153 protein-coding genes and 4 tRNA genes (1 of these 157 running past the window's edge) are annotated in these 230686 nt (G+C 40.9%); 96 read left to right on the forward strand and 61 right to left on the reverse strand.

Annotated elements, in window-relative coordinates:
• Positions 1-31 precede the first annotated feature (31 nt).
• From ACK1I8_RS05850 to ACK1I8_RS05860, 3 genes are all read right to left on the reverse strand, one after another.
• A complete protein-coding gene (locus ACK1I8_RS05850) occupies positions 32-253 on the reverse strand; it encodes a hypothetical protein (protein WP_412468404.1) in 222 nt (73 codons plus the stop codon).
• Between the two features lie 132 nt (positions 254-385).
• Positions 386-604 carry a hypothetical protein gene (locus tag ACK1I8_RS05855; protein ID WP_412468405.1) on the reverse strand — a complete coding sequence of 73 codons (219 nt, stop codon included), beginning with the start codon at positions 602-604 and terminating at the stop codon, positions 386-388.
• Positions 605-750: 146 nt separating this feature from the next.
• Positions 751-969 carry a hypothetical protein gene (locus tag ACK1I8_RS05860; RefSeq protein ID WP_025142863.1) on the reverse strand — a complete coding sequence of 73 codons (219 nt, stop codon included), beginning with the start codon at positions 967-969 and terminating at the stop codon, positions 751-753.
• A gap of 201 nt (positions 970-1170) precedes the next feature.
• Here ACK1I8_RS05860 and ACK1I8_RS05865 point away from each other — a divergent pair, with 201 nt between their 5' ends.
• The 4 genes from ACK1I8_RS05865 (at position 1171) to ACK1I8_RS05880 (ending at position 4036) form a co-directional block, all read left to right on the forward strand.
• On the forward strand, positions 1171-1737 hold the full coding sequence (locus ACK1I8_RS05865) for an RNA polymerase sigma factor (RefSeq protein ID WP_412468406.1): 567 nt from the start codon (positions 1171-1173) through the stop codon (positions 1735-1737).
• 6 nt (positions 1738-1743) lie between these two features.
• A complete protein-coding gene (locus ACK1I8_RS05870; RefSeq protein WP_412468407.1) occupies positions 1744-2838 on the forward strand; it encodes a trypsin-like peptidase domain-containing protein in 1095 nt (364 codons plus the stop codon).
• Positions 2839-3002: 164 nt separating this feature from the next.
• Positions 3003-3638, forward strand: a complete 636-nt coding sequence (locus ACK1I8_RS05875; RefSeq protein WP_412468408.1) for a peroxiredoxin — start codon at positions 3003-3005, stop codon at positions 3636-3638.
• A 200-nt stretch (positions 3639-3838) separates the two neighbouring features.
• Positions 3839-4036, forward strand: a complete 198-nt coding sequence (locus ACK1I8_RS05880; protein ID WP_412469350.1) for a cold-shock protein — start codon at positions 3839-3841, stop codon at positions 4034-4036.
• Positions 4037-4341: 305 nt separating this feature from the next.
• On the opposite strand, the gene ACK1I8_RS05885 is transcribed toward ACK1I8_RS05880, so the two are convergent.
• From ACK1I8_RS05885 to ACK1I8_RS05900, 4 genes are all read right to left on the reverse strand, one after another.
• Positions 4342-5529, reverse strand: coding sequence for a THUMP-like domain-containing protein (locus ACK1I8_RS05885; protein WP_412468409.1), 1188 nt, complete (start codon positions 5527-5529; stop codon positions 4342-4344).
• Positions 5530-5614: 85 nt separating this feature from the next.
• The gene (locus ACK1I8_RS05890) at positions 5615-6889 is read right to left on the reverse strand and encodes an aspartate kinase (RefSeq protein WP_412468410.1); all 1275 of its coding nucleotides are present in this window, start codon (positions 6887-6889) and stop codon (positions 5615-5617) included.
• Between the two features lies 1 nt (position 6890).
• The gene (locus ACK1I8_RS05895) at positions 6891-7358 is read right to left on the reverse strand and encodes an N-acetyltransferase family protein (protein ID WP_412468411.1); all 468 of its coding nucleotides are present in this window, start codon (positions 7356-7358) and stop codon (positions 6891-6893) included.
• A gap of 1 nt (position 7359) precedes the next feature.
• Entirely contained in the window at positions 7360-8061 is a 702-nt protein-coding gene (locus ACK1I8_RS05900) for a YggS family pyridoxal phosphate-dependent enzyme (protein WP_412468412.1), read from the reverse strand.
• A gap of 93 nt (positions 8062-8154) precedes the next feature.
• Between ACK1I8_RS05900 and ACK1I8_RS05905 the strand changes: the two genes are divergently transcribed.
• The 5 genes from ACK1I8_RS05905 to ACK1I8_RS05925 all read left to right on the forward strand — a co-directional run bounded on the left by ACK1I8_RS05905 (position 8155) and on the right by ACK1I8_RS05925 (position 14149).
• Entirely contained in the window at positions 8155-8688 is a 534-nt protein-coding gene (locus tag ACK1I8_RS05905; RefSeq protein ID WP_412468413.1) for a DUF4296 domain-containing protein, read from the forward strand.
• A 1-nt stretch (position 8689) separates the two neighbouring features.
• Positions 8690-11068 (forward strand): endonuclease MutS2, encoded by a 2379-nt coding sequence (locus ACK1I8_RS05910; RefSeq protein WP_412468414.1) that lies wholly within the window; start codon positions 8690-8692, stop codon positions 11066-11068.
• A 274-nt stretch (positions 11069-11342) separates the two neighbouring features.
• Positions 11343-12431: a PQQ-dependent sugar dehydrogenase gene (locus ACK1I8_RS05915; RefSeq protein ID WP_412468415.1), complete on the forward strand. Its 1089-nt coding sequence runs from the start codon at positions 11343-11345 to the stop codon at positions 12429-12431.
• 294 nt (positions 12432-12725) lie between these two features.
• On the forward strand, positions 12726-13421 hold the full coding sequence (locus ACK1I8_RS05920; protein WP_412468416.1) for a CoA transferase subunit A: 696 nt from the start codon (positions 12726-12728) through the stop codon (positions 13419-13421).
• A 68-nt stretch (positions 13422-13489) separates the two neighbouring features.
• On the forward strand, positions 13490-14149 hold the full coding sequence (locus tag ACK1I8_RS05925) for a CoA transferase subunit B (RefSeq protein WP_412468417.1): 660 nt from the start codon (positions 13490-13492) through the stop codon (positions 14147-14149).
• Between the two features lie 336 nt (positions 14150-14485).
• Here the strand turns inward: ACK1I8_RS05925 and ACK1I8_RS05930 are convergent, their stop codons facing one another.
• Positions 14486-15136, reverse strand: a complete 651-nt coding sequence (locus ACK1I8_RS05930; protein ID WP_412468418.1) for a uridine kinase — start codon at positions 15134-15136, stop codon at positions 14486-14488.
• Entirely contained in the window at positions 15133-16656 is a 1524-nt protein-coding gene (locus ACK1I8_RS05935; protein WP_412468419.1) for a LysM peptidoglycan-binding domain-containing protein, read from the reverse strand. Before ACK1I8_RS05935 ends, ACK1I8_RS05930 begins: the two co-directional genes overlap by 4 nt.
• A 283-nt stretch (positions 16657-16939) precedes the next feature.
• Here ACK1I8_RS05935 and ACK1I8_RS05940 point away from each other — a divergent pair, with 283 nt between their 5' ends.
• Together ACK1I8_RS05940 and ACK1I8_RS05945 are read left to right on the forward strand one after the other, a co-directional pair.
• Positions 16940-17419: a Dps family protein gene (locus tag ACK1I8_RS05940; protein WP_412468420.1), complete on the forward strand. Its 480-nt coding sequence runs from the start codon at positions 16940-16942 to the stop codon at positions 17417-17419.
• Positions 17420-17524: 105 nt separating this feature from the next.
• Positions 17525-19360 (forward strand): UbiD family decarboxylase, encoded by a 1836-nt coding sequence (locus ACK1I8_RS05945; protein WP_412468421.1) that lies wholly within the window; start codon positions 17525-17527, stop codon positions 19358-19360.
• On the opposite strand, the gene ACK1I8_RS05950 is transcribed toward ACK1I8_RS05945, so the two are convergent.
• From ACK1I8_RS05950 to ACK1I8_RS05960, 3 genes are all read right to left on the reverse strand, one after another.
• A complete protein-coding gene (locus ACK1I8_RS05950; protein ID WP_412468422.1) occupies positions 19357-19557 on the reverse strand; it encodes a hypothetical protein in 201 nt (66 codons plus the stop codon). The two genes, ACK1I8_RS05945 and ACK1I8_RS05950, sit on opposite strands and share 4 nt — an antisense overlap.
• Before the next feature lie 12 nt (positions 19558-19569).
• On the reverse strand, positions 19570-20931 hold the full coding sequence (locus ACK1I8_RS05955) for a hypothetical protein (RefSeq protein ID WP_412468423.1): 1362 nt from the start codon (positions 20929-20931) through the stop codon (positions 19570-19572).
• Positions 20932-21009: 78 nt separating this feature from the next.
• A complete protein-coding gene (locus ACK1I8_RS05960; RefSeq protein ID WP_412468424.1) occupies positions 21010-21339 on the reverse strand; it encodes a hypothetical protein in 330 nt (109 codons plus the stop codon).
• Positions 21340-21666: 327 nt separating this feature from the next.
• On the opposite strand from ACK1I8_RS05960, the gene ACK1I8_RS05965 reads away from it, so the two are divergent.
• The 4 genes from ACK1I8_RS05965 to ACK1I8_RS05980 are packed head-to-tail and all read left to right on the forward strand — an operon-like array spanning position 21667 to position 24692.
• Positions 21667-22617 carry a hypothetical protein gene (locus ACK1I8_RS05965; protein WP_412468425.1) on the forward strand — a complete coding sequence of 317 codons (951 nt, stop codon included), beginning with the start codon at positions 21667-21669 and terminating at the stop codon, positions 22615-22617.
• A 15-nt stretch (positions 22618-22632) separates the two neighbouring features.
• Positions 22633-23274 carry a hypothetical protein gene (locus ACK1I8_RS05970; protein WP_412468426.1) on the forward strand — a complete coding sequence of 214 codons (642 nt, stop codon included), beginning with the start codon at positions 22633-22635 and terminating at the stop codon, positions 23272-23274.
• Positions 23255-24040, forward strand: a complete 786-nt coding sequence (locus ACK1I8_RS05975; RefSeq protein ID WP_412468427.1) for a sensor histidine kinase — start codon at positions 23255-23257, stop codon at positions 24038-24040. Before ACK1I8_RS05970 ends, ACK1I8_RS05975 begins: the two co-directional genes overlap by 20 nt.
• The gene (locus ACK1I8_RS05980) at positions 24033-24692 is read left to right on the forward strand and encodes a response regulator transcription factor (RefSeq protein ID WP_412468428.1); all 660 of its coding nucleotides are present in this window, start codon (positions 24033-24035) and stop codon (positions 24690-24692) included. The genes ACK1I8_RS05975 and ACK1I8_RS05980 overlap by 8 nt, the downstream gene beginning before the upstream one ends.
• Before the next feature lie 108 nt (positions 24693-24800).
• On the opposite strand, the gene ACK1I8_RS05985 is transcribed toward ACK1I8_RS05980, so the two are convergent.
• Both ACK1I8_RS05985 and ACK1I8_RS05990 read right to left on the reverse strand, forming a co-directional pair.
• On the reverse strand, positions 24801-26330 hold the full coding sequence (locus ACK1I8_RS05985) for an OmpP1/FadL family transporter (RefSeq protein ID WP_412468429.1): 1530 nt from the start codon (positions 26328-26330) through the stop codon (positions 24801-24803).
• Positions 26331-26351: 21 nt separating this feature from the next.
• Entirely contained in the window at positions 26352-27359 is a 1008-nt protein-coding gene (locus ACK1I8_RS05990; protein ID WP_412468430.1) for a hypothetical protein, read from the reverse strand.
• A gap of 196 nt (positions 27360-27555) precedes the next feature.
• Between ACK1I8_RS05990 and proS the strand changes: the two genes are divergently transcribed.
• From proS to ACK1I8_RS06025, 7 genes are all read left to right on the forward strand, one after another.
• Positions 27556-29028, forward strand: coding sequence for a proline--tRNA ligase (proS, locus tag ACK1I8_RS05995; protein WP_412468431.1), 1473 nt, complete (start codon positions 27556-27558; stop codon positions 29026-29028).
• Between the two features lie 200 nt (positions 29029-29228).
• On the forward strand, positions 29229-30368 hold the full coding sequence (locus ACK1I8_RS06000) for a cystathionine gamma-synthase (protein WP_412468432.1): 1140 nt from the start codon (positions 29229-29231) through the stop codon (positions 30366-30368).
• 213 nt (positions 30369-30581) lie between these two features.
• Positions 30582-31427 carry a TIGR02757 family protein gene (locus tag ACK1I8_RS06005; RefSeq protein ID WP_412468433.1) on the forward strand — a complete coding sequence of 282 codons (846 nt, stop codon included), beginning with the start codon at positions 30582-30584 and terminating at the stop codon, positions 31425-31427.
• Between the two features lie 114 nt (positions 31428-31541).
• A complete protein-coding gene (locus tag ACK1I8_RS06010; protein ID WP_412468434.1) occupies positions 31542-32156 on the forward strand; it encodes a Crp/Fnr family transcriptional regulator in 615 nt (204 codons plus the stop codon).
• Positions 32157-32616: 460 nt separating this feature from the next.
• Positions 32617-49296: a PKD-like domain-containing protein gene (locus tag ACK1I8_RS06015; protein WP_412468435.1), complete on the forward strand. Its 16680-nt coding sequence runs from the start codon at positions 32617-32619 to the stop codon at positions 49294-49296.
• Positions 49297-49310: 14 nt separating this feature from the next.
• Complete coding sequence (locus ACK1I8_RS06020; protein WP_412468436.1) at positions 49311-50285, forward strand: type IX secretion system membrane protein PorP/SprF; 975 nt, start codon at positions 49311-49313, stop codon at positions 50283-50285.
• 109 nt (positions 50286-50394) lie between these two features.
• Positions 50395-51042 (forward strand): response regulator transcription factor, encoded by a 648-nt coding sequence (locus tag ACK1I8_RS06025; protein WP_293788285.1) that lies wholly within the window; start codon positions 50395-50397, stop codon positions 51040-51042.
• 28 nt (positions 51043-51070) lie between these two features.
• Here the strand turns inward: ACK1I8_RS06025 and ACK1I8_RS06030 are convergent, their stop codons facing one another.
• Positions 51071-51274, reverse strand: coding sequence for a hypothetical protein (locus ACK1I8_RS06030; RefSeq protein ID WP_412468437.1), 204 nt, complete (start codon positions 51272-51274; stop codon positions 51071-51073).
• 499 nt (positions 51275-51773) lie between these two features.
• Between ACK1I8_RS06030 and ACK1I8_RS06035 the strand changes: the two genes are divergently transcribed.
• From ACK1I8_RS06035 to ACK1I8_RS06060, 6 genes are all read left to right on the forward strand, one after another.
• On the forward strand, positions 51774-75740 hold the full coding sequence (locus ACK1I8_RS06035; RefSeq protein WP_412468438.1) for a Calx-beta domain-containing protein: 23967 nt from the start codon (positions 51774-51776) through the stop codon (positions 75738-75740).
• Positions 75741-75796: 56 nt separating this feature from the next.
• Complete coding sequence (locus ACK1I8_RS06040; protein WP_412468439.1) at positions 75797-76768, forward strand: type IX secretion system membrane protein PorP/SprF; 972 nt, start codon at positions 75797-75799, stop codon at positions 76766-76768.
• Positions 76769-76813: 45 nt separating this feature from the next.
• Positions 76814-78775, forward strand: coding sequence for an OmpA family protein (locus ACK1I8_RS06045; protein ID WP_412468440.1), 1962 nt, complete (start codon positions 76814-76816; stop codon positions 78773-78775).
• Between the two features lie 479 nt (positions 78776-79254).
• Positions 79255-80571 (forward strand): DNA polymerase IV, encoded by a 1317-nt coding sequence (gene dinB / locus ACK1I8_RS06050; protein ID WP_412468441.1) that lies wholly within the window; start codon positions 79255-79257, stop codon positions 80569-80571.
• Between the two features lie 2 nt (positions 80572-80573).
• Positions 80574-83588, forward strand: a complete 3015-nt coding sequence (locus ACK1I8_RS06055; protein WP_412468442.1) for a DNA polymerase III subunit alpha — start codon at positions 80574-80576, stop codon at positions 83586-83588.
• A gap of 438 nt (positions 83589-84026) precedes the next feature.
• On the forward strand, positions 84027-84530 hold the full coding sequence (locus ACK1I8_RS06060) for a YdeI/OmpD-associated family protein (protein WP_412468443.1): 504 nt from the start codon (positions 84027-84029) through the stop codon (positions 84528-84530).
• Between the two features lie 259 nt (positions 84531-84789).
• On the opposite strand, the gene ACK1I8_RS06065 is transcribed toward ACK1I8_RS06060, so the two are convergent.
• The 8 genes from ACK1I8_RS06065 to ACK1I8_RS06100 form a co-directional block, all read right to left on the reverse strand.
• Positions 84790-85524 carry a polyprenol monophosphomannose synthase gene (locus ACK1I8_RS06065; RefSeq protein ID WP_412468444.1) on the reverse strand — a complete coding sequence of 245 codons (735 nt, stop codon included), beginning with the start codon at positions 85522-85524 and terminating at the stop codon, positions 84790-84792.
• A 762-nt stretch (positions 85525-86286) separates the two neighbouring features.
• A complete protein-coding gene (locus ACK1I8_RS06070) occupies positions 86287-87768 on the reverse strand; it encodes a peptide MFS transporter (RefSeq protein ID WP_412468445.1) in 1482 nt (493 codons plus the stop codon).
• A gap of 64 nt (positions 87769-87832) precedes the next feature.
• Entirely contained in the window at positions 87833-89428 is a 1596-nt protein-coding gene (locus ACK1I8_RS06075; protein ID WP_412468446.1) for a peptide MFS transporter, read from the reverse strand.
• Positions 89429-89563: 135 nt separating this feature from the next.
• Positions 89564-90460 (reverse strand): hypothetical protein, encoded by an 897-nt coding sequence (locus ACK1I8_RS06080; protein WP_412468447.1) that lies wholly within the window; start codon positions 90458-90460, stop codon positions 89564-89566.
• Between the two features lie 25 nt (positions 90461-90485).
• Positions 90486-91661: an acetyl-CoA C-acyltransferase gene (locus tag ACK1I8_RS06085; RefSeq protein WP_412468448.1), complete on the reverse strand. Its 1176-nt coding sequence runs from the start codon at positions 91659-91661 to the stop codon at positions 90486-90488.
• Positions 91662-92820: 1159 nt separating this feature from the next.
• On the reverse strand, positions 92821-92994 hold the full coding sequence (locus ACK1I8_RS06090) for an Arc family DNA binding domain-containing protein (protein ID WP_412468449.1): 174 nt from the start codon (positions 92992-92994) through the stop codon (positions 92821-92823).
• A 2-nt stretch (positions 92995-92996) separates the two neighbouring features.
• Positions 92997-93518: a hypothetical protein gene (locus tag ACK1I8_RS06095; protein WP_412468450.1), complete on the reverse strand. Its 522-nt coding sequence runs from the start codon at positions 93516-93518 to the stop codon at positions 92997-92999.
• A 4-nt stretch (positions 93519-93522) separates the two neighbouring features.
• Positions 93523-94380 (reverse strand): SPFH domain-containing protein, encoded by an 858-nt coding sequence (locus ACK1I8_RS06100; RefSeq protein ID WP_412468451.1) that lies wholly within the window; start codon positions 94378-94380, stop codon positions 93523-93525.
• A gap of 190 nt (positions 94381-94570) precedes the next feature.
• Between ACK1I8_RS06100 and ACK1I8_RS06105 the strand changes: the two genes are divergently transcribed.
• The 4 genes from ACK1I8_RS06105 (at position 94571) to ACK1I8_RS06120 (ending at position 97051) form a co-directional block, all read left to right on the forward strand.
• On the forward strand, positions 94571-96577 hold the full coding sequence (locus ACK1I8_RS06105; RefSeq protein WP_412469351.1) for an HD family phosphohydrolase: 2007 nt from the start codon (positions 94571-94573) through the stop codon (positions 96575-96577).
• Between the two features lie 82 nt (positions 96578-96659).
• Positions 96660-96746, forward strand: a tRNA-Ser gene (locus ACK1I8_RS06110).
• A 102-nt stretch (positions 96747-96848) separates the two neighbouring features.
• Positions 96849-96922, forward strand: a tRNA-Pro gene (locus ACK1I8_RS06115).
• Between the two features lie 55 nt (positions 96923-96977).
• Positions 96978-97051: transfer RNA gene (locus tag ACK1I8_RS06120), tRNA-Pro, on the forward strand.
• Between the two features lie 559 nt (positions 97052-97610).
• Here the strand turns inward: ACK1I8_RS06120 and glmS are convergent.
• The gene (glmS, locus tag ACK1I8_RS06125; protein ID WP_412468452.1) at positions 97611-99449 is read right to left on the reverse strand and encodes a glutamine--fructose-6-phosphate transaminase (isomerizing); all 1839 of its coding nucleotides are present in this window, start codon (positions 99447-99449) and stop codon (positions 97611-97613) included.
• Positions 99450-99879: 430 nt separating this feature from the next.
• Here glmS and ACK1I8_RS06130 point away from each other — a divergent pair, with 430 nt between their 5' ends.
• From ACK1I8_RS06130 to ACK1I8_RS06210, 17 genes are all read left to right on the forward strand, one after another.
• Positions 99880-100386, forward strand: coding sequence for a UpxY family transcription antiterminator (locus ACK1I8_RS06130; protein ID WP_412468453.1), 507 nt, complete (start codon positions 99880-99882; stop codon positions 100384-100386).
• A 10-nt stretch (positions 100387-100396) separates the two neighbouring features.
• Positions 100397-101161, forward strand: coding sequence for a polysaccharide biosynthesis/export family protein (locus tag ACK1I8_RS06135; protein ID WP_412468454.1), 765 nt, complete (start codon positions 100397-100399; stop codon positions 101159-101161).
• A gap of 8 nt (positions 101162-101169) precedes the next feature.
• Entirely contained in the window at positions 101170-103554 is a 2385-nt protein-coding gene (locus tag ACK1I8_RS06140; RefSeq protein WP_412468455.1) for a GumC family protein, read from the forward strand.
• Between the two features lie 39 nt (positions 103555-103593).
• Positions 103594-104592, forward strand: a complete 999-nt coding sequence (locus tag ACK1I8_RS06145; RefSeq protein ID WP_412468456.1) for a mannose-1-phosphate guanylyltransferase — start codon at positions 103594-103596, stop codon at positions 104590-104592.
• Between the two features lie 26 nt (positions 104593-104618).
• Positions 104619-105566, forward strand: coding sequence for a GDP-L-fucose synthase family protein (locus ACK1I8_RS06150; RefSeq protein ID WP_412468457.1), 948 nt, complete (start codon positions 104619-104621; stop codon positions 105564-105566).
• A gap of 26 nt (positions 105567-105592) precedes the next feature.
• Positions 105593-106690 carry a GDP-mannose 4,6-dehydratase gene (gmd, locus tag ACK1I8_RS06155; RefSeq protein WP_412468458.1) on the forward strand — a complete coding sequence of 366 codons (1098 nt, stop codon included), beginning with the start codon at positions 105593-105595 and terminating at the stop codon, positions 106688-106690.
• A gap of 54 nt (positions 106691-106744) precedes the next feature.
• On the forward strand, positions 106745-108100 hold the full coding sequence (locus ACK1I8_RS06160) for a nucleotide sugar dehydrogenase (protein WP_412468459.1): 1356 nt from the start codon (positions 106745-106747) through the stop codon (positions 108098-108100).
• 2 nt (positions 108101-108102) lie between these two features.
• Positions 108103-109494, forward strand: a complete 1392-nt coding sequence (locus ACK1I8_RS06165; protein WP_412468460.1) for a lipopolysaccharide biosynthesis protein — start codon at positions 108103-108105, stop codon at positions 109492-109494.
• Between the two features lie 12 nt (positions 109495-109506).
• Complete coding sequence (locus tag ACK1I8_RS06170; protein ID WP_412468461.1) at positions 109507-110130, forward strand: acyltransferase; 624 nt, start codon at positions 109507-109509, stop codon at positions 110128-110130.
• Positions 110127-111545, forward strand: a complete 1419-nt coding sequence (locus ACK1I8_RS06175; RefSeq protein WP_412468462.1) for a hypothetical protein — start codon at positions 110127-110129, stop codon at positions 111543-111545. Before ACK1I8_RS06170 ends, ACK1I8_RS06175 begins: the two co-directional genes overlap by 4 nt.
• Positions 111436-112317 carry a glycosyltransferase family 2 protein gene (locus tag ACK1I8_RS06180; protein WP_412468463.1) on the forward strand — a complete coding sequence of 294 codons (882 nt, stop codon included), beginning with the start codon at positions 111436-111438 and terminating at the stop codon, positions 112315-112317. Before ACK1I8_RS06175 ends, ACK1I8_RS06180 begins: the two co-directional genes overlap by 110 nt.
• Before the next feature lie 35 nt (positions 112318-112352).
• Positions 112353-113474, forward strand: coding sequence for a glycosyltransferase family 4 protein (locus ACK1I8_RS06185; RefSeq protein ID WP_412468464.1), 1122 nt, complete (start codon positions 112353-112355; stop codon positions 113472-113474).
• 2 nt (positions 113475-113476) lie between these two features.
• Entirely contained in the window at positions 113477-114022 is a 546-nt protein-coding gene (locus ACK1I8_RS06190) for a DapH/DapD/GlmU-related protein (protein ID WP_412468465.1), read from the forward strand.
• A gap of 219 nt (positions 114023-114241) precedes the next feature.
• A complete protein-coding gene (locus ACK1I8_RS06195) occupies positions 114242-115018 on the forward strand; it encodes a WecB/TagA/CpsF family glycosyltransferase (protein WP_412468466.1) in 777 nt (258 codons plus the stop codon).
• Positions 115019-115037: 19 nt separating this feature from the next.
• The gene (locus tag ACK1I8_RS06200; RefSeq protein WP_412468467.1) at positions 115038-115655 is read left to right on the forward strand and encodes a hypothetical protein; all 618 of its coding nucleotides are present in this window, start codon (positions 115038-115040) and stop codon (positions 115653-115655) included.
• Between the two features lie 7 nt (positions 115656-115662).
• Positions 115663-117018, forward strand: a complete 1356-nt coding sequence (locus ACK1I8_RS06205) for an exopolysaccharide biosynthesis polyprenyl glycosylphosphotransferase (RefSeq protein WP_412468468.1) — start codon at positions 115663-115665, stop codon at positions 117016-117018.
• 20 nt (positions 117019-117038) lie between these two features.
• On the forward strand, positions 117039-117212 hold the full coding sequence (locus tag ACK1I8_RS06210) for a hypothetical protein (protein ID WP_412468469.1): 174 nt from the start codon (positions 117039-117041) through the stop codon (positions 117210-117212).
• 23 nt (positions 117213-117235) lie between these two features.
• Here the strand turns inward: ACK1I8_RS06210 and ACK1I8_RS06215 are convergent, their stop codons facing one another.
• A complete protein-coding gene (locus ACK1I8_RS06215) occupies positions 117236-117610 on the reverse strand; it encodes a response regulator (protein ID WP_412468470.1) in 375 nt (124 codons plus the stop codon).
• 281 nt (positions 117611-117891) lie between these two features.
• Between ACK1I8_RS06215 and ACK1I8_RS06220 the strand changes: the two genes are divergently transcribed.
• Positions 117892-118803: a sensor histidine kinase gene (locus ACK1I8_RS06220; protein ID WP_412468471.1), complete on the forward strand. Its 912-nt coding sequence runs from the start codon at positions 117892-117894 to the stop codon at positions 118801-118803.
• Positions 118804-119003: 200 nt separating this feature from the next.
• On the opposite strand, the gene ACK1I8_RS06225 is transcribed toward ACK1I8_RS06220, so the two are convergent.
• Positions 119004-119651, reverse strand: coding sequence for a response regulator (locus tag ACK1I8_RS06225; RefSeq protein ID WP_412468472.1), 648 nt, complete (start codon positions 119649-119651; stop codon positions 119004-119006).
• Positions 119652-119668: 17 nt separating this feature from the next.
• Entirely contained in the window at positions 119669-120355 is a 687-nt protein-coding gene (locus ACK1I8_RS06230) for a hypothetical protein (protein ID WP_412468473.1), read from the reverse strand.
• Between the two features lie 712 nt (positions 120356-121067).
• On the opposite strand from ACK1I8_RS06230, the gene ACK1I8_RS06235 reads away from it, so the two are divergent.
• The 14 genes from ACK1I8_RS06235 to ACK1I8_RS06300 all read left to right on the forward strand — a co-directional run bounded on the left by ACK1I8_RS06235 (position 121068) and on the right by ACK1I8_RS06300 (position 145056).
• The gene (locus tag ACK1I8_RS06235; protein WP_412468474.1) at positions 121068-123326 is read left to right on the forward strand and encodes a GH92 family glycosyl hydrolase; all 2259 of its coding nucleotides are present in this window, start codon (positions 121068-121070) and stop codon (positions 123324-123326) included.
• Between the two features lie 255 nt (positions 123327-123581).
• On the forward strand, positions 123582-124208 hold the full coding sequence (locus ACK1I8_RS06240) for an RNA polymerase sigma factor (protein ID WP_412468475.1): 627 nt from the start codon (positions 123582-123584) through the stop codon (positions 124206-124208).
• A 70-nt stretch (positions 124209-124278) separates the two neighbouring features.
• Positions 124279-125301: a FecR family protein gene (locus ACK1I8_RS06245; protein ID WP_412468476.1), complete on the forward strand. Its 1023-nt coding sequence runs from the start codon at positions 124279-124281 to the stop codon at positions 125299-125301.
• 84 nt (positions 125302-125385) lie between these two features.
• A complete protein-coding gene (locus ACK1I8_RS06250; protein WP_412468477.1) occupies positions 125386-128799 on the forward strand; it encodes a SusC/RagA family TonB-linked outer membrane protein in 3414 nt (1137 codons plus the stop codon).
• A 10-nt stretch (positions 128800-128809) separates the two neighbouring features.
• A complete protein-coding gene (locus ACK1I8_RS06255) occupies positions 128810-130342 on the forward strand; it encodes a SusD/RagB family nutrient-binding outer membrane lipoprotein (RefSeq protein ID WP_412468478.1) in 1533 nt (510 codons plus the stop codon).
• Positions 130343-130405: 63 nt separating this feature from the next.
• The gene (locus tag ACK1I8_RS06260; protein WP_412468479.1) at positions 130406-132040 is read left to right on the forward strand and encodes an alpha-L-fucosidase; all 1635 of its coding nucleotides are present in this window, start codon (positions 130406-130408) and stop codon (positions 132038-132040) included.
• A gap of 3 nt (positions 132041-132043) precedes the next feature.
• Positions 132044-134359 (forward strand): family 20 glycosylhydrolase, encoded by a 2316-nt coding sequence (locus ACK1I8_RS06265; protein WP_412468480.1) that lies wholly within the window; start codon positions 132044-132046, stop codon positions 134357-134359.
• On the forward strand, positions 134360-135676 hold the full coding sequence (locus ACK1I8_RS06270) for a gluconate:H+ symporter (protein ID WP_412468481.1): 1317 nt from the start codon (positions 134360-134362) through the stop codon (positions 135674-135676). It begins immediately after the preceding gene.
• Positions 135677-135694: 18 nt separating this feature from the next.
• The gene (locus ACK1I8_RS06275; protein WP_412468482.1) at positions 135695-136165 is read left to right on the forward strand and encodes a RidA family protein; all 471 of its coding nucleotides are present in this window, start codon (positions 135695-135697) and stop codon (positions 136163-136165) included.
• A 1-nt stretch (position 136166) separates the two neighbouring features.
• Entirely contained in the window at positions 136167-137282 is a 1116-nt protein-coding gene (locus tag ACK1I8_RS06280; protein WP_412468483.1) for a D-TA family PLP-dependent enzyme, read from the forward strand.
• 10 nt (positions 137283-137292) lie between these two features.
• Positions 137293-138363 (forward strand): dipeptidase, encoded by a 1071-nt coding sequence (locus ACK1I8_RS06285; RefSeq protein WP_412468484.1) that lies wholly within the window; start codon positions 137293-137295, stop codon positions 138361-138363.
• 11 nt (positions 138364-138374) lie between these two features.
• Positions 138375-140768 carry a glycoside hydrolase family 3 N-terminal domain-containing protein gene (locus tag ACK1I8_RS06290; protein ID WP_412468485.1) on the forward strand — a complete coding sequence of 798 codons (2394 nt, stop codon included), beginning with the start codon at positions 138375-138377 and terminating at the stop codon, positions 140766-140768.
• A gap of 626 nt (positions 140769-141394) precedes the next feature.
• Positions 141395-143866, forward strand: a complete 2472-nt coding sequence (locus ACK1I8_RS06295; protein ID WP_412468486.1) for a TonB-dependent siderophore receptor — start codon at positions 141395-141397, stop codon at positions 143864-143866.
• Positions 143866-145056 (forward strand): PepSY-associated TM helix domain-containing protein, encoded by a 1191-nt coding sequence (locus ACK1I8_RS06300; RefSeq protein WP_412468487.1) that lies wholly within the window; start codon positions 143866-143868, stop codon positions 145054-145056. The genes ACK1I8_RS06295 and ACK1I8_RS06300 overlap by 1 nt, the downstream gene beginning before the upstream one ends.
• Before the next feature lie 330 nt (positions 145057-145386).
• Here the strand turns inward: ACK1I8_RS06300 and ACK1I8_RS06305 are convergent, their stop codons facing one another.
• The 11 genes from ACK1I8_RS06305 to ACK1I8_RS06355 all read right to left on the reverse strand — a co-directional run bounded on the left by ACK1I8_RS06305 (position 145387) and on the right by ACK1I8_RS06355 (position 160653).
• Positions 145387-145692: a hypothetical protein gene (locus tag ACK1I8_RS06305; RefSeq protein WP_412468488.1), complete on the reverse strand. Its 306-nt coding sequence runs from the start codon at positions 145690-145692 to the stop codon at positions 145387-145389.
• An 84-nt stretch (positions 145693-145776) separates the two neighbouring features.
• On the reverse strand, positions 145777-146217 hold the full coding sequence (locus tag ACK1I8_RS06310; RefSeq protein WP_412468489.1) for an Hsp20/alpha crystallin family protein: 441 nt from the start codon (positions 146215-146217) through the stop codon (positions 145777-145779).
• Positions 146218-146493: 276 nt separating this feature from the next.
• Positions 146494-148686 (reverse strand): hypothetical protein, encoded by a 2193-nt coding sequence (locus tag ACK1I8_RS06315; RefSeq protein ID WP_412468490.1) that lies wholly within the window; start codon positions 148684-148686, stop codon positions 146494-146496.
• A gap of 341 nt (positions 148687-149027) precedes the next feature.
• Positions 149028-149582 carry a hypothetical protein gene (locus tag ACK1I8_RS06320; RefSeq protein WP_412468491.1) on the reverse strand — a complete coding sequence of 185 codons (555 nt, stop codon included), beginning with the start codon at positions 149580-149582 and terminating at the stop codon, positions 149028-149030.
• Positions 149583-149623: 41 nt separating this feature from the next.
• Positions 149624-149893, reverse strand: a complete 270-nt coding sequence (locus ACK1I8_RS06325) for a hypothetical protein (RefSeq protein ID WP_412468492.1) — start codon at positions 149891-149893, stop codon at positions 149624-149626.
• A 401-nt stretch (positions 149894-150294) separates the two neighbouring features.
• Positions 150295-152502 (reverse strand): alpha-N-acetylglucosaminidase, encoded by a 2208-nt coding sequence (locus ACK1I8_RS06330; RefSeq protein ID WP_412468493.1) that lies wholly within the window; start codon positions 152500-152502, stop codon positions 150295-150297.
• 1 nt (position 152503) lies between these two features.
• Complete coding sequence (locus ACK1I8_RS06335) at positions 152504-153736, reverse strand: acyltransferase family protein (RefSeq protein ID WP_412468494.1); 1233 nt, start codon at positions 153734-153736, stop codon at positions 152504-152506.
• Between the two features lie 24 nt (positions 153737-153760).
• The gene (locus ACK1I8_RS06340) at positions 153761-154741 is read right to left on the reverse strand and encodes a purple acid phosphatase family protein (RefSeq protein WP_412468495.1); all 981 of its coding nucleotides are present in this window, start codon (positions 154739-154741) and stop codon (positions 153761-153763) included.
• Between the two features lie 308 nt (positions 154742-155049).
• On the reverse strand, positions 155050-156648 hold the full coding sequence (locus ACK1I8_RS06345; protein WP_412468496.1) for a RagB/SusD family nutrient uptake outer membrane protein: 1599 nt from the start codon (positions 156646-156648) through the stop codon (positions 155050-155052).
• Between the two features lie 11 nt (positions 156649-156659).
• Positions 156660-159704: a SusC/RagA family TonB-linked outer membrane protein gene (locus tag ACK1I8_RS06350; protein ID WP_412468497.1), complete on the reverse strand. Its 3045-nt coding sequence runs from the start codon at positions 159702-159704 to the stop codon at positions 156660-156662.
• Between the two features lie 61 nt (positions 159705-159765).
• Complete coding sequence (locus tag ACK1I8_RS06355) at positions 159766-160653, reverse strand: inositol oxygenase family protein (protein WP_412468498.1); 888 nt, start codon at positions 160651-160653, stop codon at positions 159766-159768.
• A gap of 470 nt (positions 160654-161123) precedes the next feature.
• Here ACK1I8_RS06355 and ACK1I8_RS06360 point away from each other — a divergent pair, with 470 nt between their 5' ends.
• Positions 161124-162137: a LacI family DNA-binding transcriptional regulator gene (locus ACK1I8_RS06360; protein ID WP_412468499.1), complete on the forward strand. Its 1014-nt coding sequence runs from the start codon at positions 161124-161126 to the stop codon at positions 162135-162137.
• Between the two features lie 150 nt (positions 162138-162287).
• On the forward strand, positions 162288-163706 hold the full coding sequence (locus ACK1I8_RS06365; RefSeq protein ID WP_412468500.1) for a glycoside hydrolase family 28 protein: 1419 nt from the start codon (positions 162288-162290) through the stop codon (positions 163704-163706).
• Between the two features lie 100 nt (positions 163707-163806).
• On the opposite strand, the gene ACK1I8_RS06370 is transcribed toward ACK1I8_RS06365, so the two are convergent.
• Positions 163807-164091: a hypothetical protein gene (locus ACK1I8_RS06370; protein ID WP_412468501.1), complete on the reverse strand. Its 285-nt coding sequence runs from the start codon at positions 164089-164091 to the stop codon at positions 163807-163809.
• A gap of 140 nt (positions 164092-164231) precedes the next feature.
• Between ACK1I8_RS06370 and ACK1I8_RS06375 the strand changes: the two genes are divergently transcribed.
• From ACK1I8_RS06375 to ACK1I8_RS06405, 7 genes are all read left to right on the forward strand, one after another.
• Positions 164232-164555: a TfoX/Sxy family protein gene (locus tag ACK1I8_RS06375; protein ID WP_412468502.1), complete on the forward strand. Its 324-nt coding sequence runs from the start codon at positions 164232-164234 to the stop codon at positions 164553-164555.
• Between the two features lie 756 nt (positions 164556-165311).
• A complete protein-coding gene (locus tag ACK1I8_RS06380) occupies positions 165312-166394 on the forward strand; it encodes an efflux RND transporter periplasmic adaptor subunit (protein ID WP_412468503.1) in 1083 nt (360 codons plus the stop codon).
• Positions 166395-166418: 24 nt separating this feature from the next.
• Positions 166419-169589, forward strand: a complete 3171-nt coding sequence (locus ACK1I8_RS06385; protein WP_412468504.1) for an efflux RND transporter permease subunit — start codon at positions 166419-166421, stop codon at positions 169587-169589.
• Positions 169582-171015, forward strand: coding sequence for a TolC family protein (locus ACK1I8_RS06390; RefSeq protein WP_412468505.1), 1434 nt, complete (start codon positions 169582-169584; stop codon positions 171013-171015). The genes ACK1I8_RS06385 and ACK1I8_RS06390 overlap by 8 nt, the downstream gene beginning before the upstream one ends.
• Positions 171016-171310: 295 nt before the next feature.
• Positions 171311-172141: an aldo/keto reductase gene (locus tag ACK1I8_RS06395; RefSeq protein WP_412468506.1), complete on the forward strand. Its 831-nt coding sequence runs from the start codon at positions 171311-171313 to the stop codon at positions 172139-172141.
• A 271-nt stretch (positions 172142-172412) separates the two neighbouring features.
• Complete coding sequence (locus ACK1I8_RS06400; protein ID WP_412468507.1) at positions 172413-172874, forward strand: VOC family protein; 462 nt, start codon at positions 172413-172415, stop codon at positions 172872-172874.
• Between the two features lie 59 nt (positions 172875-172933).
• A complete protein-coding gene (locus ACK1I8_RS06405) occupies positions 172934-174088 on the forward strand; it encodes a serine hydrolase domain-containing protein (protein WP_412468508.1) in 1155 nt (384 codons plus the stop codon).
• On the opposite strand, the gene ACK1I8_RS06410 is transcribed toward ACK1I8_RS06405, so the two are convergent.
• Entirely contained in the window at positions 174071-174268 is a 198-nt protein-coding gene (locus tag ACK1I8_RS06410) for a hypothetical protein (RefSeq protein WP_412468509.1), read from the reverse strand. The genes ACK1I8_RS06405 and ACK1I8_RS06410 overlap by 18 nt on opposite strands.
• A gap of 4 nt (positions 174269-174272) precedes the next feature.
• The gene (locus ACK1I8_RS06415) at positions 174273-174497 is read right to left on the reverse strand and encodes a DUF3606 domain-containing protein (protein ID WP_412468510.1); all 225 of its coding nucleotides are present in this window, start codon (positions 174495-174497) and stop codon (positions 174273-174275) included.
• Positions 174498-174761: 264 nt separating this feature from the next.
• Here ACK1I8_RS06415 and ACK1I8_RS06420 point away from each other — a divergent pair, with 264 nt between their 5' ends.
• The 8 genes from ACK1I8_RS06420 (at position 174762) to ACK1I8_RS06455 (ending at position 183931) form a co-directional block, all read left to right on the forward strand.
• Complete coding sequence (locus ACK1I8_RS06420) at positions 174762-175973, forward strand: glycosyltransferase family 87 protein (protein ID WP_412468511.1); 1212 nt, start codon at positions 174762-174764, stop codon at positions 175971-175973.
• Positions 175974-176080: 107 nt separating this feature from the next.
• On the forward strand, positions 176081-176254 hold the full coding sequence (locus ACK1I8_RS06425; protein ID WP_412468512.1) for a DUF3606 domain-containing protein: 174 nt from the start codon (positions 176081-176083) through the stop codon (positions 176252-176254).
• 11 nt (positions 176255-176265) lie between these two features.
• A complete protein-coding gene (gene ligD / locus ACK1I8_RS06430) occupies positions 176266-178962 on the forward strand; it encodes a DNA ligase D (protein ID WP_412468513.1) in 2697 nt (898 codons plus the stop codon).
• Between the two features lie 47 nt (positions 178963-179009).
• On the forward strand, positions 179010-179306 hold the full coding sequence (locus ACK1I8_RS06435) for a Dabb family protein (protein ID WP_412468514.1): 297 nt from the start codon (positions 179010-179012) through the stop codon (positions 179304-179306).
• A gap of 354 nt (positions 179307-179660) precedes the next feature.
• Positions 179661-179879, forward strand: a complete 219-nt coding sequence (locus tag ACK1I8_RS06440) for a hypothetical protein (RefSeq protein ID WP_412468515.1) — start codon at positions 179661-179663, stop codon at positions 179877-179879.
• A gap of 531 nt (positions 179880-180410) precedes the next feature.
• The gene (locus ACK1I8_RS06445) at positions 180411-181556 is read left to right on the forward strand and encodes an ATP-binding protein (protein WP_412468516.1); all 1146 of its coding nucleotides are present in this window, start codon (positions 180411-180413) and stop codon (positions 181554-181556) included.
• 54 nt (positions 181557-181610) lie between these two features.
• Positions 181611-182984 (forward strand): NAD-dependent succinate-semialdehyde dehydrogenase, encoded by a 1374-nt coding sequence (locus ACK1I8_RS06450; protein ID WP_412468517.1) that lies wholly within the window; start codon positions 181611-181613, stop codon positions 182982-182984.
• A 17-nt stretch (positions 182985-183001) separates the two neighbouring features.
• Positions 183002-183931 carry an NADP-dependent oxidoreductase gene (locus ACK1I8_RS06455; protein WP_412468518.1) on the forward strand — a complete coding sequence of 310 codons (930 nt, stop codon included), beginning with the start codon at positions 183002-183004 and terminating at the stop codon, positions 183929-183931.
• A 76-nt stretch (positions 183932-184007) separates the two neighbouring features.
• Here the strand turns inward: ACK1I8_RS06455 and ACK1I8_RS06460 are convergent, their stop codons facing one another.
• Positions 184008-184949, reverse strand: coding sequence for a cation diffusion facilitator family transporter (locus tag ACK1I8_RS06460; protein WP_412468519.1), 942 nt, complete (start codon positions 184947-184949; stop codon positions 184008-184010).
• Positions 184950-185166: 217 nt separating this feature from the next.
• Complete coding sequence (gene mgrA, locus ACK1I8_RS06465; RefSeq protein ID WP_412468520.1) at positions 185167-186156, reverse strand: L-glyceraldehyde 3-phosphate reductase; 990 nt, start codon at positions 186154-186156, stop codon at positions 185167-185169.
• A gap of 348 nt (positions 186157-186504) precedes the next feature.
• Here mgrA and ACK1I8_RS06470 point away from each other — a divergent pair, with 348 nt between their 5' ends.
• Complete coding sequence (locus tag ACK1I8_RS06470) at positions 186505-187677, forward strand: aldose epimerase family protein (protein WP_412468521.1); 1173 nt, start codon at positions 186505-186507, stop codon at positions 187675-187677.
• 70 nt (positions 187678-187747) lie between these two features.
• Here the strand turns inward: ACK1I8_RS06470 and ACK1I8_RS06475 are convergent, their stop codons facing one another.
• Positions 187748-188443, reverse strand: coding sequence for an HAD family hydrolase (locus tag ACK1I8_RS06475; protein ID WP_412468522.1), 696 nt, complete (start codon positions 188441-188443; stop codon positions 187748-187750).
• 178 nt (positions 188444-188621) lie between these two features.
• On the opposite strand from ACK1I8_RS06475, the gene ACK1I8_RS06480 reads away from it, so the two are divergent.
• Complete coding sequence (locus tag ACK1I8_RS06480; RefSeq protein WP_412468523.1) at positions 188622-189230, forward strand: Crp/Fnr family transcriptional regulator; 609 nt, start codon at positions 188622-188624, stop codon at positions 189228-189230.
• On the opposite strand, the gene ACK1I8_RS06485 is transcribed toward ACK1I8_RS06480, so the two are convergent.
• Positions 189227-189859 carry a phosphatase PAP2 family protein gene (locus tag ACK1I8_RS06485; RefSeq protein WP_412468524.1) on the reverse strand — a complete coding sequence of 211 codons (633 nt, stop codon included), beginning with the start codon at positions 189857-189859 and terminating at the stop codon, positions 189227-189229. The genes ACK1I8_RS06480 and ACK1I8_RS06485 overlap by 4 nt on opposite strands.
• 543 nt (positions 189860-190402) lie before the next feature.
• On the opposite strand from ACK1I8_RS06485, the gene ACK1I8_RS06490 reads away from it, so the two are divergent.
• On the forward strand, positions 190403-190723 hold the full coding sequence (locus ACK1I8_RS06490; protein WP_412468525.1) for a very short patch repair endonuclease: 321 nt from the start codon (positions 190403-190405) through the stop codon (positions 190721-190723).
• Between the two features lie 85 nt (positions 190724-190808).
• Here the strand turns inward: ACK1I8_RS06490 and ACK1I8_RS06495 are convergent, their stop codons facing one another.
• Positions 190809-191159 (reverse strand): hypothetical protein, encoded by a 351-nt coding sequence (locus ACK1I8_RS06495; protein WP_412468526.1) that lies wholly within the window; start codon positions 191157-191159, stop codon positions 190809-190811.
• Between the two features lie 383 nt (positions 191160-191542).
• Here ACK1I8_RS06495 and ACK1I8_RS06500 point away from each other — a divergent pair, with 383 nt between their 5' ends.
• Complete coding sequence (locus ACK1I8_RS06500) at positions 191543-192232, forward strand: lysoplasmalogenase (RefSeq protein ID WP_412468527.1); 690 nt, start codon at positions 191543-191545, stop codon at positions 192230-192232.
• A 408-nt stretch (positions 192233-192640) separates the two neighbouring features.
• Here ACK1I8_RS06500 and pbpC read toward each other — a convergent pair whose 3' ends face one another.
• Both pbpC and ACK1I8_RS06510 read right to left on the reverse strand, forming a co-directional pair.
• Positions 192641-195013: a penicillin-binding protein 1C gene (gene pbpC, locus ACK1I8_RS06505; protein ID WP_412468528.1), complete on the reverse strand. Its 2373-nt coding sequence runs from the start codon at positions 195011-195013 to the stop codon at positions 192641-192643.
• Between the two features lie 183 nt (positions 195014-195196).
• Positions 195197-200788 (reverse strand): alpha-2-macroglobulin family protein, encoded by a 5592-nt coding sequence (locus ACK1I8_RS06510; RefSeq protein ID WP_412468529.1) that lies wholly within the window; start codon positions 200786-200788, stop codon positions 195197-195199.
• Between the two features lie 212 nt (positions 200789-201000).
• Between ACK1I8_RS06510 and ACK1I8_RS06515 the strand changes: the two genes are divergently transcribed.
• Positions 201001-201438: a nuclear transport factor 2 family protein gene (locus ACK1I8_RS06515; RefSeq protein WP_412468530.1), complete on the forward strand. Its 438-nt coding sequence runs from the start codon at positions 201001-201003 to the stop codon at positions 201436-201438.
• A gap of 115 nt (positions 201439-201553) precedes the next feature.
• Here ACK1I8_RS06515 and ACK1I8_RS06520 read toward each other — a convergent pair whose 3' ends face one another.
• Both ACK1I8_RS06520 and topA read right to left on the reverse strand, forming a co-directional pair.
• Positions 201554-201958, reverse strand: a complete 405-nt coding sequence (locus ACK1I8_RS06520; protein ID WP_412468531.1) for a hypothetical protein — start codon at positions 201956-201958, stop codon at positions 201554-201556.
• Positions 201959-202078: 120 nt separating this feature from the next.
• The gene (gene topA, locus ACK1I8_RS06525) at positions 202079-204643 is read right to left on the reverse strand and encodes a type I DNA topoisomerase (protein WP_412468532.1); all 2565 of its coding nucleotides are present in this window, start codon (positions 204641-204643) and stop codon (positions 202079-202081) included.
• A gap of 419 nt (positions 204644-205062) precedes the next feature.
• On the opposite strand from topA, the gene ACK1I8_RS06530 reads away from it, so the two are divergent.
• On the forward strand, positions 205063-205575 hold the full coding sequence (locus ACK1I8_RS06530) for a glutathione peroxidase (protein WP_412468533.1): 513 nt from the start codon (positions 205063-205065) through the stop codon (positions 205573-205575).
• Positions 205576-206207: 632 nt separating this feature from the next.
• Here ACK1I8_RS06530 and ACK1I8_RS06535 read toward each other — a convergent pair.
• Together ACK1I8_RS06535 and ACK1I8_RS06540 are read right to left on the reverse strand one after the other, a co-directional pair.
• The gene (locus ACK1I8_RS06535; protein WP_412468534.1) at positions 206208-207044 is read right to left on the reverse strand and encodes an MBL fold metallo-hydrolase; all 837 of its coding nucleotides are present in this window, start codon (positions 207042-207044) and stop codon (positions 206208-206210) included.
• A 47-nt stretch (positions 207045-207091) separates the two neighbouring features.
• A complete protein-coding gene (locus tag ACK1I8_RS06540; protein ID WP_412468535.1) occupies positions 207092-207535 on the reverse strand; it encodes a MarR family winged helix-turn-helix transcriptional regulator in 444 nt (147 codons plus the stop codon).
• Positions 207536-207705: 170 nt separating this feature from the next.
• On the opposite strand from ACK1I8_RS06540, the gene ACK1I8_RS06545 reads away from it, so the two are divergent.
• A complete protein-coding gene (locus tag ACK1I8_RS06545; protein ID WP_412468536.1) occupies positions 207706-208935 on the forward strand; it encodes an MFS transporter in 1230 nt (409 codons plus the stop codon).
• A gap of 200 nt (positions 208936-209135) precedes the next feature.
• Here the strand turns inward: ACK1I8_RS06545 and ACK1I8_RS06550 are convergent, their stop codons facing one another.
• A complete protein-coding gene (locus ACK1I8_RS06550; RefSeq protein ID WP_412469352.1) occupies positions 209136-210164 on the reverse strand; it encodes a LacI family DNA-binding transcriptional regulator in 1029 nt (342 codons plus the stop codon).
• A 252-nt stretch (positions 210165-210416) separates the two neighbouring features.
• On the opposite strand from ACK1I8_RS06550, the gene ACK1I8_RS06555 reads away from it, so the two are divergent.
• From ACK1I8_RS06555 to ACK1I8_RS06580, 6 genes are all read left to right on the forward strand, one after another.
• Entirely contained in the window at positions 210417-212246 is a 1830-nt protein-coding gene (locus tag ACK1I8_RS06555; protein WP_412468537.1) for a glycoside hydrolase family 2 protein, read from the forward strand.
• Between the two features lie 124 nt (positions 212247-212370).
• Positions 212371-213543 (forward strand): glycoside hydrolase family 88 protein, encoded by a 1173-nt coding sequence (locus ACK1I8_RS06560; RefSeq protein WP_412468538.1) that lies wholly within the window; start codon positions 212371-212373, stop codon positions 213541-213543.
• A gap of 115 nt (positions 213544-213658) precedes the next feature.
• A complete protein-coding gene (locus tag ACK1I8_RS06565; RefSeq protein WP_412468539.1) occupies positions 213659-214483 on the forward strand; it encodes an SDR family oxidoreductase in 825 nt (274 codons plus the stop codon).
• 81 nt (positions 214484-214564) lie between these two features.
• Positions 214565-215734, forward strand: a complete 1170-nt coding sequence (gene uxuA, locus ACK1I8_RS06570; protein WP_412468540.1) for a mannonate dehydratase — start codon at positions 214565-214567, stop codon at positions 215732-215734.
• A 712-nt stretch (positions 215735-216446) separates the two neighbouring features.
• Positions 216447-216680, forward strand: coding sequence for a hypothetical protein (locus ACK1I8_RS06575; protein WP_412468541.1), 234 nt, complete (start codon positions 216447-216449; stop codon positions 216678-216680).
• Between the two features lie 229 nt (positions 216681-216909).
• Positions 216910-216983: transfer RNA gene (locus ACK1I8_RS06580), tRNA-Arg, on the forward strand.
• 348 nt (positions 216984-217331) lie between these two features.
• Here the strand turns inward: ACK1I8_RS06580 and ACK1I8_RS06585 are convergent.
• From ACK1I8_RS06585 to ACK1I8_RS06620, 8 genes are all read right to left on the reverse strand, one after another.
• Entirely contained in the window at positions 217332-219569 is a 2238-nt protein-coding gene (locus tag ACK1I8_RS06585; protein ID WP_412468542.1) for a xanthine dehydrogenase family protein molybdopterin-binding subunit, read from the reverse strand.
• Between the two features lie 22 nt (positions 219570-219591).
• The gene (locus tag ACK1I8_RS06590) at positions 219592-220611 is read right to left on the reverse strand and encodes an FAD binding domain-containing protein (RefSeq protein WP_412468543.1); all 1020 of its coding nucleotides are present in this window, start codon (positions 220609-220611) and stop codon (positions 219592-219594) included.
• Entirely contained in the window at positions 220604-221116 is a 513-nt protein-coding gene (locus ACK1I8_RS06595) for a (2Fe-2S)-binding protein (RefSeq protein ID WP_412468544.1), read from the reverse strand. The genes ACK1I8_RS06590 and ACK1I8_RS06595 overlap by 8 nt, the downstream gene beginning before the upstream one ends.
• 370 nt (positions 221117-221486) lie before the next feature.
• Positions 221487-222920, reverse strand: a complete 1434-nt coding sequence (locus ACK1I8_RS06600; protein ID WP_412468545.1) for a DNA/RNA non-specific endonuclease — start codon at positions 222918-222920, stop codon at positions 221487-221489.
• A 933-nt stretch (positions 222921-223853) separates the two neighbouring features.
• Positions 223854-224321 carry a hypothetical protein gene (locus ACK1I8_RS06605; protein ID WP_412468546.1) on the reverse strand — a complete coding sequence of 156 codons (468 nt, stop codon included), beginning with the start codon at positions 224319-224321 and terminating at the stop codon, positions 223854-223856.
• A gap of 36 nt (positions 224322-224357) precedes the next feature.
• Positions 224358-225065, reverse strand: coding sequence for an imm11 family protein (locus ACK1I8_RS06610; RefSeq protein ID WP_412468547.1), 708 nt, complete (start codon positions 225063-225065; stop codon positions 224358-224360).
• 59 nt (positions 225066-225124) lie between these two features.
• The gene (locus ACK1I8_RS06615) at positions 225125-225841 is read right to left on the reverse strand and encodes a hypothetical protein (protein ID WP_412468548.1); all 717 of its coding nucleotides are present in this window, start codon (positions 225839-225841) and stop codon (positions 225125-225127) included.
• Complete coding sequence (locus ACK1I8_RS06620) at positions 225842-226282, reverse strand: AHH domain-containing protein (RefSeq protein WP_412468549.1); 441 nt, start codon at positions 226280-226282, stop codon at positions 225842-225844.
• 249 nt (positions 226283-226531) lie between these two features.
• On the opposite strand from ACK1I8_RS06620, the gene ACK1I8_RS06625 reads away from it, so the two are divergent.
• Together ACK1I8_RS06625 and ACK1I8_RS06630 are read left to right on the forward strand one after the other, a co-directional pair.
• Positions 226532-226708, forward strand: a complete 177-nt coding sequence (locus ACK1I8_RS06625) for a hypothetical protein (protein WP_412468550.1) — start codon at positions 226532-226534, stop codon at positions 226706-226708.
• A 520-nt stretch (positions 226709-227228) separates the two neighbouring features.
• On the forward strand, positions 227229-230686 hold the 5' portion of the coding sequence (locus ACK1I8_RS06630; RefSeq protein WP_412468551.1) for a beta strand repeat-containing protein. Its footprint extends 1060 nt past the window's final position; only the first 3458 of its 4518 coding nucleotides appear in the window; its start codon is at positions 227229-227231; the stop codon falls past the right edge of the window.

A 230686-nucleotide genomic window follows, 5' to 3' on the forward strand; every position in this document is an offset into this window, starting at 1 on the left:
CGACCTTTTCTCACTACAACTAGTGATTATATTATTGTTTAACTTCAGTTTTTTCTGTGGTAGCTTTAACAGAAGTATCTTTTACGGTAGAATCTTTTACTACTGTATCAACTTTAGTGGTATCTGTAATAATTGTAGAAGAATCTGTAATGGTTGTATCAGCGCCATCTGATTTTTTAGTTGAACCGCCACAAGCAGCTACTGTTAGAGATAAAGTCAGGGCTAAAAAGCCTAATTTGAATGCATTTTTCATCTTGATATATGTTTTAGGGTTAATATATATCTTTAATACCGGGAATTTAGAAAGGTAACCTATTTTTTTTCGCTAAAATAAAAAAGCCTTCGAAAAATGAATTTCGAAGGCTTTTTTTATAAGTAAGTTAGACTAGTGTTTAACTTCAGTTTTTTCTGTAGTAGTTTTTACAGATGTGTCTTTTACTGTAGAATCTGTTACTACTGTATCTTTTTTAGTAGTATCAGTAATTACAGTTGAAGAGTCAGTAGCTGTAGTGTCAGCACCTTCTGCTTTTTTCTCTGAATTACAAGCAACAACTGATAAAGATAAAGCTAAAGCTAAGAAGCCTAATTTGAATGCATTTTTCATTTTGAATATTTTTAAGTAATTAATTAATTTACATGTTAATACCACTTATTTAAAAAGGTAACCCAAAAAAGATAAAAAAAATGAATAAAAATAAAAAAGTGCCGTGAATTCAAATTCAAGGCACTTTTTTATATAGTGAAGTTAGACTAGTGTTTAACTTCAGTTGTAGTTGTAGTAGCTTTTACAGTAGTATCTTTAACTGTAGAATCTTTAACTGTAGTATCTTTTGCAGTAGTATCAGTAACGATAGTAGAAGAGTCAGTTAAAGTAGTATCAGCACCTTCAGCTTTTTTTTCTGAGTTACAAGCCACAACTGATAAAGATAAAGCTAAAGCTAAAAAGCCTAATTTGAATGCATTTTTCATTTTTGAATTTTTTTAAGTAATTAATTTCTTATTAATGCCGCAAAGGTAAAAAGGTAACCCGAAAATTTGCAGAAAAGTTAAAATATTTTTTTGGTAGAATTTGGGTTACCGTTTGCCTGATCTTTGTATTAAGCAATTATAGTGGCTATAAATTTTTTTGTCTAATATTGGGTTACTATTTACAGAAAAATGTATTAACTAGTGAATAACGGTTTAAAGAGTTCAGTTCCAACAGATAGAGAGGTTATTTTAGGTATTCTAAATAACTCAGAAGATATACTTAACAAGTTATACAAAGCTTATTATGCGATGGTTTTGCAGTTTATCCTGAATAATAACGGTGATGAAGATGATGCAAAAGATGTTTATCAGGAAGGTATAATTATTTTATATAACAAAATTAAGGCAGGTAATTTTGAACTTAGCAGCAAGCTGAAAACTTATATCTATTCGGTTTGCCGGCGTATTTGGCTAAAAAAGCTCAGCTTAAATAGTAAAAAGACGGGGAGTATTACTGATTATGAAGATGTTTTTGCTGTAGAAGAGGATTTGGAACACCACGAAGAAAAAGATGCTTCGTTTGTAAAAATGCAATCAGCGCTTGATCATCTTGGCGAACCCTGTAAAACCATTATTCAGGATTTTTATATCCATAATTTATCCATGCAGGATATCTGCGAAAAGTTTGGTTATACCAATACCGATAATGCAAAAACGCAGAAATATAAATGTTTGCAAAGGTTAAAGAAAATATTTTTTCAACCATAATTTGAAATGAGAAACGATTTGGAGTTAGATGCAATTATTGAAGATTATCTATTAGGTAAACTTAATGCGCAAGAAGTAGAGGCTTTTGAAAAGTTACGTCTTAACGATGCTACAGTAGATCATAAGGTAGTTTCGCACAAGTTCTTTTTAGCTTCTATGGATACATTTGCAGAACAGTTACGTTTAAAGGAGCAGTTGAATCATATCCATTCTGAAATTGATGTGGAAAGTTTGGCCTCTACACTGAGACCTCATCCTTCGCGTCTGGTTCAGTTATGGCGGAAACACAAATCTGCCATTGCTGTTGCTGCATCTTTTGTCGTACTTTCTTTGGTCTCTATCTACTCTATCCAGCACAGCACTCAACAGGCCGAGCGCTACAGGCAGTTAAGTAATCGGGTAAACAATGCCATTAAAACACAAAATAGCTTAATCAGAAATATAAAGCACAGTAACGCCACTTCTGATAAGCCAAATAATCAAAACAGTTTTGGTGGTACGGGTTTTGCCATTTCTACAAATGGTTACATCTTAACCAACCTGCACATTATTAATGGTGCTGATTCTTTATACGTACAAAATAGTAAAGGAGAATCGTTTAAGGTAAAATCGGTTTACACAGATCCTCAGAATGATATTGCCATTCTTAAAATAAGCGATAAACATTTTAGTAATTTATCTTCTATTCCTTATACCATCAAAAGAAATACCAGTAACATCGGTGAAATTGTATATACTTTAGGTTATCCGAAAGATGATGCTGTACTTGGAGAAGGTTATGTAAGTTCCAAAAATGGTTTTGTAGGTGATACCACACAGTATCAGGTTGCCATTTCGGTCAACCCGGGTAATAGTGGTGGTCCTGTGTTAGATAACAATGGAAATTTAGTGGGTATCATTAGCGGTAAGCCAGATCAAACTGAAGGTGCAGCTTTTGCTATAAAATCGAAATATATTCTGGAGGCGATGAGGGCCATTCCTCAGGATTCGCTGGGCGTAAACAAACTTACTGCCAACAAAAAAAGCTTGCTTTCTGGTTTAAAACGTACTAAACAGATCGAAAAAATACAGGATTATGTGTTTATGATCAAAGCATATTAAAAGTAATACCCCCAAACAAATTAATATTCTTAAACCCTGTAGATCCTTTCTTCAGGGTTTTTTATTGGAATTGTAATTTGGAAGTCTTTAATTAATATTAAATCTATATATTTACTATACTATTGTTTAGATTTGTTATCATCAAAATTAAATTAATTAAGATTATGAGTATAAGATTAGGCGATACCGCACCGAATTTCAAGGCCGACACCTCTATTGGCGAAATAGATTTTTACGATTATTTAGGCGATAGCTGGGGCGTGCTTTTTTCGCACCCTGCTGATTATACACCTGTGTGCACTACTGAATTGGGTAGAACAGCAGCGTTAAAAGGCGAATTTGATAAAAGAAACGTTAAGGTTTTAGCCCTAAGCGTTGATTCTGCCGAGTCGCATAAAGGATGGATTAATGATATCAACGAAACCCAAAATACTGCTGTAGAATTTCCGATCATTGCCGATCCGGATAAGACAGTGGCTAATCTTTATGATATGATCCACCCGAATGCCTCAGAAACATTAACCGTCAGATCTTTGTTCGTGATCAGTCCCGATAAAAAGGTGAAATTGATCATTACCTATCCGGCATCTACAGGAAGGAATTTTAACGAAGTGTTGCGGGTAATTGATTCTTTGCAGCTTACCGCCAATTATAGCGTAGCTACTCCGGCCGATTGGAAAGATGGCGAAGATGTAATTGTAGTAAATAGCATTAAGACAGAAGATATCCCGGCTAAATTTCCGAAAGGACATCAGGTGATTAAACCTTATCTACGTACAACACCTCAGCCAAATAAATAATTCGGTTTATTAGCGCAACATTCTTATTTAACAGAGTGGGATAACTTGCATTATAGGTGAAAATTATTATATTTGGTTAGTTTTGTTTCAATATTCATGCTTAAACTGGTTGTTTTATTTAAATTAATATACAATTGTTTAAAATAAATGCTGATCAAGGCATAAAGGTTTGTTTTACTTATACAATATTTATTTTTTTTATGGCAACCGGAAAAGTTAAATGGTTTAATACGCAAAAAGGCTTCGGATTTATTGTGCAGGAAGACAACAAAGACTTATTTGTGCATTTTAAAGATGTTTTAGGCGGAATTGAAAGCTTGAAAGAAAACGATAAAGTAGAATTTGAAGTAGCAGAAGGCCGAAAGGGTCTGCAAGCGGTGAACGTTAAGAAAGTTTAAACATTCATTATTATATTTCTTCATCCTACAAAGCCTTTCGATAGAAGGGCTTTTGTAATTGAAATCCGCTCAAGATAAAATAATACCTAAATCGGGATAACGCTATCTGTTGGGTTTATTTTACCCTAGATAGTTGTACTATGTTCATTGTTAGGCTGACCGGTAGCGAAGCGTAAAAGTATAAAGTAATTCATTTCAGCATCATTCCTGCTATTAAGCCCCTGAAATGAATTCAAAGGTGAGCTTACGACTGATAAGGTATCTTAAGAATATCTTTTAAGCGCACCTTATGAAACAAAGCAGTATTAATAATATTGAATAATGGATGTTTTCAAAATCACATGATCGCCATTCGCAATTTTGGTAAAAATCAAAAACTGATCCTGATCCGGGTTGATTTTATATTTCTTTACTAAATCTTCTGGTTTTGCGGGGTAATTACGCACGATTACATTGCCTTTTAAATTTATCTCTTTTTTCAGTTCACCAGTATTTCGTATCGACTCAATTTTAAAAATACGCCCGGGAAAATCTGTTTTTACACGGTTAGCACTAAATAATTGCGTTTGCGGATGTAATTTTAAGAGACCATAAGTAGTACCAATTAGATTAAATGCACCCGATTTTAGTAATGCGGCATCAGGTTCGTAAAGGTACTCACCAACGTTCAGATGGTTTATAAAGTGCACTGAAGCATTTGATGATGATTTGTAAAAAAAAAAATCCTTTTCAATTTCATTGTTTAACGTTATGGCCTTAATTTTGGTTTCGTTTTTATCATGCTTATCTATTATCCAAAGCAGTTCTTTACATTCGTTTTTTACACTTACAATATGGATTTCACTCACCTGCTTCAATTCTGATAGTCCTGCAGAGATATCCAGTAATGGAGCAGTTTTAACAATTATTCTGGATGATTTTTCCAATAATATGTCCAGATTGGTTACCACATCAGGTGTACAATCTTTGAGCATAAAAACTTTGCCCTTTTCAGTTCGTCGCGCAGGATCAACATAGATGGTATCGAAAAATGTATCATTGTTTTTGATATAAGCAATGCCATCTTCTGCTTTAAATTTTATGTTTATTGCCTGTAAAGCCTTCGCATTATGCTGGGCTATTGCAGATAGCTCCTCATTGATTTCGCAATGTGTTACTTTTTTTACTTTTTGTGAAAAGTAATAACTGTCAATGCCGAAGCCCCCGGTAATATCAATCAGTGTATCACCTTTAGCCAGTTTTGATTTGTATTTTGCAGTAAGTTCAGAAGAGGTCTGTTCGATGGATAACATTGGGGGGTAATAAATATTTTCCGTATGGAACCAGGTAGGCAACTTCTTCTCAGATTTCTTTTTTGCGGCAATTTGTGTGGCCAGCTCCGCAGCACTAATACCTTCGAACGGACTTTTTGCCAAAGCGATCTGATTGACATCGTTGTTTAAATTTGCATTGATGTAGTCTTGTACAGCTTTAGCTAAAAGTTTATCGTTCATTGTTTTATAACAGTATAAGTACCAGGAAGCAAGTAGCAAGGGTAGTATCCAATCTTGATTCTTAATACTAATTACTTAATACTAATTACTTGCTACTACTTTTATTTTTCATTACCATCTGGCAGGTGTGCCGGCTCTTCACTTCCAATAAAATATCCTTATCAACGGTTACCCGATCAATGGTTTGTTGATTGTAATAACGGATCGTTACCAGTTCAAGCCCTTTATTATATTTTATGGTAAATTCTTCCGATAAATCTTTGATCAGTTTTTCAATCTGAACAGGATGATCATCCACGCTCACCGAAAAGCTGATGGCCGAGTTAAGCATGGTATTGATTTTGATCCGATGTGTATGGAACAACTCGAAAATATTGCTTAGGTTTTCTTCAATGATAAAAGAATAGTCTTTTGGAAAAATAGAAATCAACGCCTGGTTCACCTTAAAGATAAAAGATGGGACGGGCAACGGGTTGTTTTCTTTGGTAATTGCCGTTCCTGAATTTTCCGGCTGGATAAACGACCTGACAAAAAGGGGGATACCCTTGTTTTGAAGGGGTTTTATGGTTTTAGGATGTATTACCGTTGCACCATAATAAGTAAGTTCTATAGCATCATGATAAGAAAGCTGGGCAATCAGTTCTGTTTCATCAAACCATTTTGGGTCTGCATTTAATACCCCGGGAACATCTTTCCAGATGGTTAAGGCAGCAGCTTCCAGGCACGAAGCAAATATAGCCGCCGAATAATCAGAACCTTCACGCCCTAGTGTTGTGGTATAATTCTCACTCGTCCCGCCAATAAATCCTTGCGTTACAATGATGTGGTCTATTAAAAGTGGTTTTAAGTCTCTCTGTATGTGCTGATTAGTCTTTGCCCAGTCTACTTTTCCTTCTTTATACGTATTGTCGGTATGGATATAGTTGCGCGCGTCAGCCCATAGGGTTTTATTGCCCGTTTCATTCAACCACGCTGCTACAATTTTAGTGGAAACGATCTCACCGATAGATACAATCTGATCATAAATATAATCAGTATTGTGATCAGGCTCATCTTCAATCAACCAATCAATTTCTACAAAGGTATTGGCTACATCATCGTAAACGGGATGGTGTTTTCCCTGAAAGAGTTCATCTATAATGTTGAAATGAAAATGTTTAATTTCGTCAAAAATGGCATGGGCATCCTTGTTTTGGGAGAGAAATGCGTACGTAAGATCCTCTAATCTATTGGTAATTTTGCCCATGGCAGAAATAACGATCAGCAGATTTCCTTTTTTGTAGTCTCGTACAATATTGGCCAGATTTTTTACGCCTGCCGCATCTTTTACCGAGGCACCTCCAAATTTAAAAATATCCATATTAAAATGCCTTGATCTGTTCTTTAGATAGCGCTGCGTTTAACCATCCGCTTTCTAAATGTGCTTTATATTTATTATAGAAGTTAATTGCTGGCTCGTTCCAGTCTAACACTTGCCAAACCATACCACTATAGTTGCCGTTTTTAGCCTCTTCTATCACTTTTTCAAATAATATTTTGCCCAGGCCCTTCCCTCTGAACTCTTCTGTTACGATAAAATCTTCAAGGTATAATCTGCATCCTTTCCAGGTAGAATAGCGTGTATAATATAATGCAAATCCTACAATATTATCATTTACTTCAGCTACGTAAGCTTTCCATACTGGATTTTTGCCAAAACCAGCATCAATGAAGTGATCTAAAGTAACGGTAACTTCCTCTGGAGCACGCTCGTAAATGGCGAGTTCGTTAATTAATTCCAATATTCTTGGACAATCTTCTGCAGTTGCAAATCTGATATTGAAATCCATATTAGTTGGCCGAAATGTCGTTTTTGAAATGTTTGATTACCCTTTTGCCAAAAATGCTGCTACCAATGCGTACCATCGTACTGCCTTCTTCAATGGCAATTTTATAATCAGCGCTCATTCCGGTTGATATTTCTTTAAACGCATCATCTTTACGAAAAAAGCTCACTTTAATGCCCTCAAAAAATACTTTTAGTTCGTTAAATTCCGTGGTAATCTGTTTTTCGTTCCTGGTATTGGTGGCAATACCCATTAAGCCAACAATGCGGATATTTTTCAGTTCGGCTAACTCTTCGGCCCGTAGCAATTCAACTACTTCATCAAAGCCAAGTCCAAATTTAGTGTCTTCATCGGCAATGTAAACTTGTAACAAGCAATCAATGATGCGTTTGTTTTTCGCCGCCTGTTTGTTGATCTCCTGCAGTAATTTCAGGCTATCCACACCATGGATCAGTTTAACAAAAGGAGCAATATATTTTACCTTATTGCTCTGTAAATGACCAATTAAATGCCATTCGATATCTTTGGGAAGTTGTGCCTCTTTTTCAACCATTTCCTGTACATGGTTTTCCCCGAAAATACGTTGTCCGGCGTTGTAGGCTTCTAAAATTGATTCTATAGGTTGTGTTTTTGAAACTGCAATGAGTTTAACCCCTTCTGACTCAACTTCGCTTTTATATTGTTTAAGATTATCAGCTATGCTCATTTATAACTATTTTTGGTAAAATTAATAACCTTGCCGCAATTTGGGCAAAAAATAATATTTAAATTAAGGATGAAGAGATCAATATGGGTTTTAATGACAGCTATATTATGGTTCGGCTGTAAGCCTGGCATACCTGATGACATTATAAAACCTGATCAAATGGAAAAGATTTTATACGATATGCACATTGTAGACGGATACCTTTCCAGCATTTATGTGGTAGATTCAGCAAAGAAGGTGGCTGCAGCCTATTACAAGGGGATTTATAAAAAGTTTGGGACAGACTCTGCCCAGTACAATAAAAGTTTGCTCTGGTATAATACCAATCCGGTGCAACTGGAAGCCCTGTATAAAAACGTACAGAAAATGCTTGACAAACAAAAAAAAGGAACAGCGTTAGCCGATTTAATGATCAAGAAAAAACAGTTTAAAGCCGATTCGTTGGTGATTGCAAAGAAATTTAAGGCAGATTCTCTTGCGATTAGAAAAAAAATGAAACCTGATTCTTTATCAAAAGTTAAAGCTGTGGCAGCAATTGCCAAAAAGAAAAAAGAGGCCGATTCACTCATTAATATAAAAAAAGCTGGGATGGTAAACACAGTGCCTACACCAGTTGCAGTACCATAATATGTTATATCCCGATAATTGTTTAGAACGTTTAGGTTTTGTAGAGATCAGGCAGCTGATCAGCAAACATTGTTTGAGCCCCATGGGCCAGGCCATGGTGGAAAAGATGCAGGTGATGAACCGTTTTGATCAAATTGATAAATTCTTACGTCAAACCAACGAATTTAAAAGCATCCTGCAAAATCAGGAGCCTTTACAGATCAACACTTTTTTTGATATTAAATCACTGGTTGAAAAAATCAGGGTAGAGGGTACTTACCTTTTGGAAGAGGAATGGTTTCAGGTATATACTTCGTTGCAAACTGTATTTTCTGTACTCCGTTTTTTTGAGGAACGTGCAGAAGTATATCCTACTTTGGAAGCTTTATTTGAACACCTGCCAATCGAAAAAAACATCTTACGGAAGATCGAAACCGTAATTGACGCCAAAGGAAAGATTAAACCCAATGCATCAAAAGAATTGCAGGAAATTACTGCTGCTATATCGAAAACAGAGCAAGATATGCGCAAGCGCATGGACGCTATTTATAAACAAGCTATAGCCAATAATTGGGTCGCCGATGGTAGTTTAACGATTCGTGATGGCAGGATGTGTATTCCGGTTTTGGCCGAGAATAAACGCAAACTGAAGGGGTTTGTACACGATGAATCGGCAACGGGGCAAACGGTTTATATTGAACCAGAAGAAGTTTTTACTTTAAATAATAAGTTGCGCGATTTGGAATTTGATAAACGCCGTGAAATTATCAAAATTTTAATCGCTTTAACGGATGATCTTCGGCCGTATTCTCCATTATTGCTTTCTTACCACGGTTTCTTAACTAAACTGGATTTTGTGCGTGCCAAAGCATTATTTGCTATGGATATTGAAGCTGAAATGCCAGGTTTGCTAAAAGAACCCAAAACCAGGCTGATTAATGCAAGACACCCTTTGTTATCCATCTCATTTGCGGCAGAAAAGAAGAGTGTTACACCGTTAAACATTCATATAGATGCCGAGACCCGTTTGGTGCTGGTTTCAGGGCCCAATGCGGGCGGTAAATCGGTTTGTATGAAAACAGTCGGTCTCTTGCAGATTATGTTACAAACCGGACTGTTGATTCCGGTTGATGCCAATAGTGAAGTAGGTATTTTTGAAAACATTTTTGCCGATATCGGCGATGATCAATCGATAGAAAGTGATCTGAGTACTTATAGTGCACATTTGAAGAAGATGCGCTATTTTGTAGAACATGCTTCGCCAAAAACAATGGTGCTGATTGATGAATTCGGTACGGGTACCGATCCGCAGTTTGGCGGACCAATGGCTGAAGCTGTTTTGGAAGTTTTAAATAATAAAAAAGTTCGGGGGGTAATCACCACGCACTATTCTAATTTAAAATTATTTGCAGGTAATACAGCGGGTTTGGAAAATGCTTCCATGCTTTTTGATAATGCGAAAATGAAACCACTGTATGTGTTAGAAATGGGTAAACCAGGGAGTTCTTATGCATTTGAAATTGCACAGAATATTGGTTTGCCTAAGGAGGTTATTCAGCTGGCCAAAGAGAAAACAGGTTCTAACCAGAATAGGGTAGATACGATGCTTGTTGATCTGGAGCGCGAAAAGAAAAATATTTATGATGCGAAAGTAAGTTTGGCCAACCAGCAGAATAAAGCAAAAAACCTGGTTGCCGAAAATGAAAAGTTAAAAAGTTTTTTAGAAGAGAATAGAAAGGTCTTGATTAGAGAGGCCAAACAAGAGGCACAAAACATTATTAAAAATGCCAATAAACTGGTAGAAAATACAATAGCCGAGATAAAGGAAAAGCAAGCTGATAAAGAGGTAACGAAGGAACTTCGTCAGAATTTGCAAAAAGAACTGGTTAAAAATACGGTGCCAAAAGAGCGCCCTAAGCCGTTGTCTGTAGTGGTTGGTGGTGAAATAGAAATTGGTGATTTGGTGAAATTTAATGATAGTGAAACCATTGGTCAGGTATTAGAAATTAACCGCAATGAACTGATTTTAGCTATTGGCGATCTACGATCGACGGTTAAAAAGAACCGTGTACAAAAGGTGAGTAACCGCGAAGCCAAAAAAGTAATTCAAAGTAGTGCCAATTCTTTCGCCGGGCGGATGAATGATGCGGTTTCTGGCTTCAGGGCCGAGCTCGACCTTCGTGGAAAACGCACAGAGGATGCGTTGTTTGAAGTGGAGAAATATTTAGACAAAGCAATTATGCTCGGTTTTCCATCCATTAAACTGATTCACGGTAAAGGTGACGGTATTTTGAGGAAAATGATCAGGGAGTATTTACGCAAGTACAGTCAGGTAAACAGGATGGAAGATGAACATGCTGATAGGGGTGGCGATGGTATCACGTACGTGTATTTGAATTGATGAGTGATATCTGAGACATGAGATGCTAAATGGGAGACAGGAAATTTAGGTTGGCCAAGCGTCATCGGCTGAAAGTGTAGCGGTGTGGAGAAATCTATCCAGAAGGATCGTGGTGTTGAATATTACCATCCGATACTGAGGAAAATCCTGTTTACCAATCTCTGTTTGAAATTAATGTAGTATTCTGTTATCAATTCAACCTTTCAGACGGAAACATCTGACGGCACACAAAACTTTATAACTGTAACTGTGTTATTTTTAAAACGTTACGGTTATGAAAAAAATCTTACTCTGCCTTTTTGTGGTATTGTTTATCACAACTTGCAAAAAAACTGACAATGGTAATGAAGATCCGGGTACTTTGCCAGATGTAGAATTAAAATCAAAAGTACTTGTATCAGGATTGAGCTTGCCCTGGGAAATGGTATATGGTCCCGATAATTTCATCTGGTTTACAGAAAAAGCTGGAAAAATCAGCAGATTAAATCCTGCTACAGGTCAGGTTACTTCCTTGTTAACCATAACCGAGGTACGCACCAATGGAGAAGGTGGACTGCTTGGAATGGCACTCCATCCCGATTTTACCAGCAATCCTTACGTGTATGTGGTGTATGGTTATGGAAGTACCTATAAAGCTAAAGTAGTGCGCTATACTTATGCAGGAGGGAATTTAACCAGTCCATTCATCTTATTAGATCAGATTCCTGCTGCCTCAATTCATAACGGTTCTCGCTTGCTAATCAGCGGTGGTAAACTGTTTATCAGTACTGGCGATGCTTCCGATACCAACCTCCCTCAGAATATTAATTCTTTGGCTGGTAAAATTCTAAGAATAAATTTAGATGGCTCCATCCCTTCTGATAATCCTTATCCCAATAACCCGGTTTGGTCTTTTGGACATCGCAATCCACAGGGATTAACCCTGGTGGGCAGTAAAATTTTCTCTTCAGAGCATGGACCTGATTCTGATGATGAAATTAATATCATTGAAAAAGGCAGAAATTATGGATGGCCAAATATAAAAGGTTTTTGTAATGAAAGCGGAGAGCAGTCTTTTTGCAGCTCGAACAATGTAGCAGAACCGCTAATCAACTGGACACCAACGATTGCGCCAAGTGGTTTAACCTATTATAATAATAACTATATCCCACAGTTTAGAAACTCTTTATTGCTGGCCGTGTTAAAGGGAACAAAGTTGATGCAATTGAAATTAGATGATACCCAAACCAAAATTACCGGAACAAAAGATTTTTATGTCAATACTTATGGCAGGGTGAGAGCGGTTTGCCAATCGCCGGAAGGTAAAATTTACATCTGTACCAATAATGGAAATGATGATAAAATTGTCGAGATAGCAAAATAAGCGGTTATTTTTTCCGCCCAGGACACTTTTTACAGCGTTTGCCTTTTTTGAATTTCTCACAGCATTTTTTGTGTTCAGCAGTACAACTGAAAATAAAACCCATACCCTTTTGAAATTCAGGGTCGGTGGGCAATAGGAATATGCTTTCTGCGCTCTCGTAAATCATTGCAGCACAAAGTTAAGAGTTATTTAGATTAATTCCAATCAATTTGCATTCCTGATAGATATAAAAAATTAAACACTGCAGTTTTAAAGGCAATTTGTAATTTAGCGAACTAACCAAAAATTCGTAAGATGATAAATAAAGTGGTATCTGGAGCTGAAGAGGCGATCAAAGATATATCAGATGGTGCAACCCTTATGCTAGGTGGTTTCGGGCTTTGTGGGATTCCTGAAAATTGCATAAACGCCCTGGTAGCAAAGCAAGTTAAAAAACTAACCTGTATATCAAATAATGCTGGTGTTGATGATTTTGGTATTGGTTTAATGCTGAAACAACGCCAGGTAAAAAAAATGATTTCTTCATATGTAGGCGAAAATGCTGAATTTGAAAGGCAATTGTTGAGCGGTGAGCTTGAGGTAGAGCTTATTCCACAAGGTACTTTGGCCACTCGTTGTCTGGCAGCCGGGTATGGTATGCCTGCAATTTTTACACCTGCGGGTGTGGGAACCGAAGTGGCAGAAGGTAAAGAGGTCCGTAATTTTGGTGGTCAGGATTATCTGATGGAATATGCATTCGACGCTGATTTCGCTATTGTTAAAGCCTGGAAGGGAGATACCGCAGGAAATCTGATCTTTAGATCCACCAGCCGGAACTTTAATCCCGTAATGGCTATGGCAGGTAAAATTACTATTGCAGAGGTAGAAGAACTGGTAGAGGCAGGTGAACTAGATCCGGATCATATCCATACCCCCGGTATTTATGTTCACCGCATTTTTCAGGGCAAAAACTATGAGAAACGAATTGAACAACGAACTGTGAGGAAGTAATAAGTCCGAAGTCGGAGGTCAGAAGTCCCAAGGGTCAACAGATTCCAATCATTCAATCATTAAAAACTATGTTTTCAAAAGAAGAGATCGCGAAGCGTATCGCTAAAGAAATAAAAGACGGGTATTACGTCAACCTTGGCATCGGCATACCTACGCTGGTAGCCAATTATATTCCAAATGGAATTAATGTGGTATTGCAATCAGAAAATGGCTTGTTGGGCATGGGGCCATTTCCCTTTGAAGGTGAGGAAGATGCCGATCTAATTAATGCAGGAAAGCAAACCATTACCACTTTGCCGGGGTCATCTATTTTTGATTCGGCCATGAGTTTTGGAATGATCCGCGCACAAAAGGTAGATTTAACTATTTTGGGTGCCATGGAGGTATCAGAAAACGGAGATATAGCCAATTGGAAAATTCCGGGCAAAATGGTAAAAGGAATGGGGGGAGCAATGGATTTAGTGGCATCAGCCAAAAATATTATAGTAGCCATGCAACATATCAATAAAGCTGGAGAAAGTAAATTGCTGCCAAAATGTACGCTGCCATTGACGGGAGTAAAATGCATTAAAAAAATTGTAACTGAACTGGCTGTGCTGGATATTTTGCCTGAAGGTGGTTTTAAACTTTTAGAGCGTGCACCAGGTGTAAGTATCGAGTTTATACAACAATCTACCGCTGGAAGATTGGTAATAGCAGGAGAAATTCCTGAAATGAGATTAGATTAATTTGCGCTTTGTGAGGACGCAAACCGCGGCGATTAGTTTACAGCTGGAAGATTGGTAATAGCAGGAGAAATTCCTGAAATGAAAGTGGATCAATTTGCGTTTTGTGAGGACACAAACCGCGGCGACTAGGTGGCTTGGTAATAGAAGAAGAAATTCCTGAAATGAGATTGGATCAACTGATGGTTATTCTATGGAATCATCGTCATTCTCGCGCAGGCGGGAACTCTAATGAATGCTGTAAGCCTATCATGACATTAACATTCTCAATCAAGTTGGGAATAACGATTCCTTTAGTAAAAAAGAGAAGTCAAGTTTTAAAAACTTGACTTCTCTTTTTTACTGTATATTAACCAAAACACTATTCCTTAAAGCATTGGAAATATCTTCTGTAATGGCAATAATCTCATCAGGCTCGTTGGTGTTGTTCAATACTACCTTGTTACACTGGTTGCGGTAGGGTAGCAGGTATTTTTTATAGGCCGGTACCACGTGGTTATGCCACTTGTAAAGTACATCATCTTCAGGATAACCACGTTCCAGACCATCACGTTTAATACGGCGGTCTAAAGCAGTCTGCTCATCAGCATCAACAAAAATAGTATGATCCAATAATGCCGCAATTTCTTTAAAGTGAAGAATAAAAAGTCCCTCAACGATAATGATAGGCGCAGACTTAATTTCCAGGATTTTGACAACAGCCAGTGGGTTGTTAAAGTTGTATTCCTTTTTATAAACAACCTCACCGTTGATAAGCTGTTTAATATCTCTCAAAAACTGTTCGCTATCAATGGTTGAGGGGAGGTCAAAATTGTATAATTTGTTTTCTTCCTGCGTCATATCTCCGGCAGGAATATAATAATCATCCTGCGATACGAGTGTTACTTCATCCTGTTTGAAATGATGAAGAAAGCAGTTTAAGAAAAATGTTTTGCCTGATCCGCTACCACCGGCAATGCCGATTATAAATGGCTTTTTGTTTACACTCATTGAGCACTATAGGTTAAATTGCAGAAAAAACGTTTGTCTAAAGCACCCAGTGAATCGGCTACTGCCTTAGTCATTACAATGATAACATCTTTTGTAGATTCGTTCTCTGTAAATTTACCAACAACTTTTGCAAAGGTAGTGCGGTTAGTCATTGGATTGGTAATCTTAATTACCCTGCCCACCGGTGCTGTTCGGTGTAAAACCAACATTTTCGTTCCGTCTAAATCTTGGTCAGCAATCCAGACCGCTGTTCCTTTTTCTTCGATCTGGCTTAAGCCATATACGCTTGGATCACGGCGAAGTTTGGGATCTTTAATCATGGTGCTGTCCGGCTCATTTTCCTGTTCCTCCTTCGACAGATCATTTACTGACCGAGGTTGTGGGGGTTTAGGAATTATCAGTTTCTGATCAACTTTAATATTATTATCATCAAGTTTATTTGCCGTTCTGATCTGATATGCGGTTAGATTGTATTTTTTAGCAATCGAAAAAATGTTTTCTCCCGTAGCAACGGTATGAATAAAACTCTCTTCTTTGCTGGTTGCAGGAACTTCTCTTGTTGTTGTTTCAGCCTGTTTTTCTTTTGGTACCTGCACATCTGTAACAATTCCCCCCGGAACTTTTAAAACCTGCCCAATGGCAATGGCATTATCAGGAAGATTGTTCATTTTCCTGATCTGGTAAGCCGTAACACCATATTGCTTGGCGATGGTAAAGATCGTTTCGTTCCTTAAAACGGTATGTGTACCTGCAGCATCTGTAGGTTTGCTTTCCTGTACCGGTTTTTCTTCTGCAGCAGCCACCACCTTATTTTCATCAATATTTTTAGTTGCCGGGATTTTAAGCTTCTGCCCAATCCGAAGGTTATTGCCTGTAAGATTATTGGCTTTTTTTACCTCTTCAACTGTGGTACCATATTTCTCAGCAATTTTTCCCAGAAACTCTTTTGCCGCTACGGTATGTTCGATCATGGTTTGATCTGAAGGAGTTGTATTACTTACAGTTTGTTCTGTATTAATTTTGGTTGGCTGTGAAACAGGTTGTTCAGCAACTGTACCCTGTATTCCGCTTTTAGCCGGTATTTTTAAAACCTGCCCGATGCTCAAATTATTGCTTTTTAACTGATTCAAAGCCTTAATTTCATTTATGGTGGTGCCGTATTTTTCAGCCAGCATATTCAGGTTTTCTTTTGGCTTAATGGTATGTTCTATTACACCGGCCGTTGCAGAAGCTGTTTCGGTATTCGATGATCCACCAGCTGCAAAAGGAATATTTGTGGGCACTTTGATGATTACCCCAACCTGTAGATATTTGTTGTTGTTAAAAGCCATAATATCCTTTGGCGATACATTGTATCTTCTCCCGATAGAATAATAAGTGTCCTTTGCTACAGTTTGGTGGACGATGAGTTTTTTGCCATTATTATTTTCTACACCGATAGAGTCTCTTGCTGTATTGGCTTTCGCATTTGCCATGTTTAAGGCAAATAATACAACAGCAGATAAATATATTTTATGCATTTATTTTTATATAAATTTCTAAATCAAGGAGCGCAATTATACGAATAATATTGCTAAACATGTTACGCTGAACTATTGGATTGTCAGTAAAAATATGATGATTTTAACTTTATTATGTTGGTATATTATTCATTTACAAATCCTTGTAATATCCTCATTTTGTTATTTGTTAGCTATTAAACGATTTAATAAATCACGTATTGTTCAAAAGACGAATTTGAGCAAAACTTTTATAAATTTTGTTTGTTAGGTTCACATCAAAAACATTATAAATTATAATAAAATGGACGCTAAAGAAATAAGCTTGAACGAAAAAGAAGTTAAACCGGTTGTAGATCTGTTAAACGATTACCTGGCTAATTACCATATCCATTATCAAAAATTACGAGGCTGCCACTGGAACATTAAAGGGCAGAATTTTTTTACGCTTCATGTAAAGTTTGAGGAGTTATATACCAATGCGCAGTTAACCATCGATGAGATTGCAGAGCGTGTGTTAACTTTGGGCAAACCGCCGCACAGCCGCTTTGCTGATTACATCAAAGAGTCGAAAATCAAGGAAGTGGATACCATTGGGATGAAAGATTTAGACATGGTTGAAGCTATTTTGGATGATATGGCTACGCTCATTGAGCTGGAGCGTGAAGTAATGGAAGCGTCTGAACAGGCCGGCGACGACGGAACCAACGACATGGTAAACAAGTTTATGCAGTTTAAAGAGAAAAATACCTGGATGCTACGCTCTTTCGCTGGTAAGAGATAACATTGCAATAGTAGGTTACTGGCCTTGTATAAGTAGATTTATTGTAAAATCTGCTTATATAAGGCTTTTTTGTTTCATAGAAAGTCTAATTATTTATCTTTGGACATGGCATACAAAAGTTTAGCAGCATGTGTTTCAGATCTCGAAAAGCATGGTCATTTGATCAGAATAAAAGAAGAAGTAGATCCTTATTTAGAAATGGCAGCCATCCATTTACGGGTTTACGAAAATAAAGGGCCAGCTATCCTGTTTGAAAAGGTAAAAGGAAGCCCTTTTCCCGCAGTTTCGAATTTGTTTGGAACTTTAGAAAGATCAAAGTTCATTTTCAGGGATACCTTACCTAAAGTACAGCAATTGGTTGCGTTAAGAAACGACCCCATAAAAGCCTTAAAAAATCCTTTCAAATATGCGGGTACGGCGATGTCGGCTTTATCTGCACTTCCCTTGAAAACACCTTCCGCGAAAAATAAGTTTCTGAAAACAAGCATCAGTCAGTTACCGCAGATTGTAAACTGGCCTATGGATGGCGGGCCTTTTGTTACCATGCCACAGGTATATACCGAGGATGTAGACAAGCCTGGTGTAATGAATGCCAATTTAGGTATGTACCGGATTCAACTGGCTGGCAATGACTATATCCAGGACAAAGAGATTGGCTTGCATTATCAGATCCATAGGGGCATTGGCGTGCATCAATCAAAAGCAAATGCGTTGGGACAGCCTTTAAAGGTGAGTATTTTTGTAGGTGGGCCGCCATCACATCCGCTGGCTGCTGTAATGCCTTTACCGGAAGGTTTATCTGAAATGACTTTTGCCGGCGCACTTGGCGACAGGCGCTTCCGTTATTTTTATGATGAGGAGGGTTTCTGCATTTCTGCAGATGCTGATTTCATCATAACAGGAACCGTTTATCCAAATGAAAATAAACCAGAAGGACCTTTTGGCGATCATTTAGGGTATTATAGCTTAACACATCCGTTTCCTTTAATGAAAGTACACAATGTTTATCATAAAAAGGATGCCATATGGTCATTTACGGTAGTTGGTAGACCACCACAAGAGGATACCAGTTTTGGGGCATTGATCCATGAGATTACAGGTTCGGCCATTCCGCAGGAAATACATGGTTTAAAAGAAGTTCATGCCGTTGACGCCGCGGGTGTTCACCCTTTGCTTTTTGCTATCGGTAGCGAACGCTATACACCATATTTAAAGGAAAGAAGGCCACAGGAAATTTTAACCATTGCCAATCATATTTTAGGTAAAAACCAGTTGAGCCTGGCTAAATATCTTTTTATTGCGGCGAAAGAAGATAATCAGCAATTGAGTACGCACCATATTGAAGATTTTATAAAACATATATTAGAAAGAATTGATTTAACCAGAGATATTCACTTCTATACCAATACCACCATTGATACGCTGGATTATAGTGGTGATGGACTAAACAGTGGATCAAAGGTGGTGATTGCAGCAGCAGGAGAAAAAAAGCGAACTTTATGGAGTGTGCTTCCTGAGGGAATAAAGCTTGGCGATGGTTGTTATCAATCACAGCTCGCTATTCCTGGAGTTTTAGTAATGGAGTGTGATAAGTACCTTAGTGCGGAAAAGACAGCTGCGGAAATTGCTAAGTTAAATATAGCTTTAATTGATCAGGATCTTTCGGGCTTACCCCTTATTGTACTAGCTGATGATGCCGAATTTGCCGCTACAAATATTGATAATCTCGTTTGGGTAACCTTTACAAGAAGTAACCCGGCAGCAGATATTTATGGTGTTAACGATTTTACCATCAATAAACATTGGGGCTGTAAGGGACCGATGATTATTGATGCGCGAAAAAAGCCCCACCACGCACCAGAGTTGATTAAAGATGCAGCGGTTGAGGCTAAAATTGATGAGATGGGTAAAGAGGGTGGATTATTGTTTGGGCTGGTTTAAGGTATAAGAATGTGATGACTTTGTGTAACTTCTATTTTAACATTATGTTCTTCATTTCCCGAAATAGATTTATGTTTTTGAGCATCAGTTAATGCTTCTAGTTCTGATATTCTTCTTCGGCCTACATAAGTTTCGCATGTTGTGCAGTCTGCACGGAAGCTAAAGATAAAATGATCATGATAATTTTTCTGTGGCATAATTATTCATGTTTAAAAGTTTAAAAATGATATTGGAATTGATAAACGTAATCCTAGTTCGTTTCTTTGAAATGTTTTTAGTTTAGATCCTGTATTATTTGACAGATCACTCAGCCTGAAATATAGTTCGGCATTTAATTTTGCTTTTAGTTCTTTATCTTTCATGTCATAAAATGAATAAAGAAGACCAATGCCGGCATTATAAATGGTCTTGCTATTTTTTGTGAAATTCGCTTCCGGATAAATATGGATTGCAGCTTCATTTTTGAAGAAGAACTTGTAATAATCAACATAAAATTTAGCCGCTAACAATTTTGTTGTATAATCTCCTTTATAGGCATTGAATTTTTTTATAATTGATCTTTGATTCAGCGAACTTCCGTAAAGATCGGTATCATTTATTTCAACTTTAGTTAAGTCAGCAAAATTATCATCTACACTACCCATAAAGCCAAATAGTAAGTAATATGTGGGCGTACTGCGATGATTCCATTTATATAAGTTATATTCTATGGTCATGTTCCAAACAACATTATTTTGTTTTACAATTTGGCTATCTAAAGACGAAAAACGAGGAAGAAATTGATTAAAGTTGTTGTTAGATAAACCTCCTCCCAAACTAATCCATTGAAAGGATATACCAGTGTATTTAAAATCTGAAAGTGCTTTAGCCTTCGCCTTGCGTTCTTTGATAGCACTTTGGTCGTTTACTTCTATTTTAGAGATATATCTTTGTTTTTTTAATGTAGCAGAATCTTGTTGTAAATTTTTGAGTGCTAGTTGATATTCCAGTATTGCTTTTTGTTCTTCATCTAAAGGATTTTTCAATTTTGCATTTATTGACCTTATTTCTGTTGTTAACAAGGAAGTTTTTCGTTCTTGTAAAATAGAATCATGCCTATGGATGGTTTGACTAGCTAAAAATTCTGCTTTAGCACTACTTATTTTCTTTTTTAGTTTTTTAATTTCGTCAGTGTAAAATGAAATTGAAGAAGATCTTAATCTAAAATTGTATTTAAAGTTTACTCCTACATTGCTGTTAATTTTAGTTTGATTAAAAATGGAAAAAAAACCATCAGTTGTTGCTCCACTCGCATTGATGGATAGCATATCTCCATTTTTGAAATTTTTAGTTGCATTAAATGCCACTTTTCCATCTTTGAAATCAGCAGATGCATAATTACCAATAGTTGTTTTTCCACTACTATTGATAACTGCATTAAATTCTCTTTTTAAGATGGTATTGAAAGCAACTGAATCTAGCTTGAACTCTGAATAAAATCGACCTAGATTTAACGTATTCTGATCTGCTGTTTGACTCTTGGCTGAATAGTAGCACGCTAAAAGAATCAAGAATATGAGTGAATTTTTCATTGTTAAGTTTTAAGAGTGAAAAATTGATTTTAAAGTTTGTTTACGGAAAGGCTAATGAACTTACAAAGTTGTATAATATCAAACAGCGTCCTGCTTTTCAGGTGAAGGAGCTAATAAACCAGCTAGTGCACCAATAGCTGCTGAACCTAAAGACGCAATGATTGTTATTACTTTATCTGCCTTCTGTACTTCAGCAATATTTAATAAAATGCCTGTGGTTATTATCAAAACCACTAAACTTAAAGCAGCAACCACCATCCGATAAATCCAAATATCATTTTTAGGGTTTATAGCTGTATTTTTAATTAGTGTATCTTTCGGATCAGCATCAAATTGCTGCTTTAATTGAGGATTTTGGTCGAGGTCTTTTATAAAAGATTCGACTTTGTTCAATGAGAGTTTTGTCATGGTTTTGGTTTTTAAGTTTATTAGAGAATGAAGGATTTTTATCCTGGCATTTTCTAACCCAAAACTACTCTCGAAACTCAAATCAAATCAAGCGTGAAAACATTAGAATTTATACGCGTGAAAAACGCAGTAAACTACCGTAAAATCGCGGTATTTTAAAATAAATGGAACTACACAGAATTGGATAAAATTAGCTTTTTAAGCTATTTTAAGTGAATTAAGTGTCTGAAAATGAATTTTTTGTGGTGCGTGTCGATTTTATATTTAAACACTGTTGATGTATATTTAGGTGTAAATATTTTATAAACCTCAACTAAATTAAAAGCTATGAATTATCTAAAATTAATTGTTTTACAAAAGTCAATACGGAGCTTGATAATGCTTACATCCGCTATTGCATTTATTTTTACTTCTTGTAAAAATCAGCAAGCAAAGAGTAAAATTGCGAAAGACTCTTTGCTTGTTCTGCCAAATACCTATGTTACGACAAATGAAAGTGGCAAAAGGCTTAACTGGTTCGATAGGTATAAATATCAGGTTTTAGATTCCATGACATTGAAAGACGAAGGTATACATGAAACTAGAAAACTAAATTTTGATAGTTTAGATGCCGCTATCAAATTTTTCGATTCGCTCATTTCGAATAAGTCTACTAAAGACACCATAACCGGAGTTCGTATTTATTTCGCTTCCCAAACATTGAAGCCAGGAGGGTGTGGTAAGCTCACTCTAATCTTTACAGCTACAGCTGGTGATCAGCATGCAGATACAGGTGAATACTATGCCTTTAATAAGGAAGTTTTTGATTCTAATTTATTGGATGTTGACACTGCAAAAAAATGGGTTGGTAACTATCAGCAGAAAAAATGGGTAAATCTTTCAAAATATACCATGGATTCGACAGATACCTGCCAATACGAATCGAAACATATATTCTTTTCGGTAAAGCAAATAAGATCCATAATTGACGAAATGAAATATCAAAAAAAGAAACATCCCGCCATTGTTAAAGGATTTGGTGTCCGTTTTGCATCATACACGGATCAGGATTATATATCTATCAGTATGAAACCCATTAGGTATCACAAAAGACTCACCATTGGCTTTACATTTATAGATTGGGAAGGTGAAGATATTGGAATTAAGCAGATAGATGCAGGGGAGTTTTTACAGCGATTAAAATTCACTAAAGATAATAAGGATACACAGGGAGATACCTTTGATACAGGAATACCTGCCCCACCTCCACCAAATACTAAAGAAGCATTAGATGTTTAAGATTCAATCAATAATATGTCTATTTTAACCTATATCTATATCACAACCTTATTTACGGCTGTAGTAACCGGATTATTAAAATTCAGTAATAACTTACCAATTCATTTAAAGGGCATCGTTTTAATGATGCCCTATGTTTTATTAGTGGAAATTGGTGCAGCATTTTTCAGAAACCTGATTAATGGTAAGAATGTATTGCCACAATACAACATTGTTTTGTTAACAGAATTTTTGGTATATGCTTACTTTTTTAAGGAAATTATAATCTCAGCATGGATAAAAAACATAATAACTTTCTTTATGATCTTATTCCCTGTATTTTGGTATATTTCAGTGTTCTTTATATTCAAGATCACAGAATGGAATAGTTATATTTTCCTGGTTGGCGGCGCTTTTACCATTATTTGGGCTTTAATTTATTGCTATCAGTTGTTAACCTCAATCGAAAATGTGAGTCTTCATCACTGTAGCGAGTTCTGGATAGCACTTGGTATTATTATCTTTTATTCTTGTCAGGTTCCTTTTATGGGGATTTACAATTTCCTGATCGTTAATTATCCAACATTGATTATAAACTTTCAGATCGGCCTTCAGGTAAGTAATATTATTATGTATGCTTTATTTACGTATGCTTTTTATGCTAAAAGATCATTATAACGAAGTATTCTTAGCAGTTTTGCTCACTACAGTTATTTTTCTGTTCTTATCAATAACCATTGTTTTTTTTATGCTCTATTTTCAGAAAAAGAAATTTCAATATGCAAAAGAACGGGATGAACTGGAAAAACAATATGGTGAACAATTACTTCAATCCCGTTTGGAAATGCAGGAGCAAACTTTTGATACCATAAGCCAGGAAATACACGACAATGTTGGACAATTACTTAGCTTGGCTAAACTGCAATTAAGTCTATTGGAAAAACAAGAGCTGAGCGATAACGTGTTGATTACCGAAATTAAAGGGAATGTAGGCAATGCCCTGACGGATTTACGTGATATTGCGAAAAGTTTGAGTACAAGTCGTATTCAGGAGTTAAGCCTGGTACAGGCTGTTGAGCAGGAACTGCAGCGCATTAACAGGGCAGGGGCAATTGTTGGCCAGGTTAAGGTAAGCGGTAATGAGCATCAAATTGCAGAACAAAAGAAAATAATCACTTTCAGGATTGTGCAGGAAAGTTTGCAAAATATATTAAAGCATGCACAAGCCACCACCATAGCTGTTGGATTTAATTTTGTGGAGCAACTGAACATCACCATTGAAGATAATGGTATCGGCTTTAGTATAGATGAAAAAGAAAAAATGGATACCGGATTGGGACTTTTGAATATTGTGAAACGTGCAAAACTGATTATGGGAGAAGCCACAATCAACAGTGTAATTAATCATGGAACAAAAATTACCTTAACTATTCCTTATGTCTGACCAGATTAAAAATATAGCCTTAGTTGATGATCACAGTTTGTTTAGAAAAGGACTGGCGGCATTGATCAGCTATTTTCAGGGCTACAATATATTATTTGAAGCCGCCAACGGAAAAGATTTTATCAGACAGTTAGCAATCTATGGTGTACCCGACATTGCATTGCTAGATATTAATATGCCCGAAATGGATGGATATAGCACAGCTTCGTGGTTGCATACCAACCATCCGGAAGTAAACATACTCGCTTTGAGTACCATGGATGCCGAAACAGCCATTATAAAGATGATTACCAATGGCGCTAAAGGTTATGTGTTGAAAGATGCTGAGCCTGAAGAGCTACAAAGGGCTTTCGATGAAGTAATCAGCAAAGGATATTTTTATAATGATTTGGTTACCCGAAAGGTCATGCAGTCATTAAGTGCCTTGTCATCCGGTTCAAAGCTATCTGATTTTGTAAAATTGACGGCACGGGAGATGGAGTTTTTGAAATATACATGTACTGAAAAAACTTATAATGAAATTGGAGCTGAGATGTTTGTAAGTCCACGTACCATTGACGGGTACAGGAATTCGCTGTGTGAAAAGTTGCAGCTTAAAAGCCGTACCGGATTGGCTTTGTATGCGGTGAAGCATGGAATAGTTAAGATTTAAGGATAGTTATAGCCATATATTTTTTTGCATGTACAATCTGAATATTTTTTAGGAACAAAAAAGGCTTTGGTAAATTTACCAAAGCCTTTTAAAATACTAATATTAGTATTAAAATCTCACTCCAAAAGTTAAGAACACGTTATTTCTATTGCTTTTAACATCAGCAACCGGCTCGCTATAATCGTCTAACAAATAAGGGCTTGAGCTAAAGTTTGTTTTATAGTTCTGGTATGCAAGATCAAAATAATAATTATCAATACGGTAACCTAATCCACCCGTGTAGTATTGGCCCTGGTAGAACTTGTTATCACCACCTTTAACACCGTTTCCATTTACACCGTAACCTGCGCGTAAACTAAATTCGTTGGTTACTTTTACCTCAGCACCAACTCTATAATTAATAGCTTCTTTATAAGATGCTTTAATAAATGCATTATTGTCACTGATGGTTGTCCGGTCAGATCCATTAGAATCAGAAAAACGCATAGAAGAATAATCTACATAATCAACATCAGCAGATATTAACGCAGTATTGGCAATTACATAACTGATACCTGCCGAAGCTTTAAGCGGTGTACGTAAATTATATGTGAATGTATAATATTGAGTTGGATTGTTTGATTTGGTTGGTCCTGTATTTGCATTTCCCGCAGTAGTAGCCTGTAAGGTCTCACTAGTGTTATCTTCAATATTCATCCATGTTGGGGTCTGAAAATTTAAACCGATCCTCAATTCACTAACCGGTCTGAAAATAGCTCCTAATTTTAAATTAAAGCCACCACCTTTGGTTTCCTGATTCCGGAAGTGATTGAGACTGTAATTTTCGTTTCCATTGTAGGTTGGTATGGCATCGCCATCATTGTAGGAATTAACAATGCCTGATTCTGTAAAGGTCGCATCGCTGATGTATCTGACGTTAACAAAACTTGCGGTAGCGCCAATGTAAACCTTATTGCCAAAATTTAACGCACCAGCCACATTAAATTCTGAAGTGGAACCTAAACGCGATTCATCCCAGTTTTGTTTAAAACTGGCGTTATTGTAAGGCTCAGCAGAATATTGGTTTGGAAAAGTCGGGGTATTTTTATTGATCAGGAAACTATTGTATGCGTCGCCAGCAATACTGTTGCTGATACCAAAATTGTTCGCTTGGTCTACATAAGAATCCCTGATAGAGCTGTTTGTGTTGGTGCCATTATAACTGATGTTGTTTAAAAAATCATTATTACGGGTATAGCTCAAACCAAATACGGTACTGACTAAACCTTTGTCTACATCCGATCCTCTCATTTTAGCTGCGGGGCTATAAAACACCACACCAATATTGTTCAGGTTAATCTGGCTTTTATCGGCTTTCGTATTATTTCCCAGGTATGCACTATTGTTCGATACGGAATTAAATTCAGGCGTAATGCTGAATTCTGATTTGGTAAACAAGCCTAAACCAGCAGGATTGGCATTAATTGAACCAATGTCGCCACCAACACCAATTTGTGCACCGCCCATTCCTTTGAACCGGGCGGAGGTACCATAGTTGGTTTGAGAGAAACGGAATGCATCAGGTGCATAACTTTGGGCATATGTTGTTCCCATAGCAGCTACTGTAGCTACTAGAGAAGCAAAGATTATTTTTTTCATTTGTGTGTTTAGATTTTATAATTAACCTCTTCCAGCTCTTGACGGTCTTGAGCCACCGCCTCCACCACCAGTAGAGCCGCCACCGCCGCCGCCATATGATGATGGTGGAGGAGAATAACTTGGCCTGCTTTCGGTTCTTGCAGGAGGAGTATAGGTGTCATTTCTTGTAGGTCTGTTACTTTGTGAACCTTGCTGAGGTGAATAGCTATTATTTCTGGTTGGTCTGCCACTTTGTATACCATCATTTTGGGTATAGCCACCCTGGTTTCTTACCGGTCTGCCGGCATTGTTATTGGGTGCATAGGATACTCCGCCATTCTGGTTAACCATGCCACTTCTGCTCGGTCTGCCTACGTTAGTGCCATTGCCAAATCTAGGTGTGCCTCTGTCATTACTTCCGGGTCTTGGTCTGAAATTGTTATTGGTATACACGCCGCCACCATAGTATCCGCCTCCGATACCCCAGCCTCCGCCGTAATATCCGCCGCCCCAACCAAAACGGTCGTAATAGGAGTAAGGCCCCCAGGCGTTCCATGCCCAAGGGTTGTTCCAGCCAAAGCCGTAATTACCATAATAGAACGGATTATTCCAGATGCTGCCGAAGCCCCATCCGCCATAACCGAAGCCACCGCCCCATCCGCCTAAACCATAACCACTGTTCCAGCCTAAACCAAAACCCAGATAGTTAGAAGGGCCATAACTGTTTCCGTAATAATAATTATCAAAATAGGGATCATAATATCCCTGAAAGCTGTATCCGTTATGAAAGCGGTTGATCCTTGAAGCATAATCCATATCGTAATATGGATTGCTTGTTCCATAATACTCGTCATATTCTTCCTGACCGTTGTTTTGATACTGTGCTTGCTGATTTTGAGAAGGAAGAACAACTTCCACCTCTCTGGCTTTCGCTACAGAGTTATACACATCATCGACGGGCTTAGTTTGAGCCAATTTTGATGTTGAGCATGAGGCCACCATTCCTGCGGTGGCAATCATGACAATGGGTAAAAATTTAATTGGTTTCATTGTGTTTATATTTAGTTGTGTGCGTTTACTTCTTTAATAAACAAATCAAAAGTAGCTAATTATTGCCTATTTTTTTGATCGGAAAACGGCTGTAAAATATTTAAGGTTGTTGTTAATCGTTTGTAGGCATAAATTTATAAATTTGCCATTTAATTTTACACTTTTTAACGTACAAATTACGTTCCAAATACATAAGATGAGCAAAGAAATTACAAGTAGGGAAGCTGATTACTCCCAGTGGTATAATGATATTGTGTTAAAAGCGGATCTGGCAGAGCATTCTGCTGTGCGTGGTTGCATGGTTATAAAGCCTAATGGTTATGCTATTTGGGAAAAAATGCAGGCCATACTGGATAAAATGTTTAAAGATACGGGCCATCAGAATGCTTATTTTCCATTATTCATCCCAAAGTCATTTTTCTCTAAGGAAGCGTCTCACGTTGAGGGCTTTGCGACAGAATGTGCCGTTGTAACACATTATCGACTAAAAAATGACGGTAATGGCAATATTGTGGTTGATGAAACTGCCAAATTGGAAGAGGAATTAATCGTGCGTCCTACTTCAGAAACCATTATCTGGAATACTTACAAGGGATGGATTCAATCATACCGCGATTTACCGATACTGATCAACCAATGGGCGAATGTGGTAAGATGGGAAATGCGTACCCGGCTGTTTCTTCGTACAGCTGAATTTTTATGGCAGGAGGGACATACGGCCCATGCTACCGCAGAAGAGGCAATTGAGGAAACGGAACGCATGTTGCATATCTATGCTGATTTTGCAGAAAATTGGTTGGCTGTTCCGGTAATCAGAGGGCGCAAATCACCAAATGAGCGTTTCGCAGGTGCGCTGGATACCTATTGCATTGAAGCTTTAATGCAGGATGGTAAAGCTTTACAGGCTGGTACATCGCACTTTTTAGGTCAGAATTTTGCAAAAGCTTTTGATGTTAAATTTACGGGGAAAGATGGAAAACTCGATCATGTTTGGGCTACATCATGGGGTGTTTCTACACGTTTAATGGGTGCATTAATTATGGCGCACAGTGATGATTCCGGATTGGTTATTCCACCAAAGTTGGCGCCGGTGCAAGTGGTAATTGTTCCGATTTATAAAAGTGATGAGGATCTGGCCAAAATCTCAGCATACGTAAATGAATTAAGTCTGCGGTTAAAAGGTATGGGCATTTCAGTTAAATATGACGACCGTGATACACAACGCCCGGGCTTTAAATTTGCAGATTACGAAATGAAAGGTGTGCCGGTGCGCATCGCGATTGGCGGCCGTGATCTGGAAAACAAAACGGTAGAAATTGCCCGAAGAGATACCAAAGTTAAACAAACGGTACCACAGGAAGGCCTGGACATTTACATCGCCAAATTATTGGAAGATATCCAGCAAAGTATGTTTGATAAAGCATTGGCTTACCGCGATGAGCATATTACCGAAGCCAACAGTTACGAAGAATTTAAGAAATTGTTAGATACCAAAGCTGGTTTTATTTCGGCACATTGGGATGGAACACCGGAAACGGAGCAAAAAATAAAAGAAGAGACCAAAGCAACTATACGCTGTATTCCGTTAAACAATAAACTGGAAGATGGTGTTTGTATATATTCCGGAAAGGCATCTATACAAAGGGTATTATTTGCAAGAGCATATTAGGTCAGTCCTGAGTCGTGACTTAGGAGTCCTGAATCTCCTTGGTCACGTTTTTAAAATAAGTTCAGAATTGTTAATCAGAAGTTTGAATTTTCTGAATAATGATTTTAATAGATTAGTTAGATATAAGAGGGGGATTATATTTTACAGAAAATGCAATCTCATGTCTCAAATTTAATTTCTCACATCTCAAACCTTAAAAAATGAAATTCGCTACTAAAGCCATACACGCGGGCCAGGAGCCTGATCCAACCACCGGTGCGGTAATGACACCTATATACCAAACCTCTACCTACTGGCAAAAATCTCCCGGAGATAATAAAGGGTATGAGTATTCAAGAGGAACCAATCCTACGCGTAAAGCCTTGGAAGATTGTTTAGCTGCTTTGGAGAATGCCAAATATGGATTAGCCTTTTCCAGCGGGATGGGAGCCACTGATGCCGTATTGAAATTATTGCAACCGGGCGATGAGGTAATTACCGGAAATGATCTTTATGGTGGTTCGTACCGTATTTTTACTAAAATTTATACTAAATACGGAATTAAGTTCCATTTTCTGGATCTTTCTAAGCCAGAAAATATGCTGCCGTACATTAATGATAAAACAAAATTGGTCTGGATAGAAACCCCTACCAATCCAACCATGCAGATTATTGATATTGAAGGCGTAGCAAAAATTACCAAAGAGAAAAATTTAATCTTAACCGTTGATAATACTTTTGCGTCGCCATACCTGCAGAATCCTATCGATTTAGGCGCTGATATTGTGATGCATTCGGTAACCAAATATATTGGCGGCCACTCTGATGTGGTAATGGGAGCTTTGGTAACCAATAATGAGCTGTTGTATAAAGATCTTTGGTTTATATATAATGCCTGTGGTGCAACACCTGGTCCGCAGGATGCTTTTTTGGTCTTAAGAGGCATTAAAACACTTCACCTTCGAATGAAAGCTCATTGCGAAAATGGGGAGCGTATCGCACATTATTTAAAAACACATCCAAAGGTTGATAAAATCTATTGGCCGGGTTTCGAAGATCATCCAAATCATGAAGTGGCTAGAAAACAGATGCGAGGTTTTGGAGGGATGATTTCCATTACACTGAAAGGGGCGGATTTGGAAGAAACCTTTAGGATCTCCTCTAATTTTAAAGTATTTACCCTTGCCGAATCGTTGGGTGGGGTTGAATCACTAATTAATCATCCGGCTACCATGACACATGGTTCTATTCCTAAAGAAGAAAGAGAAAAGGTAGGGGTAACCGATAACCTACTTCGTTTAAGTGTTGGGGTAGAAGATATCGAAGATCTTTTAGAAGATCTCGAAAAGGCATTGGCCTAAAATTTCAATCGGGCATTATGGAAAGCATTTGCCCGGTTTTATTTTCTTAAAAAGCAAGTGCTGTTCTAAATTTTATGTTTGTCCGGCTTTACACTATATCTTTTTTGTTAAAATGCTTGATTCATTAAATCCGAAAAACAAAAAAGGATACCGTTTCAATCCGGTTTAGGTAGCCGCTGTTGTGCTGCTATTCTTGTTTAAATAATTACTTGTATGCAATTTCTGGAGCTGAAGAATTTCCTCGATAGTAAAGTTGAACAGTATAACAGCCCAAATTTTATCGCTGACGATCCGGTTTGTATTCCGCATCTTTTTGAGAAAAGACAGGATATTGAAATTGCTGGTTTTTTTGCTGCGGTTTTGGCCTGGGGGCAGCGGAAAACGATTATCAGTAAATGCCGGGAGCTGCTTAACCGGATGGATAATGCACCTCACGATTTTGTGCTTCACCATAGTGACAATGATTTAAAACGTTTACTGGATTTTAAGCACCGCACTTTTAACGATACGGATTTACTATACTTTATTTCGTTCTTTAAAATGCATTATGGTCGTTTTGATAGTTTAGAACAGGCCTTTTTACCTCAGCAGGATATATTACCTGCTGCCCGTCCGGAGATGGCTGATGAATTGACAGATGCTGTTCCAAAGATCTGTTTAGCCGGACAGCTGCCGGCTTCTATTGAACAATGCCTCAATTATTTCAGGAACTATTTCTTTTCGCTGGATGATTTTCCGCACCGTACAAAAAAGCATATTTCTTCGCCACAGCAAAAATCAACCTGCAAGCGTTTAAATATGTTTTTAAGGTGGATGGTGAGAGATGATGAAAAAGGTGTCGATTTTGGTATTTGGGATACACTAAATCCTAAAGATCTGATTTGTCCATGCGATGTGCATGTAGACAGGGTGGGGCGATTGCTAGGGCTCATCAACCGAAAGCAGACAGATTGGTTAACCGCTGTAGAGTTAACGGGTCATTTAAAAGAATTTGACCCACTGGATCCGGTTAAGTATGACTTTGCATTATTTGGACTTGGCGTGGAGAAGGCATTCTAGTGTATTTTAAAATTATAAGTGATTAAAAAGCTTCGTTTTTTAAATCAATGTTCTTATTATTACGCGGTAAATCTCTTTAAAAAGAGAAAATTGTCTATCTGAACCGTAATTTCTATGATCGCAGTTAATTTTTCTGATGAGGATAGGTGGAAGAAATACAATAATTTTTCTCCACTGATCGATATTTTTAAAAAGTTCCATCCGATAAATGATGAGATAGAGAGCCGCATCAATCAGCATACATTTCCGGTGAGCTATAAGAAAAATAAATACCTCGTTTCACCTCTTGATCGAAATAAATTTCTGTTCCTGATAGTAAAAGGAGTGGTTAGGGGATTTATAAAGGATGGAGACAACGAAATTACCACCTGGATTGCGAAGGAAAATGAAGTAGTTGGAACGATACGTAATTTATGGGTTGAGAGCGAATCGGAAGAATATCTGCAGGCCTTAGAAGATGTTGATCTAATTGCCATTCCGCATGTTTTATCAGAATATCTGTACGAAAACTTTACAGAAGCAAACATTATAGGCAGAAAGATGATGGAAATATATTATCGTTCTGCAGAGGAGCGGGCCTATTTGTGCAGAATTTCTTCTGCAGAGAAAAGATATAAACGATTTTTGGATTCTTTTCCGGATCTGATCAATCGCGTTTCGCTAAAATATATTGCTTCCTTTCTGGCCATCAGGTTAGAAACACTAAGCCGTATCCGGAGTAAGATCTAATCACCCTTAAAAAACCTTTGGCACAATTTAATTCGGGCACGAAAAATTTCGTCCCATACGATGAGTTTTCTATTTTCGAAAATTAAATTTATTTCTGAAATGTATTATTAGTAATACATGTCAAAACTTTTCTGTTGATTTATATCAATAAAACACTTCTTTGCAGACTTCGACGACCAGAAGTATGATCTCATGTTATCTTTTTTCCTTTACTTTGTAGTATTGAAAAGACAGTTTTTGGCTTTTTGTGTTGAAAATAGCATCCGTTTTCAAACTCCAAAACTGGTTTTTAAACCATTTTATTCTCCTACAAGTGAGTTCATTTTCAGTAATATTTCTTAACCTGATATGCCAACATACAAGCAGAGGATTTGTTTTAAAAACCCTGCTTTTTAGTGGATATATGACCATTGGACCAACAAAATTTAAGTAATAATTACCCAATATCCCATAGTGGAAAATGAATAACTTTACACAGCTCCTCTTCTCAGGTTACCTCAAACAAAACTATCTCAAATTAACAGCCCTGTTGTTATTTTTGATATTTTCAGCGTTTTCAGTTCATGCTCAGACTTACAAAACACATTATATTGCTCCGGCTCCATGGCAGTATTGGAGTAACGCGAACGAAATTGTTGTATCTACCAATACTGCGGGTACCACCGCTACGGTAAAGAAGAGTGATGGTACATTGATTACCACTTTAAATCCTACACCCGGTAATCCGGCAGTTTACAGGTTTGCTGGAGATCCGATAGGGCTTTCAAAAAATAGCATCAACACCGTGTTAAATGCTGCTGGAATTATTGTAACGGGAGATAATCCCATCGCAGTTAATGTGCGAAACATTGCTTCAGATAACATTCCGGTAGGAAATTATAACGAGGTAAACGACCAGTATATTAAAGGAAATGCCTCGCTATTTAGTTTTGGAGATGCAGCTATCGGTAATAACTTTAGAGTAGGATATTATCGGGATGGGGATTTGAACACCGTTGCGTCTAATGTTTCAACGGTTAGGCCGGTTTATAGCGTAATGGCTATTGAGAACAATACTACGGTTAAACTGAACGGTGTTGCCATTACCACCTTAAATGCTGGCCAGAGTTATATCTTGCAGGCTGCAATGGGTAGTTTGGTGGAAACATCTGGCCCGGCAGTAATGAATACAGGTATAAATGTTGATGCGCCTGAAGCCTGTGGTGATGGTGCCTATAATCCCGTTCCACCGGTAAGCTCGCTGGGAAGTGATTATGTGGTAATCAGGGGGAGAGGTAATAAAACAGCTGAGCAAACAACCGTAATTGCCACTGAGGCTAATACGAACGTATCGGTCATGAATTTTGACCATAACGGTGTTCTTCAAACAACCAATAATTATAATCTCATTGCAGCAGGGAGTTTTATTACTTTTCCAAATGGTATTTCGACCGGAAATGGGACTGGAAATGTTCAGGTAGGTGACCCATTTTCGGGATCAAGAATTGTAGCTACAAAAAATGTTGTAGCGTATTCTGGAACCGCCGACCAATGTGAGGTTGATATTGCTACGCTGTCACCTTTAAATTCTTGCGGAGGCTCATTAAAGGCTGAGACATCAAAATTCAGATCCAATGGCTCAGCAGACCTGCCTTATTTTGCTTACTTGGTTACTAAAAGTCCCACAGATAAAGTCTATATCACAACCACTGGTGGTAATCCGGTTTATACCAACACCGATATTGAAACCATTAGTGGAATAAGTGCGCGTAGGCAGTTGGGAAGCACAGGAGCTTACGCCATTAATTTTAACAATAGTAACATTGGTAATCCAGATTCTTACTTTATTACCAGCAACAGCAGGATAACGGTTGCCATGGTGCAATCGGGTAGCAATTTTTCGATGTCGAACTTTCTGACGCCCTTTCCGGAGAAAACTTTAAGACCGACATCCATAATAGAAAATTGTGCATCTGCTTTATTGAGTGCCGATCCGAGCAGTGTTGCCCCTTTCAAATGGTATTTTAATGGTGTTGAAATTCCTGGTGAGACTTCATCAACCTATCACGCTCCGTTATCTGGCTCATACACCGTTACTTCAATGTTAGAATGTGGCGTGAGTTCGCAATCACTACCGGTAACACTTGCTTTGTGTAATATTGATCTGATACTGAATAAAAGCGTTGATAATCCAACACCTGCAAAAGGGTCGACGGTTACTTTTACGGTTACGGTGAAGAATTCGGATATAGCTTCCGGAGCTGTGACAGGTACCGGTAATGCTATCGGTGTGTCAGCTACCGATATTCTGCCTTCAGGATATACCTATGTTTCGAATACCACAACTGCCGGAACAACATACGATCCAACGACAGGTTTATGGTCAATTGGAAATATGGCTGCTGGTCAGATGGTAACATTAACCATAAAAGCTATTGTAAAGAGCTCAGGCAATTATAATAATACGGCTACGGTGACCGGTCCTCAAGCTGATCCCGTATTGTCGAATAATACAGCATCAGCAAGTGTTGTTCCGGCTGGTATCACATTGACGTCGGCAGCAGGAACAGACGCACAATCGATTTGTGTAGGCAGTAATTCCAGTGTGATTACCTATCTCATTACTGGAACACCGACTGTATCGGTTACTGGTTTACCTGCGGGTTTAAGTTTTAATTCCAGTACTTCTAATGGCAATACCATTTTAACCATTAACGGTGGTACATTGTCAACAGCGGGAAGCTACAATTATACGATAAAAGCAACTTATGCTTCTTCTACCATTACCACTACACTTGGATCGGTAACGGTTATTCCTCCGGCCTCAAACCCATTATTTGCAGCAAACTTAAGTTCTACACGTTGCCAGGGGGCTGGTGTAGAAAGTTATATTGCCACGGCAACCAATACTACAGGTATCACCTATAGTATCAGTCCGGCTAATTCGGGCGTTATTGATGCAGCAACCGGAACCGTAACCTGGTCTGCCAACTATAATGGTACAGCAACCATAACAGCCGTAGCAGCTAGTCCTTGTGGAAGTAGAAGTGCAAATTATACGGTAACTATTAACCCAACTGGAACCATTTCTGGATCAGGAACGGTATGTTCGGGATCTAACGGGACCCTCACTTTGACAGGTGCACCTGCAACTATTGTACGTTGGGAATCCTCAACCGATAATATCAACTGGACACAGATTACTAATACCACTACGACTTTAAGTTACTCTAACATTCAGGCAACTACTATTTACCGTGCAATTGTCTCTGGTAATGGTTGTACCAACGCCATTTCTGGAACCGCAACCATAACGGTAACGCCGCGTCCGGTAATTGCCAACCAAACATATTATATCTGCAAAAATGGTAGCTTTAGCTTTAACCCGGTTTATGCACCCAATGGAACAACTTACACCTGGTCGGCTCCTTCACTGTCATCATCAAATATTACTGGCGGAACAGCTGGCACAGGTCAGTCTGCAGTAAATCAAACCTTAAACAACACGGGTACAACGTTGCAAACAGCAATATATACAGTTACCCCAACCTATGCATCATGCGCAGGGAATACTTTTACTATTACGGTTTATGTGGTGCCTACACTAACAGGCTCCGCAACCGGAACAACCGTTTGTTCATCTTCAGCATTTAGTGTTACACCAAATAGCAATGTAAATGGAACAACCTACACCTGGACAGCGGCGCTGATAACTGGAACTGCTTCAGGCTTTTCGGACCAATCTACAGCTGTAGCAGGCCCGATTTCTCAAACCTTATTAAATACTTCCGGAGCTGATGCAACTGTACGTTACACTGTAACGCCGATCTATAATGGCTGTAGCGGTGCAACTTTTAGTTTCAATGTTATTGTAAAAACGGCAATTCCTGCACCAACAGCAAGCAACCAGACATTCTGCGAGATTTCTAATGCTAAGGTTGCGAACCTGGTTACTACCTCAGGAAGTAATATTAGATGGTATAATACATTGACTGGTGGAACGGCTTTGGCACCTACCAGCTCCTTGACAAGCGGTAACTATTATGCGAGCCAAACAAATGCTGATGGCTGTGAAAGTGGTCGTACGCAGATTACGGTAAGCATCACCGCCACTCCTGCACCTACATCAGCTAACCAGACTTTTTGCGAAATTGCCAATGCAACGGTTGCGAATTTAACAGCAAGCGGAACCGGGATCAAATGGTATAGCACTTCAACAGGTGGAACGGCCCTGCCATCGACCACCGCGTTAACCAGCGGAACATATTATGCGAGCCAGACCGTTAACGGATGCGAAAGTGCAAGTCGAGCGCAGATTACGGTAAGCATCACCGCTACTCCTGCACCTACATCAGCTAACCAGACTTTTTGCGAAATTGCCAATGCAACGGTTGCGAATTTAACAGCAAGCGGAACCGGGATCAAATGGTATAGCACTTCAACAGGTGGAACGGCCCTGCCATCGACCACCGCGTTAACCAGCGGAACATATTATGCGAGCCAGACCGTTAACGGATGCGAAAGTGCAAGTCGAGCGCAGATTACGGTAAGCATCACCGCTACTCCTGCACCTACATCAGCTAACCAGACTTTTTGCGAAATTGCCAATGCAACGGTTGCGAATTTAACAGCAAGCGGAACCGGGATCAAATGGTATAGCACGTCAACAGGTGGAACGGCCCTGGCATCGACCACGGCGTTAACCAGCGGAACATATTATGCGAGCCAGACCGTTAACGGATGCGAAAGTGCAAGTCGAGCGCAGATTACGGTAAGCATCACCGCTACTCCTGCACCTACATCAGCTAACCAGACTTTTTGCGAAATTGCCAATGCAACGGTTGCGAATTTAACAGCGAGCGGAACCGGGATCAAATGGTATAGCACATCAACAGGTGGAACGGCCCTGGCATCGACCACCGCATTATCCAGCGGAACATATTATGCGAGCCAGACCGTTAACGGATGCGAAAGTACAAGTCGAGCGCAGATTACGGTAAGCATCACCGCTACTCCTGCACCTACATCAGCTAACCAGACTTTTTGCGAAATTGCCAATGCGACGGTTGCTAATTTAACGGCAAGCGGAACCGGGATCAAATGGTATAGCATGTCAACAGGTGGAACGGCCCTGGCATCGACCACCGCGTTAACCAGCGGAACATATTATGCGAGCCAGACCGTTAACGGATGCGAAAGTGTAAGTCGTACAGCAGCTGCGGTTACGATTTATCAAACGCCAAAAGGATTTAATGATACTAAAACGCTTAATTGTTTAGGTAATTTTAGCTATAACCTTCAAACTGCAAATATCAATAATACTACAAATGGTGGAAATGCTATTCCCGCTTCATTTATCTGGACCATTAACTCTAATAGCAATGTAACCGGTGCTATAAGTGGATCAGGTAATACTATTAATCAAACTCTGATCAATACCAGCAATGTAGCGCAAACGATAATATACACGGTAACACCAAAAGCTACCATAACAGGGGGCTGCATTGGCAATCCTTTTACCGTTACTGTAAATGTTCCAGTTTGTTTATTAGCTGTAGATGATAACGGTGTCGCCAATTCAGTAACCGGCGGAATAGCGGTAGTAAATGTTTTGGTTAATGACACCTATAATGGGGGAGTATTACAAGCGAATTTAACTAATGTAACGATCACCAACGGTACGAACGACAGCAACGGCAAGGTAAGCCTTGATCCGGCGACGGGCAAGGTGAGCGTAGCTCCAAATACCCCTGCTGGTGTTTACACGCTGACCTATACGATCACCGACAAACTGGATGCTGCCAAAACTTCACTTGCAACGGTAAAAGTAACGGTAGCTTCGGGCCCGATCCTGGCCAAGGACGATGCGGGAACCGCGAACTCGGTAACCGGCGGTACAGCAATCGCAAACGTATTGGCGAACGACAACTATAACGGCACCACGACTGCACCAACTTTAACAGATGTAACGATCACCAACGGTGCGAACGACAGCAACGGCAAGGTAAACCTTGACCCGGCGACGGGCAAGGTGAGCGTAGCTCCAAATACCCCTGCTGGTGTTTACACGTTGACCTATACGATCACCGACAAACTGGATGCTGCTAAAACTTCACTTGCAACGGTAAAAGTAACGGTAGCTTCGGGCTCGATCCTGGCCAAGGACGATGCGGGAACCGCGAACACGGTAACCGGCGGTACAGCAATCGCAAACGTATTGGCGAACGACAACTATAACGGCACCACGACTGCACCAACTTTAACAGATGTAACGATCACCAACGGTGCGAACGACAGCAACGGCAAGGTAAACCTTGACCCGGCGACGGGCAAGGTGAGCGTAGCTCCAAATACCCCTGCTGGTGTTTACACGTTGACCTATACGATCACCGACAAACTGGATGCTGCTAAAACTTCACTTGCAACGGTAAAAGTAACGGTAGCTTCGGGCCCGATCCTGGCCAAGGACGATGCGGGAACCGCGAACACGGTAACCGGCGGTACAGCAATCGCAAACGTATTGGCGAACGACAACTATAACGGCACCACGACTGCACCAACTTTAACAGATGTAACGATCACCAACGGTGCGAACGACAGCAACGGCAAGGTAAACCTTGACCCGGCGACGGGCAAGGTGAGCGTAGCTCCAAATACCCCTGCGGGTGTTTACACGCTGACCTATACGATCACCGACAAACTGGATGCTGCCAAAACTTCACTTGCAACGGTAAAAGTGACGGTGGCTTCGGGCTCGATCCTGGCGAAGGACGATGCGGGAACCGCGAACACGGTAACCGGCGGTACAGCAATCGCGAACGTATTGGCAAACGACAACTATAACGGCACCACGACTGCACCAACTTTAACAGATGTAACGATCACCAACGGTACGAACGACAGCAACGGCAAGGTAAGCCTTGATCCGGTTACGGGCAAGGTGAGCGTAGCTCCAAATACCCCTGCTGGTGTTTACACGTTGACCTATACGATCACCGACAAACTGGATGCTGCTAAAACTTCACTTGCAACGGTAAAAGTGACGGTAGCCTCTGGCGCGCTATTGGCTAAGAATGATGAGGGAACCGCAAACACGGTAACCGGCGGTACAGCAATCGCGAACGTATTGGCAAACGACAACTATAACGGCACCACGACAGCACCAACTTTAACAGATGTAACGATCACCAACGGTGCGAACGACAGCAACGGCAAGGTAAACCTTGATCCGGCTACAGGTGCAATAAATGTCGCTCCAAATACCCCTGCTGGTGTTTACACGCTGACCTATACGATCACCGACAAACTGGATGCTGCTAAAACTTCACTTGCAACGGTAAAAGTGACGGTGGCTTCGGGCTCGATCCTGGCGAAGGACGATGCGGGAACCGCGAACACGGTAACCGGCGGTACAGCAATCGCGAACGTATTGGCAAACGACAACTATAACGGCACCACGACTGCACCAACTTTAACAGATGTAACGATCACCAACGGTGCGAACGACAGCAACGGCAAGGTAAACCTTGATCCGGCTACAGGTGCAATAAATGTCGCTCCGAATACCCCTGCTGGTATTTACACGTTGACCTATACGATCACCGACAAACTGGATGCTGCCAAAACTTCACTTGCAACGGTAAAAGTAACGGTAGCTTCGGGCTCGATCCTGGCGAAGGACGATGCGGGAACCGCGAACTCGGTAACCGGCGGCACGGCGATCGCAAACGTATTGGCAAACGACAACTATAACGGCACCACGACAGCACCAACGTTAACAGATGTAACGATCACCAACGGTACGAACGACAGCAACGGCAAGGTAAACCTTGATCCGGCTACAGGTGCAATAAATGTCGCTCCAAATACCCCTGCGGGTGTTTACACGCTGACCTATACGATCACCGACAAACTGGATGCTGCTAAAACTTCACTTGCAACGGTAAAAGTGACGGTAGCTTCGGGCTCGATCCTGGCGAAGGACGATGCGGGAACCGCGAACACGGTAACCGGCGGCACGGCGATCGCAAACGTATTGGCGAACGACAACTATAACGGCACCGCGACAGCACCAACTTTAACAGATGTAACGATCACCAACGGTACGAACGACAGCAACGGCAAGGTAAGCCTTGATCCGGTTACGGGCAAGGTGAGCGTAGCTCCAAATACCCCTGCTGGTGTTTACACGTTGACCTATACGATCACCGACAAACTGGATGCTGCTAAAACTTCACTTGCAACGGTAAAAGTGACGGTAGCCTCTGGCGCGCTATTGGCTAAGAATGATGAGGGAACCGCAAACACGGTAACCGGCGGTACAGCAATCGCGAACGTATTGGCAAACGACAACTATAACGGCACCACGACAGCACCAACTTTAACAGATGTAACGATCACCAACGGTGCGAACGACAGCAACGGCAAGGTAAACCTTGATCCGGCTACAGGTGCAATAAATGTCGCTCCAAATACCCCTGCTGGTGTTTACACGCTGACCTATACGATCACCGACAAACTGGATGCTGCTAAAACTTCACTTGCAACGGTAAAAGTGACGGTGGCTTCGGGCTCGATCCTGGCGAAGGACGATGCGGGAACCGCGAACACGGTAACCGGCGGTACAGCAATCGCGAACGTATTGGCAAACGACAACTATAACGGCACCACGACTGCACCAACTTTAACAGATGTAACGATCACCAACGGTACGAACGACAGCAACGGCAAGGTAAACCTTGATCCGGCGACGGGCAAGGTGAGCGTAGCTCCAAATACCCCTGCTGGTGTTTACACGCTGACCTATACGATCACCGACAAACTGGATGCTGCTAAAACTTCACTTGCAACGGTAAAAGTAACGGTAGCTTCGGGCGCGATCCTGGCGAAGGACGATGCGGGAACCGCGAATACGGTAACCGGCGGCACGGCAATCGCAAACGTACTGGCGAACGACAACTATAACGGCACCACTACTGCACCAACTTTAACAGATGTAACGATCACCAACGGTACGAACGACAGCAACGGCAAGGTAAGCCTTGATCCGGTTACGGGCAAGGTGAGCGTAGCTCCAAATACCCCTGCTGGTGTTTACACGCTGACCTATACGATCACCGACAAACTGGATGCTGCCAAAACTTCACTTGCAACGGTAAAAGTGACGGTGGCTTCGGGCGCGATCCTGGCCAAGGACGATGAGGGAACCGCGAACACGGTAACCGGCGGTACAGCAATCGCAAACGTATTGGCGAACGACAACTATAACGGCACCACGACAGCACCAACTTTAACAGATGTAACGATCACCAACGGTACGAACGACAGCAACGGCAAGGTAAACCTTGACCCGGCGACGGGCAAGGTGAGCGTAGCTCCAAATACCCCTGCTGGTGTTTACACGTTGACCTATACGATCACCGACAAACTGGATGCTGCCAAAACTTCACTTACAACGGTAAAAGTAACGGTAGCTTCGGGCCCGATCCTGGCCAAGGACGATGCGGGAACCGCGAACTCGGTAACCGGCGGTACAGCAATCGCAAACGTATTGGCGAACGACAACTATAACGGTACCACGACAGCACCAACTTTAACAGATGTAACGATCACCAACGGTACGAACGACAGCAACGGCAAGGTAAACCTTGATCCGGCTACAGGTGCAATAAATGTCGCTCCAAATACCCCGGCTGGTGTTTACACGCTGACCTATACGATCACCGACAAACTGGATGCTGCTAAAACTTCGCTTGCAACGGTAAAAGTGACGGTAGCTTCAGGCTCGATCCTGGCGAAGGACGATGCGGGAACCGCGAACTCGGTAACCGGCGGTACAGCAATCGCAAACGTATTGGCGAACGACAACTATAACGGCACCACGACTGCACCAACTTTAACAGATGTAACGATCACCAACGGTACGAACGACAGCAACGGCAAGGTAAACCTTGATCCGGCTACAGGTGCAATAAATGTCGCTCCGAATACCCCTGCGGGTGTTTACACGCTGACCTATACGATCACCGACAAACTGGATGCTGCTAAAACTTCACTTGCAACGGTAAAAGTGACGGTGGCTTCGGGCTCGATCCTGGCGAAGGACGATGCGGGAACCGCGAACACGGTAACCGGCGGTACAGCAATCGCGAACGTATTGGCAAACGACAACTATAACGGCACCACGACTGCACCAACTTTAACAGATGTAACGATCACCAACGGTACGAACGACAGCAACGGCAAGGTAAACCTTGATCCGGCTACAGGTGCAATAAATGTCGCTCCGAATACCCCTGCTGGTGTTTACACGTTGACCTATACGATCACCGACAAACTGGATGCTGCTAAAACTTCACTTGCAACGGTAAAAGTGACGGTAGCTTCGGGCCCGATCCTGGCGAAGGACGATGCGGGAACCGCGAACACGGTAACCGGCGGTACAGCAATCGCGAACGTATTGGCAAACGACAACTATAACGGCACCACGACTGCACCAACTTTAACAGATGTAACGATCACCAACGGTGCGAACGACAGCAACGGCAAGGTAAACCTTGATCCGGCTACAGGTGCAATAAATGTCGCTCCGAATACCCCTGCGGGTGTTTACACGCTGACCTATACGATCACCGACAAACTGGATGCTGCTAAAACTTCACTTGCAACGGTAAAAGTGACGGTGGCTTCGGGCTCGATCCTGGCGAAGGACGATGCGGGAACCGCGAACACGGTAACCGGCGGTACAGCAATCGCGAACGTATTGGCAAACGACAACTATAACGGCACCACGACTGCACCAACTTTAACAGATGTAACGATCACCAACGGTACGAACGACAGCAACGGCAAGGTAAACCTTGATCCGGCTACAGGTGCAATAAATGTCGCTCCGAATACCCCTGCTGGTGTTTACACGTTGACCTATACGATCACCGACAAACTGGATGCTGCTAAAACTTCACTTGCAACGGTAAAAGTGACGGTAGCTTCGGGCCCGATCCTGGCGAAGGACGATGCGGGAACCGCGAACACGGTAACCGGCGGTACAGCAATCGCGAACGTATTGGCAAACGACAACTATAACGGCACCACGACTGCACCAACTTTAACAGATGTAACGATCACCAACGGTGCGAACGACAGCAACGGCAAGGTAAACCTTGATCCGGCTACAGGTGCAATAAATGTCGCTCCGAATACCCCTGCTGGTGTTTACACGCTGACCTATACGATCACCGACAAACTGGATGCTGCCAAAACTTCACTTGCAACGGTAAAAGTGACGGTAGCTTCGGGCCCGATCCTGGCGAAGGACGATGCGGGAACCGCGAACACGGTAACCGGCGGTACAGCAATCGCAAACGTATTGGCGAACGACAACTATAACGGCACCACGACTGCACCAACGTTAACAGATGTAACGATCACCAACGGCACGAACGACAGCAACGGCAAGGTAAACCTTGATCCGGCTACAGGTGCAATAAATGTCGCTCCGAATACCCCTGCTGGTGTTTACACGCTGACCTATACGATCACCGACAAACTGGATGCTGCTAAAACTTCACTTGCAACGGTAAAAGTGACGGTGGCTTCGGGCTCGATCCTGGCGAAGGACGATGCGGGAACCGCGAACTCGGTAACCGGCGGTACAGCAATCGCGAACGTATTGGCGAACGACAACTATAACGGCACCACGACTGCACCAACTTTAACAGATGTAACGATCACCAACGGTACGAACGACAGCAACGGCAAGGTAAACCTTGATCCGGTTACGGGCAAGGTGAGCGTAGCTCCAAATACCCCTGCTGGTATTTACACGTTGACCTATACGATCACCGACAAACTGGATGCCTCCAAAGTTTCGACCGCAACGGTTAAGGTAAATGTTGCTACAGGAATATTATCGGCTCAGGATGATTCGGGAAATGTAAATGGTTTGCTGGGAGGAGTGGCAGTAAATAACGTCCTTTCTAATGATGGTTATAATGGAACTTCAATAGCTCCTACATTAAACGATGTAAACCTTTCACAGGTTTCAACGACCAACCCTAATGTTACGCTTGATGTAACCAACGGCAAGGTGAACGTTGCGCCGAACACCCCGGCAGGAACGTATACGCTGGTTTACCAGATAGAAGACAAACTGAATCCAGGTCAGACCAAAACGGCTAACGTAACTATCACAGTTGGCGCGCCAGCATTGGCTGTCACCAACGATTCAGGAAATGCTAACGGCTTTACCGGTGGAACGGCAGTTACAAATGTGTTGGACAACGATACCTACAACGGAAGTCCTGTTACACTTAATGAGGTAAACCTTTCACAGGTTTCAACGACCAACCCTAATGTTACGCTTGATGTAACCACTGGCAAGGTAAACGTTGCGCCGAACACCCCGGCAGGAACATATACGCTGGTTTACCAGATAGAAGATAAACTGAACCCTGGTCAGGCCAAAACGGCTAACGTAACTATCACAGTTGGCGCGCCTGCATTGGCTGTTACCAACGATTCAGGAAATGCAAACGGCTTTACCGGTGGAACGGCAGTTACAAATGTGTTGGCTAATGATACCTACAACGGAAGTCCTGTTACACTTAATGAGGTAAACCTTTCACAGGTTTCAACGACCAATCCTAATGTTACGCTTGATGTAACCAACGGCAAGGTGAACGTTGCGCCGAACACCCCGGCAGGAACATATACGCTGGTTTACCAGATAGAAGATAAACTGAACCCGGGTCAGACCAAAACGGGCACCATAACCATTACGGTTGGCGCGCCTGCATTGGCTGTCACCAACGATTCAGGAAATGCAAACGGCTTTACCGGTGGAACGGCAGTTACAAATGTGTTGGCTAACGATACCTATAACGGAAGTCCTGTTACACTTAATGAGGTAAACCTTTCACAGGTTTCAACGACCAATCCTAATGTTACGCTTGATGTAACCAACGGCAAGGTGAACGTTGCGCCGAACACCCCGGCAGGAACATATACGCTGGTTTACCAGATAGAAGACAAACTGAATCCAGGTCAAAGCAAAACGGCTAACGTAACTATCACAGTTGGCGCGCCTGCATTGGCTGTTACCAACGATTCAGGAAATGCAAACGGCTTTACCGGTGGAACGGCAGTTACAAATGTGTTGGCTAACGATACCTACAACGGAAGTCCTGTTACACTTAATGAGGTAAACCTTTCACAGGTTTCAACGACCAACCCTAATGTTACGCTTGATGTAACCACTGGCAAGGTAAACGTTGCGCCGAACACCCCGGCAGGAACATATACGCTGGTTTACCAGATAGAAGATAAACTGAATCCAGGTCAGACTAAAACGGCTAACGTAACTATCACAGTTGGCGCGCCTGCATTGGCTGTCACCAACGATTCAGGAAATGCAAACGGCTTTACCGGTGGAACGGCAGTTACAAATGTGTTGGCTAACGATACCTACAACGGAAGTCCTGTTACACTTAATGAGGTAAACCTTTCACAGGTTTCAACGACCAATCCTAATGTTACGCTTGATGTAACCAACGGCAAGGTGAACGTTGCGCCGAACACCCCGGCAGGAACATATACGCTGGTTTACCAGATAGAAGATAAACTGAACCCTGGTCAAACCAAAACGGGCACCATAACCATTACGGTTGGCACAAATATAATTTTGGCCAAAGACGATACTGGAACGGCAAATGGTTTCATTGGTGGGGTAGCTGTAGATAATATTCTTGTTAACGACAAGTATAATGATGTTTCAACTGCAACACTAGCTACCGTAGTAATCAATCAGGTTTCAACTTCGAATCCGAAAATAAATATTGATGCAGCAACAGGAAAGGTAAATGTTGCAGCAGGAACGCTTCCGGGAGTTTATACATTGACTTATCAAATTACCGATAAATTGAATTTGGCGAAAACGTCAACAGCAATTGTTACGGTAAATATCCCGAATTGGATCACGGATCTGCAGGTAAGTAAAGTTGCCAACGTAACCGGTGTTGAAAACAATGGCAATATCAGCTATACCATCACAATCAAAAACAACGGGCCTGCTACAGTATTAAGCGGAGACTCTATAGGGCTGATAGAAAATCTTCCAGCGGGATTAGATAATGTAAGTTACAGCGCAATTGGCGGAAACTATAATTCAACAGGAAAAACTTTTACGCTTACCACTGATTTACCGGCTGGTCAACAGGTTAGTCTGATCGTTAATGCCCGCGTTGCTTCAACTTATACCGGAGCTGGACTGGTAAATAGTGTAGCATTAAATTCAACTGCTACATCAACAGATCCAGATAATACCAATAATCAATCAACTGTTACAACGCAATTGTTAAAAGGAAAGATTGCTCTTGTCAAAACAAGTGTTTTAAGTGCTGATGGCAATAGTATCACTTATTCTTTCAAGGTTACAAATACTGGCGATGTAGAATTAAATGGTATTATATTAACCGATGCCAAGTTGGGTTTAAATCAAACTTTCCCTAATGTACTGGCAGTAGGTACAAACTTTACCTATAAACAGGTTTATGTATTAACGCAAAGCGATAAAGATGCTGGTTTAGTTACTAATACAGCTTCTGTAACTGCCAAAACTCCGGCTGGAAATACTGTTACAGATGTTTCGGGAACTGATTATTCTAATGATAATCCTACCGTAACACAATTAAGTTTATCGCCTGGTTTTACTTTAACCAAATCTGCTACCAATAGTGCAACTAAGGCCGGCGATGTGATCAGTTACAACATTACCTTCAAAAATACAGGAAATGTAACTTTAACCGATATCGCATTGATTGATGCAAATGCAGATGCCGGCAGTTTAACGCCATCAAATATCGCTTCTGTATTGCCAGGTGCTACTGTAAATATAACGGCTAAGCATACAGTGAAACAAAGTGACGTAAATGCTGGTGGCTTTAGCAATCAGGTAAATGCAAGTGCCAAAGATCCTAAAGGAAATACGATTGTCAAAGTATCTGACGATCCATCAACTCCTGCACCAGATGACGCAACTTTCAGCCCGATCGTAGCCAATCCATCATTAAGATTTACTAAAGCATTTGCTAACGCTGCAGGTGTGGTTAAAGTAATTGAGTACAGTATTCAGGTTACCAATACTGGTAATGTAACGTTGACCGATATTGTGGTAACCGATGACGGGGCCGACGCGGGAAGTATAACACCTGCTATGATCAGTAAACTTGAACCTTCCGAAACTGCTTTAATTATAGCCAGACACACCTTAACACAACCAGAAATTGATAATGGAAGGTTTGTAAATCAGGCTAATTTGGTTGCCGGATATTCGGGTTCAAACAAGTTAAGTAAACTTTCAGACGATCCAAGAACTTTGGCTCCTGATGATGCAACTATATTCCTGATCAAAGAAACACCAGCTCTTACTTTGGTAAAAACAGGTGTTTTAAGTGCTGATGGCAATTCGATTACCTATACTTTTACAGCAAAAAATACAGGTAACGTTACTTTAAATAATTTCAATTTGCTTGATCCAAAAATTTCATCAACGCTTAGTTTCTCACCAGCAAGTATTGCACCTGATGAAACAGCAGTGGCCACGGCAGTTTACACCATTACACAGGCAGAGAAAAATGCAAGCTCTGTAAGAAACACGGCTACACTAACGGCTAAAACGCCGAGTGGAACCCTGGTTTCAGATATTTCAGGAACTGAAGAAGATAATGACTATCCAACCGTTTTGGAACTGCCAAAAATTGTGAGTTCAAAAACAGTTTCCGATGCCAACAACAATGGAAAGGCCGAATCAAATGAGGTTTTAACCTATAGTATAACGGTTAATAATAACGGAAATACAGCTAGGAAAGGGGTAAAGATTATAGATGCAATTCCGGTTAATACCACTTATCTCAATGCAAGTGCAGACCAGGGTGGAGTACTGGCGGGCAATACATTAAATTGGAATAATTTAACTATTCCGGCTAACGGACAGGTAAAGGTTAGCTTTAAAGTAACTGTTAATGCCGTTATTCCTTCAGGTGTATTAAGTATTGATAATACCGCCACCGTAACTGATCCTGCAAATATTTTAACGCCATTAAATCCATCTGTATCAATTCCAACTGATGGAATGTTGGAAGGTAGTAAATCAGTTACTGATAATAAGGGCAATAAAGACGGCAAAGCACAGGCCAACGAAATTTTAACTTATTCGCTTCAGGTTAAAAATACAGGTGGCTCTGCATTAAATGGTGTAACCATCACTGATGAACTTCCTGCAGGCTTAACCTATGTTCCGAATTCAGTTTCCGGTTATGGTACTGTTACAGGCAATACTTTAAAATGGAAGATTAACATGCAGGCCAACTCAAGTACAGTATTTACTTTTGATGTGAAAGTTGCACCTGATGTAAACAGCTACAATACCATAAAAAATGTGGCTGTAATGACGAGTGCAACAGGAACAACGATTATGCCGGAAGCACTTATCAATGTAGATAAATCAGCTGATTTAGTTGTTACAAAAGAGTTGCTAACCAAAACTGATATTAAAACCGGTGATGATGTAACCTATAAAATTACGGTAACCAATAAAGGACCTAATAGGGCAACGGGAATTATCATTACGGATAAACTTTCGACAATTATTGATGCACCTAAAGAAATTACGGTTACTATAGGTACAACAAGTTATACAACTAGCAGCAGAGATTTTGTATGGTTGATTGAAAGTTTAGATTTAAATCAGAGCGCAACGCTAACCTTTAAGTCGAGAACCTTGGCTGCCGGCCCGTTAAATAACACGGCAACTGTAAAAGCAGATCAGCCAGATCCGGTATCAAATAATAATATGGTAAAGGCAGATGCAGCTATTATAACAGGTAGCGATTTATTGATTCCGAACCTGTTTACACCAAATGGGGATGGCATAAATGATACGTTCGAGATTAACGGACTGGCTGAATTTGCAGAGAACGACATTACCATTGTTAACAGATGGGGTAATGAGGTGTTCCGTGCCAAAGGTTACCAGAATAACTGGACGGGTGAAGGTTTGAATGAAGGAACCTATTATTACCTATTACGCGCCAGAAAGGGAGGAAGTAATGAATGGAAAGTATTTAAAGGTTATATTACCCTAATCAGGGCATTTAAAAATTAATGGTGAAGAAAGGTATGATGAAGAAACTAATCGTATTACTGGCAGGTTCATTTTTGTTGCTTAGCCATTTGGCATCCGCCCAGCAGGATGCACAGTATAGCCAATACATGTTCAACGGGATATACATCAATCCCGCTTATGCCGGTTATAAAGAAGTACTGAACGTGCACAGCTTTTACCGGAGCCAGTGGACAGGCATTACCGGTGCACCGAGAAGCATGTCGCTGGCCGTTGATGCCATTGCCAACAGCGGCAACGTGGGCTTGGCCCTTCAGGTGGCAAGCGATAAACTGGGTGCGCAGACCAACCTGAGCATTTACGGCAACTATGCTTACCGGATCAGGATGAACGATGACGGGAGTTCGAGGTTGGCACTGGGGCTAGGTGTGGGGATGGTACAGTTGGGCATAGACGGCTCGCTGTTAAATCCGAACAACCCCGAACCGAACCAGCCTGTAGGCATGCAGAGTACCATCGTTCCCGATGCCAGGGCAGGGATATATTTTGCCAACGATAATTATTATGCTGGTTTCTCGGCCGATAACCTGATTGCCACCTATATCAATATCGACCGTTATGCCTTTATTCCACAGCCTAAACCGCATTATTACCTTACCGCCGGCGCATTGTTCCCGCTTTCAGAAGATTTTCAGGTTAAGCCCTCTTTTCTGTTGAAAGACGACCGTGGGGGACCAACGAGTTTGGATCTGAATGCCTTTTTAATGATCAAGGATTTTATCTGGGTTGGCGGTTCGTACCGCACCGGGGTAAAGTTGTATGATAAAAGCTATCTTCAGCGCGATCTAACGCCGCGTAACTCTGCTGTAGCTGCCATACAGATTTTTCCTTCTGAAAAGCTCCGGATCGGTTATGGCTACGATTTTTCAATCGGCCCGTTGCAGGGTTACAGCGGCGGAACGCACGAGATTTCCATCGCTTATTCGTTTATAAAACAAAATATAAGATTGGCAACACCAAGGGTGTTTTAACAGAATTTTTATTTTATGTATAATAATATTTACACTTTTTATCGAAAAATTAACTACAATTGCGTAGAAAAAATAACTTTTTACTAACTTGCATAATATCCTTAATATAATGAAAACAAAAAATACTGTAAGCACTTTTACAGTGCTCATTGCCGATGATCACGAGATCATTCGACGTGGTTTAAAAGGTTTAATATCAGACTTTTGGCCTGGTGTTGAAATCATTCATGCCTCTACTTTAGAACAAGCACTTGTAGAGGTAGAAAAATCACCGAGCTTAATCATCATTGATGTAAACTTGCCAGGAGGTAACAACCTTAAGGTAATCGATCAGATTAAATTGGTTCAACCCAATGCTAAAATCCTTGTATTTTCTTCTTTAAATGAAAATATCTATGCCGTACCTTATTTAAAATCTGGTGCTTCCGGTTACTTAACCAAAAATGCCGAAGAATCAGAAATTGTAACTGCAATTACTACAATCCTTGCCGGCAGCCGCTATTCGAGCAGAAATGTTAAAGAAAACATGTTCAACAGTATATTGGGTAATGATGCAGACAATCCTTTCACTAAACTTTCTGGCAGAGAACTTGAAGTAGCAGAGCTATTAACAAAAGGTATTGGTGTATTGGAAATTTCCAATCAGTTAAATCTTCAAATGGGTACGGTAAGTACATATAAATTGAGACTTTTTCAAAAGCTCAAAATAAAAAGTATTATAGAACTGGCTGAAAAGATGAGTATCTACGAAAGATAAAAAGAGTGTAATACTCTTTTTATCTTTTCTACGCTTTTTCGTTTTTATTTACAGTGCCAGGTCCACTTTCTCCAGATTCATTCGGCGACGAGCCAGCCTGGCCAAATTTATCTGAAGCGCCCTCTCCATTCTGATCAAAAGAAGCTTTTCCTTTTGAACTTCCTTTTTCTTCTTGGCTTTCTTTCTCTTGTCGCTCTTTTTCAGCAGCGTTTTTTTTGTCTTTAGTTTCCATAATAATGATGTCCTTAGTTAATCAACATTTTCAAACAGGCAAAGTTTTATTTAATTCGATAAACTGAAGCTGCAATCCAAAAATAAAAGCAACAATAACTAATAAATAGCGTATGTAACGTTATTTTCACACTTTTGATTTGGGAAATAAATAACGATAAGTGCATCTATTTATTTAACATGTATCAGAATGTTAATGCCCTAATCTGTTGCAATTCTGATAACATGTAATTTTGCGCCAGATTACTTTGTATTCCCGATCAGTGTCAATTATGCATAACAGGTTTTATCTTTTACTAAGATAGAAAACTCTTTTTTACAGTTTTTTTGATACCATACAAAGCAAAAAAAGCAACCTCCAGCCAAATCGTAATAAATTTTATTTTTTTAAAACCGCAGGTTTTAAGATTACGTAAATACGTTCCAGATCAGATAAACGACCATTTTAAAACTAATATCATTCCCCAGAAAGATATGAGGACACCTCATTATTCGTGCTTATGAATAAAAACTTATACTCTCTTCTCTCACATTTCTTTTCATCTAAAACTTTTGGTTCATTAACATCAATTGCCAATGGCTTAGCCCGTTTTATAGCATTTCTAGCGCTGTTTTTGTTTTCCAACATTGAATTTACCCAGGCGCAAACGTATAAAACGCATTATATTGCTCCGGCACCATGGCAATATTGGAGTCAGGCCAATGAGCTTGTGATTACGACCAATACTGCCGGAACATCCGTAACGGTAAAAAAGAGCGATGGCACTTTGGTTACTACTTTAACACCAACGCCCACAGCGCCCGCTGTTTATCGCTTTGTTGGAAATCCGAATAATGTGCCGGCCAATGCGCTGAATACGATATTGAACGATCGCGGGATTATTGTTGAAGGTAACAACCCCATCACCGTAAATATCCGGAACGTGGCTTCTGATGCTTATACAGATGCCAATATTAAAGGAAACTCAGCACTGTTTAGTTTCGGTGATGCGGCAATCGGTACTTCTTTTAGGTTAGGTTACTACAGAGATGGTTTAACCAATGTAGTGTATAGTGTAATGGCCATCGAAAATAACACTACCGTTAAACTCAATGGTACGGCCATTACCACGTTAAATGCCGGGCAGAGTTATATCTTTCAAACCCCAATAGGGGGATTGGTGGAGAGTTCTGCTTCTGTAGTAATGAATTCGGGTTCCAATTTAGATGCACCAGATGGTTGTGGTGACGGGGTATTTAATCCGGTTCCGCCAGTTACTTCTTTAGGGAATGAATATTTGGTTATCAGGAGTGCAGGTAACTCAACGGCTGAGCAAACTACATTTGTAGCCACTCAGGCCAATACCAGTTTAACGGTAACAAATTACAATGCCAACGGCTCATTAGCCTCAACAAATACCTATACTTTGGTAGCTGCCGGAAGTTTTGTAACTATTCCTAACGGCGTTGCCGGTAGTCAGTACAGTACATCCAGGATTGTAGCAACAAAAAATGTTGTAGGCTATTCCGGAACAGCGACTAGTTGTGAGGTAGATATGCTTACGTTGGCCCCTGTAACTTCTTGCGGAGGTAGTTTGATCGCTAAAACATTTAAATTCAGAAATAGTAGTGGCGGCGATTTACCTTATTTTGGCTACATTACTACCAAAAGTGCAACCGATAAGGTTTTTTTGACCACAACCGGTGGTAACACTAACTATACCAACACTGACATAGAAACTATTGCAGGCGTTGGAGTGAGGAGACAATTGGGAAGCACAGGGAATTATATTATTGATTTTACCAATGTGAACATTGGTACACCTGCAACATTAACATTTACCAGTGCCAGCCGGATGAATATTGCCATGGTGCAAACTGGTGGTGGTTATTCTATGTCGAACTTTATTACGCCATTGCCAGAGCAAGCATTTAAACCAACACTGGCACAACCCAGTTGTAACAGTGCAACCTTAACGGCTGATCCTTCAGGCAGTGCGCCTTATCAATGGTACTTTAATGGTGTTGCAATTGCCGGTGCAACCGGCTCCAGTTATACGCCAACTGAATCTGGAACCTACACCATTACCTCCAGGCTAAGTTGCGGTACAAGCGCACAGTCTTTACCGGTAACCGTAGGATTGTGCAATGTAGATCGGGCAGTTACCAAAACCGTTGATAACCCGAATCCCGCAGTAAACGGATCTATCAAGTTTACCGTAACAGCAAGTAATATTGGTGTAGGTACCGCGCTCGGGGTATCAGTAACCGATCTGTTAAAATCAGGCTATACCTATGTAAGTCATACTGTTTCTGCAGGTACCTCTTATAGCAATACCACAGGTTTATGGAACGTTGGTTCTTTGGGGCCAAATGCAACGGCTACGCTGATCATTACGGCTAAGGTAAACGCTTCAGGAGATTATAGCAATACCGCTACCATTACCGGAACTCAAACCGACCCTAACGTGGCTAATGATGCAGTTACCATCAATACCACTCCAGTTACGGCTATTTCTTTAACTTCAGCAGCATCTACAGATGCGCAAAACGTGTGTATAGGTTCACCAATCACCAATATTACCTATTCAATTGGTGGTACAGCAACCGGGGTTAATGTAACGGGACTACCAGCAGGTGTTACTTCAACTTATAATTCTTCAACAAAGGTGCTTACCATTTCAGGAACACCAAGTGCAACAACGAACGGTGCTCAGGTTTACACTGTAACTACAGTGGGTGGAAGCCCGAACGTATCAGCGACCGGGAGTATACAGGTAAATGGTCTGGTAGGAACACCAGTATTTGCAGCCGGAAGTTCTTCAACAAGGTGCCAGGGAGCAGGAACCCAAATCTATGCAGCAACCGCTACCAATACTACTGGTATAACCTACAGCATCAACACGACGAATGCTCAGGCCGTAATTAATGCCACCACGGGCGAAGTTACTTTCTCGCCCGTATTTTCTGGTACGGCAGTTGTTACTGCAACCGCTGCAGGTTGTACGCCTAAAACTGCTACACATACCATCACCATTACTTCTACCGGGACCATTACAGGAACGTCACCAGTTTGTAGCGGTAGTAATGGTACCTTAACTTTAAGTGGCACCACCGCAGCACCGGTAAGATGGGAATTTTCTACCGATAACGGAACAACCTGGGCTACCTATTTGCCTAATAACACTTCAACCACACTAAACTACACCAACCTAAACGTAACTACTTCATTCAGGGCAATTGTAAGCGGAGGCGGGTGTACTGAAGCATCATCAACACCTGTAACCATTAGTGTAAATACCAGGCCCAGTATTTCTAATCAAAGGTATAATCTGTGTCTGTCAGGTTCTTTCAATTTTGCACCTGTAGATGCACCCGCTGGTACCACTTATAGCTGGTCGGCGCCTACTATAACAGGTGGCACGATCACCGGCGGCACTTCAGGCTCTGCGGCAAGCTCAGTATCACAAACTTTAACCAACACAGGTACTACTACGGCTACTGCTGTTTATACGGTTACCCCAACCAATGCAGGTTGTGCGGGTACTGCTTTTACCATCACGGTAGTGGTAGGACCAAATATTTCAGCTTCAGCTTCAAATCCGGGCACGCTGTGTAACAATGGTACTTTTTCTGTAACTCCAACTACAAATATTGCGAATTTAAAATATACATGGACAGCCAGTCTGATCAGCGGAAGTAATGTTACTGGTTTTAGTAATGTTACAACAGCCGTTAGTGCTCCGATTAGCCAAACCCTGGTCAACAACTCAGCGGGCAGTGCAACCGTTCGGTATACAGTAACACCCATACTCGATAATTGTAGCGGCAATACATTTACTTTTGACGTGACTGTACAGAGTGCAGTTGCCGCTGGCACCATTGCAGCGAACCAAACCATTTGTGCTAATACTACACCAGCCGCAATTACTTCTGCCACTGGTGGAACAGGGGCGGGTACAATAACCTATATCTGGGAAAACTCTACAAATGGTACCACTTGGAACACCATTGCCGGGGCAACTGCTGCAACATATGCCCCGGGAGCTTTAACTCAAACCACACAATATCGCAGAACAACAGTTTCAACGTTAAACGGAATTGCTTGCCGATCGGCGGCTACAACTCCGGTAATCATTACGGTAGGTACGGCAAGTACCATTACCACCCAGCCCGTTAATCAGAATGTAAGGGCTCTATCTAATGTTACCTTAAGTGTGGTTACCAGTGGAGGTACGGGTACCAGCCAGTACCAATGGCAGGTAAGCACCAATAATGGTACGAGTTTTAGCAATATTGCCAACAGTAGTTCATACAATGGTGCAACAACCAATACCTTAACCATTACCGGTGTAAATAGCACTATGGAAGGTTACAAATACCGTGTATTGATTACCCAAAGTGATAATGCCTGCGCCAGTGTAATTTCCAATGTAGTTAACCTAACGATTGATTCTGATCGTGACGGTGTACCCGATAGTGTTGACCTTGACGATGATAATGATGGTATTTTAGATACAGTTGAAGGAACAGGAGATTTTGACCGGGATGGGATTCCAAATGATCTGGATGTTGATTCAGATAATGATGGTATTGTAGATGCTATAGAATCAAACGGAAATCCAAATAACGATCCTGATAAAGATGGCAGATTTGGTTCAGGTGCATTTGTAGATGCCAATGGAAACGGATTAATTGATACTTTGGATCCAGCTGTAGGAGGCACCCCTTTGGTTATTCAGGACAAGGACAAAGATGGCAAGCCTAATTATCTCGACCTTGATTCTGATGCGGATGGTATTCCGGATACTTATGAAGCAGCTTTTTATATAATTGATGGTGAAAACGATGGTATTATTGGTACAGGACCAATTGTAGATGCCGATAAAGATGGTCTTTCAGATTTAAACGATCCTGATTTTGTAACCATTAGTCCGTTATTTAACCAAGACCGTGATTATGATGGCCTTTCTAATTACCTGGATATTGATAATGATAACGACGGAATTATAGATATTATTGAAGGATTGCCTACAATCTTATATATAGCGCCAAAAGGAATAGATACCGATGGTGATGGTATTGATGATGCCTATGATGTAGATAACGGAGGCGTAGTATCGGGCTACTCGAATGCTGATGGAGGTAGTGCCCCAGATTATGTAGATACCGATGCTGATAATGATGGATTTAGAGATTGGCTGGAAAACGCAGTAGATAGTCCTTTGGAGGTAGATGTCAAAAATAATCGAACTGGTGCATCAGGTGCCGACGGTATCATGGATTTACTGCCAGATGCCGATGGCGACGGATTGGCTGATATTTATGATAACGATAATGGCAATAATAGTCCTGCAGGTTATGCAACCAACGGTGGCCAAACACCACTTTCAATGCCTGATACGCAGACACCGGGTGGCGATAGGGACTGGCGGTCTTCATCAGACCACGATCGGGATGGTGTGCCTGATGGAACTGATCTGGATGATGATAACGATGGTATTTTAGATACAGTTGATGGATTCACAGATGAAGGTGGCCAGGATGGGTTACCCAATTACCAGGATTTGGATTCTGATGGCGACGGTATTCCCGATGTGATTGAAGCAGGTGGCTCTGATCCTGATAATAACGGTTTACCTGGAATAGGCTTAATAGGACCGAATGAAGTAGATGCCAATGGCATACCTAAAGTGGCTAACGGCGGTTATACGCCACCGGATACCGACGGTGATGGCATTCCGAATTTTAGAGACCTGGATTCTGATGGTGACGGTATTTTTGATGTAGCTGAAAATGGCGGACCTGACACAGATGGCGATGGAAGAGCGGGTACTGGTGTAACTATTGATTTCGATAATGATGGTATATCAGATGTTGTTGATGACTACAATAACCTCACGGGTTCGCTAGCAGGAGAGCCTTCAGGTGACCCAATGACGGTTAAAGATGCAGACGGAGATGGTATTCCGAATTATCTTGATCTTGACTCGGATGGAGACGGCATTAAAGATTCGGTAGAAGGTACTGCCGATCCGGATGGAGATGGTATTCCGAATTACCTTGATCTCGATTCGGATGGCGACGGTATTCCTGATAACATTGAGGCACAAAGTACCGCAGGTTATATTGCGCCTTCAGGTAGTGATACCAATCAGGATGGTATAGATAATGCCTATGGAACGGGGATCGTTCCAGTTGATACAGACGGCGATGGCAGGCCTGATTATCTGGATTTAGATGCTGACAATGATGGCGATAGTGATACCATTGAAGCTTATGATACCGATAATAACGGAGTGGCGAATACAGTAGCCGTGGGTGCCGATGCTGATAAGGACGGTTTGGATGATGCTTTTGATAATAATGATACCGCTTACAACCCAACTAATGGTCAAACTCCAACTGCATTTCCTAATTTAGATACACCAACTACTCCGGAACGCGATTGGCGCGAAGATTATAACATTGCTCCCGTAGCAACAGTACCAGCCTCCATAACCCTAACAGAAGATACACCGCAGGCATTAACTGGCATTAGCGTAGCCGATGCTGATGCAGGTAATCTGAATGTGGCAGTTACTTTAAGCGTACCTGGTGGTCAGGGTGTAATAACAGCTACCGCCGAGGCTGGGATTGTAATTAATGGTACAGGTACTAACAGCATTACCATCACGGGAAGCAGCACAGCTATTAATGCTTTCATTGCAGGCAGCAAAGTAACTTATGCGCCTGCGGCTAATGCAAATGGCAATGTTACTTTAACCGTTTTGATAAATGATCAGGGGAATACCGGCGGGCCGGCATTAACTGATACCAAAACAGTAACGTTAAGTATTCAGTCAGTAAACGATATTCCAACAGTAGCCAATGTGGTTAAGAATGGTACAGAAGATACCAATGTTAACTTTACGGCAACCGATTTTAGCAGTCAGTTTACCGATGTAGATGGTATGCTGGCTAAAATACAGGTGTTGAGCTTACCTCCGGCAACACAAGGCAGCCTGAAATTAAATGGTGTTAATGTAACCGTTGGACAGGAAGTTACCGCTACTGATCTGGCAGGCCTGATTTTTGTACCAGCCCCGGATTTTAATGGAAATGTATCGTTCAGTTATAACGGAAGCGATGGCACAGCATATGCAACGGCACCGGCTAATGTGAACATTACTATTGTAGCCGTTAACGATAACCCTGTAATTGTAGCTGTACCAAAAGCCGGTATAGAAGATATAATTTTAAACTTTACTGCAACTGATTTTACCAATCATTTTACAGATGCCGATGGCGATGCGCTGGTTAAAATCCAGGTTGTAACTTTGCCTCCAGCCGCACAGGGCGTATTAAAGTTAAACGGAAACGATATCGTTTCAGGTCAGGAAATACCGGCAGCCGAACTTTCTAACATCACTTTTGTACCGGCACCAAACTTTAATGGTAATGTAACCTTTAAATGGAACGGAAGTGATGGCACAGTTTATGCAACCGTTCCAAATAATGTAAATATTGTTATTACAGCTGTTAATGATGTTCCGACCATTAATAGCATCAGTTTAACCACTGCTGAAGATGTTAACGTGTCTTTTACGCTGGCTAATTTTACCAGCAATTACAGCGATTTAGAGGGTGATGCATTGGCTAAAATTCGGTTGTCTAACCTTCCATCAAATACACAGGGAACTTTATTACTTAACGGATTGGCAATTACTGCTGGTCAGGAAATACTTGCTTCAGATATCCCAAAACTGGTTTTTGCCCCTGCATCAAACTTTAACGGAAATGTAAGCTTTAACTGGGCTGGCAACGATGGTACTGCATACTCATCAAATGCCACTGTTAATATTTCGGTTACTCCGGTAAATGATCCGCCAGTACTAAACGATATTAATAAAATAGGAAATGAGGATACTGTTATACCATTTACCACTCCTGATTTTACCGGAAATTATACCGATATAGAAAATAATGCTTTAACCAAAATTCAGGTGGTAAATTTGCCCGCTAATGGTGTGCTTAAATTTAATGGTACAAACATTACTGCTGGACAGGAAATTAACAGCGCAGATCTGGACAAAATAACATTCACACCAAATGCGGATTTTAATGGATTGGCAAACTTTAACTGGAATGGGTTTGATGGAACAGCTTATGCCGCAACAGCTAAAACCGTTAACATCACCATTAATCCGATAAACGATGCGCCATCTTTTGTAAAAGGTGCCGATCAGCTAATTAATGCCAATGCCGGTTTACAAACCATCACTGGCTGGGCCAATGCTATTGCTGCCGGACCAGCTGATGAGGTGGCCGCGCAGACCGTAAATTTCATCTTGAATAATAACAATAACACTGCATTTACCGCACAACCCGCTATAGATGCTTCAGGGAATTTAACCTATACACCTGCTGCCAATTTTACGGGTAAGGTTACGATAACAGTAATATTAAAAGATAATGGGGGTACGGCCAATGGGGGGATAGATCAGAGTACGGCACAAACCTTTATCATTTCAGTTAAACCAGTAGGCGTAACCGATAATATTACTACTTTGGTTAATACACCAGTAACTACCGATGTGAAAGCCAATGACGGTGCAAACGCAGCCAATGCTACGGTTTCAGCAAGCAATGGTATACACGGTACCACCACCGTGGATGCAAGCGGAAAAGTTACTTATACGCCAAATGCAGGTTACACCGGAACAGATAGCTATAACTATACTTTAACTACTGCCGACGGCGTAATCAGTGATGCAATCACGGTTAATGTGAATATTTATCCAACAGTGGTATTGTCTGGACCGGCATCAGTTAACGAAAGTGCAGGGACGGTTAACTACACTGTTTCGCTTACAGGAACGGTTGGAACAACACTTGTTGCGCCAGTAACTGTGGTAACCGGAATAACACCAAATACCACAAATGCTGCAGATTATAATTTTAACAGCTCATCCATTACTTTCCCTGCAGGATCGGTTGTTGGGGCAGCCAGCGGCAGCATTACTTTTCCTGTAACCATAGTGGACGATAATATTCTTGAAAATACTGAAAATTATACGGTGTCTATCGGATCGATTACAGGTCCGGCATCATTGGGCAATGCAACAGTAACCACCTCTATTTTGGATAATGACAATGCTTCTGTCGCGATCAATAATATTTCGGTTGTAGAAAACGTAACTGGCGGTTTGGCTACTTTTACAGTAACCTTAACCGGAGCGGTACAGAATAGTTTTACAGTCAACTTTGCTACTAGCAATGGGACAGCGGTTCAACAGCTCGATTACACGGCAACTACCGGAACCATAACTTTTCCGGCAGGCTCTGTAAGCGGTGCTACGCAAATCTTTACTGTTCCAATTTCGGATGATAACATCGCCGAAGCAAGCGAAACGTTTAGTGCTACACTTTCGGGAATAACAGGATCTGTAACCATTGCAACCGCAACAGGTACGGCTACCATTACCGATAACGACGTGGCAACAGTAAGCATTTCGGCAACACCAACTACTTATGATGAAGCTGCCGGTAATGCAACATTTACAGTTACTTTAAATACGGCGGTACAAGACGCATTTACTGTAGATTTTGCTACAGCAAATGGCACGGCAACAGCCGGATCAGATTACACTGCCAAAAATGGTACTTTAACCTTCCCGGCAGGATCGGGTGCTGGTGCAATCCAGACATTTACGGTTTCGATTACAAATGATAATGTAGTAGAGCCGGTCGAAACCTTTACAGTTATCTTAAGCAATCCAACAGGTGGTCTGGTTACCATTGCTGCTGCAACAGCTACAGCAACCATTACTGATAATGATAATTCAGTTGCCACTATTACTGCCGGAACTTCAGGAAATGAAAACGGACCTGTAAACGGTACATTTGGGGTTAACCTAAGTAATCCATCTTCTACTGATACGCAGATTACCTATAATTTGAGTGGAACTGCAACAGAGGGAAGTGATTATGCTACAATCGTTACCAAAACCATTACCATTCCTGCAGGTCAAACTATAGGAGCCATTACTATTCCGGTTTTAACCGATAACGTGGTTGAAGGGATTGAAACAGTTACTGCAACCCTTGTTTCGTCTAACAGTCCGCTGGTTACTGTTGCAACAGCACCGGCCAATAAAACAGCAACCCTCAATATTCTCGACAATAATGCAGCGACTGTAAGTATCTCTGCTACCCCAGCCAGTGTTAGCGAAGCCGCCGGAACAGCTACATTTACGGTAACATTAAGTACCGCAGTTCAAAGGGCATTTGATGTAACTTATGCCACTACAAATGCTACAGCAATTGCCGGATCGGATTACACCGCTACAAGCGGAACGTTAAATTTCCCTGCAAATTCTGCTTCAGGCACCACATTGACCTTTACGGTTCCAATTAATAACGATAATCTGGTTGAACCGAGCGAAACCTTCAATGGAACCTTAACAGGGGTAACCGGTGGTTTGGTAACCATTGGAACGGGAAGTGCCGTAGTAACCATTATTGATAATGACAGCGCTATAGCCAGTATTGCTCCGGGTGTTAATGGTAACGAAACCGGGCCAGTAAAAGGAACTTTTGCGGTTACGTTAAGTAATCCGGCATCAACCAATACAGAACTCACTTATACATTAGGCGGTACGGCAACTGAAGGAAGCGATTACGCACCTGTTGTAACTAAAACCATTACCATACCAGCCGGGCAGACTACCGGAACGATCACCATTGATATACTACAGGATGCCATTGCAGAAAATAAAGAAACGGTAACAGCTACGTTGGGTACTTCCAATAATTTGGTAACAGTTGACACTACACCGGCAACCATTAATATTCTTGATGCCAATACCTCCAGCATCAGTATTTCTACCGCACCATCGGTTAACGAATCTGCAGGTATTGCAACCTTTACGGTAACCTTGAACAATGCTGTTCAAAGTGCATTTAGTGTAAATTATGCAACCGCTAACGGAGCCGCAACTGCAGGGGCCGACTATACAGCAACCAGCGGGACATTAAATTTCCCTTCGGGCGCAGCGGCTGGTACAGCATTAACTTTCAATGTGCCAGTTATTAATGATAATATTGCCGAATCGAACGAAACGTTTACCGCTACATTAAGTGGTATTACGGGTGGAGTAGTGTTGATCAGCAATGCTACGGCTACAGCAACTATTGCAGATAACGATGCAGCGACCGTATCGATCTCAGCCGGAACACCTGGTAGTGAAAACGGACCTATAAACGGAACTTTTACGGTGACATTAAGTAACCCTTCTTCAACTGATACGGAGATTGCCTATACTTTAGGAGGTAGCGCAACAGAAGGAAATGATTATACTAATATCATTACCAAAACCATCACTGTACCTGCTGGACAAACTACTGGAACCATCACTATTCCGGTACTAATAGATAATATTGTTGAAGGCACTGAGACGATAGTGGCCAATTTGGTTGCTACCAATAGCCCATTGGTAACAGTAATACCAGCACCTGCCAATAAAACAGCCACCATTAACATTGCTGATAATACCAGCGCAACGGTAACCGTTACGGCTACCGTTAACGGTACAGAACCAAATACACAAGGCTTATTTACTTTCACATTAAGCAATGTATCTACAACCGATACACAGGTTACTTACAACGTAACAGGAACAGCAAGTAGCGGAATAGATTACACTCCGATCGGAACAACGGTAACCATCCCTGCCGGACAAACCACTATAACTTTACCTGTTATTGTACAGGATGATACTTTTGCAGAGTCAACAGAAACCATAACGTTAACGCTGGCCTCTGCAACCAATAATCCCGCAATTACGACTGGTACAACGCCTGCTACTGTAAATATTGCCGATAATGATAATGCAACGGTAGCGGTTAACAGCATTTCGGTAGTAGAGCATATAGGTATTGCAACATTTACGATAACTTTGACTGGTAACGTTCAGGATGCATTTACAGTAAATTACGGAACAATAGATGGAACAGCAGCAACTGGTTCTGATTATACCGTTACAACTGGCAGTGTCACTTTCCCTGCCGGATCGCTTAATGGCGCAACGCAAGCTTTCAATATTCCGATTGTAGATGACAATGTCGCTGAATTGGCTGAAACATTTACGGTGAGGTTAAATAGTATCAGTGCCGGATCGGTAGTAACCATCCCTGCGGGAGGAGCAACCGGAACCGCAACCATCACTGATGATGATAATGCAAGCGTGGCCATTAATAGTGTGTCTGCACCAGAAAGCACTGGCAACATGATTTTTACCGTTACCTTAACCGGAAATATACAAGATGCGCTTTCCATTAATTACGCCACTGCTGATAATATGGCAATTGCCGGATCAGATTATACCGCTAAAGCTGGTGTGGTTACGTTCCCGGCTGGATCAGTTTCGGGAGCAACGCAAACTATCCTGATCCCGATTACGGACGATAACGTTACTGAAGGCCCCGAAAGCTTTAAATTAATTTTAAGCAGCGCCACTGCCCCAGCTACCATTGCTCAGGCGGAAGGTGTTGGGACTATTCTTGATAATGATGCTGCAACAGTAAGCATTTCGGCTACACCAATCAGCATAAATGAAGCAGCAGGTACGGCAATTTTTGCGGTTACCTTAAATAATACGGTACAGTCAGGTTTCAGTGTCGATTATGAAACATCGAACGGAACAGCTACAGCAGGGACCGATTACACCGCTACCAACGGAACATTAAACTTTCCTGCTGGGGCTATAGCCGGTACCACCTTAACTTTCACCGTTCCAATTATCAATGATAATGTGGTTGAACAAAATGAAACTTTTAGTGCAACCATTAGCCATGTAAGCGGAACTTTGGTCGGTATTGGAACCAATACGGCCACAATAACCATTACCAATGACGATACTTCGGTTGCAACCATCACCCCGGGAACACCAGGAAATGAAAATGGTCCGGTTAACGGAACTTTTACGTTAAGCTTAAGTAATCCATCATCAACTGATACGCAGGTTACTTATACGTTAAGTGGAACAGCTACAGAAGGAAACGATTACTCAACTATGGTTACCAAAACCATAACTATCCCTGCGGGTCAAACTATAAGGACTATTACTATCCCGGTGTTAACCGATAATATTGTTGAAGGTGACGAAACTGTTATTGCTACCTTAAGCAGTACCAATAACCCTGCAGTAACCATAAACAACACAACGGCAACGATCAATATTGCGGATAATACAACTGCTACAGTTACAGTAGCTGGTACTGTAAGCGGTGCTGAACCGAATACACCTGGTAGATTTACCTTTACAATGAGTAATGTGAGTATAACCGATACACAGATTACGTATACCGTAAGCGGTACAGCAACCAGCGGTGCAGATTACACCTCCATTGGTACAATGGTAACCATACCTGCGGGGCAAACTACTGCTACAGTTTCTTTACCGGTGTTAGATGATAATATTGTTGAAGGTAATGAAACTGTAATCTTAACCATGGCTGCGCAAACCAGCAATACATCGGTTACCGCGAGTACATTACCTGCAAGTATCAATATTATCGATAATGATACCGCTATAGCTACCATTACGAATGGTACCCCGGGAGACGAAAATGGTCCGGTTAATGGTACATTTACGATAACTTTAAGCAATCCATCGTCACAACCAACCACCATTACCTACACGCTAGGAGGAACAGCAACTGAAGGAAGTGATTATTCAACGATTCTAACCAAGGCTGTTACCATTCCAGCTGGTCAAATCACAGGAACGGTTACCATTCCGGTATTAACTGATGCCATACTTGAGGGTGCAGAAACTGTAATTGCCACATTAGCAAGCTCTGGCAATCCATTGGTAAGTGTTGACGGCACACCTGCAAGCATCAATATTTTTGATAACAATATCGCTACAGTAAGTATTTCTGCCACCCCAGCCAGTATACACGAAACAGATGTAAGGGCAACATTTACGGTGACCCTAAATACCGCAGTACAAAATGCATTTACGGTTGATTACGCTACAGCCAATGGAACTGCAACAGCAGGTATCACATTAGATTATGATGCTACAAATGGCACGCTTACTTTCCCGGCAGGATCTGCGGCAGGTACAACACTAACATTTACCGTAGGTATACACCATGATAACCTGGTTGAACCAACTGAAACTTTTGATGCGGTACTAAGCAATATCACGGGTGGATTGGTAACCATAGCCACTGGCTCGGCAACCGTTACGATTATTGATAACGATGTGTCTGTTGTTACAGCAACATCGGGTTTAAACGGCGATGAGGTAGGACCTGCAAACGGAACTTTTATTATTACCTTAAGCGAGCCATCATCAACAGATACACAGGTAACCTATACTTTGGGCGGTACCGCAACCGAAGGAAGTGACTATGCATCGATTGCCACCAAAGCCATTACCATCCCAGCTGGTCAAACCACTGGAACTATTACCATTCCGGTATTGGCAGATTCTATAACAGAAAGTTTAGAAACCGTAGTCGTGAATTTGATAAACACCTCAAATCCTGCGATAACGATCAGTGCAGCTCCTGCTTCCATTACTATTCATGATGCCAATACCGCAAGTGTCAGCATGAGCACAACACCAAATGTTAATGAGGGTGACGGAACAGTTACCTTTACAGTAACATTGAATAATGATGTTCAGGATGCTTTCAGTGTTGATTACGCAACAGCTAACGGAACAGCAATTGCCGGAATTGATTATACTGCAGTGAGTGGGGTGTTAAGTTTTCCAGCTAATGCCGTTGCAGGTACTAAATTAACATTCACTGTGCCGGTTAATGATGATAATCTCGTGGAAGCAACCGAAACCTTTACCGCAACGCTAAGTAATATTACTGGGGGGGTAGTACTAATTAACAATGCAACCGCTGCAGCAAATATTTTAGATAATGATACCTCAGTTGCAACCATTACAGCCGGTGTATCAGCTAATGAAAACGGCCCGGTTAATGGCACTTTTGTGGTTACCTTAAGTGAACCGGCATCTACAGCTACCCGGATTACCTACAATTTTAGCGGCACCGCAACAGAAGGAAATGATTATGCTCCGTTTGTATCTAAAACATTGATCATCCCTGCCGGTGAAACTGCAGGAACCATTACTATTTCAGTGCTGGCAGATGGTTTAGTGGAAGGAACGGAAACGGTAGTGGCCACTTTAGCTAATTCAAGCAATCCGCAGATTATAGTAAATAGTTCACCGGCTACCATTAGTATAACTGATGGTACCAGCTCAACTGTAACTGTAGCGGCAACAAATAACGGGGCAGAACCAAACATGCCGGCATTATTTACCTTTACTTTGAGTAATGTATCTACAACTGATACCCAAATTAATTATATTGTTAGTGGAACCGCTATTAGCGGATTGGATTATACTTCCATCGGTACCATAGTAAACATTCCTGCCGGGCAAACAGCTGCAACGGTAAATGTGCCTGTACTGGATGATAATATTGCCGAAGGAACAGAAACGGTTATTTTAACCATGCTTGCAGCAACAAGCAATCCGTCAATTACTGCAAATACAGCATCGGCAACAGCTGATATTACGGATAACGATACTGCCGTAGCAACTTTAACAGCTGGTACCACAGGTAACGAAAACGGACAAGCAAATGGTACTTTCACCGTAACCTTAAGCAATCCATCGTCACAGCCTACCGTTATCGCTTATACGTTGAGTGGCACAGCTACTGAGGGAAGCGATTATTCAACCATAGTTACGAAGACCATTACCATTGCCTCGGGTCAAACTACTGGAACGATCATTATTCCGGTATTGGCCGATAATCTGGTTGAGGGGGTAGAAACCGTGATTGCAACTTTAACCAATTCTGGTAATCCGCTGGTAACGCTAAGTAATATACCAGCAACCATTAACATTGATGATAATACTACAGCAACAGTTTCGATAGCAGCTACCAATAATGGTGCAGAGCCCGCAACACCAGGCTTGTTTACCTTCACATTGAGTAATGTGTCTACAACTGATACACAGATTTCTTATCGTATTGGCGGTACAGCAACAAGTGGTGTGGATTATACTTTGGCCAGCACAACGTTAACCATCCCGGCAGGACAAACAACTGCTACAGTAAGTGTACCTGTAATTGACGATAATATTGCTGAAGGTACGGAAACCGTTATCTTAACCATGACTGCTGCAACGAATAATCCTTCAATCAGGGCAAATACATCACCTGCTACGGTTAATATTATTGATAATGATACCTCGGTAGCTACAATTGCTCCCGGAACAAATGGTAGTGAGAACGGACCTGTAAATGGAACATTTGTGGTATCGTTAAGCAACCCAACATCGCAACCCACTACCATTACCTACACCATTGGCGGAACGGCGACAGAGGGAAGCGATTACCGGACTATTGTAAATAAGGCGGTAACCATTCCAGCCGGACAAACCACTGCTAGTCTTACCATCCCGGTATTAACCGACAATTTGGTAGAGGGTACAGAAACCGTAGTTGTAACTTTGGGTACTGCTAATCATCCACTGGTAAGTATTAATAATACGCCCGCTAGTATCAGCATTACCAATAATACCACTGCAACGGTAATGGTAGCTGCAACGATAAATGGTGCAGAGCCATCCACGGCTGGTCAGTTTACTTTTACCTTAAGCAATGCATCTGCAACCGATACACAGATTACCTATTCGGTAAATGGAACTGCTACAAGTGGATTGGATTATACCTCTTTAGGTACAACGGCTACCATTCCGGCAGGACAAACGACTTTGGTAATCAATGTACCTGTATTAAACGATAATATTGTTGAAGGGACAGAAACAGTTACCTTAACGATGGCAACTGCAACGGGTAACTCTTCAATTACGGCGAATTCGGCACCTGCAACAGTTAATATTACCGATAATGATACGGCAATTGCAACGATCACGCCAGGTAATAATGGTAATGAAAATGGTCCGGTTAACGGAACATTTATGGTAACCTTAAATAATCCTTCATCAACCGACACACAGATAGCTTACACCGTAGGGGGCACCGCTACTGAAGGAAACGACTACAGTCCGGTTGTAAAAATCATTACCCTACAGGCTGGTCAAATTACCGGAACCATTACCGTCCCAGTATTGGCTGATGCGGTGGTAGAAGGTGTAGAAACGGTTACAATTACTTTAGCCGATACGAATAATCCGTTGATCAACGTTAACGGTACGCCGGCAAGTATTAATATTATTGATAACAATACAGCTACCGTAAGGATTTCTACCACACCGGTGCTTAATGAAAATGCAGGTACGGCAACCTTTACGGTAACTTTAAATGCAGCGGTACAAAATGCATTTACTGTTGATTATAACACCATAAACGGAACTGCAATTGCGGGTTTAGATTATACCGCTACTACAGGAACATTAACTTTTCCTGCAAATTCACCTGCAGGCGCAACTTTAACCTTCATTGTTCCGGTTGAAGATGATAACCTCGTTGAGCCATCTGAAACCTTTAGTGCTACTTTAAGTAATTTAAGCAACCCATTGGTTGGCATTACTATGGGTACATCAACCGTAACCATTACCGATAATGATTCTGCTATAGCAAGCATAGCGCCGGGTATAAACGGAAACGAAGCTGGCCCGATTAATGGAACTTTCGTTGTAACCTTAAACAATCCATCTGCTACTGATACGCAATTGACCTATACGCTAAGCGGTACAGCAACAGAAGGTAGCGATTATGCGGCTATTGCAACTAAAGTCATCATAATCCCCGCAGGACAGACCACCGGAACGATTACTATTCCGGTTATTGAAGATGCGACAGCAGAAAATATCGAAACGGTAATAGCAACCTTAAGTACATCAAACAATTCTGCCATAACTGTAAATACGAATGCTGCAAGCATCAATATCCTTGATGCCAATATAGCCAATGTAAGTATCTCGGTAGATGCAGCAAGCGTGAGCGAAGCTATAGGTACAGTTACCTTGTCGGTTACCTTGAATCTTGCGGTTCAAAATAGCTTTACGGTTGATTATGCTACAGCCAACGGCACGGCTTTGGCAGATTTAGATTATACAGCAACCAGCGGAACATTAACATTCCCTGCAAATTCGCCGGCAGGTACTGTACTACAAATTGCCATCCCGGTTATTGACGATAACCTGATTGAAAGTTCAGAATCATTCACGGTGAATCTAAGTAATATAAATGGATTTGATGTTGCCATCGGTACAGGATCGGCAACAATAGCCATTGCCGACAATGATCGTGCACTCGCGAGCATTACAGCAGGTACAAACGCAAATGAAAAGGGTCTGGCGAATGGTATATTTAATGTAACCTTAAGCAATCCATCATCTACACCTACAACACTAACATTTGCCTTAACCGGAACTGCAACTGAAAGTGCCGATTATAGTGCGGTTACCAAAACACTCATCATCCCTGCTGGCGCAACCACAGGAACCATCACTATTCCGATAAACGCTGATGGGGTAGCGGAAGGCACAGAAACTGTAATCGCAACATTAACAGCCTCGGACAACCGGTTAGTTGCGATAAATAATACGCCTGTAAGCATCAATATCTTTGACGCAGATGTGGCAGCGGTGAGTATATCAGCTACCCCGGTAATAAATGAAAATGTGGGTGCCGCAACCTTTACGGTTACCCTGAGCAATGCTGTACAAAATAGCTTTAGTGTAAACTATGCCACAGCCAATGGTACAGCAATAGCCGGACTGGATTATACTGCAACGAGTGGAACATTAACCTTCCCTGCAAATGCTGCAGCTGGTGCAACTTTAACTTTCACCGTACCAATTAATGATGACGATTTAATAGAACCTTCAGAAACATTTAATGTTACACTGAGTAATGTTACCGGAGGAGTTGTTACTATCGGTGCATTGCCTGCCACCGTTACCATTACTGATAACGATAGGTCGGAGGCAAGCATTACTGCGGGTACAAATGGAAATGAAAATGGTCCGGTAAATGGAAATTACATGGTCACCTTAAGTAATCCGTCATCTACTGATACACAGATTACCTTTACCCTCGGTGGAACAGCTACAGAAGGTAACGATTATACTGTAGTGACTAAAACCATTACTATTCCAGCTGGTCAATCTACCGGTACTATTGTGATCCCGGTAATTGCCGATAACATTGTAGAAAGTAATGAAACGGTTGTAGCAGCCTTGACCGGAACCAACAATTCACTGATAACGGTAAACAATACCCCTGCAACAATCAATATCATCGATAATAATTCTGTATCAGCGAGCATATCGGTGGCGTTAACTAGTGTAAATGAGTCTGCCGGAACTGCAACTTTTACCGTAACCCTTAGCGGCGCGGTACAGGATGCTTTCAGTGTAGATTATACTACTGCTGATGGTACTGCAAAAGCAGGATTGGATTATGTGGCAACCAACGGAAAACTAAATTTCCCCGCAGGTTCAGCAAGAGGTGCAAGCTTAACCTTTACTGTTCCGGTTATTGATGATAACCTTGTTGAAGGCAATGAAACCTTTAACGGAATAATCAGTAACGTAACTGGTGGTTTGGTAACCATTGGTAATAGTACCGCAACTGTAACTATTGTAGATAATGATTTATCGGTAGCTACCGTAAGCACTGGTACCAATGGTAGTGAGAACGGACCGGTTAACGGAACATTTATCATAACGTTAAGCAAGCCAACTGCCACTGATACCCAGTTCACCTATAGCTTATCAGGAACAGCTAATGAAGGTAGTGATTATAGTAACATTTCAACCAAAACTATCAACATTCCTGCTGGTCAAACCACAGGAACGATTACAATTCCGGTATTAACCGATGATATTGTAGAAGGTACCGAAACCGTTATTGCTACACTATTAACGGCCAACAATCCATTGGTAACGGTAAGCAATACAAATGCTGCTATTACCATTGCAGATAATACAGAAGCAATTGTAACAGTTGCTGCAACAGCAGATGGGGCAGAGCCTTCAACTCCAGGTCAGTTTACCTTCTCTATTAGTCATCCGTCTACCACTGATACGCAGATTACTTATGCTATAAGCGGAACAGCAATCAGCGGAACGGATTATACGTCAATTGATCATACAGTAACCATACCAGCTGGACAAAGTACCGTAATGGTATCTGTACCAGTATTGACAGATAACATTGTAGAGGGAACCGAAACGGTCATCATAACCATGAATGCTTCTACCAATAATAGTTCGATTATTGCAAGTTCTACGCCTGCGACAGTGAATATTACTGATAGCGGTTCTGCAGTTGCTTTGATTACTGCTGGTACAAACGGTACCGAAAACGGTCCCGTTAACGGCAGATTTACAGTTACCTTAAATAATCCATCAGCTACCGATACGCAAATTACTTATACTTTAGGTGGCACAGCTACGGAAGGCAGTGATTATGGCCAGGTTGTAAACAAAATCATCACCATCCCGGCAGGCCAAACCACTGCAACAATCACCATACCAGTATTGGCAGATGCAACGGTAGAAGGTGCGGAAACGGTAATTGCTACCTTGGTGTCTTCAAATAATCCACAGATCACCACGAGCAATGTTCCGGCAACGATTTCCATCGCCGATAATAATACAGCAACGGTAAGTATTTCTACGCCTTCAACAATTAATGAAGGGGCCGGATCAGCTACATTTAGTGTGACCCTGAGTGCTGCTGTTCAAAAAGCATTTACGGTAGCATACACCACCAGTGATGGAACGGCAACAGCTGGATTAGATTACACGGTAGCCAGTGGCACATTAACTTTCCCGGCTGGTGCTACCGCTGGCACAACCTTAACGTTCACCGTTCCGATCATCGATGATAACCTGGTAGAAACGAATGAAACATTTAATGGAGTAATTAGTAATGTAACTGGAGGTTTAATAACAATTGCTACAAACACGGCAACTACCAGCATTATCGATAACGACTTGTCGGTAGCTAACATTACTGCCGGGGTTGATGGTAACGAAAACGGTCCTGCTAACGGAACATTTGTTATAACTTTAAGCAAGCCATCGGCTACTGATACAGAGCTTAGTTATACTTTGGGCGGTACGGCCACAGCGGGCAACGATTATACCGCAATGGTAACTCAAAAGGTTGTAATTGCTGCCGGCCAAACCACTGCAACGATTACTATCCCGGTATTAAGGGATGCTGTTTTAGAAGGTGATGAAACGGTGATTACTACCTTAATCGCGTCCAACAATCCAGCGGTAACGGTAAGCCATGTTCCTGCAACCATCAATATCCTTGATAATAATGAAGCTACTGTAAGTATATCGACCGCGCCAACAGTTAATGAAGGTGCCGGAACGGCAACGTTTACCATCACCTTAAGTGCAGCGGTTCAGAATGCATTTACAGTTGATTACACCACAACCAATGGTGCTGCTACTGCAGGCTTAGATTACACGGCAACCAGCGGAACCTTAACATTCCCTGCAGGTGTTGCTGCAGGTACAGCCTTAACATTTGCAGTTCCTATCATTGATGACAATATTGTTAAATCGAACGAAACCTTTAATGGTGTCATCAGTAATGTATCAGGTGCTTTGGTCACCATTGCTACCAACACGGCAACTACTACCATCATTGATAATGATGCTTCAGTAGCAAACATTACAGCTGGAACTAATGGTAACGAAAACGGCCCGATTAATGGAGCATTTACCATAACATTGAGTAAACCATTGATTACTGATACACAGCTTACCTATACGCTGGGAGGGACGGCCACAGAAGGTAGCGATTATACTGCTATTGCAGCCAAAACAATTATGATTCCAGCCGGTCAAACTTCGGCAACCATTATCATTCCGGTATTGAAAGATGCATTGATAGAAGGCACGGAAACTGTAATTGCAACGCTAAGCAGTTCAGTTAATCCTATGGTAACAGTAAGCAATATTCCTGCAACCATTAATATTATTGATGGTTCGGCAGCTACAGTTACCGTAACCGCAACGGCTGATGGGGCAGAACCATCAACTCCCGGACAGTATACCTTTACCTTAAGTAATGCATCTATAACCGATACGCAGATTACGTACACCGTAAGTGGAACAGCAACGAGTGGTGCAGATTACACTTCTATAGGTACAAGTATCACTATCCCTGCAGGACAAACCTCCGTAACACTTCCTGTTCCGGTACTGGATGATAATATCAACGAAGGCAACGAAACGGTAATCTTAACCATGAATGCTGCAACAAGCAATTCATTAATAATCGCTAGTACTGTACCCGCTACCGTGAATATTAGAGATAACCGTGCGCCTGTGGCATCTGCGCCAGCTATTACCGCCAACGAGGATACCTCAGTTAATGGAATTGTTACAGCCAGTGATCCTGATGGAAACACGATTACTTATAGCTTAACTACTCCACCTGCACACGGAACCGTGTTGCTTAATGTTGATGGTACCTATACTTATACACCTGCTCCAAACTATAACGGTGCAGATACCTTTACGGTAACCGTTAGTGATGGTAAAGGTGGCACGGTGACGGTAACTATTCCGGTAACTATTAATCCGGTAAACGATGCACCGATTGCAGCGGCCACAGCCATTAGCACACCTCAAAATACATCAGCGAATGGAACAATAACTGCCAGCGATGTAGATGGCGATGCGCTAATATTCAGTATAAGCACACAGCCATCACACGGTACGGTAGCACTAAGGGCAGATGGTACTTTTACTTATACCCCAAATCCTGGATACGTAGGTAACGATACCTTCACTGTAACGGTAAGTGACGGTAAAGGTGGTACTACAACGGTAACTGTCTCAGTAACCGTAACTTTGGTGCCAGCACCGTCGATGCGCTTAACCAAAGTGGCCACCAATACCGTGGACAAGGTTGGTGATGTAATTAATTATAACATTGTGGTAACCAATACGGGTAATGTAACTTTAACAAATGTTGCCGTTACCGATGCCGGTGCCGACGCAGGATCGATTTTACCAGTTGGCATATCAAGTTTATTGCCGGGTGCGAGTGTAACGGTTACAGCCAAACATACGGTAACTTTAACTGAAGTTAATGCCGGTTCGTTTACCAACCAGGCTTCGGCAATTGCCCAAACGCCAAGTGGTGGTACCATAAACAAACTTAGATCTGATGATCCGAATACGCCAGCTGTTGATGATGCAACGGTAACATTAATTGCACCTGCATCTAATCTTACTTTGGTTAAAACGGGTACTTTAAGTAGCGATGGAAATAGCATCACCTATAGCTTTACCATCAGAAACACTGGAAATGTAACCTTGCATGTTGTAAACCTGGTAGATACCAAGCTTGGATTAAATAAAACCTATTCAGGTAATGTAGCTCCGGGCGGTAAGGTTGAAGATACATTTGTATATCAATTAACACAGGCCGACAAAGATGCTGGCAGCGTAACCAATTCTGCTAACGTTACAGCAAGAACTCCTGCAAATTTGCCGATAAGTGATATTTCTGGAACAGCCGAAAACAACGATACGCCAACGGTTACAGTAATTCCGGACATAGCTGCAATATCATTGGTTAAAACCGCTGCATTTAGCGGTAATAAGGTTACTTATACTTTTACCATTAAAAACACCGGTTCGGTTACCTTAAATAACATTACTTTAACTGATGCTAAGCTAAGTTTAAATAATAAGGTAATTGTTGCAGCCGGCGGACTTGCGCCAGGTGCAATCGTTACGGTTGTTGAGGTATATACCTTAACACAGGCCGATAAAGATATGGGTACCGTGAGTAACACGGCAAGTGTAAATGCCAAAACAACCGGTGGTGCCAATGTTTCCGATGTTTCCGGAACATCAGAAGTCAATAATGCTGCTACGGTTATTACGGTACCTAAGTCGCCAAGGGCAATTGATGATGAAGGTGGTACCATCACCAATAAACCGGTTACTATTAACATATTGGGTAACGACGATCCTGGAAATTCTACGCTAGATCAGTTAACGATTGAAATAATAAATCAGCCTAAGCATGGTAGAGTGGTGGTAAATGCCGATGGCAGCATTACCTACACGCCTGACCAGGGTTATATTGGTGATGATAGCTTCAGTTACCGTGTTAAAGATGCTTTTGGGTATTATACCAACGTGGCTGCGGTAACTTTAACGGCTAACTTTACAGGCCTTACTATACCAAACCTGTTTACACCTAATGGTGATGGTATTAACGATACTTTTGAGATTTTGGGTATCAACCAATACCAAACTAATGAGCTCACTATTGTAAACAGATGGGGTAATGAAGTGTTCCGTGCCAAAGGTTATCAGAATAACTGGACGGGTGAGAACTTGAACGAAGGTACCTATTACTATTTACTACGTGTTAAAAAAGCAGGAAACGATCAGTACCAAGTGTTTAAAGGTTACATCACATTGATCAGGGCATTTAAAAAATAAGGTATGACTTTATACCGTCTGGCTTTAAATCAGACGGTACTTTAAGATATTAAAAGATGAAGAAACTAATCGTATTACTGGCAGGTTCATTTTTGTTGCTTAGCCATTTGGCATCCGCCCAGCAGGATGCACAGTATAGCCAATACATGTTCAACGGGATATACATCAATCCCGCTTATGCCGGTTATAAAGAAGTACTGAACGTGCACAGCTTTTACCGGAGCCAGTGGACAGGCATTACCGGTGCACCGAGAAGCATGTCGCTGGCCGTTGATGCCATTGCCAACAGCGGCAACGTGGGCTTGGCCCTTCAGGTGGCAAGCGATAAACTGGGTGCGCAGACCAACCTGAGTATTTACGGCAACTATGCTTACCGGATCAGGATGAACGATGACGGGAGTTCGAGGTTGGCACTGGGGCTAGGTGTAGGGATGGTACAGTTGGGCATAGACGGCTCGCTGTTGAATCCGAACAACCCCGAACCGAACCAGCCTGTAGGCATGCAGAGTACCATTGTTCCCGATGCCAGGGCAGGGATATATTTTGCAAACGATAATTATTATGCTGGTTTCTCGGCCGATAACCTGATTGCCACCTATATCAATATCGACCGTTATGCCTTTATTCCACAGCCTAAACCGCATTATTACCTTACCGCTGGTGCATTGTTCCCGCTTTCAGAAGATTTTCAGGTTAAGCCCTCTTTTTTGTTGAAAGACGACCGTGGGGGTCCAACGAGTTTGGATCTGAATGCCTTTTTGATGATCAAGGATTTTATCTGGGTTGGCGGTTCGTACCGCACCGGGGTAAAGTTGTATGATAAAAGCTATCTTCAGCGCGATCTAACGCCGCGTAACTCTGCCGTAGCTGCCATACAGATTTTTCCTTCTGAAAAGCTTCGGATCGGTTATGGCTACGATTTTTCAATCGGCCCGTTACAGGGTTACAGCGGCGGAACGCACGAGATTTCCATCGCTTATTCGTTTATAAAACAAAATATAAGATTGGCAACACCAAGGGTGTTTTAAGTTAACTATATTTCGTATTTTTGAGCCAACTATCCAAACAACGCAATGAAGAAAATTTTATTAGTTATTTGCCTGACTGCATATGGTTTATGTGGGCTCAGTTTTTCGGCAAATGCCCAGTATGTACTAAAAGAGGCTGATAAGGAATACGAACTGTTTAATTACAGCAAGGCAATAGACTTATACGAGCAAGCCTACAAAAAGAAAGAAACTTTACATACCGCAGAGCGTTTAGCAAATGCCTATGCGCTTGTTTATAATTATAAACAGGCAGAAAGCTGGTATGCCATTGCCACTAAAATGCCTGGCAGTAGCATGGAGAATATTCTGGGCTATGCTAAAGCTTTGCAACAAAATTCGAAGTACAGCGAAGCAAAAAATCAGTACTTAAATTACATCGATAAAAAGAAGAATGTATCAGAAAAGCAGCAGACCGTTTGGATTGCTTCTTGCGATTCGGCTTTGAAATGGATCAAAAACCCAAAGAAAATTGAACTCATCAACCAAAAAACTTTAAATAGTCCACAATCAGATTGGGGGGCTGTTCGATACGAAGAAGGAGTGGCATTCACTTCAGATAGGTCAAACAGCAAACTAAACACTTCAGAAAATAGACCATTTTTAAAATTCGACGGATCTAAAGAACCTGATAAAAAAGTATATGGGTGGACGGGTAACGGATACCTGAAACTATACTTCAAACCCTCACCAAAAGACAGCCTTCAATTGTTTCCCATAAAAACAGGCACCAGATATCACGTTGGTTCTGCAAGCTTTACGGCCGATGGCAAGACCATGTATTTTACATTAACCCGTATTACCGATGAACTAGAACGCTTAAAAAAACAGCCGACAACCGTTAACGTAGAAATTTTCAGCAGTACAAAAGGGGCCAATGGCGTTTGGGGCGAACCGGTTTCATTTGCTTATAACAACGTAAACGCTTATTCTGTTGGCGATCCTTTCGTTACCACAGATGGAAACAGCCTTTATTTCGCTTCGAATATGCCGGGAGGTTCAGGTGGTACAGATATCTATGTTTGCCTAAAAACAGACGCCGGCGACTGGGGTAAACCTATTAATCTGAAAGAAGTAAATACCGAGGGCAATGAACGTAGTCCGTTTTTTGACGAAAAGGACAACTTCTACTTCTCCAGCGATGGCAGAATAGGTATGGGAGGATTAGATGTATATCAGGCTTTAAGAGAAGCTAACAAGATCGGTCAGATTGAAAATATGGGTTATCCTTTTAATTCCCCACAAGACGATTTTAGTTTTAATTTAAACAAAAAAGCCGGTATCATTTATCTTGCTTCTAACCGCGAGGGTGGTTTAGGTAGTGATGATATTTACGCCATTGATCAGAAAATGATACTGGCTTTCAAATTAGAAGGCAGGGTGTTTGATAAAGGCAGCAATCAGCCTATAGCAGGTGCATTGGTAACACTGGCAAAGGTAAATGGTGGTATTTTAAAAACAGAAACTGATGAAAATGGAGCATATCAGTTTAATTTATCAAAAGAATCTGAATACAACGTTTCGGCAGAAAAAACAAACTACAGGTCTGATGTAGAAAATCTGGCAACCATTGGTTTGACAACTTCTAGTGTACTCAACCAAAATCTATATTTAGAAGGCATTGTAATCAATAAAGCCATTAGGCTCGAAAATATCTATTATGATTTCGATAAATGGAATATCCGCCCGGATGCTGCTGTCGAATTAGACAAACTGGTTAAAATCATGACAGATAATCCGACCATCTGGATTGAATTAGGTTCGCATACCGATAGCAGGGGAAAGGATGCTTACAACCTGAATCTATCACAAAAAAGAGCTGAATCTGCTGTAGCATATATCATTTCGCGGGGTATCGATAAAAACCGCATTACCGCTAAAGGTTATGGCGAAACACAGTTGTTAAATAAATGCAGTAATGGGGTAACGTGTAGTGAACAAGAACATCAGCTAAACAGAAGAACAGAAATCAAAATCGTAAAACAGTAAACAACGTTGAAGATTTAGGATATACTTCAATCTTTCGTATTTGCCTCCGATGAAAATCGGGGGCATTTTTTTTAGGATTGTGTAATCCTCACTTTCTGTCGTTCTGTACACAGTGAAGAATCTTTTAATTGTTTTGTGGCTATTTGCACCAGCATCTTTTTAGCCTAAACTACCCTATGTTATGTCTGCCTTTCTATACCACACTAGTTAAACCATAGGGGATGACGAATAAACAGGACTGTTATTATAGTTGGTCAGTTTCCGGGCGAAATCTCCATTAATTCTTGTTTTTACCCGTCAAACTAATCGGTTATATTGATCAACTTAACGATAAAATAAATGCTTTAATTTAAATCATGCCCAATGACCCCTGTTTTTAGCTAAAATAATTAGTATAAATTACAACCATAATCTCTATTACTTTTGTTTGAACTAAAAATATTAGTATTTTTGGTTTCAATTATCTTTATTAGAAGAGAATGGCTAAAGACAGGCAGATTATTCATATGGATCAGGATGCATTTTTTGTATCTGTAGAAGTCAGAAAAAACCCCAGATTATTGGGTAAACCGGTAATTATTGGCGGCGGAAGTGATAGAGGTGTGGTGGCTTCTTGTAGTTACGAAGCCCGCCAATATGGTATACATTCTGCAATGCCCGGCAGGACGGCAAAATTACTATGCCCCCAGGCTATATTTTTAAAGGGCGATATGGAAGAATATTCCAAGGCGTCGCATGAGATTACCGAGATTATTGCCGATAAGGTTCCGCTTTTCGAAAAAGCCAGTATCGACGAACATTATATAGATATGACGGGTATGGACCGCTTTTTTGGCTGTATGAAATTTGCGTCCGAACTCCGGCAAACCATTATGAAAGAAATGAAATTACCCATTTCCTTCGGTTTGTCGATCAACAAAACCGTAGCCAAAATAGCTACGAACGAATCTAAGCCTGATGGCGAAAGGCAGGTCACCTTTCCCGAATTGCGGCCCTTTCTCGATCCTTTGGCCATCCACAAAATTCCGGGCATTGGACATGCTACCTATAAAAAGTTAAGCGAAATGGGGGTTCGGAATATCCTTACGCTTACGCAGATTCCGCAACAGCTGATGTTTAAAATTTTGGGGCAGCATGGTTTAAGTTTATGGCAAAAAGCACATGGGATCGATCTTTCGCCCGTGGTGCCTTACCGTGAAAGAAAATCGATTGGTACACAGGCTACCTTCGAAAGCGATACCATGGATATGGCGAAATTAAAGGCCATTTTAACCGGGATGGTTAGTGGCTTAACCTTTCAGTTACGTAATCAGAAAAAACTAACCGCCTGTATTACCGTAACCGTGCGTTACACCAATTTCGAAACCGTTACCCAGCAAGAGCGGATTCCTTATACCTCACTCGATTCATTTCTGATCAGCAAAGCACATCGCCTGTTCGAAAAAGTATATTCAAAACGGATGTTGTTGCGCCTGGTAGGCGTAAAATTTTCGCATCTGGTAAGCGGCTATGAACAGATTGGTCTTTATAATATTGCTGAAGAAGAATATAGCCTTTGCCAGGCCATGGATAAGGTACGGAACAGCTATGGTGCCGAAGCGGTGGTAAAAGCCTGTATTGTTACCCAGCCACCACGCGATGAAAAAGGAAAGGTGATTAAATACAACCCACGTAAGAAGAAAATATTGATCGAAAATGCCGGAGAAGCAGAACAAGATGCTGAAGTAAGAAAACGTTCCAAAATCAGGAGTTTTATGAGTGAAAAAGGAATAACCGGTACCAAATCTTACGAATAATTATGTTTTTGAATGTTCACTCTTCGTATAGCCTCAAATATGGTACCCTCAGTATTGAACAACTGATTGCTAATGCAAGGCGTTTGGGTATTCACCAAATGGTGCTTACCGATATCAATAACTCAACCGGGGCAGTAGAGTTTATCCGTGAATGTTACAAACAAGGTGTTGCCAAAGAGGCAGACGATATACATAAAGGCAATATTCCCTACCGGATTAAACCTGTAGCCGGCATTGAGTTCAGAAAAGATAACCGATTGCTGTACGTAGGCATTGCCCGCAATAAAGAAGGCATGCGCGAGCTGAATGAGTTTTTAAGCCATCATAATATTTATAGCATTCCATTACCGGAAGTTCCCCCCGAAATGGAGAATGTATATATCGTTTACCCATTCCGGAAATCGTTTAATTCGGCATTAAGCGCAAATGAATATATAGGTATCCATTCCAAACAGCTCAATCATTTATACAAACATCCACTTTTAAGACAAAAGGAAAAGCTCTTGGTGTGGCATCCTGTTACTGTAAACGATAAAGTTACTTATCGCCTGCACGAATATTTAAGGGCAATAGAACTGAATACCCTTTTAAGCAAAGTAGCCGATAAAGATAAATGTGATCCGGACGAATTCCTGATTCCGGAGGAAGAACTTACACAACAGTTTGAGCAATATCCCTTCATTGTTCAAAACACGCAGCAATTATTGGATAGCTGCGATTTGAGCATTTATTTTGAAAATACCCCTGTACCTTCATCTAAAAATAAGTTTTACTATACAGGCACTTTAGATGGTGATAAGCAAATGCTGTGTCAGCTGGCCGAAAGCGGCCTGAAATACCGCTACGGAGAAAATAATCCCGAGGCCGTAGCCCGCCTGGAAAAAGAACTACGGATTATCGAACTCAAAAATTTCTGCGCCTATTTCCTCATTACCTACGATATTATAGATTATGCCATGAATACCTGTGGTTTTTATCACGTAGGACGTGGTTCGGGCGCCAATAGCATTGTAGCTTATTGTTTGCGGATTACCGATGTAGATCCGATTGATCTCGATCTGTATTTTGAAAGGTTTTTACATGAAAAAAGAACGAGTCCGCCAGATTTTGATATTGATTTTTCGTGGGATGAAAGAGAAATCATACAAAAGTATGTTTTTAGTCGCTACCCCAAATGGCACGTTGCTTTTTTAGGCACCATGAGCACTTTTAAAGACCGGGCAATTATACGAGAGATTGGTAAGGTTTTGGGGTTGGCAAAGGGCGAGATCGATAGCTTTACCGACCCTACCAAAGAACGTGAGAATTTACGGAATGCGACTTATCAAAAGTTATTGGCTGTGCATGCCTACATGAAAGATATGCCCAATCAGCGTTCTATCCATGCCGGAGGAATTTTGATCTCAGAAGAACCGATTACTTATTACACCGCGTTGGATATGCCGCCAAAAGGTTTTCCGACGGTGCAATGGGATATGTACGAAGCAGAAGCCATAGGTTATGAAAAGTTCGATATTTTAAGTCAGCGGGGTATTGGGCATATCCGCGAGGCTGTGCAGCTTATTAAAAAAAACAAAAATAAAGATGTCGATATCCATGATTTTAAAACGTTTAAAAACGATCAGAAACTAAATGGTATTCTTAAAGAAGGTCAGCCCATCGGGTGTTTCTATATCGAATCGCCGGCCATGCGGCAATTACTGAAAAAACTGAAATGTGATAATTACCTTACCCTGGTAGCTGCCAGCTCTATTATCCGTCCCGGAGTGGCCAGTTCAGGTATGATGAAATCCTATATCGAGCGTTATCATGCCCCCGAAAAAGTGGTGTACCTGTGCGATGTGATGAAAGAGCGGCTTAGCGAAACCTATGGGGTGATGGTTTATCAGGAAGATGTGATCAAAGTATGTCATTATTTCGCAGGGCTGGATCTGGCCGATGCCGATATCCTACGTAAAGCCATGAGCGGAAAATACCGTTCAAAACTGGCTTTTGATGAACTGGTGAATAAATTTTTTACGTCAGCCAGAAAACAAGGACACCCAGAAGAACTCGTTACCGAAGTGTGGCGACAAATTTCCTCTTTTGCCGGTTACAGTTTTTCTAAAGCACATTCAGCCTCCTTTGCCGTTGAAAGTTACCAGAGCCTCTACCTTAAAACCTATTATCCCATGGAGTTCATGGTCGCTGTACTGAATAACTATGGCGGTTTTTACAGTCGCTGGGTTTACGTGTACGAACTGCAAAAAACAGGTGCCAAAGTACATTTGCCCTGTGTTAACCATAGCGATGAAGTGGTGAATATAACAGGCGGCGATGTATATCTCGGCTTCATTGCCATCCAGGGCCTGGAAGAAAAAATCATTAAAATGATTCCGCAGGAACGTGCCGCAAATGGTTTATATACCCATCTCGAAGATTTTGTAAAACGGACCTGTATATCATTGGAGCAAGCCATTATATTAATACGGCTTGGTGCGTTGCGGTTTACCGGCAAAGATCGTAAAACACTGCTTTGGGAGGTACACAATTACCTGGGGTTTAAACAGAAAAAAGTAAACCATGCCGAGCTTTTTAAATTAAGCTATAAAACCTATCAGCTTCCTGCATTGGCAGATTCTGAGCTGGAAAATGCTTATACAGAGTTGGAACTGCTGGGGTATCCGCTCAACTATAAAATGTTCGATTTTCTGAAAACCTCCTATCGTGGCGATATTATGGCCGCAGATATGCACCATTACCTGGGTAAAACAGTAAGGATGGTTGGTAATTACGTATGTGAAAAAACCGTGCATACCATTAAACATACCAAAATGTGGTTTGGTACTTTTTTAGATGCCAGGGGCGATTTTTTTGATACCACCCATTTCCCAAATACTACCCCCATGTATCCTTTTAAAGGAAAAGGCTGTTACCTGATTTTAGGTAGGGTGGTAGAAGATTTCGGTTTCCAGAGTATCGAGGTATTAAAGTTCGCCAAATTGGATATTCAGATGAATCCTGTAGCGATTAATTAAAAAAGATCATGAGATAAGCATTTTCAAATGATGAGCGGGATAAATTCGCTAACCGGCTCATCATTTAGCTTTTTTATGAACCGAATAATTTTTCTGAGAATTATTTTATTTAAATCTCTCCCTCTGAGGAATAATTTAGTTTATATAAAAACGATATGATTTGCAGATAAATTTTAAGTAAGTAATATGCCTCAGGAGGTCGTCATTCCCAACTCGATTGGGAATCTTAATGCAAACGTCTTAAGATTAACTTTGCTAAACACAGCTTGGTTCCCGCATATACGGGATCTGATAACTATTGAATGACCACCAATCTACTTGACTCTGTCAACGGTAGCTTAACGGAATTGGCTCACGCGCGTTTCCAACGCGTGCGTAATCGCTAAACGATTGTATCGTTAATGGCTTTTCTTCAACATAATTTCTATATTTAAACTCATGATCCACTTCAAAGCAGCAATAGAACGTTTCGGTACCATGGGCGAAAAAACCGGCTGGAGTTATGTATTTATTCCGGCAGCTTTAGCAAATGAAATTAAACCCGGTTGTAAAAAGAGTTTCAGGGTAAAAGGGAAGATAGATGAGTTGGAGATCAAGGGAATGGCGGTTCTGCCAATGGGAGAGGGCGATTTTATTATTGCCTTGAATGGTGAAATACGCCAAAAATTAAAAAAAGAAGCAGGAGCAGGGGTTGAGCTATATTTAGAAGAAGATAAGGATTTTAAAATTGAAATGCCTGAAGATCTCGAAATATGCCTGTCAGAAGAGGCACACCTCATCCAGAACTTTTTGAAACAGCCTAAATCGCACCAAAACTATTATATCAATTGGATTAACCAGGCTAAAACTGAACCCACACGTACCAAAAGAATAGTCATGACCGTTAAGGCAATGGATAAGGGACTGGATTTTGGAGCAATGATCAGAGAGAGCAGGTTGTGAGTTCGGAGTTTTTAGTTTCGTAATACCATACGGGCTTAGGAGAGTAAGTTGCGAATTTAGCGTTAATCTCAAATCTTCGCGTTCAAATCATCATTGAGCCATCAGAAAAGATAGGCCCTTAGCGGCTCTCAACTCCAAACTCCCCGCTCTAAACTTAAGCCTTCCGACTATATTCAAATCTTCGCGTTCAAATCATCATTGAGCCATCAGAAAAGATACGCCCTTAGCGGCTCTCAACTCCAAACTCCCCGCTCCAAACTTAAGCCTTCCGACTATAATTCCTAAACCAACTGGTAACTTTCATTTGTATTACACCTAAAAAGGCTTCCCTAAAGATACGGGTGCTCATTTTTGATGTTCCTTCGGTACGATCGGTAAAGATGATGGGAACCTCAACGACTTTGAAGCCAAATTTAATGGCAGTAAATTTCATTTCAATCTGAAACGCGTAGCCGACAAACTTAATTTTATTCAGCGGGATGGTTTCCAACACAATTCGGCGGTAACATTTAAAGCCTGCAGTAGCATCCTGAATATTGATCCGCGTAATGATGCGTACGTACATGGAGGCAAAATACGACATTAAAACCCTGCCCATTGGCCAGTTTACAACATTTACGCCCTTAACATATCTGGAACCAATGGCTACATCTGCACCATTTACACAGGCCTCGCGTAAGCGCGGTAAATCGTCGGGGTTGTGAGAGAAATCGGCATCCATCTCAAAAATATAAGCATAATGGTGTTGTAATGCCCAATTAAAACCATAAATGTAAGCGGTGCCCAGACCTTGTTTGCCCGCACGCTCTTCAATAAATAAATGCCCTTCGTATTCTCTTTGCAAAGATTTTACAATTTCAGCCGTTCCATCAGGAGAACCATCATCAATAATTAAAACATGAAAAGGCTGCGTTAAAGAAAAAACCTTTCTAATGATTTTTTCGATGTTTTCCTTCTCGTTGTAGGTGGGAATGATGACTAAACTATCTGACACGTTTATGGTAATTTTAAATAAAATAAGCTTTTGGCCTCTGTTTGGTTTGCTGTGGTTGAGCTTTTAATGTGCGAAAGTAAATATTTAATATGAAACCTTTATGAATTTTCAATAATTCAAATGGTTTTATCTTCTGCTTAAAACAGGTCAGTTTAAACATCGTCGAATACCTCAGCTAAATATCTCCAGCTGATCTTGCAGATTACCGAAGATTCAATTGATTTATCCGGCCCATCATCTTGTACTTGTTTCAGGATCTATTTTGTTGCCGTTATTCCTCAAGATATATTAGGCTTTATGGTTTTTCACTGATTTTGCAAATCAACGCAGATTGATTTAAAAATCCCTTAGTCATTTAGCTGATCCGGATTTGCAATCCGGACTGCTGTGATATATGTTTTAGCCGTGTATAAGCATTACAAATCTCAAATCCTTAAGAAGGGATCACAAATCCCGGCTAGCTTCAGGTTACATCATTCTGTATAGCTTTTGTATTTACTTCCGGTATTTGCAGCACAACCTTTGTTTCTAAACCCGATCGACGTGTAAAGCCCGGAGAACGAAGCATGAGGGCGAGGACTTGAAACAAAGCGCGGGAGAGAAGACCGCCAGGAAAGGATGTCCTTTCATTTCCAAATCTTAAAGTACATTTTTTTTCTGATTAAAGTATCTGTCAATAGTCTGAATATAACCGAAATACTATTCCTTTTATATCTTGATAATAAAAAAGATTCTTCACTCCGTTCAGAATAACAATTGCTTTTACCTTACCTCCTGCATTAACCTTTTAACCAGTTGCGAAAAAATAATCAACGCTAAACCGGCAATCAGGGAATATAAAGCCAATGCTTTATAACCTTCGGTGTAAGCCATTAATTTGGTTTGCAGCGAAGCGTTATCGATGCTCGACATTTCTGCACCTAGTTTCCCGGCAGCCAGTTGACCAAAGGCACTTGATAAAAACCAAAGGCCCATCATCATACCGAACATTTTCTTTGGTGATAATTTTGTGATGATCGACATGCCTATCGGACCCAAACAAAGTTCGCCTAGCGTGAGCAACAAGTAGGCTAAGGTAAATACATTTAAGGAGCTAATACCCTGAGCATTGGCAAAGAACCTGGTGGCATAAAAGACATAAAAACTTAAAGCCAATAGGAGAAAACCCAATCCGAATTTCACTACGGTATTAGGTTCAATTTTGCGTTTGTACAAGCCCAGCCATAAAATGCCTACAATCGGACTAAAAACGATCACAAAAAAGGAGTTAACACTATTGTTTACCACATTCGGATCGATGTTAAAGAAAAGGATTTTATGATCCAGATTATCTTTTGCAAATAACGATAGCGAACCGCCGCTCTGCTCGGATATGGCCATAAAGATGAAGTAACAGAAGATAAAAACAAAAGCAGCCAGTAATTTATACTGTGCTTTTTTATCTTTTATTTTAAAGGTTTCATACAAGAAATAGACCATAGCGACAATGCCGATCGTGTACATGAAATAATCGGTAAAGTCAGTATTTTTCACCATAATGTAAATTAACGGAATACATAATATGGAACCTGCGTAAACGGCTATTTCATATAGCTGCTGTTTTGATTTTTTAAGGTGCAGCAATGGAGAACTGCCAATCGGCCCAAGGTGTTTTTTAGTAAAAATGAATGTGCCTAAACCGAACACCATCACTAATGCGGCAGACAAGAAGCACAAATGCCAGTTGTAATATTTACCCAGGTAAATACACATGGCACCCCCCAGTAAGCCGCCTATATTAATGCCTGCATAAAACAGCCCATATCCTGCATCCCTGCGGTTATCTGTTTCATGGTATAATTCGCCAACCATTGATGAAACATTGGGTTTGAAGAAACCGGTTCCGATAATTGATAAGGTAATGCCCACATAAAACAGATCGTGTGGCGAGAATGCCAGGATCAGGTTTCCGATGATCATTAAAGTTCCGCCCCAAAACAGTGATTTTTTAAAGCCTAAAATCTTATCGGCAAAAATGCCACCTATAAAGGTGAAAGCATAAACAAAAGCCTGTATTGCGCCATACTGCAGGTTCGATTTTTGATCGCTTAAACCCAGTTGCTCTACCATAAAGAAAGCCAATACGCCCCGCATTCCATAAAAGCAGAAACGCTCCCACATTTCCACTAACGATAAATGCCAGAGCTGTTTTGGGTATTTGCCTTCAAAATTTTGAATTTCTTCTATTGTAACTGTTTTTTCCATTAAATAGGTTTAAAAATGAAAAGCCCGACAAAGATCGGGCTTTTGAGTTAAAAGTATGTTTTGATTAGTGAACACCATGCATCCATTTGCGCAATAATGGACTTAGTGCAAACATAATAAAGCCTGCTACAATAGGGATAATGGTGAAGATTAAAAAGAATGTTGAGATGGAATAAGCCGAACTGATTTTATCGATTAGCGATCCTGTTGCTCCTGCAAGATAGTTACCAATAGCGGTACAGGTGAAAAATACACCAAACATTAAACCGACTAAATTAGCCGGAGCCAGTTTACTTACATATGATAAGCCAACCGGAGAAATGCAAAGTTCGCCAACAGTGTGAAAGAAATAAGCGAAAACAAGCCAGAATAAACTTACTTCTGCTGATGTAGCTCCCCGCGGAATTGCCGAGCCTCCATAAGCCAGTCCAGCAAACCCAATACCTACAAAGATAAGGCCAAATCCGAATTTTACCGGACCACTAGGGTTAAATTTGGTTTCCCATATCTTTGAAACAATTGGAGCCAACGATACGATAAAAAATGAATTAAGTACACTGAACCATGATGCAGGTACTTCGGTGCTTACAGAACCCAGTTCTCGGTCCACTTTCCAGATGGCTAATACCCAAATAATAACGAAGCTTAGTAAGGTAAATAAAATGGTTGCCGGATATTTTTTGAAGATTTTTCTGGCTAAAGAGAACAATACAAAGGTTACGGCTACCAGCGGGAATATCGTAAGAATGCTGTCTACCCACTTAAAAGTGGTTGCCGCATTGCCAGTTAAATTTCTTAGCGTATAATCTTTGGCAAAAATAGTCATCGAACCACCTGCCTGTTCAAATACCATCCAGAAGAAAATGGTAAAAATAGATAAGATGGCAATAACCCATAAGCGTTGGCTTCTCACTTTTTTTGGAATTTCTTCTACTGTTGGGTCTGCTTTTTCAACCTCTTTGGTTTTATCGACAGATGCACCTATTACACCAAAAATTTTCTGACCAAAATAGAATTGCAGCATACCGAAGAGCATAAACACACCGGCCAGACCGAAACCGTAGTGCCAACCTACTTTTTCGCCAATATAACCGCACATTAACATTCCAATGAAGGCACCAGAGTTAATACCCATGTAGAAAATCGCATAGGCGCTGTCTTTTTTGTCGCTGATAGGAGGGTAAAGTTTACCTACAATGGAAGAAATGTTTGGTTTAAAAAATCCGTTACCTACAATCAATAATAGTAAACCTAAATAGAAAAAGTTGTTGCTAAAGCCTTCAAGTGCCATGGCTGCGTGGCCAAGGGTCATAATAAAAGCACCGATGATTACCGCTTTTCTATAGCCTGTAAATCTATCGGCAATTAAACCACCCAGTATGGGTGTAAAATATACCAAACCGGTATAAATGGCATAAAGCTGTAAGGCTTCCGGCCGTGGCCAGCCCCAGCCGTTTTTGCTCAGATCACTAATCAGGAAAAGAACCAAAATGGCCCGCATGCCATAATAGCTGAATCTTTCCCACATTTCGGTAAAAAAGAGTACGAAAAGGCCAACCGGATGGCTAAATAATTTTTCAGGGGAAACGCCTTGACTGGTTAAGTGGAGGTTTAGTTCCTTATCATGATCAATACTAATGGTTTCATTAGATGTTTGCATAAAACATTTGTTGGTTTTAATTTATGAATTCAGAATTTGTGTGTTGTTTAAGCGAGTTAGCAGGGCGCAATATAGTGAGCGATTGGCAAACTCACAAATTTTAAGTGAAGACTGAGTTAAATGGTTTGTTAAAAATTAAAACTTCCTGATGGGTTTAATATTTTTTTTGGGGTCTGCATAAAGCGCATCATTTGAGTTCGGATCATTGTTAAGCGTAACATCTTCCTGTAATTTTAATCTTCCACCTATAATTTTGAAGCCGTCGAAAGTACCGTCTGATCCATAATATTCAAATTTATCCTTGATTTCCGGATCGAAAGAAGCGAGATGGTCAAATACAATCATGCCTGCTTTCATATCCGTTTTTAAGGTCATGGCATTTGATCTGGCATACTCAAATATCACCCTGTTTTTACCTTTTAGCTCTTTGCCATCAAAAACAGGCGCACCAAAGGTGAGCTTGTCCCGATCAAAAGAAAGAATATCGATTACCTTTTTAGTGGTCATCTGTGTATTACCCTTCCAGCCCAGGAGGACATAATAAGGCAATCGGCTTCCACTGGTAACGGGAATAATTTCATAATACCTGGCACCGAACCATTTCTGATTATTGGTAATAGCATTAGGGTCGCTAATATTATCAGTCTGGTCAATTAAAGGATAAAGTTTCAGCGGGCCACTTTTGGTATTCATCTGCACGGCCCCATAATAGCGGTACGTACCATTTTCGAGCAGTACATACCAGCTCAAAATCCTGAAAGCCTGATCGGGTGATTTAATTACCGAGACATTTTTAAGCGAATCGAAAGGATAGGAAAAGGAGTTAGGCGTTTTTAAAGCCTCCACTAATATTTTTACAAAACTGCCGTTAATTTCTAATTTTTGTGCATCGCCTGGCGCAGCAACAACTCTTGAAGATATCCTAATCAGTGAATCCTGAAAAACATTTAATGTGCCTGGGCTTTGCTGTGCCCTTAAACCCAGGCTTAGCGTTCCAAAGATGAAAAGAATATAAAACCGGATAACTCTCATATCAGTAAATGCAGAAACAGGCTTTTTATAGTTTTTCGATAACGAGAGCACTTGCACCACCACCGCCGTTACAGATTCCGGCCACACCGATTTTTCCGTTATTTTGCGCCAGTACCGAAAGTAAGGTCACTACAATCCGCGCACCCGATGCACCGAGTGGGTGACCTAGGGAAACCGCACCACCATTTACATTAACCTGACTGTCGGTTAGTTCGAGAAGTTGGTTATTCGCAATGGAAACTACAGAGAAAGCTTCATTGATTTCGAAATAATCTACGTCTTTTATATTTACATTTGCTTGGTGTAAAGCTAAAGGAATGGCCTTTGAAGGTGCAGTTGTAAACCATTCAGGCGCTTGTTGTGCATCAGCATAACCTAAAATTTTAGCCAAAGGCATTAAGCCCAGCGCTTTTGCTTTATCGGCACTCATTAAAACCAACGCTGCTGCACCGTCATTCAACGTAGAAGCATTCGCAGCGGTTACCGTTCCGTCTTTTTTGAAAACAGGTTTTAATGAAGGTATTTTATCAAACTTAACCGCCATGGGTTCATCATCAGCATCAACCAAAGTAATTTCTCCTTTGCGGTCTTTAACCTCAATGGGCACAATTTCATCGGCAAATTTACCAGCAGTTTGTGCAGCTTGTGCCCTTTTGTACGATTCGATGGCAAAATGATCCTGTGCCTCCCGGCTGATTTGGCATTCAGTGGCGCAAAGTTCGGCTGCAGAACCCATGTGGTAATCGTTGTATACATCCCAAAGTCCGTCTTTTACCAAACCATCTGTAATTTGTCCGTGGCCCAGGCGATAGCCATTTCTGGCCTTGTCCAGGTAGTAAGGAACATTGCTCATGCTCTCCATGCCACCGGCTACAATAATTTCATTATTACCATTTGCAATGCTCTGTGCGGCAAGCATGATTGCTTTTGTACCCGAAGCACATACTTTATTGATTGTTGTGGCAGGTAAATCCGGCAAACCGGCAAATTTAGCGGCTTGTGTAGCTGGTGCCTGACCCAAATTAGCCGATAAAACATTACCCATGTAAATTTCCTGGATTTGTTCTGGTTTTAATCCGGCTTTCTCAATAGCGGCTTTAATGGCAAAGCCACCAAGCTGGGTAGCAGAAAATGGAGCCAATGAGCCTCCAAAACTTCCAATAGGCGTTCGCACAGCTGATACAATTACAACTTCTTTCATGTATAATAATTTTATGAATTTTTGGTTAGGCTGCTAAGTTAGTCAAACCTCACAGGTTTCCAAAACCTGCAGGGTTTAAAAATAACGTATAAAAAACGATTTTAGCACGCTGATCATGATAAGTTTTTGGAAAGCAAAACCTGTAGTGCTTAGGGTAGTTCAGTCCCGCTGTACGCTATAGCCCTCATGCTTAGGGGCTGCCGCTGCCATCAGGTTTAATGAAGCGGGGTGGGGGTGCTTGGGAGCGTTTTCTTTTCTGGCGCCGATTATCCTCATCGTTATTAACGTGGGGTACCCGCAGGGCGGGGTGGCTGATTAGTTTTATGATAACGACCTGGTGTTAAAGCTTAATATCTTGATGGCTATTTCATTGATTAAGGTTTTGGAAAGCAAAACTTGTAGTGCTTAGGGTAGTTCAGTCCTGCTGTTCGCTATAGCCCTCATGCTTCGGGGCTGCCGCTGCCATCAGGTTTAATTAACTTAGGTGAGTGGTGCTTGGGAGCGTTTTCTTTTCTGGCGCCCATTACTCCCCTTTTATTAGGAAGAGGTACCCGCAGGGCGGGGTGGCTGATTAGTTTTATGATAACGACGCGGTGTTAAAGCTTAATGTTTTGATGTCTGCTTAATTGGTATAGGTTTTGGAAATGAACGTTTAGTATTTTTCGCTTGCTGCAGTCCTGCTGTTCGCTGTAGCCCTCATGCTTCGGGGCTGCCGCTGCCATCAGGTTTAATTAACTTAGGTGGGTGGTGCTTGGGAGTGTTTTCTTTTATGGCACCGATTACTCCCCTCCTTATTGAGGAGGGGTGCCCGAAGGGCGGGGTGGTTGATTAGTTTTATGATAACGATGCGGTGTTAAAGCTTAATATCTTGATGGCTATTTCATTGATTAAGGTTTTGGAAAGCAAAACTTGTAGTGCTTAGGGTAGTTCAGTCCTGCTGTTCGCTATAGCCCTCATGCTTCGGAGCTGCCGCTGCCATCAGGTTTAATTAACTTAGGTGGGTGGTGCTTGGGAGTGTTTTCTTTTATGGCGCGGATTATTCTCATCGTTATTAACGTGGGGGGGCGCAGGGCGGCTGATTAGTTTTATGATAACGATGCAGTGTTAAAGCTTAATGTTTTGATGTCTGCTTAATTGGTTTTTAATTTCCGGCTAGCCTTTAAAGTTGATCGTCCTTTGCTTTTCCCTTTTTTCTTGATTTAATAGCCTGCGTAAGCAAAAACTCAATATGCCCGTTCGTACTTCTAAATTCATCGGCGGCCCAGGTTTCTACTTCTTTTAACAAAGCAGGACTAATCCTTAATACAAACGCTTTTTTATCTTTCTCCGCCATTCTTATTGTATTGCTTGTATATTATACCTCGTTTTTAAATTGATCAGGAATATTTCCATTTCATCGATCCGGTTGGAGCTGAAAAGCCGTTTTTTGCCGTTCTTAAATTCCAGTTGCAAGCCCCTGTCTTTATCATTTAAGAGATAAGCTTTATCATTGAATTTAAACCAAAGTCGGCTTTTAACCCCATAACCACCATAACCACCAAAGGCATCATACTTTGTGATGTAGGCCTTCGTTATTTCGTCCCATTCAAGGTGTTTTAATCTGGCTTTAAATGGAAAATAACGATAGTAAATGCCCTTCTGGTTGATCCGCAATGTTAAAACATTTTGCTGGATGAGGAAAATAATGGCAAAAGGTAAAATTACGGCCCACAGTGGCGCAAAATAAACGGCTTTTAAGTCTGTAAAGCTCATGCCGCCTTTGTCGAAAAGCACTATGCTCAATACAATTATGGCATCAACACCTACGAGAAGGTATAGCCACCACAATTTTAAATGCTGTTTTTCCTCAAATTCCATTTGTTTAATTATATAAGGTACCCGTATTTACTACAGGTTGCACATGGCGGTCGCCACAAAGTACAACCAGTAAATTACTCACCATAGCTGCTTTACGCTCTTCATCCAGATCAACAATTCCCTTTTGCGATAATTTTTCTAACGCCATCTCTACCATACCCACCGCACCTTCAACGATTAATTTACGGGCTGCAATTACCGCTGTAGCCTGCTGGCGCTGTAACATAGCGCTCGCAATTTCTGGTGCATAGGCTAAATGCGAAATCCTGGCCTCTAAAACTTCTATGCCCGCCCGTGATAAACGTTCATTCAGCTCACTCTCCAAAAGTTCACTTACTTTTTCGGCACCATCTTTTAAGGTGATGCTGGCTTCATCTCCTTCAGCATGGTCATACGGGAAGATGTTTGCCAGATGCCTTACAGCAGCTTCACTCTGGATGTTTACATATTGCATGTAATTTTCTACGGAGAAAACGGCTTTAGCCGTTTCATTTACTTTCCAAACCACCACAGCCGCAATTTCGATCGGATTGCCCAGTTTGTCGTTCACCTTTAGCTGCTGCCCGTTTAAATTATTTGCTTTTAACGATACCCGTCTTTTTGCCGTTAAAGGGTTTACCCAGAAAAAGCCGTCGGCTTTCACCGTACCCATATATTTTCCAAACAGCGTGAGGACCATCGATTGGTTGGGGTTGATAATTAAGAAACCCGGAAAGATTAAAAATACATCTATCGCTAATAAAACACCTCCCCAAAGAAAAATCTGTGAAACAAAACAAAAAACAGAAGCGCCTAATAATGCTAAGCTCAATGCGAAAGTTAGATAGCCAGATGGCGGACTGATAATTTTTTCCTGATACATAATTGATATTAATTTGATATCATAAAGTAAAATATAAAATCTGGCAATTGCAAACAAAACACCTAAAATGTATATTAGATAAAAATGTTACTTTTGACAATACAATAAAGACATCGTTTTGGCCAAGATCAAGAGAAATTCCCACAAGATCCTTTACCGGAAGTATTCATCAAACCTGAAGTATGTGATGATGATATTTACCGTTTTCATTATTACGCTATTCCTGCCCAAACAGCCCCGGTTTAGATATGAGTTTGAAAAAAATGCAGTATGGAAAAACAAGGATCTGATTGCGCCTTTCAGTTTTGCTATTTTAAAAACGAATCCACAGGTCAATGCGGATAAAAAAAACGCCTTAAAAGATATTTTACCGGTTTATCAGCTGGATAGGAGCATTGCGGCGAATGCGTTGGAAGAGTTTGCCAACGAATTTGATGTAAAATGGAAATCGAAACAGCTTAGCGAGAAAGACCGGGACACTTATAAAAATGCCGCCTATAAGTTGCTGCAGCGTATTTATGAGAAGGGGATTATTGGCTTGAATGTGAAACACCAGGCAGGTGGTAAAAACTATGATTTTTCGCTGATTGAAAATAATGTGGCACAGGAGAAAAATACACAGGATGTTTTTACGGCCGAATCGGCCCTGAATTTTTTTAAAGATAATTTTAAGGCTCCAAATCAGGTAATGGGCGATCTGGTTGCCAACCTGGCCATTGATCATATTACCCCAAATATTGTGTTTGATGAACGGCTGACGCAAACTATACAGGATAATACGGTGAACAATATCTCTACTACTAAAGGGATGGTACAAAAGGGCGAGCTTATTGTAGCCAAAAACGATGTGATTGATGAAGAAATTTATCAGAAACTGGAATCTTATAAAGCTACCTACGATGCACAAACCAAAACCATTGGCAGCAGGGCACTCGTCTATCTGGGGCAGGTGGTATTGGTTGGCTTTATTATCACAATATTAATGTCGTTCCTTTTTCTATTCCGGAAGGATATTTTTGCCGATAACCGTCAGCTTTCCTTAATCCTTATTGTTACCACGGGAATGCTGTTAGCTTTAACATGGGCCATAAAGATGGAGATCCCAAGTTTGTACTATATTCCTTTCTGTGTGGTGCCTATCATCATCAGGATCTTGTTTGATACCCGTTTGGCACTTTATCTCCATATGCTGGTGATTTTAATTGCCGGCTTCTTTGTGGCCAACAGTTTCGAATTTGTGTTTTATCAGGTTACAGCGGGTATGGTGGCCATATTCAGCATTAAAAACTTTGTGAAGCGTGAGCGGTTCCTGGTTTCGGCTTTACTTATTCTGCTGGCCTATTTTGTTTCTTTCGTGGGTATTGCCTTACTCCGCGAAGGTTCTTTTCGCGAAATTGAATGGGTGAATTTTGTCCCTTTTGTTTTTAGCGTATTGTTATCGCTCCTGGCTTATCCGTTAATTTACCTGTTCGAGCGTATTTTCGGCATCACCTCCGATGTAGCGTTGATCGAGCTGACCAATACCAATAATAAACTGTTAAGGGAACTGGCCTTTAAAGCGCCTGGGACCTTTCAGCACTCTTTGCAGGTAGCTAACCTTGCTGAAGCAGCAATATTTAAAATTGGCGGTAATTCTGTACTGGTTAGGGCAGGAGCCTTATATCATGATATTGGTAAGGTAGACAATCCGCAGTATTTTATCGAAAACCAGAATACCGCCGTGAGTCCGCATGATAAATTGCCTTACGAGCAAAGTGCGCAAATTATTATTCAGCATGTACACAAAGGAATTGAAATTTTGAGAAAGAACCAGATTCCCGAAGCCATCATCGATTTCATCAGAACACACCATGGCAATACCCGTGTCGATTATTTTTACCAGTCGTTTTTAAAAAATACACCTGAAAAATTTGTCGACGAAAATATTTTCCGCTACCCGGGGCCGATACCTTTTAGCAAAGAAACCGGGGTGCTAATGCTCGCCGATTCTGTGGAAGCAGCCTCGAGAAGTCTCAAAAATCCCGATGCACAGAACATAAACGACATCGTTGAACGCATCATTAACTATAAATTGGAGCAAAATCAGTTAGATGACTGCGATTTGACGTTAAAAGATATCGAGACTATCAAATTGATATTCAAGACGATGCTCATGAGTATTTATCATGTGCGGATAGATTATCAACAAAATTTGTAATTTTTTTTTGTTCGATAACTTGTTTTACTATATTTGCAGACCTCAAAACAACGCCGGTAGGGCGGAAAAAAGGAGGTTTGAAGGTGAGGTGCCTGAGAGGCCGAAAGGAACAGTTTGCTAAACTGTCGTACTGGTAACGGTACCGCGGGTTCGAATCCCGCCCTCACCGCTGAAATAAAAAAAAGTTGGTAAATAAATGGAAAAACCCAATAAAATCCATATCTTTGCCATCCCTTAGAAATAAGGTTTAAAAAAGATCGATACCAAAGTTCGGGATGTAGCGTAGCCCGGTATCGCGCCACATTTGGGATGTGGAGGTCGTAGGTTCGAATCCTGCCATCCCGACTAAAAAGTTCAATCCACTTTACAACAGGATTAAAAAAAGATCGATACCAATGTTCGGGATGTAGCGTAGCCCGGTATCGCGCCACATTTGGGATGTGGAGGTCGTAGGTTCGAATCCTGCCATCCCGACAAATGAAAGCCCTTCTTGCACCGCAAGAAGGGCTTTGTTGTTTCATGAAGTGCCAGGGAGCTGCGAAGGCTGGAGCTTATCTCAAAAAAAAAATTCCAGGATCAGCGTAGCTAACCCTGCATCCCCGCACAAATAGCAATAAGCCTTTAGATCGTGAGATTTATAAGCTTATTTATTGTGATAGTAATTTGCATGGTGCGAGTCGCCTGGGATTACAGATCAAGGATCGTATTCAACAGTTCTGGATTCGGTAAATAAATAGGGATCAAACTCAAAGCCTGGGAGTAGAGCAGTTTATTTATTTCTTTAGGATATTATTACTTTGGATATCTTAACATTATCATTATCGCTGCCTGCAGGTTTACAGTCTACCTTAAACTTGACAATTTCGAACATTAATAATTTAATCACGTACTAGTTTCAGTTATCAGCATGTTCGGGGCATTATGGGTTAAGATCATTTTTTTTTAATTCATGATGTTAAAAAAGAATGCGCTTGCCCGCTCGCTCCAAACTTTGGTCCCTAAAATCATTGTAGCCTTTTACAACCGGGTTCATCTACTCAACAGTTACTGATTTGGCCAGGTTTCTTGGCTGATCGACATCACAGTTTCTCATCACAGCAATATAATAAGAGAGTAGTTGAAGTGGAATAGTGGCCAGGAGGGGGAGGAAAGCTTCATTGGTACCAGGGATTTCGATACAATAATCTGCCATTTTTTTTACTTCGGTATCGCCCTGCGTTACGATCGCAATCACCTGGCCTTTTCTGGCCTTCACTTCCTGAATATTGCTGATAACCTTCTCGTATGAAGAATTCTTAGTGGCAATAAAGACTACCGGCATATCTGCATCTATCAGTGCAATCGGGCCATGTTTCATTTCTGCTGCAGGATACCCTTCGGCATGTATATAGGAAATTTCTTTTAATTTTAATGCACCTTCCAAAGCAACAGGAAAATCACTTCCGCGGCCGAGGAACAAACAGTTACTGGCATCCTTCATGTTTTCGGCTACCTGTTTAATCAGCTGACTTGATTTCAGGGTTTCCTGTATCTTTCCGGGTATGGCATCGAGTTCAGTTAACAGTTCAATTAATTTTGAAGTGGTAAGGGTTCCCTTATGCTGTGCCATGTAAAAGGCAATTAAGGTCAGTGCAGTAACTTGTGCAGTAAAGGCCTTGGTAGAGGCTACACCAATCTCCGGGCCGGCGTGGGTATATACTCCGGCATGTGTGAGACGCGGAATGGATGCGCCGATCACATTGCAGATCCCCAGGATAGTTGCCCCACGTGTTTTTGCCAATTCGATGGCAGCAATAGTATCCGCGGTTTCTCCCGATTGGGAAATGGCAATGACCACATCTTTTTCCGTAATAATCGGATTTCTATACCTGAATTCCGAGGCATACTCTACTTCAACCCGAATACGGGCATATTCTTCAATTAAATATTCACCAACTAAACCCGCATGCCATGATGTTCCACAGGCCACGATGATAATCCGGTCTATATTTTCCAGCTTTTTTGCAAACGCTTTAATTCCCCCGAGGCGTACTTCGCCGGTTTCAGGATAAATGCGGCCACGCATACAATCCCTTACCGTTCGAGACTGTTCAAAGATTTCCTTGAGCATAAAATGATCAAACCCCGCCTTTTCCAGCAGTTCAAGCTTCAGTTCAAGTTCCTGAATCATTGGTGTTTGAATCACATCGTCCTGATGTTTGATCAACAAAGAATGAGGACGGATTAAAGCGATTTCATTGTCATTCAGGTAAATTACATTTTTGGTGTATTCTACAATTGGTGTCGCGTCGGATGCGATAAAATATTCTTCTACACCCACTCCAATCACCAGCGGACTTCCTTTTCTGGCGGCAATGAGGCAATCGGGTGCATTGCGATCCATAATCACGATAGCATAAGCTCCGCTTACCCGTTGCAAGGCGAGCTGAACGGCACGGTCTAATTCCAGGTGCTCTATCTGCTGTATTTCTTCAATAAGGTGAATCAGAATCTCTGTATCGGTATCACTTTCAAATTGATGGTTCCGTTCAAGGAGTTCTTCTTTTAATATTGCATAGTTTTCAATAATGCCGTTATGGATAATGGCGAGCGCGCCGTTGTTGGAGAGATGTGGATGAGCATTACGGTCTGATGGCTCCCCATGTGTTGCCCATCGTGTATGCCCCATGCCTGCATTGCCCGATTGATCGAGTTTTGCAGCAAAATCCTCAAGTGCTGCCACTTTTCCAGCTTTTTTATAGATATACTGACCATTATCTCCTGCAATGGCAATTCCAGCACTATCATAACCTCTGTATTCCAGCCGTTTCAGGCCTTTGATAATCACCGGCCAGGCTTCTCTGTAGCCTATATAGCCAACTATTCCGCACATATTTTTGTTTTTGCGGCAAATATATCTATTGAAAATAGCGGCTTTATCCCTCGTTTTAGGGATTAAATGGTGAATAAACGGAAATACAGGGATTGCCCGCCAAGATCCAAAGTAAAGGTAGGGGAAGAACCTCTTCATTTCGGTAGATTGAGAAAACCAGTTTAAGGCTCAAAACTTAATGGCTTAACGGTTCCATTAATTGTACGGTGGTACCGGAACGTTAGCACCCGCATCGGCTGACCTGTCTGTATATAAAATTAATAAAAAAAATGAACTAAAAAATATATACCTGCCTTATTTAAGGGGGATGGTTTATTCCATCAAGCTCTAAATTTGCACAGGAAATAAAAAATGTTGTTTCCGGTTATTTAATAATTCACCTGAATGTTAGTCAGGTTTAGCGAAGCTATTGTCCACTCAGAATTTAAAAATGATAAGCGCCTCAACAGAATGGTATGCGGTTTATACAAAGCCGAGATTTGAAAAAAAAGTATCCGAAAGGCTCGAAGCGAATGGCCTTTTACCTTATTGTCCCTTAAACAAAGTGGTGCGGCAATGGCACGATCGCAAAAAAACGATCCTGCAACCTTTGTTCCCATCTTATGTATTCGTTAAGATCGATAAGAAAAATATGTGGCGGGTAAAGGAAACCGATGGAGTGGTCAACTTTGTGCACTGGCAGGGGAAACCTGCAGTCATCAGAGAGGTAGAAATTGAGGCAATTAAGGATTTTCTGAATCACTATTCTGATGTGAAGGTAAACCAGGAGCAGATCAGGATCAACGATAAAATCAGGATCAATTCAGGTTACCTGAAAGGTAGAGAAGCCAGGGTGCTGTTCACATCGGGCAAACAAGTTAAGCTCGAAATCCTCTCCATTGGCATGAGCCTTACGGCTATTGTCAATACATCAGATTTATCTCTCATAAAAAACTAACTTTATTACTTTGAAGGCTGCAAAAATATCCGCTTACCTGATCGGCTTTATTTTTATTCTCGATCTCTTATCCTGCGGAACAAGTAGAAAAATCAATTTTTTTGATGATTTAAAAGATCAGCAAACATATCGTGTTCCAAAAACAGTCGTGGTAGATACCATTAAAAAAGGTGACCTGCTGTATATCTATGTAAACAGTGCAGATGTGTTGGGATCAGCTAATTTCAACAATGTTCTTGCCGGGAGCATACAAACAGATGTTTTACAACTCAATGGATACCTGGTTGATGAAAATGGCCAGATTAATTTTCCGGTACTCGGTCTCATTGACGCTTCGGGGAAAACCAAGAGCAAGCTCAAAAATGAGCTTGGCAAATCGCTCGAAGCCTATTTAAAAGATCCCGTAGTGACCATCAGGCAGCTGAATTTCAGTGTTACCGTGATCGGAGAAGTAATGAAGCCGGGTAGCTATAGAAAAGTAGATGAACGAATGACCCTGCTCGATGCCATTGGCGAAGCAGGAGGGATTACCGAATTTGGAAATCTGGAAAGGGTGATGCTGATTCGTGAAAATGAGAAAGCCCAGCAATATCATCGCATTGATATGACCAACAGGGCGTCTGTAGCGCAGGAGTTTTTTTATCTCCAGGCAAACGATGTCATTTATGTTGAGCCAAGATCATCCAAAAAATTCAGAACCAGCCAAATGGCAACACTCATCCCTGCTATTATTACAGCGGCAGCATTGGTTCTTGTTAACACCATTTTCAAATAAACATCATCTTGAATAACGAAATAAACCATCAGTTTCAACTGGCTGATCATCAGGAAAAAAATGTACTGGGCAATATGGTTCAGCGTTTTCTTCCGTTTTGGCCATTGTTTTTGCTAAGTACGCTGATTACGCTTCTTTGTAGCTTTCTTTACCTGCGTTATACCAGTCCGATTTTTAAAATAGATTCGAAGATTCTGGTGAAAGATGAGAAAAAAGGCGTAGACGCCGGAAAGATATTAGACGCGTTAAATATTTTTGGAGAGAAGAAAATCGTCGAGAATGAGATTGAAATTATCCGCTCTGCTCCACTTATTAAAAAGGTAATCAAACAACTTGATTTGTATGTTACCCAAATGCATCAGGGTAGAATTAGGGACGTGGAACGGTATGGGAAAGACGCACCTTTAAAAATCTATGCCCTGAATAAGGAAAATTTACCCCAATCTTTAATCAAACTTCAGGTATCAGTTAACCTTAAGCAACACACCGTTGGCATCAATAGTACAAACTTTGCAATGGGTAACGCTATAAAAATTCAGGGACATGATTTTGTATTTGCAGTCAATCCGGATTATCTCGCCAAATACGGTGCGGAGCATCCTGAAAATCTTACCATTATCATTACGCCATTAGAAGAATTGGCAAAAAGCATGCAGGAGAACATTAAGGCTGAAGCCAGTTCAAAACAGTCTTCTGTTATTTCTATCGGTATGGAAGAATCAGATCCGGAAAAGGGTATCAAAATTATCGATGCGCTTTTCAGCGCCTATAATGAAGCGGCTATTGAGGATAAAAACGTTACCGCAGTAAATACCCTTAGGTTTGTAGATGAAAGACTTAAACTCATTACCAAAGATCTCAAATCAGTAGAACAGGAAATTAAAGATTTTAAAGCAAAGGAGGGCATCTTCGATATCAGCGCACAAGGGCAGATTTACCTGGAAACAGTTAAGGATAATGACGAAAAGCTTGCTCAGGTAAACCTGCAGCTGCTGGTGTTAAAAGATGTGGAAGATTATATCTACAAGAAAAAGTCAAATACCGGAATATCTCCCTCACTAATGGGCATTGATGATGTGGCGCTGGCAGATTTACTCGGAAAAATTTTCGATGTAGAGGCCCAGTTAGCCAGAATTGATGGCATTACCGGAAAACAAAACTACCAGCAACAACAGCTTAATGAGGAACTCAGCAGGTTAAAAAAGGCGATTTTAGAAAATATTAATAATATCCGCACCAATTTAAAGACTTCAGCGAACAGCCTGAATCATGATCTGAGCGTCAGTAAAGGATTGCTTAAACAGATTCCGGGAAAAGAAAAAGCGCTGATTGATATCTCGCGACAACAAGAGATTAAAAACGGCATTTATACTTTTCTGCTGCAGAAGAGAGAAGAAACCGCGCTTTCTTATGCTTCTGCTGCGGCCGATAGTCGGTTAATTGAACCCGCATCTGCGAGTTCAAAGCCTGTTAAGCCTAAAAAAATCTTTATTTATTTCATTGGCCTGGCCCTTGGCATCGGAATTTCAGCAGGCTTAGTATGGCTGAAGGAGGGACTCATGCAAACGGTGATGTTTCGTGAGGAACTGGAACAGCGGCTTCCTGCTCCGATTTTAGGTGAGCTATCTTATAATAAGGATAAACACAATCTCGTTGTGGCTGAAGGCAAAAGATCTATAATAGCAGAACAATTTCGGGCATTGCGGATCAATTTATCCTATCTGGGCCTGGGTAAAGATGATAAGATCATCCAGGTTTCATCATCCATACCAAGAGAAGGTAAATCTTTTGTGGCTCAAAACCTGGCGATCGCCATGTCGTTGATCGGGAAAAAAGTGCTGTTATTGGAGTTGGATCTGCGCAAACCTAAGCTAAGCAGAGGTTTTCCGGAACTTGCCGGCCCAGGTTTAACAGATTATCTTATTGATGCTGCCGATATGGATGCGATCATTCAGCAGGCTAAAGTAAAAGGAAAACCGGTAGAGAACTTAAGTCTAATCTCTTCGGGCGCTATTCCGCCCAATCCTACAGAGTTAATAGGTAGTGAAAAATTTTCCGACCTGATCGGAAAGCTCAAAAATAAATTTGATTATATTATTGTAGATACCCCTCCAATTAGTTTGGTAAGCGATGCACTGGTCTTCGCAAAATTCAGTTCGGTATCGCTTTATGTGGTCAGACATGAGTATACGCCAAAAGTTTACTTGAAATTTATCAGGCAACTGATTGATGAGGGTAAGCTCAAAAAACTCACCATCGTATTCAATAGTGTAAAGCAACGCGGAATGGGAGGTTATGGCGGTAATTATGGCTATAGCTATAGTTATGGCAGTTATATGGATGAAACTACCGGGTTTAAAAAACGTTTGCTAGGTTTCTTCCGGAAAAAATAAGCTGAAATTTCAGTATCACCATCAAACTTTTAGAATTCTATGATTTATAACGTTATCCTTTCCGGTGGCATTGGCAGTCGCTTATGGCCGCTCTCGCGAAAATCTGCGCCAAAACAATACCTCCCCATTATTGATGGAAAATCGATGTTTGAATTGACTTTGGACAGAAACAAGGCCATCTCAGATGGTTGTATCATTGTGGGCAATAAAGATAATCATCACCTCTCACAACAGGCGATAGCCAATAGCAACATCAATAATTACTCTTTTATCATTGAAGCTACTCCGAGAAATACAGCAGCTGCCATCGCTTTTGCTTGTTTCGGATTAGCCGAGAATGATATCGCAATTGTAACACCCGCTGACCATATGATAACTGGATGTACACAATATCAGCAGTCAATGGAAGAAGGTATAGCCCTGGCTGAGCAGGATGTGCTGGTTACTTTCGGTATCCGTCCGTCAAAACCGGAAACAGGCTATGGCTACATCGAAAAGGCGGATAACCGGGTACTTTCGTTTAGAGAGAAACCTGATCTGGAAACTGCAAAAGGCTTTTTAGAGAATGGTTCTTTCCTATGGAACAGTGGTATGTTTTGTTTCAAGGCAGGCGTATATATCAAAGAACTGCAGCTACATGCGCCCACAGTTTACGAGGCCGCATATAAAACATGGTGTCACAGGTCTGGTACCTTTATGCCTTCCTCCGAAACTTTAGAAATACCCGCTATCAGTGTAGATTATGCGGTTATGGAGCGGTCTGCTAATCTGAGGGTAATTGAGGCTGATTTTAAATGGAGCGATCTCGGCTCTTTTGATGCCATTTGGGATTATAAGGAAAATATTTCCGGAAACAATAAGGCCATGCCAAACCTGGTAATCGCTACTCAAAATAAGCATGTGGAATTTATCGGATTGGAAAACCTCATTCTCGTAGAAACGAATGACGCCATTCTTGTGATTCCCCGGAACCAAAGCCAGAAAGTGAAAGAAATTTATGATAGACTGGAACTGGAAAAGCCTGCTTTACTGCAATAGTCTCAACCAAGTAAATTATTGAAAACATGGATAAAAATGCAGTCATCTATATAGCTGGTCACCGCGGAATGGTTGGATCAGCCATTTATAGAAAATTAAAAAAAGAGGGTTACAATCGGATTATTACCAGAAGTTCGGCAGCACTCGATCTCAGAGATCAAGAATCGGTCGGCCAGTTTTTTGCAAAAGAGAAACCGGAATATGTCTTTCTCGCCGCTGCAAAAGTTGGTGGGATTGTAGCCAATAATACTTACAGAGCAGAGTTTTTATATGATAATCTGGTAATTCAGAATAATGTGATTCATCAATCCTACGTCAACGGTGTAACAAAACTCATGTTTTTGGGAAGCAGCTGTATTTATCCTAAGCTGGCACCTCAACCTTTAAAAGAAACGTATTTACTTACCGGATTACTCGAACCTACCAATGAGCCTTATGCTATAGCCAAAATAGCAGGTATAAAACTTTGCGAAGCCTATAGGGATCAGTATGGATGTAACTTTATTAGCGTTATGCCTACCAATCTTTACGGCGAAGGTGATAACTATCATCGCGAGCATTCGCATGTATTGCCAGCCTTAATCAGAAAAATCCATGAAGCCAAGGTAAATGATTATCCATCGGTTAGTGTTTGGGGCAGCGGAGAACCTAAAAGAGAGTTTTTATATGCTGACGACCTGGCTGATGCCTGTTATTTTCTGATGACGCATTACGATGAAAAAGAGCCGGTTAATATCGGTACCGGAGAAGATCTGAGTATTAAAGAACTTGCTTTGCTCATCTGTCGAGTCATCGGTTTTAAAGGGGATTTAATTTTCGATCAGAGCAAACCCGATGGTACACCCCGCAAACTGATGGATGTTTCGAAGTTGCACGCTTTGGGTTGGAAGCATCAGACCATTTTGAAAAAGGGCGTTACCAAGGCATATCTCGATTTTCTGGAATCTACCCAGGCACTCCGCTACGCTCAATAAAACGACAATAACATAAATTAAATATAATGAAAACAGCGCTTATTACAGGTGTTACCGGGCAGGATGGTGCCTATCTGGCTGAATTGCTTTTAAAGAAAGGATATTTTGTACATGGACTTAAAAGAAGATCTTCCCTGATCAATACCGGACGCATTGACTTTTTATACCAAGATCCACACGTGGATGAATTAAGATTTAAACTGCATTATGGCGACATGACGGATAGTACGAACCTGATCCGCATTATACAGGAAACTCAACCAGACGAAATTTATAACCTGGCAGCGATGAGCCATGTTAAAGTCAGTTTTGATACCCCTGAATATACGGCTAATGCCGATGGAACAGGTACATTACGTCTGCTGGAAGCCATCCGCATTTTAGGCCTGGAGAAAAAAACACGGGTATATCAGGCTTCTACTTCAGAACTGTATGGTTTGGTTCAGGAAGTTCCGCAGAGAGAATCTACCCCATTTTATCCACGCAGTCCATATGCGGTAGCTAAGTTGTATGCCTACTGGATCACCGTGAATTACCGCGAGGCATACGGCATTTACGCTTGCAATGGTATTTTATTTAATCATGAATCTCCCTTGCGTGGCGAAACTTTTGTAACCCGTAAAATTACCATGGCGGTGGCAGCAATAGCTATGGGTTACCAGGAGAAACTTTATTTGGGCAACATGGATGCCCTTCGTGACTGGGGCCATGCGAAGGATTATGTTGAAGCCATGTGGCTTATTTTGCAACAAGATGTACCTGAAGATTATGTAATCGCTACCGGGATCACCACTAAAGTAAGAGATTTTGTGCGTATGGCATTCGCCGAGGTAGGCATTACGGTGGCTTTTGAGGGGACAGGGTTAAATGAACGGGGTTATGTTGCCGCGTGCGATCACCCGCAGTATCAGATCGGTATTGGCAAAGAGATCATTGCGGTAGATGAGGCTTATTTCAGGCCAACAGAAGTAGAACTGCTGATCGGCGATCCTATAAAGGCAAAAACCCAATTGGGATGGACACCTCAATACGACCTCGCTGCGTTGGTACAGGAGATGGTGGCAGCCGATATAGAAAACCTGAATATGGAGGTAACCAAAAAATACAGGCATCAAATCATATAGGTACAAACCAGTATTAGGGATGCAACCCGTTTTAAAAACTTAGATCAGCAAAAAATGGATCAAAAAAAAATTGTAGTCGTTGGACTAGGATATGTTGGCTTGCCATTGGCGATTGAATTTGCCAGGAAATATGCGGTGATTGGATTTGACATCGATACCAACAGAATTGCTGAACTGAACAATGGCTTTGACCGCACTAAAGAGGTTAGCAAAGCATGTTTAGATGGCATCCTAAGGGCCAAAAACCACTTGTCTTTTGCAGAGGCAGCAATACAGGCCAATGGTTTAGCTGATGAATTGTCAGCTATGGAGTTGCCGGGAGAAGGTAGCATCATTTTTTCTTCTTCCATTGAAGAAATCCGGGACGCCGAAATATTTATTGTTACCGTACCTACACCTATAGACGAGTTTAAAAAACCGGATCTCCACCCGCTTTTAAAAGCAAGCGAAACAGTAGGGAAGGTATTGAAAAAGGGTGATATCGTAATTTATGAATCTACCGTTTATCCGGGCTGTACAGAAGAAGATTGTGTACCGGTTTTAGAAGCCAACAGCAGATTAAAATTTAACGAAGATTTCTATTGCGGTTATTCACCAGAAAGGATAAATCCCGGTGACAAAATCAATACACTGACCAAAATTAAAAAAGTGACCTCAGGTTCCACGCCTGAAATTGCAAGGGAAGTTAATGCCCTTTATGCCTCGATCATTGCGGCCGGAACACACCTGGCGCCCAGTATAAAAGTTGCAGAAGCCAGTAAAGCGATTGAAAATGCACAGCGTGATATTAACATTTCTTTTGTTAATGAACTCGCCCTGATCTTTGATCGCATTGGCATCGATACCACTGATGTAATTGAAGCGGCATCAACGAAATGGAATTTTTTGCCGTACAAACCAGGTCTGGTAGGTGGCCATTGCATTGGTGTAGATCCCTATTATCTGGCCCACAAGGCGGAATCGTTCGGTTATCATCCGCAGGTTATTCTTTCAGGTAGAAGGGTAAACGATAGCATGGGTGGTTTCGTGGTGAATAAGGTGCTTAAATTAATGATCAAAAAAGAACTTTTAATCAAAAATGCAAAATGCCTCATTTTGGGTTTCACGTTTAAGGAAAATTGTCCGGATGTCAGAAATACTAGGGTAATTGATATTTATATGGAACTTGTTCAGTTTGGCCTGAGCGTAGATGTTTACGACCCATGGGCAAATGCTGATGAGGTATACAGTGAGTATGGTGTAAAAATCATGAACAATCTCCATCACGAGGGTAATTACGATGCCATTATCCTTACTGTAGCCCATCAACAATTTATGAAACTTGATGTCGAACAGCTCAAAAATCAAAATGGGGTAATATTCGATGCCAAATCCGTAATTGACAGAAATTTGGTAGATGGTCGATTATAAATATGGCAGTGAAAAAACGTATTGTCAACAGCCTTAGTTTTTATAGGCGGAAAGCTTCTTTTTTTTTTGAGAAGAAGGATGCCAGGGAAATTAAAATCTTTAAAAATGTGATCATCTCCTTTGGCGTAAAAGGAGGCAGTATCCTGATCGGGTTAATAATAGTACCACTCACCATTAATTACATCAGTGCTACCAATTACGGGATCTGGCTCACTTTAAGTTCGATCATGAGCTGGATGAGTTTCTTTGATATCGGAATGGGTAACGGACTACGGAATAAACTCACGCATGCCATGGCTCATGAGCAATACGAGGAAGCCAAAAGATACATCAGTTCTACCTATGCCGCCTTAATTGTAATTTCAGGCTGTGTATTTTTATTCTTTTGCATAATCAACCCACTAATTAACTGGCGCGGTTTTTTAAATATCCCATGCGCAGTTACGGCAGATATGCATTTGCTTTTGCTGATCTTAATTGGAGCATTTTGTATTCAGCTAAGTGCTCAGATCATTAATGTGGTGGTTACCGCTATTCACCAGTCTGCACTGGCCGGATTTATATCTTTTCTGGGGCAGCTGGGTGTCTTGATTACGGTATTGATATTCAGATTTACGGTGCCGGCAAGTTTGCTGATGGTAACGGTTGCATTGGCATTTGTGCCCTTGTTTATACTTTTAATAGCCACACTTATATTATTTAATGGCAGGTTAAACCATATCAGTCCTGAGTTAAAATATGTAAAGCTAAAATATGCAAAGGAAATACTCCATGTTGGAGGGGCATTCTTTTTAATTCAGCTCGGTGCGCTTGTACTTTTCCAAACCGATAATATTATCATCAGCCGTGTAATCGGGCCTCAATCCGTCACCAGTTTTAATATTGCCTACCGGCTGTTCTCAATCATCATTATGGCATTCACCATTTTGATGACCCCTTATTGGAGCGCATTTGCTGATGCTTATGCAAAAAAAGATCTGGTTTGGATGAAAACAAATTTTAGGAAGATGAAAAGAATCTGGTTATTGGTTTCGCTACTGATTATTCCAGTGTTGTTTTTGCTATCTGATTTGATTTACAGTCTGTGGATAGGTAGCTCAGTGTCGGTTTCCAAGGTACTTTCCTTTGCCATGGCCTGTTATGCGGTGGTATACACCGGAATGTCTCTGAATAGTTATTTTCTCAATGGTTTGGGTAAGATCAGGTTGCAAAAATACCTCTACATTATTGCCTGTTTCGTTAATATCCCGCTCTCTGTTTGGATGACCGGAAAGATCGGTGTAGCTGGTGCCGTATTTTCAAATGTGATAGTGCTGGCTGTAATGACGACTTTGCTCTGGATCCAGAGCAATAAAATTCTGGCAGGTGCGAATAGTGGCTGGTGGGGCAATTAAAAATGTTATAATATGAACTTCGTTAATCTGACCTACCGCACTTTAAGATGGGGTTATAGATCGGTTTCTTCCTCACTTCAATACCTCATCTCTATTATGCTTTTAAAAGCAAACCTGGTGTCATTTGGTCGTGGGTTAAAATCCAATGGTATTCCATATCTGGACATTTCTCCATTCGGAAAAATGAGTATAGGAGAAAACTTTAAGATGAATAACGGCGGCAGATACAATATGATTGGCAGACAGCAAAAATGCTGTTTTGTAGTTAGCCGGGACGCTGCTTTGCTTATCGGGCAAAATGTGGGTATGAGCGCTGTTGCCATCATTTGTAGCCACCGTATCACTATTGGCAATAATGTAAAGATCGGTGGTAATACGGTGATTTATGATACCGACTTTCACAGTACGGATTATTTGCAAAGAAAGAACCGCTGCCAGGATGTGGCCAATAGAAAAAGCGCTGCTGTGTTTATTGGCGATGATGTATTTATTGGCGCCCACACCACCATTTTAAAGGGCGTAAAAATAGGTAGCAAATCTATTGTAGGTGCAGGTTCGGTAGTCACTAAAGATATTCCCGAGGATGAAATATGGGCGGGTAATCCTGCCAGGTTAATCAAACCAATCAGGTCATGATCACACTCCTAAAAAAATATTATCCCTATGTGCTCATTGCATTGATGAACCCGGTTATAGGCTTTTTGTTTCAGCGGTCTAATAAGGTGATCTATACGCCAACAGATGTATTGGTATTTGCTGCGCTTTGTTATTGGGCATCAACTTTTATTCGCAACAAATACAACCTCTTGCTGGCAAGATTCTGGATTTCGTTTTTTTTTCTTGGCGTATTAAATATCAACAGTGTAATTGTGTATGATACCACGTTTTATGTCAATATTCATGATGCATCGATACTGTATTTTCTGAATCTGATCGTTTTTATCATTGCCCTGATTAGTTTTGAGTCCAAAAACAAAACAGTTATTTCGGTAAAGCGAGCCAATGATTTTCATCTCAATCATCCGGTATTCTACTTTGTAATGCTGGTTTTTCCGGTTTTATTTATTATTTCTTTATACAAAGCGGTTGGTTTTCTGCCCATTTTATCTGGAGATAACTTCGTTGATGAGATGTATAATTACGATTACGGCGCCTTATATGGTTTTAAATTTATTTGTGTATACAGCTTTCTCCTCACTGTTTACTTTTTTAAGCTCAAGAAGTTCCGCCTGCTCAATATCATCTTTGCATTTTTTATTTTATTTATTTCGTCGGTTGATGGAAAAAGATTTATCCTTTTCATCTGTCTGCTGGCCTTTATTCCTTTTAACGATTACCTGAAAAAGCTGCTTTCACCTCAACAGAAAACATCCTATGTGCCAATCATTATGATTTCGGCAGCGATAGTAGTAATTTATATTAGTATGCTGGCCATCCGTTTGGGCAATAACAATGTGGATGAATGGCTGGGAATATTTATCGAGAAAATTCCTTTTGGCGTAGAATACAAAGATTTTGTGTATTCCTATGAAAAATTCAGTGACACGACTGTAAAGGATTATGATTTCTTTTTAAGTAACCTGGGAGCTTTTTTCAACTCAGGCATATTGAACTTTTTTGGATTTGATAAAGAGGCCCTTACGCACATGGGAAGCGCCTATGTATGGATGAATGCTTACAACATTGAGTTTGGTATCAGGACGGGAATTATTTCGGAATTATACTTTGCCTATGGTAGCTGGGGTGTACTAGCAATGATTCCACTGGCCTATTTTATCAATAAAACTTCCCTTAAACTTACACAGCCATGCGCTGTATTTGAACTCATTCAACATGCTATTCTTTATGCCCTTTACATTTTAATTATCAATGGTCAGGCTACCGTTTTTTTCGGATGCCTCTCTATGATGCTCTACGTTTACTTTTTTAAGTTATTGGTTAATGGAATATTTAAAAGTGAAAGGTTTGGTTTATATCGTTATCCCGGTGTTCAATCGAATCAGCTATACTATAAAGTGCCTGAAGAGCCTCGAAAATCAGGATATTCATGATTTTCAGATCGTGGTGGTAGATCATGGATCTACAGATGGAACCAGTGCCATTATCAAAGAAAATTTTCCTCAGGTAGTCATTTTACAAGGCAACGAGAATATGTGGTGGACAGCTGCAACCAATTTAGGCGTGCAACATGCGCTAAATCAACAGGCAACTTATATTTTAACACTGAATAATGACCTTGAAGTAGGTCGGAATTACCTGAGCAGTCTGTTAAAAGCAGCATCTCTTCACCCGAAAACTATAGTGGGCAGCGTAAGTGTAGATATAGCTGATCCACAAAAAGTGATTTTCGCTGGCACCAGTTACGATCCCTGGACAGCCCGTTATAAAAGCAGGGTAGATTTATCACTTTGTTATGCGGATTTAAGACAGGTGTACAAAACAATCAGAACAGATCTGTTGCCCGGAAGAGGAACGTTAATCCCGGTAAAAGCATTTTTAGATATGGGTTTGTTTGATGAGCATAACTTTCCTCATTATGCAGCTGATGAAGATTTTAGTCTTCGTGCAAGAAAACATGGCTATTCGTTGCTCATGAGTACGGAAGCATTGGTACACAGCTACGTTGCGGAAACAGGCCTGGCATCTGAACGTTTTTCACTGCCTTACCTGATCAAAGTTTTTACTTCTGTAAAATCACCCGGAAATCTGAAAATAAGGTGGCGCTGGGCACTTAAGCATTCCCGAACGCCTGCGCCAATCTATTTTCTGATCGATTTTGCCAGAATGGTCGCCGGATTAATTTTTAATACTAAAACTGCATAATCTCTCTTTTCGTACGCTCAAACTAATTTAATCAAATGAAGAATGTATTGATTCTTTACAAGTCGATGCCACAGTACCGCCTTGAATTTTTTTCCCTACTCCATAAAAAACTGGCAGAAAAGTCTATCCAGCTTCATATTATCTACGGAAACGTAGACTCCCAGGGGAAAAACGATAGCCGCGAAATAGACTTCGGGCAATTCAGGCCAAACAAGTTTTTCACCGTTGGCAAGAAAGCTTTTATATGGCAACCCTGTTTGGCAGAAATAAAAACCGCCGACCTTGTTATTGTAGAACAGGCAAATAAGCTGCTCATTAACTATGTATTACTTTACAGGAGATTTATCTTAGGTCAGAAATTTGCCTTTTGGGGACATGGGAGTAACATGCAAGCGAACAAAGGATCGTTGCTAAACCGCTTTAAAAGAATATATTCCAATTATACCGATCATTGGTTCGCTTATACCGCCAATATCAGGCATAGGTTAATAGGTAATCGTTATCCTCCGGATAAAATTACGGTAGTGGAGAATGCTATTGATACCCGTGAATTGATCAATGATATCAATTCCATTACGCAGGCAGAAGTATCCGGTTTAAAGTCGGCACTGGATATTTGTGACAATGATCAGGTACTGATCTATTGTGGTGCCTTGTATAAGGAGAAAAGATTAGATTTTCTTATAGAAACCTGCGACAGGCTTTTTGCTATGGGTTATCCATTTAAGCTGATCATTGTTGGTGGAGGACCTCTTAGGCAATATGTAGATCAAGAAGCACTTACAAGGCCATGGATGCGCATGGTTGGGCCTAAATTTGGTAGAGAGAAAGCCTTGTATTTTAAGATCTCGACACTCTTTTTAATGCCTGGGGCTATTGGATTAGCCATATTGGATGCTTTTGCATTTTCCACTCCAATGATTACCACTGATTATGCATTTCATGGGCCTGAATTTGAATACCTGATTAATGAATGTAATGGCATCGTTTCTAAAAATAACGTAACAGATTACCTTACGGCCATAGTAGAGTTATTAAATAAGCCCAAAAAGATTCATCAGTTGAAAATAAATTGTGAAGCTTCTGCAAAGCTATATACGGTAGAAAACATGGTGAATAATTTTGTTGCCGGCATTACCAAAACACTTCAGGTTTAGCAATGGGAATCATATCGCTGGTTAAGCACATCAGAATTAAGCTGCTGCTCAAAACCGTCTGGAGAAGGTATCATATTGCCGAAGGTTTTCATGCTGGTATCCGGACAAGGTTGTGGGCAAAAGACAGACTGGTTATCGGGAAAAATTTTTACATCGGAAGAGATTCACAGATCGAGGCAGACTGTATCATTGGAGATCATGTCATTTTTGGAAACAGGGTTGCCGTGGTGGGAAAGTATGACCATCATTTTCAGCAGATCGGTACACCCATTAGAATAGCAGAACAGATCAGGAGCCCGGATTATCAATGGAAAGGCAAAGGTCTAATCACTATTGTGGGCAACGATGTATGGGTAGGTTATGGGGCGATTATTATGAGCGGGGTAATTATTGGAAATGGTTGTATTGTAGCAGCGGGTTCGGTGGTTACCAAAGATCTTGATGCCTACTGGATTTATGCAGGAGTACCTGCAAAAAAAATCCGGAAAAGATTTGAAAATGATCTGGATGAACTGAAACACATTCGTAATTTGAATCAGTACCATTAATTCGTGGCTGTACTTTACAGCCACTCAGTATAAAAACCAAAAACCAACAGTGCACGCCAGTCAGGCACAATAAGCAAAATAAATCTATCACAGTGCTGGTTTAACCGCTATGGTTGGGCCAGGAACCTGTTTTTCGACAGTAATGGCAGCGCTATGCCTAAAAAATACTGTTGCCTCGTCTCCCCAGGGGCCAAAACATAAACCAATCCTCAAACAGTTATGGAATTAATATCCAAAAAACCAATTTTCTCGTTCAATTTCTCTACGTTGAACTTTGCCGATGCCGTTTCGGCCATTATCGGTTTGGCAGAGAAAAAAAATTCTGCTTATATCTGTGTATCCAATGTACACATGTTGATGGAAGCTAAAAAGGATGTTGCCTTTGGCATGGTTCTCCAGCATGCAGACATGGCAGTTCTTGATGGAATGCCGCTTTGCTGGAGTATGGCGTTGCTTCACGGCATCAAAACGGATAGAATTGCCGGCCGACACCTGATGGACGCTATCCTCCGAAAATGTGCATTACAGCAATTGCCTGTTTACTTTTATGGTGGAAAAGCGGCTGCACTTGAGCGTGCGGTAAACTTCATCGAAAATAACTACCAGGGTATACAGGTGGTGGGCAGTTATTCTCCGCCTTTCAGGCCTCTGAGTGAGGAGGAAGATCTGGAAGTAATCGAGAAAATAAAAAGATCAGGAGCTGCCATTGTATTTGTATCCTTAGGTTGTCCGAAACAGGAAAAATGGATGGCCCGTATGAAAAACAGAATCCCGGCAGTAATGCTTGGCATTGGCGTTGCGCTAGAGGTTCTCACACAGCAGCAAAAAAGTACCCCTTTATGGATGGAACGCTCCGGACTGGAGTGGCTCTTCAGGATGTGTAAAGAACCGCGCAGGTTGTTTAAACGGTATTTAATCACCAATACGGGTTTTATCTTTCTGCTGTTGCGCACATTGCTCTTCAAACGCAACCAAACTGATAATATTTCTTCTTAAATAGTCTTAAAATAATGTTATGAAATTTTTATTTATTATTGCTTCATTTATCACGACAGGTGCTTTCTGTCAGATTGCTAAAGTTCAAAATCCGGACAGGAAACTTGCTTATCAAAGCAATAGCATTCCCGAAGTTTATACTTTTAAAAAAAGATGGATTGTTGGAGTGGGCATTAATGCCGTAAACGATGCTGGCTTTGATGCTGAAAACAGCAATAGATATTTCAGGGATTTTTTTAGCACCAGCAGCTGGGATGTTAGTGTACTGACCCTTTTTGCAGATTACAAATTCAGCAGGAGTTTTTCCGTAAATGGGATGCTAAGCGGGAACAATGACCGCTCCAGCGGTAAACAGCTATTTTCGGCAGATTTAAATCTTAAATACAGTTTTGCCAACCTGATGCCCAAGGAATATTGGTTGGAGCCTTACCTTACGGCGGGTATTGGCTATAGCTGGCGTGATGCCGCAAGAAAAGATAAGTTTAATGCAAACTTTGGTTTGGGCACATGGATATGGGCCAATGATCAGTGGGGGTTAAATTTACAAGCCATGGGTAAATTAACCCTGAAAAGAAATCCATATAGCTACAAGCAAGGGGTATTGGGAATTATTTATCGGATTAAAAACCAGTATTGATTTAACCATGAGAAACAGATATAAATACATGACCATGATATCGTGTATGATGGCGGATATCATCGCTTTGCTGGTTTCTTTTCACCTGTTTCACTATACTGTTAACGATGATCACTACAATGTGATTAATCTGCAGCAAACAACCGTGATAACCTGGGTGCTGGCAGCAATCGTTTTTAGATTATATCATTTCAAAGAAGATTTACATGTTATAGCGTTTTTTAGACGAAGCTGGTCAGTATTTGTCACGCAAACCTTGTTAACCTATATCATTTTGTGGCGGTTGCCTATTGAAATAAGCCAGATTTCGGGATTATGGCTGTTTACCGGTATGCTTTTGTATTTATTGATTTCCCGGATCATCATCGCCTCTTTGTTGATCCGAATACAGAGCAAATCTCAGAAGATAGGAATCTGGGGTTTTAATCTGGCTGGAATCAGACTGGCTGCTTACTTCGAAGCCATTAATCAACCTGTACAGTTCTTTGATGAAAATGAATCTGAGCCACACGACTATCCGGATAGAATCAGGACATCACTGGTGAATACCATTAATATTGCTGCAAAAGCAAAACTGAAAGAACTATATGTAGTGATGCACCAAGACTATCTAGAAGATATGGGGCTTTACATTAAGTTGGCAGACAGCCATTGTTTAAGGGTAAGATTTATACCTTTTTATCCAGACATGTCTGTTGATCAGTTCACGGTCAGTACGCTGGCAGGGTTCCAGGTAATCTGCTCCCGTCCTGAACCACTCGCAGAAAGCATTAACCGTTTGAAGAAAAGAACTTTTGATGTGTTATTTAGCTTGTTTGTCATCTTATTTGTGCTCAGTTGGCTTTATCCGCTCTTAGCATGCATTATAAAGTGGGAGAGCAGAGGTCCTGTTTTATTTAAACAGCTCCGCACAGGAGAAAACAATAAAGCATTTTGGTGTTACAAATTCAGAAGTATGAAGGTAAATACTGAAAGTGATACCAGGCAAGCTCAGAAAAAGGACGATCGTTTAACACATATCGGACGTTTTATCAGGAAGACCAGCCTGGATGAACTTCCACAATTTTATAACGTACTGATCGGAGAAATGAGTGTGGTTGGACCAAGGCCGCATATGTTAAAACATACGTGTGATTATAGTCAGGTTGTTGAAAATTATATGGTTCGCCATTTTATAAAACCTGGTATTACCGGCTTATCTCAAATCAAAGGTTTAAGGGGAGAAACCAAACAGATTGTGGAGATGCAAAACAGAATAGATTCAGATATCGAATATCTGACTTACTGGAGTTTTATGAAAGATCTGAAAATTTGTTTACTTACCATTTACACTGCCCTGAAGGGTGATGAAAAAGCATTTTAATTCAACTAAATCAAGATATTATGTTTGCTTACTTTATAGCTGGTGCTGTTTCCGGAATTTGCCTGGCTTCTTTTTTTCTGGGAAAGGAACTGTACCGCATTTCTAAAAAAAACGATGTTCAAAAAAAAGAAATCGAAAGATTAATGGTGCTATATCATAAAATTAAAGCCTCTTGGAGCTATGAAGAGCGTTAAAGTATCCCAATAATTAAAACTCATCATGGCGTTGAAAAATCACCTGTATTTTCTTTAATCAACTGGATTAGATCGCTGGTTAAAAACGGTTTCCTTAAAAATCCGCAGGCTTCTGCAATTGCCTTTTTCTGTTCATCGTCAAAGTATCTCGTTCCGGTTAGCAAAATGATTGGGGTTTGCGATAAAACACCGCTTTTAATTTTGCCGATAAATTCTGGTCCGTTCATTAACGGCATATTGAGGTCGCAGATAATTAAATCGGGTTTTAAATGCAGGCATCTTTCATATCCTTCCTTTCCGTTAACAGCGGTATATATAGTATATTCGCATAGTTCAAGAATTTCAACAATATTTTGTCTCAGGCGCTCATCATCCTCTATGAGGAGTATTTTGATCATAAGGTTAATTTACACATCAATGTTAAGGATAAAAGATTTTATTTCAGATAATGTAGCTTAATTTGAATGGTAAAAACTACAAAAAATAAAAAATGTTAAAAATTTAACTCTGCTCGGCTTTTAAATTAACCATTTTTGAAATGCTCAGATCGTACGCATCCTTCTCACGGGTTATAAATACTTTGCCCGAATGAAAAAAATGATTTTTTTGATGCTAATATCAAATTATTGATTGGATTATAGACGACTACCGTATCTTGGCAGAGATTATTATTCGGTAAATGGAATTTAACAATCAACGCTGTATTGTGCCAATCGAAAAATCTTCCATTACTATGCGCGGATTTGTGATTGCATGGTTAACCAAGCTAAGCAGAATGCGCATAATGAATAAAAATGTAATTTTATTATCGTTTTTTGCTAAAATAGGCAGATTTATTTTAGTGAAATGGCCTTTTAAGCATACTTTAAAAGAACTTCAAAAAGCCAGGCAGCTCAATAGATTTCGTTCCAGATTTGTAAATATGTCTGTACACGATCTGGGTACTCCGTTATCGAATATTGAACTCAGCATCGAAATTTGTAAAATGCTATTGGAAAATAGGCCGGATCAGAAGAAAATTGATAGGTTTAAAGAGAAGTTGGATGATATTCTTGCCGAAACTCACAGAATTTCGACTATCGTTAACGCTTTGTCTGAGGTAAATAATAGCGAGGATTGCATACTACCTTACACACCAGACGCTGTTTGGTTTAATCGTTTTATTTATAGTTATCTGGAAACTTACGGGAAGACGGTAGTTGGCGAAAGAGAATTAAAAATCTCTCTTTTTGCCAATGATGCCAGGGTATCTATAGATGCCGCATTAATGACGAATGTTATGGAAAATATCATCAGTAATGCGGTGAAATATTCACCCGATAATACGCCGATATACATCCGTACAAAAGATCTTCATGACCGGGTAGTGTTGGAAATTGAGGATTTGGGTATAGGAATTTCAGCAGAAGATACACCGTTTCTTTTCCAGGAGTTTTTCAGGGCAAAAAACGTCGGTAAAATTTCCGGCTCGGGCCTTGGATTATCGATCGCTAAAGCCTTTGTAGAAATGAACCATGGCACTATACAAATTGAAAGCAGGGCTAACAAAGGCACAACCGTTAAAATTACTTTAGCAAAGTTAATGGATTAAATATTGCAGTCAGAGTCTTTATGTCAACTTTTTGGCGCGCATTTACATCAAAATTAATTATCTAATGATGTCAGTTAAATCAGCGTTCAGGATAATGATTGAGCCCGCCCACTGTTCTTTTGCAAAAGTGTAGTTTTTGTACCATCGGATTTTGGTAAGCAGGCTGGATGGAGGAGATAGATGATTTATTGATCTTCCAACTAAATCTGATTGGAGAGTACCTTTGAAATTAGCGCTGCTTTTGAGTTCACATTGAATTTAATGTAAATGTTCTTAAGGTGCTGGTTAATAGTGGTTGGCTTAAGTCCAAGTTTTACTGCTGCACCTTTATAAGATAAACCCTCTACAAGGCATGTTGTAACCTGTTTTTCGCGGGGAGTTAGACTTTCAAATTCCTTTTGCTTCTTCTTGTGCAGCTGGCCGATGTATTCGAATATTTTTTTTATTGCCAGAGGGCTTGTTGCGGCTCCGCCTGATTTATAGGTGTCCAAAGATTGCTTAATTTCATTTAAAGGCATTCCTTTTACCAGATAACCCAGTGCACCACTTTGTACAGACCGTATAATATATTCAACATCTTTATAAGCCGTAAGCATGACGATAATTACCTTGGGATAATATTTCTTTAAAATAGGAATTGCATCTATTCCTGAAATGTCCGGAAGATTAATGTCCAGCAATATGATATCTGTATTGAAATTCTTGGTATTGTTTTTTTCGAAAAGACCGAAATTTTTGAAAGCAAAACTAACCTGATACCCTTCCTGCAGATTAAAATAATCATTGTAATTTCTAAGAAGATATTCGTTGTCTTCAATGATTCCGATTTTTGTTATATTCTGAGCCATGGGATAAGAAAGAAATGTTAATAGGATTTGAGTTGCAGGGAAGACACAAAGTTATCCAGCAAATTGCTGATCATCAGAATCTGTGATTTGATTTCAGAATAGTGTTTGCTTTCGTGTTTTCCTTTCGCGTCTGTTTCAGAATTGATCAGTTCCAGAAGTTCAATGCTGGATAAAATCCCGGCATGAGCAGAATTGATGTCGTGCAGGAAATTTTTGAATAAATCAATGTTTCTTGTTTGCTGATTCTTCACCTGGCTTAAATGTTTGAGCAAAACATCTTGCTCTTCCTTCCATTTGGTGATGTCGGTAAATGTGCCCCATATCATGCCATTAGGCGTATACTTGTCGGTTTTAAGTAGGCTGGTGCTTACCCATTTTAAAGAATTTAGTGTTTTGATTTTTAATTCTATAGTTAAACTTTGCCGCGCGTTGCCAAATATAAATTCTTTAATTTGTTTAATCTGTTCCTGATCTTCAAGATAGGTAAAGATAGATTGATGAAGAGAATGCTGTAGGTCATATCCGGAAAGAAGCGTCCAGGGATTATTTAGTCTGATGAATGTTCCAGATGAGTCCAGATTAAAGAAAACCTCTTTAAAAAGAGGGGTAATTTCGTTTTCTGACTTCATCCTTAAATCAATTTCTGACGCCCTCATATTCTCAATATTCCCTCTAAGTTTATTAGTGTCTGATTTATATGGCATGATTTCCAAATATCATAAAATCTTGAATGAACGGATTGGTCCTCTGAATTTTTGCAAACGTAACAATGGTATCTGATCTTCCATGACCTGTTTATCTTTTAAAAGGATAGGCACTTGTTACAAACCGAATCATGTATTTTGAATGGCAATACCAAATAACATAGCGATTTTTTCAGCTCAAAGCCCATAAACCGGTAATTGTTCACTTCGACTTGAAACATTTATCCTAATAGTTGAGTAGAAAATAGTTTGTACTCCAAAGATCGGTAAATAGTGTATGGTTTGTATTACTCATTTAAGGGATATTGAAAGGAAAAAAGACTTTTTAGCCTTTTTTATCGGGGATTGCTGAAATTCCGGTAACGGCTAAGCAAATGTTTGAACAATGAATCATAAACTACGTTATCCATGCTAATCTGTTATCCATGATTAATAATATTTTTGATTCAGTTATTGGAAATCAAGATCAATCTTCAAAAACAGTTTTCAAATAGATCATATACCCTGACTTTCGACGGATATACCATCCATTGTAAAACCGAAACGGGATAACAAACAGCGTTTTTGGATTATATAGCTGAAGCTGATGCCTATCGATATTTTCGTAGATATTCTCCACCACAAAATTACAATGGTGGCCATTTTATAATTGAAATCTATTATTTTAGGCGAATCTGATGAGGTTCAGGAATCCAGTTTATAAATTACAAAAATGCTAAAGAAAACAAATATAATCTGTATTACCGCTTTGATAATGTCAACTGCAGTTTATGCACAGAAAAAATCCTTAACAAGTTATGTAAATCCTTTTATTGGTTCCGAAGAACATGGCCATGTTTTTGTTGGAGCGAATGTACCTTTCGGGGCTGTACAACTCGGTCCGTCGCAAATTGGCCGTAGCTGGGATAAGTTTAATGGTTGGGACTGGTGTTCCGGTTATAATTACCTGAGTCAGGAAATTCTTGGATTTACCCATACACACTTAAGCGGAACGGGGATAGGAGACCTGAACGACATTATGATTGTTCCGGCGAATGGCACGGTACAACTTTATCCCATGAAGTTTAACAAGCCTGAAACCGGTTACGGTTCGCTGTTCAGCAAAAAATCGGAGGTATGCCACCCGGGCTATTATGCCGTTCACTTAGACAAATACAATGTAGACGCCAAACTTACAGCTACAGAACGTGTGGGTATTCACCAGTATCACTACAATAAAGCAGACAATGCCCACCTGTTGATTGATCTTGGATTTTCCATGAACTGGGATAGGCCGGTGAAAACCTTCATTAAAAAAGTAAACGACTCGACCTATACGGGCTACAGGTTTTCTAAAGGATGGGCTAGCGATCAGCGCCTGTATTTTGCATTGAGAACCTCGCAGCCAATCATTAAATCTGCTTTTTACGCGGATAGTATACTTCAGCAATCACAGCAGGTAGAAGGTTTACATTCCAAAGTGGCCTTGTTCTTCGACGCCGCTAAAAATCCTGATCTCACAGTGAAAGTTGCCCTATCGCCTGTAAGCGAGGAGAATGCGCTTGCCAATATGAAGACAGAGGCAGCGTCAGGCAGTTTCAGCAAATACAGGCAACAGGCAGATCGGGCTTGGGAAAAGATCCTTTCTAAAATTATTATATCAGATAAAAGTGACCGGAATAAAGAGATCTTTTATACTGCACTTTTCCATATGTATTACGGACCCACCTTGTTTAATGATGCCAATGGCGATTACAGGGGAACGGATAAGAAAGTTTATCAGCGGGCACCGTTCCGTAACCTGACAACTATGTCGATCTGGGACATTTACCGCGGATGGAGCCCGTTTATGACTATTGTGCAGCCTGATTTAATTAAAGATGTTGTAAAATCCATGCTGGCGATCCACCAGCAACAGGGCAGGCTTCCGGTTTGGCCTTTAGTGGGCAGTGAAACCGACTGTATGGTTGGTAATCCTGCTATCATTATCCTGGCTGATGCTTTTGGGAAAGGTCTGATCGAGGAGGCTCAAAAAGAAGAAGTCTATCAGGCGATGAAACATACAGCCACGCGCGATTCAATGGGTCTTCAATACCTGAATAAACTGACCTATATCCCTTCAGACAAGATGCACGAATCTGTAGCCTGGGCGATGGAATATGCCATTGCTGATGCAGGCATTGCGAAAGTAGCGCGTTTACTGGGAAAGCAGGATGATGCGGTTTATTTTACGAAGAGAAGCCAGCTGTACAAACTGTATTTTGACAGGGCTACGGGTTTTTTCAACGGTCGTTTGGCCGATGGTTCATTCAAACACCCGCTTGATCCGGTATATTCCAAACCTGAAACTTCAGATTTTACCGAAGGCAATGCCTGGCAGTATTTGTTCTTCGTACCGCAAGATGTACATAGCCTGGTAACACTTTTAGGGGGTGAGACCAGTTTTAAAAAACGTTTGGATAATTTGTTCGCCATGTCGTCCAGGCAACATGAAAGTGCTGCGCCCGATATTTCAGGGTTAATCGGACAATATGCTCACGGTAATGAACCTAGTCACCATATCACTTATCTATACAACTACATTGGGCAGCCATCCAGAACCGCTGAGCTTATTCGTGAAGTGATGGAAAAATTCTACACCACAAAACCTGATGGTTTGAGTGGAAATGAAGATGTAGGGCAGATGAGTGCCTGGTATGCCTTTAGCGCCCTGGGGATGTATGCTGTTAATCCTTTGGAGGGGAAGTATGTGTTCGGTTCTCCGTTGTTTGAAAGTGCAAAAATCAATCTCTGCAATCAAAAAACCTTTGAGATCAGTTCAGTAAATAACAGCATTCAAAACAAGTATATCCAGAAAGTAGAACTGAACGGAAAACCCTATCCTGATACCTATATTCTGCATAAAGATGTGTTGAAAGGTGGTAAGCTGGTATTTTATATGGGGGCTGAGCCCGGTGTTGTGTATGGGAAGAGTACAGAAGCGAGGCCATAATTATTAGTTTATCTCTTTTAACTGTGAGGATGTGTAGCGCATAATGAAATTTTGATTTTAATTTCCCGGAAATTTATATGACTTGGCCTATGTAATCATATGTATTACATAAAAACATCAACCGCCGGATAATCCGGATGATTATTCAAGGCTGAAATGATAAAAAGCAAACAATAAATCCAATAAATGAACTTATTTATCAATAAATTTCTTTCGTAGCTTAATTTTACTAAGTTAGTAAAACGAATGATCCCTATGCCGTTAAAAAAGGTTCAAGTTAATGAAGCCACTGCGTCCGAATGGAATGCCTTTAAAGGAGGGGATTGGAACGCTTACAGACAATTGTACAATATCCATTTTAAGGCACTCAATAATTACGGTCATAAATTTACCAGGGATGTTAGCCTGATAGAGGATGCGGTACACGATTTATTTGTGAATTTATGGGCTAAGCGAGCGCAATTAGGTAATCCCGTATCGGTAAAAAATTATCTCTATAAATCACTAAGAAACCTTTTGTTTAGAAAAATGGAATCTCAGCAACGTTTTGTAAAGGTAGATTCCCCTGACGATTATCCATTTAATTTTGAAGTATCATTTGATACCATTTTTATGGAAGATGAGTCGAAAAAAGAACTTCAGCGTAAATTAAAAGAAGCTATCAATACCCTTTCTAACAGACAACAGGAAATTATTTACCTAAGATTTTATGAAGGTTTAAGCTACGAAGAGGCTGCAGATATTATGAATCTGAATGTTGCTTCCAGCTATAAACTGCTTTACAAGGCTATAGGGAAACTTCAGGAACGCGTCAGACTGGTAGATTTAATGATGATGTTGGCTTTCATGGCATCAAAAAAAGCACTTTTAGAAATTAATTAATTTTTTTTCAAAAATGTAGGGATAATTTTGGCTGGTTCATGTATATAGCGTTTATAAATAACTTGCTGATATGGATTTTTCTAAATATACACACTACACTTTTGATGATTTTCTGAATGATGATGTTTTTCTGACATTTGTTGTGGAACAGAATGCTTCGGATGTATTGGCATGGGAAAAATTCAAAGTTGAACATCCTTATAAAAGCAAAATCGCCCTGGCTGCGTTCGATACCATTTCCGCTTATCGCCAGCAAAGAGTTTTCAGTAATGAACAGGCGCAGCAATCGATTTTCGAAAAAATTTCGCTCAGTGTAACAGCAGGTGGGCCGAAAATCAAAAAACTTTCTTTTTCACCTTTCTTTAAGGTAGCAGCGGTTTTTGCCGTAGTGGTTTTATCGGCTGTACTCTATTTCACCTTATGGAACAAAGATGCGGTTCAAACGGATTATGGTATGATCAAAACCATCACCCTGCCAGATGGATCGGAGGTGACACTGAATGGAAATTCAAAAATCAGTTATGCTGAAGGTTTTGGTGATGGGCCAAGAGAAGTCTGGATTGATGGCGAAGCTTTGTTTAAGGTGAAACACATCAATGTGGATACCAATCACATCCAGCCAGCCGAAAAATTTATAGTGCATTGCAGAGACCTGAACATTGAAGTATTGGGAACCACCTTTAATGTAAAAAGCAGACATGAAAAAACAACTGTTGGCCTGATAACAGGTAAAATCAGGGTGGATTACGTAGATGAAGCCAAACACAGGAAACAATTTGTGATGAAACCTGGTGATTTGATAAAGCACGCAGAGGAAAGTAATCTGGTTCATCAGAAAATGGTTAACCCGCAACATTTAACTGCCTGGATCAACCGTCAGCTAGTGTTTCAAAATGCCAGTCTGGAAGAGATGATCGGAGTATTACAGGATGATCTGGGCTATGAAGTATTGTTAAAAGATAAAAAATTGAGCGAACTTAAGGTTGAAGGCGAAATAAATGTAGCCAGCGTTAAAGAGTTGCTTCAGATTTTATCTACCACCTTACACTTAAATATTACAACAAGTAACAAGAAAATAACCATAACACCATAGTTTGGAAAAGATTTAAGCGCTTGAATCCAATCTAAGCTGGAAATTAACAACAATTAACCAACAACAACTAAACTAAACAGGATTATGAGAATACTCTACCTTAGGAGGGTAGCTGAATACAGCTGCCTTACTTTGATGCTTTGTGCGTGTACATTATTTTGTTCTGCCCAGCTCCTGGCCCGCAATGTGGCACATGTGAACAGGGTAAAAGCGCAAAGCCATAACGATAATAAAATAGCGCTGAAAACGGCCTTACAACTGATCAAAACCAGGTTTGATATCAAGATAGCTTATAAAGCCGGTATTCTGGAAAACAAAGACAGCAACCTGACTGAAACACAGCTGATGGCCATTGGTGATGCCAAAAGGGCTTTAACTGTTGCTTTGGAAGGTTCATCACTTGATTTTAATAAGATCAGCGAGTCGCAGTATATTATTGTTAGTGCCGGAGCCGTAAATGCAGCTGATGTAATTAAGGGGACCATTTTTTCAGCAAGCGATAACCTGCCATTAATAGGGGCTACCGTATATATCAAAGGGACCAAAACCGGTGCTTCAACTGACGCGCAGGGACAGTTTAGCATTACCATTCCCAACGAACTGGCCGGAAAACCCATCGTTTTAAGCATTGCATCTGTAGGATACGAAACACTTGAACTTCCGGTAAGTGATTTTAAAACACCCGTAAGCGTAAAACTAAAAGAGAGTGCAAGCAGCTTAAATGATGTAGTGGTAACCGCGTTGGGGATAAAACGTGACAGTAAAGCTTTAGGTTATGCGGTTACAGAAGTAAAGGGATCTGAATTTACGCAGGCCCGTGAAAATAACGTAGCTAATGCCTTAACAGGTAAAATTGCAGGGGTTAATGCTACGGGTTTATCTACAGGGCCTGGTGGGTCCAGCCGGGTAATCATCCGTGGTAATGGCTCATTTAACGGCAATAACCAGCCGCTTTATGTGGTAAACGGAATGCCGATTGATAACAGTGTACCAGGTGGTGCAGCCACTACAAATGGCCTGGCTACCAATGTGGATAGGGGTGATGGAATTTCAAGTATCAATCCGGATGATATTGAAAGTATTACCGTTTTAAAGGGTGGTACTGCAGCTGCACTATACGGTTCGCGCGCCAGTAACGGGGTGATTTTAATTACCACCAAAAAGGGCGTTAAACAAAAAGGTATCGGCGTGGAATATAATACCACCTTTACCATTGAGAACGCCATTAATGATAATGATTATCAGTATGAATACGGACAAGGGCTGGGTGGGGTTAAACCTATGACGAAGAACGATGCGATTGCCACCGGCCGTTTATCATTTGGAGCGAAAATAGATGGATCTGACTATGTAGCTGCAGATGGACTAACCCATCCCTACAGTGCAGTAAAGGATAACATCAAAAATTTCTATTCTACGGGAACAAACTTTACCAATACCATAGCATTTTCGGGTGGTACAGATGGTATTATCTACCGTTTATCTTTGTCAGATCTGGACAGTAAAGGGATTATTTCCAGTACCCGGTTTAAAAGACAGACCGCCAACCTAAACATTAATGCAAAAATTACTGATAAAATAAAGGTAGAAGGTTTGGCGCAGTACAACCTCGAAAAAGGTTTTGGCAGAACGCTGGCCGGCGATGCGTTGGGTAATCCAAACTGGACACCTTATGAGGTTGCCAATACGGTAGATGTGCGTTGGCTTGCCCCAGGTTACGATGCCGCCGGGAACCAAACGCCTTGGAACGATGCAGGTATTGCCACCAACGGTTATTTTGTGATCAATAAATACCAGCAAAATGATGTAAAAAACAGGTTTATCGGCCAGGGGTCTATTACCTATGATATCGTGAAGAATTTCCAGTTAAAAGGGGTCATCAGCCGCGATTTTTACAATTATAATTATGTTAATATTTTGCCAACCGGCGATATCTACATTCCAAAAGGACAGTATTCCGGCATTAAATCGGATGTTTCCGAAACCAACTCGCTGATTACCGGAAATTATAAAAACCGCATCGCAGATAAAATTGGAATTTCCATATTGGGTGGAGCAAACAGCCGCCGGTTTGAAAATAAACAGTTGAATATGGATGGAAATACCTTTACCATTCCATTTTTCTACAGTTATAAAAACCTGGCCACTTCGAGTACCATCCCTACGTATCAGCGAATCAGGACGAACTCGGTATTCGGATCTGCTGATGTGGATTACAAAAGCATACTATTTCTAACCTATACCGCACGTAACGACTGGTTTTCTACTTTAAGCCCGGATAATAATAGTATCTTATATCAAAGTGTGGGCGGTAGTTTTGTCGCATCTGATGCTTTCAAACTGCCATCGTCTATTGATATATTGAGAGTCCGTGCATCATGGGCTGAAGTAGGAGGTGGTGCTGCCGATCCATATAAAATTAACCTGAGTTATAGTAATGTACCAAGTTCGGGGCAGCCGCTTCAGAATGTAACCACAAACGACATTACCAACCCAAATCTGAAACCGTATACTTCTACGACTTACGAGGCCGGTGTAGAATTAAAAATGTTTAAAGGCCGTTTAGGATTGGATTTCACTGCATATAGTCGCAAAACAACCAACGATATTCTCAACGCAGCGATTTCATCTACTTCAGGCTATAACAATGCGGTATTAAACGTGGGTGAATTGAGCAACAAAGGAGTAGAGTTTCTTTTAACAGGTACTCCGGTACAGGGCAATAAGTTTGGCTGGAATATCAGTTACAATGTAGCATACAATAAAAGTGAAGTATTAAAACTGGTAGATGGGACCACAACTTTTGAAATGGCACGTTCTGTAGGTAACTGGGGTTACATTAACCAAACCGTAGGCAGCTCTTACGGAACTATTGTGGGAACACGTATGCTGAGGAACGAGGCAGGCCAGATTGTTTATAATTCTACTACAAAACGCCCGGTAGCTACAGGTTTACAGGAACTTGGCGATGGGGTAGCGCCGCTAACCATGGGCTTAACCCAGGATTTCAGATTTGGTAATTTTAATCTGAACTTTCTGATAGATGGTAAATTCGGCAATAAAGTGTTTTCTATCAAAGAAGTTTATGCTACCCGTTTGGGATTATTAAAGAGCACCTTGCCCGGACGCGAAAACGGATTGACCATTTCGGGGGTTGACCAGGCAGGAAATCCATATTCAGCTTTAATTCCGGTAAGCGATCTGCGTGCTTATTATAACGACATGCGTAATTACTCAGAACTATTTGTACATGACGGGAGCTTTATCAAACTTCGCCAGGCTATATTATCGTACAATATTCCGGTTAAGAAACTTGATTTTCTTAAAATACAGTCGGCCAGTATCTCATTTGTTGCGCGTAATATCCTAACCTTCTATAAAAAGACCGATAATTTCGACCCGGAATCGAGTTTTACAAATGGTAATGCGCAAGGTTTCGAATCAATCGGATTGCCACGTACACGTACTTTCGGTTTAAACCTCATGGTTAAATTTTAATACTTGAAAGATGAAAAAAATAATAAATAAATATAAATCAGCTGTTTGCGTTGCACTAACCAGTGCACTTTTAGCTTCATGTACCAAAGATTTTCAGGAAATTAATACCGATCCTGAATCTTCGACGATTATTCAGCCAGCTTATGTCTTTACTAAAGCGCAATATGATGGTGCCAAAAATAACCTTAATTTGTTGCTGGGAACGATGCAGTATACCACCAGTTTTAACGATGTGGCAGGCTTCGGATCGAAATATGTTTCCAGTCAAAGCCAGCAGTCTATGGCCCAGTTCAGTAATGCCTACTATCAGGAAATTAATGAGCTGGCACTGGTGATCAATGCCGTAAAAAACGATCCCGAACAGGTGAATTTATTAGCTGCTGCACGTATCTGGAGAGCTTACTGCTTTAGTCGCATTACCGATTTATATGGCGATATTCCGTATACCGAAGCCGCCCAGGGTTATACCAATTCGAATTATAAACCAGCCTACGATGCGCAAAGAAATATCTATCTGGACATGCTGAAGGAACTGGATGAATCCGCATCAAGTTTAAATGCAGCGAAAGGTACTTTTGGTCAGGCTGATTTGATTTATGCCGGCAATACCGTTAAATGGAAGAAATTTGCGTACTCCCTAATGCTCCGTTTAGGCATGCGTTTAACCAAGGTGGATGCCACATTGGCTGAAACCTGGGTGAAAAAGGCAATAGCCGGAGGTGTGATCACCGATGATGCCGATATCGCTAAAATCGTTTACATGAGTGCCGGCCAGGATATCAATAAAAATCCCATTGCCTTAAGTCTGTATAATAGTGACTATATCAAGGCTGATGGTACCAGCAACCCTGAAGGTGGAAAATATCAGAATACGTTCATTACTTACATGAAAAACAATAAAGATCCGCGTTTAGGGATTCTTTCTGTGGTTTATGTAAATGGTGTTGCCGATACTTCTATGGCGATACAAAAAGGCATGCCAGCTACGTTGAGCTCAAAACCTACTGATTTTGTAACCTATTCAGAACCCAATCAGAAAACTGTGCTGGCCTTGGGTGGAGCGAAGCTCATATATACAACAGCCGAAACCAATTTCCTTTTGGCCGAAGCGGTTTTACGTGGATGGTATACTGGTAGCACAGCCGCTGCACTTTACGAATCAGGGATCCGTGCCGCCATGAAACAATGGGCAATCATTGCTCCAGCTGATGGAATTATCACCGATTTGCAGATCAATACTTATATCAAATACCACCCGTTTAATACCACTGGAACGTTTGATGCAAAAATGCAACAGATTTATACTGAATATTGGCTGGCAGCATTTCCTGATGCACAGGAGGCTTTCTCCAGTTACAGGAGGACAGGTTATCCGGCTTTGGTGCCCGTAAATTATGTTGGAAATGCTACAGGTGGCCGGATTTTCAGAAGAATGTTATATCCACTTTCTGAGCAGAATTTAAACCGTGCATCACTTGATGCGGCTATCGCCCGTCAGGGTGCAGACGATTTCATGACCCGCATCTGGTGGGACAAATTATAAATATGCTAATGATATCCGGCGGGGCGCACAAAGCTTTGCCGGATGAATTAAACGATCCGAAGAATGATATACCGAATACTATTAGTCTGTTTATTTTTTACAGGTACTGTTTCTGCGCAACGAAATGATGTGGTAGAAGATGAAACTTCCAGTAATTACAACTTAAACAAACCTGAACGTGAGGAATGGTTACGCAACACCGGGGCGGGTTTATTTATCCACTTCAATGTAGATGCACAACTGGGTGTAGTGATCAGCCACTCTTTGGTCGGCGCTTCTGATGATTATACAGACCGGTACTTCAGCGAACTTCCCAAAACATTTGATCCATCATCTTTTAATCCTAAAGAAATTGCCGAATTGGCCAAACTGGCCGGTATGAAATACATTGTGTTTACCACCAAGCACCATGCTGGCTTTTGTTTTTGGGATACGAAAACTACAGACTTTAAAATTACCAATACACCATATAAAAAAGACCTCCTGAAAGAATTTGTAAAAGCTACACGGGATGCCGGGCTGGATGTTGGTTTTTATTTTTCGCCGGAAGATTTTAATTTTCTTTATAAACACAAAATTCCTATCAGCAGAAATATCACCAACCTGGATGAGGCGACCAAAAAGGAATATGCAGCATATAACCGTAAACAAACCGAAGAGCTGATGCAGAATTATGGTAAGATAGATGTTTTATTTATTGATGGTGATCCGAAAGAAGCTGTTAAAGAAACCGCGTGGAAAATGCAGCCTGATATTCTGATTACCCGAGGTGCAATATTAACGCCTGAACAAACCTTACCAGGGGCTAAAATTACGCAGCCATGGTTATCGCCGATTACAATTGGTACGGCCTGGCAGTACCAACCTACTAATGAGCGATATAAATCAGGTTCGCAATTAATCGAGTTATTGATCGAGGCCCGCTCGAAAGGCGGTTCATTGTTGCTTAATGTGGGGCCAAAGGCAAATGGTGCATTGCCCAACGAGCAGGAAGACCGTTTACGTGAAATGGGGGCCTGGTATTTTATCAACCATGAGGCCATGGACAATGTGCGCAGCTGGGTGGTGAGTAAAGAACAAAATATCTACTTTACCCAAAAAGCGCCGGGAACTTTATTTGCCCTTGTGATGGATGCCAAAAACTGGAAAGAGGGTGAACGCAAAACTTTTATTTTAAAATCTGCCAAGGCTACTGCAAACACAAAAATCAGTGTGCTGGGACAAAACAGTAAGATTATTGAATACAAACCTGATCTGGATGTATCGTCCAGATTTAAGCAAACGGCCAATGGTCTTGAGCTTTCCGTAGTGAAGGCACAGCGTATTTACGACGATCACCGCTGGCCAAATCCTGTAGTAATTAAGCTTGAAAATATTGAGCCTGTATTTACAGAAGCCGCTATGGTACAGAGTGGTGATTACCAGGTTGCTGCAGGTGTTGCTACGCTCAATGGCAAAGTGCTTAACTACCCTAAAATTAAACCCGTACGGGCAAGGTTTTACTATCGTCCATACCTGGGGCAGGTAGAAACACTTTATGCGGGCGATTGGAAAATGAGTCCCTGGATAAATATCAGGACGGATGGAACTTTTAGCGGAACAGTAAAATTACCTAAAGGTGCTTACGAATATAAAGCCGTTGTAGAACAGCAAAATGTAATGATAGATGGAGAAAATAAAGTTTTAAACTTACCTTAGGGGATGGTAAAAGGTTTTATGATGATGTATCTCCTCAATCAATTTCTTTTAGATCGGATAAAATGCGTTGCCTTGCTTTTTGCATTGGTGGTCCAGTTTTTTCCGGCTGAAGTATTGGCGCAGGGACATAGGGGTTCGGGCATTATTCCGAAACCGGCTGTTGAAATAAAGCAGACCGGGAGTTTTATAATCCAAAAGACGACCAGGTTGCATATTTCCGGTTCTGCTAAGCTGAGTACATCGTTTTTTGATCAGTACCTTCAGGATTTATCGGGTTTTACACTGTCGCGAAGCCATAAGCCAGCGGCCAAAGGGATCAATCTAATGGTTGATGCCCGCCTGAAGTTGAAATCAGAAGGTTACTTACTTGATGTTTCCCGGAAGGGCATTACCATTAAAGCCATTGATGAAAAAGGGCTGTTTTACGGCTTACAATCGCTGGTGCAGCTGATCAGGAAGAATGGCAAGGTGACATCGGTACCAGCATATCGCATTCAGGATGAACCACGTTTCGCTTATCGCGGGATGCATCTGGATGTGGCCCGACACTTATTTAGTGTTCAATCGATAAAAAAATGGCTGGATATGCTGGCGTTTTACAAGATCAATACTTTTCATTGGCATTTAACCGACGATCAGGGGTGGCGGATAGAGATCAAACAGTACCCCTTGCTGCAAAGTTTTTCGGCTTATCGTAAAGAAACGTTGATCGGACACAAAAGGACAAATCCTCACCGTTTTGACGGTAAAAGATATGGTGGTTATTATACACAGGAAGAAATAAAAGACATTGTGGCTTATGCCAGCGCCCGCCAGATTACCACGATACCCGAAATAGAAATGCCAGGACACGCACAGGCCGTGCTGGCGGCCTATCCCAATCTTGGTTGTACCGGCGGACCTTACCAAACGGCAACCTATTGGGGCGTATTTGATGATGTTTTCTGTGCAGGCAATGAAGAAACCTTCCATTTCCTTGAAGGTGTGCTGGATGAAGTAATTCCGTTGTTTCCTTCTGCCTATATCCACATCGGTGGTGATGAATGTCCTAAAAACCGCTGGCATAACTGCCCCAAATGCCAGAAAAGAATTAAAGTGGAGAAGCTTAACGACGAACACGAACTTCAGGCTTATTTTATTGCCCGTATGGAGCGTTACCTGAATGCGAAAGGTAAAAAGATTATCGGCTGGGATGAGATTTTGGAAGGTGGTTTGGCGCCCGATGCTACGGTTATGAGCTGGCGTGGTTTGGAAGGCGGCATTGCTGCGGCCAAGCTGAAACACGACGTCATCATGACGCCTGAAAAATTTCTTTATCTGGATTACTATCAATCGCTTTATAAAACGGAACAAACCGCTGCAGGTGGCTATCTTCCATTAAAAAAAGTGTATGATTATGAACCTATGCCCGCTGAACTGAATGCAGAAGAACAACAATATATCAAAGGTGTTCAGGCAAATGTTTGGAGTGAATATCTGAGCGATGCTTCTAAAGCGGAGTACATGATCTTTCCCCGTGTGATAGCCCTTGCAGAAATCGCATGGTCGCGTCAGGAGAATAAGCTTTATCCTGATTTCCTGGCCCGATTAATGGCAAATGAGCGGTTTTTAAAACACCTGAATTATTCAACCGCTTTTTATGATATTACCGGCGAAAGCGTAAATGATGCAAAAGCTTTTGCCTTAAGTACTGATTTGCCAAATGCCGAAATCCGGTATACGCTAAATGACAAAAAACCTGGTTTGAGCAGCACAAAATATTCCGGCCCGATTCGCATTATGCAATCGGCAAGAATAAAAGCCCAGCTTTTTAAGGCCGGCAAGCCGGTAGGGAAAATGTTTGAACAGGCAATGGTTAAAAATATGGCAACAGGTAAAAAAGTTACACTTGCCCATAGCGGACAAGGCAACTATAACATCGATGCCCAACGTTTAACCAATGGTATTCAGGGATCGTATTTATACAATAATGGCGAATGGCTGGGGCTCAGCGGCGGTGATTTTGAAGCCCTGGTTGATTTAGGCGAAGAAAAAACGATACGTGAGGTGGGCATTAATACCTTAAACTATCAGTGGCAAAAAATGCATCCGCCTAAACTCCTTTTAATAGAAGTTTCAACTGATCAGCAGGTTTACAAAGAGGTATCAAGACAAACCGTTTTCAGTGTGGAAGGTATCAATGCAGCCCTGCATAAAATTACTCCTATAAAGGCCCGGTACATACGCATTAAAGCGAGTAATATTGGAGTCATTCCCGACGGTTTTTATGGTGCCGGAACAAAAGCCTGGCTAATGTTAGATGAGATTATCGTAAATTAAATGACTATACTAATTGTTCTGTTTTGCATCGCACTATTAATTGTACTGATCTCAGTTTTTAAGATCAATGCTTTCATCTCTTTTTTGCTGGTAGCATTTATGGCTGGTTTAGCATTAGGCTTACCTCCTGCAAAAATCCCCGCCAGTATAGAAAAGGGTATGGGCGACGTACTGGGTTCCTTGGCAATCATCATTACCGCAGGTGCGATGTTAGGTAAACTGGTGGCCGAAAGTGGCGCTGCACAAAAAATTGCGCAGGTAAGTATGCAGGTATTTGGACAAAAGTATATTCAATGGGCGATGGTACTTACCGGATTTCTGATCGGTATTCCTCTTTACTATGGCATTGGTTTTGTATTGATGGTACCCCTCATTTTCTCTGTGGTTTACCGCTACAGATTACCTGCTTTATATATTGGTCTGCCCATGCTTGCCGCATTATCGGTCACCCATGGTTTTTTACCTCCTCATCCATCGCCAGCAGCTTTGGTGGTGCAATTTAAGGCAGATATGGGGTTAACCTTGTTATATGGTCTGGCCGTTTCTATCCCTGCAATTGTTATCGGCGGCCCCATGTTTTCGCGGACACTAAAAAATATTACGGCCGTACCGATCGCTTCCTTCAGTGCTGCTGAACGAGCTGAACAGGATCTTCCCAGTGGTTTTAAAAGTTTTTTTACCGCCTTACTCCCTGTGATATTATTAGCTGCTGCATCTTTTCTTCCGCTCTTACTGGGCCATGATTCAGTGATTTTACCTTACATTTTATTTGCCGGTCACCCTTCTGTGGTGATGCTGATCGTATTGATCGCAGCTACCTGGTTATTAGGCTTGTCTCAAGGTAAAAAGATGACGGAAATTATGGGCATTTACGGTGATGCGGTAAAAGACATTGCCTTGATTTTACTGATTATTGCCGGATCTGGATCTTTGAAGGAGATTTTAACCGAAAGCGGTGTGAGCAACCAGATTGCGGCTTATCTGCAGCATGTTGAGCTGGAGCCATTATTTCTGGCCTGGCTGATTGCTGCTCTGATCCGCTTTTGTGTGGGGTCTGCAACGGTTGCGGGTTTAACCACTGCGGGTATCATTGTACCCTTAATGGAGCAAACGCATACCAATCCAAATCTGATGGTACTGGCGGTAGGAGCCGGGAGCCTCATGTTCTCACACGTTAACGATGCCGGATTCTGGATGTTTAAAGAATATTTTGGTCTAAGTTTAAAAGATACCTTCAAATCATGGGCATTAATGGAGTCAATTGTTGGTATTGTTGGTTTACTTGGCATACTTTTGCTTCACGTGATTATCGCTTAATTATAACACATATATAAAATGGAAAATTTAACTCCCGACGAACGCTTCGAACAATTAAAACTGAACCTTCCACCTGCGCCTGCGCCATTAGGCGTGTACAAGCCTTGCCTGGTTGATGGAAAATATCTTTATTTAAGTGGCCACGGACCGGTGCAGGATGATAAATCACTCATTATCGGCCGGATCGGATCGGATTTAAATCAGGAAGAAGGTAAACTTGCCGCTTTGCAGGTAGGTTTAACCATGTTATCAACAATCAAAGCCAATTTAGGCAGTCTGAATAAAGTTAAACGCGTAATTAAAGTATTGGGCATGGTAAACTGTACGCCTGAGTTTGAGAAACATCCTTTCATTATTAACGGATGCAGCGAGCTTTTTGCAAAAGTTTGGGGTAATGAAAACGGGATTGGTGTACGCAGTGCGGTAGGTTTCGGCTCATTGCCTGATAATATCCCGGTAGAGATTGAGGCCTTATTTGAACTATTTTAAAATGGAGCAAGAGCAAGCCTGGTACCTGTTACCTGATGAAGAGCGTATTGAAACGCCATCGCTTATTTTTTATGAGGAACGTTTGAAGGCGAATATCAGTTTACTGAAAAGTAAGATTGACCGGGTAAGCCGGTTACGACCTCATGTAAAAACCTATAAGTGCAGGGAAATTACCAGGCTGCTACTATCGGCAGGCATCAACAAATTCAAATGTGCCACTATTGCCGAGGCAGAAATGCTGGCAATGGATCAGGTGCCTGATGTTTTGCTCGCTTATCAACCGGTGGCCGAAAATATCAGCCGCTTTTTTAAACTTAAAAGTCAGTATCCGGATACGGCTTTTAGCTGTCTGGCAGATCACCCAAAAATAGCCGAGCAGCTTTCGGCAATGGCGATTAAAGAGGATGTAACAGTTGATGTTTACATCGATTTGAATGTCGGCATGAACAGAACAGGCATATCTCCGGATCAAGCCTTATCGTTAGTGAAAAGCCTGCGGCGTCTTACCGGTTTAAGGATAAAGGGTTTACATGCCTATGATGGCCATATTCATGATGCAGCTATGGAAGTAAGGATGGAGAAATCGGCACCTGTTATCAAACAGTTGTCTGATTTGCAGGAAAAGCTTGAGGCATATTTAGGATATGACCTTAGAATTGTTGCCGGCGGTACACCTACCTTTCCGATCTATGCCTCTGAAACCGATTTTGAATGTAGTCCCGGTACTTTTATTCTTTGGGATAAGGGTTATCAGGATGCTTACCCCGAACAGGCATTTTATACTGCCGCGTTGGTCGCCAGCAGGGTAGTTTCCCTTCCGGATGATGGATGGATATGTACAGACCTTGGACACAAAGCGGTGGCGGCAGAAAAGGAATTGAAAAACCGTGTGTTTTTTATCAGTGCCCCGCTTCTTGAAGTTCAAAGCCAGAGTGAAGAACACCTGGTATTGCGCAACACCACACCTGAAAACTATTTGCCTGGCGATATGCTGTATGGATTGCCTTATCATGTTTGTCCAACTGTTGCCCTCCATGAAAAAGCCATTTGTCTGAAGGCAGATCAATCCATCGAGTATTGGGAAATTATATCCCGAAAAAGAAAAATAACCATTTAAAAAATTAAGCATGTTTACGATAGACGCCCATTTGGATTTAAGCATGAATGCCCTGGAATGGAACCGTGATTTAACAAAGGAGGTTTCAGCCATCAACCAGCGTGAAGCAGGATTAACCGACAAACCGGACCGCGCGCTGGCAACCGTGTCGCTACCAGAGCTGCGTAAAGGAAATATTGGTTTGGTGGTGGCCACACAGATTGCGAGATATGTGGCGCCTGATAATCATTTGCCTGGCTGGCATTCTCCTGAACAAGCCTGGGCGCAAACCCAAGGGCAGCTGGCCTGGTACAAAGCCATGGAAGATGCCGGTGAAATGTTCCAGGTTCATAACCTCGAAACACTGGAAAAACATATCAACTTATGGCAAAATGATCAGCCTTCTAGTGAAAAGCCTGTGGGCTATATTCTCAGTCTGGAAGGTGCAGATTCATTTGTTACGCCCAAGCATCTCGAACGGGCATGGCAAAACGGCTTACGTGCTGTTGGCCCTGCGCATTATGGTCCCGGCCGCTATGCACAGGGAACGGATGCAACAGGCAAAATGACTGCATCAGGGTATGAATTGTTAAAGGAAATGGAAAGATTAAATATAATCTTAGATGCTACGCATTTATGCGATGATAGTTTTTGGGATGCCCTGGGCCGTTTCAACGGACACATCTGGGCTTCGCACAATAATTGTCGCAGTTTGGTAAACCATAACCGTCAGTATAGCGATCAACAGATTAATGCACTTATTGATCGTGGTGCTGTAATTGGAGCGGCACTCGATGCCTGGATGATGGTGCCTAACTGGCAACGAGGTATTTCACAGCCTAAGGCGATGAATTGTAACCTTGAAGTGATGATTGATCATATTGACCACATTTGTCAGCTTGCTGGTAATGCATTACATGTGGGCGTCGGTTCAGATCTGGATGGTGCCTTTGGCAAAGAACAGTGTCCTTACGATCTTGAAACCATTGCTGATTTACAGAAAGTACCTGATTTATTTATAAAAAGAGGCTATACCGATACGGATGTCGAAAACCTGATGCACGGAAACTGGTTACGTTTTCTGAAAAAGGCCTGGGCATAATTTTATTTGATATGACTAAAAAAATTCAAATTGTCTTATGTCTGGGGCTGGCATTTTCAACATTGTGCCTCCCAGCCTTCGCACAAAACAAAAGCACACTTCCCTTATATAAAAATGCAAAAGCACCAATAGAAAACCGGATTAACGATTTGCTTTCGCGGATGACGGTTGAGGAAAAAGTCGGGCAGATTTCCATGCCGTTAGGCTGGCCTATGTACAATAAAAACGGTGATGAAGTTGAGGTAAGTGATGCCTTTAAAAAATCATTAAAAGAATCGTACACCGGGATGTTATGGGCTACATTACGGGCAGATCCCTGGACTAAAAAGACACTGGCAAATGGATTAAATCCTGAACTGGCCGCAAAAGCTACAAACGCCATTCAGAAATATGCGATCGAAAATACGCGTTTGGGTATCCCTGTATTGCTCTCTGAGGAAGCGCCACATGGCCACATGGCTATTGGCACAACCGTTTTTCCAACTTCAATAGGGCAAAGCAGTACCTTTAATCCGGAGTTGATTGAGAAAATGGCCAGCGCAATTGCCGAAGAAACACGCGTACAGGGCGGGCATGTTGGCTATGGACCAGTGCTTGACCTGGCACGGGAACCCAGGTGGTCGAGGGTGGAAGAAACCTATGGTGAAGACCATGTATTGATCAGCAGAATGGGCGAAGCAATGGTGAAAGGTTTACAGGGAAAATCGATTAATAGTGGAGTAAATGTAGTGGCCACCTTAAAACATCTGGCCGCCTATGGTGCACCGGAGGGCGGACATAACGGAAGCAGCATTAACCTGGGCATGCGCACCTTGCAGCAGTTTTACCTACCGCAATTTAAGGCCGCTGTAAAAGCGGGTGTACTGTCGGTGATGACCTCGTATAATTCTATTGACGGTATTCCGTGTTCTGCTAATGAGGTTTTGATGAAAGAAATCCTGCGTAAAGACTGGGGTTTTAAAGGTTTTGTGGTGTCTGATCTCAACAGTATTTCGGGATTAAAATCAAACCATCATGTTGCGGAAACAGCAGCAGATGCGGCTGCATTGGCTATTAATGCCGGTTTGGATGCCGATTTGAGTGGAGTAGGTTACGGAAAGGCTTTACTTGATGCGATTAAACAAGGTAAAGTGTCTAAAAAGGTACTGGATACTGCCGTGAGTAGGGTGCTGCGGATAAAATTCCGGATGGGTCTATTTGAAAATCCTTATGTAAATCCTCAGGTAGCTAAACAGCAGGTCAGAAATGCCGAAAAAATCAGGCTTGCCCGTGAGGTTGCAAGAGAATCGGTAATTTTATTAAAGAACCAGAATCAGCTGCTTCCATTGAGCAAAAAATTAAAAAGTATCGCTGTTATAGGCCCAAATGCCGATAATGTATATAACCAGCTGGGCGATTACACCGCGCCACAGGCAGCAGGCAATGTGGTTACCGTTTTACAGGGAATTAAAAACAAACTGGGGGAAACAACCAAGATCAATTATGTAAAAGGTTGTGCCATCCGTGATACCCTTTCGAGCAGGATTGATGACGCGGTGATGGCAGCGGGAAAATCGGATGCTGTGGTAATCGTGTTGGGCGGATCCAGCGCCCGTGATTTTAAAACGGAATATATCGAAACCGGTGCGGCAAAAGTGGATGCAAAAGCACAAACAGTTAGCGACATGGAAAGCGGCGAGGGTTATGACCGCGCAACACTTGATTTAATGGGCGACCAGATGAAGCTGTTGAAAGCAGTAATGAAAACAGGAAAACCTGTTGTACTGGTATTAATTAAAGGAAGGCCTTTAAATTTAAACTGGGCTGCGGAAAATGTTCCCGCTATTCTCGATGCCTGGTATCCGGGGCAGGAAGGAGGTAATGCAATTGCTGATGTACTCTTCGGCGATTATAACCCTGCGGGAAGGTTAACCATTTCAGTTCCCAAATCTGTTGGCCAGTTACCCGTTTATTACAACTCGCGTTATCCGGAGAAGCATGATTATATAGAAATGGATGCTAAGCCTTTATATCCCTTTGGATATGGGTTAAGTTATACCACCTTTGCTTATCAGAATCTTCAGATAGAGCCTGGTCCCGGTCAAAAAACAGTAAATGTTAAGATAGATTTGAAAAATACAGGGTCAACAGATGGTGAGGAAGTGGTGCAACTTTATCTGCAACATAAAAAATCATCGGTGGTAATGCCTGTTAAACAACTCATCAAGTTTAAACGGGTTGCCTTAAAAGCGGGAGAACAAAAGACTATCAGTTTCAGTATAAACCAATCAGATCTTGAAATTTATAACCAGAAGATGCAATGGGAAGTAGAAGCGGGCACTTATCATTTAATGGTGGGTGGTTCATCAGACGATATTAAGCTGGAAAAGGATTTTTTGGTTCATCAACCGGCTATACTCCACTAATAGATTTTAAAAAATGTTGCTGAAGCAAATACTTTAAACCCAAGGTTATATTGTACTCAGAAAATGAGTTGATAAAAACGCGGTTGAAAGGCCCCGAAACGGGTTTATGATAACGATATTTGGGACAGATTTTCAACTGCTAACCTCTGCCATTGGAAGACTCAATGTAAAATTGTCATCTGGCGGGAAGCATAGTCGTATTGGAGAGATCTTTGTACCTGCTATGAATCAGCTTAAAAGATTTTGCTTTGTAGAATCATCGGATTCTCATCTGTGAGGAAATAATACGCCAAGTCCATTTGGTTTCTTTAACATCGGTTATTGACGTTGATTTTTATACGATAAATCATGCTTGATGCCGATAATGATGGTTACAACCTTATTTTGCTTCGCTTTAGCGGAGCTTAAAAATATCTAACGCTCATTAATCGACATAACCAATACATTTTTCGGAAGAGGAGGTTATTTAATAATAATGTCTGCCTCAATTCTTATTAACCCATTTGTTGAAAAAATCCACAGCTTTTTAAGTTTAGAATTAATCTAAATAATTTTTTATTTGTCATAATAATATTTTACTTTCGTCATTATATTTATTAAGTCTAAATAATAATTATTCGTTTTAAATGGAAAAAAACTTTACTAAACCGCTAATTTTAATTAATCTGCTGGCACTATTATGTATTGATGTTTTTGCGCAACAAAAGATCACCGTACAAGGTACCGTAAAAGATAGCCAAGGCGTGGCCATATCTGGAGTTAACGTGAGCGCCCAGGGCACCAATTTTTATACTACTACCAATAACCGTGGGATATACAAGCTGCAGCTGAATCCAGGGAAAGCAATATTGCATTTTAATTTTATCGGCTTTAAAGAGATTGTAAAAAACCTGGATTTAAGTGGGAGAGTTGTTGAGGAAAACATCGTTATGCTGGAATCTACCGATGATCTGCAGCAGGTGGAAATTACCGGACGTAAAGAGAAAACCTATAAAACCAAGGCTACTTTTATCGGTAAAATAGAAAACGAACTTAGGGATATTCCACAGTCGGTATCTTATGCCAGTAAAGAGCTTATTGCAGATCAGGGCTTGATGCGTGTAGGTGAAGTGGTGAAGAACTTTAGCGGCGTAAACCAGTTTAGCTTTTATGATGACTTAACCATCAGGGGATTTCGTGTAAATGGGCAGAGCAATACCCAATTATTGAATGGTTTAAGAACCAGTACAGGTTTCTGGAAACAGTCGCTGGCAAATTACCTGGAGCGGGTTGAAGTTTTAAAAGGTCCGTCATCGGCTCTTTTCGGTAATGCAAGTCCGGGTGGGGTTGTTAACCGCGTAACCAAAAAGCCACTCGATGAAACGCGAAGAACAGTCAGCCTGACCATGGGTAGCTTTAATACATTCAGGGGACTTGCAGATTTTACCGGCCCTGCAACAAAAGACAGTACCTTGCTTTATCGGTTGAACCTGGGTTATGAAAATGCCGAAACCTTCAGAGACCTGATGTTCGACCGTAACGTCGTCATTGCACCGTCGCTTACATTTGTTCCGTCAGAAAAGACAAGGATCAACTTTGATCTCGTTTATACTGATTCTAAAAGCAGACTGGATAGAGGACAGCCCATTTTTGGTAGTTTTGACTTAAATTCTACCCCGCAGTCACTTTCATTGAATACCACCAATGATTATTTAAATGAGTTGACCTATAACGCCACTATTTCAATCACCCATAAGATTACCGATAACCTGAGTCTGAATGCCTCTTACCTGAAAACAGGCTATTCAGAAGATTTAAACGAACACCGTACATCGAATGCTTATGGAGTTGATGCAAATGGTGCGGCTATCAACAACCTTGCAGGAATGTATGTGCAAATTAGAAAACGCAAAAGGTTTATCGATAATTTTTCAGGTTATGTTAATTATACACCAAAAACAGGAATAGTGGAGCATAAGATCGTGGCTGGTTATGATTTCGGTAGTGAAAAATTACCTGTAGGAGGTTCGCAGTTAACGGCCGGCGGTTACCGTAATGCGGCAAATAACGGAGCAATTGCCAATTATGTACCTGCTAACAAGTCAAAATATCTTTTGGATGCAGCAGGAAACCCGGTCCCCAATGTTCCGCATTTTAATTTGAGTGATCCGCTGTCTTCGCAAAGAATGCAGGATGACAGCAAACTTTTCTTTACACCATCAATAGTAGCCCCTACATATTATTATCTGAACTCAGGTTACCTACAAGATCAGTTCAAAATCGGTGCTTTGCAGGTGTTGGCCGGAATACGTTATGAATATTATACAGATTTTGCTGGTTACAAGACTCAAGCGGAAGTTAAAACGCATTCGTATGCATGGCTGCCACGCTTAGGAGCTGTTTATAGCATTAACCCCAATATTAATTTTTATGGAAGTTATGTAGAAGGTTATAACCCTCAAACCGCTGCAAACATCGCAAACCCTAATGCCGGTGGACCATTTGATCCGTTGAAAAGCAATATGGTAGAATTTGGTGCCAAGACAAGCTGGTTCAGGGATCAGTTGAGTGTAAGTGCAGCAGTTTACCAAATTAAACAAACCGGTGCATTATATGCCACACCTGGTGTAGTCGATGTTTTAAGGCAGATTGGCGATGAGCAATCGAGGGGTTTTGAAATGGATGTGATTGGCAAGATTATGCCAAACTGGAATGTGATTGCTTCTTATTCTTACAACAGGGCCAAAATACTGGAGAGTGGAACAGTTGGAGAAATAGGCATACAGAAACCCAACGCACCAAAAAATACAGCCAATTTATGGAGCAGATATACATTTATTGAAGGCTTAGCTAAAGGATTGGGTATCGGGTTGGGTATTAACTATACCGACAGGCGTAACCTGTTCTACGATCCCAAATTTTCACCAGAGAACCAGATTACCATTCCATCTTTCACACTTTTTAATGCTGCTTTATTTTATAATATCGGTAAACTCCAGCTGCAGCTCAATGCCAATAACATCGGTAATAAAAAACATTGGGTAGGTGGTTATGATTACCTGCGCTTGTTTCCTGGTCAACCCGAAAATTATATGTTTACTATTGGCTATTCATTTTAATGGCGAAGCGCGGGCTGAGAAAAATAGCGGGTTGGCTCCATTTATGGATTGGCCTGATTACAGGTCTCGTAGTGGTTGTTGTTTCGTTAACCGGATGCATTTATGTGTTTGATGAGGAAATTTTCGATAGCATTCATCAAGATATCGTTTATGTCAAAAAAACCGGCCCTGCAAGGCCGGTTTCTGAATTGCTGGCCAATGCCCAGCATGCAGTTGGAAAAGATAAAGAGCTGAGTAATGTTAAAATTAGCTCGGATAACAAGAGTTATATTTTCTCCGGATTTAAAATTAACGACCGAAAGAAAATAAACTTTTCCTACTTTAGCCAGTTCGAATACCTGGATGAAGTTTATGTAAACCAGTATACCGGAAAAGTTTTAGGCGTAATGGATATGCGCTACGAGTTTTTCAACGTGGTAGAACAGTTGCACAGACAGCTGCTCCTTGTTAAACCCATCGGCAGCCCATTGGTTGGCGTTTGCATACTCAGTTATCTGGCAACGCTCATTACCGGATTTATTTTATGGCTGCCCAAAAATTACAGGCAATTCAAAAAAAGTATTACTGTTAAATGGAATGCCAAATGGAAAAGGGTCAACTACGATCTTCACAATAGCCTTGGTTTTTATGTACTACCTGTCGCCATGCTGATCGCCATAACCGGATTAGTATGGTCTTTCAAGTGGTGGGAAGCAGGAATTTACCGGATTCTCGGAGACAAAGGAAAAGCCGGATTTAGCAGAACACTTCCTAAAATCGATGCGGCAGATACAAGCCTGAACAAAATTGACATGATCCATTACCGCCTGCTCAAAAAGCTTGGAAATAACTGGACGAAAATAGGAATAGGTATTCCGACAAAAAAAAATAAAGTTTCGATGTCTTTTGTGCAGATCGAAAGTAACGATGCCTGGAGGGGAATTAGTTATTATTTTTATGATGGCAGGACAGGGGATCTTATCGACGAGCTTCCACATGATAAAAAAACGCTTGGTATGAAATGGAGAAATTCCAATCTGGAGCTTCATACCGGAAGGATTTATGGCCTGTGGTCGCAACTTGTGGCTTTTCTGGCTTCATTGATCAGTGCTTCGTTGCCCATATCCGGTTTTTTGATTTGGTGGGGGAAAAGAAACAAAAGTAAAAAGGGGAAAGGTAGTGCTGCTAAAAGTTCGGCCTCGCCCTCGTAAATTTATCTTACGGAAAGGATCCTGAAACAAGTTCAGGATGACGTATTCAGCTAATTCGCTAGCTAATGGTTTCCATTTGGAAACTCCATGTAAGAATCGTCATCTCCCATGGTTTATCAAACTGATTTTTTCTTCCCGCTAGTATGAGGAGAAGAAAGATTGGCAATCGTTTAACTAAAAGGCAAGGTGAACTTTCGTCGGCTGAAGCAACACGCGGTGCCTGTCGGTATAGGCGGGGAGAGATCTATCTTAAAAGCAAAACCCCCAATTGAGTCAGGAAGACAATAATTAAAAGGGTATCGGCACGATCCCCTTTTCTTCAAATATTAATTATTCCACACCAATACTTCCATTCTCCAAGTGATCAATGCGGAATATTTCCTTTGAAATAATAGCAATGTTTTCTTTTAGTTCATCCAGGTTACAATTTTTAGTGCCAATGAGAATGGGCAGTTCCATTATTTCTTCCATAAATTCTATTTTTAATGAACATCCAGGTGCATCTTCTGCACTGCCTTTTAGCTGGGAGAAAATTTCGTTGGCTTCCTTTTTATTTTTGCCAAGAGAAAATTTGCCATAGGTAACTTTTCCTGCTGGTCCCTGAAGGCTGATGTTGATGGTGAAACGGGTTTCCATAGCTAAATTTTTGTATCTTTTCAAAATGGTTAGAGAGCGGGCATGATCAAATAAAAAGTGCCGCATTTCGCGGCACTTGAGATGTTATTGTATTTCGATCTGTCTGGAAACCGCTTTGGCTTCTTCCTTTTTAGGAATGTTAAGATGGAGGATACCATCTGTATAAGCGGCCTGGATATGCTCAACATCGGCACTTTCAGGAAGGGTAAATGCTCTGGTAAATGCCGAATAACTATATTCCCGTCTGTTATAGGTTTTACCTTCATTATTGTTTTCGGTATGCTGTGCGGTAGAAATGGTCAGCATATCTTTCTCAATAGACACTTTGAAATCGTCTTTCTTTAGTCCCGGTGCAGCCAGTTCGATGTGGTATTCTTCATTCGTTTCAGAAATATTAACTGCTGGTACGCTGCTTAAGCGACGATCGGTAAAAAAAGTATCGCCTAATACGGATTCGAAGATGTCATTAAAGCCTGGCAATAATGAACTGTTCTTTTTTTCTGGATTGAATTTAACCAATGTCATAGTTTTTTCTCCTTTTAATGTTTTAATAATAAATGGACTATAAATCAATTAATTTATCACTTCAACCTTATTCAAAGGTTTCACATTGGGTTTATCAAGTGCTGTGCCAGGGCCTTTTAGGTCGGTTAAGAATGGTTTTTTCTGCAAAAAATTCATTTTTTATGAAAATTTTGCAGTGCCATTGCTGAAATTTTTTCAGTTTAACAACCGGTTTTATATTTACAAGAGCATAAGAAAACAAACATGGCTTTTACGTTCATAAATGGATAGATAGGTCTATTTCCAATAAATGGTGATCCGCTCATCCGCGGCAACAAAACATTCTAAATCGTGCATTTTATTTTTTACAATTGCCAGTTTTCCGGGAGAGACAGTAAACTTTAGCTTCGGGTCTACTCTCTTGTTTACTTCACCCGTAATTCTCAATCTTGCCATAGTACTGTGGTGGCCTTGTAGTAAAAACGTAACTTTACCTTTGCCTTTTCTGATGCCGTGCATTGGTGCATCACAGAATATCAAAAAAGATTCACCATCGAGTCTGATGTATTGGCGGGGCAGTATACCAAAAGCATTACCCGCTCCATATACTTCCTGTCCAACAGTGCCGCTCGGCTCCGTGCCATCATGCAGATCTTCCAGTGCAATCCAAAGGTTTCTATCTACTTCGCCCATTTTTACTTCATCAGAGAGCATTTCGGGAGGGAGCATCGGTGGGTAATAGTAAGCAGCTCTGTTAATCAAAAAACGGATGTATTCAGCACATAATAACCTCACACTGTCCGGTATTTCAACACCATGCGCATGGTTGAGGTAATCATGAAAGGCACAAAAAACTTCCTGCTCTTCATAAACCGCAGTGTAAGGTGCATCTGTGAGCGGAAAGAGTGCAAAAAACGTTGGAAAGTGTTTTCCAAACCCATAATTACAATCCCACAACTGCACATTCTGGAATATGGAAGCAATACAGTTATAACTGAGTTCGAGATATTTTTGTTTTTTTGTTATCTTGTATAATCTTAACAGCGCTCCTGCAGAGAACGCCGTATTATTTGCCTGGTACATGAGTTTGAATTCAATTTTGGCCAGTTTATTTGCAGCCCGCTCTGCTTCCAGCAGATATTTTTTATTGTTGGTAAGTTCATAAGCTTGCAACATCACATGTGCGTAGAGTCCGGGAACATCCTGCTCTCCACCCTCACCAGGTTTGGTCTCCGCTTTTACAATTTCCAGCGTATCCATTTTGTAAAACACAGGCCAATCATAACGGAATTTTTTCGCAACTTTAATGGCAAAACCAAGTGAATCTAAAAATAAGGTTTCGGCAACCTTATCGCCCTTTAAGGCCAATCTGGAAAGGTTAAGCAGGGGATGGTGAAGGTACCACGAATCCATAACCATGGGCATTTTTTGTTCTTCCTCTCCTTTCAGCTTCGATTCAGCCGCAGGGTGCCAACGCAGCAGTGTCTTCAATTTTTGATCATAAAAAGATGGCAGTCCTTCCTTTATGGTTTTGATTACTTCGAGGCTTTTGCCACTCCATTCCACATAATCTACCAGTGGTAAAAGAACAGCAAGTTGAACCATAATTTCAGGAGGCGTATCATAATCGCTTACATAGGCATTGAAGTAGCTGTGGCCATCAAGCTGTGACCAGCATCCCGGGCTCTCGATCAGGTCTTTCATTCCTTTTTCTAGTATTTCGGGCCAATTTTTATAGCTTGTTTGGGGTTTTTCAAATCTGGTATAGATCGCGCCAAGCATATCAAGATAATCCCTGCTGAGGTTATCAGTGCTTTTTTTATATTCCTTAAAGCAAACCAAAGCATCGCTGAGCTGAATTTCTGCTCCCTTGGCAAGTTCCTTAATAGGTGAGGGTGGAAGCGCAAGCCCGACCTCGGGAACCTCGCCACCTACCACATCCGCAAGAGCGGTTCCCGTGTGCTCGGCATATGGACATAGACTGGTGAGGTTCTGAAAATATAACATCCTTAAAGATCTTTCAGGAAAATCCATAAACAGAAGTCCGGTACGGTTTCCGACCTGACTATGCCTGATATCACCCATATCCTTTTGCGGACATAAAAGATTGCCGATGGTGAGGATATCCCTCGGCCAGAACGGTACAGTTATCGTTTCACGAAGCTTTAATGAACTGCGATATTTTAATATGGGAAATTCCGCATCTTCAATGGCTATATCGATTTTAAAATCACCTACTGCCGAAGATGCCGTAACATGAGTCTGATCTGCCGATTGCCTGATTGTCAGATTTTCCAAATCTCCGCCAGGAGAAAAACAGGTGCGGAAAAATAGAGGTTCACACTTTTTCTTTTCAAGCTTTACCCATACTGAATCGCCGGTATCTGTGATCTTAAAGCTTAATTTTTGAATGTTTCTTTGATGACGTTCGGTATGGTGATTTTTGAAGCAGTCCAGTGCACTAATGGCCCAAGGAGATATTCCTTTCATAGATTTCGGGTTAATGATTTTTTAATTTGTTAATCCGATCACTTCGTTATCATGACCATGATCTGAAAAACAAGAAATGGTTAGCAGGACTTTAATTCATCTGCAAAGAATTGATAGAAATACTGTATCCAATTCTTTGGGTTGATATTCTATAAAACAAGGTGAGTGAAGTAATGGTTTTAACCTTTAAATCGACATTGGTGCCGTAGGCAATGTAGTTGTTAAATCGTAAATCACTTCAGTTTTTCATCATTTGTCAACTGAAGTTTGATTGAGAAAGGTCCTGATCTTTTTTAAAATATCCATTAAGCCTTTAATTGGTCAGTGCATATGAAATAAGACTACTGCATACGTTCAAAATAGATGATATGATTATCGAAGATACCCTGATAAGGATTCCCTTCTGCCCGGAAACCATTGGCTAAAAGAAATCGCTGACTGCTAGGCGTTGCTGAGGTAGAAAAAATAATGCCCTGGTGATTACTGATTTTGTTGAGTAACATCCGTTTTAATGTACCACTGATTCCTTTATTGCGAACCGATTCGATGGTAAAGGAATAACCGATTTCTAAAAATGGTCTATCTATATCTGTAATAATACCAGCTTTTTTATGCACATCCTGAAGGTAAGCTATAGTAGGCCTTTTAATAGCCGAAATGCCCACCAGTTTTTTGCCATTGTAGCAGAAGGCGAGAAACGCTGCGTTAAAGATCTTAGCAGGAAGATCAACAGCCGAAACTTTATTCCCTCTTCTCAATAATAAATAAAAGTGATGGAGCTGGATCATTGAACAATCATAAGGCCTTTTGATTTCAAAATGGCAGTTCCTGGTAAAATTCAGCTGATCATGATGGTCCTGATAAAATACCAGGCCGGTAGATATATTTTGGTTCATCAGATAAATTTAGGTTAGAATAAAATGCCGGTTAAGGCAGCCTATTTGTTCTTGACGATTAACGATGTGCGTAACGGACCTGATAAGGCAAGCATTTCGCAAATTTTATCGTTCCAATCGATCAATGCATCTTCTGGAGAGGTGCCAATGCCTGAAACATCATGTTCTTCTTCAAAAGATAATACCGCGTAAAAGCAATCACCATCCTGATATACGGAGGGTTTAAACTGCATCACAAATGCGGGTAACCTGTATCTGCTATAATCAAAATCTACCAGTTTCCCGGGGATCGTTCGGACCTGCTGTTTCATAGCCTAACGTATTATTAAAACATTGTTGTTTACCAGTTTGTACGGATGGTAAGCAAGCGAAGCTGTAAATTAGGAAAGCGATGTTTACTCCAGGTTAGCAGGTTGTTGTTTAATTGTTAAATATGAGATATATGATGGCCAATAAAGATAAATTTCCTGCGGTATTAATCTTTTTAATATAGATACAGTCGAACCAACATGGTACCCACAATGAAGCTCGAAAAGAAAAAATCAAATCCATCAGATAAAACCGATGATGAGCCGAATAAAGGCATTCCTGTAAGCATGATTGTTTTTATCCTTTTGCTTAGTGCATTGTTAACGATCTTGATATTATGCAGATCCTGATAAAGCCTGGTTCATTTTGAATCTCGTTACCAGTTAGGTTCTAAGCGCTGAAATTACTGATGCACTAGCCCTATGGTTTTACGGTATTTCTGATACATTTCAAGCGATAAATTTACAGGGTTACCTGTGGTTTGTATTGGATAGTCTTTCCGCTGGTTTACCCATTTCCATTCCCATTTACTTACCTCCTCGTTGAATTGATTGATGTCGAGCTCAGTTTTATCCGAAATAGATTGTTCCATTCGGCTAAAAAACATTTCCCATCTTGGTTTATAAAAATCATTCATCAGCCCGCTCCACTGTCTGCATGCATATTCATGTAATGGATTTTTGGCATCTCCCCACAAAGTGATTAAATCCTTTGCATTCATTTCGTACAAAGCTTTTTCCTGTTCGTTGGTTCCCTGCTTACGGGCATCACTTACCCATGGACCTAACATGAAATCTTTTCGTGTACCCAACAATTTGTCCATGTCTTCAATTAAAGTAATGAACTTTTTGCGTTCTGTTTGGAAAGCTTTCAGGTTTTTGCTTCGATAGGCTTCCACAACTTTTCTTTGTAAAGGAAGCGCGTAATTGGCCAGTACCTGTCTGGTTACATCAACAAGGTCATATTGGAAACCATCGCTTTGCCTGCAATCTGCTGCTGCACTAATTAGTTCATCCCAGGCGGGCAATAAATCGCGTTCGTTGTAATTTAATGTAGTTCTGGCCCAGCGGGTCATAGAATCGAGTGTTGGCCGGCCTTGTATGATAGACTCGGCACCATCTCTAACATACTTATCTGCGGATACACTATAAACCGTTTTTCGAAGTGTTTTCCAGGCTTTTAATGCATGTGGATTTTTTTTACCGTATCGGTTAAAAACGTATTGAGGTAACCATGTTTCAAGGTTTATTGGGGTAGAGCGCCAAACATTTTCCATCATCAGTTCATACATTACCGGATTTTGCTCTATGCCTTCCATAGTCAAACCAATACCGTTCATTTTGCCGCTTTTCGGGTCATTTAAAGCCTGTGCGGGTGCTGTAGCTACCACGTCCATTCTTCCAAATAAATTGGTGTTCCCGCCAAAGTTGTTCAGCATATTCCAGATCCATGGCTTACCATAAAAACCTTCCGTACGTTTCCAAACCGGTTCAATTTCTGTGGCTAAATCCAATAAAATCATCTTATCATTTGGAACAGCTTTTAACAGCGCTTCAGTTTGTGCCTCTTTCCAGAATTTTCTATCGCTGTAAAATAACCAACCTTGCATCACCCAAATGGCTTTAGGATCAGCTTGCGACATGCCATCATAAATTCTGGCGCTTAACTTACTCAAAAATTCAGGCTCCGAAGATGGTGGTTCATTTTCATTAAATGTATCAGCAGAGTACAGATGGTCTGTACCAAGCATTTCTGTTTGCTTTTGTAAAAACTTCTTCCCGATCTCGGCAAACATCGGGTCTTCCGAATCGAGAATATAGGTGTCTGCAAAACCGTTTGTCCAGTTGGTAGTCTTTAACTTCGCCTGTGGAAATTTATTTTTAAATGCTGCGGGCACATGGCCGGTAAAGGCTGGCAATACCGATTTCATTCCCAGCGATCTTTGCCTGGCCAGAATTTTCTTTTGCAGTTCAAAGTGGCTTTTCATCCAGCTTACCGGAAGTGGTCCGCCCCAGCCGTCGATATTGCCCATCCAAAACCAAGAGAAATAAGCAGGTCCGGTGAAAAAGCCTTTAAGTTCTTCATCCGAAAAGCCCATTTCTTTGTACAAAAGGTACCAGGTGTATTCTTCGCCGGTAATGGCAAGGGGCATGTTAATGCCATGAAGTGCCATCCAGTCTATCTCTTTTTCCCAACGAGTCCAATCCCACCAGCTCATGCTGTAATTAAAAGTACAATAGTTTAAATAGTAACGGTAATCGTAGGGTGTTTCCTTTCTTATTTTTGTTTTTACAGCAGGTAGGGTAGCAGGCAAGTTTAAGTTGCTGCCATTCCAGGTAATCTGGCAATGCGCATACTCAGTTAAGTAATGATAAAAAGCCGACGCCAGGGCAACACCACTGCTACCCCTGAGTATGATCTTATTGTTTCTGCTTTCAATTTCAAAAACATCTTTGCCATTTACTGCGGTCATACTTTCGGTAACAAATGATTGATGTTTTTTGGGTAATATCCGTGCAATGAGTTGATTAGAGGATGCCAGATACTCCTGAGACCATAAGTTATTGAAAGATAGTGCAATAAGCACTGCGAATAGCATTTTTAGTTTCATATCAGATTTTTAGGAACCAGTTTTTATCAAAGAGGAACTTCAAGATAAACAATTGTATGATAAGTACACCTGTCCATACGCCGGTTTGTTGCCAGGCGATGGGGATTGTATTGATGATTCCTCCGAAGAGGAATTGAGAAGTAGATTCAAAATTGAACAGACCGTGTGCAAAAATGTAGATTAATATAGAATTGGTGCCTATCCACACCATGGGCATGCACCATTTTTGATAACTGCATACATCAATAAAATAATAAAAAAAGGAAAAAAGAATGATGCTCCAGCCTCCGGCAAAGAGTACGAAGGTACTGGTCCACATGGTTTTGTTTATGGGGAAAAGGAAGCTGCCGGCAAGCGCAATGAGCAGGAGTGCAATGCCCGCAATTATTAAATACCACACTTTTTTCTTGGGATCGGGGCATACGGTTTGATTCTTTATAAAAGTGCCGGTAAATACACCCAGCATGGCCGAACAAATGGATGGTATAGTGCTCAATAAACCTTCCGGATCGTAAACTACGCGGTGGAGTTTACCGGGAAGCAACAGGCGGTCGATATAAGCAGAAAGATTACCTTCAGGGGTAAATATACCGCTCCCAAAACCCGGAACAGGTACAAAACGCATGAGGAGGTAATAGCCAACAAGGATAGACAGAAACCAGATGACCTGCTTTTTAAGCGAGGTATTCAGGTAAATTAGGGCGGCAAAAAAGGTAGCCAGACCAATACGGCCCAATACACTGGCAAAACGGATGTGTTCATAACCTTTCCATTGCAGCAGGCCGTTAACCACCATACCCAATAAAATCAAAATCAGGGTTCTTTTAATCAGGGCATAATAAATCTTCCCTGCTGAAGCATATCCGGTTTCTTTTTCGGTAAAATATTTCTGATAAGAAAATGGCATAGATACCCCCGAAATGAATATAAATAGCGGAAATATAAGGTCGTAAAAGGTAAAACCGTTCCAGGGCGAATGGTGCAGCTGGTTACTGATGCCGATCAGCATCTTTTCGAACAGGGAAAGATCTGGAGTGCTTGCAATGGTCCAGTTTTGCGGATTCCTTACCAAGGCGTGATTTTCTTTAATGCCATTGGCTAATCCATGAAAAATGCCTTCGCCGCTCACAATCCAAAACATGTCAAAGCCGCGCAGGGTATCAAGCGAAAGCAATCGCTTTGGTTTAACTGGCGGTGGTGCGGTTGAGGATAGGGGGCGGGTTGGTTGATCCATGCTGCAGATAAAGATTTTTTTAAATTATTTTTTAATCAGCGTGTTATAAATAACCTCGCCCTGATCGTTAATGGCCTGCACACGCAATTGGTTGTAACTAAGCGAAAATAACATAAAGCCATATTCGGAGGCAACCATTTCGGCATCGGCAATCAGTTTTACAGGTGTTTTTTCTGAAGCTGAGCCAGAAATAAAATAATGCGTTTTTCCGGCCGGTTTAATATACTGCATGCTGTGTTCGTGGCCGGTAAGATACACATCTACACCATATTTTTCAAGAGTTGATTTTAGCGAATTCCGTACCGCTTTAGTATCATAGGCTTCGGTGCGGCTTCCGCCTGTATAAATAGGATGGTGGCCTACCACAATTTTCCATTTAATGGAAGGATCTGTATCGGCCAGTGTTTTGGCTAACCAACGCTTCTGCGTAGTGGTATCTTGTCCCTTCACATTTGGTCCATACTCGGCATTATTGTAAAATTCAGGAATGAGTGGGTTAGTGTCAATAAAAACGAATAGTACCCGGCTGTTAGGATCACCATTAATGGGGAATTTCCTGGTGTAATACCGGGCAGGCATTTTCCACCTGCGACTGATTTTTGAATAATCTACCTGTGCATCCGGGTTTGATTTATAATCATGGTTGCCCAGTACAGGGTACCAATCCCACTGTAATGAAAAGTCGGTATAGATATCTTCAAAAGAATATTTAAAAGATGGGTCCTGTGCACTGATGACGCCGCTGGGATAAAAATTATCACCGGTAGAAATGATAAAATTAGCTTTTACTTCAGCTGCTGTAATGCCCATTTGTTTGGCCACCTGTTTTTGGTGATCGGCACCGTTTCGGCCCCAATCGCCCATAGCAATAAAATTTAAAGCATTATTTTCTTTAGTCAGGTTTTTGTTTGTTAAAGCAGCTTGAGGTGAATTTTTGGTTAAGATTTGTGCATGCAATAAAGCAGAAGAAATCAACAATATCAATAAAGGTAATCGTTTAATCATCGCGAAGAGTTTAACTGATTTAAGGAGCAAATGAGGAACCATTTATGGTATAAGATAAATATAAGTGAAGTTGCAGTTAATGGAAATAAGGCTTCCCAAGGGGTCGTCATTGCGCGAAGGCTTCTTTAGCCGCCGAAGCGGCATCGTCGTTCTTTCTCACCATGACGGCTTTTCTTCGGAGAGTGTGTTAATGATAGCCTGTCGAAGAATCTGTCGAAATACCTTACCAAGCATTTCGACAGGCTCAACGTGACGAACTTTCAGCGAGAATTATTTGATAATACTGCCTCTTCCAGAAAAAATAAAAATTAATTGTATCCTGGATTTTGTTTCAACTTCGGGTTTAATATTATAGCTGATGCAGGAATCGGCATAAGTCTGTGAAATGTCTGCGCATCCGTTTTAAAGCCCCATGTACCTTCATACTTGCCAAAGCGGATCATATCATTACGGTGCCAGCATTCCCAGGCCATTTCCCTGCAACGTTCTTTATATAAATCTTCTAAAGTAACTGAAGTCCATGCAGGTGAAGTCGTACGAACGGCACGTAACTGATTTACCAACGATAAAGCAGTTTGACCTTGCGTAGGCGTAGCGCCTCTTAATATAGCTTCTGCTTTCATTAATAAGATATCAGAATATCTGAAAACCGGTACATCATTATTTTGGTTTCTGCTGGATGATGTACTGTCACAATAAAATTTATTGTTTCTGTATCCCATATTCCAGGCAATTTCATCATTTCCGGCATCAAAAGGTCTTGATGCATCTCTAAGGGTTACGTTTGGTGTAATATCAACCTGATAGGTGAGTGCTGCTGAACCATCAGAACCTGCATAAAATTGGTCATATCCTTTTTTGGTGGTCGCTACCGTTACCGGCGAACCGTCATAATAAGTCTGTAATCCTTTTATCCATTGTGCATTCCTTTTATCATTAGGGTCATTGAAATTGGCATAATACTCTGGCAAGGTACTCATTGGCGCACTTGGCGTAAATTTTAGGCTGTATTTTTTCTGTAACGAACGCGGTAGAGAGTAACGGGAATAAATCATGGTACCATTACTAAAGCCAGGGTCAAAAGGGATCGCGAAAATAAATTCTTTGATCTGAGGTCCGTTATCAATGAAGAACATTTTACGGTAGTCACTTTCTAAACTATAGGGAGACCCAGAGGCACCAATGATGGCATCACACATGGCCACAGCATCATTGTAACGTTGAGTACCGGTATATACTTCAGCATTTAAGTACATCTTTGCCAAAATAGCATAGGCTGTATATTTATTTGGGCGACCGTAAGTTGCAGCACCCGTTGCGCTACTGAGGTTAGGTAATACTTCCTTAAGTTCAGCTTCAATGAAATTAAAAACTTCCAGACGCGATTTGGTTTCAGGTGGGGTGGTTTGTCCGAAGGTAGTTACCACCGGGATATTTCCCCATAAATCCATCATCATAAAAAAGGCTAATGCTCTGGTTGCCCTTACTTCGGCCACGGCCACTGTTTTGCCCGGAGATTCGGGCGCGTCTTTTAATAAGAACAAACTTTGGTTCGCTTTACTGATGGTTGCAGAAAGCCATCCCCAACCACTACTCACATGTCCGTTATCTTTATTCCAGGTATGTTTGTGGTGCATTTCGAATACGCCTCCATCATACCAGTTTCCACCTCTGGCCGGCATAATGGCTTCATCAGTGCTTAACGATTGCATAAAGAAATAATCGGTGCTCCAGTTCTGGCGCAACTGTACGTATACCTGTCCGGTTAGCTGTATATAATGTTGGTCTGTTTGAGGAAATGTTTCAGGCGTTAGCTGTGTTTCCACTTTTAAATCCAGTTTATGGCAGGAAGTTAATAAGCCTAGCGATAACGCAGTTCCTGCAATGTATTTGATAAGATTTTTCATCTTTTTAAATTTTAGTTGAATGATACGTTTAACCCGAATAAAAAGGTTCTGGTTTTAGGGTAAAAGTTATTGGTATCTACACCCGGAGCAGTACCGCCCTGGTTAATCTCCGGGTCTATTCCTTTATAACCGGTAATTACAAACAGGTTATTGGCTGTGGTATACAACCGAAGAGAATTTACACCAGGAATGAGTCCCTTTTTGAAAGTATACCCAAGCGTTGCATTATCTAAACGTAAATAACTGCCGTTTTCCAGAAACCTGCTCGAATATTTGTAGGAGTTGAAATCAGCTACTGATTCGTTTTCAACCTCTACAGGGATATTAGTGAACTGGGCAGTACTTGGTCTGAATAAATCAGCACGTGTAACGTTCATAATTTTGACACCTACTACCGCTCTCATAAATACACTTAAATCAAAATTCTTATACCTGATGTTGTTTGTCCAACCTAACAATGCTTTCGGCTGTGCATTTCCAAGGATATAATAATCGGTTTTATTAAGCAGGTTCTGTGTTTTAATGTTTCCGGCAGCATCATAATATTGTGATACACCATTTGCATCTTTACCTGCATATTTAAAGGTAAAAAAAGTACCGATTGGCTCACCTGGTTTTAGGATCTGTAGTGTTGCACCACTTTGCCCGGCACCATCCGGAGAAACCGTAAGACGGTCTTCAATATTAAACCTGCTATCATCTGACAAGCTGATCACTTTATTGCGGTTATGGGCCAGATTGAACCCGGTAGTCCAGCTGAAGTTATCGGTGCTTACCGGCGTACCGTTTAAAACCAGTTCGATACCTTTGTTACTCAGACTACCCACATTAGCCGTATAAGAACCTGCAGGGTATAAGTTATTATCAACGCCGAATGACAAAATTAAATCAGTTGTTTTTTTATCATAAATATCCACAGATCCTGTTAATCTGCCATTAAATAGTCCGAAATCCAGGCCAATATTGGTTGTAGCCGTTTTCTCCCATCTTAAGTCAGGGTTTTCATTCTGGATGGCTCCATATGCACCCTCTCTTGGCGAACCGTTATAATAAAACTGACCAACCTGACCATAAATAAGTTTAGTGGTTAATGGGGCAAAACCAAGTGAGTTACCCGCTATACCATAACTACCTCTTAATTTCAGTGTTTTGATTACGCCAACATTTTTAAAGAAGTTCTCCTGATCAATGTTCCATGCCGCACCTACAGATGGGAAATATCCCCATTTTTCGTTAGTACCAAATACATTTGATCCATCTCTTCTGATCGATCCTTGTAAAAGGTATTTGTTTTTAAAGTTATAATTTACCCTTGCAAAATCAGAGATCATCAAAATTTCCTGGTAGGTTACGCCGGGATTAAAATCAACCCTGAAATCAGTTACGGCATAAGGGTTTCCTAAACTTAAGTTATTATAACTAACCTGGTTAATCGGGAAATTGGTAGAGGTAGCCTGAAAGCCATCATTGTTCAACGATTGCTGATAAGAATAACCCACCACGGCATTAATATCATGGTCTCCAAATTTTTTATTCCAGGTTAAGTAAGTTTCTATAATTTTATTGGTGTTCTGATAAGCATTTCTTACCGCCAGACCATCTTTACCCACCAAAGTTACAAAGCTTGGCGTTGCCGGTGGCTCCGGTGTATTACGAACATTGTTGTACCTTGAAGTATAAATACTGTTGTAAAATGCACCATAAACATTTTGACTATTCTGATAAGATGCAGAAACATCGTAAGAGAATCCGAATGGTAATTTTAAGTTAACGGTTAAATTTCCGAGGATATTCTTATTCTTCAGGTTCTCTTTACCGTTTTCAAGCATCGAAACCGGATTGTAGTAGCTGGTCTGGATCAGGTTATCGAAATAAGAACCATCCGGATTTTTTACCGGCGATGTTGGCAGGTAAGTAAGCATTTGCGACAATACCGTATTACGGTAAGGAACCAGATTAGCATTGGTTACCGAGTTGCTGATGTTCAATCCAATCTTCAACTTATCGTTTAAAGCTTTTTGTTCAATACCTATACGACCGATAAATCTATCTAAATCGCTGGTTTTGATAATTCCTTCTTGTTTAAAATAGTTTAAACTGGCATTGTAGGTAGTTTTTTCGGTACCTCCGCTTAAAGAGACGTTGTGATTATAGGATAGAGCATCTCTGCGTTGTACTTCATCTTGCCAATTGGTATCCGCACCTTTATCATTGGCTGGCGTAAGTGCCGAATTGGTTTTCGCTAAAAATGCTTTTAATTGACCGGCATTCATCATATCGTAACGGTTTGATACATTTTCTACGCCAAAGTAGCCATTGTAGGCAATTTGTGCTGAGCCTGCTACGCCTCTTTTAGTCGTGACCATAATTACACCGTTTGCTGCCCTGTTTCCATAAATAGCGCTGGCGGCAGCATCTTTTAATACATCAATTGAGGCGATATCATCTGGCGCAAGGATAGAAATGTCAGCACCAACCACACCATCAATCACAAAGAGTGGCGATTGCGCACCGTCGCGCAGGGTAGAGGCACCACGCATAATGATGGCTGCGTTACGGTTTGGGTCTCCACTTCTGGTGATGTTTAGTCCCGGTACTTTACCCTGTAGCATCTGGCCAACATCACTAATGGCACCTTTGTTGAGATCATCACCCTTAACCGTAGAGATGGAGCTGGTTAATGCTTTTCTTGAGCTTTTACCATAACCCACTACAACCACATCATTCAGAGCAGCCGTAGATTCTAAGATCGTCACTTTATAGGTAGACGCTGTACCTACGGTAAGTTCCCTGGTTTGATAGCCCAGGAAACTGAAAAGAATTTTGTCGCCGGTTTTCGCTGAAATGCTGAAAGATCCATCTGCACCGGTAGAAGTTACTTTCGAAGTGCCTTTCACTGAAACAGAAGCCCCAATAACGGGTTGGTTGGTATTATCTACTAAATTTCCAGTAATTTTTCGTTCAGTTTGCGCGTAGGCAATGTTGAACACCTGGCTAATGAGTAAAAGCAGCATAAATACGCCACTATACTTTAAGCGTGTACAGTTAAATCTCATGATTTTTGTAAAATTAGATTCATAAATTGTTTATTTGGTTACTAATGTTTGGCGAGAGAATTTAAAATTTAATAGTATTTGGTAAATATTTAGCCACAAGTGCTTTATAATATGGCTCCAGTTCTGCCCAGCTTTTCTGATTGGGGTTTTTAGAATAGAGATCGTAAGGATTGAAAAGTTTTACCCATTTAAACATTTCATGGTCCTTCTCATTCATTAGATGATCGTATGCATTTTCCCTGTGCTGCGAATAAAAAGAATGGTAGCGGAGCATATATAAACCCGGCTCAGGCAGGTAGGATTTCATCATGTGGTACACATACTCGTCGTGTCCCCATGACATATCTACGTTGTCCAAACCACAATTTTGAGTGTAAACACCTAATTTGGTTTGGTAAATCTCATTTGTGTAATCAGGATTTTGACTGAAAAATTCCGGATAAACAATTTGATCGGAATACGCACAACCTACTGGGAAAGTATCACCTACAACAGCCCATTGTGGCTCTCCGAATAAACAAAGAACTTTACCCATATCATGGATTAAGCCAACCAATACCATCCAATCGGGGTGTCCATCGTTTCTGATGGCCTCAGATGTTTGTAACAGGTGCTGCATCTGATCTAAATCGGTATCCGGATCAGAATCATCTACCAACTTATTTAAAAATTCGAAAGCACTCCAGATCGGCATTTCTTGTTTGTTGAACTTTAAATAATCTGCTTTTTTCTGTTTTACGAAATCGTAGGTTTGATAGGTATGGTTAAGCCTGTAAAATTCTTTTACACTGTCCTTTTCAGTTTCGTCATAATTTCTGAACTGTTCTTCTTTTTTGTCGGCATTGATGTTTTTGGGATCAGGATAGCGGTTCAATATATCCTCTTCCCACTGATCAAGATTTTGCAAGGGATTTTGATTATCCCCTGATGATGAACGTTGGTTTCTCATAAGGTCAGAAATTGATTCTTTGAAATTTTTGTTGGTTATTAGGTTAAAATTCAGTTTTTGAAAGCTTAAAATTTTATTTTTACCCAACTTTATTTACTTAAACGATTACGTAAAATCTTGTTTAGGATGCTGAAATATGAATTAAATAATTTAGATTTAAGTAGTTATAATCCGTTTTTGGCCTGCCCGATGCCTTCTGTTAAACAGTATGGACAAAAGGAAAAAAAAGGATTTTGATATCGTGATTATTTTATATTTGCGTTTGCAACCGGGTGTCTATTGATGATGTAGGAGACATAGTGTTGCTGAACCAGCTACCTGGTATTAACATCATTTTGCCCTGTTTGTATCCGTATTGGCAGGGACTGCTGTTTTGCCCTGAAAACTGGTAAAAAAGGAAATTCTTTAGTCTATCGCATTTTTGAAAAGGCCAGATAATCCTAAAAAAACTAACAAAACAAATTTAAAACATGGCGGAAGCAGTTAATATTAAGCGGTTGGCTCAGGAGTTGAATATTTCAATAGCGACCGTTTCCAAGGCCCTTAACGACAGCTATGAAATCAGTTTAAAAACTAAAAACAGGGTATGGGATTTAGCCAAAGAACTGAATTATACCCCAAATCCGGCGGCTAGCAACCTGCGCAGCAACAAAACCAAAACAATAGCGGTGGTTATACCTTTCGTTGCCAATAATTTTTTCTCCTTAGCTATCATGGGAATTGAAGAAATAGCCAGGCAGTATGGTTACCATGTGCTTATTTACCAAACCCATGAAAATATAGAAGCGGAGAAGGCATTTACCAACAGCTTATTGAACGGAAGGGTAGATGGTATTCTTACTTCTGTATCGAGCAGTGAATATAATAGTGAATATTACGCCAATCTGGTTAGCAAAATCCCTTTGGTCTTTTTCGATCGGGTTTATGAAAACCTGGATGCGGTTAAAGTAACTACCGACGATTATGAAATTGCCTTTGAGGCCACCGAACATTTAATTGAGTGTGGCTGTACCAAAATCGCCTATTTATTTGGACTCGGAAACCTTCCGGCAGGTAAGGCAAGGTTTGCAGGTTATCTTGATGCATTGAAAACACATGGGATAGCCTTTTCAGAGCAACTTGTTGTTAAATATCATGAAGATGAAGCGTTTAACCAGCAGCAGATAAAAGAATTGCTTGAGAAGTACAAACCCGATGCGCTTTTTTCTTCTATTGAAGAATTTATCATTCCTGCTTATTGTGCCTGCAGGGAATCGGGTTTACATATTCCGAATGAAATTAAAATACTGAGTTTTTCTAACCTGAGTACAGCAAAACTTTTAAGCCCTTCCCTTACAACAATTTCGCAGCCTGCCTTCGAAATCGGGCGCGAAGCGGCAAAGTGCCTCTTTAAAATTCTTAACAAAAAACAACTGGATGATGAACAGAATATTATCCTGAAATCGGTACTGGTCAAGCGCGAATCTACAGGTTATTCAAGCTAGGATTTAATTTTTTACCTGTTGTTTCGCGAAAACGTTTACGTAATTAAACGGGTAAATTACGCTTCAACATGGAGATTTTTTGTGATTTTTAAATCGTTTTTGGTCATTGGACTCAGTTAAATAAACCAAAATATTGATAACGATTTAAAAATGAAGATTAAACCTTTACTCTTTTTTGCACTGTTGATCTCCTTCAATGGGATGGCCCAAAATAAATTGTATAATATTAAAAATTATGGCGCGGTTGGCGATGGCAAAACAAACGATGCTGCTGCCATTCAGAAAGCCATTGATGCCTGTTCGGCTGCGGGCGGCGGGCAGGTTATTGTGCCTGCAGGGAGCGTGTTTTTAGCAGGGCCTTTTAACTTAAAATCTTTTATTGATTTTAGAGTAGAAGGTGGGGCAAAACTCCTGGCCAGCCCTGATGAAAAATTATATACACAAAGTGCTTTTAGAGAAAATAAAGGTGAAGGTACCATCTGGATCGGCGGCGAAAAGCTGGAGCAGGTAAGTATTTCCGGAACAGGAGTAATTGATGGGAATGGGATTTCGTTTATGGGGGAGGAGCTGAGCGACTCGTATGTTTTAAAACCATTTAATATTACAGATCCGAGGCCACATCTGCTTACCTTAACCGGTTGTAATAAACTCAATATAGATGGGGTAACATTTCAGAATTCTGCTTACTGGACGGTTCATTTAATAGGCTGTAATGATGTAGCCATATCGAATATTACCTTGTTAAACAGTATAAAAATCCGTAATAGCGATGGCATTGACCTTGATCACAGTAAAAATGTGCGGATTACCAATTGTTTCATCGAATCGGGTGATGACTGTATCTGCTTAAAAAACCGGCGCGAATTTGAAGAATATGGTGCCTGCGAAAACATTGTAATCAGTAACTGTACCATGACGTCTAGCTCATGTGCCATCAAAATAGGTTCTGAAAATATGGACCGGATCAGTAATGTACTCATCAATAATTGCAATATCAGAAAGAGCAACCGCGGTATCGGGATTCAAAATCGCGATGAGGGTACAGTAGAAAATGTTATTTTCTTTAACCTGTTTATCGAATCTAAACTTTTCTCGGACGTTTGGTGGGGAAAGGCTGAGCCAATTTATATTACAGCCTATCCGAGAGCAACAAGCAACAATAAAGACGCTGGCTGGCGTTTACCGAAAGGCCAGACCAAAGGTAGGGTAGGTGCGGTTAAAAATATTTATTTTAGTAATATCAGGTGTACTGGAGAAAGCGGTGTTTACATCAGTGGCGAAAGTCCGGATAAAATTTCCGAAATCTATTTTGACCAGGTGAGTGTTCATCTTGATAAAACGACAAAAGAATCAGGTGGAGTATATGATCGCAGGCCTAGCAATGTTGAAGGGTTGGTTAAAAGCAAGGTTGCAGGATTTTATTTTGAAAATACCGGATATATCAGTCTCCTGAACAGTAATGTCGTATGGGGTAAAAATAAACCTGACTATGCAGGAAAGGCCCTGGAAAAAAAGAATGTAAGTAAACTTAACGTGATCAGTTTTAGAGAAACTGCCATGAGTAATTAAAGAACTTTAATGCTTCGGCTCTTTCGTATGTCGCCTCGAAATAATGTATTACCTTATAATGTGGGATAATTAGGGTGTAATAAACAAAATCTGAATTTTGTCAGTTGATCTGTTGTTGTTTGGTATAGGCAGTTGTCAGCTCTGCCAGTGCGGTATTGATTTCGTTAATGGTTTTGACACTGAAAACATGTCTTCCGATTAACCACCTTTTGATTTCATCAGGATTAATATCCAATATAGAAGCCAGGTTGTTTTCTGTTAAGTCATTGGCAGCAAGTATTGCTGTGGTTTTTTGGGCGACATCAAGGTTTAGCTGTGCAAGTTTCTCAATTGCAGGATTTCCGGTTTCTTCCAGCCAGATCGAAACAAAATCGTTTTCTTCCATTTTATTCTTTTAGATTAAAAAACAGTCTGCATTACTGGAAACTGTTTGAGCTGCGAATTTAGCGATTAAGCCAATCAAAGCCAATCAGAATTCAAAGAATAGTCTAACTTTATCGCGAGTTCAGCTAAAATCAATTTAAAATGGCATCAGATCAGAAATCTGTAGATTTTATAATCGATCAGTTTGACTATTCCGGTCGGGTGACTTATAAAAAGATGTTTGGTGAATACGGCTTGTATTTTGATGAAAAATTATTAGCCCTGGTGTGCGACAATAAACTATTTGTTAAGCCAACTTTATCAGGACGGGAATATATCGTCGATGTGGTAGAAGCACCACCATATCCGGGAGCGAAAAACCAATTCCTAATTGAAGCTCAATTAGAAGACCGAGATTGGTTAAAAATATTGGTGGATATTACAGTCGCCGAACTTCCTGAACCCAAATCCAAAAAAAATAGATAAGGAGAAGCGCGCGGGACTGGAAAAATGTTTTAGTACCCAGCTTTTAGTAATTGTTATAGCCAAAAACCTTATTGCCTTTTGCTAAGAATTTGCGTTTTCCGGTTCAGGATTGCCTGGCGTTTCGCCTAAGGGGGCTATGCCACAAGCTGCCCATATAAATTTAAAAATGTTGAGGAATTCGCATTGGATGTCTCTTTCAGATTGTATTTCGTTTTCCATATTGTACCGCTTTAATCTGATTACTAAACAAAAAATGGCTGGTTTTGTGTTGACGAAAATAATGCTTTAATGTAAGGATACTGTTTTGTAAATGTTAAGGATATATTGTCATTTTTAGCGTCCATTTCCATCGCTGAAATCAAGTGATTGACAAGACCCCTTCCTTGTCTTTCCTGATTAAAAGCAATGAAAATTTGTCATTTCGCACTTTTAAAAAAACGAAAAAAACTTCGGTCGCAGAAAGCTTCACAATTGAAAATCAAGGTATTTACGGTAAGTAAACCGATTTAATCTCTAGTTTAAAATCCTGCATTTCTGTTTCAGAACACCATTTTTACGGTTCAAACCCAAAGTTTAACTTCATTATAACTTCATGAAGTTGTATTTATTTCGCTTTCGAATTAAATCGTTGCGTAACCATCATTTATTGAAATCAAAAGTATCTATAAACCGGTTGTGGAGAACTTTTCATCATAAAATGGTTACCGAGGGAAACTAATTAGAGAAAAATAAATCAGATTAAAACCACTCCAAAAAATGAAAAGAGTTTTCATGTGCTTAGGCTTGTTTACTTTGCTTTACGCAACAAGTTGCACCTCGAAGAAAGAAGAAAAGGAAGAAGTAGAAACTTATGCGGTAACCGCGCCATTAAGAATGGATACTTCCTTTACCAAAGAATATGTTTCGCAGATTAAATCTGTGCGTAACATCGAAGTTAGGGCTCAAGAGAAAGGGTATCTCCAAAATATTTATGTAGATGAAGGTCAGCATGTAAAGGCAGGTCAGCTGTTATTTAAGATTATGCCTAAAGCTGCGCAATCTGAATTGCTAAAGGCACAGGCTGAAACCAAATCGGCTCAAATTGAATTGGAAAATACCAAGCTGCTTTCAGATAAAAATATCGTTTCCAAAAATGAGCTGGCCATGGCCAAAGCCAAATTGCAATCCGCAAATGCCGAAACCTCTCTGGCTAAATTCCATCTGTCTAACACCGAAATCAGGGCACCTTTCGAAGGTACGATTGATCGTATCCCTTTAAAATTAGGAAGTTTGGTAGATGAGGGGGCATTATTAACCAGCCTTTCCGATAACAGTCAGGTTTTTGCCTACTTCAATGTATCAGAACCAGAATATTTGAACTATCAAAGTGCTGCAAAGGCAAAAAACCAGCAAGAAGTAAGTTTATTGTTAGCGAACGGCGAATTTTTAAAGGCAAAAGGTAAAGTAGAAGTTATTGAAAGCGAATTTGATAATGAAACCGGAAATATTGCTTTCAGGGCAAGGTTCAATAATAGCGACAACCTGCTGAGGAACGGCGAAACCGGTAAAGTACATATGGTGGTGCCGCTAAAAAATGCCATTATCATTCCGCAAAAGGCCACTTACGATATCCAAGACAAAACTTATGTTTTTGTGGTTGATAAAAACAATAAAGTACACTCCAGGATGATTACCATTGCGGGAGATCTTCCCGACTTATACATCGTGGGCGATGGCCTTTCTGTTGATGATAAGATTTTGCTTGAAGGCGTACAAAAAGTTAAGGAAGATGATAAAATTGCCTTTAAATTCCAGCAACCTCAGGAAGTATTGAAACAATTGAGATTGAAAACAGAATAATCTAAACCCTTCTATACTTAATTTATGTTTAGTAAATTCATACAAAGGCCAGTCCTTTCTATCGTAATATCATTGGTCATTGTGTTTTTAGGGGTGTTGGCCATTAGCTACCTGCCTGTTACACAGTTTCCAACCATATCTCCTCCCAAAGTAAACATCACTGCCGATTATCCGGGAGCGAATAACGAATTGTTGATTAAATCTGTAGTGATACCGCTTGAGCGTGCGCTTAACGGCGTACCGGGGATGAAATATATTGCATCAAATGCCGGTAATGATGGCGAAGCATCTGTACAGGTCGTATTTAACCTTGGTACCGATCCCAATCAAGCTTCACTTAACGTACAGAACCGTGTAGCTGCCGTTACCAATAAGCTGCCTCCTTTGGTAATCCGCGAGGGTGTAAAAATTACCCGTGAAGAGCCAAACATGTTGATGTATATCAACCTGTATAGCAAAGACCCAAAAATGAACCAGAACTTTCTGTACAATTATGCCGATATCAACCTGCTTTCAGAGCTTAAAAGGGTTGATGGGGTAGGTTTTGCCGATATTTTGGGTGATAGGGATTATGCCATGCGGATCTGGTTAAAACCCGACCGTATGCAGGCTTATAAAATCTCGGTTGATGAAGTGATGAACGCACTTGAAGGACAAAGCTTGGAAGCCTCTCCGGGAAAAACAGGAGAGAGTTCTGGCAAACGTTCACAGGCGTTCGAATATGTATTAAAATATTCAGGGCGCTTTAACACCAAAGAAGGTTACGAAAATATTGTGGTTAGGGCTACGCCTGATGGCCAGTTGCTCCATTTAAAAGACATAGCTGACGTAGACTTTAGTGCTTCTGCTTATAACTTATATTCAACCTTAAATGGAAAAGCATCTGCTGCAATCGTTTTAAAACAATCTTACGGTAGTAACGCCAGTCAGGTAATTAAAGATGTTAAAGCCAAAATGGCCGAAATTAAGGCTGCTTCTTTTCCAAAAGGTTTAGATTACGAGATCAGTTATGATGTTTCTAAATTCCTGGATGCATCTATTGAAAAGGTAATTCATACCTTGGTAGAGGCCTTTATTCTAGTGGGGTTAGTGGTATTTCTTTTCCTTGGTGATTGGCGATCAACGCTTATTCCAGCCATTGCGGTACCAGTGTCCTTGATTGGAACGTTCGTATTTATGCAGTTTTTTGGCATTACGCTTAACCTAATTACCTTGTTTGCATTGGTGCTCGCCATTGGGGTGGTAGTAGATGATGCCATTGTGGTAATTGAGGCGGTGCATGCGAAGATGGAGCTGGACCCGCATCTATCGGTATTAAAAGCTACCCAGCAAGCCATGAAAGAGATCGGTGGTGCCATTATTGCCATTACTTTCCTGATGGCTTCGGTATTTATCCCGGTAGCTTTCATGTCTGGTCCGGTGGGTATTTTCTATCGTCAATTTTCCATTACCATGGCCACAGCAATTATCCTTTCGGGTATTGTGGCTTTAACACTTACTCCTGCCTTGTGTGCCATTATGTTGAAGAACAGTCATGGTACTGCTAAAAAGAAAACATTAATTGATCGTTTTCTGGATGGCTTTAACCGGGGGTTTGCTAAATTATCGGGCAGATACGAATTTGTATTAAGTAGGGTGGTAAGCCGCAGGTTATTAACCTTCGGGGTATTGGTAGCCTTTTGTTTGGGTGTTTGGGCACTAAGCGGAAGTGTGCCATCAGGCTTTATTCCTAACGAAGATCAGGGAATGGTTTATGCCATTATCCAAACGCCTCCGGGATCGACTCTGGAACGTACCGATCAGATTGCAGAGAAACTGCAGAAAATGAGCGAAGATATTGATGGTGTTAAATCGGTTTCATCTTTGGCCGGATATGAAATCCTTAGTGAAGGTACAGGGTCTAACTCGGGTACCTGTTTAATCAACCTTAAAGATTGGAGCGAACGTAAACAATCTGCACAGGAAATTATTGAAGAATTAGAGCAGAAATCGAAATCAATACCGGGTGCAGCTATCGAATTTTTTCAGCCACCAGCAGTACCGGGCTATGGTGCAGCAGGCGGTTTCGAGCTTCGTTTACTGGATAAAGCCGGTAGCGGTGATTATAAAAAAATGGAAACCGTAGCCAACGATTTTGTACGCGAGCTGAACAAACGTAAAGAATTATCATCTGTGTTTACTTTCTACAGTGCCAGTTTCCCTCAATACATGCTGGATGTGGATAATGATATTGCACAACAAAAAGGTGTGAGTATTGATAATGCAATGAATACTTTATCAACTTTTGTAGGTAGTGATTACGAAACCAGTTTTATTAAGTACGACCGCCAGTATAAAGTAATTGTGCAGGCCTTACCTCAGTATCGGGCTTTGCCAGAAGATATCTTAAAACTATCGGTTAAAAATAGCCGCGATGAAATGGTGCCTTTCTCCGCCTTTATTAAAATGCGAAGGGTTTATGGCCTTTCAGAGATTACCCGGCATAACATGTACAATGCTTCTGAAATCAGTGGACAGGCTGCTCCGGGTTATAGTTCCGGTCAGGCCATTCAGGCCATCAACGAGGTGGCGCAGAAAACCTTACCAAGGGGTTTCGGTATCGATTGGGCAGGTATTTCAAAAGACCAGGTATCAAGGGGTAATGGTGCCATTTATATTTTCCTGATCTGTTTAGGTTTCGTTTACCTGGTGTTGGCTGCACAATATGAAAGTTTCATTTTGCCTTTATCCGTAATTTTATCATTACCTGCAGGTATTTTTGGTGCTTTCTTATTCTTGAAGTTACTGGGATTAGAGAACAATATTTATTCGCAGGTAGCTATGGTCATGCTCATAGGCCTGCTCGGCAAGAATGCGGTACTGATCGTGGAATTCGCTACACAGCGCCAAAGCCAGGGGTTAACCGTGCTTAAGGCGGCAATGGAAGGGGCGAGTGTTCGTTTCCGTCCTATTTTAATGACCTCTTTTGCCTTTATTGCAGGTCTGATTCCGTTGATGATTGCAACCGGTCCGGGTAAGATTGGTAACCGTACCATTGGTTCGGCTGCTGCCGGCGGTATGCTTTTCGGTACCATTTTCGGGGTAATTGTGATCCCTGGGTTATATTATATATTCGGATCAATTGCAGCAAAATACAAGCTGATTAAAATTGAGGAAGAACATCCGTTAACTGAAGAAATTGAGAATAATGTTTAAGAATAATTTATATAAAGGCCTTGGACTGGTGTTGATATGCGCTGCATATACCGCCTGCAAGCTACCTGAAGTAGCCCAACGTGCCGAAAATAAAAATACACCTCTGAGCTTTAATGGCTCGCAGGATACCGTAAGTTCTGCCAGTATACAATGGCGTAACTTTTTTACCGATCCTCATCTGATCAACCTGATTGATACGGCACTGAAGAATAACCAGGAGCTGAATATTACCCTTCAGGATATTGAAATAGCCAAAAATGAAATAAAGGCCAGAAAGGGAGAACTTTTGCCGAATGTAACTTACGGTGTTGGCGCCGGATTGGATAAAGTTGGCCGTTATACCAGTTCAGGTGCGGGCGATGCTTCTACAGAAATTACACCGGGCAAAGGCGTGCCCGAAGTATTGCCTGATTATCGCTTTGGCTTGCAGGCCAACTGGGAAGCAGATATCTGGCATAAATTGCGCAATTCGAAAAAGGCAGCCATTAACCAATACCTGTCAACAGTAGAAGGTAAGAATTTTGTAATCACTAATCTGATTGCTGAAGTCGCAAATTCCTATTACGAATTGTTAGCCTCTGATAATCAATTGGAAACGGTGAAAAAAAATATCGAACTCCAAAGCAATGCGCTGGAATTGATGAAAATCCAGAAGCAGGCTACGAGGGTTAACGAACTTGCCGTACGTAAATTTGAAGCAGAGGTATTAAGCTCAAAAAGTTTGGAGTTTGATATTCAGCAGGATATTGTTGAAAACGAAAATAAAATTAATTTTCTGTTGGGCCGTTTTCCTCAACCCATTATCAGAGATAAATCCAGCTTTACCGATCTGGTACCGGCAACTGTACACACGGGTTTACCAGCCCAGTTGTTGGCCAATCGACCGGATATTAAACAGGCAGAGTACGAGCTTGCAGCCGCTAAATTAGATGTCAAAGTAGCTAAGGCACAATTTTATCCATCATTGGGGATTTCTGCTGCAATTGGTTACCAGGCCTTTAATCCGTCCTATTTACTGAAAACACCAGAATCTTTGATCTATTCTCTGGCAGGAGATCTGGCCGGACCGCTAATTAACAGAAACGCTATTAAGGCCGAATATTCTTCTGCGAATGCAAAACAATTACAGGCTGTTTTTGATTATGAAAAAGCCATCTTAAATGGTTATATTGAAGTAGCCAACCAGCTATCGAAAATCAGCAACCTGCAAAAAAGCTACGACCTGAAATCGAAACAGGTTGCTGCACTTACACAATCTATCGATATTTCGAACGATTTGTTCAAAGCTGCCCGGGCCGATTACTTTGAGGTATTAATGACACAGCGTGATGCTTTGCAATCGAAATTAGAATTGATTGAAACCAAAAAGCAGCAGTTAAATGCTGTAGTAGATATTTACCAGGCACTTGGTGGTGGCTGGAAATAAGCAAAAACCAGGCATAGAAATATCGATAAATCCATTAAAGTTAAATTATCCTTATCATCTATCAGGCTGTTCCAACCCGGAGCAGCCTTTTTTTGGGAGTTTCAGCGTCTTTTTTCTTGCCTTCGTTTCGCTAAAACCACTTTACAAGTGGTGTCAAATGTCCCCATCTGAGACACCTATACTTCCAGTTCAATAGATTGGTTCCTCATTTATTTATCATAAAATTCGTTTGGAAAACAATGCAATTCATCTATGGTTATTTTATAGTAGAATTTATCATCATATCTGAAATAAAATGGGAAAAACAACATTTAAATTTGGCGAGTTAGAGGTCAACCGCTTAGGTTATGGCGCCATGCAGTTAACCGGTAACGGTGTTTTTGGTGAAGTAGAGGACCGCGAAAATGCCATAACCGTTTTGCGCGAAGCAGTAGCAAATGGCGTTAACTTTATTGATACTGCAGAGGCTTACGGACCAAAATTTAATGAATCGCTTATTGCCGATGCTTTATCACCTTTTCAAAAAGATGTTTTTATTGCCACAAAAGGGGGCTTTGACCGGCCAGGTCCAAACAACTGGGTACCTAATGGTACACCAGAAAAAATCAGACTGGATATTGAAGGAAGTTTGCAGCGTTTAAAAGTAGATTCAATCGATTTATGGCAATTGCACCGTATTGATCCCAATGTGGATATTGCTAAAACCCTGGCACCTGTGGCAGAAGCTGTTAGAGAAGGTAAAATAAAAAATGTAGGTTTATCAGAGGTAACTATCGATCAGATTAAGCAGGTGCAGGAAATTCTTCCGATAGTTTCCGTGCAAAATTTATATAACCTTGGTAACAGACAATGGGAGAGTGTTTTGGATTTTACTGCAGAACAAGGTCTGGCCTTTATCCCATGGTTCCCGTTAGCTTCCGGTCCACATAAATTAGCGGATAAGATCAAAGCGATTGCCGAAAAACATAAAGCAACAACTGCTCAGATTGCTTTAGCCTGGTTGTTAAAAAGATCATCTAATATCCTTTTAATCCCCGGAACAAAATCTGTAGAACATTTAAAAGAAAATCTGGAAGCTGCAAAAATTGAATTAACTGAAGAAGAATTTGAAAGCTTAGCGAATTAAAATGGTCATTTAGAGCGCAACGAAAAATCTTTTTTGATATTTATTTATCTGGTCTTAGTGTTTCGCTAAGACCTTTTTATTACCCAAATTTGTTTTAGGGTGCTTTTCATTTAAGATTTCCGCATGCGCGAGAATGACGATTCTGCTAGTCATTCTTACTTGTGGTGTCGGCTGTTACCAGCTGACATTGATAAAACCTGTTCATTTGTAAATAAGCCATGACGGAAGCACTTTAATTACAAATATTCGCATTTAAGTGTGATATTTAACCATGAAACAGATTATCCTCACCTTTGCTATTCTTTTTTCTTTTATTTTTCAAAAAACCATGGCACAAAATCAACCGGAAAATACACCTGCTATTTTAAATCATATTGCGGTCTATGTGTCCGATTTGGGCAGAGCAACTACCTTTTACGAAGGTGTGTTTAACCTTAAAATTATCCCTGAACCTTTCAAAGATAACCGGCATACCTGGTTTACATTAGGGCCAGCCGGGCAGCTTCATCTCATACAAGGCGCAAAAGGAAATGAAACTTTTGATAAAAATGGACATTTGTGTTTCAGCGTTCCATCAGTTGATGATTTTATACAGAAACTAAATGCCAAAAATATCAGCTTCGAAGATTGGGCGGGGAAAGAAAAAGGAGTTACGCTACGGGTTGATGGCGTAAAACAGATTTATTTTAAGGATCCGGATGGACACTGGCTGGAGGTAAATGACGATAAGTAAACGAGTACATCAGAACCTTTTTAACTATATTAATATATTCACCCCTATCTTATAAGTTTATGAAATTTAAATACTTTTATGCGTTTTTCTTAATCTTTGGTTTAATTTCAACCACAAAAGCACAGCAAGAAAAAGCAGAAGCAGATTTTAAAGCTGTAATGGAGAAATATAATGCTGTTGGCGCTTCGGTAGCCATAGTAAAAGATGGCCGGATCATTTATAATCACTCTTTCGGTTTAAAAGATTTAGCGCAACAATTACCATTAACCGATCAGGATATTTTCAGGATTGCTTCCATTTCCAAATCTTTTTCGGCAACGGCCATCATGCAGTTAATTGAGGCAGGTAAAATTTCGCTTGATGACGATTTTGGAGATCTGGTGGGTTTTAAAATCAGGAACCCCAAATTTCCCGATCAGAAAATTACCTTAAAAATGGCATTATCCCATACCTCCAGTTTGAACGACTCGCAGGGATATTTGAATTTCGATGTGATCAATCCTGATAAAAATCCAAACTGGGCTAAATGTTTTAACGATTATGCGCCGGGAAGCAAATTCGATTACTGTAATCTTAATTTTAACTTAGTTGGTGCTGTCATCGAAAAAAAATCCGGAGAACGTTTTGATAACTACGTTAAAAATCATATCATAAAGCCTTTGGGACTTTATGCAGGCTACTGTGTTGATTCATTAGATAGCACACGTTTTGTAAGCCTGTATGAATATCGTCCTGATACCAAAACCTATACACTTTCTCCAACTGCTTATGCCCCAAGGCGGAGCGAAATTGCCCATTATGTAATGGGATATTCTACGCCAATTTTTTCGCCAACAGGCGGTATGAAGATTTCTGCTATCGATTTGGCCAAATACATGATTATGCACATGAATTACGGGAAGTCAGATGGCGTAAAGATAATGACCAGGAAAAGTGCGAAATTAATGCAAACAGCCATCACTCCTGACGAAGGCTATGGCCTGGCCATTAGTACTGCAGATGATCTTATACCGGGAGTTAAGCTAAAGGGCCATACTGGCTCAGCTTACGGTTTACACAGTACCATGTTTTTTAACACTAAAGAGAAATTCGGATTCGTGATTATTACCAATGGAATAAATGCCACTTATACAAATGGCCTTCCCGATTTTAGTCGCGCAGCAATAAACAGTTTATACCAATCTTTTTTTAACAACCTAAAGCAAGTTAGATAAACCGTTCTTGTGAAAGAAAACTGTTAAATTTCTAAATTCCGCTTTTGGGTGGTTCAAATGACTACCTTTAACTTTCTGGTCTAAAACGCCTTTAACTGGTGGTAAATCAATTAAGTGGGTATAGTCAGTAATGGGTTGATCAACCATTACCGCGTTTTTGTTTTCATTTTTGTAATCCATATTTTTATGATTGGTTTACAAAACGTTGGTAGGTACTTCCGGATTTCACCTTTTCCATCATGAAGTGTTCTTTCAGTTTTGAAAATTCCATGCTGTGTAAGGCTTTTACGGCTGATTTAAGTTTTTCACTGCTTATGCCTAATCTTTCGGCCCAATAATTGCGATCTTGCTCGTCTGCAATATCGATAAATTCCTTTCTGGCATTCATCGAATTAAGTTGATATTCCATTTTATACATTTTGGTTAGTAATCAATGATATAAACAGATGACAGCTAATTTGGTTTTGATTTTCTGTCATCAAAATCTCAAAAAAATTATATGATTGTGATATGGATACCTCAAAATTTGAATAAGCCAGCTACAGAAACTGTGTAATTAAGCCTTAATATCTTTAAGTATTAAAATTATCACTTAAGGGAATATTTTCAATTGTAAATCATTAGGTTTTATCAATTTACATTTATATAATTGTATTGTAATATCTTTTTTACAATGTTAAGTTATTTTCTGAACAACGGCCAGGGTTTATCTCCGGGTCGTAAGTTTTATCAAGACAATCGGTTTGTGTTATTTTTGTGGGTACTAATTACCCTTATTTTTGTTATAGATTCATGGATAACAAACCGTTACAATAATTATCTGATCTTCGAAAATACATTTAGAAACTTACTTCATGAACGGTCTCTTTATGCCACTTATCCGGCGTATCATGATGATTCTAATCATTATGGACCTATTTTTAGTATGTTAATTGCCCCCTTTGCAATTTTCCATAATTGGATAGGATTATTGTTATGGAACCTTTTCAATTGCTTCCTGCTTTTTAAGGCTGTGCAAACCTTGCCCTTAACAACGGATCAAAAAGTAGCTGTAGGTTATATTGCCATTCCCTGTTTAATAGAATCGATGCTTAACCAGCAGTTTAATGCAGGTGCAGGGGCGTTTATGGTTTTAAGTTATACCCTGCTGAGTAAAGATAAGGGGATATGGTCTGCATTTTTTATTGTATTGGGTACCTTTATCAAATTGTATGGTGTTGTTGGCTTGGTTTTTTTCTTTTTTTCTAAAGATAAGCAGCGCTTTATCTTATGGCTGCTTTTATGGTCGGTAGTAATATTTTTATTGCCTATGCTAATCGTTTCCCCTCATTATGTGATATACAGCTATGTAGATTGGAAAAACTCTTTAGTGGGTAAAAATATGCACAATGTTTTAGGCGGAGGCATCGATATTTCCATTATGGGGTTTTTTAGGGAACTTTTTAATCAAAAGAAAATATCCAATTTTCTATTTCTGAGCCTTGGTGCCTTATTGTTTGTTTTGCCTTTTATAAACCTATCGCATTTCAAAAAACGCAGATTCCAGTTAATGATCCTGTCATCTGTAATGATTTTTCCGATATTGTTCAGCACAGGTGCTGAAGATTGCACTTTTATTATTTCGATTATCGGGGTAGGGGTATGGTATGTGAAAGAAAAGAATAAATTGATGAAAAAGGTTTTATTACCCATTTTACTGGTGATTACGTGTAATTTTCCGCTATTACTATTTCCGGCTTTTGCCAAGTCGCATCCATTGTCTTTGGCGATCATCAGCTTTCCTTATTTTCTGGTTTGGTTAAGGGTTATTTATCTCGCTACCAATAATAGTTTTTCGTATGCTGACGAAACAGAACCGGAAATGATTACTGCGTTGATAGATTAAAATTTCCAATGTTTATTTTTTAGGGTTTTAATATCTGTTTGAAAAAATGGATGTTAAAACCTTTTTTATTTTGGTACTGTTTTATCGTTATCTAATCAAAAATAGTTATGGATGATAAACAAAAAACAGGCAATGCTGATCGGGCAAGGATCAATGTTAACGAAGGTTATGAACTGGATTATTGGTCTAATAAATTTGGTGTGAGCAAAGATAAGCTAAAGGCAGCAGTAGAAACTGTTGGTACCTCGGCCAGTGCAGTTGAAGATTATCTGAAAAAATAAAAAATAAATTTATGAGTCTGAAAAAGTATGTTTCCAAACGCGATTTCTCGAAAACCACCGAACCCAAATCGGGCAAAAGCAGCGATCGGAATAAGTTACATTTTGTGATTCAAAAACATGATGCTTCGAGGTTGCATTACGATTTCAGACTCGAAATGGAAGGGGTTTTGAAAAGCTGGGCCATACCTAAAGGGCCATCAACCGATCCTAAAGTAAAGCGGCTGGCCATGATGGTAGAAGACCACCCATACGATTATAAAGATTTTGAAGGGATTATACCAAAGGGCGAATATGGTGGCGGAACCGTGATTGTATGGGACGAAGGTACCTACGAACCCATAGAAAGCATTAAGGGCAAAAAAGCACAGGAGAAACATTTATTGAGCCAGTTAAAAGATGGCTCTTTAAAAATCAAGCTTAACGGAGAGAAACTTCATGGCGAATTTGCACTCGTTAAAACAAACGGTATGGGCGAAAACGGCTGGCTGTTGATCAAACATAAAGACGATTATGCCTCTACAAAAGATATCACCAAGGAAGATAAATCCGTGCTTTCCGGGAAAACGATCGAAAAGATGGAGAAAACTTCAGATAAGGTTTGGAAAGCCGGAAAAGAACAGGATTTAAAAAGTGAAAAAAAAAGTCCGGCACAAAAAGCAAAGAAGGAAACTAAATCAGTTGGTGATGAAGTAACGGTAGATGTAAACAGTATCCTGAAAAAAGCTCCGAAAACAAATATTCCCACCGGCATAAAGCCCATGCTGGCCACACTTGTTAACGAACCCTTTGATGACCCTGACTGGCAGTACGAGGTGAAATGGGATGGTTACCGTGCCCTCGCATTTCTGAATAAGGGAAAGGTTGATCTGTTATCAAGAAATAACAAATCCTTCAATGAGAAGTTCTACCCCATTTACGATCTGCTTTCGGATTGGAAAATGAACGCCGTATTTGATGGTGAAATTTTGGTGTTGAATGATAAAGGCATATCTAATTTTGGTTCACTTCAGAATTGGAGAAGCGAAGCCGATGGAGAACTTGTTTTTTATGTGTTTGATATCTTATGGTACGATGGTAAAAACCTGATGGAGCTGCCACTTTATCAGCGCCAGGCCATATTAAACGAGGTTTTGCCTACTAATGATGATCGGGTACGTTTAGGAAAAGTTTTTAAAGCAAGTGGTGTCGATTTCTTTGATGCGGCTGAAAGAATGGGCTTAGAGGGGATTATAGCAAAAAAAACAGACAGTACGTACAGCACAAATTACAGATCCAAAGAATGGCTTAAAATTAAGGTACATAAACGACAGGAAGTTGTTATTGCAGGCTTTACCAAGAATACTGATACCACCAAATCTTTCAGCTCCTTGCTCCTAGGGGTTTACGACAAGGGAAAATTACAATATGTAGGCAAAGTAGGCACAGGGTTTTCGGATAAGCTTCAAAAAGCGATGATGGAGCAGTTTAAACCGATCATTGTTGATCAGAGTCCTTTTGAAAGTATACCCGATGTAAATAAGCCTTCCCGTTTCAGGCCGAATCCGCCAAAGGCGAAAGCCACCTGGTTAAAACCCGAATTGGTATGCGAAGTTTCTTTTACCGAAGTAACTGATGATGGTGTTTTCCGTCACCCTTCCTTTCAGGGCATGCGCGAAGATAAAAAAGCGAAAGATGTGGTTAGAGAGGTAGAGCTACCAACAGATAAAGTAGTGGAAGATGCGGAAACCCAAAACCCACATGCAAAAGCTATTAAAGCACCCGAACGCAAAGTGCCGAAAACGTTGTTAAATCCGAAAGATGAAACCCAGGTAAGAAAAATTAATGGGCATGAACTTAAGTTTACCAACCTGAGTAAAATATATTGGCCCGAAGATAAGGTGACCAAGAGAGATATGTTCAATTATTACTATCAGGTTGCGGAATATATCTTACCTTATCTGAAAGACCGTCCGCAATCGCTTAACCGTTTTCCGGGTGGCATACATGGCGCTAGTTTTTATCAAAAAGATGTAAAGGGAAAAGCACCAGATTGGGCCAAAACTTTTCCTTATGAAAATGGTGAAGGTGAAAAAAAGGAATATCTGGTTGGAACAGATGAAGCTTCTTTGCTCTGGATGGCCAGTTTAGGCTGTATAGAAATGAATCCCTGGTTTAGCCGGACAAAAAGTCCCGATAATCCCGATTACTGCGTTATTGACTTAGATCCTGATAAACAAACTTTCGATCAGGTAGTGGAAACCGCATTGGAAACCAAAAAGGTATTGGATGCCATTGATGTTCCTAGTTATTGTAAAACATCAGGCTCAACCGGAATCCATATTTATATTCCTTTAAATGCCAAATACAGTTATGATCAAAGCCAGATGTTTGCCAAAATAGTGGTTAATCTGGTGCATAGTCAAATACCAGAATATACCTCTCTTGAGCGGATGATCAGTGCCCGAAAGGGAAAAATGTATCTTGATTTTTTGCAGAACAGACCGGGAGCAACTATTGCAGGGCCTTATTCTTTACGACCAAAAATTGGTGCAACGGTATCCATGCCATTACATTGGGATGAGGTTAAACCAGGCTTAAAAATGAAAGATTTTAATATTTTTAACGCCATTGATCGCCTAAAAGTTGAAGGAGACCTGTTTAAAGGTGTATTGGGCAAAGGAATAGATTTGATAAAAGCTGTAGATAAAGCAAAAAGTGTTTTTGGATAAAGCCCGCTTCGTTAATGCTTTCGTTATATTTGGCGAAAAATTAAAAAATGATAGCACACCACGTTTTATTCTGGCTAAAAGCCGATACCACCGATGAGCAGAAAGTTGCTTTTCGCAATAGCTTACAAACATTGCAAAACATTGAAGTAGTTAAAACTTTTCATCTCGGGGTGCCGGCACCTATTGAGCGCGCGGTTGTAGACACCACTTACACTTTCAGCCTGCTTTTATTATTCGAAGATCTGGCAGCGCACGATGTTTATCAGGTTCATCCACTGCACAAGGCTTTCTTAGATGAATTCAGGGGTTACTTTGAAAAAGTTGTCATTTACGACGCAGAATAAATGCCATGCCTTCGATAACCGAAGGCATTTTTTGTATGTTGACAACGGAATATGACTAAAAATTTCGATATCATGTGATGCCTGGGTTAGTTAGCAGTTGAAGCTTCATTGTACCAGAATAAAAGCTAATTAATAAGCCTTAATAAAATCCATTTCATTTGAGCTATTAAATGCCGTATCTGCTTCTTTTTGATGTATCTAGCGTGTAATATGGGTATATTTTTGTTAACTGGTTTATAACCAGTATTGTTTGTAATGGACTTTTAACTGATTAATGTTGCAATTTGATGTTTTCAATACTTATTTATAAGTAATTTATGATCCATTAAAACCAAAGTGTTTTTGAATGCGTAAATGCTTCAAAACGCGATCATTATGGAGAAAAAAGCTACATTGATTAAAAGAGCATCACTTAACATACACGAACTGGATAGCATAAGAATTGGTGATTTTTTGTCTGATGAATATGGTAAATCTGGCAAAGTATGTGAAATCGAAAAAATAGAGCGATATGGTGAATATCACTATTATTTTAAATTATCCAAATCGGGAACCATATTAATCATTGTCTGATTTATTTTTCTGTTCTTTGGTTATTTGTCTGAATAGGAATTGTACTGAAACTCGCGTTAGTCCGTTTCGCTACCGGCTCTCCGCTGTCAGATTCATCTCCGGAAGGCTTGTTAGGGTATGGTGCATAAGAGCATCGCACCGTTATTATTCAACCGGATCTCACTGGTTCAGACCGTTTATCGGGAAGAACGGAGAGCGGGGCTGAAGTTTACCAAAAAACGGGAGTACTCAGTTCCTAACCAAAAAAAACAATATTTTTTGTAAAGGAATGACTGGTGGTTCCTGGTGGCCATCAGTACGGCCATTCCCTTTACGTTGCACTGCGTATTGCTGCTGTCAGGTTTGATCACCGAAGGGCTTGCTCGGGACATGTTGCCAAAAGCATCCAACCTTGCTACAAATCAATCAGGCGTCATAATAATCAATAATTTAATGAAATAGCCAAACATTTGTGAAGTTAAACTTGTATCATACTTAATTAATTTGATTTATTCAATATTATCATAGCCGAGTTTAATTTCTACTGTATATATGGAAAGTTATTCAAAAGTTTTAAGTAATGATCAGCTTTTAGAGGTTCTTTTCTTATCAAAAGATGCAACAGCCATATATACTTCAGAGCATATTGTGATCGAAATGGCTAATGATGCCATGATTGATTTTTGGGGTAAAGACCGTTCTATTATAGGCAAACCTCTGGAAGATGCTGTACCTGAATTAAAGGGACAGCCTTTTATCAACATGTTAAAAAATGTGTTACTGACAGGAATTACAGATAAAGGTGATGCCATCCCGGCTGAAACGATGAGGGATGGAAAACTACAAACTGCTTATTATACTTACGAATACCGGCCCATTAAGAATGAATCTGGCATTCCGTATTGTATTCTTCATACTGCGAGTGATGTTACCGATATGGTAAAGGCCAAAAATGCCATTAAAGAAACTGAATTACAACGCGAAGCACTGGATCAGGAACAGATTTTAATCGGTATAAAGGAAGAACAGCAAAAAAATGATTTTATCAGCATGGTAAGCCATGAACTGAAAACACCATTAACTTCTATAAGTGCCTACATACAATTGATGCAGAGTAGAAATTTAACCGATATTTTTGTTGTAAACACGCTCTCGAAGGTACAAAAGCAGATCCGCAAAATGAGTACATTAATCAGTTCTTTCTTAAATGTATCGCGTTTAGAATCGGGAGAAATCCAATTGAATTTATCACATTTTGATCTTGATAAAGTAATACTTGATGTAGTAGAAGATTTAAGGTTGATATATCCCACCAATCAGATTAATTTTGAAGCAGGGAACCTTAAATTAATTAATGCCGACAAAGATAAAATTGGCTCTGTTATTTCAAATCTAATCAGTAACGCCGTAAAATATTCAGATCTGAATAGCACAGTTTCGGTTCAATCTGCAATTGAAGGAAATGAGGTACATGTTTCTGTAACCGATAACGGTATTGGCGTACAGGCCTATGATCTGGAAAAACTTTTTGACCGCTTTTATCGGGTAACCAGTCAACAGACTAAAACCATATCTGGGTTTGGAATCGGCTTATACCTCAGCGCAGAGATTATCAATCTGCATAAAGGTAAAATCTGGGCTGAAAGCGATTATGGTATCGGTTCTACCTTTCATTTTTGCGTTCCGCTTGCTTCATAATCTGACAATATTCAAATAAACAACACAATTGAAATGCGCATTTGTTGTTATTAAATGAGCATTTCATCTATAAATCCGGTAAACGGGTCCATCATAAAACATTACCAGGAGGATGCTGAACAAACAATAGATCAGAAAATTGATCAGGTGCACCTGGCATGGTTAAATTATAAAGAAACTGATTTTTCAAGCCGCTCCAGATTACTGTTGCAGGTTTCGAAACTGTTAACAGAGCGTAAAGATCAACTAGCCGAACTAATGGCCTTGGAAATGGGGAAACCATTAAAAGCTGGTGTGGCCGAAATACTTAAATGTGCTTCGGTTTGCGAGTATTATGCTAAAAATGGCGCGGATTTTTTGGCCGATCAGCTCATCACAACAGGTGCATCTAAAAGTTATGTGAGTTTTCAGCCAATTGGTTTGGTATTGGCTATTATGCCTTGGAATTTTCCTTTCTGGCAGGTATTCCGCTTTCTTGCTCCGGCTCTCATGGCTGGTAATGCCGGTGTGTTAAAACATTCATCAGGTGTTACAGGTTGTGCGCTCGAAATAGAAAAGATCATCGGAGATGCAGGATTTCCTCCGCATATTTTTAAAACGCTGATCTGCAGCAGTAAGGTTATTCCGAAAGTAATCGAAAATCCATATATAAAGGCTATTACACTAACCGGAAGTACCGAAGCTGGTAAGAAGGTAGCTGAACAGGCCGGTAAATTCATTAAAAAAACAGTGCTGGAACTCGGTGGCAGCGATCCATATATCATTTTGGAAGATGCAGATTTAGAAAAAGCAGCAAAGGTATGCGCAGAAGCCAGGTTAATCAATAATGGACAAAGTTGTATTGCGGCTAAACGCTTTATCGTAATTGAGTCGGTAGAAGAAAAGTTTACCCAGCTTTTTAAAACCGAAATGGAAAAGAAAAAAACTGGCGATCCACTAGAACCTGATACAGACCTTGGTCCGATGGCAAGGGCAGAACTTCGCGACGAATTACATCAGCAGGTTTTAAAAGGTATAGAACAGGGTGCAAAATGTATTCTGGGAGGTGAAATTCCAGCGATGGATGGCAACCATGCTTATTATCAGCCCACTATTTTAAGCCAGGTAAAAAGCGACGTACTGGCATATCATGAAGAGATATTCGGACCGGTAGCAGCCATTATCACTGCAAAGGATACCGATGACGCTATCCGCATCGCTAACGATACCAATTTTGGATTGGGGGCGGCCGTTTTCACTGAGAATGCCGTACTGGCAGAGGATATTGCACGAAATAAACTGGCAGCCGGCTCCTGTTTTGTAAATGAGGGTGTAAAATCAGATGCTGCATTGCCTTTCGGAGGTATCAATCAATCTGGCTACGGTCGTGAGCTGAGTATGTTTGGCATCCATGAGTTTGTAAATATTAAAACAGTGTACATTAAATAATAATAATCTAATCCGATATGAAAGCAGTAAGAATCCATGATTTTGGTGGCCCGGAAGTTTTATCAATTGATGAAATCCCAGTGCCTAAACCGGCATCCGATGAAGTATTGATTAAAGTGCATGCAACGAGTGTTAATCCTGTTGATTGGAAAATTAGGGAAGGACAGCGTAAAGATAAATTTCCGGCTAAATTACCTTTAACCTTAGGATGGGATGTTTCTGGTACCATTGAAGATATAGGCGAAAAGGTAAGTACCTTTAAAAAAGGCGAGGAAGTATATGGAAGGCCCGATCCCACAAAAAATGGTGCTTATGCCGAATACATTGCAGTAAAAGCCAATATCATCAGCATCAAACCAACCAGTATAGGGCATACTGAGGCAGCCGCTGTGCCATTGGCAGGTTTAACCGCATGGCAAGGCTTATTCGATTACGGTTTGCTAAAAGCAGGACAAAAAGTATTAATTCATGCGGCAGCAGGTGGGGTAGGCACTTATGCTGTACAATTTGCGAAATGGAAAGGCGCTTATGTAATCGGTACCGCATCAGATAGCAATGCCGATTTTCTGAAGCGTTTAGGTGCTGATGAGGTGATAGATTATAAAATGCAAGACTTTGCAGCTGTATTAAAAGATGTAGATCTCGTTTTGGATACCATTGGAAAAGAAACGCAGCTTAAGTCATTAGACGTGTTAAAAGAAGGCGGGAGGGTAGTGACCACTTTAATGCCTGAATTTGCAGCTGAAGCAAAGGCTAAAAAAGTTCACCTGATCGGTTTTACAGCACAGTCGGTTCCTGCCCAGTTATCGGAGATAGCCGGTCTGATCGATTCAGGAAAAGTTAAACCCGTTATTGAAAAGGTTTTGCCTTTTACCAGCGCAAAACAAGCCCAGATAGAAAGCGAACAGGGGCATACCAGAGGAAAAATTGTATTGCAAGTTATTTAACATGAATTCCTGGTAAATAAGGAGGGAGATTTTTTGGAGCCTTGCTCAGGGATCTCCCACTTACAGAAACAAAAGGTTACTGCAGGTAAATATCTGTGCTAAAATCATCTTCTTTTACTTCAGCAGACTGCGGCTGGATAATTACGAACTTAATTACATTAAATTCTGATTTAATTTTATCTCTCAACCTGTCAATTGCATTGGTTAAATCAGTGGTATTCAATTCTGCTTGAAAAGTAAGAATGAGTACCAGTAGTACCTCTTTTGGAGATTGATATTGAGATAAAATGCTGGTTACCGTAATCACGTCCTCATCGTTTTCCACCAGATCTTTAATTTTTTGCTGCGTTTCAGGTGTTAAACCTTCGCCCATTAACAGGCTGCGACTTTCTCTTGCTAATATAAACGATACGAAAATTAAAAGGGTACCTACCAAAACTGAAGCCATGCCATCTAAAAAGGGTAAGTTTAAGTTATGGCTCAGTACCATGAAAATAAAAACAATCACTAATCCTAAAACCGCCGCTCCATCTTCAAAAAGCACTAAAAAGCCAGATGGGTCTTTACTTTTGATAATAGCTTTCCACCAGGGTAAACCCTTGCGTGTTTTGTTGAATTCTTTGATTGCAATGAGTAATGAGGTACCTTCAAAAATGAAGGATAAACCCAATACCACATAATTCCATGTTGGGTTTCCTAAAACTTCAGGGCGACGGATATGTGCAATGCCCTGCGAAATTGAAACTACACCACCTAAACCAAAAATCATAATAGATACAATAAACGACCAGAAATACAGCTCTTTACCATAACCGAACGGGCGTGATTTATCTGGTGGTTTAACACTTCTCTTGAGTCCATAAAGCAATAAAAGCTGGTTACTGGTATCTACTGTAGAGTGTATGCCTTCTGCAATCATGGAAGAGCTGTTGGTAAATGCACCAGCTATAAATTTGGTTACTGCAATTAATAAATTTGCCGCTAAAGCACTATATATAGAATTATTGGCTCTTGCCATAAATGAAGAAATGTAATAGATTCATTTCTTAAACCTTTTTAATCTCATTTGGTTTTATGACAAATGATGAATTGATATCAGTCCCTATTCCATCCGATGGCTAACTATCGGATGGAAACCACGAAGTGTTCGTGAATAACGACGGGAAAAGGAAAACTTATAAATCATCTTACTTCATCCCACAACTATCGGATCAAGATGACGATTTTTTTAGTTTTTAACCTAAAATTTCATCAATCAAATTAATTTCAGCTTCGCTAAATGCAATATTATCCAATGCTTTAATGGAATCGGTAATTTGTTCTGGTTTACTCGCACCAATCAGTACGGTAGTAACTCTGTCATCTTTCAATATCCATGATAAAGCCATATGTGCCAATTTTTGTCCACGTGATTGAGCGATATCATTTAATTTGGCAATTACTGCTAACTTTTGCGGGGTGATATGACTTTCTTTCAGAAAAATACCGCTGGTAGCCACCCTCGAATCGGATGGAATGCCATGTAAATATTTATCGGTAAGTAAACCTTGCGCCAAAGGCGAGAATGGGATACAACCTACGCCATTTTGCGCTAAAACATCGAGCAAACCACTTTCTACCCAACGTTCGAACATCGAATATTTAGGCTGATGGATTAAACAGGGCGTACCATTATCTTTTAAAATCTTAATCGCTTTTTCGGCTTCAGCAGCCTGATAATTCGAAATACCTACATACAAGGCTTTTCCCTGCTGAACCAATAGGCTCAAAGCGCCCATAGTCTCTTCCAATGGTGTTTCAGGATCCGGACGGTGATGGTAAAAAATATCGACATAATCGAGTTTCATGCGTTTCAGGCTCTGATCCAAACTGGAAACCAGGTATTTTTTAGAACCCCAATCGCCGTACGGACCATCCCACATGGTATATCCTGCTTTGCTTGAAATAATCATTTCATCACGATAGTGCTTAAAATCTTCCTGAAGTATTTTACCGAAAACTTCTTCGGCCGATCCAGGGGGCGGTCCATAATTATTAGCTAAATCGAAGTGGGTAATTCCATGGTTAAAAGCCGTATAAATTAGGTTTTTGCTGTTTTCGAAAACATTTACATGTCCGAAATTATGCCATAAACCTAGTGATATGGCTGGCAATTTTAATCCACTGTTTCCACAGCGGCGATAGGCCATTTTTTCGTAACGATCAGTTGAAATGATATGCTTCATATTTGAGTTTTCATTGCCGCAATGATAATCAGTTTTGACGGATTTTTATTGATATTCATTAATATATTATCAGCTTTAACAAGCCATTGGCGAAACAGGTTGCTTATGGTTGATTAAATCTGGCTAAAGTTCGGCTTTGGTTAGAATCGAAACATTGCTTACCAAATGATATTCTTTTCCTAAAATTGAAATAATACTTCCACATTTTGTAATCAGGTTTCTACAAATTGTGTCGTTGCTGCTTTGTTAAGTAAATAATTGCGTTAAATATACGTTTAAGTTCATCTAAATCGTTTTATTTGCAACATTAATTGATTTGTTAGTTTAAATCTAAACCAAATATAATTTATGAAAGCACGATTATTGATGAGCCTGAGTGCACTGGCTGCCATAGGATTTGCATCCTGCCAATCCGGAACCCAAAAATCTTCCACAGCAGATACTTTAAAAAGCAAATCTGTATCAGTTGTAAAATTAGCCGCCGATTCTTTTAAAAAGGAAATTGACGGTAAAAAAACAGCATTGTATACCTTGAAAAACAAGAATGGCGCAGAAGCTATTTTTACCAATTACGGCGGTAGACTGGTTAGTTTACTGATGCCGGATAAAACGGGTAAAATAGTTGATGTAGTGGTGGGTTTTAAAAGCATAGGCGATTATGAAAAATCTACGGAACCTTATTTTGGTGCAACCATTGGCCGTTTTGGTAACCGTATTGCAAAAGGCAAATTTACACTGGAAGGAAAAACATATTCACTTTTTACCAATAACGGACAGAATACCCTGCATGGTGGGAAAAAAGGCTATCAGTACGTGGTTTGGGATGGTAGTCAGCCCAATGCCAATACTTTAGTGCTGCATTATCTGTCAAAAGACGGCGATGAAAATTTTCCGGGTAATTTGGCTATTAAGGTAACCTATACCTTGACGGATGATAACGAACTGAAAATGGACTACGAGGCCAAAACAGATCAAACTACGGTAGTTAATTTAACCAATCACGCATTTTTTAATCTAAATGGCGATGGAAGCGGCGAGATTCTGAACCATGAAGTGAAGATTTATGCAGATGAATATACACCTGTTGATTCTACTTTGATCCCGACAGGGAAAATAGAGAAGGTTGAAGGCACGCCTTTCGATTTTACCAAGGCAACCACTATTGGTGCACGTATAAACGATAAAAACCAACAGTTAACGTTTGGTAAAGGTTATGATCACAATTATGTGCTTAATAAAACCAAAGGTATGGGCATGTTTCATGCAGCTACCGTAAAAGGAGACCAGTCGGGCATTATCATGGATATTTATACGCAGGAACCAGGTTTACAGTTTTATAGCGGAAATTTTATGCAAAGTAAAAACACCTTTAAAAGTGGTGCTAAAGATGATTTCAGGACCGCAATTGCCATGGAAACGCAACATTTTCCAGATTCACCCAATCAGCCCGCTTTTCCATCAACGGTTTTGAAACCGGGCCAAGTGTATAAAACAAGCTCAATATATAAGTTTAGCAATTAATTTTTTGCTACCGTAATGTTTTGATATTCAGCTAATAGATACGGCCTTTGACGAAAGGCCGTATCCTATTTTAAAAAAGTTCCTGTAAAACCGGATCTGTATAATCTTCTATAAAGGCAATGATGTTATGGTAAGCAGAAAATTCTTCTTTGGTGTGCATGGTCGTCAGCACAACACATTTCATCCCGGCATTTTGTGCAGCTTCAACGCCCTTTGGTGCATCTTCAAAAACAATACATTGGCTAGCTGCAACACCTAAAATTTCCGCCCCTTTACTAAAGGTTTCCGGATCGGGTTTACTATTCACCACGTCTTCGGCACTTACTATGGCATTAAAATATGAGCGGATGTGTAAGTTATCGAGTACAAAGTTAATGTTAAAAGGAATGGCTGCTGAGCCAATGGCCATTTGAATACCGGATTGTTTTGCTTTTTCCAAAAAATTATCCAATCCGTCTATTAATGCCAAATGTTTTTGATAGGCTGCCTGATATCTGTGTTCTTTCTCAATGGAGATCTGATCAATTTGTTCCTGCGAGAAATGGCCAACACCAAAAAAACGTTCCAGCAGATCTTGATTTTTACCATACATCTGTTTTTTAACGGCATCGAAACTTATACTGGCACCTAAATCCTGTGTAAGTATAGTGTGCCAGGCATGGTTATGAAAAGCCATATCATTGATCATGGTGCCGTTAAGATCAAAAAGAAAAGCTTTGGGTTTATCGTTTATCATACCGCCAAAATTATCAGATTTTTTTATCATTAGGTTAAAACCTGTTAATTCGATAGAAAATAAATAAAATGTAATGCTCGAAACATACCAAAATCAACAAGTAAAAAACATAAATTGCAAATGTAATTTTTGGCTGTTAAGCTCGTTTTCATCTTTTGGAATATAGTGTCAAGTAATAATTTTACGTTTAAAACCCATAATAACCAATATGACAGATGCTTACAATAAAGTCGATGCACTTATCAGGTATTTAAATGAGCTGCAACCCTTGAGAAAAGAAATAATTGATCTGGGGAAGAAAGAAACTTTTAAAATAGCCGTGCGTAAAAATGAGGTTTTAATTAACCCTAGCCATATTTGTGGTGATTGTTTGTTCTTCATTGTTAAAGGTTTGGTGCGGGCTTTTATATTCGATGAAGGAAAAGATATTACGGCGTGGTTTATAAATGAGCATCATCTGATCGGGAGGATCAGAAACCATGGAACACTTATTCCAACCTACCAGGAACAATATCAGGCGCTGGAAGAGTCTGAACTTCTTATACTTCCATATCGTTTTATTGACGATATGTATGAACAATTTCCCGAAACCAATATTTTAGCCAGAAAGTTGTTGGCTATACATTACCACATGTCGCAAGAGCGGTCTATCTTGTCGCGAATTCCTTCGGCCGAAATGAGATACAAGCAGTTTAAAACCGGATATTCCACTATAAATTCCAGAGTTCCGCTAAAATTTCTGGCGAGCTACCTAGGGATGAGGGTCGAAACATTAAGCAGGATAAGGAAGAAAGAAAAATTACAGGCAAAAGCTTAATCCTTTTTCTTCTTGAAATAAAAATAGCAGAGTGGGTAAAGGCAGATCAATCCTAGCAGAAAGCCACCAACGGTATCTGTAAACCAATGTGCGCCCAGGTAAATTCTGGATGGCGCGATGCTAACCATTAAAAATGCTGAAATATAGGTCACTACATTTCTGGTCAGCTTTGGCACATCTTCCAGCGTATTCATCAAAATGATTAAAAACCCAAAAAAGAGCGTATAAGAGAGTACGTGTCCGCTGGGATAACTTTGAAAACGGTTTACCTCTACCAGCCGTACGTAAAATGCAGTAGGCCGCGGACGGTTGATTACATTTTTTATGCCCAGGATAATTAATCCGGATAACAGAACAGTCGAAATGAATATTCCTTCGCGTTTATATTGCTGTTGATAAAATACGATTGCCACTATAACGACCGATAGCAAGGAGTAGGGAAGTTCACCAAAGAAACTGATGGCCAGCATTAATTTATCTAACCACTCTGTGTGGAATTGCTGAATAAATAACGAAGTTTTTATGTCGAAATCAAGTATGGGATGCTGTGCAATAAAGAAACTTAAACAGGCAAAGGCAGCAATAAGTAAGGCAAGTACAAAGATTAGCGTATTTCGTTTTACAGGCATAAATATAAATTGATAAATACCAAAACTATGGATTTTATACCAATAGATGCAAAAAGTTTTGGCTTTGCAATGATGGAATTTTATAAACGAGACCTGTAAATTTTGAATTTAGGGTAGTAAACTGAAAACTTAAAAAAAAGATTCATCAAGGAAATTGGACGTTTCATCAAGGAAATACGCCTATCTATATAATCTATTGGGAGATATTGAAATGATTTCTAATCTTCGGGTCAGATAATAAGGATATCTATGCTTATAAGGTTGGCAGGATTCAGTTCTGCCAACTGAAAAAGCTCACCATTCGACAATTTATTTCTAATTATACTTTTTGTATTAACGCTCCGGCCCAAGCCCACCTCCTTCAAGATAAGGAGGTGCTTAGGTTGTTACTTACCAGCCATTTTAATGCTGCTTTTTAAACCATTTATGCTAAATTGGGTTTATCTTAATGATGGAACCTAAACCATATAGGGAAGAGATATTAAAGTTCCCCGCTTTGAAGAAAGTGCAGGGTTCTACACTACTGCACAGCGAAGTAAAAACATGGCGAAAATTAAGGCAAAAAATAGTTTGCCAGAATTAAAATTATGTCAGGCGCTTTGGGCTAGAAATGTTAGGTTCAGGATTCATCCTAAAAATTTTCCAGGCAGGCCAGATGTGGTGATCAATAAATACAGGCTGGTCATATTTGTTGATGGCGATTTTTGGCACGGTTACAAATGGGATGAAAAGAAATCTGTTATAAAAACAAATGCTGGTTTTTGGATTCCGAAGATTGAGCGTAACATGCAACGCGATAGACATGTTAATCAACAGCTAAAGGCTAAAGGTTATACCGTAATGCGGTTTGGGGACATAATGTGAATGAATATTTAACTGCTTGCATGAATCAGGTTCTGCTTTATATCGAAGCCGCCAAAGCGTCAGCTATACCACAATTGATAATTGATTATTTTACTACAATCTGCTTCGGATCGGTAACTACAATCTGTTTTTTGCCTTTGAAATCTGAAACCACCCCGGTAACACAAATATTATTTCCTATAAACATACTTGCCGGTTCAGAAGGGAATTTGTGCTCATCTTCTTTATTGATCACGATAGTAATCAGCTCTTTAGGATAGGCACCTCCTAAATTAATTAGCGTTAATTTATCTAAAGCTTTTGTGCTGTACACAGAATCGCAGATGGATACATTCTTGCCGGTATATTGAGCCACATCTTTAGTTAATACCATCGTTTGGCTCTTTGCATAAAGTGCCGTGGCAATTAGCAAAATAAGTAAGGATAATTTTTTCATAGCAGGGAAGGTTTAACGGGTGTATCTTGCCAAGACAGCAGTGATGCTTTTCAAAGTTAAGGTGAATTTGATCAAAATCAATAACGAAAGCCAAACCAGCATAAATATTACATTGGTATTTTTTTACCTGCTTTAAGTGCCGGTTCCCTATTCTTGTTTTTTTATCATCATATCGAAGACGTTTCTCCGGCACTTTGGGGTTGTTTAACCTGATCAGCACAGGAAGTATGGTAAATCAGGTTTGAGTATCTGATGTTGCTGTCTGGTGCTTTGTTGTTTCTGTTTTTTGAAATTGCCGATTGGCTATTAAGTAATTTTTGTGCGTATCCGGTTAATATCCGTAATTTGGTTTTTAAATTTGCACAAGGCAAATCCCGGCACTGATGAAAACTAAATTGTTCTCTTTTATATTTTTTCTCGTATTTGTAATTCAGTTATATGCAGAATATACCAATCATATTCAGCTGCGTTTTGTTAAGCCGTTAATTGCAGCTGTACTGTTAATATGGCTTTATGTTGACACTAATTTGAGAGGACGTTTTCACAAACGGATTTTTACAGGATTAATTTTTGCATGGATTGGCGATATCCTGCTGATGTTTCAAAACGGGAATACCAGTTTTTTTATATCTGGATTAATGGCCTTTGTAGTATGCCATATTTTTTACATCAGGGCATTTACGCTTGATCATAAATCAAATCCTCATCACAAAACACCTTATTTTTTATGGGTTGTAGGCGCCTTTGCCATTTTTTGCTCCGGTTTGTTCTTCTACTTGCAGCCGAAATTAGGACCTATGCAGTTTCCTGTTTTAATGTACGCCATCATAGTTACCGTTATGGCTATTATGGCTTTCAATCGATATGGTAAGGTAAATATTTTCAGCTTTAAACTCATTTTTTATGGGGCATTATTTTTCTTGCTTTCAGATAGTATTCTGGCCATTAATAAGTTTGCTCAGCCTATTCCACAAAGTGGAGCTTTAATTATGGCAACCTATATGATTGCACAGTATTTAATGGTGTATGGAACAATTTCGCGGCAGTTGGTGGTTACCAGGACGGAGGTCTAGTAGATGTGAGTGAGCGATTTAAGTGTTAATCAAGTGCTTTTTCCCAGTTTTTTTGGAACTGTTTGGCTAATCTGAGAGATGATTTATTATTGGGAGCGCAAGGCTTGTACAGCATAAAAAGTATCTTCCTGTTTTACGCTTGTACGCTTCGCTGCCTCGTGCCTCGTTGCTGCAGGGTACCGCTTCAACCAGGGCTAAATAGCCAATGCAGTATTTCATTTGTGGCTGCAGGTAGCAGAAACCTTTGTTACTACAGCCGATAAAGCGGAATGGCCCGGAGCGCAGCGGTGATTATAAGGTATGAGCCATAAGTCAGTCAGTACAATCCGGCCATTTCGAGATGTAAAAATGCAAGCATATTGTTTTAAGCTATTTTTCACATCACATCAATGAACACAAAAAATTACCTTAATTCTTTTCTTTATCCAAAATCGTAAAAGTTTGTACCAGCCGCTCTCCATTTTCATCAACTAGGGTTAAGGTATGTTTACCAGGCGGCGGACTAATGGCCAATTGATGAAAATTGGTGGTAGTGCTTACGTATTCATTATCAATGTGCCAGTATATTTTGGCACCTGGATTTCTGTGCGCTGCATTAATTACGATTTTACCTCTTGATCCATCCAGTTCTAACGGGATGTAAACGATCGCATTATTTTTAGGGTAAATAACTTCCATCACGCTGTTTCCGCCCGATAGGTCGCAGCCTGTTTTAAAAGGAGGAAGCGATTTATAGTCGCTATTTTTTATTTTGTAATAATATTCCATCGCTGGTGGTAAAATAAACCAGTTTTTGTGTTGCATTTGTGTTGTACTTTCACATTGGTCCGTAACCCGGTAAGTACCTGTTTTGTCTAAATGAATCAATTTGTGAAAAGGACAAACCGCTGTTTTTTCTCCGGCAACAGGAGTGAGTTCTTGCATTACATCGGTGCAATATTCTCCGGCTTTGTAGCCGCTTTGTTTACATATCTGAATTTTTTTGAGTTTGGTGGTGGGTATCTCAAACCATTTACCAGTGGGTAATAACCTAAAAATATCAAAGAGTACCGGCGCAGCCGCTTCTATTCCCACTAATCCGGGCCTGCCTTCACCGTCGGCGTTACCTACCCAAACGCATACCACATAATCAGGTGTTAAGCCTATGGCCCAGGCATCGCGGAAACCGAAACTGGTACCCGTTTTCCAGGCTACCCTTTGCGAGGAAGAAAATTGTTCCCACAACCCTTCATCACCGGGGCGCATTACTTCTTCCATGGCATTAAAGGTTGCCCATATGGCACCATGATCTAAAAATGAATTGCGCTGATAGTCTTTTTCTTCTTTAGTTTGCTGATTAAAGTAAGTTGCCTGTTCATAATCTTGCGGGTTGTAAAGACCCTTATAGGTATTAAAATGGTTCAATGTGCGCACCATACCCATATAGGTATTGGCCAGATCCCACATCGTAACTTCACTGCCGCCTAAAATTAACGATAATCCATAATGATCTGCAGGCTGATTCAATGTGCTTATCCCCAATTTTTTTAATTTATCATAAAATCGTTCATATTTATATTGCTGCAACATTTTCACTGCGGGAATGTTTAAGGAACGGCTCAATGCTTTATCGGCAGCAATGGCCCCATCATAACCCAGATCATAATTTTGTGGTGAATAACCCGCTATTTGAGTAGGAATATCTGGAATTAAAGTATGCGGCAATATATACCCATCATTCATCATACTGGCATAAAGCAGTGGTTTTAAAGTACTACCGGGACTTCGCGGTGCTTTGATCATATCCACATGGCTTTGCAGTTCGGTGTTTTCTGGCTGGTAGATGTTACCTACATAACTTACCACCTGGCCGGTCCTGGTATCGAGTACCAATGCCGAAATGTTGTTAATGTCATTTGCCCGATAACGGTTGTTATACCTTTTTAACAGGGCATTAACTTTTAGTTGTATATTTTCATCCAATGTAGAAGTAATTCTGGTAGATGGGATTTTAAGATTCGCTCGTTCCGCTTTAAAACGGTTTAACAGATGAGGGGCATTTTGGGGCAGGGGCATAGGCTTGCCCGGAACAGGTTCCAGTTTGGATAAATTGGCTGTGGCCTGATCGATGTATTTCAACTGAGCCAGCTTATCCAGAAGATCATTTCGCTTTTTAATCAGTCTGGTTGAGTTTTTTCCGGGATGAACCAGAGAAGGACTGTTAGGTAGTACGGCTAAAGTGGCCATCTCACCCCAGGAAAGCGTTTTAGTGTCACGACCATAATATCGCCAACTTGCCGCTTCCAACCCTACTACATTACTTCCAAATGGCGCATTGGCTGCGTATAGACCGATAATTTCTCCTTTTGAATATTTTAGTTCCAAACGGAAAGCTAAAATCACTTCCAATAATTTTTGCCAAATGGTCCGGTCTTTTTTTCGGGATAAACGGATGACCTGCATAGTTAGTGTGCTACCACCACTTACTACACTTTTTGCCCGCCAGTTTTGTCGCATGGCCCGGCTCATGGCCAATACATCTACACCCAAATGGCTGTAAAATCTTTTATCTTCAAAAGCAATAATGCAATCTTTAAATTTTACAGGAACGCTGTCTGCCACAGGGAATCGCCACTGCCCGTCGCTGGCAATTGCAGCACTTAGTAAATGGCCATTGCTGGCCTCAATCACATAGGAGGTAGGCGTTTGGAAAAGTTTTGACGGTAATGAAAAGAGAAAAGCCAAAAGCAATACCAAGCAAATAAGATCGGAAATAAGGAAAGCTTTTGGGATTTTGTTCATTCAATTTGAAGTATAAATTTCGGTCCGTGTAGACACGGACCGGGGCTGTTTTTTAGTATTTGTTCGTTAAAGTGCGAATCCCGATGCTGGTTTTGGCGTTTGGTAAGCACATTATTTTGAGATAGCTTGTTTTAAATCTCAAACATTGCCAGGGTTCGTGGAGACACGAACCAATAGCAATTCCTACTTCACCACCTGTACCCATTTGCCAGCTTCAGTGGCCGAAATATCATTGTTATACATCGCTTCACATTGAACGGCAGATAAGTAGTATTTGCCCAGGTAAGACGCATTAAGTAATACCTTATACACCAGGCTTTCGCCTTCCCTTATATTAAAATAGGTAAAAACGCGATCATCCCTGATGTCCTGGTAGGTAAATGGCGATGAAGCCAAGATACTCTGATTATCATTTACACGGGTATTGATGATTTCCCATCCCGAAGGGAAAATCTGCGTTAACGCCATTTGTTCGTAGTATCCCATTCTGCCAGGATTTTTAACGGTTACTTCAGCATAAAAATCTGTTCCTTGTTTAAGCGTAGCAGGATCCAGAACTTTTCCATTTAAACGCTTGTAGACCACACTCATATCTAAAACATCTGGACGATTAGGTAAGAAATTATTTTGACCAGCAACCGGCTGCCCTTCTAAAACCAAACGAACAAAAAGTACATTATTTCCATTATTGGTAACCGAAGCCATATTTCCTTTAAAAGTTACCGGTGTGCTATTGAGATATTGATTTGAGTTTACAGGGGCAGATTTTCCATCCAATACATATTGATATTGCAACTTATTAGCCGATTGGTTGGATCCACAGAATTTAGCGATAGCAAGCAAACTATAAGCAGTTGTTTGTGTGCTGTACCAGGTGTTTTCGCCTAATTTGGCTGCCAAAGGCTGCAATAAACCGGCAGCTTTTGCTTTCTGACCGAGTAAGGTTAAGGTTTCTAAAATCATAGCTTCATCACGCATATCAGAGCCATAGGTTCCACCTAATTGTTTATAGGGCTGGATGGAGGCATCCAAACCCCTGATCATATTTTGAGCTACTTCATTCTGGCCGGCCAGTTTATAAGCTGCTGCCAGGCGCCATTTCGCGGCTACAGATAAATATTGGAAAGCTTTTAAACGGTTCATGGCTGCCATTTCTGGTTTTTTAGCCAGTGCCAGCATGTATAAGCGGTACGCCTGCGATAAATCGCCACCATAAAAATTATTGCTGTTTGGCGCCCAGTTTGTGGCTTTCGATTTTTGAAAGCGTAATAACTCATCTAAAAGACCAACAGGTAAGGTATAACCAGCATTTTGAGCCTCTATTAAAAAATGACCAGCGTAATTACTGCCCCACTCGTCAGATGTGCCTTCTCCAGGCCAGTAAGATAAACCGCCGTCAGGAGTTTGGAAACCTTTTAGCCTGTTTATGCCAGCCTTGATATTTTTTTCTGTTTTAGCTTTCTGTTGTTCATTCAATGGGCTCAGCCGATCTAAAAACAACTGAGGGAATATGCCCGATGTGGTCTGCTCAATACAGCCATGCGGATATTGAATCAGGTAACTCAATCTTTTGCCGAGATTAATTGCCGGGATAGAAGAGACCTCCAGCGAACCGGAGTTGGTACCCGTCATTCCGATCGGTAAATAGTTCACGGCCCATTTGGTATGTGGCTGAACGGTTGCAGAAACTACATTGGTGATATAGGGATTTGGATTTCTAATATCCATTTCTACATCATAAACTGTTTTTTCGGCTCCGCTTTGTGCAATCACTTTTACTTTGGCAATACCTACGGTATTGGGTGCTTTCACCTCAAAGTAAGCCATTTGTTCGCCGGTTTGCTTATAGTAAAGTTGTTGCGTGTTAGTACCCTGAACAATTAAATTATTTGCCTGCAACTGTACCGATACATTTTTAAGGTTTTTCTCTGTGGCAAATACGGTTACCGGTAAGGTAAAACTTTCACCAGGTCCAATAACCCTTGGCAGGGTGGCCAAAACCATTAGAGGCTTTTTAACCTGAACAGATTTTTCTGCAAAACCATATGCCGCATCCTGTCCGGCAACTACCATGGCCCTTACCGCACCGATATATTGTGGTAATTTAAACTTATGTGTTTTACTTTCGCCTTTACCAATGGTAAATGGTCCCATAAATTTAACTACAGCTTTAAATCGGTTGGCTTTTGCAGGATTTAAATTTTTGTTGATGCTGCCATCACCGCCAATACTTAAAATGCGTTCTAAATTTCCACCCCATGCACCCAGTACATAGTCAAATAAATCCCATGTTTTAACACCCAAACCTTCGCGGGCGTAAAATGCAGCATGAGGATCTGGTGTTTTAAATCTGGTCAAATCAAGTAAACCTTCATCAACCAGGGCGATAGTGTAGGTCATGGCTTTGCCACTTTGTTCGCCAATAGTGATGGTGTTTTCGGTTTCCGGTTTAATTTTATCGGCCATTTTAATGGTCGGTTTTAGTATCGTTTGCGGATCTTCTATAGCAAGTGGAATAGCTCCATACATTCTGATCGGTAAATCGTTAACCGTTTGTGCATGCGGTTGCAATAAGGTAATGTTGGCAAACACATTAGGTGCCATTTCTTTCTCAGCCCTGAATTTGAATTGTGTTTGGCCAGCTTTGGTATCTATCCAGAACGTTTTCAGTACACGGCTGCCATTTTCGATCGCAATTAATGCTCTTCCATTTTTGCCCGTAGGTATGGTTAAGGTAATATCTTCTCCAACGGTGAATTTTTCTTTATTAGCTGTAAACGATAACATAGAGGCCTCTGTGGGATTACTACCCTGTTCACGTTGTGCCCAGCCCGGCCAATCGATATAAACCGACTTTCCCGTCACATGTCCGCCATTTACATCGCGTACCAGAATTAAATAACGTCCCCATTCCGGTTCATCAACGCGCAAATTCCAGCTTCCTTTTCCGTTAAATAAATTTACCTGGTGACTTTCAATTAATTTGTTGTACTGGTTTTGGGTAAAATTTGCATAGGTATACTGGTCATCCTGTTCCCACCACCAGCGCCATTGGGTTTTATATAATTCTACCGTAACAGTTTTGGTTCCACTCAATAATTTACCGTCTGTATTTACATTTACAATTTCCACTTTATGTTCTTTTCCGGTAACGAGCATACCGCTTAAACGGTCGCCTTTTTCGGTACGGATGCCCAGATAACTGTTGTACACATGATAAGGAATACTAAAATTATCGATACTGAAATTACCTCCGGGTTCGAAAACCTTAGTGGTAAAATTCGCCCTCAACACACCAGGTGCGGTATTGTTCTCATTAAGGTTGGTATTGATCTGAGCAGTACCGTTCTGGTTTAAAGTACCTTCAAAAATGGTTTTAACCTGCGATTCGAAATTAACTGTGGGGTTATCAAAATTAAAACCTTCAAAGCCTTTAAACTTAGTTTCGGTAGTGTTTAAGTTTACATCAACCTTAGCTTTTAAATTCTGCGCAACAGCACCAAACAGCCACCTGGCCGATAGGGTAGCGGAAGAAGTGCCTGCACTTAAATATGTTCTGTTACCAATATTGAAATCAATTTTCAGGCGGTTTGGCATTACCGTTTCAATTTTTAGGGTTTTGGTAAAAGTAGCGCCTCCAGCTTTAACTTTGGCCATCCAGTTACCTGTTGGCGCAGTGTTTTCTGTCGCGGTTTTAAAGGTATAGAACCCATTTAACGGTTTGCCATTGATTAGTCTCTGATAAAGCTGGCCTTTAGGGTTATAAAATTCCATGGTTACCGGATAGTTGGCCGGAAGTTTTTTGAGTTTATCTTCCAGAACGAAAGAAACAAATACACTATCACCTGGTCTCCATACGCCACGTTCTCCATAAATAAAGCCTTTTAATCCACTTTGAACAACATCGCCGCCCACATCAAATCTGCTTAACGGCAGCGAACTGCCATCGTCTAATTTAAGGTAGCTGCGTTCCGAGCCATTTTTTGCAATCAATAAAAATGGTTGGCGTTTCAGATCGAACCTGGCAAAGCCATCGCCATCAGTTTTGGTGGTAAAAATGATCTGTTTCTGATAGTCCATTAATTCGAGGCTTACACCACTTAATGGTTTGGCGGTTAATAAATCGGTTGCCACAATCAGCATGCTGTTATCATTGCCGCGTTTGGCCACCAAACCTATATTTGAAGCAATTAAGTTTCTGCTGGCCCAGCGCTGGCTGGTATAAAATGATGGTGTACACGGATTGTCTTTATCATTCCACCTGTAATCAGAAGGGTAATAATTATTATAACGTTGCCAAAAATCATCATCCTCATCGATTTTTTCACCGTAACCTCCATCATCACCGTATTCGTTTTCTTCATCACCGCCATCGGCCTTGTTATCCCCGGCTTTGCAATTATAGGCATTATATTCCTGCCTGAATGCGATGGTAACCCGGTACATAGCTCCCGGTTCCGTACGGATCATCTTATCAAGGTCAAGTGTAAAACGGTTTTTTTTATGAAGGTTAAGCGCTTTATCTTCATCCAAACGTATCGTTTTTTGCAGAATAGGTTTGGCCACCCGGCGCAATTCGTTACCATCTTTGTAACTATTGGTCTGGAAAAACTGCGGAATGTTGTTTTCATAAATTTTGATTACTGTAACGTCTACCGCTTTTAAATTAATGGCTTCAAAAGGTAAAACCAGTTTTCCGGAGTTGGGTAAAATGGTACCGGCACCCGCAATGGTCACCGCTGGTAGTTTATCTTCAAAAACAAGATTGGCCATTTTGCCATCAGACAGTTTTTTCCCATTAATATTCTCAACGCCGGTGTTTACAGTAAGGGCATAGTTGCCTTTCAGTTCTTCTGATGCATAAACTTTAACCTGACTGGCATCAATGGTATATCTCAGATCGCTCAAATTGCCCAAGGTAATCATACCGGTTAAATCCTGCCCCACGCCAACCGGTTCAGAAAACTGTACCAATGCGTAATCTTCTTCTCCCTGAATAGCCTTCATATCCAGAATTTCAAATTTATTGATTGCCGGGACGCGAACTTCTACTTCACCTTTTTGATCTGCATCAATGGCATCACCGTCCCATTCTATTTTTAATGTCTGGTCGTTGCCGATCTTTTTGATGCTGTCAATAGTGAATTTCGAACTGTTTTTCGCCGGGTCGTGCTGCCATTTAATGTTTAATTTCTGGTCAAAATCCAGTGAAAGCGTTTTTTCTATCTTACTGGTCTCTTCCACATCGGCAGTGGCTACTTCACCGGTGAGTTTCATGTAATCTAAAGAGGTATTATTCTGCGAAACCAATCCGTTTTGAGTGAGCATCAGCCCCGGGGTGATTACTTTAAATTCGAAATCGAAATTTTCCAGACCTTTTTCTGTATCAGAAACTTCCGAAAGTTTAAAGGTAGCCTCATAGTTTTTACCTGGTTTAAGGTTTTCATCAGGTCTGAATTCAACCGTTTGAGGGTCTATCCAATAGGTTTTTCCAGAGATGGAAGGGGAGAAGTCGAAAAGCTCGCGTGTATCTGCTTTGCCCAGATCCTGCATGCCTGTTGCAGCGTTAGCCAGGTGTACACGGATAAAACTCTTTTTAGAGATGGTACCGGAAGTATAAGCTTCGATGTATTTTGCGTAAGCCTGGTTTTCTTCGTTGCTTTTCTTTTTTCTATTGAAATAGATTAATACAATTGCCGCTATTGAAACGGCAAGCAAGCCAATAAAAATAAATTTCCTTTTGGATGATGATTGGTAGGTAGATGGTTGTTCCATGTATGAAATTCGTTAAGATAAATGAGATATAATCCTGCGGTTGGAGCAATTGCTATGCCGTAATTAAACGCCTTTTTACCGAAAAACTATATTTCATCAGAAAATTAACTAAAATCAATGCTTTATAAAATAATGTTGAAAATTATAACGAATATGTTGCTCATTTAAGGGCTTTTGGATAAGTTTACCAAATCAACTTTAAATGACCAGATATGATCAGGAAACTTTTAATTTTTTCGTGTTTATTAATTTCTACAACTATTTGTTTTGCGCAGGAGAAAAATGCAGAAAAAGAAGTTGACAAAGCGGTAGATCAGCTTATTGGTTTGATGGTTAATCCAGATAGCCTGGGTTTAGACCAGTTGCTCCTTAATAATTTAAGTTATGGTCATTCAAGCGGAAAAGTGCAAACCAAGCAAGAGTTTATACATTCGCTGCTTTCTGGTGAATCTGATTTTGTTGGCGATATTATTTTAGGCGACCCAAAAACAATTATTCAGGGAAATATAGCTTTGGTAAGACATAAGCTAATGGCGCAAACCAATGATAAGGGAGTAAAAGGAAGTGTAAATTTATATATCCTTTTAATCTGGAGCAAGGAAAAGTCAGGCTGGAAGTTGCTTGGCAGACAAGCGGTCAAGGTGCCTTAAGTTGGTTGGAAGTTTTCAGTTCGCAGTCTTGGAGTCCTAAGCATTTACCGGCTATTTTAGATTATATAGCATTAATATTTTAAACTGAACCTGACTCTGGACCAGGGGCTCAAGACTATTTAATCATCACCCCGGGCTTATTTATTAATGGTATTTTAATCAGGTTGGAATCGATGATGCTTTCTGGCAGAAATATAAACTTTTTATCGTAAATGGTACTGCCGATATAGTAGCTTAGCCAATATTCGTTGGTTAAACCAAAAACTTCAGGATCAATTGCCTCTACTCCTGCAAAAGAATTGGCTTCCATATCGCCAATATAGTGTCTTAATACAGAAGTTTTTACCTGCTTACCATCTTTTTCACCATAACCTTTAGAGCTGATCAATACATTGCTTATGGGTTCGCTTTTGAGATTAACCAGATAAACTGTCCAGTTTTTCACTTCAGGTGTTTCACCCATGAGCACCACCGCCATGGCAATATCTTCAACTGTATTTTCTGGTAAATCTGCTTTCATAACCATTGTTTGCGTCACTCTGATCCGATAACTATCGGATTTATTTCAGAGTCTTGAATAAAAGATGCTGAAACACCCGTCCGACCGGCCGGGCGGAAGTTCAGCTTGACGATTTTTGTTTTATTTTTTCTTCGCTGCCGCCTTTTTTGCTGGCGCCGCTTTTTTCTTTGCCGGTGCTTTTTTCTTTGTTTCGAAAGCATTTGGCACTTGCTCCACAATCATTTTCTTAACGGTTTCCAAATCGATGTCTGCCAGTTCTTCAGGCGTATATTTTTGTTTGGTTGCCTCGTTGTTCCGTAATTTAAGCATCTGTTTGCCAAAACGTATAAATGGTCCCCAACGGCCATTTTCGATAGAAATTTTTTCGGCATCCCAGGTTTTGATATACCTGTTGGCCTCTTTTTCTAACTTTTTGCCAATTAAGGTATTGATATCTTCCTGTGTTAAATTATCGAAATGATATCCTTTTGCCGGGATATTGATAAAAAGATCGTTCCATTTAATAAACGGACCAAAGCGGCCTTTTCCTTTTGTTACGCCTAAACCTTCGTAAAAAGCAATAGGTGCATCGGCATCCATTTTTTCTTTGATAATTTCAACCGCCCGCTCGTAAGTTACCGACAGAGGTTCTTCGTTTTTAGGAAGAGAAATAAAACTTTCGCCCCATTTAACGTATGGGCCAAAGCGGCCAACCCCAACCATTACTTCTTTGCCTTCGAAATCAGGAAGCTGAAAAGGAAGTTTAAACAGTTCCAGCGCTTCATCCAAAGTAATGGTTGCAACAGATTGCGTGCGCATTAAGCTGGCATATCGCGGCTTCTCCTCGTCGTCCAGTTCTCCGATTTGAACCAGCGGACCAAATTTACCTACTTTGGTGTATACATTTTTACCCGTTGCCGGATCGATCCCCAGCAAGCGCTCGCCGGTGGCGCGTTCTGCTGTTTCGAGTGTTGTTTCTACTTCAGTATGAAAGGGGTTATAAAACGAATGCAACATTTTGGTCCATTCCTGTAAACCCTGCGCAATTTCATCAAATTCTTTCTCCACCTTTGCGGTGAAGTTAAAGTCAACAATGCCCTTAAAATGTTCTACCAAAAAGTCGTTTACAACCTCACCAATATCGGTTGGGAAGAGTTTTGACTTTTCGGCACCGGTAATTTCCGATTTAATTTCTTTTTTTACCTTTCCATCGGCTAAAATAATGGCGGTAAAATTACGCTGTTTGCCATCTCGATCACCTTTTACCACATAACCACGGTTTTGTACCGTAGATATCGTCGGCGCGTAGGTAGAAGGACGACCGATACCTAATTCTTCCAGTTTTTTAACCAGACTGGCTTCTGTATATCTGGCTGGCGGGCGCGAATAACGCTCCGTGGCCTGCATCTCTTTTAAAAATAGTTCCTGCCCTTTTGTTAAAGGAGGTAAAATGGCACCACCTTCTTTTTCTTCGTTTTCCTCATCGTCGGTAGACTCCAGGTAAACCTTTAAAAAGCCGTCGAATTTTAATACTTCACCTTCAGCAACCAAATGTTCTTTTCTGGTTGATGCAGTAATCTGGGCGGTGGTTTTCTCGAACAATGCCTCACTCATCTGCGAGGCAATGGAACGTTTCCAGATCAGCTCGTACAAACGTTTCTCTGAAATATCCCCGTCTACCGTATGCCTGTCGAAATAAGTAGGGCGGATGGCTTCGTGCGCTTCCTGTGCACCAGCTGATTTGGTTTTATACACCCTTGGCTGATGATATTTTTCGCCATAAGCTGATTTAATTTCGGCAGCAGCGGCATTAACAGCCGTTTCTGATAAGTTGACCGAGTCTGTCCTCATGTAGGTAATCTTACCGGCCTCATATAATCTCTGTGCCACCTGCATGGTTCTCGCAACCGAAAAACCTAATTTTCTGGAAGCTTCCTGCTGTAGGGTAGAAGTGGTAAATGGAGCTGCAGGATTGCGCCTGGCAGGTTTTGTTTCTAAACTGCTGATATCGAATTTCGCATCCACACAGTCCTGAAGATATTTCTCGGCATCAGCCTCATTTTCGAAACGTTGTGGCAGTTCGGCCTTCACCATTTCTTTTCCCCTGCCGGTTGAGAACTGGGCAGTAATTTTATAGGCAGCGGTGGCATTAAAGTTTAAAACTTCACGCTCCCTGTCTACAATTAAACGTACAGCCACCGATTGTACCCGGCCCGCAGAAAGAGATGGCTTTACTTTTTTCCATAACACGGGCGAAAGTTCGAAGCCCACCAAACGGTCTAGTACACGCCGGGCCTGTTGAGCGTTTACCAGGTTATAATCAATTCCCCGCGGACTATCAATTGCCTTTAAAATGGCCGGTTTGGTAATTTCATGAAAAACAATGCGTTTTGTTTTCTCCACTTTTAGCCCTAAAGTTTCGAATAGGTGCCATGAAATGGCTTCTCCCTCGCGGTCCTCATCGGATGCCAGCCATACCATTTCGGCTTCCTTCGCTAGTTTTTTTAATTCGGAGACAACGTTTTTCTTATCGGCAGGCACCTCATAGGTTTGGGCAAAATTGTTTTTGATATCAATCGCCATATCACCTTTAACTAAATCACGGATATGGCCATAGCTAGATTTCACCAGGAAATCTTTGCCTAGATAGCCTTCTATAGTTTTAGCTTTTGCGGGTGACTCGACGATTAATAAATTTTTGGCCATGAAATACGTTTTTGTGCAAATAAAGCTATAATTAAGGCATAAATCCAAACCCGAGGAGAATTTAATACAAAAAAAATCTTAAATGCTGGTAAAGTCTGTCCGGTTTTATGGTGATTTTAATCTGGTTTTAATTCTTTTGAAAAGCAATTGCAGTACCGGATAGGTAAGGCCTTGGTCCCGCCTTTTGCTTCAAATCCTCAACCTCGTTCCTCAGTCTCCGGGTTTTCCGCTTCAGCCGGGTTTAGGTGGCCTGGCAGGTGCTAGCATTTAGGTCGTAATGACTTTGTGCCAACATGTTAAAATAGCTAAATGAAAGCCTTCATATAGCTTGTTTGATCACTGATCAACTTAATTTACATGTAAATCACACCTTTAAAAACTATTTGTACCTATATTCGTATATAAAAATAAAAACAACGATGATCAGCACAATTCTAATTCTATTAAACTTATTGGTGTCGCCACCAAAAAATGTTTACGATTTCAGCTTCAAAACCATTGATGGTAAGGAAATTAAACTTTCTAAATTTAAAGGAAAAAAAATCCTAATTGTGAATACCGCATCTAAGTGTGGTTTTACGCCTCAGTATGAAGATCTGGAAAAACTTCAGAAACAATACGGCAAAAAGGTGGTATTAATTGGTTTCCCTGCTGGTAACTTTGGCGGTCAGGAATTTTCTACCAATGCAGAAATTAAAGAGTTCTGTACCGGGAAATATAATGTTTCGTTTCTGCTGGCCCAAAAAACCAGCGTTAAAGGCGATGATATTAGCCCATTATTTAAGTATTTAACTACTCAAACCAATACCGAAGAACAGGGAGACATTAAGTGGAATTTTGAAAAATTCTTAATTAATGAAAAAGGAGAACTGGTACACCGTTTCCGTTCCAAAACAAAACCTACCGATGAAGCCATTACTAAATTCCTGTAAAAGGATTTAAAATATAAGATGGAAGATGTGAAATCTCCATTTTTCAGATTATTTAAGAGGTAAAATGGTTAATAGCCATTTTACCTCTTTTTGTTGATTAACCTGATTTTATTAGTATTTTAATATTTGCGGCAAGTACCTGTTTTTTGTCGTTTCCAGCCTAGGTATCACGTTATGCTGATCCGATAGTTATCGGATTTATTTTACAAGCGGAAAATGCATTTTTAGTTGTCTTGTAACGAATTAATCATTAAAATCTTATTTTTCACGAAATGCCCCGGATTGAATTGTCTTCTATGAGTTCGCTCAGACTTGTTATGGTTGATGGCCCGTCTATGCAGCTATTCCAAAAGAACGAAAACATAGCATTACTTAATCGGGTCCGATATTATTAGCTGGGTATCAAAGCTGTTGAAAAAAGATAGGGGCTTAAATCCTTAAGCCCCAAATAAACCAAACAAACTATTTATGAAGTATATATATAACGCCTGTTTAAGCAAATAGTTTTTGGAAAAAATGAATTAACCTGATATTTATATCAATTTAGCAATTGAATACGGGTTGATAAGCTTAGAAAAGCCATATTGTAACCTAATTGATAGAAAAATACAAGTGTTTTTGACTTTAAACTGTTAAAACAGGTTAAGTTGCGCAGGCTGGTATAGACTAGGGTCAAAAGAATAAGGTTCTGTTATATTTTGCCCGCTGCCAACATAATAAAGCTCCGTTTCTTCATATCTCGAAGCCACTTTGATAAATGTATCGCCTGCCACATTTTTAAAAAGGCTTTCCACCAGGGCTGCATCGTTATTGTCTTTCGATAAATGGCTTAGTAATAAATGGCTCATGTAAGGCGCTTTGTGATTGATGAACAGGTCCAAGGCTTGTGCATTGCTCAGGTGGCCGTGGCCATTTGTTATTCTTCTCTTCAAAAAATAAGGGTATCTGCCGTTTTCCAGCATTTGTGCGTCATAATTGGCTTCTAAAAAAGCGGCATGGCAATTTTTGAAATGTGCAATCAGGCGATCGCATACCGAACCTATATCGGTAAAAACACCAACACGTACGCCGCTACATTCAACCGTAAAACTGTAAGGATCTGCAGCATCATGGAATTTAGAAAAAGCAGCTATCTTCAAACTGCCGATCTGGATATTCTGCTGATGACTTAAGGAGAAGGTGTTGTTCGCGTCCAGAATAAGTCTGCTGTTTTTTAAAGTTGGCGCACTAATGTAAACCGGGAGTTTATACTTTTTAGCAAAAACAGCCAGTCCTTTTATATGATCGCTGTGTTCGTGAGAGATAAAGATTGCTTTTACTTTACTTATAGAAAGGCCCAAACGGTTCATGCGGATTTCAACCTCTTTACAAGTCAGGCCAATATCAACCAGCACCGCATCATGATCATTACCGATATAGTAACAATTGCCATTGCTGCCCGAATTAATGGAGGTGAAATATAGTGCCATTTTAGGGTTGCAAGATACGGCTTATTTGGCGAAGGAAAAAAGAAAAACTATGTTTTGGCGCCATTGTGTTCTACCAGGCGCGAAAGCAGGGGCAGGAAAGCCTGTATCAAATTGATTTCTTCCGAAGAGAAAATTTTTTCCATGGTTTGTACCAGCCATTCTTCTTTTATCTTTCTGGTGGCGTTAAGATGTTTTTCGCCAAGTTTGGTCAGTCCGATAAAAACTTTTCGCTTATCTTCCTCACTGGGGAAACGTTCTACACACTCAGCATCAAAAAGGCGGTTAATGATCTGAGAAATGGCCTGTTTAGATACCCTTTCCATGTCTGCCAGTTCGGTAGACAGCATTTTGCCATGTTGCTCCAATAGCGACATGGTTAATAGTTCAGCGTTGCTAAATGCTGAACTTACATTCTGTTTGCGCAATGCCCTGGTTAAGCGGGTAACCGTGCTTCTTAACTTTGCGGCAATCTCCTGTGTTTGAGTAGGCATCTTATTAGTAAATAAACTTTACAAATATAAGGCTTTATTTTTTAATCATAAACGAAGTTGTTTTTTTTGGTGTTTAATTTTTGATTTTAAAATGATAAAACTTAACCTTTTTGGTTTTAAGGTTGTTTTGAATTTTTATACTTTTGTAAAGTTACTTTACTATTTTAATCATGAGTATTTTCCGTTCACTAAGGCATTATAATTACAGGTTGTTTTTTACAGGTCAGGCAATTTCATTAATTGGAACATGGATGCAGCGTGTTGCAATCAGCTGGTTGGTTTACCGTTTAACCGGGTCAGCTTTTTTATTGGGATTGATTACTTTTTTAAGTTTAATCCCTTCGCTGGTGCTGGCACCATATGCAGGTAGTTATGTAGACAGGCATAACAAGTATAAGGTATTGGTTGTTACCCAGATTATTCTCATGCTGCAGGCTGGTGCGCTGGCATTAATGATCTGGTTTAAAGTATATGATATGTTCTGGATTGCAGTACTTTCGCTGGTTCAGGGCCTGGTAAATGCTTTTGATGTGACCGCCCGCCAATCGTTAATGGTAAATTTAATTGATGATAAGGAAGATTTGCCCAATGCTATTGCACTCAACTCTTCGATGTTCAACGCAGCCAGGTTAATCGGGCCGGCACTGGCAGGGGTCATCTTGAGCACGCTGGGAGAGGATATTTGTTTTATCATTAATTTTGTGAGTTTTATTGCTGTTTTGGCTTGTATGGTGATGATGAAGCTTAAACTCACCGAACATCAAAAACCGACAGAAAACATCTGGTTTGACCTTAAAAAAGGATATGACTACCTCAAATCATCTCCCGATCTGGCTGCCATGGTATTAACAATGGCTGCATCAAGTTTACTGGTTATTCCTTTTACCACTTTGCTGCCTGTTTTTGCAAAAGATATTTTTAGCGGAGATGCCACCACTTTTGGCTGGTTTGAAAGTGCTGCCGGATTTGGCGCTTTTTTCGGGGCCATTTATATGGCTACTTTAAAAGCAGGTCAGAATCTGCAGAAAATCGTCATGATGTCGGGTATTTTGCTGGCTGTTTCCGTTGTGGCATTGGCGATATCGCCCTCACTTATTCTGGCTTTAATTTGTACCAGTTTAGCTGCTTTGGGTTTAATGGCACAAAATTCATCAATCAACACTTACTTGCAAACCCACGCCCATGACGAGATGAGGGGCAGAACCATGAGTTATTATATTATGGCGTACCAGGGGGTGTTACCAATCAGTAGCTTGTTAATGGGGTATCTGGCGCATCTTTTCGGTACCCAGTTGGTGGTCGCTTTTGAGGGGGTAGCAGGATTATTGATTGTAGCGGCGTTTGTATACAATGAAAGAAATAGAAATCAGTTCAACAGTAAGGCAATATCATTGAATTAATATTTCATCTGTTTTTTATGTGAGTAGCTGTTACCCCGAACCGAGCCTAAAGAGCTCACCGAAGGTCATTTATTTCAGGACTTTATGGATGAAGACGCTGACCTCGCAGTAGCTACAAAACCATTGAAAATATTAATTTATACCAGTAAAATAATTCCGGTAGCTGTCAGATCAGCATCACAATAGCTTGGATACACCACCTAATGCGTATCGCTATGCACCACCAACTTACAGTCTACCATCACTTTCTGATGGTTTTTCATGTCAATTTCCTGATTGATTAACCGGAGCAAAAGTTTAATGGCATTTTCTCCTACCGATTCAGGGTTCTCTTCAACAGAGGCGATAGGAGGCGAATCGAGGTAACTGATAAAAGCATTATTTCCAAATCCTATACTTTCAATCTGATCAAAGTTAGGGTGGTTGGATGTTCTCAGGTATTTTAAGGCATCAAAAAGGATAGGCTCTTTAAAAGCCACCAGCGCAGTAGGCCTGTTTTCCGGATCGGCAAATAATTTCCTGATGGCCGTGATGGTATTTTCCCGATCAAAATCGGTGTAAGCCACCAATGCTGATGAAAAAGGCAGTTGGTTATCTTTTAATGCATGAATGTAGCCATTAAAGCGATCATGTGTAAAGTTGATCATTTTTGGACCACCCAAATAGGCAATTTTCTGATGACCCCTGTCGATCAAAAATTGAGTAGCCTGATAGCAGCCCTGAAAAGTATTGCCCAATACCTTATGGCAGCTTAAATTAAAACTCGGGTTCCGGGTGTAGTACACTACAGGAATGCCCATCTGCTCAAACTGATCAAGGTGCGCAAAATCCTGTGTATGTTTTGAAATGGCCACAATCAAGCCATCAACGCGGCTCCTTAACAACATATTTGCCGATTGGATTTCCTTTTCCAGCTCATCATGCGATTGACTGATGATCACATTGTATCCGTTTTGTGTAGCAAATTGCTCCACCCCATAAATGCTCCGGGTAAAAAAGTGATCTAACAGGTTGGGTAAGATCACACCGATAATGCATGATCTTCTTTCCTTTAAATTAATGGCTGATTTATTGGGCGTAAAACGGAGCTCACGGGCCATTTCCTGTACACGCTGCTTGGTGTAAGTATTTATGGATGGGTAGTTATTAAGCGCTTTTGATACTGTTGAAACTGACATCTTTAACTTCTCCGCCAGGAATTTCAGTGTTACAGGGGTATGGTTCGTCATCTTTTCCAATCTCAGTACATAGTTAAGAAAAAATGCAATTATTTCAAACGTTTGAAATGTAGTTTACTTGGATTTTAAGACGTTTTAACCTACTTAAAACCATTTAATCTCTTCAGCTTTTCTAAATTCGCAGTCAGGATACAAACCATACAAAAACATAATCTTGCTCAAATTTAGGCCATTGAGAGCGAAACCGTTTGCAATTAATTGTTAGTTTTGAAACGATCAATTAATCATATTAAAATTTAAGTTATGCTAAAAACAACCTATAGCGTATTTTTAATCTGCTTTTCGCTACTTTCATCATTCTGTTACGGTCAGGTTACCGCTATACAGAATATTCAGGGCAGGAAAATTCAGAGCCTTAACGGTAAATGGAATTATATTATCGATCCTTACGAAAATGGTTATTACGATTACCGTCACAATCCCTATGATCAATCTAAAACCGGATCAGGCGGTTTTTACGACGATAAAGTGCAAAAAGATAAGTCAGAGCTGATCGAATATGATTTTAATCATTCTCCGCAAATGAATGTTCCGGGCGATTGGAACTCGCAATCAGAAAAACTGGAACTTTACGAAGGCAGTGTCTGGCTCCGTAAAAAGTTTGATGCAAAACCCGAAAAGGGGAAAAAATATTTCGTCTACTTTGCGGCAGTAAATTACGAGGCCCATGTTTACCTCAACGGAAAAAAACTGGGCGTACATAAAGGTGGTTTCACACCTTTCCAGTTTGAGGTAACCAATAACTTAAAAGCTGGTGAAAATTCACTGATACTTAAGGTTGACAATGTCCGTAAACAGGATGAAATTCCGACGGTAAATACCGATTGGTGGAATTATGGTGGTATCACCCGTGATGTTTTTCTGGCGGAATTTCCGGATCATTTTATCAGTGATTACAAACTTCAGCTGGTTAAAGGCAACAACAACCTGTTAAGTTTTTCGGTAAAACTGGCTGATGCCAGTGCCGGACAGGAAATTACGCTTTCCATCCCGGAGCTTAAGCTGGAGAAGAAATACAAAACAGATGGAGAAGGTAAAATTGCCGATGAATTTATCTGGAACAATTTAAGTTTATGGTCGCCTGAAAACCCAAAACTATATGCCGTAAATATTAAAACTGATAAAGAAAATATCGATGATAAAATCGGGTTCAGAACCATTCAGGTAAATGGCGATAGCATCCTGTTAAATGGTAAATCTGTTTTTTTAAGGGGCATATCGCTGCATGATGAAAACCCGATTTTAGCCGGACGTTTACGTTCTGAAGGCGATATGCGCATGATGTTGCAATGGGCTAAAGATTTGAACTGTAATTACGTGCGTCTGGCCCATTACCCGCACAATGAAGAAATGATCCGCCTTGCTGACGAAATGGGGCTGTTGGTTTGGGCCGAAGTGCCTGTTTACTGGACCATTAGCTGGACCAACCCCGCCACCTATGCCAACGCGAAAAAACAATTGACTGATTTAATTGTACGCGATAAAAACAGGGCAAGTGTAATTGTTTGGTCGATAGGGAACGAAACGCCGCTTAGCGATGCCCGTTTGAGTTTTATGAGCAATTTAGCTGAAGCGGCCCGCGCTTTAGACGATACCCGTTTGATAGCTGCCGCTTTAGAAGTTCACAGCGAAGGCAATACCATGGTTTTAAACGATCCTTTGGGCGAAAAAATCGATCTGGTTAGTTTTAATGAATATGCTGGCTGGTACTGGGGCGGTAATCCATCTGAAATTACCAAATACAATTTTGATATCAAATATAAAAAACCTGTAGTGGTTTCCGAATTCGGCGGTGATGCTCTGGGTGGATTCCATGCTGATGAAAATACCCGCTGGAGCGAAGAATACCAGGAAGCCTTGTATAAAAACCAGATTATCATGTTGAGCAAAATCGGTGCTTTGCGTGGTATGACACCATGGATTTTAACTGATTTCAGATCACCAAGAAGACAGCACCCCATTTATCAGAATTTCTGGAACCGTAAAGGATTGATCAGCGAAACCGGTAAGAAAAAGAAAGCCTTTTTTGTACTGAAAGATTTTTACGACCAGATGCAGGTAAAATACAAGTAGTAACATCAATAAATTGCGGCAGGCCATTTTAAATAAACTTATGGAGGGTAAATGAACTTAAAACCTAACAAAAAAAAATCATTCGCCATTTGCCTGTTCATAACCCATTAAACCTGTTTATCCTATGAAGCTTAAATTAATCCTTCTGGCAGTAAGTGTATGGCCGATCAGTATGGTAAAGGCACAGCAGGTTGATGTGGCCGTGGCATTTGCGTTGGCCGCCAAACAAACTGATGTATTGATCCAAAACGTAGATTCGGCCCGGAAAATGAAGCCAAACCTGGTTTCGCCACGTACGGTTGAAAATGGGCAGTTTAAAATGGTGGGCTCCAAAGACTGGACCAGTGGTTTTTTTCCGGCAGAACTCTGGTACTTTTATCAGTACACCAAGGATAAAAAATGGCTTAAATTGGCTGAAAAATATACGGAAGACGTGAAGCCTGAACAATTTAATACCGGTACACACGATCTGGGTTTTATGATCTATTGTCCGTTTGGTAACGGATACCGTTTAACGGGCGATCCGGCTTATAAAGCCGTCATCATTCAGGCAGCAAAATCCCTCTCAACCCGGTTTAATGCTAAGGCAGGGGTAATCAAATCATGGGATCATAATGGCGATAAATGGAAGTATCCGGTCATTATCGATAACATGATGAACCTCGAACTTTTGTTTGAAACCACCAGGTTAACGGGCGATTCCTCTTTTTATAGAATTGCGGTAAAACATGCCAATACCACGCTGAAAAACCATTTCAGACCCGACTTTAGTTCCTACCATGTTGTTGATTACGATACCTTAACGGGTAAGGTGTTGCAGAAAGTAACTGCACAGGGTTATGCGAACGAATCGGCATGGGCAAGGGGGCAGGCATGGGCACTATATGGATATACCATGTGTTACCGCGAAACAAAAAATAAAGCCTATTTGACCCAGGCCGATGGCGTTGCAGGTTTTATCATAAATCATAAAGTTACGCCGGCTGATGGCATTCCTTATTGGGATTACAATGACCCAAAAATCCCTGAAGCTTCCAGAGACGCATCTGCTGCTGCCATTACCGCTTCTGCACTTTACGAACTGGCAAAATATAGCGCCAGCGGTCCAAAATATAAAGCTGCAGCCGATAAGATCTTACACTCACTTAGCACAAAATACATTAATCAAACGGGCTCCAACTATGGTTTTATTTTAGCGCATAGCACGGGGCATCGTCCGGCAAAATCTGAAATTGATGTACCCATCAATTATGCCGATTATTATTATCTGGAAGCTTTGCTGAGAAGTAAACAATAAAGGTTCAGGTTGAGAATAGTTGTCTTAATTATCATAATAAACACCTGATAATTAATCTGTAAAATAGACGTGATTGAAGTGAAAAATTAATATCGGTATATAAGATCAAAAAAAAATGATAAAAGAAAGTAAGGGCCTGTTTTCATTGGAAAACAAGGTAGTAGTGGTTACCGGCGCCACGGGTGTTTTAGGCGAGGCCTTCATCAACGGGCTGTGCGCTGCCGGGGCAATTATTGTAGTGATTGGAAGAAACGAAGAAGTAGCCAGGCAAAGGGCGGCAGATGTAATTGCAGCTGGTGGCCAGGCTATTTACATCATTGCCGATGTATTGAATGAGCAAGACCTGACCGAGGCAAATGCCACCATCATTAAAACCTATGGCCGTATTGATGCTTTGGTAAATGCTGCTGGTGGAAATGTGGCTGAGGCCGTCATCCAGCCAGGAAGCGATGTTTTTGAGCTCAACATTCCGGCTTTAAAACAGGCCTTTGATTTAAACCTTTTCGGAACCATTATGCCTACACAGGTTTTTGGTGCGGCAATTGCCAAAAACGGTGGTAGTATTGTCAATATATCATCGGTTTCCGCTACCCAGGCACTTACCCGGGTATTGGGCTATTCAATGGCTAAAGCAGCTGTAGAAAGTTATACCAAATGGATGGCTGTTGAGCTGGCCAACCGTTATCAGGATAAAATCAGGATGAATGCCATTGTACCCGGCTTTTTTATCACCAATCAGAACAGGGCGTTGTTAACCAATGAGGATGGATCTTTAACTGCAAGGGGGCAGGCCATCATTGCTAAAACACCATTTAAGCGGTTTGGTGCGCCGGAAGAATTAGTTGGTGCTTTGGTTTACCTGCTCAGTGATGCCGCTAAATTTGTAAACGGCGAAAGTATTAAAGTGGATGGTGGATTTACGGCATACTCCGGCGTTTAAAGATCATATTATAGTGGGAACAAATACACGGTGTTACTCCTCAAATCTGTATAGTCATATAAATCAGTGCAATCAAATATCATGAAAAAATTAGAACAAACCTGGCGTTGGTACGGCCCTAACGATCCGGTCAGCCTGCAAGACGTTAAACAGGCAGGTGCTACCGGCATCGTAACCGCATTGCATCATATTCCACATGGCGAAGTTTGGCCTTTGGAAGATATCCGGAAAAGAAAAGCCATTATCGAAGCTGCAGGTTTAACCTGGTCGGTAGTAGAAAGTGTTCCCGTGCACGAAGCCATTAAAACGCGTAGGGCAGATGCCGGGCAATATATCGAAAATTATAAAAGCTCTTTGCGTAACCTGTCTGCCTGCGGAATCAAAACCGTATGTTATAATTTTATGCCGGTGTTAGACTGGACCCGTACGCAACTCGATCTCGAAATGACCGATGGATCGAAAGCGCTTTATTTCAACTGGATCGATCTAGCGATTTTTGATCTCTATATCTTGAAGCGGGAAGGGGCAGAAGCAGATTATTCAACATCTGTTTTAGATCGGGCGGCAAGTAAATTCGCTACGTTAAGCGAACAGGATCTGGTTGACCTTCGGATCAATGTACTCATGGGCATTCCGAATGAAAAAGAAATCGAACTGGAAACCCTGCGCAACAGCATTAACGAGTACAAAGCCATCGGCACACAGGGTTTAAAAGAAAATCTGACTTTTTTCCTGTCATCAATTGCCGGGGTTTGTACCGAAGAAGGTATTAAAATGACCATCCATCCGGATGATCCGCCTTATGCCATTTTAGGTTTGCCAAGAATAGCCAGCACGCTCGAGGATTTTAATTACATTATTAAAAGTGTAGATCAGGCTTTTAACGGTGTTTGTTTCTGTACAGGCTCTTTAGGCGCCGGTATGGGGAATAATACCTTGGAAATTTTCAATGCGGTTAAAGAACGGGTATATTTTGCACATTTGCGTAACGTTAAAAAGGATGAAGACGGCAGTTTTTACGAAGCCGATCATTTAGGTGGTGATGTAAACATGTATGAGATCATGAAAGCGCTAACGGCAGAAAACGCATTACGCGATCAGGCTATTCCTTTCCGTCCGGATCATGGTCACCAGATGTTGGATGACCTGGCCAAGGTAACTAATCCGGGTTACTCGGCCATCGGCCGGTTAAGAGGTTTGGCCGAGTTGAGGGGCCTGGAGATCGGGGTAACCGGTAATTTTAACGAATGATCCGTCGTTACCGCACCGGCAGGAATCTGAATAGAACAAACTTAAGCCGTAGATCGAAAGACCTGCGGCTTTTTTTACTGCTGTCCCGATAGAGTCGAAGAATAGTCGGTTTAGGAGCATTTGATTAAAGCTGATTTGGAGCGCAAGGTCTTTGCTAAATGGGGTAGCGTGTCCCTGTTCTTCGCTTCCCCGTACCTTGTGGCGCAGGGTAACCACTCCAGCCAAGGCTAAATTGCGCTGCAGCATTTCATATTTAGCGTTTGCAAAGTGCAGTAAACGTTGTTTCTAAACCCGTTTAGAGCGAAATGGCCCGGATCCCGATTGCATCGGAGCGGACTATAAGCGGAAGCGGTACTGCAAACCGCCAGGAACCATAGGCCGCTTATTTCCTTATTCGACAAACTCAATCATTTGAGTCGGTGTGATATCAACTAATAGGATCATTTAATTCAATATAACCCTATGCAGATTAACACCAAAGGTTTATCTGTGCGTTTTTCATCAATTGTCTTCCGTTTTTTATCATCCTTCGCCTAGTAGACGGATCTTTTAAGCATGAACACCATCGCTGCATATTTATTTGTACAAATTTTCGCTGTAGGCTGCACTTTATCAGTTTCCCGCCAAGCCCTGAAGCTTAACAGCATAACCCAATGGCTACAATTTTAACCCCGCTTCGCTTGTGGCTTGAAATTTGAGTCTTTTAAATCATATGGAAAATAGCAATAAGCCCACGAAGAAAATCTTAAAACCCTCTGTTGTACACGATGATTTACCGGAGGTTCAAAAAACGGTGCAGATGCATCAGGTTCCAGAGGATAATGAGGATATCCTGCCCGAAAATCCGGAAAGAAATTATCACCATGAAGAATTAAGGAGCGTAAGTTCAGGTCACAACGAGATCAGGCAAGCCGATGATGATGTGTGGAATGGAGAAGATGCTTAATGGAGTGGTTACCCCTGTTTTAAAGGCTTTCATGGCTATTAAGAGGGCGAACTTCATCAAATACCATTATGTTTTACGCAAAATAAAAAATTAATAAGGCATAGCATTAATTTTAATTGCTTCGTTCTTAAATACTTATTCGAAATATAAAAAGTACGTTTTAAATACTTTAAAATATATTTTTACATATTCAATAGAACTTCTATATTTGCAGCTCATTAAAAAATGAGCCTCGGTAGCTCAGTTGGATAGAGCAACGGTTTTCTAAACCGTGGGTCAGGGGTTCGAATCCCTTCCGGGGTACTTAAAATGGCTTTCAATGAGAATTGGAGCCATTTTTATTTTGTGACTATTCTGTTTTTTTACTGTTAAACCGGGATAGATGGATTGCCGCTGTTACCCGATGAAACTGTAACCTCCAGCTATTTTAGTTAATCGTATCAGCAATATGGATCTCGCAGTAAAAGTCTTTAAATTTAAATTTTCTAAACGTTATGTTTTATTTCCAATAGAAAACCATAGCGGATCAAGCGGAAAAGTTGGGGGGATTTTAAGCATATATTTTTGATAGCCTGAACATAAAGAATTCAACATCTCTTACTCCCCTGAACTGAGCTCTTAGCGCCTTTTCCGTGGCGTTGTCGCCAGCGGTCAGATCAGCTCATCGAAATGGATCGGAAGCTTGTAAATGCGTTTACCGGTGGCATGGTAAATGGCATTCGAGATTGCGGCCGGCATGCCCACCAATCCGATTTCACCAACACCCTTGGTGCCCAACTCATTAATCAGGCTGTCCTTTTCATCGGCAAATATCACTTCCAGTTCACCAATGTCGGCATGTACGGGGATATGGTATTCTCCCAGGTTGGCGTTGATGTATTTGCCAAGCTGCGGATCCATAATGGATTCCTCATGGAGTGCCTTACTGATACCCCATACCATTGAGCCGAGGATCTGGCTTTTAGCTGTTTTGGGATTGATGATTTTTCCAGCCGCAACAGCGGTTACCGCCCGGGTGAGGGTGATGGTTCCAAGGTCGCGGTCAACCTCCACCTCCACAAAAGAAGCGCTGTGTGTGGCCAGGCTGTATTTCCGAAGTTTGAGCATGTGGGGCCTGCCCATCTTTGTAGTTTTGATGGCCGCACCCTTATTAAAGGCAACGATGTCCTTCAGACTTATTTTTATGGCCGGATCATTTTTAAGGTGAATATGGCCCGAAGAAAAAACAACTTCTTCTTCCTTTGCTTTTCTGAAAGGAGAACCGTTCATCTCCGCTGCTTTTTTTAATAGTTTTTTACGCAGCGATCTGGCAGCAACCACAATGGCAACCCCTGTTGAGGAGGTGATCGCTGATCCGCCCTGGAACATCGAAAAGGGTTTTTTACTGTCCCCGTACCTGAATTCCACATCAGCCATCTCCAGTCCAAGTTCATCTGCTGCAATCTGGGTCATCACCGTCAGGGTTCCCGTACCAATATCGGTAGTAGCATTGTCAACCACCATTTTCCCTTCGCTGTTGATCATGATCTGCACCCTCGAAGGAAACTGGAAGGCATCCCAGATCCCGGTCGCCATGCCGTAACCAACAAGTTTATTTCCGCGTTGCATGCTTCGTGGTTCAGCACTGCGTTTGTCCCATCCGAATTTTGCTGCCGCCTCCAGGTAGCATTCCCTGAGGGCTTTGCTGGTATATGGTTTTCCTGCCGATGGATCAGCATCCGAATAGTTGAGCAGGCGGAGTTCCAGTGGATCTATCCTGAGCTTATAGGCCAGTTCATCCATTGTGCATTCAATGGCATGGAGTGCCGTGCTACCACCGGGTGCGCGCATATCCATCGGGGTATAAACGTCCAATGGCACAACCTGATGTTCAAAAAGCGTGTTGGGGGCAGGGTAGAGTTTATGGCTCCAGTTGGAGGTGGGTTCGGTATAGTCTTCAAAATTCGAGGTTTCGGCAAAGGTGCTGTGGCCAAGTGCGGTAAGTCTTCCGTTAATGTCGGTAGCAAAACGCATCCGTTGTACCGCCGGCGGCCTGTGGCTAAAGGAGAACATCTGCTTCCTGTCCAGTACCACACGAACATTGCTTTTTAAGTGCAGGGCTGCCATTACGCACAGGAACAACTGGTACTGTGGCCTGAGCCCCGATCCGAATGCACCCCCTACAAACGGGGCAAGTACCCTTACGTCCTTATAATGGAGTCCGAATACATTGGCAATGAAAAGCTGGTTATTGATGGTACCCTGGGTTTTATCGTAAATGGTCAGCTTTCCATCCCCTTCAAAAAGGGTTGTGGTGGCAAAGAGTTCAATGGGGTTGTGGTGTTCGGTGCCGTGGTGGTATGTTGCGCTTACCTTTACTGCAGCGTTTTCGAACGCGTTTTCAAAATCCCCTGTGGGGGGCGGGGGTGGTGGTTTAAGTGCGGTAGCTAATCCTTTTTTAGGCGCCCTGGCCTTATCCAGGTGTTTTTCCATATAGCTTTGGTGCGGCTCCTGCTGGTAACGGAAAACTATTCTGGTGGATGCATACCTGGCCGTCTCAAAGTCGCGGGCAACCACCAGCGCAACAGGCTGGCCATTATAGAGGATGTTTTCATCATAGAGTGGTTTAAACACGGTTCCCGGAGGGGCGTCCATATCGGTATACTGCAGATCGAACCAGGCGAGTTTGGGGCGGTTGACGTGCGAGAGGACATCCACCACGCCCGGCATGGCCATGGCTTCCGTGGTATCAATTTCCACGATCTTTCCTTTGGTGATCGGGCTGCTCACCACATAGCCGTGTAGCAGGCCTTCCAATGGGTATTCAGCAGCATACCTGGCCTCGCCGGTAACTTTTTCACTACCCTCCAAACGGCTAATCGGCCGGCCTACGTTTTTATCTGTATTCATGTTGATTTTGTTAGGTGTCTGATTACAATGAGGGTTGTGCGCCTGGAAGCTGTGTGTCCGGATCGAGTGCCATCATGCAGTTGCGTATAATGGCATTTTTTGCCAGTTTAATCTTAAAACGGTTATATTCAAGTCCTGCCGCTCCATCAAGGATCATATCTGCCGCGGCGGCAAAGGTTTCCCGGCATGCGGTTTTTTCGCGGAGAAATTCTTCCGCTTCCAAGGAACGCCAGGGTTTATGGGCCACCCCGCCCAGGGCGATCCTGGCCTCCTTAATGGTATGGCCATCCATTTCAAGTGCGGTAGCTACCGAAACCAGCGCAAAAGCATAAGAGTGGCGGTCGCGGAGTTTGAGGTAGGAATAGTTCAGGGGAAAGCCTTTTTCGGGCAGATCTATCGAGGTAATCAGTTCACCTGGTTTCAGGTTGTTGTCAAGCTCGGGCCTTTGGCCGGGCAGGCGGTGGAAGTCTGCAAAGGCCAGGCTACGTTCGCCATCCACACCCGTTACATTTATCCTGGCTTCCAGTGCGGCCAATGCTACGCACATATCCGATGGGAAAACGGCAATACAGGCTTCACTGGCACCCAGTATGGCATGCATCCGGTTATAACCCTCCCTGGCCGGACAGCCCGATCCAGGAACCCTTTTATTGCAGGGTACCTGATGGTCATAAAAATAGTAACACCGCGTACGCTGGAGCAGGTTGCCCCCGTTACTGGCCATGTTGCGGATCTGCGCCGAAGCACCTGCCAGTATAGCCTTTGATAACAGGGGATATCGGGATTCGATGATAGGATGGTAGGCGGTTTCGGCATTTTTTACAGCAGCACCCAGCCGAAAACCTCCATTTTCAAGTTCACGCAATTCCAAGAGCGCGGCCAGCTGGCTGATGTCGACCAGCGCTGTAGGGTTAACCAAATTGTACTTCCATAAGTCGAGCAGGTTGGTGCCGCCGGCAATGAACGCAGAAAGGGGCCGATCATCGGTAAGCTGAATGGCAGTAGGAATATCGGGCGCAGCGAGAAAACTGAAACTATTCATAACTTCCTCCGTCTTTTATCTGCATAATTGCATCTATAATACCCACATGGGCTCCGCAACGGCAAAGGTTGCCGCTCATCTGTTCTTTTACTTCCTCACGAGAGGAAGCCCTGCCCTCCGATAAAAGGCCTAAGGCACTGCAAAGCTGTCCTGGGGTACAATAACCGCATTGAAAGGCATCGTGGTCAATAAACGCCTGCTGCAGGGGGTGAAGGCCGTTTTCCGTTGCAATTCCTTCTACCGTGGTAATCTCCGCCCCGTCTTTCATCACCGCCAGGCTCAGGCAGCTTAAAATACGCTTTCCATCACAAATTACGGTGCAGGCGCCGCACTGCCCGTGGTCACAGCCTTTTTTGGTTCCGGTCAGATCCAGGTGGTCACGTAAGCAGTCTAACAGGCTCACCCAGGGGCGGATATTGACGCTATGGTGTTTTCCATTTATCTTCAGAGTAACTAAATGGGTTTCCATCCCTTGGGGATGCGGGTGCTGCGGATCTGTTTCCATAGTGGTTTTGTTAACTAACTTTATTGTTAACAATAAAATAAGAGATAGGTTTTTTTAATTTGGTGTGCGGGAATGCGGAATTAGGCGCATGGCAGGTGCGGAATCTCAGGCGTTAAATTCGGTGTTATACCCTGCTACGCGCAGAGCAGGGCTTAAACAGCCAAAAAACAGGCAGCATGTGTAGGTAAGGGCAATCACTGCCAGGCTCCATGTGCTAAAGGCAAGGTCTGATTCGATATACGGTTTGCAAATAGCAAAACTATGCAAGCTGTTTTTTATTCGCCAAAACCACAACAGCCGTATCTTTTTTAGGGATACGGCTATTATGGTATTGAATGTGTTTATGCTCTGGATGTTTATCTTATTTAAATTAGTTCCCGGGGTCTTTCACTTTCTCCACTACATCCTGAATATTTTGTGGCAGGCTAGAAAGCAGGTTATAGCCCGTTGCGCTTTCAATATCCCTTACTGTTACAATATAATCTTTCCAGTTGGCGCCAATGGTATTTACATTAGGGGTATTTATGGCAATTACCCTTGTCGATGCTGTTACGCGACTTAAATCATTATCACCCGTTTTCAACAGTACGGCCACTTTCCATACATTGGCCGGAACGGTTATTTTGCCGTTGTTGATGGTATTGGTTACCGATGCACTTGCTGAACCAATGCCACCGGTGCCGTAGCTGCCCATAATGATATAAACCTCATAACCATTTAAGGCCTGCGCACGAAGGTAACTTTCAAAAGATTCCCAGGTTTTCTGGTTATTGTTTGGTGCCTGCGGAATCATGTTGGTCATCAGAAAAGTGGCGGAGTTTGCGCTGCCCGAACTGGTACGGTCGCCACTCGGACAATTATGGCCCCTGTCAAAACCCGAACCCGAATAGCTATTGCTTTGCACCTGGTACCAATTGCCTGGAAGGCCCGTAAAGGAAGCAAAATCGTCTTTCCGGGTTACGGCCCCGTTAAAATCGTTTGGGTCAAGATGCCAGCTTACCCAATTCGGTATACCGCGGGTCATACTATAACTCTCTACATAGTATTTTTGATCAATAAAGTAATTTTCTGCTGATACGACATTGGCCTGTGCACCCGAAGGATTGCCAAATAACAGATTAGAATTGTCGCCGCCTGATGGAGGTGCATCTGCACCGGCCTCAGGTGTACCTCTTCCCGGCGTTGCAGTTCCGGTATTGCCGTTGTCTGTTGGGTCAGTATCCGGAGCGCCTACCATTATACCCGGATCACCAGTCCCTTTAAAGCTGATATCATCGATATTGATTCTGGTGGTACCTGCTTTTTTAATCTGCAAGCGGATTTTTCCGGTGGTACTCACTTTAAATGAATCTGTAACAAGGGTGGTACTGGTTTCGGTAATATCTGCACCCAGCTGGGCATAGGTTTTTCCACCATCTGTTGAAGCCAGTAGCTGCCAGGTAGAACCGGCATCGGTACCGTATTTGGCATGCGATACATAAATCATTTTGGTTCCTGCAATATCAAAGTTCATGGAGAGGTATCCTGTCCTCAGCCGTACTGACTTTGCACCGTTTTTTGCATCCGCGGTGAGGTTGCCTAAAAGGGCATCGCTCAAAGTCCATTTACCCGTTAATAGTTGTACACTATCTAATGCATAACTGGCTTTAGTTCCAGATTCAAAGGTTTCAGTAATGGTGTAAGCCGTTGCAGGTTTTGGTGGGGCCACCGGCGTTTCTCCCTCAGCAGCAATTTTTTTTGAACAGGCAGACAGGGACAGGGCGCCAATCAGCCCTGAATAGATAAGGATGTTTTTTAATTTCATTGTTTTTAAAATGTCTAACGAGATGGCGCCAATCCAGATCATTTTAAAATGAGGGGCGAAGGTATCGATAAAAAATAGCGTTAATGTTAAATTAATATTAATAACACCTTTGAAGGAATCAAATGCCAGCTGCTTTTTTGTAGGTCGTGTCGACTTTCAACATATTTTGGGGTTTAAATACTTAAGCGCATTAAGGAGAGAAAAATGAAGCAACCATAGCTGTATGCCTCAAAAGATAAATTTATGATGTCAAAGACTTACTTAATTTCAGTCTTATGACAGATTTTTAGCTTGTCTATATCGGGGTTAAGTGGATTGCAGGATACTTGAATATTAATATCTATATAACAAAAGTAAACCCGTACTAATATATTTCGATTTCTCCATCTTCAGTTTTTTGAGGTTAAGTATAACAAAGAATTTAGTATTGTAATTTAACTGATCGCTTACTATTATAAATTCCCGATCAAGAGCGTCGACCTGTGTTCAGTAAAATGCTATTGACAAAAAAGCTAAAGTTAAGATGCAAATAATTGTGGTCTTCGTAATTTAAATGGCTCCGGAGATGTGTTAGAAGTAAAGTCTATGTTTTCTCCCCCTCATCGGGATGTCAATATCTAAATACCAAAAGATTAAAGCTAAGTAGATATACTTGATACTCAATACTTGACTTGGCAGAGTTGAATAATCATGATTGAAGGATTTGGCTTTGATCTGGTTGATATTTTTAGGTTCCCATGCTGCATAAACTGATTCCTTAAGCAAAAACGTTAGCTAACCATGTGAATAATAATGCAACCCCCGATTCCTATCTTACTCAGATCTTCGAAACGATGCCTGTCCTCTGTTTTTCGGCAAGAAGCTCAATCAAATTAACGGAGATGTTAACGACTCCTGAAACGTGCGAAACCGTTGCAAATACAAAAACGATAGCTAAAGTAATTTTAGCACCACCTTGCAATCTAAATCGTGCCAACTGTCATTCTCTTTTATGAAAACAATAGAGGTATTAATTCCCTCACCCTTAATACCCAATTTAGGATTGCCAGGAAGTCTTTTTGAGTTTTTCTTAAACACATCGAGTAAATCTACCCCAATGGCATGCTTAACATGGTAAACCGCAAGTAGAACAATACCCCTGGGATCATCATTGGGCTCTAGAAACTTTATTAAAGCGGCTTCTTCATACACCGATCTCGGATCAGTAATTCCATTGCTTTCATAGTATGCTTCGTAACGGTCTAAATCCTCGGGCATCTTGGGTAAATCATATAGATTAGACAACTCATTGAAAGCCATTTCAGCCTGTTGTAAAGGTGGTTTTTCCGTTGATTGGATTTTAACGAGAAGGTCGTTTAGTTTTTGATCATTTTGGATCCATTGCTCAAAAGTAGGTGTCATTTGGTATGGTTAGTAACGTTTGTCTATTCGTGTAAGTTATTGATATCGGTTTTTCCTTTCGTTGTGCAACCATTCGATCGAATTTAAATGGCTTGGTGCGAATTCGATTCCTGTAAATCCATGTTGTTCAATAGCTGTTTTAAAGTTTTCTGAAGCATAATACCCTACTCCGCCATCAACATTACCCAATGCAAACACATCATCAACCGTATCTTCTTTGATATAAACGTGATCTATTGTTGTTTTCCAACTGTCTCCGCCTTCGGAACTTAAATAATCTAAAAATTCATCCTGTGAATCTACTGCTACTGGTTCGAGAAATGTGCCTCCTTCAACTTTCCTCTTCATCGTTACTACGCGTGACTTCTCAAAATCTACGTAATTGTACATTGGTTTGGTAGGACTGACAACCCAATACTCGAATTGTTGATTATCCTTTTCAACACTACATTCGAAATATTGGAACATACTCTGATCGTATGTTTGAAAAATTTTCTTTAGGGCTGGGCTTATCAAAAGTTTTCTTGTGAATCCAACTGGAATCGTACGGATTAGGTCGGTTAATTTGGCTTTTTTATAAAGTATACCTGTTGCCATTATGGGCTCAAAATCAACCCTTTTAAATTCAATATTTTCGATGAAGCTAGGGTTATTTTCCCAATTATCAGGTAACTTTGAACGTTGAATCTGATTAATGTCACCCACAATCTTCGGGCTTAGGCTGTGACGTATTCTGTAGTACATTAGAAAAGTAGTTGGTCAATTGGAATATTAATCTCATTTAAAAAGTAATAGCATTTAAATTAAGCTTTGCCATAAATTGCACTTCTATATTCATGGAGCCATTCATTTGAAGTAAGATTAATTGGTTTAAATTCGATACCTGTAATTCCATGTACCAGCAAAGCTTGCTTAACTCTTTCTGAGATATAGTATCCCAGCCCTCCTTCGACATGTGTTAGCACAAAAATGTCCTTTGATGCACTTTCAGAGATGTTTACACGATTAATAATCGTTTTCCATCTTTCCAAATCGCTTTGACTGGCTAAATAATCATTAAACTCTGTCAATGTTGAAATATCTACACGCTCAAAGTAAAATCCACCTTCGGGGCTTCTTTTTCTTGTTGTTACTTCAGATTGCTTAAAATCAACAAGTTCAAAACTAGTATATAAAGGGTTTGTTAGCCAATACTCATAGTTCAAATTTTTGATTTGGATTTCACATTTAAAAAACTGGAACACGTTGTCGCCAAATTTATTCAATATATTTTTCAACTCTGTGCTAACCAAAAGTTTTTGGGAGAATCCTGCAGGACCAGCACTTAGCAAAGCTGTCAATTTTGCTTTTTTGTGTAATATCCCAATAGGCATTTTTGGTTCGGAATCTATTTTTTTCAGAGAAATATTGTCAATAAAGTCAGGGTCTGAATCCCAATTAGGAGGTAGAATAGCCTCTTCTATTTGACAATAATTACCAACAATTTTATTGTTTAAACTGTGTTGTATTTTATAGAACATTTAAAGAAGTAATTGATTAAATGGAACATTTGGGTAATTATTAATTGTATTTCTAATATGGCTAATTATTGCGAGAACTTCATCATAAGTTTGTTCAGGGGTAAGATTTTTTAGAATATTTTCGAGTAGCTCAACAACCCGATTATCATATAAGTTATGGCTCCCGCTGTGCGCTAGATTGTTAAGAGGAATTCCATTCAAAATGTCGTTCATATGAAAAAAATGTTTTGATTTAGCAGCTTTTTGGATAGCCCAATTTGTAGACTTAGCCCAGGGAATAATATGATGGGCTTGTCGCGCATCCCCTTTGGCTAGTTGCAAGACCTTTCTGAGTTGACTCCTGTTTCCAAAATGAATTGTCTCCCCAGCAACCGCTACCCATTTTAATGTAGTTTTAGACCCATTGGCCAGATGTAAGGTTTTCTTACAGCTATATCCCAATCAGGAAATACGGGTTTGGGTCGATAAAATGTCCAGGTCAGAGCTCGCGATAATCCTGCCTCACCAATTTATGTTTAGAGGTGACATATATATATTGATTGACGGTGGTACTTTTTCAGCTGGCAGTTTACTTGTTGCGAATTTAAAAACCTGAAAAGTGTAATGTTTGTTGGTGAATAGACAGGTGGCAGTAAAAATGTAAGGACGGCTTTGACGCTGAACAGCCTTACCTTAACTACAAGATGACGGTTGCTCCGTTATGAAACACTGCCCGCTTATTTTGGTGATATTACCCGTATTGATGGCAGAGGTCTAATGCCGGATGTGCCCATTACTTACCAAATTGAAGATTATCTGTCAGCTAAAGATTTAGAATTGGATTGGGTGTTGAAGGATATGGAGAAGAGCTCAATGGAGGTAGGTTAAAATAGCATACACTCTGAGAAACGTTACATGCTGATCTGAATATGATACTTGGGGCCGGTACCTATCGGATCAGGTTAACATTCTACTGGAAAAAATAACTTTGTTTTTTAGCCAGATTAGTGCTGCCAGCCATAAATTTCCGGTAAATCACTAACCATCAACAGAACAAAACAATCATCATTTAGGGAGAGATGCCCTGTGCATAGCTAAAGTTCACTGCCAGTGCTAATGGAATAGAAACTACCTCCTTTGTCAATGAACAGGATTAGCATATCTGTATCATTTTGATAATCCGTATCGTAATGATACGGATTTTTTTTTCTGATTTTTTTCAAAAAAAGCCCTTGACAGTATCTGGAAGCCATTATGGGTAATAAATCGACTTTCTGGCATCGTTTTATTATAGCACACCACCGGGAGAAATTAAATACAAATTTCAGATTTATGTACCGATACCATATCCATCAATGATTTGTGATTGCACAACAGAATTTCTAAAAACTAAATAACTACAAATTACATGAAGATTAAATATCTAATTTTAACGATCTGTTTTGCCTTGGTGCTAGGCATTACGGAAAGTTTTGCCCAGGCACCACAACAGTTTAATTATCAAGGGGCTGCAAGGAATGCCAATGGCACCCCGCTGGCGAATCGCCCCATCGCTTTACGGATCAGTATCCTTGACGGCTCTGCTTCGGGGAACAGCCAGTATTCGGAGACCCGAAGTGTGACCACTAATTCGCTGGGTCTTTACCAGATAGCCATCGGCAGTCCAGGCGCAATAAGTACCACTGGTACCATAAGTGGTGTGACCTGGGCTAATGGTCTGAAGTACATCAAGGTTGAAGTAGACCCGAACAACGGAAGCGCCTTTGCGGTTGCGGGAACCGCTCAGTTGCTCAGTGTACCCTATGCTATATACGCTGCTACCGGTGGCAGTGCAGGATCATCTATCCTCAACGGCAATACACCTCCGGGTGCTGGCACCGGTAATAATGGGGACTTCTATATCGACGCAACCACCAATCTGATCTATGGCCCGAAGTCCAACGGAACCTGGCCTGCCGGCAAAAGTCTGGTTGGACCTCAAGGACCGGCTGGCCCCACAGGAGCTAATGGAAAATCGATCTCTGGCGTTACTGTTGATGCCAATGGAAATCTAACGATCACTTATACGGATGGAACTACTACTATGGCCAGCGGAAATGTAAAAGGCCCGAAAGGAGATACAGGCGCTGCAGGTGCGAATGGTAAAGGGATCAGCAATACCGTGGTAAACAGCGACGGTACGATATCCGTTACTTACACCGACGGTAGCGTGTTCACCACAACCGGTAGCGTTAAAGGACCGAAAGGAGATCCCGGAGCAGCGGGCACGAATGGCAAGGGGATCAGTAACACCGTGGTAAACAGCGACGGTACGATATCGATTACTTATACCGACGGTAGCGTGTTTACCACAACCGGTAGCGTTAAAGGACCAAAAGGAGATCCCGGAGTAGCGGGCACGAATGGCAAGGGGATCAGTAATACCGTTGTAAACAGCGACGGTACGATATCCATTTCTTACACCGACGGTAGTGTGTTTACCACGACTGGCAGCGTTAAAGGACCGAAAGGAGATCCAGGCGCAGCAGGTACAGATGGCAAGGGGATCAGTAACACTGTTGTAAATAGTGACGGCACGATATCCATTACTTACACCGACGGTAGCGTGTTTACCACAACCGGTAGCGTGAAAGGACCAAAAGGAGATACAGGCGCAGCAGGTACAGATGGCAAGGGGATTAGTAACACTGTTGTAAATAGCGACGGTACGATATCGATTACTTACACGGATGGAACTGTTTTTACAACAACTGGCAGCGTTAAAGGACCAAAGGGAGATCCAGGCATCGCGGGTGCAAACGGACAGGATGGCAAAGGCATCGTCTCGACCGTAAATAACAATGATGGTACCTATACGTTCACCTATACCGACGGTTCTACCTTCAGGACAGCAAACCTGACTGGTCCGGCCGGACCAACAGGGCCTGCAGGTGCTAATGGCCGAGGCATTTCTGGCGCCACAACAAACAGTAATGGTTCAGTAACCTTTACCTATAGCGACGGCACCACTTTCACTACGGTTCCGACTACGAATGTATTATCTCAGTCAGGAACCAGTCTGACCAGTACGGTAAATGGGGTGTCCAGTACAACCGATCTGCAGACACTAATCAATTCGGGTACAACCGTATCCAATGCATTAAGTGGGGCAAGCCTGTCCACAACCGTCAACGGGGTAACAGGGGCCGCGGTAAATCTTCAATCTGCTCTGGCAGCTGCAACCACCGTCTCCAATAGCCTATCAGGTACTAACCTGACGACTACCGTCAATGGGGTTAATGCTACACCTGTTGATCTGAGTCCGGCCATTAACGCGGCGACGACTAACGCCCTGAGTAAATCTGGTACTACGCTAACCAGTACGGTAAATGGTGTTCCTAGTGCTACAGATTTGCAATCCATCATTACTGCTGGAACAACCGTTTCTAATACACTTACGGGTACCAATCTAACGACTACAGTTAATGGCGTGACTGGTGCCGCTGTGAATCTTCAGGCGGCCATCAACGCCGGGACTTCGGTAAGCAATACTTCCACCGGAAACACCTTGACAACAACTGTCAATGGTGTAACAGGAACAGCTGTTAATCTGGTTAATACCAATACGACCAGTTTGAGTGGAAGCAACTTGACTACAACTGTTAATGGTGTAGCCAGTGCCTCTCTGGATCTATCGCCTGCTATCGGTGCTGCTACCACCAATACGTTGGCCGCTACCAATGGAAATCTGGTATCAACCGTTAATGGTGTAGCTTCTACACCCGCAGTAGCGGTACTGACTTCTGCCGACAATGGCCTGACCAGTAACAATGGTACGGTGAAACTGGGCGGAACCCTAACCGTACCTACGGCACTTACAACTGATGCAACCAATACCTTGGCCATTGCCGGTTTACAGGCAGGTGCAGGTACCGATAAAGTGCTAACAGCTGATGGTAATGGGATACTGAAGTCGGTGGATATGTCGGTGATCAACGGCAGCTCCTGGAAGACTTCCGGGAATGCGGGAACCGATGGAACGGTAAATTTTCTGGGTACAACCGACACGCAACCTTTGAAATTCCGTGCCAATAACCAGCCTTCCGGTTACCTTAATTCTGAAAAGTCCAATACTTTTCTAGGGTATCAGGCCGGTCTTAACGCCCCGGAAGTAACCGAGAATTTGACACAGGGGCCAAGACTAACGGGTAACAGCATCGCCTGGAGAGTGAACAAATCGGTTGCAATTGGTTATAAGGCGCTGACCTCAATGAATAGTAATGTAGCCGGTATGACGGCGATCGGAGCCTATGCGCTGGCGAATACGCAGACAAGTCCAACAGGCCTGGCCGACGGTTCTACAGCTATAGGTTTCCGTGCCTTAAATCGAAATACCACAGGATGGAGAAACACGGCTATTGGATTCAATGCGCTTGGCAATACAACTAATGGAAACGGCAATATCGCTATCGGGCATTCTGCAGCAGCAGACTTTATAGATGGTGATGGGATTTCGGTGAATGATAACCTTGTAATCGGAAATCATATATTTTTGGCCCAGAATAACATTACGCAATTTGACAATAATATTGTTTTAGGAAATAATGCACTGACGAACTCCACATTCAATGGCGCAGTTCTGAATAAGCTGGTGATTGGTAATTTAACATCAGCGGGAATACCACTCCTTCTAGGCGACTTTTCTACCCGGGTATTAACGATCAACAATACACTAAAAGTTAGTGATCTTGCGAGCACCGCAACAGCGACGACAGGAAACCGTCCCGTAGTGGCTGATGCGAACGGACAATTAATGATTGGTACGGCTTCTGCCCCAGGCTGGTCTCTAAACGGTAATGCGGGAACCGATGGAACCGTGAACTTTTT

This window comes from Pedobacter sp. KLB.chiD (genome assembly GCF_047040275.1).
Lineage (GTDB): Bacteria > Bacteroidota > Bacteroidia > Sphingobacteriales > Sphingobacteriaceae > Pedobacter.

Excerpts from the sequence above, each read along its gene's own strand:
- ACK1I8_RS06510 (WP_412468529.1), bottom strand. The coding sequence starts at position 200,788 with ATGGAACAACCATCTACCTACCAATCATCATCCAAAAGGAAATTTATT.
- ACK1I8_RS06145 (WP_412468456.1), top strand. The coding sequence starts at position 103,594 with ATGATTTATAACGTTATCCTTTCCGGTGGCATTGGCAGTCGCTTATGG.
- ACK1I8_RS06460 (WP_412468519.1), bottom strand. The coding sequence starts at position 184,949 with ATGGCAAGAGCCAATAATTCTATATATAGTGCTTTAGCGGCAAATTTA.
- ACK1I8_RS05975 (WP_412468427.1), top strand. The coding sequence starts at position 23,255 with ATGCTAAAAGATCATTATAACGAAGTATTCTTAGCAGTTTTGCTCACT.
- ACK1I8_RS06000 (WP_412468432.1), top strand. The coding sequence starts at position 29,229 with ATGAAATTCGCTACTAAAGCCATACACGCGGGCCAGGAGCCTGATCCA.
- ACK1I8_RS06435 (WP_412468514.1), top strand. The coding sequence starts at position 179,010 with ATGATAGCACACCACGTTTTATTCTGGCTAAAAGCCGATACCACCGAT.
- glmS (WP_412468452.1), bottom strand. The coding sequence starts at position 99,449 with ATGTGCGGAATAGTTGGCTATATAGGCTACAGAGAAGCCTGGCCGGTG.
- ACK1I8_RS06390 (WP_412468505.1), top strand. The coding sequence starts at position 169,582 with ATGTTTAAGAATAATTTATATAAAGGCCTTGGACTGGTGTTGATATGC.
- ACK1I8_RS06255 (WP_412468478.1), top strand. The coding sequence starts at position 128,810 with ATGAAAAAAATAATAAATAAATATAAATCAGCTGTTTGCGTTGCACTA.
- ACK1I8_RS06380 (WP_412468503.1), top strand. The coding sequence starts at position 165,312 with ATGAAAAGAGTTTTCATGTGCTTAGGCTTGTTTACTTTGCTTTACGCA.
- ACK1I8_RS06090 (WP_412468449.1), bottom strand. The coding sequence starts at position 92,994 with ATGGCGGAGAAAGATAAAAAAGCGTTTGTATTAAGGATTAGTCCTGCT.
- ACK1I8_RS06080 (WP_412468447.1), bottom strand. The coding sequence starts at position 90,460 with ATGAGAGTTATCCGGTTTTATATTCTTTTCATCTTTGGAACGCTAAGC.
- ACK1I8_RS06370 (WP_412468501.1), bottom strand. The coding sequence starts at position 164,091 with ATGGAAGAAAACGATTTTGTTTCGATCTGGCTGGAAGAAACCGGAAAT.
- ACK1I8_RS06245 (WP_412468476.1), top strand. The coding sequence starts at position 124,279 with ATGGATTTTTCTAAATATACACACTACACTTTTGATGATTTTCTGAAT.
- ACK1I8_RS06220 (WP_412468471.1), top strand. The coding sequence starts at position 117,892 with ATGGAATTTAACAATCAACGCTGTATTGTGCCAATCGAAAAATCTTCC.
- gmd (WP_412468458.1), top strand. The coding sequence starts at position 105,593 with ATGAAAACAGCGCTTATTACAGGTGTTACCGGGCAGGATGGTGCCTAT.
- ACK1I8_RS06385 (WP_412468504.1), top strand. The coding sequence starts at position 166,419 with ATGTTTAGTAAATTCATACAAAGGCCAGTCCTTTCTATCGTAATATCA.
- ACK1I8_RS06195 (WP_412468466.1), top strand. The coding sequence starts at position 114,242 with ATGGAATTAATATCCAAAAAACCAATTTTCTCGTTCAATTTCTCTACG.
- ACK1I8_RS06400 (WP_412468507.1), top strand. The coding sequence starts at position 172,413 with ATGAAACAGATTATCCTCACCTTTGCTATTCTTTTTTCTTTTATTTTT.
- topA (WP_412468532.1), bottom strand. The coding sequence starts at position 204,643 with ATGGCCAAAAATTTATTAATCGTCGAGTCACCCGCAAAAGCTAAAACT.
- ACK1I8_RS06030 (WP_412468437.1), bottom strand. The coding sequence starts at position 51,274 with ATGGAAACTAAAGACAAAAAAAACGCTGCTGAAAAAGAGCGACAAGAG.
- ACK1I8_RS05900 (WP_412468412.1), bottom strand. The coding sequence starts at position 8,061 with ATGAGCATAGCTGATAATCTTAAACAATATAAAAGCGAAGTTGAGTCA.
- ACK1I8_RS06015 (WP_412468435.1), top strand. The coding sequence starts at position 32,617 with ATGAATAACTTTACACAGCTCCTCTTCTCAGGTTACCTCAAACAAAAC.
- ACK1I8_RS06485 (WP_412468524.1), bottom strand. The coding sequence starts at position 189,859 with ATGCCTGTAAAACGAAATACGCTAATCTTTGTACTTGCCTTACTTATT.
- ACK1I8_RS06010 (WP_412468434.1), top strand. The coding sequence starts at position 31,542 with ATGATCGCAGTTAATTTTTCTGATGAGGATAGGTGGAAGAAATACAAT.
- dinB (WP_412468441.1), top strand. The coding sequence starts at position 79,255 with ATGGCTAAAGACAGGCAGATTATTCATATGGATCAGGATGCATTTTTT.
- ACK1I8_RS06230 (WP_412468473.1), bottom strand. The coding sequence starts at position 120,355 with ATGCCATATAAATCAGACACTAATAAACTTAGAGGGAATATTGAGAAT.
- ACK1I8_RS05885 (WP_412468409.1), bottom strand. The coding sequence starts at position 5,529 with ATGAACGATAAACTTTTAGCTAAAGCTGTACAAGACTACATCAATGCA.
- ACK1I8_RS06060 (WP_412468443.1), top strand. The coding sequence starts at position 84,027 with ATGATCCACTTCAAAGCAGCAATAGAACGTTTCGGTACCATGGGCGAA.
- ACK1I8_RS06100 (WP_412468451.1), bottom strand. The coding sequence starts at position 94,380 with ATGTATCAGGAAAAAATTATCAGTCCGCCATCTGGCTATCTAACTTTC.
- ACK1I8_RS06260 (WP_412468479.1), top strand. The coding sequence starts at position 130,406 with ATGATATACCGAATACTATTAGTCTGTTTATTTTTTACAGGTACTGTT.
- ACK1I8_RS06555 (WP_412468537.1), top strand. The coding sequence starts at position 210,417 with ATGCTAAAAACAACCTATAGCGTATTTTTAATCTGCTTTTCGCTACTT.
- ACK1I8_RS06170 (WP_412468461.1), top strand. The coding sequence starts at position 109,507 with ATGAACTTCGTTAATCTGACCTACCGCACTTTAAGATGGGGTTATAGA.
- ACK1I8_RS05920 (WP_412468416.1), top strand. The coding sequence starts at position 12,726 with ATGATAAATAAAGTGGTATCTGGAGCTGAAGAGGCGATCAAAGATATA.
- ACK1I8_RS06285 (WP_412468484.1), top strand. The coding sequence starts at position 137,293 with ATGTTTACGATAGACGCCCATTTGGATTTAAGCATGAATGCCCTGGAA.
- ACK1I8_RS05970 (WP_412468426.1), top strand. The coding sequence starts at position 22,633 with ATGTCTATTTTAACCTATATCTATATCACAACCTTATTTACGGCTGTA.
- ligD (WP_412468513.1), top strand. The coding sequence starts at position 176,266 with ATGAGTCTGAAAAAGTATGTTTCCAAACGCGATTTCTCGAAAACCACC.
- ACK1I8_RS06480 (WP_412468523.1), top strand. The coding sequence starts at position 188,622 with ATGACAGATGCTTACAATAAAGTCGATGCACTTATCAGGTATTTAAAT.
- ACK1I8_RS06025 (WP_293788285.1), top strand. The coding sequence starts at position 50,395 with ATGAAAACAAAAAATACTGTAAGCACTTTTACAGTGCTCATTGCCGAT.
- ACK1I8_RS06045 (WP_412468440.1), top strand. The coding sequence starts at position 76,814 with ATGAAGAAAATTTTATTAGTTATTTGCCTGACTGCATATGGTTTATGT.
- ACK1I8_RS06005 (WP_412468433.1), top strand. The coding sequence starts at position 30,582 with ATGCAATTTCTGGAGCTGAAGAATTTCCTCGATAGTAAAGTTGAACAG.
- ACK1I8_RS06160 (WP_412468459.1), top strand. The coding sequence starts at position 106,745 with ATGGATCAAAAAAAAATTGTAGTCGTTGGACTAGGATATGTTGGCTTG.
- ACK1I8_RS05855 (WP_412468405.1), bottom strand. The coding sequence starts at position 604 with ATGAAAAATGCATTCAAATTAGGCTTCTTAGCTTTAGCTTTATCTTTA.
- ACK1I8_RS06310 (WP_412468489.1), bottom strand. The coding sequence starts at position 146,217 with ATGACATTGGTTAAATTCAATCCAGAAAAAAAGAACAGTTCATTATTG.
- ACK1I8_RS06350 (WP_412468497.1), bottom strand. The coding sequence starts at position 159,704 with ATGAGATTTAACTGTACACGCTTAAAGTATAGTGGCGTATTTATGCTG.
- ACK1I8_RS06415 (WP_412468510.1), bottom strand. The coding sequence starts at position 174,497 with ATGGAATATCAACTTAATTCGATGAATGCCAGAAAGGAATTTATCGAT.
- ACK1I8_RS06175 (WP_412468462.1), top strand. The coding sequence starts at position 110,127 with ATGATCACACTCCTAAAAAAATATTATCCCTATGTGCTCATTGCATTG.
- ACK1I8_RS06235 (WP_412468474.1), top strand. The coding sequence starts at position 121,068 with ATGCTAAAGAAAACAAATATAATCTGTATTACCGCTTTGATAATGTCA.
- ACK1I8_RS06040 (WP_412468439.1), top strand. The coding sequence starts at position 75,797 with ATGAAGAAACTAATCGTATTACTGGCAGGTTCATTTTTGTTGCTTAGC.
- ACK1I8_RS06290 (WP_412468485.1), top strand. The coding sequence starts at position 138,375 with ATGACTAAAAAAATTCAAATTGTCTTATGTCTGGGGCTGGCATTTTCA.
- ACK1I8_RS06295 (WP_412468486.1), top strand. The coding sequence starts at position 141,395 with ATGGAAAAAAACTTTACTAAACCGCTAATTTTAATTAATCTGCTGGCA.
- ACK1I8_RS06595 (WP_412468544.1), bottom strand. The coding sequence starts at position 221,116 with ATGGAAACAGATCCGCAGCACCCGCATCCCCAAGGGATGGAAACCCAT.
- ACK1I8_RS06265 (WP_412468480.1), top strand. The coding sequence starts at position 132,044 with ATGGTAAAAGGTTTTATGATGATGTATCTCCTCAATCAATTTCTTTTA.
- proS (WP_412468431.1), top strand. The coding sequence starts at position 27,556 with ATGAGCAAAGAAATTACAAGTAGGGAAGCTGATTACTCCCAGTGGTAT.
- ACK1I8_RS05940 (WP_412468420.1), top strand. The coding sequence starts at position 16,940 with ATGGACGCTAAAGAAATAAGCTTGAACGAAAAAGAAGTTAAACCGGTT.
- ACK1I8_RS06565 (WP_412468539.1), top strand. The coding sequence starts at position 213,659 with ATGATAAAAGAAAGTAAGGGCCTGTTTTCATTGGAAAACAAGGTAGTA.
- ACK1I8_RS06205 (WP_412468468.1), top strand. The coding sequence starts at position 115,663 with ATGAGAAACAGATATAAATACATGACCATGATATCGTGTATGATGGCG.
- ACK1I8_RS06200 (WP_412468467.1), top strand. The coding sequence starts at position 115,038 with ATGAAATTTTTATTTATTATTGCTTCATTTATCACGACAGGTGCTTTC.
- ACK1I8_RS06410 (WP_412468509.1), bottom strand. The coding sequence starts at position 174,268 with ATGGATTACAAAAATGAAAACAAAAACGCGGTAATGGTTGATCAACCC.
- ACK1I8_RS05980 (WP_412468428.1), top strand. The coding sequence starts at position 24,033 with ATGTCTGACCAGATTAAAAATATAGCCTTAGTTGATGATCACAGTTTG.
- ACK1I8_RS06610 (WP_412468547.1), bottom strand. The coding sequence starts at position 225,065 with ATGTACTACAGAATACGTCACAGCCTAAGCCCGAAGATTGTGGGTGAC.
- ACK1I8_RS06085 (WP_412468448.1), bottom strand. The coding sequence starts at position 91,661 with ATGAAAGAAGTTGTAATTGTATCAGCTGTGCGAACGCCTATTGGAAGT.
- ACK1I8_RS06500 (WP_412468527.1), top strand. The coding sequence starts at position 191,543 with ATGAAAACTAAATTGTTCTCTTTTATATTTTTTCTCGTATTTGTAATT.
- ACK1I8_RS06420 (WP_412468511.1), top strand. The coding sequence starts at position 174,762 with ATGTTAAGTTATTTTCTGAACAACGGCCAGGGTTTATCTCCGGGTCGT.
- ACK1I8_RS06055 (WP_412468442.1), top strand. The coding sequence starts at position 80,574 with ATGTTTTTGAATGTTCACTCTTCGTATAGCCTCAAATATGGTACCCTC.
- ACK1I8_RS05950 (WP_412468422.1), bottom strand. The coding sequence starts at position 19,557 with ATGCCACAGAAAAATTATCATGATCATTTTATCTTTAGCTTCCGTGCA.
- ACK1I8_RS06180 (WP_412468463.1), top strand. The coding sequence starts at position 111,436 with ATGGAATATTTAAAAGTGAAAGGTTTGGTTTATATCGTTATCCCGGTG.
- ACK1I8_RS06190 (WP_412468465.1), top strand. The coding sequence starts at position 113,477 with ATGGGAATCATATCGCTGGTTAAGCACATCAGAATTAAGCTGCTGCTC.
- ACK1I8_RS06305 (WP_412468488.1), bottom strand. The coding sequence starts at position 145,692 with ATGGAAACCCGTTTCACCATCAACATCAGCCTTCAGGGACCAGCAGGA.
- uxuA (WP_412468540.1), top strand. The coding sequence starts at position 214,565 with ATGAAAAAATTAGAACAAACCTGGCGTTGGTACGGCCCTAACGATCCG.
- ACK1I8_RS06545 (WP_412468536.1), top strand. The coding sequence starts at position 207,706 with ATGAGTATTTTCCGTTCACTAAGGCATTATAATTACAGGTTGTTTTTT.
- ACK1I8_RS05850 (WP_412468404.1), bottom strand. The coding sequence starts at position 253 with ATGAAAAATGCATTCAAATTAGGCTTTTTAGCCCTGACTTTATCTCTA.
- ACK1I8_RS06540 (WP_412468535.1), bottom strand. The coding sequence starts at position 207,535 with ATGCCTACTCAAACACAGGAGATTGCCGCAAAGTTAAGAAGCACGGTT.
- ACK1I8_RS06165 (WP_412468460.1), top strand. The coding sequence starts at position 108,103 with ATGGCAGTGAAAAAACGTATTGTCAACAGCCTTAGTTTTTATAGGCGG.
- ACK1I8_RS06130 (WP_412468453.1), top strand. The coding sequence starts at position 99,880 with ATGATAAGCGCCTCAACAGAATGGTATGCGGTTTATACAAAGCCGAGA.
- ACK1I8_RS06240 (WP_412468475.1), top strand. The coding sequence starts at position 123,582 with ATGCCGTTAAAAAAGGTTCAAGTTAATGAAGCCACTGCGTCCGAATGG.
- ACK1I8_RS06495 (WP_412468526.1), bottom strand. The coding sequence starts at position 191,159 with ATGAAAAAATTATCCTTACTTATTTTGCTAATTGCCACGGCACTTTAT.
- ACK1I8_RS06445 (WP_412468516.1), top strand. The coding sequence starts at position 180,411 with ATGGAAAGTTATTCAAAAGTTTTAAGTAATGATCAGCTTTTAGAGGTT.
- ACK1I8_RS05860 (WP_025142863.1), bottom strand. The coding sequence starts at position 969 with ATGAAAAATGCATTCAAATTAGGCTTTTTAGCTTTAGCTTTATCTTTA.
- ACK1I8_RS06325 (WP_412468492.1), bottom strand. The coding sequence starts at position 149,893 with ATGAAACAGCAGGTCCGAACGATCCCCGGGAAACTGGTAGATTTTGAT.
- ACK1I8_RS06315 (WP_412468490.1), bottom strand. The coding sequence starts at position 148,686 with ATGAAAGGAATATCTCCTTGGGCCATTAGTGCACTGGACTGCTTCAAA.
- ACK1I8_RS06575 (WP_412468541.1), top strand. The coding sequence starts at position 216,447 with ATGGAAAATAGCAATAAGCCCACGAAGAAAATCTTAAAACCCTCTGTT.
- ACK1I8_RS06535 (WP_412468534.1), bottom strand. The coding sequence starts at position 207,044 with ATGGCACTATATTTCACCTCCATTAATTCGGGCAGCAATGGCAATTGT.
- ACK1I8_RS06360 (WP_412468499.1), top strand. The coding sequence starts at position 161,124 with ATGGCGGAAGCAGTTAATATTAAGCGGTTGGCTCAGGAGTTGAATATT.
- ACK1I8_RS06615 (WP_412468548.1), bottom strand. The coding sequence starts at position 225,841 with ATGTTCTATAAAATACAACACAGTTTAAACAATAAAATTGTTGGTAAT.
- ACK1I8_RS06280 (WP_412468483.1), top strand. The coding sequence starts at position 136,167 with ATGGAGCAAGAGCAAGCCTGGTACCTGTTACCTGATGAAGAGCGTATT.
- ACK1I8_RS05990 (WP_412468430.1), bottom strand. The coding sequence starts at position 27,359 with ATGAAACCAATTAAATTTTTACCCATTGTCATGATTGCCACCGCAGGA.
- ACK1I8_RS06020 (WP_412468436.1), top strand. The coding sequence starts at position 49,311 with ATGATGAAGAAACTAATCGTATTACTGGCAGGTTCATTTTTGTTGCTT.
- ACK1I8_RS06340 (WP_412468495.1), bottom strand. The coding sequence starts at position 154,741 with ATGATTAAACGATTACCTTTATTGATATTGTTGATTTCTTCTGCTTTA.
- ACK1I8_RS06440 (WP_412468515.1), top strand. The coding sequence starts at position 179,661 with ATGCTTCAAAACGCGATCATTATGGAGAAAAAAGCTACATTGATTAAA.
- ACK1I8_RS06320 (WP_412468491.1), bottom strand. The coding sequence starts at position 149,582 with ATGAACCAAAATATATCTACCGGCCTGGTATTTTATCAGGACCATCAT.
- ACK1I8_RS06070 (WP_412468445.1), bottom strand. The coding sequence starts at position 87,768 with ATGGAAAAAACAGTTACAATAGAAGAAATTCAAAATTTTGAAGGCAAA.
- ACK1I8_RS06590 (WP_412468543.1), bottom strand. The coding sequence starts at position 220,611 with ATGAATAGTTTCAGTTTTCTCGCTGCGCCCGATATTCCTACTGCCATT.
- ACK1I8_RS06515 (WP_412468530.1), top strand. The coding sequence starts at position 201,001 with ATGATCAGGAAACTTTTAATTTTTTCGTGTTTATTAATTTCTACAACT.
- mgrA (WP_412468520.1), bottom strand. The coding sequence starts at position 186,156 with ATGAAGCATATCATTTCAACTGATCGTTACGAAAAAATGGCCTATCGC.
- ACK1I8_RS06210 (WP_412468469.1), top strand. The coding sequence starts at position 117,039 with ATGTTTGCTTACTTTATAGCTGGTGCTGTTTCCGGAATTTGCCTGGCT.
- ACK1I8_RS06475 (WP_412468522.1), bottom strand. The coding sequence starts at position 188,443 with ATGATAAAAAAATCTGATAATTTTGGCGGTATGATAAACGATAAACCC.
- ACK1I8_RS06455 (WP_412468518.1), top strand. The coding sequence starts at position 183,002 with ATGAAAGCAGTAAGAATCCATGATTTTGGTGGCCCGGAAGTTTTATCA.
- ACK1I8_RS05875 (WP_412468408.1), top strand. The coding sequence starts at position 3,003 with ATGAGTATAAGATTAGGCGATACCGCACCGAATTTCAAGGCCGACACC.
- ACK1I8_RS06345 (WP_412468496.1), bottom strand. The coding sequence starts at position 156,648 with ATGAAAAATCTTATCAAATACATTGCAGGAACTGCGTTATCGCTAGGC.
- ACK1I8_RS06355 (WP_412468498.1), bottom strand. The coding sequence starts at position 160,653 with ATGAGAAACCAACGTTCATCATCAGGGGATAATCAAAATCCCTTGCAA.
- ACK1I8_RS06585 (WP_412468542.1), bottom strand. The coding sequence starts at position 219,569 with ATGAATACAGATAAAAACGTAGGCCGGCCGATTAGCCGTTTGGAGGGT.
- ACK1I8_RS06105 (WP_412469351.1), top strand. The coding sequence starts at position 94,571 with ATGATATTTACCGTTTTCATTATTACGCTATTCCTGCCCAAACAGCCC.
- ACK1I8_RS06605 (WP_412468546.1), bottom strand. The coding sequence starts at position 224,321 with ATGACACCTACTTTTGAGCAATGGATCCAAAATGATCAAAAACTAAAC.
- pbpC (WP_412468528.1), bottom strand. The coding sequence starts at position 195,013 with ATGAACAAAATCCCAAAAGCTTTCCTTATTTCCGATCTTATTTGCTTG.
- ACK1I8_RS06095 (WP_412468450.1), bottom strand. The coding sequence starts at position 93,518 with ATGGAATTTGAGGAAAAACAGCATTTAAAATTGTGGTGGCTATACCTT.
- ACK1I8_RS05870 (WP_412468407.1), top strand. The coding sequence starts at position 1,744 with ATGAGAAACGATTTGGAGTTAGATGCAATTATTGAAGATTATCTATTA.
- ACK1I8_RS05880 (WP_412469350.1), top strand. The coding sequence starts at position 3,839 with ATGGCAACCGGAAAAGTTAAATGGTTTAATACGCAAAAAGGCTTCGGA.
- ACK1I8_RS06075 (WP_412468446.1), bottom strand. The coding sequence starts at position 89,428 with ATGCAAACATCTAATGAAACCATTAGTATTGATCATGATAAGGAACTA.
- ACK1I8_RS06225 (WP_412468472.1), bottom strand. The coding sequence starts at position 119,651 with ATGGCTCAGAATATAACAAAAATCGGAATCATTGAAGACAACGAATAT.
- ACK1I8_RS06150 (WP_412468457.1), top strand. The coding sequence starts at position 104,619 with ATGGATAAAAATGCAGTCATCTATATAGCTGGTCACCGCGGAATGGTT.
- ACK1I8_RS05985 (WP_412468429.1), bottom strand. The coding sequence starts at position 26,330 with ATGAAAAAAATAATCTTTGCTTCTCTAGTAGCTACAGTAGCTGCTATG.
- ACK1I8_RS06270 (WP_412468481.1), top strand. The coding sequence starts at position 134,360 with ATGACTATACTAATTGTTCTGTTTTGCATCGCACTATTAATTGTACTG.
- ACK1I8_RS05935 (WP_412468419.1), bottom strand. The coding sequence starts at position 16,656 with ATGCATAAAATATATTTATCTGCTGTTGTATTATTTGCCTTAAACATG.
- ACK1I8_RS05915 (WP_412468415.1), top strand. The coding sequence starts at position 11,343 with ATGAAAAAAATCTTACTCTGCCTTTTTGTGGTATTGTTTATCACAACT.
- ACK1I8_RS06395 (WP_412468506.1), top strand. The coding sequence starts at position 171,311 with ATGGGAAAAACAACATTTAAATTTGGCGAGTTAGAGGTCAACCGCTTA.
- ACK1I8_RS05895 (WP_412468411.1), bottom strand. The coding sequence starts at position 7,358 with ATGGATTTCAATATCAGATTTGCAACTGCAGAAGATTGTCCAAGAATA.
- ACK1I8_RS05890 (WP_412468410.1), bottom strand. The coding sequence starts at position 6,889 with ATGGATATTTTTAAATTTGGAGGTGCCTCGGTAAAAGATGCGGCAGGC.
- ACK1I8_RS06405 (WP_412468508.1), top strand. The coding sequence starts at position 172,934 with ATGAAATTTAAATACTTTTATGCGTTTTTCTTAATCTTTGGTTTAATT.
- ACK1I8_RS06300 (WP_412468487.1), top strand. The coding sequence starts at position 143,866 with ATGGCGAAGCGCGGGCTGAGAAAAATAGCGGGTTGGCTCCATTTATGG.
- ACK1I8_RS06330 (WP_412468493.1), bottom strand. The coding sequence starts at position 152,502 with ATGAAACTAAAAATGCTATTCGCAGTGCTTATTGCACTATCTTTCAAT.
- ACK1I8_RS05910 (WP_412468414.1), top strand. The coding sequence starts at position 8,690 with ATGTTATATCCCGATAATTGTTTAGAACGTTTAGGTTTTGTAGAGATC.
- ACK1I8_RS05905 (WP_412468413.1), top strand. The coding sequence starts at position 8,155 with ATGACAGCTATATTATGGTTCGGCTGTAAGCCTGGCATACCTGATGAC.
- ACK1I8_RS06530 (WP_412468533.1), top strand. The coding sequence starts at position 205,063 with ATGATCAGCACAATTCTAATTCTATTAAACTTATTGGTGTCGCCACCA.
- ACK1I8_RS05945 (WP_412468421.1), top strand. The coding sequence starts at position 17,525 with ATGGCATACAAAAGTTTAGCAGCATGTGTTTCAGATCTCGAAAAGCAT.
- ACK1I8_RS06335 (WP_412468494.1), bottom strand. The coding sequence starts at position 153,736 with ATGGATCAACCAACCCGCCCCCTATCCTCAACCGCACCACCGCCAGTT.
- ACK1I8_RS06365 (WP_412468500.1), top strand. The coding sequence starts at position 162,288 with ATGAAGATTAAACCTTTACTCTTTTTTGCACTGTTGATCTCCTTCAAT.
- ACK1I8_RS05955 (WP_412468423.1), bottom strand. The coding sequence starts at position 20,931 with ATGAAAAATTCACTCATATTCTTGATTCTTTTAGCGTGCTACTATTCA.
- ACK1I8_RS06425 (WP_412468512.1), top strand. The coding sequence starts at position 176,081 with ATGGATGATAAACAAAAAACAGGCAATGCTGATCGGGCAAGGATCAAT.
- ACK1I8_RS06520 (WP_412468531.1), bottom strand. The coding sequence starts at position 201,958 with ATGAAAGCAGATTTACCAGAAAATACAGTTGAAGATATTGCCATGGCG.
- ACK1I8_RS06450 (WP_412468517.1), top strand. The coding sequence starts at position 181,611 with ATGAGCATTTCATCTATAAATCCGGTAAACGGGTCCATCATAAAACAT.
- ACK1I8_RS06275 (WP_412468482.1), top strand. The coding sequence starts at position 135,695 with ATGGAAAATTTAACTCCCGACGAACGCTTCGAACAATTAAAACTGAAC.
- ACK1I8_RS06250 (WP_412468477.1), top strand. The coding sequence starts at position 125,386 with ATGAGAATACTCTACCTTAGGAGGGTAGCTGAATACAGCTGCCTTACT.
- ACK1I8_RS06550 (WP_412469352.1), bottom strand. The coding sequence starts at position 210,164 with ATGACGAACCATACCCCTGTAACACTGAAATTCCTGGCGGAGAAGTTA.
- ACK1I8_RS06185 (WP_412468464.1), top strand. The coding sequence starts at position 112,353 with ATGAAGAATGTATTGATTCTTTACAAGTCGATGCCACAGTACCGCCTT.
- ACK1I8_RS06600 (WP_412468545.1), bottom strand. The coding sequence starts at position 222,920 with ATGAAATTAAAAAACATCCTTATCTATTCAGGGCTGATTGGCGCCCTG.
- ACK1I8_RS06560 (WP_412468538.1), top strand. The coding sequence starts at position 212,371 with ATGAAGCTTAAATTAATCCTTCTGGCAGTAAGTGTATGGCCGATCAGT.
- ACK1I8_RS05930 (WP_412468418.1), bottom strand. The coding sequence starts at position 15,136 with ATGAGTGTAAACAAAAAGCCATTTATAATCGGCATTGCCGGTGGTAGC.
- ACK1I8_RS06035 (WP_412468438.1), top strand. The coding sequence starts at position 51,774 with ATGAATAAAAACTTATACTCTCTTCTCTCACATTTCTTTTCATCTAAA.
- ACK1I8_RS06375 (WP_412468502.1), top strand. The coding sequence starts at position 164,232 with ATGGCATCAGATCAGAAATCTGTAGATTTTATAATCGATCAGTTTGAC.
- ACK1I8_RS06215 (WP_412468470.1), bottom strand. The coding sequence starts at position 117,610 with ATGATCAAAATACTCCTCATAGAGGATGATGAGCGCCTGAGACAAAAT.
- ACK1I8_RS05965 (WP_412468425.1), top strand. The coding sequence starts at position 21,667 with ATGAATTATCTAAAATTAATTGTTTTACAAAAGTCAATACGGAGCTTG.
- ACK1I8_RS06490 (WP_412468525.1), top strand. The coding sequence starts at position 190,403 with ATGGCGAAAATTAAGGCAAAAAATAGTTTGCCAGAATTAAAATTATGT.
- ACK1I8_RS05925 (WP_412468417.1), top strand. The coding sequence starts at position 13,490 with ATGTTTTCAAAAGAAGAGATCGCGAAGCGTATCGCTAAAGAAATAAAA.
- ACK1I8_RS06470 (WP_412468521.1), top strand. The coding sequence starts at position 186,505 with ATGAAAGCACGATTATTGATGAGCCTGAGTGCACTGGCTGCCATAGGA.
- ACK1I8_RS05960 (WP_412468424.1), bottom strand. The coding sequence starts at position 21,339 with ATGACAAAACTCTCATTGAACAAAGTCGAATCTTTTATAAAAGACCTC.